Below are 230,686 nucleotides of genomic sequence, written 5' to 3'. Positions count from 1 at the left end.
CGTCCGACGGCAAGGCCCACGAAGTACCGGACGGCGCAGTCACGCCCTTCGCCGTCGTTACGTTCTTCGAGCCGGACAGGACGGTTTCAATCGACGGGCCGCTGGGGTGCGGCGAGCTCGAAAAATATATCCTGGAGCTCCTGCCCTCGGACAATATCTTCTACGCTATAAAAATCGACGGCAGGTTCGAGTCCATAAAAACGAGGAGCGTGCCGAAACAGTCCGAGCCTTACCCGCCCCTGGCCGAGGTCGTGAAAAAGGAGTCCGTGTTCGAGCTCGAAAATGCCGAGGGAACTATAGCGGGCTACTGGTTCCCCGAATACCTGTCGGGTGTAAACGCGGCGGGCTTTCACTTTCATTTTCTGACGGCGGACAAGAAGGCCGGCGGGCACGTCCTCGACTGCAGGGCGGGGAAGGTTAAAATCGAAATCGATTACAACGACGACCTTCAGATATCGCTCCCGAAAACGGAGAATTTTCTGGACGCGGATATCCCGGGCGCGCCGAAGCAGCAGTAATTCATAAGCTCGTATAAGCGAGGTGGAGAATGAAAACGTATAAAGAATCCGTAACATCCGGCGGTCGCTTCGGTCGCCTGGTATTGAAGGCGTTGGCGGTTTTACTGCTGGTCCACGGTTTTAGCGTCGGGCTGCACGCCGCCGAAATGCCCGCGGGCAAGTGGGTCGATCTCACGCACGACTTCTCGTCCGAAACCATATACTGGCCGACGGGCGAGGGGTTTAAGCTCGAAACAGTCTTCGAGGGCATGACGGATAAGGGTTATTTCTACGAAGCCAAGAAATACAGCGCCGAAGAGCACGGTGGAACGCACATAGACGCCCCGGTCCATTTCGCCGAGGGCATGGAGACGGTGGACGAGATACCGCTCGAAAGGCTCACGGGGCCGGCCGTGGTAATCGACGTGTCGGCGCGGGCAACGAAAAACCCCGATTATCTCGTGAGCGTCGAGGACATTACCGGCTGGGAAAAGGTTAACGGAGTCATACCGGAAGGCACTATCGTCCTTCTCAATACAGGGTACGGCAGGTACTGGCCGGACAGGGCGAAATATATGGGCACGGACGAGAAAGGCCCCGAGGCGGTAAAGGATCTTCACTTCCCGGGGCTTGGGCCCGAGGCGGCGAAATGGCTCGTCGATAACCGGAAGATAAACGCCGTGGGCATAGATACGGCGAGCATCGATTACGGACAATCGAAGCTCTTCGAGACGCACCGTATACTATCAAAGAATAACGTGCCGGCTTTCGAGAACGTGGCGAACCTGGACGAGCTGCCCGCAAAAGGCGCTCTCGTCTTCGCGCTGCCCATGAAGATAAAGGACGGCAGCGGCGGCCCGCTCCGCATAATCGCCCTCGTGCCCGAGAGCCGGTGAAAAGGAGATATACCTACATATGAGCAGCCCGAAAAAGACAAGGAAGGAGGCCCTCGACGAGGGCAAACAAAGAGACATATCCGAAGCCGCGAAGGAGTCCGGCCTCATGATACCTGTATTCATCACCTCTGAGGTCTGGGACAACTGGATAGTCCCGGACGAGGACAGCATGAAGAAAGGCGAGGACCAGAAGGTAAGGCTTAAGGGGCTTCTCGACAAGCTGCTCTATTTTATAAGGGTTCACAGGCAGACGAGCAAGTCCAACATCATATACTTCCCCATTCCTTTCAATAAGGGCGGGGAGGAAAAGAGCGTACAGCTAATGTCGCTTCTCGGCCCGGTCGAAAGCTCGGACAAGAGACCCTGCATAACCATCATGACGCCCGAAGAGTACGAAACCGGAAATCAGACCGTATAGGCGTCTCGCCCCCTGGATCTTGCCCGGGTACGTCCCCCGCCGGCCTCCCTTCCCCGCCGGGAAACGTATACGGGAAATAATGTATAATAATTAAAAGGCTGCCTGTTATGCAGGAAAGGGAGATATATCTCGATAACAACGCCACGACGAAGCCTCTTCCGGAGGTCAGGGACGAGGTATGCAGGATGCTCGGTGAGGAATTCGGAAACCCTTCGAGCGCCCACGGTGCCGGCGAAAGGGCGAGGACTCACCTCGCCGCCGCTCGGGGGAGGGTCGCCCGCCTGATAGGCGCCCCGCCTTCGAACGTGACGTTCCTCAGCTCGGGGACGGAATCGAACAACATGGCGTTTTATTCCTGCACCCGGAACAAGGGGAAAAAATGCAGGGTCGTGACCACGACTATCGAGCACTCGTCGATACGAAAGATGTGCAGCTACCTCTGCATAAACGACGTCGAGATAAGGTTCGTAAAGGTCGACGGTAAAGGAATAGTGGACCTCGCCTCACTCGAAAAGAATATAAACGACGACACAACCCTCGTTTCCGTCCAGTGGGTGAGTAACGAGACCGGCGTCATACAGCCTGTCGAGGAAATCGGCGAGATGTGCCGGAGGTATGGAGTCCCGTTCCATACGGACGCGGCGCAGGCCGTCGGCAAGATAGACATGACCGTGAGGGACATGCCCATAGACTTTCTCTCGTTCACGGGGCATAAATTCCACGGCCCCCAGGGCGCGGCCGCGATATACTCGCGCGACAGGTTCATGCTTGCGCCTATATTCTTCGGCGGCTTCCAGGAGGAGGGCTTTCGGCCCGGAACGGAGAACCTCCCCGGCATAGCGGGGTTCGGGAAGGCCGCCGAAATAAGAAAGGCGAACCTCGAACGGGACATCGCGTACATGAGGGAGCTCAGGGACGGTTTCGAGGCCCGTATACTCGATTTCATCCCGGGCACCAGCGTCAACGGCGACACGCACAGCCGCATATCAAATACCACCAACATACTTTTTAAAGGAATCGACGGCAGGAGGCTCATAGCCGAGCTCGACGCCGCGGGGCTAAGGTGCTCCCAAAGCTCGGCCTGCACGAACTTCGAAGTCGCACCGTCCCACATCCTCTCTGCGATGGGGCTCACCGAAGAAGAGGCCTATTCGAGCGTGAGATTCAGCTTTTCGGTTGAGAACACCCTTGAGGAGGCCAGTAAAGCGGTGGAAATAATAAGGGAATCCTGCGAGAGACTGAGCTCCTGAGACGCCGCTTCCGAAGCGGGCGTCATTTACCAACCCCCGCCCCCCGCAACTTCACCACTCCCCCGAAAACACCGCGCACGCCGAAAACCGCGAATGGGAAAAGCGAAGAAGAACTTTCTCATATCGGGCCTTCCCGGGATCGGGAAAACGACGCTCGTCAAAAAGCTCGCCGTGAGGCTGTCGCCGTATAATCCCCAGGGGTTTTACACGGAGGAGATACTCCAGGACGGGGAGAGGAAGGGGTTTCATCTCCGGGGCCTCGGCGGTGAGAGTATAATCCTCGCCCACGTAATTAACGACAGCCCGCACAAAATCGGAAGGTACAGGGTGGACGTGGACGCCTTCGAGGACTTTCTCGACGCTCTTCACATAACGGCCTCGCCCGAAAGCCCGGTCATCATCGACGAGATAGGAAAGATGGAATGCCTGTCTCCGAAATTCGTTAAAAAGGTGCAGGAGATACTCGACGGGGTGAATCCGGTTATAGCGACCATCGCCCATACGGACGGAGGCATCAAGGGAAAGGTGAAGGCACGGGAGGATGCGGAGCTCTTCAAAATGAACCTCATCAACCGGAATACGCTTGAGGGCGAGATACTCGACGCACTGAGGAAACTCCCCCGGTTCAGTGACCTGTAACCGGGACTTCCGGATCGAAATATGCTTGTTCGCCCCGCCTCAGGTCGTTATACTTGGACCGGTGAACCCGGGCAAGCTCAGAAAAGATGCGATTTCTATATTCGAGGCCGGCGTCAAGGCCGCCGACCCTGTGACCGCCGTTCTAAACCACCTCGGCCGGACGGGCGACGTGCTGGACGTCGCTGGAGTGAAGTACGACCTCTCTTCGTTCGACGACGTATACGCCATAGGCATGGGCAAGGCCGCGGCGTCGATGGCGTCGGCCGTCGAGGACGTGCTCGGCGAGAGGCTCGTGCGTGGCATAGTAAACGTGAAGTACGGCCACGTTGCGCCCCTCCGCAAAATCAGGATCAACGAGGCCGGGCATCCTCTCCCGGACGACGCGGGGCTTAGCGGGACGAGAGAGATTATCGATCTCCTTAAGGGCGCCGGAGAGCGCGATCTCGTCATATGTCTCATATCCGGCGGGGGCTCGGCCCTCCTTCCGATGCCCGCCGAGGGGCTCACGCTCGCCGACAAGCAGGGGCTGACCAGGGCCCTTCTCGAATGCGGGGCGACGATTCACGAGATAAACGCCCTCAGAAAACACGTCTCCGCGGTAAAAGGCGGCCGGCTCGCCCGGCTCGCGTATCCGTCTACACTCGTCTCGCTGATACTCTCGGACGTTATAGGGGACGACCTGGACACTATAGCCTCGGGGCCGACTGTCCCCGACAGCGTTACGTTCGAAGGATGCAGGGAGGCAATAGACAAGTATGCGCTTCGCGGGAAGATTCCCGCCTCCGTCGAAGCGTACATAGATAAGGGAATAAAAGGCGAGGCGGAGGAGACTCCGAAGCCCGGCGACCTGGCGTTCCTCAAAACGCAGAACGTAATCGTCGGGAGCAACATTCTATCCGCGTTGGCGGCGAAGGAGAAAGCGGCCGAGCTCGGGTACAAGAGCATTCTATTATCGACCTATATACACGGCGAGACGGAGGAGGTCGCTAAGGTTCACGGCGCCATAGCGAGAGAGATCCTGCGCTCGGGGAATCCGCTCGGGCCGCCCGCGTGCATAGTGTCGGGGGGAGAGACGACCGTCACCATAGACGGGCCGGGACTCGGAGGGAGAAACCAGGAATTCGCCCTCGCGGCGGCGATAGAGATAGACGGGCTCGATAACGCTGTCATTCTGAGCGGGGGCACCGACGGCACCGACGGGCCCACGGACGCCGCCGGCGCGATAGCGGACGGGAGCACTGTAAAGAGGGCGGAGGCGCTCGGGCTCAACCCCAAGGCCAGCCTTTCAAAAAATGATTCGTACAATTTCTTCTCGCCCCTCGGGGACCTCATCATAACCGGGCCCACCAATACCAACGTGATGGACCTAAGGCTCATTCTGGTCGGATGATTACGTGGGGCGCTTTGTTATATAGATGGGTCTCAATAAGGCCGGACATATATGGGAATCGTATAAATTACTGTAAACGGACCGGCCATCTGCTATAATAACCCGAAGGGTCTAAAGAGTTGAATCCCACGCAGTTCATTAGCGACATCTTAAAAGAGATCGGCGTACCGGGGCTGTTCGACATAGCGTTTATGTCGCTCTTCATATACGCCATACTCGCGCTTTTTAACAAGACCAAGGCGAGGTTTGTCCTGACGGGCATAATCATCATGAGCGTCGTGTACCTCCTCGCGCGCCAGTTCAACCTAGTTCTCACGACGTCCGTCCTCCAGACCTTTTTCGCCGTCATATTCATAGCGCTCATAATCATATTCCAGGAAGAGATACGGCAGTTCCTGGAGCAGATAGCCCTATGGAGCCTGAGCCCGCAGCTTGCAATCGAACGATACAAGGGGTCTGTCCGCGAAGAGATAGACATACTCGTAAGAACACTCACCGACCTTTCGAAAGAAAGGATAGGCGCGCTGGTGATCCTCCCGGCCAAAACGTCGGTCGAGAGTGCGGTCGAAGGCGGGACCGCGCTCGGCGGGAAGCTGAGCGAGCCGCTTTTAAAGAGCCTTCTCGACCCGCACTCTATCGGGCACGACGGGGCGATAATCGTGGATAAAGGCATGGTCGTTAAATTCTCGTGCCACCTGCCTCTTTCGAAAAACTTCACCGCGCTCGTGAACAGGGGCACGCGTCATGCCGCTGCCCTGGGGCTTTCGGAGGTGAATGACGCACTGTGTCTGGTGGTATCGGAGGAGAGGGGGACGATCTCCGTCGCGAGAAACGGCGAGCTGAGAGAGGTCGGCCCGGAGCAGCTTGGACTGATACTCGAAAAATTTTACAGCGAAGTAAACCCCATAAAGAAAAGGCGTCACTTCTTTAGCTTCTTCACGAGGAACTTCAGGGAAAAGGCGATAGCCGTCTTCATGGCTATAGCCCTCTGGTTCGTTTTCGTTCACGAGTCGAAGCTCGTCTACAGGACCTACAGCGTGCCGGTGAAATATACGACGCTCCCTGCAGAGCTAACCGTGGAAGATATAAAACCGGACAGGGTGAAGGTCACCTTCCTCGGGCCGAGGAGGGCCTTTTATTTCTTCAACGAAAAAGAGGTCGAGATATTCCTCAAGATCCCCGAGGCGAGGAAGGGACTGAAGACCGTCGATATATCGGAATCGAGCCTTAAATTCCCGAAGGACATCTCTCTTGAAAACATCGAGCCCAGGCGAGTGCTCGTCAGGATAGATTCGACGGACACCGGGGAATAGAAGTGATCTTCCGTAGCGGACGATTTCCTGTCCTGCGTTCCTTTACCTTTCGAGGCCGCCCAGAAATCTGACCTGCTTTCCGAGGAGCTCTTTCGTTACAGAGAAAATGTCGAACGTCTTCGAGAGGGTCACCATGCGTATATTCTCGGCGACGAGCCTCATGCTTCCCTTCACCCAGTAGACGCAGATTATCATCTCGACTCCGCCGGGGTGGGAGATCATGATCGAGACGTATCTGCCGAGGCCTGTAATCAGCGGGCTGTCGGTTACGTATTTCGCCCCGTAGCCACCCGTGCCGTCGTATTCTCCTATGAGCTCGTCGAGGACCGGCATGACTATATCGCCGAAGATGCCGTCAATTCTTTCTTCGAGCTCCCAATCCGTTTTTCCGGTCATGTTAAAAGTAATCCTACCCGGGGCGGCTCCCCGTCCGCGGGCTGCACGTAGCATCCCCTCAGGCGAGGTCGAGAGCGTATTTCTTCAGGTCTTCGAGTGAAACCACCTCGAGCACCGACTCGTGCGTCGACGCGAGTATCACCGGTGGGGCGAAGCCGTCTTCGAGGGCCTCCCTCCATCTGAGGGCGCATATGCACCACCTGTCTCCGGGCTTGAGGCCCGGGAAGTCGTAATCCGCGTTCGGGGTGGTGAGGTCGTTTCCCCGTGCCTTCGAAAATTCGAGAAAGCTTTCTGTTACCTCGGTACAGACTACGTGAAGACCGAGGTCTTCGGGGCCGGTCCTGCAGCACCCGTCCCGGTAGAATCCCGTCATGGGTGACGTGGAGCACGGCTGAAGCTCCTCTCCAAAAACATTTTTCTCAACCGGCATGGTTATAACCTCCCGTTCGGAATTTAGGTTCTGTTCAGCGTGAGGACTGCATTCCGGGACGAAATCGCTCCCGTCCGCGAGCGATTTCGCGGGGGCGGCCCTTGTCCCGAGGGAGATTATTATAAATCATGGCGAGAATAAAGCACCTCTCGGAGGAGTATTTCGGTCCCGTCTTCAGGACAAGGTTTGCAAAGGAGCGTCGAATAATAAATTCGGAGGGAATCAGAATTTAACGTTCTTGACGGCGTATGAGAGCTCGCCCGTGCATACGGTAAAGGCGTCTGACCATTCGTCGGCTATCTTCGCGGAAGAGAAGGCCGTGATTATCAAGCCGAAGGTGTGCTCCAGCATCCCTACCAGACAGAGGGCTATACGGCCGAATACCAGGCCCTTTTCGCTCTCCGGCCCCGTCCAGCCATTGTAGAGGTTTATGACGGTTTGAACGGAGAGTCTGCCGTTATCGACGTGAAGGAGTCCGGCCTCGGGGACCGCCGGTGAGGATTTCGACAAAGCCTCGGCGAGGATCGTGCTTCCACTCTCCGCAATCCCGGCCGCCAGGGCGAATTCGGCCGTACGGTTGACCACTTCCGAAAGGCTCCTGAGAACTTCCACTGGGTTCTTGTTTCCGAGCTCGTTAATCTCCTCCGCGTGGCGCGCAATCTCGGAAAGAAGGAGTACGAGCCCGGACTCGATCGCCGAATCGTTGCCGGAGACTTCGATCTCGGCATTTTCTGCGCTGGTCTCAGGACCGGCGTATTCACCGTTACTGTCCACGACGAAGAATTTACGCATCTCTTAGCTCAGATATTTCTCCGCGGCGCCTATGATGTCGCCGGCTGCGAACGGTTTTGTTATATAGTCGCTTGCGCCTGCCATCTTGCCCTTCATCTTGTCCATCATCCCGAGCTTCCCGGACATCATCACGACGGGTATGTCTCTCGTGAGGCCGTGCCCCTTTATCACCTTGCAAAGCTGGTAGCCGTCCATGTGGGGCAGGTTTATATCCACCAGTATAAGGCCCGGCGTTATGTCGTTAAGAGCCGCGAGGGCCTGCATGCCGTCGCCGGCGGCGTAAACCTTGTAGCCCTCCCTTTCGAGCGCAAGCGCGACCACCCTCCTTATCGTGGGGCTGTGGTCGACTATGAGGACGGACCCTTTGGGCAGTCTCGTTTCGGGGGCGCTTCTTGCCGTCTCGTCACCGGGCCGAGCGACTGTCTCGGCAAGTGTCGCCTCTTCGTCTTCGGAGCCGTCCGCCGGCTGATCGCCGGTATCATTCACATCCTGGCCTTCTATAAAATTTTCGTTCGGTATTTCCGGAACAGGAGAAAGGGTGACTTCTTCTTCGAAGAGGATATTGCCCGCCGCGCCGTTCCCGTCTACTTCGGCTATGCTAGCGCCGGATTCTCCTTCAGGCTCTTCGAGGCTTCCGCCTTTATAGGGAAAGGTCAGCTCACGCGGCGCCGACTCGCCGGTAAGGCCGTGTACCGCGCTTCGGCCGGCGGGCTCGGTCTTGGTTTCGGGGAAATCTCCGGAAACGTCCCCGGACCCCGAGCCGGTCAAATCGAAAACCGCTTTGTCGATAACAGCGCTGTTTTCTCCCTCTTTGGATTTGAGCTCACCGGACAAAGCCTCCCCGGCCGTGACAGAATCCGGTTCGTCGGGTTCGTCGGCGATTTCACCGTCGGCTACTGTAGTTTTCTTGCCGGTGAATTCTTCGAGCTCACGTACTATGTCTTCCACGGCGCGCGCCTTCCCTGTCCTCGGTAACTTTCCCGGGCCCTCGGGCTCGCGTCCGTCGCTATCGCCGTAATGTTCGGCGATCCTGGCCGTTATCGCACGCTCGGATGCAATAACCGGAACGATATGCTTGCCAGTGATAAACCCGAGGTCATCCAGGAGAAGGATATTCGAAGGATCGCTCACGGCTACTATCAGATCGGCGCCGACGAGGCTTACGGGTATGAGGCGCTGCTCGGCCGCCGTACCCCTTGGAATGAGCTTCAGCACCTCGGGCTCTATGGAGCGGCTGTCCAGATCCATAACTGGTATGCCGAAGTATTTCCCCATGGATTCGAGAAGATCGGTTTCAGATATGTGCCCCAGCCTGACCAGCGAATCGCCCAGCCCGGAGCCCGAGCTCCGCTGTTCCTCCACAGCTTCGCGTATCTGGTCTATGCCGACCAGACCCTCCCCGACCAGCAATTTCGCCAGTTGCAGTTCCATATACATTATGGTGAGCAAATATCATGCCATTGTGGTTTATAAGGATAAGCGTCAATGAACACTGGCTATTTGATCGGTAACGGGGAGGTTAGAATCTTCATTTTCCGTGACAAAAAACGTCATTTGAGGAAATTTGTGCGCACCCGTGATGAGATACAAATACCTGGGGTAAACCCGGCGTTCCGCACGGGGCATCCGGGGGGATGGAGTCTCAAGCGCCCCCGGCGACGGCTGCCGTCCGGGGGCGTGACGGCCGGCCGGGAGGAGTTGGGTTTGCCTTCCGGTCTTCCCGGGACAGGCGCCTCTTCCCTTAGCCCTTCGGACCGGGCGCCGTTCGCTATGCCACGTCGTCGGTTCGTTCCTTGCCGTCAATGTTTAATTTTTGGCATCATTTGCTTAAATATTGGGCAGCCAAATCCTGAAACTTTTGATATAAACCCTTAAAATCATTGATTGAAAAGGTTTTTGATAAGTGGTATGTTGTTTGCATCACTGCCATGGGAAGGAGGAATATCTCATGAAAAAAGTAGAAGCGATTATTAAGCCTTTCAAGCTCGACGATGTAAAGGAATCCCTCAAGGAAATAGGGGTCCAGGGTCTCACGGTTACTGAAGTAAAAGGTTTCGGAAGACAGAAGGGTCATACGGAGCTTTACAGGGGTGCCGAGTATGTAATAGACTTTCTACCCAAGATAAAGCTCGAGATCGTTGTGTCCGACGACATGGTGTCGAAGGTCATAGATGCAATAATGGACAGTGCCAAGACCGGTAAGATCGGAGACGGCAAAATCTTTATATTGCCTATGGAAGAGGTTATAAGGATAAGGACGGGGGAGAGAGGCGAAGACGCCTTATAATTGGAGTCGCTTTACAAGTGATACAAAGACAATAATAACAACAGGAGGAGCTATAACGTAATGCCCACTACAAGTAAGTCTAAAAGCAAAGGAGCAGGAGGAGAGGATATGCTTCCGAAGAAACCGGCAGATGTTTTAAAGCTTATTAAGGACAACAATATCGAATTTATAGACTTGAGATTCCTGGACTTTATCGGCACCTGGCAGCATTTCAGCGTTCCGTCGCACGAGCTATCGGCCGGCACGTTTGAAGAAGGTCTCGGGTTCGACGGCTCCAGTATTCGCGGATGGCAGTCGATTCACGCGAGCGACATGCTCATGATACCCGACGCCGAAACCGCGAGAATCGATCCTTTCATGACGCACCCGACTCTCGCTGTCATATGCGACATCGTCGATCCCATTACGCGCGAGCCCTACTCGCGCGACCCCAGGAACATAGCCAAGAAGGCCGTGGCATACCTCAAGAGCACGGGTATCGGCGACACGGCGTTCTTCGGCCCCGAGCTCGAGTTCTTCATTTTCGACGACGTAAGGTACGACCAGACTTCGAACTCCGGCTACTACTTCGTCGATTCCACGGAAGGCATATGGAACTCCGGCAGGGACGAGAACCCCAACCTCGGCTACAAGCCGAGGCACAAGGAAGGCTACTTCCCGACGCCGCCGACCGACTCGCTCCAGGACATGCGCTCCGAGATGGTGAGCCTGCTCGAAAAACTCGGCATAAGCATCGAGGCCCATCACCACGAAGTGGCGACGGCAGGACAGTGCGAAATCGACATGCGCTTCGCCCCGCTCATACAGATGGGCGACCAGATGATGTGGTACAAATACGTCATCAAGAACGTGGCCAGGCAGTTCGGCAAGACCGTGACCTTCATGCCCAAGCCCCTCTTCGAGGATAACGGCTCGGGTATGCACGTTCACCAGTCGATATGGAAGAAGGACAAGCCGCTCTTCGCCGGAAACGGCTACGCGGGCATGAGCGACCTCGCCATGAATTACATCGGCGGCATACTCAAGCACGCAAGGGCCATATGCGCGTTCTCGAACCCGACCACGAACTCCTACAGGAGGCTCGTACCGGGCTTCGAAGCCCCTGTGAACCTCGCCTACTCGGCAAGGAACAGGAGCGCCTCGGTCAGGATCCCCATGTATTCGCCGAGCCCTAAGGCAAAGAGGCTCGAGTGCAGGTTCCCCGACCCGTCGTGTAACGGCTACCTCACCTTTTCGGCGATGCTCATGGCCGGCCTCGACGGCATAGAGAAGAAGCTCAGCCCCGGAGAGCCGCTGGACAAGGACATTTACGCTCTCGGGCCGGAGGAGCTCGCGGGGATTCCGAACGTTCCCGGCTCGCTCGAAGGCGCTCTTGAAGCCCTGGAGGCGGACCACGAATTCCTGCTCAAGGGCGACGTATTCACCGAGGACGTCATCGAGACCTGGATCGAATACAAGACCGACAAGGAAGTTAACCCGATCAAGCTGAGGCCCGTACCGTACGAGTTCAAGATGTACTTCGACGTGTAATCGGTCGCTATAACCAGGAATGGAAAAAACCGGATGATGCAGGCGGCGGTCTTGAAAAAGGCCGCCGCTTTTTTTTGCCCGAACCTCTCTTTTAAGCTGACGCGGATATAACCGGCGACGGGCTCAACCTCCCCCCACCCTTGAGGGACATGCAGCCTCTCACCGGCCCACGATTACCGTGGGACAAATATGCCGGAACGATGGCTCCCCTGTATGCCGGTACCGGGCGTGTACGCGTTGCGCCGCTGTTCGTGCTTAAACGAGGGGGGTATCAGAATTTCTGCCAGAGGACTATGAAGACGAGTATCGCGAGGGCGCCTACGGCCATGAGTGTGGCGTAGCTCCTTAGTACGCCGGTCTGCGCGGCCTGGAGCGTGAGGGCCGCCTCCCTCAGTATATTCGCGACGCCGTTCACCGCCCCGTCGATAAACTTCGTATCGAACCAGGCGGCGAGATTGGAGAGATACCTGAAGGGCTGGACTATGATGTAGTCGTAGAGCTCGTCTACGTACCACTTGTTGTAGGAAAGGTTGTAGAGCGGCTCGATGTTCCTGTCGGCCGCTATCTTGTCCGCCGTCCCCGGCTTTACGGAGTAGAGATAATACGCGATGACAATACCCGTAGCGGCCGCCGCGATGGACAGTATAAGCAGGGTTTCGTGATCGAGGAGATGGTGCCCCGTCGAGACGAAATTATCGAGCAGTATCGCCGGCGAGACGAACTTGTCGAAGAGGTTCGATCCGTGAATGCCGACGAGCTCTCCCATGAACTCGGGCACTCCCAGATATCCGCCGAATATGGACAGGACGGCGAGTATCATGAGGGGTATCGTCATCGAGAAGGGCGACTCGTGCACATGATGTTTCACTTCCTCGGTCATCCTCGTTTTGCCTTCGAAGGTGAGTAGGTAGAGCCTCACCATGTACACGGCCGTGAGGACGACCGTGATCAGCGCCAGGAGCCAGTGAAGCGCATAGCCCCTGTCGTAGACCTGCCCGAGTATGCCGTCCTTACTGAAAAAGCCCGAGAGCAGCGGGACGCCGGCTATCGCGAGCGTGCCTATGAGGAACGTTATCGCTGTCGTCGGGATGTATTTCCTCAGGCCTCCCATGTGCCTTATGTCCTGCTCGCCGGAAAGTGCGTGTATGACGCTTCCCGATCCCAGGAAGAGGAGGGCCTTGAAGAACGCGTGCGTGACCAGGTGAAAGAGCCCTGCGGTATACGCGCCGACTCCTATGCCCATGAACATGTAGCCGAGCTGGCTTATCGTCGAGTATGCGAGGACCTTTTTAATGTCGTTCTGTGTTAGTGCTATTGTCGCCGCGAGGAAGGACGTCAGAACCGCTACCGTTACGACTACCATTTGCGCCGTTGCGGACTGGGAGAATATAGCGCTGCACCTGGCCACCATGTATGCGCCGGCCGTGACCATCGTGGCGGCGTGTATGAGCGCGCTCACGGGCGTAGGGCCGGCCATGGCGTCCGGGAGCCACACGTAAAGCGGTATCTGCGCCGATTTGCCCACGGCTCCGACAAAAAGCAGCAGCGCTATGGCGGTTATCACGGCTGCCGGTACTCCGCTCATGAATACTGGGTCGAGCGCCTTTCCGAAGACTTCCTGATAGCCTACCGAGCCGAAGACGTAGAATATAAGGAATATTCCGAGGAGAAATCCGAAGTCGCCTATCCTGTTGACGACGAACGCCTTCCGCCCGGCGTCGGCGTTGTCCGGGTTCTCGTACCAGAATCCTATCAGGAGATAAGACGCGAGCCCGACGCCCTCCCAGCCGACGAACATGAGCGGGAAGCTGTTGCCGAGGACGAGTACGAGCATGAAAAATATGAAAATATTGAGGTACATGAAATACTTGGCGTAGGCCCTGTCGTCGTGCATGTACCCGGTCGAGTAGACGTGTATGAGAAAGCCTATCCATGTTACCACGAGCGCCATTATGCAGGAAAGCGTGTCGAAGAGAAAATCGAAGCTCACGGTGAACGAGCCCGACGGTATCCATACGAAGAGCTCCTGGATTATCCGGCGCTGGCCCGGCTCCATCGAAAGGAGCTTCGTGAAGAGCGCCGTCGAAATGAGCGCCGACACCAGCACGACGCCGCAGCCGACCAGGCTTACTATCCTCTTCTCCGTGTGCTCGTCGCCCTTGAGAACCTTTTTCCAAAGGCCCGAAGCGAAGAGGAGCCCGTTGAAAGCGGCCCCGAGAAGCGGTATGAGAATAATCCAGAGTATCATCTGTGCGTCAGCCCTTAAGCATCTTTAATATATCTACGTTAAGCGAATCCTTGTGCGAATAGACGGCCACGACGAGCGCGAGCCCGACGGCCACCTCGGCCGCGGCGACCGTGATCGACATTATCATGAATATGTGCCCTGTCATGTTGCCGTGGACCCTCGAAAAGGCGATGAAGGCGAGATTCGCGGCATTCAGCATGAGCTCGAGCGACATGAGAACGATTATAAGGTTCTTCCTGGCTATGACACCGAAGGCCCCTATGACAAAAAGTATTGCGCTAAGCACGAAGTAGTGCTCGGGAGTTATGCCGGACATCTCAGCTCTCCCTCCTTTTGGCGATCGCGACGACGCCTATGATCGCGGCGAGAATGAGGACGGACGTAAGCTCGAACGGAAGCAGGTAGTCCGTAAACAACATCATTCCCACCCCCTCTACCGTGCCGAACCCTTCGGGAAGGGCCGCCGTCCCGCCGCCCGGAAACGCCATACCATAGGCCAGAATGGCGAAATAACCGACGAAAAAGAGCCCTGCCAGGATGAGGCTGCCCTTAAACGCCATGTCTTTGGAGTCGAAATCGAGCGCACCGGGTTTTAGATTGAGGAACATGACGGTGAAAAGAAAGAGCACCATTATTGCGCCCGCGTAGACCAGTATCTGTATCGCGGCCGCGAAGTGCGCCGAAAGGAGCACGAAAAGAACAGCCGTCGCGAAGAGGGTCAGAACGAGGGATACGGCACTCGATACCGGATTCTTGTGAACGATTACGAGGAGAGCGCCCGCCACGGCAAGCGCCGCGAACAGATAGAATAATACAGTCTCCAAGCTGATAAAACCTCCCGGATAAATAGGCGACTGAGCTTTAATTCGAGGTACATGAAGTATATGTGGAACAGGGCGATAGTCAACGTTTGCCGCGTAAAAACGGATTAAAAGGGGCGGGCTTACCTGCTTTTGCCGACGCCCACCCTGTCGCACCATTCTGAGACGGGGCAGAGCGTGCACATGGGGGATATGGGCTTGCAAAGGTGCTGTCCGAAGGCAACCAGGAGGCTGTTGTAGTCTATCCAGTATTTTCGGGGGAGCTTTTTTCTGAGCGCCATTTCGGTGTCGAGCGGGTTCTTGGTCTTTATGTATCCGAGCCGGTTCGAAATCCTGTGCACGTGCGTATCGACGCAGATGCCGGGCTTACCGTAGCCGAGCGTCAGAACGAGGTTAGCCGTCTTCCTGCCGACGCCTTTAAGCTTTAGGAGCTCGTCCAGGTCGTCCGGGACCCGCGAGCCGTAATTTTCTACGAGCGTCCGGCATATGTCGAGCACGTTACGGGCCTTTACCCTGTAAAACCCGACGGGATATATCGCCTTGGCAATTTTGTCCTCGCTAAGCCTGAGCATATCGGCCGGGTTATCGGCGAGGGCGAAGAGCCTCCGTGACGCGGCGGCCGTAGTTTCGTCTTTCGTCCTCAGGCTGAGGACCGTAGATATCAGCACCCTGAACGGGTCGCGCGATGTTTCGGCGACGAGCGTTACGGCGGGGACGTCCCACGACGGGGCCGCCTTCGAGAGAGCGTCTATTACGGGATGGATGTCGTTCGATTTCATCCGAGATTCGGAAAAGGATAACATACGGCGGGCACTTAAAACCGATAGGAGGGTTTGTCCTAATAATTAAAGTGAGGGAGGAAAGTAAAAACCGGCGCGCTGCGAATCATCGAATCGTAGCGCGCCGGCAAAGGAGGATGGTCAGTTGTATACTTCCATGAGGCTCCTGAGGACGGGGGCCGACTTCGACCTCCTTATCCTGTCGAGGGCCTTCTTTTCTATTTGTCTTATCCTTTCCCTCGTGAGTCGGAACTTCCTGCCTATCTCGTCGAGGGTGTAGGGGCATTCGTATCCTATACCGAACCTCATCTTCACTACCTCGCGCTCCCTTATCGGGAGTATGAGAAGGGCGTCGTTAATATTCCCCGGTATGGATATCTCGGCTATGAGGGAATCGATCTTGAGCGCACCCGAATCCTCTACGTAATCGAGGAAGGTGGCCTTCTCGCCGTTCCATATCGGGGTATCGAGCCTTACGACCTTGTTCGTGCCGGACTCGAGAATTCTCCTGACGTTCTCGACGCTCATCTCGGCCTTCTCGGCGATCTCCTCGGGGAGCGGCTCCCTTTCGTTCTCGCGCGTAAGCTCCCTCTTCACGTGCCGTACCTTCCCGGCCTTTTCGAGCAGATATGCCGGCATTTTCACGGTGCGGGTCTGGTTGAAGACGCCCCTCGTCATCGCCTGGTTGATCCACCAGCAGGCGTACGTCGAGAACCTGTAACCCTTCCTGTGATCGAACCTCTCGACGGCCTTTATGAGGCCTAGGTTCCCTTCCTGGATGAGGTCGAGGAACGGGACGCCCCTTCCGGCGAATCTCTTCGCCATGCTGGCCACGAGCCTTAGGTTGGCTTTTATAAACCTGTTCCTGAGCTCGAATCCCTTTTTCTGATATACCCTGTGAAGGCCGGCAAGCGTGCTCAGCTGTCCGCAGGTCTCGGTGTACTTATTTTTTTCGTCGGCCGTCATGGCCCGGGTATCGCGGCTGTAAAACCCGCTTATCGCATTGTCGAGCTTTTCAGGCTCATTGCCCAGCCTCTTGCCAAGGAGTTTTTCTATTTTTTTACGGATGCTCGTCGCCCTGTCCTCGCAGCATTTTATCTTCGCCGCGACGTGGGCTTCCTCGTTCGGGGCGAGGAGCGTCTCCGTGCTGACTTCCTTGAAATAGGCGTTTACAAGCCGGAGATCCTGGTTTACCTCTTCTCGATTGGTTTTAATATTGCGGTTTTCGTTTTCCTCCGCCTCGGCGGTCTCTTCGGTTTCTTCTTCGAGGTAATCGTCTATTTCCTCCAATTCGTCGCCGCCGAAGTCGTCCACCATTTCGGCCTGACCGTGGCCGAAGTCGTCGAACATGTTGGAAAATTCAGGCTTTTTTAGCATCATTGGCCTCCTTCAGGTCATCTCGCCAGACGGGATAATTTCAATGCCCGTCTCGTCTGATCTTATACCTATAAACCAGTACGATCATGAAATGGTTTCAGATTCGTTTAAACATTCTTAACCTGCATGAATCATTCGAGAAGATTGCCCTGTCGCACCTCCGGAAGGAATTTCGGCCACGAATGAGCCCATTATAATGTTTATACGCCGGGGCCGGAAAAAGCATTCGGATGTTTCTTGTTCGGAGGGATTAATTAACCCGATTATCCCCTTGACATAAGTATATATACTAGCTATAATATAAATACCATGAAAAACATGACTATTAAAGAGTTCTTCAGCACGTTCCCGAATGATGATGTTTGTTTAGACCATATAATGACCGTGAGATACGGGAAATCTAGTCATTGCGATAAGTGCGATAGAGATACCAACTACTCACGGGTAAGCAGTCAAAGGGCTTATGCCTGCCAATGGTGTGGACATCATCTTTACCCCTGCGTAGGAACGCCATTTGAAAGCTCCAGAACACCCTTACAGCTTTGGTTTTATGCTATCTATCTATTCACCACAACCCGGAGCGGCGTTTCTGCAAAGGAGCTTGAAAGGCAACTCGGTGTAACGTACAAATGCGCTTGGCGAATGGCGAAGGAAATCCGCAAGCATATGGGTAAAGTTGACGATGACGATCAGCTATCCGGCGTGGTAGAGATTGACGACACTTACATCGGTGGTCACAAGCAAGGCAAAAGAGGACGCGGCGCGCAAGGAAAAACAATCGTAATGGGGATGGTTCAAAGGGATGGTGAGGTTATAGCAAAAGTGGTTCCGAATATCAAAAAGAAAACCCTTCACACCATTATCGAAACCAATGTAAAGGCTGGAAGCGAAATACACACCGACGAGTTAACGTCTTATCAGGGTTTGAACAAGAAGGGCTTTAAGCATAGTACGGTTAACCACGGAATCAAAGAGTACGTAAGGGAGACGTGTCACGTAAACGCCGTAGAGAGTTTCTGGGCTAGATTAAAACTGTCCATTAGAGGAACGCATATTCATGTATCCGGGAAGTATCTACAGGATTACGTAAGGGAATTTGAATACAGGTTTAATTCTCGGAAGAATCCTCAGAGGATGTTTGACGAGTTGATTTCGAGTTATTAGTCATAGACCGTAAAGTTGAATCGAATACGTTTTTATCCCCAATTTTCTCTTTGTTCTGAGAGATGAATTTGTCTATTTTATTTTTGTCTATAGCTTGTTTGAGAGTAATCTCGCTCATTTTATTGAGGCACCCCTAACCTAATCGACATAGCCTGTGTAGATACTTCAAATTCTTTGGCTAGTTTATTAATATTGATTATGCCTCCTTCAATTTTAGGAACAAGCAATGAAAATGGCATTAAAATATCTGCTGCTAGTTTGTTCGCCTCCACCTCTAATTTATTGCTTAATCCACTTCTGTAAAGCGCATCATCAAATATTCCATCGCCTATTTTATCTTCATGTAGTATAAAATGCGCTAGTTCGTGTGCTATTGTAAATCTCCTTCTTTCGTAAGAATGGTTCTTGTTGACATATATAGCATAACCGCTATCCCCTTCATTCCCATCCTCACGTACAATATTCCCAGAAATATTATCGTCACCATATTCTGCTTTATATACATTAATGCCCATTTCGTGAGCTATGGGAACAACATGAATCGGAGCACCTTTTTTTTGATACTTTTCTATAATGTCCATTTTTTGCTCATAACTCAATTTGCTCATTTATTTGCCCCTCTCTCTAGTTCTCCGAACTACCAAGATCACTTTCTGATCTTACAGCTTCAACCTGTCCTATGCTTGCCTTAAGTCGGTTATCAAGCTGTCTGGACAATTCGTTGCGCACCATAATTTCTATATCCTCTGCAAATTTTTTATTCGCCTTTTTACTATCCTTATCTGTGATCTTTTGCACAGTTTCAACGGCGGACTCTTTTATGTTCTTATAGCCCAAAAAACCCAATACTGCGATTCCAATTCCCAATGCAGAGAACACTAACTGTGTAATTCCAATCTGAGTAGAAATATCCTGAACACGAATGCCCTCTTCAGAATAACGGGGCAACAATAAGTATATGAGACAGATAAGGTTAATTAACCCTACAGCGAGAATGAGTAATGTAACTACGTTCCACGTAAACTTTTGCCAATTCATATAATCGTAGCATGGAGAGTTATGAGTATCATAAATCAATTTTGCACCATTTTGTACTTATGCCGTGGGGATAATCGGGTTAATTAATGGTGAGCCGCCGGGGGACGTCCCGGGTCCTGCGCGGGCTCCTGTTACCGAAAGAACATGGATAATACCCCGCCTGCAGGGGAAAGGCGGCGATTATACGCCACGCAACGGGCGATAGCTCGTTCAATTGATAAATATTTCATTTAGCGTCCCGTGCGCTGTATAATATTTCGGGGGTTATTGCATGGGATATTATTTCCTTTCATTTCTTATGATCTTTTCACTGAGCGGGGCGTTTTACGCCGCCGAGGCCGGCGGCAAGATAGGGATGAAATCCGGAAAATCCGAAAAGGTCACGTCCGCGCCTAAAGGAAAAGCCCCCTCGGTTCAAAGTAAGGGCGGGGGGCATAAGAAGGGAAGCGGCAAGCACGGCGTCGGCCGTCACGGGCGTCACAAAAAGTCTCCCTACTTCCCTAATCCGCTCTTCCCCGTATACGGCTATTACGGGTATTACTATCCGAACGATTATTCCTACTCCGATCCCGAGCATCCTCTGGGATACGGCACCACGCTCGGCACTACGCTCTCCAGGGAAAGTAACATAGAGGTCAACCGGGGTCTCGCGAAGCCCGGGCCGTCCAATAATGTGCAGACATACGAGGACGTCGAGGTATATTCCGATTATGCCCCCGGCGCATACAACCCCGCCGGACAACCGTCGGGGAGCGGAACGATCTACGTATGGACCGACGAGGACGGGGTCGATAATTACGTAAACGACATAGAGCTCGTGCCGGCGGCCAGGCGCGAAAGCGTGAGGATAATTTCGGGCGACTGAATCCCTGTGTGACTTTCCGCCCCGCGGCCGCTCGTATACTCTTTTCCCTCAATTTTCTTCCGAAACGGTTTGTCTTTTCTCCTATATTCGCCGCCGCCCGCTTGCGGCTCCCGCTATTCCCCCTGCTGTTATTGACAACCCCCGTTTGTGTTGTTAAACAATTACCATGAGCAGAACGGCCTTATACGATATTCATAAGAACCTCGGCGCAAAAATAGTCGAATTCGCCGGGTGGGAGATGCCCGTCCAGTACGAGGGCATAAGGGAAGAGCACAGGGCTGTAAGGTCGTCGGCCGGGCTCTTCGACGTCAGCCACATGGGCGAGATTTTCGTCACGGGCCCCGGGGCAAAGGCCTTTACGCAGTGGCTGACGACGAACGACGTAGAAGCCGTAAAGGAATTTCAGGCGCAGTATACGCTCCTCTGTAACCGCGAGGGCGGCGTCGTGGACGACGTCATCATTTACAAGTTTTCGGAGGGCGAATTTTTATTCTGCGTGAATGCGTCGAACACGGCCAAGGACTACGAATGGATAAAATCCGAATCCGCCGGCTTCGACGTTAAAGTAGACGACAGGAGCCGCGAGTACTCGCAGATAGCCATACAGGGGCCGCGTTCCGGCGAGATACTCGGAAAGCTCCTCGGAGACGGCCTCCCGGAAGTCGGGAGATTCCGCTTCGGGCTGTTTGAGTGGAAGGGGGCCGAAATGATAGTGGCCAGGACTGGTTACACGGGCGAGGACGGTTACGAGATATTTCTCCCGTGGGACGACGGCCCGGCCCTCTGGGAGAGCCTCATGGAAGCGGGGCGCGATTACGGCATAAAGCCGTGCGGCCTCGGAGCGCGCGACACTCTCAGGATAGAGATGGCCTATCCGCTTTACGGCCACGAGATAGACGAGCACACGAACCCGCTCGAAGCCGGCCTCGGGAGATATATAAAACTCGAAAGCGGGGATTTTATCGGAAGGGACGTGCTCAGGAAATCGCTCGATGAAGGGCTTACTCGGAGGCTCGTCGGATTCGAGATGGTCGAGCGCGGGATACCTCGCCAGGGCTACGAAATTTATAACGACGGCCACGTCCTCGGAAGCGTTACGAGCGGGACTTTATCGCCGAGCCTTGATAAATCCATAGGTATGGGTTATTTAAAGAGTGAGGCCGCCGGGAGGCGAAGGGTCAGGATCGAAATCAGGGGTACGGCCAGGGAAGCCGAGGTAGTGGATTTTCCCTTCTATAAAAAGGAAGCTAATTAAGGAGATTAAGATATGGTGCAAATACCGGACGATCTGCAATACACTTCTGACCACGAGTGGATACGTCACGAAGACGATCTGATAGTCATCGGTATTACCGACTATGCCCAGGACGCGCTCGGTGAAATCGTATACATAGAGCTTCCGGGCGAGGGCGACGAAATAACCAAGGGAGACCCTTTCGGCGCCGTGGAATCGACGAAGGCGGTTTCTGACGTGTACGCCCCCGTGAGCGGGGACGTTGTAGAGGTTAACGAGCTTTTGCTCGACGCGCCGGAGACCATAAACGAGGATCCTTACGGCGAGGGCTGGATGATAAAGGTAAGGCCTTACGATCCCGGCGAGCTCAATGACCTCATGGACTTTGAGGAATACACCGAACACACCGAAAAAGAATCGGAAGAATAATCCGACGGGGCCGCTCCCCGGCCCCTTGCCGCCCGGGCGAACGTCTCCCGGGCGATTGTCATTCGCATTGCCGAACGGCCGGCCGAGCCGGACCATAAAGATTTAGGGTATCATTACTGAACCAAAGGGCAGCTTCCGGGGTTATACAGCTTCATGAAAAATAGAAGGGATAGATACGACAGGTTTTCGGCAAGACACATAGGGCCGGGCGGGGACGATACGTCCGCGATGCTGAAAGAGGTCGGCGCGGCATCGCTGGACGCGCTCATAGACGAAACGGTCCCCGCGTCGATAAGGCTCGAGGAGCCCCTCGATTTACCCCCCGGCCTCAGCGAGCACAGGCTCCTTCGCGAGCTCCGGGCGATTTCAAAAAAGAACAGGGTGTTCAAATCCTACATAGGCCTCGGGTATTACGGCTGCGTCGTTCCCGGCGTGATCCAGCGGAACGTCCTCGAAAACCCGGGATGGTATACGCAGTATACGCCTTACCAGGCCGAGATATCGCAGGGCCGCCTCGAAGCGCTTCTCAATTTTCAGACGATGGTCTCCGACCTCACGGGCATGGAGATAGCGAACGCATCCCTCCTCGACGAAGGCACCGCGACTGCCGAGGCGATGACGATGATGCTGAGAGCAGCCGGGAAAAAGGCTGCCTCCGGCGGTGAGCCCATATTTTTCGTCTCCGAAAAATGCTTCCCACAGACGATAGACGTTGTCCTCACGAGGGCGGAGCCACTCGGAATAAAAGTCATAATCGGAAACCACGAGGAGCTCGAATTCGGAGACGGCGTTTTCGGCGCGCTCGTCCAATACCCGGACGCGGACGGCGCAGTGAAGGACTATTCGGAATTCATATCGAAGGCCCACGGCGCGGGCGCGCTCGCGGCAGTCGCGGCCGACATGCTGAGCCTGACGCTCCTGACCCCGCCCGGGGAGCAGGGGGCCGACGTCGTCGTCGGCTCTACACAGAGGCTGGGCGTCCCGCTCGGATACGGCGGCCCTCACGCCGCGTACTTCGCTACCCGCGAGCAGTTCGCCAGGCAGGTGCCCGGGAGGATAATCGGCGTCTCGATAGACTCGCACGGCAAGCAAGCGTACAGGATGGCCCTTCAGACGAGGGAGCAGCACATACGGCGCGAAAAGGCGACGTCGAATATTTGCACGGCGCAGGCGCTCCTCGCTATAATGTCGTCGATGTACGCCGTTTACCACGGCCCCAGCGGGCTCCGGGAAATAGCGCGCCGCATCGCGCTCCAGACGCACGACCTCGAAAGCGGGCTTTCGCGCCTCGGGTTCAAACAGCTGAACGAATATTACTTCGACACGCTCAGGATAGACCTCGGGCAAGGCGATAAGCTCGGCAGGCTCAAAAGCGCCGCCGAGAACGCAGGGATTAATTTCAGATATATAGACGACCGTCATGTTGGAATATCCCTCGACGAGACGGTGGAGGAAGAGGACGTGGAGGAGATAGTGGAGCTCTTCGCGAGGACGCTTACGGGAAAGCCCGCCCCGGCGGCCGACGCTGATTCCTCTGACGACGGGGCTCTTTATCCCGAGCCCCTCGCTCGCAAAAGCGCTTTCCTCGCGCACCCCGTTTTCAACAGCCATCACTCTGAAACGAAGATGCTCCGCTACATAAAAAAACTCGAAGGGAAGGACCTGTCACTGACGACGTCGATGATTCCCCTCGGCTCCTGCACGATGAAATTGAACGCGACCTCCGAGATGGTTCCGGTTACGTGGCCCGAGTTCGCGGACATACATCCGTTCGTTCCTCTGCCACAGGCCGAGGGCTACGCGCAGGTGTTCTCCGAGCTCGAAAGGAGCCTCTCTACAATAACCGGCCTTCCGGCCGTTTCGCTCCAGCCCAATTCCGGCGCGCAGGGGGAGTACACCGGGCTCATGGTGATAAGGGCGTATTACAGGGACAGGGGCGAGGGTGGGAGGAACGTCGCGCTGATACCGTCTTCGGCTCACGGAACTAACCCGGCGAGCGCCGCGCTCGCGGGGATGAAGGTGGTCGTGGTCGCGTGCGACGAGCGCGGGAACATAGACGTCGACGCTCTCCGTGAAGCCGCGGAAAAGCACAGGGACAGCCTCGCGGTTTTGATGGTCACTTACCCCTCGACGCACGGCGTCTTCGAGGAAAGGATAAAGGAGATCTGCTCTATCGTTCACGAAAACGGCGGGCAGATATACATGGACGGGGCGAACATGAACGCCCAGGTGGGCATCACGAGCCCGGCCGTCATAGGGGCAGACGTCTGCCACCTTAACCTTCACAAGACGTTCAGCATCCCGCACGGCGGCGGCGGGCCGGGCGCGGGGCCGATTTGCGCGGCGGAGCACCTCGCGCCGTACCTCCCCGGGCATTCGGTCGTCGAAATTGGTGGAGAGAAATCCATATCGGCCGTATCCTCGGCGCCGTGGGGAAGCGCGGCGATATTGCTCGTCTCGTACGCGTATATAAAGATGCTCGGCGGGGAGGGCGTGACCGACGCGACGAAGTACGCGATCCTTAACGCCAATTACGTGAAGTCCAGGCTCGAACAGCATTACGACATTCTTTACACCGGGCCCGGCGGCAGGGTAGCGCACGAGTTCATACTCGACATGCGGCAGTTCAAGAAGGACGCGGGGGTCGAGGTGGAAGACGTCGCCAAGAGGCTCATGGACTACGGCTTTCACGCGCCGACGATATCGTGGCCTGTGGCCGGGACGATGATGATAGAGCCAACGGAGAGCGAGCCGCTTGACGAGCTCGACCGTTTCTGCGAGGCGCTCATTTCGATAAAGAACGAGGTCCGCGAGATAGCCTCGGGTGAATATGACCGCGAGGACAACGTCCTCAAGAACGCCCCCCACACGGCTCGAGAGATAGCGGGGGACGATTGGAAGCATCCCTATTCGCGGGCGAAGGCGGCGTTCCCGCTGCCGTACGTCGCCGGGAATAAGTTCTGGCCCCCGGTCGGGCGCATCAATAATCCTTACGGGGACAGGAATCTCATATGCACCTGCCCCGATCCCGAATCGTACGCCGATTAGAAGGGCAGTACACGCGTCCCGTGGGCTGCCCCGGAATCACTTACTGATTATCCTTTAAAGCGGAATCGACGTTGATGAACGGCACAGCGCCGCCGCCGGTGAATTTCGGAAGGGTGCCGTCCCATTTCTCGGACAGCCGGAGCTGTATGAGCTCGGGGTTACTCTTGAGCGCCTTCGCCTCCCTCTCTATCGCGTCGGCCTTGGCCCTGGACCTTGCCTCTATGTCGTAAGCAGCGGCGTCGGCCGCGAGCTTCTGCTCCTGGTAGGCGGCCTCGGCCTGCGTCACCCTCTTGTTCTTTTCGTTAAGCGCCTGGAGGGCCTCCTGCTCGGCCTTTACCTTGAGCTCGATAGCCCTGTTGAATTCGTCCGAGAATTCGAAGTCCGTTATGGCGACGTTCGCTATCTGGAGGGCTGTCGGCACTTCCTTTTCCTGAAGCGTAACGTCGATGAATTTTTCGATGGCCTCCTGTATTTCGAGCTTCACTTCGGCCCTTTTGGTTACGAGCTGCTCGGCGGTGTACTTGGCCGTTACGGCCTTTACGGATTCCTGTATGGCGGGCTCGATTATAGTCGCGGCGACGACGTCCCTCGTCCCTATCTTCTGGAACGTCTGCGGGGCGGTCGGCCCGGTGATGGAATACTGCACGGTTACCTGGGTCTGGACTGTCTGAAGGTCCTTCGACGCGGCGGCGGACTTGGACTGCGCCTTCGTCAGCCTTATGTCTATCTGCTCGACTTTGTCGAGAAAGGGCTTTTTCAAATGAAAGCCCTCGGGCAGCGGTATGGGCTGCACAGCGCCCAGGGTCCTTACGACGCCCACGTGACCGCTTTCGACTATGACGAATGCGCTCGTGGCGAGCACGATGACGACTATGATAATAATCGGGTAAAGAAAATTCAGATTCTCCAGCTTCGGCTTGAGTGACGACATGACAACCCCTCCCTTTCCGGCTTATCTCCCCGGGGAGGTCGATTTGTCCGGATTCTATTTATTATTTTTTTCAGTGGACTATAAATTATACTGATTCAGCGGCCGGCGTCCCGGATTTTCAGCCTGATTTCCTTCCTTCCGTTCCAGGCGTTGAATTCCGGTGTGAAAACGAGGTCTATCCTGTCCGTTATATCCGCCCCGTCGGGGGCGTTGAACCACACGGCGTCGAGGGGCCTTCCGCCCTGCCTGACCTTGAGCCCTATGTGCTTGTCTTTGAAGACGCGCTTCGAGACGACCTCGACCGATTCCGCCACGAGCACGGGCTCAGGATTGCCGATGCCGTAGGGCTCCAGCATGCCGAGCTCCGTTACGAGGCTTTCGGTTATCTCGTCGAGCGTCACGGCGCAGTCGATGTCGAGCGTGGCCCTGTAGTCGGCGCCTATGTTCGAAATAGCTCTTTCGAGCATGTCCCTCAGCTCGCCGATTCTGTCTTCCCTTATGGAGATTCCCGCCGCCTGCTCGTGGCCGCCGAACTGGAGGAGAAGCTCCCTGCACTCGGAGAGTGCGGCGTAGATATTGACGCCCTTTACGCTCCTGCCCGAGCCCTTTCCGGTGCCGTCTTCGCCCACGGCTATCATCATGACCGGCCTCTCGTATCTTTCGACGATGCGCGACGCGACGATGCCTATGATGCCCGGGTGCCAGTCGCGGGACGCGAGCACGATCGAGTTCTCGCGGAGTATCGCCGGGTCGAGCTCGACCTGAGCGAGCGCCTGCCTGAGTATTTCGCCCTCGATGTTCTGCCTGCTTGAGTTCTCCCTGCTGAGCGCTTTGGCTATCTCTCTCGCGTCGTCGATGTTCTCGGATATGAAGAGCTCGACGGCCTTGGCGGCGCTCGAAAGCCTGCCCGAGGCGTTTATCCTCGGGCCGAGCTTAAAGCCGAGGTCGTACGACGTTATGCCGCCGTTTATGCTGCTCGCTTCCTTGAGCGCCTGAATGCCTATGCGCCTCGGCTTCTCCATCCTCTTTATGCCTTCCCTGACGAAGATGCGGTTTACGTCCATGAGAGGCGCGCAGTCGGCAACCGTCCCGAGCGCGACGAGGTCGAGATACTCGGCGAGGTTGGGCTCTTCCCTTCCGAAGAACCCGTCCTCCCTGAGCGCGCGTCTCAAGGCGATGACCAGATTGAAGACGACCCCGACGCCCGTTATGCCCTTGCCGGGATATTTGCAGTCGGAGAGCTGGGGGTTGAGTATCGATACGGCGTTCGGAAGCTCCTCGGGCGGCTTGTGGTGGTCCGTGACTATGAAGTCCACGCCGAGAGCCCGCGCCTCCTCGACTTCCTTCACCGCCGTTATGCCGCAGTCGCCGGAGATTATGAGCGTGACGCCGCCCCGCGCGAGCTTCCTCACGGCGTCGGCGTTTACTCCGTAGCCTTCCTTAATCCTGTCGGGGTTGTAGTACGTTACGTCGGCCCCGAGCCCCTTCATGAATGTGTAAAAGAGTGCGGTGGACGTCACGCCGTCAACGTCGTAGTCCCCGTAGATGGCGATTTTCTCGCGGTTTTCGAGGGCCCTTTTTATCCTCTCGACTGCCTTGTCCATTCCTTTCATGAGGTAGGGCGACGGCAGGTCGAAGAGCGTGCTGTTAAGGAACTGGGAAGCCTCGGCCTCGTTATCTATCCCGCGGTTTATAAGAAGCTGCGCGGTTATGGGAAAGATACCGAGCGCCTTCGAGAGCTTTTCTCTTAACTTCGGATTTTCCTTTTTTAAGGACCAGTGTTTTTTCATCTCTCGGGCAAAGACGGCTAAGGATATTGTAACCGAAGGTAAAAAACGCGGCGGCGACAAGCGGGCGGCGTCAGCTTCCCGCCTTCCCTTTAAGATAATTTACCAGCCCCCTGAGGCCGAGGGAATAGCTGTCCGCGCCGAATCCGGACACGACGCCCAGGGCTACGGCCGAGACGTAGGACTTTTGCCGGAAGTCTTCTCTCTTGTAGATGTTCGACATGTGCGCCTCGACGACCGGAAGCCCCGTCGAGAGTATCGCGTCCCTTATCGCGACGCTCGTGTGTGTGTATCCTCCGGGGTTTATCAGTATGCCGTCCGTGGAGTCCATCGCGGCCTGTATGCGTCCCACGATCTCGCCCTCGGAGTTCGACTGAAAGAATTCCACTTCCGCCCCGAGCTCCTTTGCCTCTTTACCGAGCCTCGTGTTTACGTCGTCGAGCGTCGAGGAGCCGTAGATTTCGGGCTCGCGCTTCCCGAGCATGTTGAGGTTTGGTCCGTGGATTACGAGTATCCTCATTTTCATATGTTCATTCCTTTGCGGAAAATCCCGCGGTCTTGTTTATGAGAAGGAGCCTTGTCTTTTCGAGCTCTTCCTTAACGCGCTGGTTGCCGGGCTCTCTCTCGAGTATTTTCTCCAGAACCTCGCAGGCGTTCTCGAAAAGGCCCTGGTCGATGTAGAGGCCGGCCATTGTCGGGGTCGCGATCTCCCCGCCGCCTTTCGCCCCGGCCGCGAGCTCGGCGTCGGTCTTCTTATCGAGAGAGGATTGTATCCTCTCCTTCGCGGCGCGGAAACCGGCCTCCTTCGCCTCCTTCCGGCCGAGCCGCTCTTCGAGCCCCTGTATGTCGGCGGCTATGGCCTCGTCGTGAGGGTGATACATCTTCGCTGTTTTCAGCACCTCTATCGCCTTTCCGAAGGCTTCCTCGCTCACGTATATCTCGACGAGCGTCCTGGCGGCCGCGAGGTTGTCGGGGGCGAGCTCGACTACGGTTCTGAATTCCCGCCGGGCCTGCTCTATCATCCACCTGTCGTAGTAAATCTTCCCGAGAAGGAATCTCCCGGTGACGCTTTTCTTATTATATCTCAATCCGTTTATTAATACATTCACGGCCTTGTCCACCTTGCCCTGCTTGTAAAGGACCTGGGCCAGGAAGATGAAGGCGACGGACGAAGGGTCGTCGGCGAGAACCTTCTCGTACTTTTCGGCGAACATTTGAAGGTCTTCGTGCGACTGCCTTTCTCCGCCCATGGTTATTCCGATATTACTTTATATAGGAAATGAGAGTCAAGAGACCCGGCTGCATATCTGTCCGTTGCAGATCCGGACCCGTTTATACCGCGGCGATGCATCGGGGGTGCGTCTCCCGGCTGTAAATCCCGTTGCGTGCGCTAAATCGAACGCCGGGGATTATCGTGGTTATAATTCTTTATATATAGACATTCCGCATTGCAATTAATGCTCATATCCGCTTAGAGGAGGACATTCATACATGCGATCCGCACTGCTAGTATTTTCCATGCTCTGTCTATTTTCGGGGAGTTCCCTTGCCTATAACGTCGAGGACGGAAGCGTCTACGACGAAGAGGGAGAAAGGGTAAATCTGTACGGCGTAAACTGGTTCGGGTTCGAGACGGGGGATCACGTGGTCCACGGGCTCTGGGCCCGGAACTGGAAGGACATGATAGCCCAGATAAAGGGCCTCGGATTCACGGCCGTGAGGGTGCCCTTCTGCCCGGCGACGCTCGATAACACCGGCGTATCCAGCATAAACTACGCCCTTAACCCCGACCTCCCGGGGCTCGGGTCGCTCGACATTCTCGACCGCGTGCTCGCCGAGCTCGACAGGCGGGGGCTTTATATTCTGCTCGATTTCCACAACTACGACTGCGGCTCCATTAACGAGCTCTGGTACTGGTCCGGCTATTCCGAGGAGGACTGGATTTCGGACCTCGTCTTCGTGGCCGATAGGTACGAAGGGTTGGACAGTTTTGTAGGTATAGACATTAAAAACGAGCCCCACGGCCCGGCCACCTGGGGAACGGGCAATCCGTCAACGGACTGGAAGCTAGCCGCCGAAAAGGCCGCAGGCGCGGTGCTCGACGTGAACCCGGACATTCTCGTATTCGTCCAGGGCATACAGGACAATCCCACGTGCAGCAGCCGGACGAGCCACTGGTGGGGCGGGAACCTTGAGCCCGCCGGCTGTTATCCGCTCGACATCCCGGCGGACAAGCTCGTCCTCAGCCCGCACGTTTACGGGCCCGACGTTTACGTCCAGCCATATTTCAACGCCGCTGATTTTCCGGCCAACATGCCCGACATCTGGGACATGCACTTCGGTTATCTCCACGACCTCGGCTATGCCGTCATCATCGGCGAGTTCGGCGGGAGGTACGGCCACGGGGGCGATTCGAGGGACAAGGCATGGCAGGACGCGATCATAGACTATATGGAAGAGAAGGGCATGACCGATTTCTTCTACTGGTCGTGGAATCCGAACAGCACCGACACCGGCGGCATACTGAAGGACGACTGGCGGAGCGTGTGGCAGGACAAGGTCGATCTCCTCTCGCAGCTTATGGACGGTTCTGCCGGAAATCCGCCAGACGAGCCCGAGTGCTCTGACAGCGAGGACAACGACGGCGACGGTCTTACCGACTATCCGGCCGATACGGGGTGCTCCTCTGTGGATGATGACGACGAAAGTGACGAGCAGCCCGGCGGCGGGGTGGAAGTGGGCGTGACCATCAACGACGACTGGGGCACTGGTTATTGCGCGAGGGTTACGGTCAGGAACGACGGCGCCCAGGCGGTCGACTGGGTCGTCACCTTCGACATCGAGGGCACGGTGCGCGACCTCTGGAACGCGGAGTACAGCCAGTCCGGGAGCACCGTCACTGCAGAGGGGGTTTCGTGGAATAATATCGTAAACCCGTCCCAGGCGGTAGAGTTCGGCTTCTGCGCCGACAGGACGGGCCCGTCACCGACACCGGCCCCGACGCCCGTTCCCACGCCCGCGCCGACACCGGTGCCTGCTCCTACGCCGACTCCGAGCCAGACCCCGGTCCCGACGCCCGCGCCGGGAGGAGGCCTCGCGACGACGGTGCGCATCAACGACGACTGGGGCACGGGATACTGCGCCGAGGTTGCGGTCGCGAATTCGTCCGCGTCGGACGTAGACTGGCTCGTGACGTTCCCGATAGACGGCAGGATGAGGAATATCTGGAACGCCGTCTACACGCAGAGCGGGAGCGAGATTACGGCCGGAGGGGTTTCGTGGAATAACATAGTGCGGGCGCACGGCACGGTGAATTTCGGCTTCTGCGCCACACGTTAGGCGCCCGGCTCGCGTGTCGTCTGAACGCCGGCGGTTAGGTCTGGTCTATGGGAGGCTTTCCTCTTTTCAGCACGGCGAAAACGTAGCGGGACTCGTCGATCCTGAACACCTTGGCCAGAAGGACGTAAATCAGCACGGCCACAGCCATCGCCGCGATGAGTGTGAGCAGCTTTTCGAGCGTGAGATCCGGGGCAGCCCAGTCGGCGTACGTCGATACCTTCCACGCGGCAGCGGCGGCGATTGCCGATATGGCCGTCACCAGTATGGCGAACTTCACTATCGGCCCGGCCCTGAGCTCGCCGGTCCTTCTTTCGAGAAGGTAAATGAGGAGGAGGAAGTTGAATATGGAGGACGCCGAGTTCGCCAGCGCGAGGCCCGTGTGGCTGAGACCGAGCGTGAACCCGAGAATGTACCCCAGCGCCGCGTTGAGGAGGAAAGCGAAGAAGGCGACCACGACCGGGGTTTTCGTATCCTGCATGGCGTAAAACGCGGGGGCCGTAACCCTGAGCCCCCCGACGGCCCAGAGCCCGAAGCAGTAGCCGACGAGCGTCTGGGACGTGAATATCGCCGCCTCGTGAGTGAACTCGCCCCTCTGATAAAGGACGCTGCATATCGGCAGACTTAGAGCGATGAGACCCGCGAGGGCCGGTATGAGAATGAACAGCATGAGCCTTAGCGTGAAAGTGTAGGTCCCGTGGAAATTATCGTAATCTCCCCTGCTCGCGTAGCTCGAAAGGCTCGGCAGGAGGACCGTGGCGATGGAAACGGCGATTATGCCGAGCGGGAATTCTATCAGCCTCTCGGCGAAGTAGAGATACGAGACCGTCCCTTCCTGCATGAAGGAGGCGTACTGGGAGCTTACGAGGAGGTTCAGGTTGTAAACGGCCATGCCGAAAAGCTGGGGCACGATGAGAAGACCGATGCGCTTTACGGCCGGGTTCCGGAGATTCGCGCTGAAGCTGAAGAGAAACCCCTTGGCCTTAAGGTACGGGAGCTGTATCGCGAGCTGGAGCGCGCCGCCTATTATCACGCCGACGGCGGCTGCGTAAATCGGCAGCTCGTACCTGTTATAGAGGAGAAATATCGTCCCTATCATTGCAAGGTTGAGCAGAATGGGCGAAAAGGCCGGGGCGAAGAATTTCCTGAGCGAGTTCAGCACGCCCATCGCCAGGGCCGTAAGCGATATGAAGAATATGTAGGGGAACATTATCCTGTTGAGACCGACGGCGAGCTCGAACGTCGGCCGGTCGAAGCCGTACGCGAAGAGCTTTACTATGTACGGGGAAAATATGATGCCGAGGACGGATATCACCGACACGGAAACGATGAGGATTGTAAAGACGACGTCCGAGACCTTTTTGGCCTCTTCCTTCGATTTGTTTTCGAGGGTGTCGGTGAATACCGGGATGAAGGAGATCGTGAGGGAGCCCTCGGCGAAGAGCCTCCTGAGGAGGTTAGGTATCCTGAACGCTATCCAGAATGCGTCGGTAAAGGCCGTCGCACCAAAGAAATAAGCCATTACGACGTCCCTTGCGTATCCCGTTATGCGGCTCAGGAGCGTCAGCGACCCTATGAGCCCGGCCGAGCGGGCGAATGACCGCTTATCCTTCATTCCTGTCCGCGTCCGGTGTTGATATCTGTCCGTCTTCCACAACCTCTTCGAATTCCAGCTCTTTTTTTAGTTTGTCGAGAACCGCCCTGGTTTCGCCGGTACTGTCGGGCGTATGAATGACGTGCATTACGCCCGAGGAGGGGTTCTCGGTCCGCACCCAGGCGATGTGGGCGTAAGTGCCCATGATCGATTGAAAATAAACTGTTTCGCTGTTGTCTTTGAGCTTGATGTATATGGTCGGCATCCGTCACATCGCCCGCTGAATTTTAGTAGATTATATCCAAGTTTTTCGATTTTTTCCGATTTCAATGCGGAGCCCGCAATTCGCACGTATGGACCCCGTGGCGCAAAGTGGCATGAGCCGAATTCTCCGGGGCTGGCGCTAAAGAATAAATATATTAATCACAGCAAGCGATTACAAAGCATTTTTAAAGCTTCTATTGCGAAGCTCGCCAAAATACATTATTATCCCGGTCTCTCCCGGCCGGGGATTTTGGCCCACGGATGTAATATTCACAAAAAAGTATTAGATATCAAAAACTTACTTGACAAACTTAACATATTTTTATATAGTGGTTTTAAGTGGTATAAAGTGGCATAAAATGGTATGATATGTTTCGAGGCCGATACGAGCACACAATGACGGATAAGGGACGAGTCAGTATTCCCGCCAAGTTCCGTGAAATATGCCGCGAGAAGTACGGTGACGAGACGTTCGTGATCACCAACTTCGACAAATGCCTGGTCGCTTATCCGCTCAGGGAATGGAACGAGATCGAGCGAAAGGTCTCCGAGCTCCCGCAGTTCAAGCAGGAGGTAATCTCCTTTCTGCGATACCTCATGGGCGGGGCCGTCGACTGCCCGCTCGACGGTCAGGGTCGGGTCCTGATTCCACAATCGCTCAGAAACCACGCTCGTATAGACAAGGAACTGATCATGATCGGTATGCTGACCCGTATAGAGATATGGGCACGAGAGGTGTGGGAGGAAGAGGAGCAGGCGCGTGCATATGACGAATTCAAAAAGAGCAGGGACATACTTGCGGGACAAGGACTATAGCGATATGGAAAGTGTTGCCATGGAGATCGAGGGGCCCGTTCACGTCCCCGTGATGGCCGACGAGGTTACGAAATACCTCGTAACGCGCCCCGAGGGAATATACGTAGACGCCACGCTCGGGCTCGGCGGGCACACGAGGTCCATACTCGAAAGTACGGGCTGCAAATCGCTCGTGATTGGGCTCGACGTAGACGAGGAAGCGATGTCACTTGCCCGCGAAGCGCTACTTAAGTACAACGGTCACGTGATTTACAGGAACAGTAATTTTTCCGACATAGACAAGGTGCTCGAAAGCCTCGAAATAAAGGAAGTGGACGGTATCGTGGCGGACCTCGGCATGTCGTCCTATCAGCTCGATGCGAGCGAGAGGGGCTTTAGCTTCATGAGGGACGAGCCGCTCGACATGAGAATGGACCCGAGGCTAAGGTTCACCGCCTACGACCTCGTGAACGAAATGGGTGCGGACGAGATATCGAGGGTGCTCAGGATGTACGGTGAAGAGAAGTGGGCCCCCAAGATAGCGAAGAGAATCGTCGAGAGAAGAAAGACGAGCCCCATAAAGACTTCTGCCGAGCTCACCGAGCTCGTATCGCATGCGATCCCCGCGAAGTTCCATCCGCCGAGAACCCATCCTGCGACGAGGACCTTCCAGGCCCTCAGGATAGCCGTAAACAACGAGCTCGAGAATATAAAGGAATTTCTGGAAAAGGCCGTAAACGCGCTTAAATCGGGCGGAAGGCTGGTTGTCATATCCTTCCATTCGCTAGAGGACAGGATAGTAAAGAATTTTTTTCAGGGGCTCTCGTCCCCGTGTGTTTGTCCGCCCGGGCTCCCGGTGTGCGGATGCGGGAAGAAGAAGGTGATCGAGATACTTACCCGCTCGCCTGTAACGGCCGGCGAAGAGGAAATACTAGCTAACCCCAGGGCGCGAAGCGCCAAGATGAGGGTGGGAGAGAAGATATAATCATGGGTCACGCAAAAGCGCTTTCTTCGAGAGAAAAGGTCAAGTCGGATAAGCCGGCGGTATCTACATGGCACATCATAATTATCCTGGTGATCGTGGCGCTCGCCCTGTTCTACGTGAGGTTCAAGGTAGAAGGGCTCCGCATCGGCTACGACATATCCCGCAATAACAGGGCCGCGAACGACCTGCGCCGCGAAAAGAGGATCCTCGAGTCCGAGCTCATGATGGCCAAGTCTCCCGATAAGCTCGAAACAATGGCGCTCAGCCTCGGCTTCAAATATCCGACTCAGGAAGACACTATATACATCAACGAAAGCAACGTGGTAGTGGATGATAAAACTGTCGTGAGCGGGAAAGAATGAGGCCGAAGAGAACCTCCAAAAGAATTTCGCTGGGAAAGGACCTCGAAAGGCCGAAGTGGAAAGTTTCCATTCTCGGCGGATTTGTCCTTGTTCTCTTCGCGATGGTCGCGGTCAAGGCGCTCGACCTCCAGATACTCGACAGGGACCGTGCATTCCAGCTCGCCAGAAAGCAGCACCAGGGAAGCTCGACGCTCCTTCCCAGGAGGGGCAAGATTCTCGACAGGAATAATAAAGACCTCGCCGTCAACGTCGAGGTGAAATCCGTTTTCGCGAACCCCTACGCCGTAAAGGAGCCGGCCGAGCTTTCGAAGACACTGTCGTCCAAGCTAGACATGGCCGAAAAGACGACCATGAGCAAGCTGTCGTCGAAGGCGTCGTTCGTTTGGCTCAAGAGGCTTGTCGAGCCCGAAGTCTCAACCGAGCTCGAATCCATGAAGCTCGAAGGCGTGGGTTTTATTGAAGAGCCAAAGAGGGTTTATCCGAACGGGCACCTCATGGGGCAGGTCCTCGGGTTCACCAACATAGACTCCACAGGAATCGAGGGAATCGAATACCGTTACGACGACCTCCTCATAGGAAAGCCGGGGAAGATCACGCTCAAGAAGGACGCTTACGGAAGGAAGATAATAAACAATCCCGATATAGTAGAGGATTTCGGTGATGAAAACATATCCGGGCACGAAATCGTGCTTACGATAGACGCCCAGATACAGCACATAGTGGAAAGGGAGCTCAAGGAAGGCATCGAGCGGATGAACGGCGAGAAGGGCATGGCTATCGTGCTTAATCCCGAAACGGGCGAGGTGCTGGCCATGGCGTCCTATCCGTTCCTCGATCCCAACGACTACAGGAAATACCCGCTCGAAAACAGGAGAAACCTGCCGATATGGTACACGTACGAGCCGGGCTCGACGATGAAGGTGTTTTTAGCGTCGGCAGCGCTCCAGGAAGGAAAGGCCACGCCCGAGACGACGTTCTTCTGCGAGAACGGACGGCGCAAGATAGGCGGTAGAACCATTAAGGACGTAAAGTCTTACGGCACGCTGACGCTCGCCGACGTTATAAGGGTGTCGAGCAACATCGGGGCATCGAAAATAGGAGAGCTTCTCGGAAAGGACACTTACTACAGCTATCTCAAGAAATTCGGCTTTGGAGACAAGACGGGCATAGACCTTCCGGGTGAATCCGGAGGGCTCCTCTACAGCCCGAAGCACTGGGGCAAGATAGAGCTCGCGACCATATCCTTCGGCCAGGGCGTATCCGTAACCGCGCTTCAATTGGCCTCTGCGTTGTCCGCCATAGCGAACGGCGGGTATCTCATGAAGCCTCACCTCGTAAAGAAAATTACGGGACCGGACGGCACCGTCATAAGGGAAAACGAGCCCGAGGTCGTGAGCAGGGTTCTCTCCTACGACACTGCGGCCACGGTTACCCGCATAATGGAAAGGGTGGTCGAGGAAGGAACCGGGAAAAGGGCGGCAATCCCCGGGTATAAAGTCGCCGGGAAGACCGGCACGGCCCAGATACCCGACCCCGTTAACGGCGGGTATTATTCAGACAGGTACATTGCATCGTTTATCGGATTTGTCCCTTCGGACGACCCGAAGCTGACGATGGTGGTAGTGGTCGAAGCGCCGAAGAAGCTCACTCACGGCGGCTCGGTCGCAGCCCCGATATTCAAGGAGATCGCGGAAAAGGTTCTCTTTCACCTGGGCATCTCGCCGAGCACGAACGTAGCGGGGGCGAAAATAATGCCCGACCTAAGCGGCAAGAGCGTACGGGATATACTGAAATGGTCCGAGGAGCAGGGGGTGAAGGTCCGGGTGAACGGAAGCGGCTTCGTGACGGGCCAGACCCCTCCGCCCGGGGATACGATAAAGGACGGCATGGTCTGCTCCGTAGAGTTCAAGCAGAACATATGATTTTAAATGAGATACTGAACGGAATAGAGATAAGGGAGATACATGGCGACGTCGGACTTGAGATTTCAGGGATTGCACTCGATTCGCAGAAGGTCGGACGCGGGTATCTCTTTGCCGCACTTCGCGGCGAAAAGCAGGACGGGCACAGCTATATAAAACAGGCGCTGGAGAGAGGCGCTGCGGCATTACTGCTCGAACGCTTTACGGACGACGTTCCGGAAGGCGTTACGGTGATTGAAGTCGAGGATTCGAGGGTTGCGCTCGCCGGGGCCGCGGCCAACTTCTACGGCCGGCCCGCCCGGTCCCTTACGATGGTCGGCATCACGGGCACCAACGGCAAGACGACGATAACATACCTCCTCGAATCTATTTGGAAAGAAGGAAACAATAATCCGGGTGTTATCGGAACCATCGACTACAGGTTTTCCGGACGGAGGACCGAGGCCCCGATGACGACGCCCGAGTCCGTCGAGATAATGAGGCTCCTCGGCGAGATGAGGGATGCCGGAGTGGACAGGGTGGCCATGGAAGTATCATCGCACGCGATAGACAAGGAAAGGATCCTCGGATGCGAATTCGACGCCGCCGTGTTCACGAACCTGACGCAGGACCACCTCGATTACCACGGCAGCATGGAGAATTACAGGAACGTGAAGAAGAGGCTCTTCACGGAGCTTTTGAGGGATAGCTCGAAAGAGCGGAAATATTCCATAATAAATATAGACGACCCCTCGGGGCGGGAGATTGCGGACGAGGCGGCCGGCGAAGTAATAACGTATTCGATAGATGATCCGAACGCGGACGTTTACGCGTTCGATCACAGCGTCACGGGCAGCGGGATATCGGCCGACGTCAATACGCCCTGGGGCAGGCTCGAAGTGAGCTCGCGGCTCTTCGGCGAGCATAACCTCTCGAACATCCTCGCGGCGGCTACTGCCGCCCTCGCGACCGGCTCAACGGCGAGGGAAGTAGAGGGCGGGCTTTCACGGTTCGCGGTCGTCCCCGGGAGGCTGGAGCGCGTCGAAAACCACTGCGGGTTCGAGGTTCTCGTTGACTATGCCCATACGCCCGACGCGCTTAAGAACGTCCTGGCAGCCGTAAGGCCGCTCACGCCCGGGCGGGTCATACTCGTCTTCGGATGCGGCGGCGACAGGGACAGGGCCAAGCGGCCCATCATGGGGCGCATAGGGATGGAGCTCTCGGACGTCCTGGTGATAACGTCCGACAATCCGCGCACCGAATCCCCGGAAAGGATACTCGACGACGTCGAGCGCGGGGTGAAAGAGGCCGCCGGCGCGGACGGGAAGGCTTATTCGAGAACAGAAGACAGGCGCGCCGCGATAAAAGAGGCCGTCGGCATCGCGCGGCCCGGCGATACCGTGCTCATAGCCGGGAAGGGGCACGAGGATTACCAGATTGTCGGCACTGTGAAGCATCCCTTCGACGACAGGAAGGTCGCGGCCGAGGCAATAAGGGAAAAATCAAACTAGCATTTCCGGTGGGAGGATGTTCGAGCTTAGCTTTGTACTCGATTCTACCAGAGGCAGACTTGTTTCGGGAGACGGAGCGGGGGAATTCCGCGGCGTCTCGACCGATTCGAGGAAGGTGCGCCCCGGCGAGATATTCTTTGCCTTAAGGGGCGATAATTTCGACGGACACAAATTCGTAGACGAGGCTTTTCAAAAAGGGGCGGCAGGGGCTGTCGTCGAAGACGCCCCGGATTTAATGGGCTCCGGAAAGCCGGTCGTACTCGTCCCGTCTACGCTGACGGCACTCGGCGACCTCGCCTCCGCCTGGAGGATGAGCTTCCCGGCTTTAAAGCTCGCTGCAATTACGGGCTCGAACGGCAAAACGACGACGAAGGAAATGTCGGCGGCGATCGTTTCGCTCAGATTCAATACGCATAAGAACACGGGCAATTTTAATAACCTCATAGGGCTTCCCCTTACGCTCCTCGAACTCGACGGCGGCTGCGAAAGGGCGGTGGTCGAGCTCGGAATGAACGACTTCGGCGAGATAAGAAGACTTGCTGAAATTTCCCGCCCGGACGTCGGGACTATTACCAACATCGGAAGGGCCCACCTCGAAAAGCTCGGGGGACTCGACGGCGTGGCAAGGGCCAAGGGCGAGCTCGTGGAGCGGTTCGGCCCGGATAACGTGTTCGTCGTAAATCTCGATGACCCGCGCGTCGAGGAGATAGCGTCTAAAACAAACTCCGGGAAGCTTACGTACGGCATAAAGAACGAAAAGGCGTCCCTTCGTGCGAAGGATATAACGCAGGAGGGAACAGCCGGCATAAGGTTCGTAATGAGCCTTATGGGTAAGGACATGCCCGTTCGCATAAACGGGATAGGCCTCCATAACGTGATGAACGCCCTCTGTGCGGCCGGCATCGGGTATTCGCTCGGATGCGGGCCGGACGAGATAAAGGCCGGCCTCGAAGGATTCAGGCCCGGGAAGATGAGGCTGGAGGTCCTGAGGAGCCCGGCCGGATTCGGAATAATCAACGACACGTACAACGCCAACCCCGATTCTATGAGGAGCGCCGTTAACGAGCTTGTCACCCTTGCCGCCGGGGGCAGGTCGATAGCCGTAATCGGCGACATGCTGGAGCTCGGCGAAGCGAGCGGGCCTGAGCACAGGGCGCTCGGCGAATACATATCCGAAGCGGGCGTAGACGTCCTTGTCGCTTACGGGAGTTTCGGCGGCGACGTCGTAGAAGGGGCTGGAAAGGGCGTTCACGTGAAGACTCACGCCGACGCCGCCCGGGCGGTGGCCGAAGCCGCACGCGGGGGGGACCTGGTGCTCGTAAAGGGGTCACGGGGAATGCGCATGGAAGAAGTTACAAAGCTGCTCATGGAAGGAGCCTGAGGGAATGTTTTACCTTCTTTATCTGCTGAACGACGATTCTATACTGTTCAATGTATTCAGATACATCACCTTCCGTTCGTTCGGAGCCGGGGTGACGGCATTTCTGATAAGTCTCGTCCTCGGCGGTGTTTTCATCGGGTTTCTGACCAGAAGGCAGTTCGGCGAAAATATAAGGGACGACGGCCCCGAAACGCACAAATCCAAGGCCGGGACGCCGACCATGGGCGGGGCTTTTATAGTCGTGGCAATCATGTTTTCGGCCCTCCTCTGGACCAACGTCACGAGCGAGGTCGTCTGGGCGGTGATTCTTTTTACGCTTAGCTACGCACTCATAGGGTTTTTGGACGACTGGCTCAAATTCACGAGGAAAAAGGGTATGAGGGCGAGGGAGAAATTCATCCTCCAGATATTTTTCGCCTTCCTCTTCGTCCTCGTTCTCATGGCCGACATAGACGGGTTCAAGATGTCGCTCAGCGCGGACAAGGTGGCCGATTATCCATTCACGTCGGTAATGCTGCCGTTTTTTAAAAAGGCCGTCATAAACCTCGGATGGCTTTATCTCCCGTTCGCAGTGCTCGCCGTCGTCGGTGCGTCGAACGGCGTTAACCTGACGGACGGGCTCGACGGCCTCGCGATAGGGGCCATAATCGTCGCGGCCGGGACTTATATCGTATTCGCATACCTGGCAGGTAACGCGGAATTCTCGAAGTATCTTCAGATACCCTACATCCCCGAAGCCGGCGAGCTCGCGGTTTTTCTGGCGGCAGTCGGCGGGGCGTGTCTCGGGTTTCTCTGGTATAACTCGCACCCGGCGCAGGTCTTCATGGGCGACGTCGGCTCTCTTGCGCTCGGCGCGGCCATAGGCGCTGTAGCGCTCACGATCAAGCAGGAAATACTCCTTATCATAGTAGGCGGTTTATTCGCCGCGGAGGCGATGTCCGTCATACTTCAGGTCGGGTCATTCAAGCTCACACGGAAGAGGATCTTCAGGATGGCCCCTCTTCATCATCACTTCGAGCTAAGCGGATGGTCGGAGTCGAAGGTCGTGATACGCTTCTGGATAATATGCCTCGTCCTCGCCCTGTTCGCGCTGTCGACTTTGAAGCTGAGATAAGGAAGGAATGGCATAGATGTGTAAAGGCACGGTGAATGAAACCTGATGGAGCTTAAGGGAATGAAGGTGCTCGTCGTAGGGGCCGGAAAAACAGGGATGGAAACCGCCAGGTTCCTCGTCGGCAGGGGGGCGGCCGTCTCGCTCAGCGAGGGGGCCACTGCTGAAAAGCTCGGCGAGAAGGCCGAAGAGCTAAGGTCGCTCGGCGTCGAGCTCGAAACGGGCGGCCACACCGCCGGGACGTTCCTTGCGGCCGACGTCATAATACCGAGCCCGGGCGTGCCTTTTAACATTCCGCTGCTCGAAGAGGCGGCGAAGAGGGGCGTGGAGATAATGAGCGAGGTCGAGCTCGCTTCGAGGTTCCTGGACAAGCCGGTGATCGCCGTCACGGGCTCAAACGGCAAGACGACTACCTCTACTCTCATAGCCGGCATACTCGGAAGGGGCGGAAAGCGCGTATTCCTCGGCGCGAATATCGGAACGCCTCTCGTCTCCATAGTAGGAAAGGAGGACGAATACGACGTGCTCGTCCTCGAGCTCAGCAGCTTTCAGCTCCAGGGCGTAAAGACATTCCGCCCGAACGTCGCAGTCGTGCTGAACGTCTCTCCTAACCACCTAGATCATCACTCTTCGTTCGAGGAATACGCCGAGTCGAAGATGAACATATTCGCGAACCAGACCCCGGACGACTGGTGCATTTACAAGGCGGACGACGAGGTCATCGCCCGCTATGTAAATCGCATGAAGTCAAAGAGGCTCCCGTTCGGAGGTTCCGGAAACGCCGTATCTTACGACGGGATGAAAGTCGTATTCGACGGCGAGACCTACGACCTTACGGGAATGAAGCTCGCGGGTTATCACAACGTCGAGAACGTCATGGCGGCAATAGCCGCGACGCGCATAATGGGCGTGGAGGCGGGGGTAATAGAAGAAGCGATCGTCGGGTTCGACCCCCTGCCCCACAGGAACGAGCTCCTGGGAGAGATAAGGGGCGCGAAATTCTACAACGATTCCAAGTCGACGAGCCCGGGGGCGACGGAGCGCGCGCTCGAAAGCCTCCCCGCGCCGATCATTCTCATCGCCGGGGGAAAGGACAAGGGCGTAAGCTACGAGCCGCTCAGGAATTCTATAAAGGAGAAGGTGAAGCTCCTGGTCCTGTTCGGGGAGTCGAGGTTCAGGATGCGGGAGGATCTCGGCGGGGACGCCGAAACCGTCCTCGCGGATTCGCTCGAAGACGCGGTCGCCAAGGCGCTCGGGAGCCTCGCCCCGGGCGATACGGTGCTGTTCTCGCCGGCATGCTCTAGTTTCGACATGTTCGGCTCATACGAAGAAAGAGGAAGGAGGTATAAGGACATTGTTAGGAATATTTAATTCGGCGAAGGGTGGCAGTTACGATGTCGGCGTTATTCTCTCGGCCGCTTTCCTTACGGCCGTGGGCGTCCTCATGGTTTACAGCACGAGCTCGGTCTATTCGCTCGAGATGTACGGGAACGCGAATTATTTCCTTATACGTCATTCCGTATATCTCGCGATCGGCATTCTCTCGATGCTCGTCCTTATGCGTATCGATTACAGGCTCCTTAGAAAGCTTGTTTACCCGGCCTATCTATTCGGGCTCTTCATGCTGATAATCGTCCTCATCCCCGGGATAGGCAAGGAAGTCGGCGGCGCGCGTAGGTGGATAGACATAGGGTTCTTCACGTTCCAGCCGTCCGAGGTAGCGAAGTACATTCTGGTCTTTTATCTGGCTCATTCGCTCACGAAGAAAAGGGACAAGCTCGATAACTTCATCGTCGGCTTCGCGTCGCACGTCCTCATCGCCGGCGTATACGTTCTGCTGGTGCTCCTGGAGCCCGATTTCGGGAGCGCGACGATAATGCTGACAGTACTCTTCGGCATGCTTTTCATCGGCGACGTGAAGATGAAGTACCTCGTTCCGGTGGGCGTCATATCGGCTATATTCCTAGTCATCGCGATCATAACGAAGGGATACAGGATGAACAGGGTTACGTCGTTCATGGACCCGTGGCAGGACCCGCTCGGCTCGGGCTACCAGGCCATACAGTCCTTCATAGCCTTCGCCATGGGCGGGGTGTACGGAACGGGGCTCGGCGACAGCTCGCAGAAGCTCTTCTTCCTGCCGCAGGCGCATACGGACTTCATATTCTCTATAATAGGCGAGGAGCTGGGCTTCATCGGCATAGCGCTCGTTATAGCGGGCTTCGCGGTCCTCTTCATAAGGAGCCTCCGGGTTTCGCTCCGCGCCCCGGACCTCTTCGGGTGCTATCTCGTTTTCGGCTGCGTTCTCCTCATAGCGATTCAGGCGGGTATCAACATGGCCGTCGCCGTAGGGCTCTTCCCGACCAAGGGTCTCACGCTGCCTTTCATCAGCTACGGCGGCTCGTCGCTCATCGTGTGCCTCTCGGCAATAGGAATAATATTGAACGTCTCGCGCTCGGGTGCGAGATGAAGGTTATAATCGCCGGCGGCGGCACGGGCGGGCATATATTCCCCGCGATCTCCGTCGCCGAGGAGGTACTGGGGAGGGACGGCCCCAACGAAGTGCTGTTCGTCGGCACGAAGACCGGGCTCGAAAACGAGATTCTCTCGAAAAGGGGTTACAGGATAGAGCACATAACCGCGAGGGGGATGAAGGGGAGCGGAATGGCAAGGAGCGTGAAGGCCGTTTTCGCGGCGATAACCGGCGTATCCGAGTCGATGTCGATCCTTAAGTCTTTTAAGCCCGACGTCGTTTTGGGTGTGGGCGGTTACGTTTCGGGGCCGATGGTGCTCGCGGCGTCTTTACGCGGCGTGCCGACTGCGATATGCGAGCAGAACGCCTATCCCGGAATCGCGAACCGTATTCTAGGAAAGTTCGTGAAAAAGGTATTCACCACGTTCGACGACGCTGCTGCGTTCTTCCCCCGCGGGAAGGTCGTAGTGACCGGCAACCCCGTAAGGAGGGACATACTCTCGGGAAATCCCGGCGCTAACAAGCCGGAAGGGCTTACTATACTCGTTTTCGGCGGAAGCCAGGGCGCACGGAGGCTGAACGTTTCCGTCCCCGAGGCGCTTTCGATGCTCGGGAGGAGCGATTTGTCCGTCATTCACCAGGCCGGCGCGAAGGACGTCGAGATCGTGAAAAAGGCGTATGAAGATTACGGCATTACCGCGCGCGTCCTGCCGTTCATAGACGACATGGCTGGGAGCTACGCCGAGGCCGATTTCGTCGTGGCGCGCTCGGGCGCGGGCACGGTCGCCGAGATCACGGCGCTCGGGAAACCGTCGCTCCTGATACCCTACCCCTACGCCACCAACGATCACCAGACGGCCAATGCACGGGCGCTCGAAAGGGCGGGCGCCGCTATCGTTATGCAGGACAGCGAGGCAGAGCCCGGGAATCTCGCGGGGGCATTGACCAACGTCCTTCAGAAAGACAAACTAGATAGAATGTCCCGGGCGGCTCTTGCGCTCGGGAAGCCGGGCGCGGCTTCGGATATAGTCGACCGGATATATATGCTGGCAGGAGTGAATTAGTGTACGGAAGAATCGAGCGGTTACATTTCGTGGGCATCGGCGGCATAGGCATGAGCGGAATAGCCGAAGTCCTCGTAAACATGGGATATACGATAACGGGCTCCGACATGAAGGAGTCCGCCACCGTGAAAAGATTAAGGGAGGTCGGGGCGACGGTGACCATAGGCCACAGCCCTGAAAACGTGGAAGGGGCGGGCGTAGTCGTCGTGTCCTCGGCCGTGAACGAACGAAACCCCGAGGTCGTCGAAGCGAGGCGCGCGGGCATACCCGTCATCCCGAGGGCGCAGATGCTGGCGGAGCTCATGAGGCTCAGGTACGGCATTGCGGTCGCCGGGAGCCACGGAAAGACGACAACGACGTCGATGATTTCGGCCGTCCTTTCCCACGGAGGACTCGACCCGACGATAGTGGTCGGCGGAAAGGTGAAGACGATGGGCACGAACGCCCGCCTGGGAAAGGGGAGCTTTATGGTCGTCGAGGCCGACGAGAGCGACGGCTCGTTCCTCCTCCTCTCGCCGGTTATCTCCGTCCTGACGAATATAGACGAGGAGCACCTCGACCATTACAAAACGTTCGCCGGGCTCGAAAAGGCGTTTACGGACTTCGTGAACAAGGTGCCGTTCTACGGGCTTTCGGTCCTGTGTACGGACTGCCCGAACGTAAGGCGCATAGCGGAGTCCTTCGAAAAAAGGGCGGTCACGTACGGGTTTAACGGGGACGCCTCTCTCCGCGCCGAGAACGTCAGGATAAGCGGGTTCAGGACTGAATTCGACGTCATTCTCGACGGCTCGCCGCTCGGAAGCATAACACTCAACGTCCCCGGGATGCACAACGCACAGAACGCCCTCGCGGCGGTGGCGGTCGGGATGGAGCTCGGGATGACGTTCGGGCAGGTGAAGGAAGGCCTCGCAGAGTTCAGCGGCATAGACAGGCGGCTTCAGATAAAGGGACAGGGAAAGGACGTCCTCGTCCTCGACGATTACGCCCACCATCCTAACGAGATAAGGGCCACTCTGAGCGCCGTCAAGGATTCGGGGCTCGGGAGGATAGTCGCCATATTCCAGCCGCACAGATATTCGAGGACGCGCCTTCTCTTCGACGATTTCACGCGCGCACTTTTAGACACGGACATGCTCTATTTGCTGGATATTTACCCTGCCGGGGAAGAGCCCATAGAGGGCGTGTCGTCGAAAGCGCTCTACAAATCGTTAAAGGAATCCGGGCATAAGAATGTCTTTTATTCGAACGGCAGCGGAGAGGATATAGTTACCACGGTGATGAAGGCCGTAAAACCGGGGGACGTCGTAATAACGCTGGGGGCCGGTAACGTATGGATGGTCTCGGAAAGGATAGCAGAGGAAATCGGATGAGGGCTTTCGAGCGGAGTGCTCAGGAAATGGGGTGCGAGGTCGCGCGGCAGTACCCGATGAGCAGGTATACGTCGCTCAGGGTAGGCGGCGAGGCGGATCTGGTCGTCACCCCGGGTAGCGTCGGCGAGCTCTGCAGGCTGCTCGACATTCTTTCGGGCTCGGACATACCTTGGGTGGTCCTCGGGGCGGGCTCGAACACGGTCGTCTACGACGGCGGGATAAAGGGCGTCGTCATATCCACGACCAGGCTCCGCAATATCGAGATAAAGGAAGACGCTACTGTCCACGCGGAGACGGGGGCCATACTCGGGGCGATACTAAACAAGACTATAAAGGCAGGGCTTACCGGGTTCGAATTCGCGGCCGGCATACCGGGGACGGTCGGCGGCGGGGTGTTCATGAACGCCGGCGCAAACGGGGGCGAGATAAAGGACGCGCTCACGCGTGTGTGGGTGTGGTCGGGCGGGCGCGAGGTAGAGATTAAAAGGGAAGACATAAAATTCGAATACAGGAAGAGCCACCTTCCGCCCGGGTGCGTGATTACGAGGGCCGAATTCGGCCTCAGGCCCGGCGACAAGGCGGCAATCGAAAAGAACGTTAAGGAATACATGGAAAAGAGGAGCCGGACGCAGCCCATCAAGATGTCGAACACGGGCTCCATATTCAAGAACCCGCCCGAGATAGCCGCCGGGAGGCTCATCGAGGAGCTCGGCCTCAAGGGATACGGCATCGGCGGCGCGCGCTTTTCGGAGCTCCACGCGAATTTTATAATAAACGCCGGGGGCGCGACCGCCAGCGACGTGCTTTCGCTTATAGAGACGGCCAAAAAAGAGGCGCGGGAAAAGAGGGGAATAACCCTCGAAACCGAAGTAAGGATCATAGGGAAGATATAGGCTTGGAAGAGAACAGCGGGTTCGCCTGGAAGAAGGTCATAATAGCGGCTTCCGTTTTCGTCGTCGTGGCGGCGATAGCGGCGGCCTGCTACGTCACGCTCCGCCTCGGCATGTTCACAGTCGAGGAGGTAGTGGTCACGGGCAACAACCGCATCCCGACCAAGGAGATAATAAAGCGCTCCGGAATCAGGGAAGGCGTCAGCAGCATCTTCTTTTTCGAGGACCAGGTCGAGGAAGACATAAAGAAAAACCGCTGGATAAGCACCGTCGAAGTCGTAAAGGAATTCCCTAAAAAAGTTCACATAGAGATCGAGGAAGCCGAGGTTTTTTGCATAGTGCTCGGGGAAGAGGGAAAGCCCCTTTACATGAGCCGTGACGGGCAGGTGCTCGACACCGGGAATTTCGATCTCGGTCTTGATTTTCCGGTCCTTATCGGCGAAGGTATAAAGGACCCGGAACTACTGAACGAGGCCCTCGATATACTGGAATTATCCAAAAACAGCAGCACGCTGAAGTGGGATGACATATCGGAGGTCCACGTCGATTCCCTTTACGGAATAAACGTATTCACGAACGACAAGCTAAGAATTGAATTCGATAGAGACAAGATAGCCGAGAAGTGGGACAATCTGGAAAAGATACTCAGGTATTCGGACACTCTCGGCCTTTCGGAGTCGTACATCAACGTGAGCTCGGGCTCGAAAGGGGTCGTGAATTTCAGATAGCCGGAAAAGAGTGCTGGAGCACAGGATGGGTAGTGAGAGAGAAATAATAGTCGGTCTCGATATCGGGACCACCAAAATCTGCGCCATCGTCGGCGAAGTCAATCCCAAGACGGGCGAAGTCGAAATAATAGGGGTCGGAACCTATCCCTCCTACGGCTTAAAGCGCGGCGTGGTCGTAAACATAGACAACACCATACAGTCCGTTAAGCACGCGGTAGAGGAAGCCGAGCACATGGCCGGCTGCGAGATAAGGACCGTGTTCGTAGGCATAGCCGGCGGCCACATAAAAGGCATAAGCGGCCACGGGATGATAACGATCCGCGACCGCGAGGTCTCGAAAAAGGACATCGAAAGGGTCATCGAATCCGCAAACGCCGTGCTCATACCGGCCGACAGGGAAATAATCCATGTCATTCCGCAGGAATACATCATAGACGGGCAGAGCGGCATAAGGGACCCGATAGGAATTTACGGTATAAAGCTCGAAACGAGGGTCCATATAGTTACGGGGCAGGTGACGGCCGCACAGAACCTCGTAAAGTGCATACACGGCGCGGGTATGGACGTCGCGGACGTCGTCCTCGAGCAGCTCGCGTCGAGCGAGGCCGTGCTCACCGACGACGAGAAGGAAATAGGCGTCGTCCTCATAGACTGCGGCGGCGGAACGACGGACATCGCGATATTCATAGGCGGCAGTATAAGGTATACGGAGAACGTGACCCTGGGCGGGGACAACATCGACAGGGACATCGCCCTCGGCCTTTCGACGCCCCTTGCCGAAGCGAGGAGGATAAAGGAGAAATACGGGACGGCCATCGCCGACATGGTTTCTCCGGACGAGATGATAGAGGTGCCGAGCGTCGGCGGCAAGCACTTCAGGAAGATATCGCGTAAGGACCTCGCAATGGTTATAGAGCCGAGGATGGACGAAATTTTTTCGCTCGTAAAGAGGGAGATAAAAAAGTCGGGCCTCGAGGATATGATGCCGGCCGGGGCCGTTATCACCGGCGGGAGCGTCATAATGAACGGCACCGTGGAGCTCGCCGAGATGATACTCGAAATGCCCGTCAGGATGGGTATTCCGACGGACGTAGGGGGCCTTACGGACATTATCGCCAACCCCGTTTATTCGACGGGAGTCGGGCTCGTTTTGTACGGCGTCGATTACAAGGGGGACAAGAAGCTCCGCATAAGGGACGAGAATGTGTTCAAAAAAATATTTGATAGCATGAAAAACTGGTTTCAGGAGTTTTTTTAGGTTAAAATGGATTAACGCAGCACGAGGAGGGTTCCCATATATGGCAAATTTTGAGCTTGAAGATACAGGCTTGGAACAAAAAGCAAAAATAAAAGTAATAGGGGCCGGCGGAGCCGGCGGAAACGCAGTAAACGCCATGATCGAAAGGGGTCTTCAGGGCGTTGAATTCATAGTAGCCAACACGGACTCACAGGACTTAAGGAAATCCCTCGCACACACAAAAATTCAGATAGGCAACAGAACGACCAAGGGGCTCGGTTCGGGCGGCAACCCCAACCTCGGGCGCGAAGCCGCTATCGAGGACCAGATTAAAATTGCCGAAGCGCTCGAAGGCGCGGACATGGTTTTCATAACCGCGGGCATGGGCGGCGGAACGGGCACGGGGGCGTCCCCGATACTCGCGCAGGCTTCGAAGGACATTGGCGCCCTTACCGTGGGCGTCGTGACGAAGCCCTTCGGTTTTGAAGGCCAGAAGAGAAACAGGCAGGCCCTCGAAGGAATAGAAAATCTCGAAAAAGAAGTAGACACCCTGATCGTGATACCAAACGACAGGCTCACCGAAGTGCACAAGGTATCGATACTCGACGCCTTCACGCGCGCCGACGAGGTGCTCCACCAGGCCGTGCGCGGCATATCGGACATCATCACCGGCACGGGCTATATCAACGTTGACTTTGCCGACGTGAAGAGCATCATGGGAGAGAACGGCGGGAAGGCCCTCATGGGATCGGGGTACGCCGAGGGCAGCAACAGGGCCATAGAGGCGGCCGAGGCGGCCATAACGAGCCCGCTCCTCGAAGATATTTCGATAGAGGGAGCGACCGGCATACTCTTAAACGTTACGGCTTCTCCCGACTTCGGTATCGAAGAGCTCAACGAAGCCTGTAACTACATCAAGGACAGGGCTCACGAGGACGTGAACCTCATCTTCGGTCTCGTCGTAAACCCGGATTTCAAGGAAGCGGTACAGCTTACCGTAATCGCCACCGGAATTCAGAGCGCCGCGGCCGCAGCCGCGCCGCGGTTCGGGAAGATAGTCACCAAGATTCCGACCGACATCGGGGACGACGAGTTCGAGATCCCCGCATTCATCAGAAGACGCGGAATAAAAGAAGGCCAGTAAAAGGGGACGGGGGACGAGAGCTCCCCCGTTCGACTTACCCTTCCCCGAGCGGAACGAGAATAGGGCGAAACTCCACCCGCCGGGCGGGCTTTCCCGACTTTGTATTATTCCAACCTGAATACGTAGATTACCGGAACGTTTATTCCACGATCTGGGCTTGATCGTAAGAGCCGGTCCTGCCGGGGATGGCCTGCTCGAAAGACAGGCTCAGCCTGGGAGCGTCGCTCCAGAGGCTCTCTATGTCGTAGAATTTACGGTAGGGCTCGTAGAAGACGTGCACTACGACGTCTGCCGAGTCCACGAGCACCCAGTTGCCCTCGGCGTAGCCTTCTATGCCGATTATTTTCTGACCGAGCTCGTCGAGCTTCTTTTCTATATTGTCTACTATGGTTTTTACGCCCCTCGTGGAGTTTGCGCTGCACACGAGGAAATAGTCGGTTACGTCGCTCTTGTTTCTTACATCCATGAGCACGGGATTCTCGGAATTCTTCTCCCATGCGGCGTGGGCAAGGGCCAGGGCTTTCTTTTTGGAGTTTATAGGGCAGCCTCCGTGTCGTAGAGTTTGTGAACGGATATATATCCGGCGACGCCGTCCGGAACGAGGTACCTTACGGACGCGCCTTCGTTTACGCAAGTCCTTATTTCCGTTGAAGAAATTTCAAGCCCCTGGAAACGGGTGAAAGCTATTATTTTCGAATGGCTGTTGATGTAGGATATCACTTTATCTTCACTATTATGATAACTAAAATCCTTTTTAAGGGCAAGCGGTAATGACGGGAAGCCGTCGTCCTGACCGGGCCTTCCGATGACGGCGAAGTTCGAAAGCGTAAAGAGCTCGCTGTAATCCCTCCATGTTTCGATGTGCGAAAAAAGCTCGCTTCCGACTATGAAGAAAAATTCGGCGTCGGGGTGGGCCGACGTGAGATGCCGGAGCGTTTCGACCGTGTAAGAGGTAGTTTTCTTTTCGAGCTCGTAGGTATTGATGCCGAAAAACGGGTTCGGCTCGACCGCGATTTCGAGCATTTTGAGCCTGTGAATCGAAGGGGTGATGTTCTTGTTCTTATGCGGCGGTATGGCCGAAGGAACGAACCATACGCGGCTGAGATCGAGAGTCTCCCTTATTTCCTCGGCGGCCCGGAGGTGCCCGAAGTGGACCGGGTCGAATGTCCCTCCGAATAGGCCGATTCTGTCTTTGACCGCCGTGTCGGCGGAGGGAAGAACATTCATCTTCCCGCCTCTTTCTTTTTTAGATAGCCCTCGACCATGAGCTCTTCGCCGAGCTTCGTGATTTTAATATCATGTATCTGTATCGCGTTCCTGACGCTCTCGATCCCGAGCCCGTCTATCATCCCGACGCCGTCGCCGCCCAGTATCTTCGGGGCGTAGAAGAAGGCTGTCTTGTCGACTATGCCCGCCTTGAGCGCATTTGCCGCGACCTTGCCGCCGCCTTCTACGAGAACGCTTACGATCTCGTTTCGTGCGAGCTCGCGCATGAGCTTTTTCATGTCGGGAAGGCCGTTCCTGTCGCGGCCGACTTCGAGCACGCGGGCCCCCGCTTCTTCGAGGCGCTTCTTCTTCGCGGGGTCGGCCGGCTTTACTGTCGCGATAATCACGGTGCCGTGTGTGCCGAAAACACTCGACCGGGGAGGCGTCCTGAGCGTCCTGTCGAGTATCACGGGCACGGGCTGGCGTATCTCGCGGCCCGGGAGCCTCGCGTTTAACCTCGGGTCGTCCTTTAGAACAGTCCCCACGCCTACTACGACGGCGTCGGACGCGCTCCTCAGCCTGTGCGCAAGCTTTCTCTGATTCTCGCTCCCTATCCACTTCGAATCCCCTGTAGAGGCGGCTATCTTGCCGTCGAGCGTCGCCGCGAGCTTCAAGGTTACGAACGGCATTCCCGAGGTTATGTATTTATTGTACGCCTCGTTCAGCCTTAGGGCCTTTTCTTCGAGGACGAACGGGATGACCTCCACGCCCTCGTCCCTCAGTATGGAGAAACCGTTCCCGCAGACTTTCGGGTTAGGATCGCCGGCCCCTACGACGACGCGTTTTATGCCCTTTTCGATTATCGTGTTTACGCAGGGAGGGGTTCTTTTGCCCTCGTGGCAGCAGGGCTCGAGCGTGACGTAAAGCGTGGCGCCCTTTACTTTATGGTTGTGCCTCTCGGCGTCCGCGATCGCCTCTATCTCGGCGTGCGGGAGGCCCGCCATCTTATGATAGCCCTTTCCGATGATCTTTCCGCCCTTTACCAGCACCGCACCGACGAGGGGGTTCGGGCTCGTCATGCCCTCGGCCTTCCGGGCGAGCTTAAGGGCCATCGACATGTACCTGCTGTGCTGATCCCTCTGCATCTTAACTTAAGTTTACTAATCCAGGCTGTAAAGGGAACTGCGCCGCCGCTTCAATGAACCGTCTCCCCGCCCTCGTAAAAGAGGGCCTCCACGAACTCTTCGGCGTTGAACTCCCTCAGGTCCCCGAGGGCCTCGCCTATACCGATGAACCTTACGGGTATGTTGAGCTCGTCGGCGATCGCTATTATCACCCCGCCCTTGGCCGTGCCGTCTAGCTTCGTCAGCACGATTCCCGTAACTCCGAGGGCGTCGTTGAACATCTTGGCCTGCTGAACGGCGTTCTGGCCGGTCGTGGCGTCAAGGACGAGGAACGTCTCGTGGGGCGCGCTTTCCATCTCGCGCGAAATGACGCGCTTCATCTTCTTTATCTCGTCCATGAGGTTGCCCTTGGTGTGGAGCCTGCCGGCGGTGTCGATGATGAGGATGTCCGTCCCGCGGGCGGATGCGGCCTTGACCGCGTCGAACGCGACGGAGGACGGGTCGGCGCCGCTGTGTCCCTTGATGAAATCGGTTCCGACACGCTTGGACCATACTTCGAGCTGCTCCGTGGCCGCCGCCCTGAACGTATCGCCTGCAGCGACCATGACCTCACGGTTTTCTTTCTTGAACCTGCTGGCGAGCTTGCCTATGGACGTCGTCTTGCCGACGCCGTTTACGCCCGCGATCATTATGACGAACGGCTTTTCCGACATCGAAAGCGGCTTTGCCTCGGCGCCCTTAAGTATGGCGAGGATCTCTTCCTTGAGTGCGTCGGTTATCGCCCCGGAGTCGGAGAGCGACTTTTTCTTCAGCTTCTCCTGGACCCTTTCCCTGAGCTTCATTGTCGTCCCCATGCCGAGGTCGGCCATTATGAGCGTTTCCTCGAACTCGTCCCAGAGGTCGTCGTTTATCTCCCTGTTCGAAATCACCTCGCCGAGTTTGCCGAGAAACCCGGTGTGGGTTTTCGAGAGCCCTTTTCTCAGCCTCGCAAAGAGCCCTTCTTTCGTTTCGGGGACTTCTTCGACTACGGGCTCGGGCTCCGGCTTGGGCTCGGGGACAGGAGCAGGGGCCTCCGTCACAGGAGCGGGTTCGGGCTCGGCCGGGGCCGATTTCGCCTCCCGGACGGGCTCGACGGGAAGGGGCTTCGGCTCGGGCAGCGGGGCCGGCTCGGGGGCCGGTTTTACCTCGCGGGCGGGCGGGGCCTCTCTTTTTACCGGCACCGGCTCGGGCTCGCCTATCACCTCGTGAGGCGGGGCCTTGAACACCTCTAAATCGGGCGGCGGAACCGCTTTTGCCTCGGGCTCCTCTTCCAACGGGGCCTTCGACTCCGGCTGGGCGGGCTCCTTGGGCTTCTTCTCCTCGAAAAGAAACGAGAGTATAAATGCCACGATCAGTAGAACGATGAATATCGCGGCCACTGCGGCAAGGTCCGAGTACGGACTCGGCAGCATGGTGTTTATGTATGAAAATATTTCTTCCATAATAATGTAAAGCCTCCTTAAAAACCGCCTTTAGATCCTGCTCTCTCCCGCGCTGTCTGTGCCGCGCCGGTTTTAGGATAACATAAGCGAAGTATGTATTTCCCCGCCCCCGTCATCCGGAAAGGTTAATATACTTTTAAGGGGCGGGTTTTCAATATCGACTGTCCACTGTCCCGGATATTACCAGCACGGACGTTTTTGGCGCGGCATAACCCGCGGGAAAGCAAGGATGTTTTTTCGATACTTGAACAGCCGAAGGCGTCATGGATATAATAGAAGGAATGTCCGGCGGTTTTGTCCATCTCCACCTCCACTCGCAGTATTCGCTCCTCGACGGGGCTATAAAGTTCGATGACCTTTTTCCCCAGGCGAAGGAATTCGGGATGGAAGCCGTGGCGCTAACGGATCACGGGAATCTTTTCGGCGCGTACGACTTCTACAAGTCCGCCGTGGGCGCGGGCATAAAGCCTATTATCGGCTGCGAGCTTTACATAACCCCGAAGCTGAACCGCGACAACCCATCCGACGGGAAGACGCATCACCTTACGGTCCTGTCGATGAACCGCGAGGGGTACAGGAACCTCTCGCAGCTCGTCACCAAGGCATACTTCGACGGATTCTACAGGCGGCCCCGAATCGACCACGAGCTCCTCGACCGGCACAGGGAAGGGCTAATAGTCTTGAGCGGCTGCCTCAACAGCGAGCTGTCGAAGGCTATTTTCAGTAAGGACATGAACGCAGCGCTGGGCGTCGCCTCTATGTACAGGGAGATGTTCGGCGACAGGTATTACCTGGAGGTGCAGGCAACCGGGCTCCCCGAGCAGAAGAGGGTTAACAAGAAGGTGAAGGAGATCGGCGAGAAGCTGAATATCCCCGTCGTCGCGACGAACGACTGCCATTTCCTCCGGCAGAGCGATTCGCGTCCGCACGACGCGCTCCTTTGCATACAGACGGGCTCTTCGCTCCAGGACGAGAACAGGTTCAAGTTCCAGGGGGACCAGTATTACCTAAAGTCCGAGGGCGAGATGCTGCGCGACCTCGAAGGGTTCGAAGACGCCATACGGATGACGGGAGAGATCGCGAAGAGGTGCAATTTTGAATTCGAGCGCGACGGGTACAAGCTCCCCGAATTCGAGGTCGAGGGCGGGAAGTCTCTCGACGAGCACATGGCGGAGCTCGCGAGGCAAAGGCTCGCGGAGCGTGTAAAGAGCGGCGAAATACCCGAAGAAAAATCGGGCGAGTACACGGAAAGGCTCGAAACCGAGATCGAAATAATCCAGAAGATGGGTTTTTCGGGATACTTCCTGGTAGTCGCCGACTTTATAAACTACGCGAAGTCGAACGGAATCCCCGTAGGGCCGGGGCGCGGAAGCGCCGCCGGGAGCCTCGTCGCATACATACTGGGCATTACCGGCGTCGACCCGATTCCTTACAACCTCATCTTCGAAAGGTTCCTTAACCCCGAGCGCGTCAGCATGCCCGACATAGACATAGACTTCTGCGCCGAGGGACGGGACGAGGTCATACGGTACGTCACGCGGAAATACGGCGAGGACAAGGTCGCCCAGATTGGGACGTTCGGGACCATGTCGGCCAAGGCCGTCGTCAAGGACGTTGGCAGGGTGCTAGGCATCCCCTATGCGGACGTGGATAAGGTGACGAAGCTCATACCGAGCTTCAGGGGCAAGGTGTTCAGCATCGACAAGGCGCTCGAAAGCGTCCCCGAGATGAGGAAGCTTATCGAAGGCTCGCCCCAGCTGCAGGAGCTTATCGAGCTCGCGAGGCCCCTCGAAAACATGGTGCGTCATTCCTCGACGCACGCCGCGGGAATAGTGATAGCCAACGAGCCGCTCGCCGACCACATACCTCTATACAAAGGCGCCAACAACGAAATCGTGACCCAGTTCGACATGACCACGGTCGAAGAGCTCGGCTTCGTGAAGTTCGACTTCCTCGGCCTCAAGACGCTGACCGTAATAGACAAGGCGCTTAAGCTCATAAAGGAAAACTACGGCGGCGACGGCATCCTCGACATAAATAAAATCCCGCTCGACGATCAGGCCGTTTACAGCCTCCTCGCGAGCGGCAAGACCCGCGGTATATTCCAGATCGAATCGTCGGGCATGAAAGAGCTCCTGGCGAAGCTCCAGCCGACGGACTTCGAGGACATCATCGCTGTCCTCGCCCTTTACAGGCCGGGCCCTCTCGACAGCGGGATGGTCGATGAATACATCAGCCGGAAGCACGGGAAGAAGGTTCAGTATCCGCTGCCCGAGCTCCAGGAGGTTCTCAAAGACACCTACGGACTCTTCGTCTACCAGGAGCAGATAATGAAGACGGCGAGCGTCGTTGCGAGCTACAGCCTCGGTGAAGCCGACCTTCTCCGGCGCGCCATGGGCAAGAAGAAGCCCGAGGAGATGAAGGCCCAGAGGGAAAGGTTCCTCACCGGCGCGAAGGAAAAGGGCATAAAGGACAAAAAGGCAGAGGAGATATTCGACGCGATGGAGAAGTTCGCCGAGTACTCCTTCAACAAGAGCCACAGCACCGCCTACGCACTCATAACGTATCAGACCGCATACCTAAAGACTCATTACCCGGCCGAGTTCATGGCCGCGCTTATGTCGGTCGAATCGGGCAACACCGATAAGGTCATATCCAGCATCACCGAATGTAAGCAGATGGGAATTCCCGTGCTCGCGCCGGACGTGAACGTGAGCCTCGACGGCTTTACGGCGTCTAACGGCAGCATACGCTTCGGGCTCGCCGCGATAAAGAACGTCGGCGAAGGGACGGTTGAAGCTATAATCAACGCCCGGCGGGAGAAGGGGAAGTTCTCTTCCATCTTCGAATTCTGTGAGAACGTCGAGGCGCGGAGGCTGAATAGAAGAACCTTCGAAAGCCTCATAAAGAGCGGCGCGTTCGACTCGCTCGGCGTAAACAGGGCGAGCCTGATGGAGTCCCTGGATACGCTCCTCAGCTACACGTCGATAAGGCAGAAGAGCTCGGTAGACGGGCAGCACAGCCTTTTTTCTCTTAGCGACGCGATCGCGCTCCCTAAGCTCGCCGAGTTGGAAGAATGGGGCGAGAAGGAGCTCCTTAAGAACGAGATGGACATGCTGGGGTTTTACGTCACCAGCCATCCTCTTACGAAGTATCTCTCCGAGCTCGGAAAGGCGTCGATTATCGACACAGAGTCGCTCCTCGAAATAAAGGAGAAGCAGGAAGTCACGGTGGCGGGCGTCGTGCGTACCCTTACCGTAAAGCACACGAAGAGCGGCACGGGGATATTCGGGAACCTCACGATCGAGGACCTTAACGGGTCCATCGAGATTGTAATATTCAACGACCTTTTGAGGAAGTCGCTCCACCTGCTCGAAGATAAGATAGAGCCAGTGATCATAAAAGGCGTGCTCGAGCCCGGAGAGGACAGGGTGAAGATGCGCGCCGTCGAAATCATGCCGATAAAGGGCATGCGGAGCGGCTCTACGGTTCACATAAGCCTCGGTAACGGATCGCTGAGGGAGGAAAACCTGGTCCGCCTGAAGGAGATACTCAACTCCTACCCGGGGCAGGCGCTGGTGCACGTTCACCTCGAAACCGATCACGGAGAGGCTGTCATAGAGGTCGAGGACAACAGGGTGGACATCGAGGATAATTTTATATACGAAGTCGAGTCGCTCCTGGGCAAGAACTCGCTCAGGCTTTCCTAATCTTCCGCGAGTGCGGAGTCTATAATTTCTTTCAGCTTATCGGGGTCGCTGGTTACGACGAAGACTTCCTGTACGGAAGTGCCGCTCCTGGCTATGAGCTTTGCGCCGCTCACGGTGCTGTACCTGTACCTGACTTCGAGGTTCTCCCCCGTTTTCCTGGCGACTTTTATCTCGCCGGGGATTATCGATTCGACAAAATCCTGCGTCGAGAGCCTGTCTTCGAGGAATCTTCTAAGCCCCTTGATTATGCTGTGTTGACGCTTGATTTTGTTCTTCCTGTGTTTCATCTGCCTTGAGCGGTATTCGCGGTTTGGGTTAAATATACAAGGATATTGCCTTCTTTCCTAACGGTTGGCCGCGCCGCGTGAGCGGCGCGTCAAATATGCGGCGGGTGACCCACGTATGAAAAGGATAACGGGGCTCGATTTCGACAACACTTACAGGAGGCTCCCCGGGGATTTTTACGACGACGTCCGCCCGACGCCGCTCGAGAATCCCCGCCTGGTTTCTTTTAACCCCGACGCGGCCGCGCTCATAGACCTCGACCCCGAAGAAGTGAATAACCCGGACTTGCCTCTTTACCTCTCGGGAGCGAGGGCTATACCGGGCTCGGAGCCTCTCGCGATGTACTACACCGGGCACCAGTTCGGCGTCTATAACCCAGACATAGGCGACGGGAGGGCGATACTCCTGGGCGAGGTCAGGAATTCGCGCGGCGGCAAATGGGACCTCCATCTTAAGGGGGCCGGGAGGACGGCTTACGCCCGCGTATTCGACGGAAGGGCCGTGCTCAGGTCCGTCATACGGGAGTACCTCGGCGGGGAGGCGATGCACGGCCTCGGCATTCCTACGACGCGGGCGCTTTCGATAGTCGGCAGCGACGAGAAGGTCGAGCGCGAGACGACCGAGAGGGGGGCGATGCTGCTCAGGATGGCGGAGACGCACGTCCGGTTCGGCTCCTTCGAGGGGTTCCACTACACGGGACGCGGGGACTACGTGAAGCTCCTGGCGGATTACGTGATAGAGGGCTTCTTTCCTCACCTCGCAGGGGAGGACGACAGGTACGCCTCGTTCTTGTCCGGGGTCGTGGACAGGACCGCGAAGCTGATCGCACTGTGGCAGGCATGCGGGTTCACGCACGGCGTCATGAATACGGACAACATGTCGATTATAGGGCTCACGCTCGATTACGGCCCGTTCGGATTCTTCGAAGAGTACAGCCCGGAATATATTCCGAACCACTCTGACCACTTCGGAAGATATTCGTTCGGCAACCAGCCGTCGATAGCGCTCTGGAATTTCCAGAAACTGGCGGAAGCCCTCGGGAGCGTCGTTCCCCGCGAGATATCGCAGGAGATAGTGTTCAATTTCCGCGGGCTCTACGGGAAATACTATCTCGAAATCATGAAGCAGAAGCTGGGACTTCTCTCGGACGACCCCAGGGATCCGGCGCTGATAAAGGGCCTTCTCTCTATACTGGAAGAAACTAAAACCGACTATACGAATTTCATGAGGGGGCTGGGCGATTTTTCGGCCGAGGACGGTGCAAGAAACGAACACCTCGCGCGGATGCTCGGCGAAAGTTCGGCGTTCAGGGAATGGGCCGCAGCATACAGGGTAAGGCTTGTATCCGAAGGGAGTGTCGATAGGGAGCGGAAGAAAGCGATGGACTCCGTTAATCCGAAATATATTCTAAGAAATTATCTCGCCGAAAGGGCGATAAGAAAGGCCGAGGACGAGGGCGATTACTCCGAGATAGAAAGGCTCCGGGTCCTTCTCAAAAATCCCTTTTCGGAGCAGCCGGGTTGGGGCGAGTATTCGAAACCGGCCCCGCCCTCCGAGCGCGGGCTCGTCATAAGCTGCTCGTCGTAGGATACGGCCTCGGGACGGGTAGGGCCCCCGTTACTTACCTTCGAGGTAAGCGGCGATAATCTTCTTTACCCCGTGAGCGAGGAAAGAAACCGTGACCTTCGCGGTGTCCCCTTCGCCCTCGACCTTCGTAATCGTCCCCGGCCCGAAAGACGAGTGATGTATCTTCTGCCCCGGTTTATAACGCGGGTTCCCCGGTTTCGGCGGCGGGGGTGCCGCCGCACTCGAAGCGCTCACGGTACGCCTCTTGGCCGCTTTACTCCTCGGGGCGAAGCTGCGGGCGCTTTCCCTGAGCAGTCCGCCGTAATAATTCTTCACTTCGATCAGCTCCTCGGGGAGCTCGGATACGAACCTCGAAGGGGTCGGACGCTCTTCCTTGCCGAAGAACCTCCTGCTCCGCGCGCCGGTGAGGTAAAGCTTTTCCCTCGCGCGGGTGATTCCGACGTAAAAAAGCCGCCTCTCTTCCTCGACGTCGCCGTCGTCCTTTATAGAGTTGTAATGCGGGATGAGCTTTTCTTCCATTCCTATAATAAAGACGACGGGGAATTCGAGCCCCTTCGCGCTGTGGAGAGTCATGAGCGCAACGCGCTCTTCCTTGCCACTGTAGCTGTCGATGTCGCTCGATAGCGTGATCCTGTCGAGAAATTCCCTGACCCCGGCCCCTTCCTCTTCCCTTTCGAATTCGGCGGCGATGTTGAAAATTTCGCCGACGTTTTCGCGCCTCTCGGGCTCTTTCTCTAAAAGCTCCAGGTATCCCGTCTTTTCGAGTATCCTGTCTATCGTCTCGCCGATGCCGTGGTCTTTTTCGAATTCTATCAGGCCATCGAGCACCGAAAGAAATTTCTTGAGGGCTAGTACGGTCCTCTGAGGGAATAAATTCTCCGCGATCGATTTCCTTATAGCCTCGACGAAAGGGATGTCCTCATTGGCGGCGAGCCGGATCACTTCGTCTATAGTGCTCTTCCCTATGCCGCGCGGCGGGACGTTGATAATCCTCCGGAGGCTGAGGTCGTCGTTCGGGTTCGCTATCACTCGTAGAAACGCCGTGAGGTCCCTTATCTCGGCCCTCTGGTAAAATCCCGTGGCGCCTACTATAGTGTAGGGGACGTCCCTCCGGAGAAGCTCTTCCTCGATCACCCTCGACTGGTTGTTGGTCCTGTAAAATACAGCAATGTCCCTGTAGGATCTGCCGCCGGAGGCCTCGGACTCTATCCCGGAGACTACGTACCTCGCCTCTTCCCTCTCGTCCACGGCCTCGTAATACGAGAGCTTCTCGCCCTCGGGGTTATCCGTCCAGAGGTTCTTCTCGTGCCTGTTCCTGTTCTTCGTTATGAGCCCGTTCGCGGCGTTAAGGATGTTCTTCGTGGACCTGTAGTTCTTTTCGAGCTTGATTATGCTCGAGCTCGGGAAATCCTTCTCGAAGTTGAGAATGTTCGAGATGTCGGCCCCTCTCCATCCGTAGATCGACTGGTTGTCGTCCCCGACGACGAATATGTTTTGGTGCTTTCCGGACAGCATCCGGACTATCCTGTACTGGATGTGGTTCGTGTCCTGGTACTCGTCCACCAGTATGTGGCGGAACTGCTCCTGGTAAGCCTCCAGCACCTCGGGCCTTTCCTCGAAGAGCCTGACCGTAACGTGCAGCAGGTCGCCGAAGTCGAGCGCGTTCAGCTTACGCATCTCCTTTTCATAGAGCTCGTATATGTTCGACAGGTGCTCGTCGAGCTCGTCGTTGCCGGTGTCGCCGGGTTTGCCGCCCCTGTTCTTGGCGCGGTCTATGCGCGTCCTCACGAACCTGGGCTCGAGCCCCCTCTCGCCGATGTTGAGCCGCGCCATGCATTCCTTGATGAGGCGTACCTGGTCGGCGTCGTCGTATATGGCGAAGTTACGGTCAAAGCCGGGGAGCTTGTCGATGTCGCGCTTCAGTATCCTGAGAGCCGTCGAATGGAACGTCCCTATCCAGAGGCTCCTCGCACGGTCGGGTATAAGGTGCGAAACGCGCTCCCGCATCTCGTTCGCGGCCTTGTTAGTGAACGTTACGGCGAGTATGCGGTGCGGGCTTACGCCCTCTTTAGTGACGAGGTGCGAGATTCGTTCCGTTATTATCTTCGTCTTGCCCGAGCCGGCGCCGGCGAGGACCAGGAGCGGCCCCCCGGGGTGCGTAACCGCGGCGTGCTGGGACGGATTAAGGGTATCTTTTTTCGCTGTAGTCATGTGTGCTCGTAAGAGTCGTGCGGGGTGAAAAAGCCTTCGATTTAATGGCTGGGGCGGGTGGACTCGAACCACCACAGCAGGCTCCAAAGGCCTGAGTCCTGCCAATTAGACGACGCCCCAACGCATAGGGCCTAAGGTTACCAAGATTTGGGTGCCAAGGCAAAAATTCTCGGACGGGACGCGCTTGACAGGTGTGGTATTATATAAGAAAATAACACTCTTCTTGAAATCAGGAGCGCGTAGCTCAGGGGGAGAGCGCTTGCTTGACACGCAAGAGGTCGCAGGTTCAAATCCTGCCGTGCTCACCACACACTACTGGAGATTATGGAAGAAGTTCGAATAACCCTCCCCGACGGGTCGGAAAAGGCCTTTCCAAAGGGCGCTACCGTGGGGGAGATAATAAACTCGACCGGCATAGCGAAAGCCGCCATCGGCGCAAAGGTGAACGGGAAGCTGGCAGACTTCTGGTATGAAGTCGATTCCGACGCCGCGCTCGAGCCTGTTAAGCAGGGCTCCGAGGACGGCCTCGCACTCATAAGGCACACTGCAGCCCACGTTATGGCCGAAGCCGTGCAGTCCCTTTTCCCCGAAGCGAAGGTCACCATAGGCCCCGTCATCGAGAACGGCTTTTACTACGACTTCGACTTCCCGCGCGGCTTTACACCCGAGGACCTCGAAAAGATCGAAGAGAAGATGAAGGAGATAGTGGGCCGGAAGAAGCCTCTCGTAAGGAAAAAGGTTTCGAGGGAAGAGGCGATAAAGATCTTCACCGACGAGGGCGAAAACTATAAAGTCGAAATAATAAACGACCTCCCCGAGGCGGACCAGATAACGATATACGATCAGGAGACCTGGCACGACCTCTGCCGGGGTCCTCACGCCCCGTCTACAGGGGACGTGAAGGCGTTTAAGCTCCTCACTTCCGCCGGGGCCTACTGGAGAGGGAACGAGAAGAACCAGATGCTCCAGCGCATATACGGCACTGCGTTCTGGGACAGAAAGGAGCTCAAGGCCTACCTCGACAAGCTCGAAGAGGCGAAAAAGCGCGACCACCGAAAGCTCGGAAAGGAGCTCGACCTTTTTTCGATACAGGACGAGACCGGCGCGGGACTCGTTCTCTGGCACCCCAAGGGGTCACGGGTGAGGCGAGTCATCGAAGACTTCTGGCGGAAGGAGCACGAGAGGGCGGGATACGACCTTCTCTACACGCCGCACATAGCGAAAATCGACCTCTGGAAGACGAGCGGCCACGTGGACTTTTACAGGGAAAACATGTACCCCCGCATGGAAATGGAGAACACGGAGTATCAGTTAAAGCCGATGAACTGCCCTTTCCATATAATGATTTATAAAACCGGCGTCAGGAGCTACAGGGACCTTCCACTCAGATGGGCAGAGATCGGGACCGTCTACCGTTACGAGCGCTCTGGAGTGCTGCACGGGCTTTTGAGGGTCAGGGGGTTCTCGCAGGACGACGCACACATATTCTGCAGGCCCGACCAGATGGAGAGCGAGGTCATAGGCGTACTCGACCTCACGATGCTATTCTTAAAGACCTTCGGCTTTGACGATTACGAAATATACCTTTCGACGAGGCCCGAAAAGTTTGTCGGGGAAGTGGACGGATGGGACAGGGCGACCGAGGCCCTCCGCGATGCGCTCGACGCCAGGGGGCTTCCCTATGAAGTCGACGAGGGGGGCGGGGCCTTTTACGGACCGAAAATAGACCTTAAAATTAAAGATGTTTTGGGCAGAGCTTGGCAGTGCTCTACAGTTCAGGTAGATTTTAACCTTCCCGAAAGGTTCGGTATGGCCTACGTCGGGGAGGATAACGCCCGGCACAGGCCGATTATGATCCACAGGGCCATATTCGGCTCGATGGAGCGTTTTTTTGGAGTGCTGATAGAGCATTACGGCGGAGCATTCCCGCTCTGGCTCAGCCCGGTACAGGTCAGGATAGCGACCATAGGGGACGAGCAGGCAGGGTATGCCGAGGAGCTCTATCAGATATTAAAGGAGAAAGGCATCAGAGTAGAAACAGATATAAGGAATGAAAAGCTGGGTTTGAAAGTAAGGGAGGCGCAGTTAGAAAAGATTCCGTATTTGCTCGTGGTCGGCAGGAACGAAATGGAGACGCGCACTGTTGCCCCGCGGAAACTCGGGGGAGCTAACATGCCCTCGGCGACGATAGACGAATTCCTCGCACAAATAGCCGGCGAGCTCGATCCCGGCACCTGGAGGGAGGCGGGTAGTCGTTCGTGAGGGGTTCAAGAGGAAGCAGCAGAGAGCCCGAAGTCAGGATTAACCAGAGGATAAGGGCCAGGGAAGTGCGTCTGATCGGCGAAGACGGCCAGCAGCTCGGGGTAGTACCTATAAAAGAGGCGCTCGCGATGTCCGAGGAAAGGGGCGTGGATCTCGTCGAAGTCGCCGCCAACGCCAATCCTCCGGTATGCCGGATGATGGACTTCGGCAAATATAAATACGAGCTGAAAAAACAGGCGAATGCCAAGAAACAGAAAACGCATACGATAAAAGAAATAAAGTTTCGTCCCAACATAGGCGGCCACGATCTCGACGTAAAGATCGGCCGCATCAGGGAATTTCTGGAGGACGAAAACAAGGCGAAGATAAGGATATTTTTCAGGGGCAGGGAAATAGTTCATCCCGAAATCGGCCGGGCGCTCGCGAACAAGATACTCGAACGCGTTGCGGACATAGGCGGAATCGACATGCCCCCGAAGCTCGAAGGCAAGAATTTGATAATGGTTATTTCACCAAAGAAAAGCACTGGACAAGGTGGGAAAGACAATGCCAAAAATGAAGGTAAAGACTAACAGGGGCGCCGCGAAGAGGTTTAAGGTCACCGGCTCGGGAAAGATAAAAAGGTACCACGGCGGCAAAAGCCACTCGAACGCCAAGAAGGGCCGGAAGCGCATGAGAAGGCTGGTTTCCCCGGACTTTATAGAAGGGACGGCTGCTATAAGGATAAGGTCTTACATACCTTATAAATAACGCGGCGTATTTTTTGAATCGGCAATCATATTATTGGCGGTATAATATCTCGGAAGGGAGCAGGAAATGAGAATAAAAAGAGGGGTAGCATCCAGGAAGAGGAGAAAGAGACTCCTTAAAAGCGCCAAGGGGTACTGGGGCAGAAGGAAGAATAATATCAGGCGCGCCAAGGAAACTGTTCTCCGGGCAATGGCCTTTGCCTTCAGGCACAGACGGAACAAGAAGAGAGACTTCCGGAAGCTCTGGATAGTCAGGATAAACGCGGCGGTAAGGCCGTACGGTTTATCTTACAGCAGCTTCATGGGCGGACTCAAAAAAGCCGGAATCGAGCTCGACAGAAAGTCTCTTTCCGAGATGGCCATCAGGGAGCCCGAGAGCTTTAAGGCCGTGGTAGACGTGGCCAGAAGCGGGCTTAACTGAGAGAACGCATTTCACAACATAGAACATAAAGGCCGCCTCCGGGCGGCTTTGCTGTTTGGGGGCGAGGGCCGGTTCGAAAAAAGATACCCACCGGAACCGGCCAGATGAAAACCTCCCTGGCTGCCCGAGCAATCCCCGTTATACGAAGTGGGGGTCGAATTCGAGCGGGCACCCTTCACAGACGGGCTGACTTTTCCTGCAGTGCTCCTTCCCCAGTCTCACTAATAACGCATGGTATTCGTTGAACATCCCGGCGTCCTCGTCCAGTGAATCCGTGAAGACCTCCTGCATCTCCGCGTACGAGGTCTCCACAGGCACGATCCCGTGCCGTGACAATACTCTCCAGGTATATGCATCCACCACGAATACGGGCATGCCGCCCGCGTAGAGCATTATGCTGTCCGCCGTTTCGGGGCCTATGCCCTTTACGGATAAAAGTTTTTCTCTAAGGACGGACTTGCCTTCCGCGAACATCTCTTCGAGGCTTCCGGAGTATTCGGCAGTGAGAAACGAGATGAAATTCTTGATTTTGATCGCCTTCTGATTGTAATACCCCGATGAGCGTACAAGTGCTGCGAGCTCTTCCGCTGTAACAAGACTCAACCTTTCGACGGTAAGCAGACCCTCGTTTTTAAGGTTGGAAATCGCTTTTTCGACGTTCTTCCACGACGTGCTCTGTGTGAGTATAGCCCCGACTATGCATTCTAGCGGGGAGTCCCCGGGCCACCATCCCTGCGGCCCGTATTTTTTGTAGAGCTCGTCGTAGAATCTCCGTATCCTCTCGGATCTGGACAAAACAGTTCACCTCTCGGGCCACGCCATCGGGCCGCCTGTTCGGTATAGGCTACCGGGTTTTAATATAATGGTAAGCTGCGCGTAACTCCACGGCTACTTGGTTATGGGGTTGTTCGGGGCCTTTTGGGCCTTTTCGTAGTGCGGGATAGCCTCGGGCAGCCATTGCTTCAGGTTATTTACCCTCGAGCCGTATCCCGGGTGCGTCGAAAGGAATTCGGGCGGCTGGGGCTTACCTTTATGGGCGGCGTCCATGCGCTCCCAGAAGGCTATGGCTTCCCTGGGATCGTAGCCGGCCTTGGCCATGTATATGAGGCCTATGTGGTCGGCTTCGGCCTCCTGCCCGCGCGTGAACGGGAGGATGCCGCCTACGGTGACCCCGATGCCGTAGGCCTGCATTACCGCCTCGGATATGTAAGGATCGCTCCCGCCGAGGGCGGCGCTTACGCCCATGGCCCCTATCTGCGCCAGTATGTCGGTCGAAATCCTCTCGCCTCCGTGTCGCGCGGCCACGTGCGCAACCTCGTGCGCCATGACGGTCGCGAGCCCGGCCTCGGTTTGCGCTACGGGCAGTATGCCGGTGTAAACGGCGACCTTGCCGCCGGGAAGGGCGAAGGCGTTTATCTGTTCGTTGTCTTCTATTACCTTGAAATCCCACTGGTAGGCGGGGGTGTCGGCGACGGCGGCTATGCGCATGCCCACGTCCGTCACGACCTGGTTATACTTCGTGTTCGTGGATACCTTCTCGGTTTTAAGGACTTCCTGAAACGCCGCCACGCCCATCTGGTTCTCTTCGGACTGGGAGAGGAGAATGAACTGGGACCTCCCCGTGACGGGGGCGGTGTAGCAGGAAAGGAGCGCCGCTCCGTGCGCGGCCAAAAGGAGCAGCACGAGAAGCGGCCTTACTATATAGTCCCTCATAAAAGACGATTTTCTTCGTATCATGATTAAATTAGTTTTATCAATTCGGTGCAGATTTGCAATAAATATTTAAATGAATAACAGGAGCCAGCTTGAGTGCCGAGGCGTCTTGACGCATCAATGAAAACGTACGGGCTGTTTCGGAATATGCTAAAAAAGAAGACGAGCTCTTGCCCCCGTTCCGGCCGTCAAAAACCGGAAGGAGACAAAAGCTCGTCTTCGGAAAGTCTTTATTTATTACCGACCTCACTTTACGAGGTTGGCTTCTTTCATCCTGTTGATACCTTCGTCGATATCCTCGTCGGAGCAGGCATACGTTACCCTTATGTATCCCTCACCCTGGCTGCCGAAGGCGGTACCGGCGACTACGGCGACTCCCGCGGTCTCTACGAGCTTGTCGGTGTATTCCTGCGACGTGTAGCCCGTGCTCGTGATGTCGGCGAAGGCGTAGAACGCACCGTCGGGAGAGTCGCACTTTACGCCCGGAACGGAGTTGAGCCCGGCGACCATCCTGTCGCGCTTCTTCTTGAGAAGAGCGGTCTTCTCGACAGTCCAGTCCTGGGGCCCGCTCATTGCGGCGTACGCGGCCTTCTGTATGAAAGCGGCGACGTTTGTTATCGAATCCTGGAGGAATATCGAGAGCTTGTCGATAACCGGAACGGGAGCTACGGCCCAGCCTATTCTCCACCCGGTCATGGCGTATGTTTTGGAGAACGTGTCTATCACGATGGTCCGGTCTTCCATTCCGGGGACCGCCGCGATCGTCTTGTGCGGCTTGTCGAACGTTACGTGAGAGAATATCTCGTCGGATATGACCATGAGGTTCGGGTGCCTGAAGCACATCTCGGCTATCGCCTCGGGGTTCTCGACGAGGTGGCCGTTCGGCCTCTGCGGGGTGTTGATGATGAGGAGCTTCGTTTTCGGCGTTATCAGCGCTTCCAGCTTTTCGAGGTCGAACTGCCAGTCGGGCTTCGTCAGCGGCACGTGTTTTATGTTCGCCCTTACGTATTTTGCCCAAACTTCGTCCGGCGGATAACCGGGGTTCGGGAAAATGACTTCGTCCCCTTCTTCGAGGAAGGTGAGGAGCGACATGGTGAGCGCGTGCTTCGCCCCCGCCGTGACTATGACCTCTTCGGGCTTCGTCTTTCTGCCGAACTTGGAGGTTTCGGCCGCTATGGCCTCCCTGAGCTCGGGCAGGCCCGGCCCCGGGTCGTACCTTACGTATCCGTCCTTGAGCGCCTGAATCGTGGCTTCGAGCACGTGGTCGGGGGTGTAGAAGTCCGGACCCTGATAGTCGCCTTTCTCGAAATGAATGATCTTCGTGCCTGTCTTTTTCTCGAGATCGCGGGCGATTCTCATGCTGGCCCACTGTTTGGGCGGCACGAAGTGGCTTATCTTGGAACTGAACGGGTATGAAACTGCCATTGTAATACCTCCTTAAATTGGTGAATGATTTACACGCTGCTTATGCGGTCTCCGAAGCGGGTTCTTCGTACCGAGGGTCCAGGATTCCCTCTGAAATCATCGAAAAAACCTCCTCGGCGATTTCCGCCGCGCTTTTGTCGGTATGGTAGAAGAACATTACCGACCGAACGAGACCGAAGATAATGAGTGCGGTAAGCTCGGTGTTGACCGGCCGGAACGATCCTTCGTTGATACCCTTTTCCAATATTTTTTGATAAAACCTGACGCCTTTCACGCGCCAATGCTCCGTGAATTCGTAGTGCTCTCTGATGAGGTGAGTCTCGTCCCTGCTGAGTATCCTGAGGACGTCCAGATTCTCCAGGTAGAACTTGAATATGAGCATGAGCATTTTTCTGAGTTTTTTCGGAGCCGGATCCTTCTTGGCTATTTCCCTTTCCAGGATCGTCTCGATTTCTTCGTAGGTCTCTTCCAGTATTTCGAGGTACAGATTTTCCTTCGATTCGAAGTAGAGGTAGATCGTGCCCTTGGCGACGCCCACCTTTTCCGCGATCTGGTCCATGGTTACGTCATGGTAGCTCTTCTGTGAAAAAAGATTTGCCGCTACTCTGATAATCTCTTCCTTGCGAGTAGTTTTCGCTACCTGAGTTTTTCCCATACGAACCCGTCCTTTTCTTGATTTCTGCGCTTTAGCCATTTGTCGAGACCCTAACCCCCGAGACTGAACTGACTAGTCAGTCATTAGGATATTAGTATATCTAAAATTTTTTGTCAAGCGCTTTTTTTAACGTTTGAAAAAAAGCATGGTGCGGTTCCAGCCGGGGCCGAATCCGGCGTGACGCGCCGCTTCGCCGGGGTTGGGGGTGCGTTTCAAGCCCTCGCGGGCTTGGATTTTTTTGCGGCGTAATGATAGAATTAACACTCAAAAAACCGGAGGAGAAAATGAGAACGTCCAGTTTTCTATTGATATTGTTGATGGTTATAAGCGCGGGACTGGCCGCATGCAGCCAGTCCGGAGAAAAGAAAGAAGACGCCACTGCAGAAAGCACGTCCGTGGTCAAGGAAGCCGAAGAGAAAGTCGAGGAGGCCGAGACCGATGTAGTGGACAAGACACAAGAGCTTCACCAGGAGCAGCTCTCCGAGCTCGAAAAAAAATCGCCCGAGGAAATAGCGCAGGAGCTTTGGAAACTCATTAACACGGAAGAGTACAAGATAAACTGGAAGCAGCATAAGCCCGAAGGGGCTACTGCGGAAACGCCGGTCACGTATTTGAATCCGATAGCCCAGGAGGCTCTCGAAAATAAAGTGACCCCTCTTCCCCCGGGCTCGATTATAGTCGAAGAAGATTTTGACGAGTCCCGGCAGCTCGAGACCATAAACGCAGTGATCAACCTCGGCGGCGAGAAGCCCGAAGGCGGATGGTTCTACGCCCAGTATTCCCCGGACGGTAAAATTCTTAAATCCGAGGAGAAGGGCGAAAGCATAAACGCCACGGAATAACGATACCCCGGGGGCCGGTTCGGTCTGTAATAAACGGCGGCTGCACAGAGGGGGGGACTTGAGCCGCTCCCGGCCCGGGGACTTTATACCTAAGCACGTCCTGATGCGGCCCGGCAGCCCTGCCCGGCCGCAATTTTTCCCCATCGTTCTGGTATACTAAAGCCCTGAGACAGGCCTTTCGGGGCGGTATATCCGGCATTCTCCAGCAGAGTTATATGAACAAAAAGAAGACTATTTTTTCCCTCCTTTTGAGCTACAAGTATTCGTTTCTGGCCGGGCTCCTGGCCCTCTCGCTCGTGGACCTCTGCCAGCTTTCGATCCCGCTCGTGATAGAGCGCGTCGTGGACGCCCTCACCCTGGAGGGGGCGGGTTTTAACGACATTTCAAAATACGGGCTGATTATGGTCGGCATCGCCGTAACCATGTCGATATTCAGGTTCTTCTGGCGGTATTTCATAATGGGGGCGGCGAGGAAGATAGAGCAGTCTCTAAGGAACGAATTCTTCGATCACCTCCAGGGCCTTCAGTTCGACTTCTTCTCCCGAAAGAAAGTCGGGGACCTCATGGCCCACACGGTGAACGACATCGAAACGCTCAAATTCGCGTGCGGGCTCGGGGTTCTGATAGCCTACGACGGCGTATTCCTTCTCGTATTCATATTCGGAGCGATGCTTTATATCTCACCCGTGCTGACGCTTTACGCCTTCATCCCGTTCCCTATACTCGCCTTCATAATCATCAAGTTCGGCAACATGATCGAGAAGAGGTTCCAGAGGGTCCAGGATTCCTTCTCGGAGCTTACGGAGAGCGCGCGCACGTCGATATCAGGCATAAAGGTCGTGAAGGCTTTCGTCAGGAAAGACGAGGAGGCTAGGGACTTCAGCGCGGCGAGCTCCGATTACCTGGCGAAGAATCTCCGGCTCATAAAAATATGGGGCGTCTACCAGCCCATAATCACGTTCCTCGCGGGGACGGCGACGGCCATATTCCTCTGGCTCGGGGGGGTGAGGACTATAACCCTCGACATAACGCTAGGGGACTTCGCCGCAGTGCTGCTATACCTGACGATGCTCACGTGGCCGATGATGGCCATGGGATGGGCGGTGGACATAATAAAGCGGGGAAACGCCTCGCTCAACAGGATTAACGACATACTTCTCGAGATCCCCCAGTCCGTCACCGAGACCGGCACGCTCGACGTGGACATCAAGGGCGACATCCAGTTCAGGAATTTAAGTTTTTCGTACAATGGGAAGAGGGTTTTGAAAGACGTATCGCTCGAAATCGCAAGAGGCTCGGCCGTGGGAATCACGGGGGCGACGGGCTCGGGGAAGAGTACGCTCTTTCAGCTTTTGACGAGGGTCGAGGAGCCGCCCTTCGGGACCGTCTTCATAGACGGCGCGGACGTGCGCGACATAAAGAAAGAGAGCCTCCGTAAGGGAGTCGTCTACGTCCCGCAGGAGACGACCGTTTTCAGCGGGACCGTCAGGGACAACATATCGTTCATGAACCCCGCGCTCACGGACGAGGAGATAGAGAACGCCGCCAGGATCGCCGAAATATACGACGATATAATGGAATTCCCGGGGGGCTTTGACACGAGGGTCGGCGAAAGGGGGCTTACGCTCTCGGGCGGGCAGAGGCAGAGGATAGCGCTCGCACGCGCCATACTCCTCAAGCCTGCGGTGCTGATACTGGACGACGTCTTTTCGTCCCTCGACCTCAGGACGGAGAGCCTCGTCTTGAGGAACCTGAGGAAGGAGATGAGAGGAAGGACACTCCTCGCCATATCGAGCAGGGTGCCGTCCATTAGCGGCTTCGACTTCGTCGCCGTATTCGAGCGAGGGCGGCTCGTCGAGAGCGGCGGGCACGGGGAGCTCATGCACAAAAACGGCATATACGCCGGGCTCTACCGGATACAAACCTTCGAGACGATTTAACCCGCCTCTTACGCGCCGAGCTTTTCGGCAAGGTCGATTATATCCTCGGCCACTATATCGAAGTCGCCCCCGGAGGCCGTGTCCGGTTTTCCTTCCGGGCCGAACTCCAGCGGGCGTGAAATGAACGCCGTACGGAGACCGAAGCTGCGGGCGGCTTCGAGGTCGTCCCTGTGCGCCGCCGCCATCATCACCTGGCCCGGCTCGAGGCCGAGCAGCGAGGCCGCCGTGAGATACACTTCCCTGTCGGGCTTGTAGTGCCCGGCGAGCTCTGACGACAGGACGCAGTCCCACGCGAGCCCCGCGTTCTTGGCCATGTCCACCAGGAGAGAGACGTTACCGTTAGAGAGCGTCGCCACGACGTAGCGTGTCCTCAGCCTCTCTATGCCCCGGATAGAGTCGGGCCACGGGCCAAGCCTGTGCCACGCGCGGTTGAGGTGGTCCTTCTCTTTCTCGGTGAGCCCGCCGATCTCGAATTCCGAGAGCAGCCTGTCTAAAACCATCCTGTGGAGTGAATCGATATTCGTCCACGGGAGCCCGCCCTTCCTTACGAGGTCCATCGCGGGGGCGTAGCCGCCCCGCCACTCGTCGGCGAAGCGCGCCCAGTCGCGTGTTACACCCTTCCGCCCGCCGAGGGCTTCGCACTCCATGATTATGGAGCTTCGCCAGTCTACGACCGTGCCGAAGACGTCGAACGTAAGCGCCTTTATGCTTGCTGCGTTTTTTATCATTCTACGCGGCCCTCCGTCAGGCCCCGGCCTGCCTGGCCTTCTCCTCGGCCTTGGCCGTGAATTTTTCGGCGTTGACTACGAACCTCTCGTGGGTCCCTTCGGTTATGAGGTCGATGCCGTCGTGGGCCGATACGGCGAACGAGAGCTTCCTGCCCTCGACGCCCGTGAGCTCCCCGTTTACCTTCACCGTGAGCCCGGGGGGCGTCGCGGCCAGGTGGCTCAGCCTGATGTCGATCCCGACCGACTGCTCCCTCGGCCAGTCGATGTGCTCGTTCACGAATCTTACGCACGCCCATTCTATGAGCCCCACCATAAAGCCCGTCGAAAACACCTTGGGCATTATCCGGAACTCCTCGGATTCGGGATAGATGTAGGGAACGGTCTTCGATTCGGGCACCTTGAAGTCGAATTCGAATTTAAGTCCCGGCTTGAGAGTATCTTTCATTGGTCTCCTCCGTATGTCGTTTCCGCCGGGCCGCGTATATCGTCACCCGGGCCCGGCGTGAGGTTTCATAATTATAGCAAAGTGAAGATTTTTCACCACGTAAAGCCCGAGCTCTCGTCCCGGGCCTGTGCAGCCGTCCCCGGATAGCCTCAAAAAACTCTCGGGCCGCCCCCGGCTTGATGTATACTCATATCTGGAATCTTTCTACAGGGGGTGCAAGATGGCTGAAGAGATTAAAAAGCTCCATCGTTCGAGAAAGGACAGGATGATAGCGGGCATCTGCGGCGGGCTTGGGGAGATGTTTTCCATCGATCCCACGCTGATAAGGCTGATAGCGGCTCTTATCGGCTTGTTTACGGTCGGAACCGCGATTCTCGTATACGTGCTCGGATGGATAATCATTCCCGAGGCCCCGGCGGAATAGCGCTGCCGGACGCCTGCTTGCCGCCCCTCTTCCGGTTGATTCAGGCCCGCTTTTTGCCGATACGCGCGGCTGTCTGTAAATCGTGTACAATAAAGCCCTCTACGCACGTGTATACGATAACAACCGGACTTTACGGGAGCCTAACTTGAGATACCTGGAAGTTGCCGAAAAGGCGGCGAGGGAAGCCGGCGAAATCCTGATCGAACACCTGGGGAAAGTGAGGGACATAGATTACAAGGGAAAGAATAACCTCGTCACCGAGGTAGACAAGCTGTCCGAAGACCTCATCGTCAGCCGCATAAAAGAGACGTTCCATACGCACGACATATTCGCCGAGGAGTCCGGGCGGCATTCGAACGGCTCCGATCACCTCTGGCTCATAGACCCGCTCGACGGCACCACCAATTACGCCCACGCATATCCATTCTTCGCCGTATCCATAGCGCTCGAAATAAAGGGGCAGTTAAAGGCGGGGCTCGTGTACGACCCCGTCAAGGACGAGATGTTCACGGCAGAGCTCGGAAAGGGGGCGTTCCTTAACGGCAGCCCCATACGCGTAACGAAGACGGAGCGGCTCGACGAGAGCCACCTGGTTACGGGCTTCGTTCACGAGAACCCGAAGATAGTCGAAGACAACCTCAGGAACTTTGCGAACTTCATCCGGTCGGCGCGCGCCGTAAGGCGCGACGGCTCGGCCGCACTCGATCTCTGCTACCTCGCCTGCGGACGTTTCGACGGATTCTGGGAGCTCGGTCTTAATCCCTGGGACACTGCCGCAGGGGTTCTGATAGTCGAGGAGGCGGGAGGCGTCGTCACGAGATTTAACGGAGAGCCCTATAGCATATACGTGAAGGAGATCCTCGCGTGCGCCCCCGGGATACACAAGGACATGATGGGGGTTCTCGCCCTCGCCTGACGCCTGTCCTTACCCCTTGGGAATTTTAGGGCGGATCGCGAATCTCTTCGTTATCCGCCCTTTAGAGGATGGGGAATAAGTGCTTTCGAAAATAAATTGCTGCAAATTACGTGCCGTTTTGGACAGCATCGCAATGTGTTGTAAATGCTGGATTATTTTGTCGTATGGCGTTCCGTGCTCGATGCAAAGCGGGCCAAATTGGAAAATTTGCGGCGCCGGTTTGACAAAAAATTGCAAAAACGGTGGTCTGAAATCGTCGCCGGAATGATATTTCGCAGGCCGTTATCTCGTATTATATTTTAACGAGGGTCCAGTTCGGAGATTCGGAGGGAGTTGATCGATGAAGACGTGGAAGAGGTTCGAATGCGCCGTAGCTCTGGTGCTTTTTTTCTCGGCTGTCGTCATGCCGGAGCTCGTCTCCGGCCAGGAAAATGAAGACCGTCCCGAATCGAGGTACTACTACACCGGGATTCTGGGGGACGGTATAGGCATACAGATGGAGCTCGTAATGGATTCCTCCGGAGTCACGGGTTCTTACATGTATGACAAAATAGGGACTCCGCTTTCCCTGTCGGGCGGCATAGATAAAGACACCTCTATCATGACGATCGTCGAGCAGGACGAGAAGGGCAACAGGACGGGGACTTTCGTCGGCAAGCTCGAATCCGAGGGGACCAATTACGCAAAGACGATAGAAGGGAAGTGGATGAAGGCGGGGGGCGGCGACAAGATCCCGTTCAAGCTCAACAAGATCGCCTACTACATCACGTCCGAAACGAAGTCCGGCGGTAAATACGAAATGTCCTACATGTATCCCGATTTCATTTCAGGGTTGAAACCGCTCCAGGAAATTTCGCAGGAGCTCGAAAAGAACGCGCTCGCCGAGCAGGCGAAATTCATGAAAGAGGCCGAGGAATTCTTCAAGTCGCAGGAATCGGAGCCGAGGGCCGAGTGGCAGGAGAGATATAACTACGCCATCGAATACTACTCCCCCGAGGTCGTGAGCCTCTCGGGTGAGATATACGTATACGGGGGCGGCGCGCACGGCAACACGGAGTACATGTCGTCTAACTACTGGATCAAGGATGGAAAGCCCTATCTCTTAAAACTCCCGGACCTCTTTCTCCAGGACTCGAATTACCTGAAAGCTCTTTCAGATTATTGCATAAACGACCTCAGGAAGCAGAAAGCCGGATGGGTCGTCGACGGCCAGTTAAAGGAGCTCGGCGCCGACGATATGAGCGCATTCGCTATCTCGCCGAGGGGCGTATCGATAGCCTTCGCCCCATACGCCGTGGGGTCCTACGCCGAGGGCTCTTATTTCGTTACGGTCCCGTACCCTGCCTTGAAAGAAGTTGTCGACCCCGCAGGGCCGCTCGGGAAGATGGCCGGCTTGTCCGCCGGAAAATGATTCGCTTCCGGGAGCGCTCCGGCTGAGCGGCAATAAACCGCGTCTTCAGAATCGGGCGGGAAGCGGGACGCGTCCCACCCGCATATTTTCAGTCTAAAGTCCCTACCGGGCTATCCAGCCCCCGTCTATGTTGAGCATGCTGCCGGTCATGAATTCGACCTCGTCGTCGCAGAGGAAGAGCACGCCGCGCGCTATCTCGGACGGCCTTCCGAGTCTCCCCATTGGGTTGTACGACTCCCAGAGCTTCCTGGCGCCCGATGGGTCGTCCGTTTGCTCGAACAGGTCTTCGACGAGCGGAGTGACAGTCGTCCCGGGGCATATGGCGTTCACCCTTATGCCGTGGGGGGCGTATTCCACCGCCATCGCCCTCGTGAGCTGCGTAATGGCCCCCTTGGTCGCCACGTAAGCGGCGCAGCCGGGCGCGGCCCTCGACCCGAGTATGGAGGAGTTGTTGACGATGCATCCCTTGCCCTGCTTCAGCATGTGGGGGATCGTGAACTTCGACATGAGGTATGTGCCCCTCACGTTTATATCGAACGTCTTGTCCCATATTTCGAGCGGGGTTTCGTGCGTGTTGTAAACCCAGAGGACGCCCGCGTTGTTAAAGAGGACGTCTATCCTGCCGTACTTGTTTATCACGTAATCGACGGTACCCCGGCAGTCATCTTCGCTCGAAACGTCGGCGACGAAATATTCGATCTCCCCGCCCGCGCCCTGCGCCCTCGCTTCCTCGACGGCGGCCTTCAGCCTGTCTTCTGTGCGGCCCGTGATCACGACCTTCGCTCCCTCGCGGTTAAAGAGAAGGGCAGTCTCTTTTCCGAGCCCGAGGCTCCCGCCCGTGATTATCGCTACTTTATCCTTCAGCTTCATATCGAAAAGCCTCCTTCTTTAATTTTCATTTTGATCCCGGGTGACGGTCGGCCGGCTGCGCCCGCCGGGAAGGATTAGCGGGCTCTCGATCGAGTCGTGGGCCGCCTCGCCCCGCGCGGCCTCCCAGCCGAGCATCGCCCTCTTCCTGGCCGTCCCCCATTTATACGGACCGACGATGCCTATCCTGTGAATTACCCTGTGGCACGGGATGACGTAGGCGACGGGGTTGGTCATCACCGCTTCGCCCACGGTCCTGAGCCCGCCGGGCGTGCTGACCGACTCGGCCACGTCGTCGTAGGACAGGACGTGCTCGGGCGGTATGCCGAGGAGCGCCTGCCAGACCTTTATCTGAAAGTTCGTTCCCTTAAGGTATAGATTAAGCCGTGGTTTTTCGTCCGGAAGTGAGGGGACGAAGATTGTGTCGATGTAGGTTCGCGTGACGTTCGCGTTCTCTACGAACCTGGCCCCGGCCCACTCCTTTTTGAGGGCGTTGACGGCCTCTTCGTGGTTCTCGCCCGTGAGGAAGGAGAGTCCGCATATACCCCTTTCCGTCACCGAGAGGAGGCATTTGCCGAAGGGCGTCGGATGTACGCCGTAGAGGATCGTGAGCCCGGCGCCCTTCCTCCTGAATTCCCCTGGGGTGACGGCGTCTATGGTGACGAAGAGGTCATGGAGCCGGCTGGTGCTGGAGAGCCCGGAGTTGTACGTTATTTCGAGAAGGCTCCGCGATTCGTCGAGCATGTTTTTCGCATACTCGATCGTAAGGAGCTGGAGGAACTGCTTCGGCGTTATCCCGGCCCATCTTTTGAACAGCCGGTGGAAGTGGTACTCGCTCAGGTTGACGCTTCGTGCGGTTTCGCCGAGCGTCGGCTGCTCACGGAAATGCCTTTCGAGGTAGAGTATCGCCTGTTCTATCCTGAGATAATCTTTCCATAGACCCTCGAAATCGCTGCGCAATGCTAAAACCTCCTCGGTCCGGGCGATGTATCTATATTATGATTCCGCCGTTTTCATTACAATCCATTTCTTGCTTTTTTGATGCCCGGGGGATTATTAGAATCCGCGGGGTTCCGGATTGTCGCTGGCAGAGAATTTCAAATCTTCGAAATGCGTGCCTAGATGCGCGGAATCTACTGCGCGCCCCGTGCGGTTATGTCTTCGGATACTTTTTGTTTGATCGTCTGCCACTTCTGGAGGAAGAGGCCGAGCACGAGACGGCACTGCTCCATGTCGTTCTTTTCGAGGTTCGAGAGCACGTCCCATATTTCTTTGGAAGACCGGTCGCCGTTTAAGGTGTAGGGGCTCAGGAACGAGCAGAGCTCGCCGTAATCGAGGACCAGATAACCCGCCTCGTCGAACTCCGAAAGCCACGTCCTTAACTCGAAGAGCCCGGATTGAATCTTCTTCAGCTTCATGAAAAGGGAGTGTGCGTTTTCTTCGCCGCCGTATTTTTTGAAGGACTCCTCTATGATGCGGTCTGCCTCGTCGATTCTCCCGAGGCCTTTCCCGAGGGCGGTCCCGTAGTGCACCCTGCCGAAACCCATGTGCGTGTAGAAGAATTCCCTTTCACTGTCGTCGAAGAGGATAAACCAGGGCGGCGGGATGCAATTGTCCGAATCGAGCATGTATGCGTTCTTGAACGAGCGGAGGGGGGATATGAGATAACCGCCGTCTTTCGATTTCATGAAGAGGCAGTCCCGGACCTCTTCGTCCGGCACCCGGAGGGCGCATGAAAGCCTTTCCCTGAAATCGTTGTACTCGTTTCCGAACCAGACGCCGTAAGGCGATGTAGGCCCGCCCCAGTACTCTTCGTAGAAGTTTATATAGCGCTTCCAGTATTCGCTCATTCTGCCGAATCTGTCTACCGACTCGTATACGATGAGCATACTTTTAGCCATATGCAATTGATATATGAAATCGAATCCCAAGTCAAATTTGGCCCGAGCGGCGGCGGTTTGTATAATTTAATCGCCGGAATAAATTTCACTGCGCCGCGAAAAGGGGTCTTCCGGTCCATGCTCCAACCCCGCCGGCAACGGAGGCTGGAATGTCAGGTACCGGTACAGGGGTTTTGATTGTCGGGGCGGGCCCGACGGGTCTCACCATGGCCTGCGAGCTCGCCCGTAGAGGCGTTCCGTTCAGGATAATAGACAAGGCCGCGGCCCCTTCGGACAAATCGAAGGCCTTCGGCATCCACGCCCGGACGATGGAGGTCTTCGAGAACATGGGCCTCATCGATTCCGTCCTCGACGAGGGCAACATATGTAACGGCTTCGATATATACGATCGGGGCCGGGCGCTGGCGAGCCTTTCGTTCAGCTCGATAGAAAGCAAATATCCTTACCTCCTCATACTCGCCCAGAGCGACACCGAGAGGGTTCTCAACGAGCGTCTGGAATCGTACGGGGCAAAGGTGGAGAGGGAAAAGGAGCTCGTACACATCGACAGGGGCGGCGAGACACTCGTCTCGCACGTAAGGCGCCCGGACGGCTCGGAGGAGACTATCCGGAGCTCTTACGTTTCCGGCTGCGACGGGGCGCACAGCTCTGTCAGGCACATACTCGGGTTCGAGTTCAAGGGCGCTCCGTATCCCAATTACTGGCTCCTCGCCGACTGCAATCTCGATTGGGAATACCCTTTTCATCACCTCTCGGCGTTCATACATCCGAACGGGATAACGGCCTACTTCCCGCTTTATAAAGACAGGGGGAGGCTCATGTTCGAATTGCAGGACGCCCCGGTAACGGAAGAGATGCCGGAGCCCACTCTCGACGACGTCAAGAGGCTGATGGCCGAGAGGGAGATAAAGTATAAAAGCGTGACCGACCCCAACTGGCTCGCCTATTTCAAGCTCCACCACAGGATGGTGGACAGGTACGCGGAGGGAAGGATTTTCCTCGCGGGCGATGCGGCGCACATACACAGCCCGATGGGCGGGCAGGGCATGAACACAGGTATACAGGACGCGTACAACCTCGCGTGGAAGCTGGCGCTCGTTCTCGAAGGGCGGGGCGCGTACTCGCTACTCGACAGTTACCAGGCCGAGAGGCTCCCCGTGGGGAAAGAGGTCGTCAGCCTGACGGACAAGGCGACGCGTATGGCCGGCGTGCACAACCCGGTACTCGGGGCGATAAGGAACAAGGTCATAGGGGTCGCGTCACGCATAAATGCCGTACAGGACCGGCTCCTCGCGACGCTTGCACAGATAGAGATACATTACAAGGAGAGCCCCATAGTATCCGAGAAATGGTATCAGCCCGATACCGTGGAAGGCTACCACGGCTACAGGGACGACCTCACGGCGGGCGAGAGGGTGAGGGACTATAGCCTCAAGGGCCCGGACGGCGGCGGTACGCTATACGGGCTTCTCGGGAACGGGCTCCACAACCTCTTACTCTTCACCGGGGGCGACCCCGAGGACATGGAGCTCGACGAGCTGAGGAAAATCCACGACGCGGCCGCCGCGGAGTACGGGGGCGTTATGGCCGTGCACGTCATAGCGGGGCCGAGGGGCGTACCCGAGGATTTCAGGCACATGAGCTCCGTATGGAATGACGGGGACCTCCGCATGCACAAGGACTTCGGCGCGGCGCGGGCTTCGCTCTATCTCGTCCGTCCGGACGGGTACGTCGGGTTCAGGAACCAGCCCGCGAGCCGGGACGACCTCGAAGAATACCTGGCCGGAATCTTCAGATGATCCGCCTGCAGTTCGCTCCCTTGAAAAGGGTTCGGCAGTATGCAATAATGGCATATGCAATAGTCCGAAAGGGGTGGGGAGGGCAGGTACGATGAGCAGGCTTACTCCGGAACAGGAAAAGATGGTCGAAGTGTGGGGAATGCATACGGCGTGCGAGTTCGCAACCAAGAACGTCCACGACACGATGGAAACGATGAGCGGTAACCCGCACGTGAATCACGTCCCGGTGATGACGGGCGGGACCGGGACCGAAGACGTAATCGACTTCTACTCGACGTGGTTCATTCCGTGCCAGCCGCCGGACGTGGAGCTCGAAATAGTTTCGTGTACGGTCGGAAGCGACGCCGTCGTCGACGAGCTCATCTTTAAATTCACACATACGGTCGATATGCCGTGGATGCTCCCCGGGATACCGCCAACCGGAAAGAAGGTGGAAATTCCTCTCGTCGTCATAGTGGGATTCGAGGACGGGAAGATCGCGAGCGAGCACATTTACTGGGACCAGGCGTCCGTTCTCGTCCAGGTCGGCTTGCTCGACTCGGGCAGCCTGCCTGTCGCGGGGGTGGAGACGGCACGGAAGGTGCTCGATCCTTCGCTGCCTTCGAACAGTCTCATAAAAAACGCGTCCGCTAGAAGGTAAAGCCGGGAATAAGCTCTCTTATAGAGGATCTGAGGAACTCCCGCTCGTAGACGTCGTCGTCGACGACCTCGCCGTTCCAGACGAGTATGTCGAGGTCTATGGTACGCGGACCGTTCTTGTCGCCGGTCCTTACCCTGCCCAGGGCGGCTTCCATTTCCCTGAGGCGCGTTTTCAGTTCGGAGGCGCCGAGCGAGGTTTCTATAAGAAGCGCTCCGTTTATGAAGCTCCGCTGCTCCTTTAACCCGACGGGCTCCGTCTCGACGAAGGAAGAGGCCTCTATCAGTCTGACCTCGCCGCGTATGATCTCTATGGCTTTTCGTATGTTCTCTTCGGGATCGATATTCGAACCCAGCCCCACAACCGCCCTGTTTGTTTTCATCTTTATAAGGCCTTTATCTCGACTCCGTGTGGATGACTGAAACCGAGTCGGCGAACCGGAGCGCACCCGGCTTGTCTATCCTGACCGACGCCGATTCCACCCTTTCGTCTTCGAGGATTATCCGGACGACGTCGCCGGCAATTTTTTCGATGAGGTTATATTCCTTCTCCTCGACCTCGGAGATGATTTTCTTCGTGATGGATTTGTAATCTATCGTGTGAGCGATGTCGTCGCTTTCGATGGCCTTCGCGCCGTCGAATTCTATCTCGATGTTGATTATGACGTCCTGCTTTACGTTCTTCTCCCATTCGAAGATGCCGACCACGGTTCTCAGCCTCAGGTTCTCTATGTGTATAATCATCCTTTTATCCGCCTAGACGAGGTGCTGCCCTCCATCGACGAAGAGGCATTCCCCGGTGATATAAGTGTTCTCGATAATATACTTAAGCGCCGCGGTTATGTAATCCGGGCTCCCGGGCTTGCCGATGGGCGTATCACCCGAGATTCGTATGAGATAGTCCTCGCTCTTCCCCTGGGGCGGGAGGACCGGGCCGGGGCAGATCCCGTTCACTCTGACCTTCGGGCCGAGCGCCTTCGCGGCCATAAGCGTCAGGTCCCGGAGCGCCTTTTTGCTTATGTTGTATACGAAATGGTCGGTCTCGTTTTTCGAGATGCGGGAGTCGAGCATGTTGACTATGAGCTCCGAGGCCGGCTCTTTCGAAAAGTCCCGGGACAGAAAGAAGGGCGCCTTGAAGTTTACCGTCATGTCCCTGTCGAAGCTTTCTTCGGTCACGTCCTGAAAGGGGACGTCTTCGAAAACGGACGCGCTGTTTATGAGGACGCTGCATTCGGGAAAGACCTCGAAGACGCGGGAAACGAGGGTATTGGTCTCCTCCATGTTTAGGAGGTCGGCCTGGAAAATTTCGCACTCACCGCCGAGCGCCTTTATCTCGTCGGCAGTCCTTTCGGACTCGTCTTCGGAGCTGTTGTAATGAAGGGCTACGTCGTAACCCATTTCGGCCAGCGTAAGCGCCATGGCCTTTCCGAGCCTGAGCCCGCCGCCTGTTATCAACGCCGCTTTACTCATATTGATCTTCGCGCCCCCGGATGGGTGTTTTTGGCCCGAACCTGCAGCCGTAACCGGAGAGTATAACACAGGCCAGGCAGCAAAACGGCCCGCTTCGCCCCGGGGCCCGACATGCCGTGCGGGGCGGAGGCGTCCTTGCTTGCCCCCCTTACCCGCTGGTGTATTATTCAGGAGGGACGTTCCTCCCCTGTCCCGGGCGCGGCGTGAGCCGGGGAATTCGCAGAATCGATAAACCGGAGACCATTAACGGATATGCCTGATACCCGTTTCATAAACCGGCTGGTGCTCGCTCTGACGCTCGCCGGCATAACAGCCGGCTTCGCGGCGTATCTCCTGGGGAAGCCCGAAATCGCCGGCGGCGCGTGGGCCGCGGCGACGGTTATCGCTCTCGTCCCGCTCACATTCGTAGTCGCGCGTACACTCCTTTCGGGCAAGCTCGGCGTGGACATAATCGCTCTCATCGCGATGGCCGGCTCTCTTTATCTCGGGCAGTATCTGGCGGGGGCCGTGATCGCCCTCATGCTCTCGGGCGGCCAGGTGCTGGAAGAGTACGCGGAATCGCGGGCGCGGAAGGAGCTTTCCTCTCTCCTGGGCCGCACCCCGCAAACGGTCAACAGGCTTATAGGCAGCGGTATCGAGACCGCTGCTATCGAGGATGTGAGGCCGGGCGACTTTCTCATGGTGAAGCCGGGGGAAATCGTTCCCGTGGACGGGGTCGTGATAGGGGGCTCCGCAGTGCTCGACGAATCGGCCCTCACCGGGGAATCGAAACCGGTCGAGCGGAGAGACAGGGACCAGGTGTTCAGCGGCACCGTGAACGCTTCCCGGACGCCTTTCAATATGCGCGCCAGCGCCAGCGCGACCGAGAGCGTCTACGCGGGGATAATAAGGCTCGTGGAGCAGGCGCAGGCGTCCAGGGCCCCGATCGTGCGGATGGCCGACAGGTACGCCGCATTCTTTCTTCCATTGACGCTTGCCATAGCCGGGGTAGCATGGTTTATCTCGGGCGACCCCGTACGCGCCCTCGCGGTGCTCGTCGTCGCCACCCCCTGCCCGCTTATCCTGGCGGTGCCCGTGGCGATGGTGTCGGGTCTCTCGCGGGGGGCTCGTCGCGGCATCATAATCAAGGGCGGCGGCGCGCTCGAAACCCTCGCACGGGGACAAATACTGCTGCTCGACAAGACCGGCACCGTAACGAGGGGTGAGCCGGTGCTCGGCAGCGTCGAGAGCCTTGGGGAAATGAGTCCCGACGAGCTGCTAAGGCTCTCGGCGTCCCTGGACCAGGTCTCCCCCCATGTGCTCGCGCGTCCGATCGTCAAGGCCGCCGTAGACCGGGGACTCGAGCTCGCGTTCCCGGAAGACGTGGCCGAGGAGTTCGGCTCCGGGATAAGCGGCACGGTCGGCAGGAGGCGCGTAAAACTAGGCAGGATGAGCTGGGTGCTCGGCGGGGCCGAGCCCGCTCCCGGGGCGCTCAGGCTCCATAGACGCTCTCTTCTCGACGGCTCCTCCTGCGTCTTCGTTTCCGTCGACGGCTTGGTGTCCGGTGCGCTGATACTCGACGACCCTGTAAGGCCGGATGCGCCGCTCACGATACGCGCGCTGAAACGCGCCGGATTCCGGAAGATAATAATGCTCACGGGAGACAACAAGGACGTTGCCCTCTCGGTGGGCGCGGCGATAGGGATAGACATAGTACTCGCGGAGCGGACGCCTGAGGAGAAGGCGGAGGCCGTCCTGGCGGAGCGCTCGGAGGGCGTGACGGTCATGGTGGGGGACGGCATAAACGACGCCGCGGCGCTCGCATCCGCCGACGTCGGCGTGGCGATGGGCGCCCGCGGCGCGACTGCATCGTCGGAAGCTGCGGACGTGGTGCTGATCGTCGACAAGCTCGACCGTCTCGTCGAGGCGGTGCACATCGCCGGGAGGTCGAGGTCGATCGCATTCCAGAGCGTGGCTGTCGGCATGGGGCTGTCGATAGTCGCTATGGGCGTTGCGGCTGCGGGCTTACTTGCCCCTGTCGCCGGCGCTCTACTTCAGGAGGCTATAGACGTGCTCGTCATACTGAACGCGCTCAGGGCGCTCCGCGACGGTTATCACGGGAGCCATCTGGACGCCGAAGCCGCAAGGATAGGGCTCAGGTTCAGGGACGAGCACCGGGAGATGATGCCGGGGGTAAGGCACATAAGGTACGTGACCGACAGGCTCGACACGATGCCGCCCGAGGAGGCCCGAAGGGAGCTCGGGGATATATACAAATTCCTGGCCGAACGGCTGCTGCCACACGAAAAAGCCGAGGACGCGGTGGTCTATCCGCTCGTTGCGGACATTATAGGAGGAGAAGACCCGACCGCGACGATGAGCAGGGCGCACATCGAGATCAGCCACCTCATAAAGGTGTTCGGCAAGGTGCTCGACGAGATGCCCGCCAAGGGGCCCGGCCCGGAAGATATACGCGAGATAAGGAGGATACTCTACGGTCTCTATGCCATACTCACTCTTCATTTCGCACAGGAGGAGGAATCCTACCTGGCCCTCATAGAAGAGCGGATGAAGTCGGAAGAGGGCGAGCGGAGCTAGAGGGCATGGGAACGCGTGCGGAGTATTTATCGAGACGGAGATCGACGCGCCCGGGGATCAGGTCGATACGAGCTTGAGCCCTATTATGCCCGCCAGTATGAACCCGACGAAGACGAACCGGAGCGCCTGGGCGGGCTCGCCGAAGAGCACGATGCCGAGCGCGAAAGTCCCGACCGTGCCGAGGCCCGTCCAGATCGCGTAAGCGGTGCCTACCGGTATCTCCCTTTGCGCCAGGAAGAGAAGAAAGCCGCTCAAGAGTATGCAAACCACGGCTACGATAGCCGGAACGATCTGTATGCCCTTATCGGTCCAGGCGTATTTCAGCCCGAGCGGCCATCCCATTTCTATCATGCCGGCCAGTAGTAGATAAAGCCACGCCATTTTGCTTCCCTCCTGCTTCGTAAATTGTGTTCGCGCCACGCCCTGTATGGACCTGCGGACACGATATTATCGTGATTCCCAGGGCTTTGTAAAGATTCACCCGAATTTCGCAGGACGCGGTGTTAGGCCGGCGGGGGTTTAAATCTTGATAAGAGTTGGTGTAGAATTAGAAAAACTTACTTGCCAAAGGAAAAGCCGATGCCGCCAAGGAAAAAACCTCCCTCAGAAAAACCGACCGTTCTCGGAATAGACATCGGCGGGACAGGAATAAAGGCCGCTCCCGTCGATACGGAGAAAGGGGTTCTGCTCGCGGAGAGATACAGGGTAGAGACCCCCCGTCCCGCGACCCCCAAGAAGATGCTCGCGGCCATACACGGCGTCATCGATCACTGGAAGTGGGAGGGGCGAATCGGCTGCGGGTTCCCCGGTGTGATGAAGGACGGCGAGGTTTACACGGCGGCGAACCTCTCTAAAAAGTGGATCGGGGTCAACATAAGGGACGAGATAGAAAAGCTCCACAACTGTAAGGCGGTGGTCATAAACGACGCGGACGCCGCAGGGCTGGCCGAGATGAAGTTCGGCGCGGGAAAGGACCGCAATGACCCCGGGGGAGGAGTCGTTCTTATGGTAACCCTCGGGACAGGGATAGGGACCGCGCTCTTCATAGACGGTCTTCTAGTCCGCAACACCGAATTCGGCCACATAGAAATGGACGGCGTGGACGCCGAGACGCGCGCCTCGGCCCTCCAGAGAGAAGTCCACAAGCTGAGCTGGAAAAAATGGGGCAAGCGGGTGAATAAGTATCTCGGGATGATGGAGCGCTACCTGTCCCCCGAGCTGTTCATAATCGGCGGGGGCGTGAGCGCGAAGTCCGAGAAGTTTTTCCACTATATAAAGGTAAGGGCCGACGTGGCGCACGCCGAGATGCTGAACGACGCGGGCATAGTCGGCGCTGCACTCGGGCACGAAATTTGAGCGGCGGGCTTTCTTGAAAATAACCGGTCGTTGTGTGATAATGGGTGAGGGCATTTCTCTCACACGCCGTGCCGGCACATTCGGTATCGAGGTTCAATCTTGTCTCACAAACAAGCTCTCCTTAAAATTATGCAAGGCGAAGTCAAAGACGACCCCGAGACCCTTCACCACTACAGCGGCGACGCAAGCGCCTTCCGCATAGTGCCCAAAGTAGTCGTTCTGCCTAAGAGCGCCGAAGACCTGAAATCGCTGGTAAATTACGTGAGAGAGAGGAAGGAATCGGGGGACGGGTCGCTCTCGCTGACCCCGCGCTCCTGCGGGACGGATATGGCCGGCGGCGATCTCAACGATTCGATAATAATGGACGTGAACGCACACATGAACAACATTCTCGAGCTCGGGCCCGGTCACGCGAGGGTTCAGCCCGGCCTCCCCTACAGGGTTTTCGAGAAGGAGACCTTCAAGGTGGGCTCGATGCTCCCGAGCTACCCGGCCTCTAAATCCATCGCGTCCGTCGGCGGGATGGTGGCCAACAATTCCGGCGGCGAGAAGTCGCTCCGCTACGGGAAGACCGAGAGGTATGTGCGGGAGCTGAAGGTCATATTGAGAGACGGAAACGAATATGTTTTCAGGAAGCTCGACAGGCGGGAGCTCGATTCGAAGCTCGCCCGGAAAGACCTGGAAGGTGAGATTTACAGGGGGGTCTTCAAGCTCGTCGACGACAACTACGACGTTATCAAGAAGGCAAAGCCGGACGTGTCCAAGAACTCGACCGGGTATTCCCTCTGGAACGTATGGGACAGGGAGGAGGGCACCTTCGACCTCACCCAGCTCATAGTAGGCTCGCAGGGCACGCTCGGCGTCGTGAGCGAGATCGAGTTCGGCCTCGTGCCGGTCGAGAAGTATTCCAAGATGCTGGTCGTCTACATGCACACCCTCGACAGGCTCGGGGATATAGTAAACACGATGCTCGAGTACGGCCCGACTTCGATAGAGTCGTACGACGACAAGACTGTAGACCTGGCCATACGCTACTTCCCGGAGCTCGTGATGATAATCAGCAAAACCGAGAGCGTATTCAAGCTCGGCTACGAGCTACTTCCCGACCTCTGGATAGTCGGCCGCCGCGGCTTCCCCAGGATGGTGATCATGGCCGAATTCTCGGGCGACTCGGAAGACGGGATCGACGAAAGCATGAAAGGCCTCGAAGCGGCTTTAAGGGAATACAACGTCGGCGTTCACAGGACGAAAAGCAGGGAGGAGTCCGAGAAATACTGGACCATAAGGAGGGAGAGCTTCAATCTCCTGAGAAAAAGGGTCAAGGGGAAGCAGACGGTTCCGTTCATAGACGACTTCATAGTCAAGCCCGCCGTGATGCCGGCATTCCTCAAAGACCTCCAGAAAATATTCGACCGGTACCCGGACGTGAGCTTCCCCGTCGCCGGCCATCCCGGAGACGGGAATTTCCACATAATACCTCTCATGGACATGACCGACGAAAGGACGCGGAAGATTATCCCCGAGCTCACGGAGAAGGTGTTCGACCTGGTGCTGTCATATAAGGGATCACTCAGCGCCGAGCACAACGACGGCCTCATAAGGGGCGCCTATCTCAGGCAGATGTACGGCGACCAGGTATTCGGGCTCTTCAAAAAGGTGAAGGACATATTCGATCCGGAAAGGATCTTCAACCCGCATAAAAAAACCGACGCCGATCTGTCGTATTCGATGCAGTTCATAAAAAAAGATAATGAGCATAGCGTTTAAAATTCGTACAGTTTTTCCGTCTTAATACGAAATTAAAATAAGGCATATAATGTTGGTTGAATGTCTGTTTAAAGGAGAAGCGTAATGGATGCAATACCCAAAGGCAGCAGGGACAAGCTCGAGCAGCTTATCATAAACACCATTAGGACCCTTTCGATGGACGCGGTCCAGAAGGCTAATTCCGGCCATCCGGGCACCCCGATGGCGCTCGCACCCGTGGCGTTCACCATATGGGACAAGTTCATGAAGTTCAATCCGAAGAACCCGGACTGGCCCGGCCGCGACCGCTTCGTCCTTTCGAACGGCCACGCCTCGATGCTCCTTTACAGCCTCCTTCACCTGACGGGATACGACGTTTCGCTGGACGACATAAAAACGTTCAGGCAGCTCCACAGTAAATGCGCGGGGCACCCCGAATACGGGCTCACCCCGGGAGTCGAAACGACCACCGGCCCGCTCGGCCAGGGGGTCGCGACGTCCGTCGGCATGGCGATAGCCGAAAGGTGGCTCGCCGCTTATTTCAACAAGCCCGGGCACGAGATCGTCAATTACAACGTATTCGCCGTCTGCGGAGACGGGTGCATGATGGAAGGCATCTCGGGCGAGGCGGCGTCGCTCGCGGGACACCTCGGGCTCAGTAACCTCGTGTGGTTTTACGACAACAACCACATCACTATAGAGGGGCACACTGCCCTTGCGTTCAGCGAAGACGTGGCCGCGAGATTCATGGGATACAACTGGCACGTCCAGCGCGTGGGCGACGCGAACGACCTCGAAATGCTTTCCGAGGCCATAGAGCGTGCGCTCCACGAGAACGAGCAGCCGTCGCTGATCATCGTCGACAGCCACATAGGGTACGGCAGCCCGAACAAGCAGGACACATCGGCCGCGCACGGCGAGCCGCTAGGCGAGGAAGAGATTAGAAAGACCAAGATAAATTACGGCTGGGACCCGGACAAAAAATTCTACGTCCCCGAGGAAGTGAAGGAGTACAGGAAAACCATTATAAGGAAAGGGGCCGTCGCCGAGGAAGAATGGAACAAGAAGTTCAGCGCATACGAGCGCGTCTATCCCGACCTAGCCAAGGAGTTCAGGAGGCTCCAGGACAGGGAGATGCCCGAGGGCTGGGAAAAGGCGCTCCCCGTCTTCCCGCCGAATCCGAAAGGCCCCGCGACACGTACGGCGAATAGCAAGATACTTAACGCTATAGTTCCCGTGTACCCGTTTTTGCTGGGCGGGGCCGCGGACGTCGGCTCCTCGACCAAGACCTACATAGAGGGCGCGGCCAGCTTCGAGAAGGGGATCTACGACGGAAGGAACTTTCACTTCGGCATAAGGGAGAACGCCATGGCGGCCTCCGCGAACGGTATGTGTCTCAGCAAGCTCAAGCCCTACACCGCGACTTACTTCGTATTCTCCGATTACATGAGAGCGCCCGTCAGGCTCGCGTGCCTGATGCAGATACCGGTCGTGTTCACATTCACTCACGATAGCATCGGCCTCGGCGAGGACGGCCCGACGCACCAGCCGATAGAGCACCTGGCCTCGCTCCGCGCCATGCCGAACCTGGACGTCATAAGGCCGGCCGACGCGAACGAGCTGAGCCAGCTATGGAAATACATAATGACGGTAAAAGATCGTCCTGTAGCGCTCATACTCACGAGGCAGGACATACCGACCTTCGACAGGAGCGTTTACGCACCGGCCGAGGGGGCGCTGCGCGGCGCATACGTAATCGCCGACAGCGACAAAAAGCCCGAGCTGATACTCATAGGCACGGGCTCGGAGGTTCAGCTCTGTCTCGGGGCGTACGAGGTTTTGAAGAAAGAAGGGGTGAAGGTACGCGTGGTGAGCATGCCCTGCTGGTCGCTCTACGAGATGCAGGGGCCGGAGTACTGGGAGGAGGTGCTCCCGTCCTCGGTCCACGCGAGGGTGTCCGTCGAGGCGGGCTCCACTTTCGGATGGCGGAGGTACGTGGGCCCGTACGACAGGGGGGGCGTGATAGGCATCAGCACGTTCGGGGAATCGGCCCCTATAGGCGACCTTCTGCCGGAATTCGGGTTTACAGTCGAGCACGTCGTCGCGAAGGCCAAAGAGGTGCTCAATAACAACGCGAAAAAGAAATCGGGTAAAACCGCGAAAAAATGACGTAGATTTAATAAGATATCGCCGGAGGTTCCGCCGGGCGAAGCGAAAACTCAAAGCATGGGGGAAAACGAATGTCGAGAATCCAGGAATTGACCGGGCTCGGTCAGTCGATTTGGTATGACTATATAAGGAGATCGTTTTTAACCTCGGGGGAGCTGAAGGCCCTCATAGACGAGGGGCTAAGGGGCGAAACCTCGAACCCGTCCATCCTCGAAAAGGCCATTGCCGGAAGCTCCGATTACGACGAGGATCTAAAGGCCCTCGTCGCCGAAGGGAAATCCGTCAACGACATATACGAGGCCCTCGCGTTAAAAGACATAGCGATGGCCGCCGACTTCTTCAGGCCATTATACGACGAGACCAGGGGCCGGGACGGATTCATAAGCCTCGAAGTGAGCCCGACGCTCGCCAACAACACGAAGCAAACCATCAAGGAAGCCAGGCGCTATTACGTCACGCTCGGGCGGCCGAACGTCATGATCAAGGTACCCGCCACCAAGGCCGGCATCCCGGCGATAACGGAGCTCATCGCCGCGGGCGTGAACGTCAACGTAACGCTGATATTCAGCCTGGAGCAGTATAGGGCCGTGGCCGAAGCCTATATCCAGGGCCTCGAAAGGCTCGCCGCGAACGGCCCGTCCGTGTTCAAGGGGCACAAGGTGGACAGGGTGGCGTCGGTCGCGTCGTTCTTCGTGAGCAGGGTGGACACAGCCGTGGACCCGCAGCTCGAAAAGATCGGCAACAAGGACCTTCAGGGCAGGATAGCCGTGGCCAACGCGAAGATCGCATACGACGAGTTCAGAAGCATATTCAGGGGGAAGAGGTGGAAGAAGCTCGCCGACGCCGGGGCCAGGGTGCAGAGGCCTCTCTGGGCGAGCACGAGCACGAAGAATCCCGCGTATTCGGACACGCTTTACGTGGACGAGCTCATAGGGGCGGATACCGTGAACACCGTCCCGCCGGCGACGTACAAGGCGTTTAAGGACCACGGGAATCCCGCGCTCACGATAACCAGGGGCGTCAAGAAGGCGAAGGATGACGTCAGGAAGCTCGGCAAGCTCGGCGTAAGCCTCGACGCCGTGACGAAGAAGCTCCTTAAGGACGGCGTCGCACAGTTCGCCGATTCGTTCACGACGCTCATGTCGAGCATAGAGCAGAAAAAGAAGCAGCTCGAAGCCGACAAGGAGGCATATACCGCATCCCTGGGAAAGTATCAGGAGGCCGTGGATAAGAGGCTGGAAGAAATCGCGGCCGACAACATAGTACAGAAGATCTGGAATTTCGATTACATGGTCTGGAGGGACGACCCGACAGAAATCAGCAACAGGCTCGGGTGGCTTCACATACCCGAGGTCATGATGGATGCCCTCCCGGATATAAGGAAGGTGGTGGACGAGGTAAAAGCAGACGGCTACAAGAACGCCCTCCTCCTCGGCATGGGGGGATCGAGTCTCGCACCGCTGGTCATAAGAGAAACATACGGCGTAAAGAAGGGGTACCTCGACGTAGCGGTGCTCGACAGCACCGACCCGGGGGCGGTCCTCGAACAGCGCAAGCGCCTCAACCTGTCGAAGACCGTTTTCATCGTTTCGACCAAATCGGGCGGCACCGCCGAAACCCTTTCGTTCATGAAATATTTCTACAACGAGACGCTGGCCGAGGTCGGCAAGAAGGAGGTCGGCCGGCATTTCATCGCGATAACCGACCCGGGAAGCGGGCTCCAGAAGATAGCGACCAATCTCAAGTTCAGGAAGATTTTCCTTAACGACCCCAACATCGGCGGCCGTTACTCGGCCCTTTCGTTCGTGGGCATTCCGCCCGCGGCGTTTCAGGGGGTGGACCTCGACACCCTCCTCGGGAGGGCCATAACAATGCTCCGCAACAACGAGAGCTGCAGCGATGCCGGCAAGGGCGATCAATCCGGCGTCTGGCTCGGCGCGATACTGGGCGAGCTCGCGAAGGCGGGCCACGATAAGGTAACGCTGGTCGCGTCGCCGCCCATACAGGGTTTCGGCTCGTGGGTCGAGCAGCTGATAGCCGAGAGCACGGGCAAGGAAGGGAAGGGCATACTGCCCGTTGACAGGGAGCCCCTCGCAGCGCCCGAGTTTTACGCAAACGACAGGCTCTTCGTATACCTCCGCCTCGTAAACGACAACACATACGACAGGCAGGTGAAGGCGCTCGAAAAGGCAGGGCATCCCGTCGTGTACATAAACCTCAAGGACATATACGACCTCGGCGGAGAGTTCTTCAGGTGGGAAATGGCGATAGCCATAGCCGGGCGCATAATCGACATACATCCGTTCAACCAGCCGAACGTCGAGGCGGCCAAGGTGCTCGCGCGCAACATGATAGCCGAGTACCAGAAGAAGGGGCAGCTCCCCTCGATGAACGCCAACGAGCTCACGGAGGGGGGCATAACCGTGTACTCGGACTTCAAGGCCAAGAGCCTGGAAGAGGCCCTTACGAAATTCCTTGCCTTTGCTAAGCCCGGAAGAGACGAGGGCAAGGGGAGGAGCTACGTCGCGTTTCAGGCGTACGTAAAGCCGACTGACGAGACTTATGCCGCGCTCCAGAAGCTGAGAAGCAAGGTGCAGCGGAAATACAGGCTCGCGACGACCGTGGGATACGGCCCCCGGTTCCTCCATTCGACCGGGCAGCTCCACAAGGGCGACGCCGGGCACGGCCTCTTTATACAGCTCACCTCCGAAAAGCCCGAGGACGCCGCGATACCGGACGAGCCTGGCAAGAAGGCGTCGTCGATATCGTTCGGCGTGTTCATAAACGCCGAGGCCCTCGGCGACCGCCAGGCCCTTCTCGACAGGAAGCGGAAGGTGCTCACGTTCCATCTCGGTGAAGACGTGGTCGGAGGAATAAACAAACTCGCGAAGCTTCTATAGAAGGGAGAAGAGTGATAAAGGCATTCTTATTCGATCTTGACGGCACGCTCGTCCAGACCGAAGCGTTAAAAGCGAAATCTTATGCACGGGCTGCCGTGGAGCTCGACGGCAGCCTCACCGAGGACGAGGTAATCGCTGCGTTCAAGGATTACGTGGGCCTCTCGCGGAAGGAAGTCGCCGAGGGGCTTCTCGAGCATTTCGGCCTCGGCTCAAAGGCGGCCGCGAGGATGAAGGAGTTCGGCGTTTCCATGCCGTGGCAGGCGTTCGTCGAGATAAGGCTCAAAAGTTATTTCCGGATGATATCGGACCCCGAAATTTTAAAAGAGCATTTGTGCCCGTATAACTACGGGCTTCTCAAGAAAGTTAGGGGTGAAGGCTATCCCACGGGCCTCGGGACGATGTCCCACAGGGAAGAGGCCTACCGGGTCATGGACATACTCGGCATCTCGGACGATTTCGATTTCGTCGCCACGATAGAGGACGTGGACAGGGGAAAGCCCGACCCAGAGATATACAACCTCCTTGCCGGGGAGCTCGGGACGGAGCACGACGAGTGCCTCGTCATAGAGGATTCGGCCTCGGGCGTGAAAGCGGCGCTCGCGGCGAAGATGTACTGCATGGTGGTGACGACGGACTACACGCGCGCGGGGGTGCACGCGCTCCCGCCGTCTCCCGAAATGAGAATACTCGACGACGCGCCTGGCCTCATCACGGCTGTAGACGAGTTCATGCGCGAGCTCGGCGGCGCGAGGGAGAGTGCGGGTTGAGCGGATCTCCGGACAAGAACGGGAAGGCCCTTCAGGACAGGCTGAAGAAAGAGGCCGGGATAAGCGCCGTCGATCTCGTGTCCCCGGGAATGATCCTCGGGCTCGGCACGGGAAGCACCACTCATTTCGCCCTCGAAGAGCTCGGCAAGAGGCTCGCCGACGGCAGGCTCAAGGATATAGTCGGCATACCGAGCTCCCTGGACACGGAGAAGAGCGCCGGGGAATTCGGTATTCCGCTTATAACGTTCGACGACAGGCAGGCGATAGACCTCACTATAGACGGGGCCGACGAAGTGGACCCGAACCTTAACCTCATAAAAGGGGGCGGCGGGGCGCTCCTCCGTGAAAAGGTGCTCGCCCAGGCGAGCAGGCGGAACGTCATGGTCGTCGACGAGAGCAAGATGTCGCCCAGGCTCGGGACGCGTTTCCCCGTCCCGATAGAGGTGATACCGTTCGCGTGGCGGCCCGTGGCCGAATTCCTGAAATCACTCGGCGGGGAGCCCGTTCTCCGTAAGAAGGAAGATGGGGAGATATATAAAACCGACCAGTCGAACTACATACTGGACTGCAGGTTCGGCCCCATCGTGAACCTCGACGAGCTGGCTTCGAAACTGGGCCAGAAGGCCGGGATAGCCGAGTTCGGGCTTTTCATAGGGACGGCGAGCGAGGTCATAGTGGCCACGTCTCACGGTATAAGGTATCAGAAGCGGAAAGATTCTTAAAAGCATCGGGAGGTGAAAGGCGCAGGTGGTTATCGTAGAGCCGTCGATACTCTCGGCCGATTTCATGAGGCTGGGCGAGGCCGTTCTGGAGGCCGAGAGGGCCGGGGTCTCGTGGATACAGATAGACGTCATGGACGGGCGCTTCGTGCCGAACCTCAATTTCGGCCCGGGCACGGTAGCCGCCATAAGGCCGCTCGTAAAATTAAAGCTGGACGTCCACCTCATGATAGTCGAGCCCGAAAAATACATTGCGGATTTCGTCAAATCCGGAGCCGACCGCATCATCGTCCACCAGGAGGTGTGCCCGCACATACACCGCGTCCTCGAATCGATAAGGGAGCACGGCATTCAGGCGGGCGTGACTCTCAACCCCGGGACTGCTCCCTACGCGATAGAGGAAGTCCTGGAGCTTGCGGATTTTATCCAGGTTATGGGGGTTAATCCGGGATTCGGCGGGCAGAAGTTCATACGCACGCAGCTCGACAAGATACGGATACTGAAAGAAATGCTGAACACGAGGGGGCTCGACGTGCCTATAGGGGTGGACGGCGGGATAGACCTCGAAAACGTGCGCGATATAGTCGAGGCGGGGACGACGGTGCTCGTAGCCGGCTCGAGCGTTTATAACACTCACGGCTCGGTCAAGGAGAACGTTTCGGGCCTTCTGGCGAGGGTTGCCTGACAAAAGATCGATTCAAATGGAACAAGAAGGAGAAAACTCAATCCAATTATACAGGAGGTCGACATGAAAATAGCTATGGTAGGGCTTGGAAAAATGGGCGGTAATATGACGGAGCGCCTGATGCAGGACGGACACGAGGTAGTCGTATGGAACCTCACCCCGGAGCCGGTCGAGGAATACGCGAAGAAGGGGGCGATACCGTCGAGCTCGATAGCGGACATGGTCAAGAAGCTCCCGAAGCCGAGGGTGGTATGGCTGATGGTCCCTTCGGGCAAGCCGGTCGACCAGAATATAAGGGAGCTCAAGAAGCACCTCAAGAAGGGTGACATAATAATCGACGGCGGCAACTCCGAATGGCAGGATTCGCAGAAGCGCGGCAAGGCGCTCAAGTCCTCGGGCATAGAATTCATCGACTGCGGGACGAGCGGCGGCGTATGGGGGCTTAAGGAAGGGTACTGTCTCATGTATGGCGGAGATAAAGAGGCCGTCGATTACGTCGAGCCGATCTTCAAGACTCTCGCGCCGAGATACGGCTACCTTCACTGCGGCCCTGTGGGCTCGGGACACTACGTGAAGATGGTGCACAACGGCATAGAGTACGGACTCCTCCAGGCGTACGCCGAGGGATTCGCCGTTCTCCACACCGCTCCGTTCGACATCGACCTTCAGGCCGTCAGCAGGGTGTGGAAGCATGGGAGCGTCATACGCTCGTGGCTCCTCGACCTCGCCGAGCGTGTGTTCAAGGCGGACCCGACACTGTCCGACCTCGACCCATACGTCTGGGACAGCGGCGAGGGCAGGTGGACCGTCGAGGCGGCGCTTCACCAGAACGTGCCCGCGCCGATAATCACCGCGTCGCTCATTGCGAGGATCCAGTCGAGGGACAACGACTCCTTCGCCATGAAGACTATCGCTGCGCTCAGGAACCAGTTCGGCGGACACGCCGTCAAGAAGAAGGCCGACGACGGCAAGTAAGAGAGCCGGACGTGATTTCGGGGCTCTAAAAATCGAATTATATAAAAGGGGACGCATATGGCACAGGTAAACGACTGCGTAATCGTAATATTCGGCGCTTCGGGCGACCTCACGAAGAGAAAGCTCCTGCCGGCTCTCTACGCACTTTTCAGGCAGGGACTTCTTCCGGACAACTTCGCCATACTGGGCACCAGCAGGTCGCCCTTCACGGACGACGCCTACAGGCAGAAGACGGTCGAGGACATTTCCGCTTACGGGGGGCTCAAGGATCCGGACAAGGGCAAGCTCTGGGACTTCGCGAAGCACGTCTACTATCAGGCCATGGATGCGACCGACCTCAACCATTACGGCGACCTCAAGAAGAAGCTCGCCTCCATAGATTCGGAGGCCAAGACCGGCGGGGATTACATATTCTATCTCTCGACATCGCCGAGCCTCTATTCCTCCATAGCGGGTAACCTTGGCGACAGCGGTCTTTCGGAACAAGGCTCAGGCGGTACGCCGTGGAGGCGTATAATAGTCGAAAAGCCGTTCGGGCGCGACCTCGAATCGGCAAAGAAGCTGAACGCCGACCTTCAAAGCAAATTCGAAGAGGACCAGATCTACAGGATAGACCACTACCTCGGCAAAGAGACCGTCCAGGACATATTCGCGCTCAGGTTCGCGAACGGCATATTCGAGCCGCTCTGGAACAGGAACTACATAAACCGCATCGAGATCACGGCGGCCGAGTCCATCGGGGTCGAGGAGAGGGGCGGATACTACGACCATTACGGCGCGCTCAGGGACATGATACAGAACCACCTGCTGCAGGTCCTGGGGACGGTCACGATAGAGCCTCCCTCGATTTTCGACGCCACCGACGTCAGGAACGAGACGATAAAGATATTCAGGTCGCTCCGCCCGATAAAGCCCGGCGACGTGTCGAAGCAGGTCGTGAGGGGCCAGTACACGGAATCGATCATCAACGGAAAGAAGGTGGCGGGCTACAGGCAGGAAAAGGACGTCGCCCCGGATTCGCGCACCGAGACGTTCGTGGCGATGAAGCTCTACATCGACAACTGGCGCTGGGGGGACGTGCCGATCTATCTCCGGACGGGCAAATGCCTCCCGACGCGCGTGAGCGAGGTGGTCATCGACTTCAAGAAAACCCCGCACCGCCTCTTTTCGGAGGAAATACTATGCGCCGCGACACCCAACCAGCTCATAATACGGATACAGCCCGACGAGGGCATACTCCTCAAGTTCGGCATGAAGAAGCCGGGGGCCGGGTTCGAGATCAAGGAGGTCGGGATGGATTTCCATTACTCGGACCTCGCCGACGCCTACATCCCGGAGGCCTACGAGAGGCTCCTTTTAGACTGCATGCTGGGCGACGCCACGCACTACGCCCGCGCCGACGCCGTGGAGGCGTGCTGGACGTTCGTCGATCCGATCCTGAACGCCTGGGAGAACGATCCGACGATACCGCTTTACGGCTACCCGGCCGGCTCGTGGGGGCCGGAAGAGGCGAAATATATATTCAATTCGCCGGAGGAGGACTGGCGCTATCCCTGTAAGGATCTTACAACGAACGGGGAGCACTCCGAGCTATAGGAGACCGGCCGATGAAACGCGAGATATATAAATTTCCGGGTATTGCAGAAATGGCCGCGCGTCTCGCGGCCGATTTCAAGGCCGCGGCAGAGGAAAAGGCTGCCGCGGGGGAACGGCTGATAGTCGCGCTCTCCGGAGGGCACACGCCGAAGTCCTTTTTCGAGGTGCTCGCGCAGCCGCCTTACAGGGACAGCGTGCCGTGGGACAGCGTGATATTCTTCTGGGGCGACGAAAGGTGCGTTCCCCCCGACGACGACGAGAGCAATTTCAAGATGACGAACCTCGCGCTCCTTTCCCACATACCCATCCCGGAGCCCAACGTTCACCGCGTACTCGGCGAGAACCCGCCCGAGGAAGAGGCCGAGCGTTACGGCGAAGTGATAAGTAAATTCGTACCGGCCTCGGGAAACGGTTTCCCGCGCTTCGACTGGATATTCCTCGGCATGGGGGACGACGGACATACGGCGTCTCTCTTCCCCGGCGCGCCGACGCTCAGGGAAAGGGAGAAGATTTGCGTCGTGGCGACACACCCACAGACGGGGCAGAAGAGGGTCAGCGTGACGTTCCCCGTGCTCGACAACGGGGCGAGGGTTTCGTTCCTCGTCGCGGGGGCGGACAAGGAGCCCGTCCTGCGGCAGATACTAGAAGGGGAGGGCCGGCAGCTTCCCTACCCCTCGTCGATGGTGAATCCTGTGGACGGCGTCCTCGAGTGGTACGTGGACAGTGCTGCTGCGCCCTGGCTCGCGGCCTGAGCGCCCCTGTCGTTTAAAACATTAAAGCATCTTCGAGAAGTTTCTCGCCTTCCTCTTTTTCCATTTCCCGGTCTGGTAGGCGTTCGCGACGATGAGCGGCACGACGGTCGTCGCCTCGGCGTAGACCATCTGCTCGTACACGGTGCTCACCTTGCCCCAGGAGGAAGCTTCCTTTAGCGTCGAGGAGCTGCAGGCTCCGTCCCTGACGTCGGCGACGGTGATCTGAACGGCATACTTGTGGACCGGCACGTCCTTCCCCAGCACCTCCGCCGCAACGACGGTGTCCTGCGCGAAGTTCTTCGGCACGCCGCCGCCGACCATGAATAGCCCGCTTTCCTTCGAGGCCATTTTTATCTTCGTGAGCTCGAGGAAGTCCTTCACGCTGTCGATGGAGACGTGCGAGTCGGGGTTGTGCCACTGGTGGTAGACGAGCCCGAACCCCGCCGAAGAATCCGAAAACGCCGGGCAGAATATCGGAACGTTGTGCTCGTACGCGGCCTGTATGAGGGAGTTCTTGTTCTTCGCGTTCTTCGTGAGCCATTTGCCCATCTCGCGTATGAACTCGCGGGAGGAGTAGGGGCGGTGTTCGAGCGAGTCGGCGATCTTGGCAATCGTTTTGTCGCATTCCTGGAGCTCTTCCTCGTCGATGAAGGTGTCGTATATGCGGTCGATGTAGAGGGACCTCAGCATGCCGTCGTCTATGAACGGAGTGCCGACGTAGTGTTTGAAGCCAAGGGCCTCGAAGAAGTCCATGTCTACGATCGACGCTCCGGTGGCGACGATGACGTCTATCATGTTCAGCCTTACCATGTCGGCGTAGACCTGCATGCATCCGCCGGCGGACGTCGAGCCCGCAAGCGTCAGCCATACGGAGGCGTTCCTGTCGGCGAGGTTCATGTTGAATATGTCGGCGGCCCTTGCCGTGTCGCGCGAGGAGAACGACATCCCGCGGTAGGCATCGATTATCTTTTTGCCGTCTATCTTTTTGATGTCTATGTGTTTTATCGTTTCTTTCAGAAGCTGCTTTTTCGTGACCTTGGGCATTTTGCCGCTCTCCTTATTCTCCTCTCCGGCTCCGGGGTGTTCTGCCCCGCCTGTGTTATTCGCAGCGCCGGACGGGCTTGGTTTTTTTAGTGAAATGTGTTAAAAAACGGGCCGTTTCAGGCCTCAACTAATTTTATAACCGGTTCCAATGAAGTCAAAGCTAAAGGGGCTCCTGCTGCGTCATGCAGTGGATCGCCCCGCCGCCGTAAATAATATCGCTGCAGTCGATGGGGACGAGCTTCCGCCCGGGGAAGCATTTCGCCAGTATCCGAAGCGCATGACTATCGTTCTCGTCGTTAAATACGGGCGCGAGCACGACAGTGTTGCCTATGTAAAAATTGGTATACGAGACGGGGGCCTTTTCGCCGTCATCGTATCTTACGTGCGGCATCGGCAGCTTTATTATATCGAAGGGCTTCCCGTCGAGGCCGGTCGCGTCCGACAGTATCTCGTAGTTCACCCGAAGCGCCGCGTAGTTCTCGTCGTCCTCGTCGTCCTCGAAAGCGCAGACTATGGTGTCACGCGAGACGAAGCGGGCTATCTCGTCTATGTGCCCGTCGGTGTGGTCGTTGAGAAGCCCGTCACCGAGCCATATCGTTTTCCTGACCCCGAGGAAATCCCCGAGAAATCTCTCTATGTTTCCCTTTGTCATCCCGGGGTTCCTGTTTTCGTTAAGGAGGCACTGCTCCGTCGTGAGGCACACGCCGGCGCCGTTTACGTCTATCGCACCCCCCTCGACTACGGCGTCGGCTTTTACGAGCGGAAGGTCTTTCCACCGCGATATCTTCCCGGGAATCTCACCGTCCTTTAAAAGCTCGGGGAACTTGTCTCCCCACGCGTTGAATATCCACTTCGTTATAATCTTCCTGCCTCGACCGTCCCTTACGAAAACAGGCCCGGTGTCCCTGAGCCATACGTCGGCGTAGTCCGTCGCGCGGAATTCGACGGCATCGTCCCCGACGCCGCCCGATGCGAGCTTCTCCCGGACCCTCTCCTTCATCTCATCGTCGAGGACGAGGAGCTCGACCCTCTCGCTTCCTTCGAGCGCCTTTATTATTTCGACGAACGTATCCTCTGCATCTTCCACTCTGTCGGGGAATGTGATCTCGTCGTAGGGCCACGCGAGCCACACGGCTTCGTGAGGCTCCCATTCGGCGGGCATCGTGTAATTCCGGTTCTTCTCGTTCATGTTGGATTTACTTCTGCCTGAGCGCCTTTTTCATGTCTTCATAGTGCGCGACGTTTTCGAGCTTCTTCGATTTCTTGACGAGCTTTCCCGTCGTAAGGCCCTTGTAGGTATCGGGCCTTCGGTTCCTGAGGAATCCCCAGCCTTCGGCGTAGAAGTCGTTCCTTTCGAGGTCGAGCTCTGCCGTGATTATTTCCTCTTTCGTGCCGGAGCCGCGCTTTATGACCTTCCCGAACGGGTCCGATATGAAGGACCTGCCCCAGAACCTCATCCTGCCTTCCTGACCGACGCGGTTAATGGCGGCGACGTAGACGCTGTTGGCTATGGCGTGCCCCCTCTGCACAGTCTCCCACGCGTCGTGCCAGTCGCCTTCCTCGTCGTACCCGACGATCCTCCCTATGGCGGTCGGGTAGAAGATTATCTCGGCCCCGGCGAGCCTCGCCATGCGGGCGGCCTCGGGGAACCACTGGTCGTAGCAAATCAGCACCGCGAACTTCACGTTGCCAGACTTGAATACGGAGTAACCACCCTGTCCCTCTTCGAAGTATTCCTTCTCGTAAAAGCCGGGGTCGTGGGGAATGTGAATCTTGTGGTACCGTCCGGCGAGCCTGCCGTTCTTGCCTATCACTGCCGCCGTGTTGAAGTACTTCCCGTCCTTCTTTTCGTAAAACGGAACAACGATAGTTACGCCCAGCTCCGCAGCGGCCTTTTTCATCTTGGAGACCGCGTAGCCGCCTGCTTCCTCGGCGTAGTCGTCCTTTTTCAGGTTCTCCCGCTGCGGGAAATACGGAGTCTGAAAGAGCTCCTGTAGGGCTATTATCTCCGCCCCCGCCTTGGCCGCCTCTTCTATCATCCCGGCGGTCTTCTCGACATTCTTCCGGACGTCGTCAGAGACCTTCGTCTGGATGAGTCCTATCTTAACTTTCTTCACACTGTAATTGTATGGAAACGCGGGGATTATACAACTCGTCTTAATATGTTCTGAACAATATTTTCGGACGCGGACGGGCGGGCGGCTCTGCCGCTACTTAAAGCCATATATACCGGGCGACGAAGAGGACGGCGAAGAGGTATACGAGCCAGTGCACCTTCTTTCCCTTGCCGCTCAGGAGCTTTAAGAGCACGTACGAGATGACGCCGAACGAGATGCCCTCGGTGATGCTGAAGGTAAGCGGCATCATTATGAGTGTGAGGAATGCAGGGATCGATTCGGTGTAGTCTTCCCACTCGACGTGAATGACGTTTCTGAACATCATGCTGCCGACGATTATGAGCGCGGGCGCTATGACCGGGTAAAGGGTGACGCCGTCCACGTCTATTCCCGCGCCTATCGTGTGAACGAGAGGGCTCAGGAATATGGACAGTACGAAGAGCGCCGCTACGACTATGCCCGTAAGCCCCGTCCGCCCGCCGGCGGATATGCCTGCCGCGCTCTCCACGTAGCTCGTCACTGTAGACGTCCCCAGGAGCGCGCCGCTCGACGTCGCAATCGCATCCGACAGGAGAGCCTGCCTTGCCCTCGGGAGCTTCCCGTCCTTCATGAGCCCTCCCTGCTGGCTTACACCTATGAGCGTCCCGATGGTGTCGAACATATCGAGGAAAAGAAACACGAATATGACGGTTATCAGATGCGGGTCCTTAAAGACGTTGGGTATGGCGAGCTTGAACAGGGTCGGGTCGAGGGACGGGGGCGCGGCCGCGACGCCGCCGAATTCAATTACTCCGAATGCGAGTCCCGCCGCGGCCGTCGCGAGTATGCCGATGAGGACGGCGCCCCTTACTTTGAGCGCGAGGAGTGAGGCCATTACGACGAGGCCCAGTATCGACACGAGGGTCGGCGTCGATTTCAGCTTCCCGAGCGTGACGTAAGTCACCGGGTGCGCGGCGACTATGCCCGACCATTCGAGGCCGACGAGCGTTATCAAAAGGCCGATGCCGACGGGAATGCCGTTCTTGAGGCACCCGGGGAGGACGTTCATCAGCGTCTCCCGGAGCCCGACGGTCGAAAGCAGTATGAATATAAGACCGGCGACGAACACGGCCCCGAGCGCCTCCTGCCACGAATAGCCGAGGGTAAGGACGACTATGTACGTGAAGTAGAAGTTGTGCCCCATCGCGGGGGCCATGGCTATAGGGTAGTTCGCCAGGAACGCCATCAGCAGGGTCCCGGCGGCGCTTGCGAGGCACGTCGCCACCATTACCGCGCCCGGGTCCATCCCGGCCGCGCCCAGCACGGCGGGCTGGACGAAGATGATGTACGACATGGTCATGAACGTCGTCAGCCCTGCCGTAATCTCTCGTCCGGGGGTCGTCCCGTTCTCTTTCAGTCCGAATAGTCTTTCTATCATCTTGGCGGGTTTCGTACCGAGTGAAATATCCGCTGACATTATCTCCCCCGGGGCGGCGTTTTGTCAATCGATAAATGACGTTTATACTAAATCGATTTCGTATGTTCCCGCCCATGCCCGGGCAGTTCGAATGCGCGGTATTTATGCCTGAGTACCTGGAAATTCTGATTCTCTTCGGAGTAGGCGTCCTGTCGGGAGTTATAAACGTCATGGCGGGGGGAGGCTCCAGCCTGACGCTTCCCGCTCTCATATTCATCGGCCTCGACAGCGCCGCCGCGAACGGCACGAACCGCGTCGGCATACTCGTCCAGAGCATACTAGCCACGCTCTCCTTCCGGAACGAAAAGGTCTCGGCACTTGAGAAGAGCCTTAAGCTGGCGGCTTTCACGATACCGGGGGCCGTCGTCGGCGCGCTCGTCGCCGTCAATATCAGTAACGATTGGTTCGACCGCATACTGGGCGTCGTCATGATAGGAATCATAATCACGATGCTCATACCCCAGAAGAAACTGAGCGCAGATGCCCTCGTCGAGAGGAACACGTGGCTCGTTTACCCGGCCATGCTTGCCGTCGGGTTTTACGGCGGGTTCATACAGGTCGGCGTCGGGTTTCTCATTATGGCCGCGCTCTATCATCTCATGAGGATGAACCTCGTCTACGTGAACATGCACAAGATGTTCCTTACGATGGTGTTCACCATACCGGCGCTCATAATATTCATCTGGACGGGCAACGTTAACTGGGTCCTCGGCCTTACGCTCGCGGCCGGGAACGGGCTCGGCGGATGGTGGGCGGCGAGATATTCGGTCAAGGGCGGTGAAAAGGTCATCAGGCGCATAATGGTGGTCGCTATATTCATCATTGCGCTCAAGTTGCTCGGGGTGTTTTGACGCATTATAATTGCCGTATCGACCTCAAGGACATTGCGAACAGGATTGTCGAGCGGGCGGGTGATTTTCCCGCCGTAATCGCCGTCGACGGCTCTATCGGAAGCGGCAAGAGCTACTTCGGAGAGAAGCTGAGGGAGGCTCTGTCACCGCACTCGCTTCTTCTCGCGATGGACCTCTTCGTCTGTATCTGCCGCCACGAATGGGAGGAGAGGGCGAGGGCGGGGGACGTCGATCTCCGCCGCTGGTACGACATAGATAAGGTGAGGGACGCCCTCAGGTCCGTTAAAAGCGGGAAAGCCGTCGAGCTCACGGGGCTCTACAGGAACGAAAACGGCCTTCTCGAAGGGAGCCTCACCCTGGACCCGTCCGGGTGCAGGTATTTCATACTCGAAGGGCTCTTCTCCTTCGACGGCGAGCTCGGCCGGTACGTTGACTTCAGGGTGTTCGTGGACGTCCCGCCTGACGTCGCCCTCGGGAGGGCCGAGCCGAGGGACGAGTCGGTGCGCCACATGACCCGCGAGGACTGGCTCGTAAAGAAAAAGGCGTTTTTCGACGGCTACCTCGACTACGCCGCCGAGCACAGGGAGAAAGCCGACTTCCTCCTCCGCCCGGACCCGATCCCCTAGGTCTTGAAACCGGGCTCGGACTTTCCGAGATAAATCGACATTGCACCCCCCTCGACGAATATAGTCTGCCCCGTAATGTACGCGGCCTCGTCCGTAGCGAACATCACGGCCGGGGGCACCATGTCCTCGGGCTGACCGCGTCTCCCCTCGGGTATGCCGCTCGTCATGTATTCGTCGTACTCGGGATTGGCGGATGTGGACAGCGGCGTTATCGTCGAGCCGGGCCCGATGCAGTTCACTGTGATATTGTTCAGCGCGAGGTCCACCGCCATGACCCTCGTAAGCTGCATGACGGCGCTCTTGGCGGCGTGATAGGCTATCGATATCGGGTGCATGTCCATCGCCCCCGCGACCGAGCCTATGTTTATTATCCTTCCCGAAGCCCCCTGGCTGATTACCTGTTTCGCAAAGGCCTGCGACAGAAAGAAGACGCTCTTTAAATTTATGTCCATCATCTTGTCCCAGTCTTCCGGAGTGACGTCGAAGATTCCCTCGCGCCGTGCGTATCCGGCGTCGTTGACGAGTATGTCGGCCTTGCCGAATTTGTCTACGGTGAAGTCTATAAGCTCCTTGTGCTTTCCGAGGTCCGAGACGTCCATCACAAAATACGCCGCCTCGCCGCCGAAAGCCTCGGCTTCCTTTACGGTTTCCACACACTGGGGCTCTCTCAATGCGGAGATAACGACCTTCGCGCCTTCGCGGAGGTATCCGAGTGTTATCGCTTTCCCGATGCCGGACGATCCGCCCGTTATAATGGCTACTTTATCCTTGAGTCTCATTTCGGTCACCTCTTCATCTATTTGCCTTGCCAGCGCATGAGCTTTTAAACGCATACCCCGTATGCCGGATTTTTGAATGAAAGACTGGGAATTCCGTTGACTCAATTCATAATATAACAGCGTGGGGAACGGAAGGGCAAATCATCCGTTTAACCCGACTATACACGCTACCGTGACTGAACAGGGAGGTGACGTCGTGAAAGCTGAATCTATAAACCTGCTGGGGTTCGATATATTCGTCAGGCACAGGATAAAAGACGGGGGAGGGCCGCCCGTGCTTTTCATACACGGCCTCGGCGAATCCGGGAGATGTTTCTTCGACGCGTTCGGTTTGCTCAGGAACCGCTCGCTTATCGTCCCCGACCTCCTCGGCTTCGGGAGAAGCCGGAAAGTGGAGACCGATAAGGATGCGAATTATTCCCTCCCGCACCAGGTGGAAATCATGTTCGCGCTTATCGGGCATTTCGGGCTCGACGAGGTCTTCGTGGTCGGACATTCGTACGGCGGCGTTCTGGGAACGTACATGTGCAGGGACGACAGCACCGGGATAATCAAAAAGCTCGTCAACGCCGAGGGGTGCATAGCCCGGGAAACGCTCCTCGAGTCCTCGAACGCCGTGAACGCGCTCAAGGATTGCGGTTACGATATGGCGAAGTTCGGGTACTGGCTCCGCGAAGGGGGATTCAAGAAGCGCGCCTTGGAGGATTTCGAAAGCGCCTCGACGATAAGGTACTACGATTCCGTCATCGAGTGCGATCCCGCGGCTTTCGCCAAGACGGCCGCCGAGCTTGTGGACAGGGCTGCCGGCGAGGACAAGGACGGGAACAACGAGATCTCGGAAGCCTACCGGGACCTTAAGGTCAGGAGGGTCTACTGCGCAGGGGCGAGGCCCGTCATGAATTCGACCAAGGGATACATCACGGCGAACGGGCTCGATCTCAGGGAATTCAGCATGCCTTCCCACTGGATCATGCTCGATAACCGCGAGGAATTCTACGCGTTCGTCGATGGCTATCTGAGCTCGTGACGGCTTCGGCGGCTGCGGGGGTTATGAACCGCACGCCGAAGCGTGTATTATTATGGAAGGAGAGTTTGTATGCGTGTTATCGTAGCCAAGCCGAGGGGGTTCTGCGCCGGGGTGGACCGCGCCATAGAGATGGTGGAGCGTGCGCTCGAAACCTACGGCCCGCCGATATACGTCCGCCACGCCATAGTGCACAACAAGCGCGTCGTCGAGACCCTGAAGCAAAAAGGGGTCAAGTTCGTCGAGGAGCTGAGCGAGATAAGCGACGAGGGCGCGAAGGTCATATTCAGCGCGCACGGGGTCAGCCCCGCCGTGTGGAACGAGGCCCTCGACGGCGGGCTCGAGGTCGTGGACGCCGTATGCCCGCTCGTCACGAAGGTGCATAACGAAGTCAGGAACTACGCCGAGCTCGGCTATACGATAGTCATGATAGGGCACAGGAACCACGTCGAGGTCATAGGCACGAGCGGCGAGGCCCCGGCCCAGGTCGTGGTCGTCGAGTCCGTCGAAGAGGCCGAGGGCCTCGAGATCGATGACCCGGACAAGGTCGCCTACGTCACGCAGACGACGCTCAGCGTGGACGATACGAGGGAGATACTCGAAGCCCTGAAGCGGAGGTTCCCGCGTATAGTCAGCCCATCGAAGCTGGATATATGCTACGCTACCCAGAACAGGCAGGACGCTGTGAAGGCGCTCGCCAAACAGGCGGACATTATATTCATCATGGGCTCTCCCGAGAGCTCGAACTCGAACCGGCTCGTCGAGGTCGCCAAGGCAAGCGGTATAAAGGACGCCTATCTAATCGAAGGCGCCGACAACCTGGACAGAAGCATGTTCAGGGAAGGTATGGTCGTCGGGCTGAGCTCGGGCGCTTCGACCCCGGAGACGGTCGTCCTCGAAGTCATAGCGCGGCTTCGCGAATTCGGCGCGCGGGACGTGGAAGAGCTCGACGGCAAGGAAGAGCATACGAGATTCCCATTTCCCGATACCATACAGTTCAGGAACGCGTCGAATAACTGACGGTGAGCCGCCGTTTCCGGTTTGTCCCCGCGAAATAAATCCGATTAGTTAAGGAGGCCTTTCAGAACGCGTCCGTGCTCGGAGTCCGCTAGCTTCGTAAGCGCTTCTTTCTCTATCTGCCTTACGCGCTCGCGGCTGAGGCCGTACTTGCCCGCTATCTGGTCGAGCTTGTGGTCTTCGTTGTAGCCTATTCCGAACCTCATTTTTATGATGTCCCTTTCGCGCTCGGACAGGAGCCCGAGCGAGCTTCTGACCTCTTCCGTGATGGACCTCGTCGTGATGAAGTATTCCGGCATCCTGGCGTCGGGATCGGGAGTGATGTCGAGATAGGTCTTCGAGTCCTCGTCGCCGGGGGCGAATTCGAGCGGTATGACGAGGTCGTTTCCCCTGAGTATCGCGCTCACGGCGTCCGTCGGCAGCCCCGTCGCCTCGGCTATCTGCTCGGGGTGCGGGCGCTCGACGCCTCCCCGCTCGAGGCGGGTCTTGGCCTTAAACACCTTGGCCGAGAGCTCCTGGAGGTAGACGGGTATGGGGATGATGTGGGTCTGCTCCATAACCGCCCGCGACAGGGACTGGTTTATCCACCACGATGCGTAGGTCGAGAACTTGAATCCCTTCGTATGGTCGAATTTCTTGACGGCCTTCATGAGGCCGATATTGCCTTCCTGTATGAGGTCGGTCAGGGGGAGGCCCCTTCCCGTAAACCTGTTGGCGAGCTCTATTACGAGCCGGAGGTTAGACTTTATGAACTTGTCCTGAACGCGCCTCGACATGGATTTGTAAGAGGAGTACAGCGCCTCCAGGGTTTCCGGGCTCCTCGTTTCGCCGCGCTTCCCGCGCCTGCCGGGGCTGAGGAGCCTGTATATCTTTTCAGCGCCGGCCTCGGCGGCCTTAATCTTCGCCGCGAGGACGGCTTCGCCGCGCCTGGTGAGGAGCGTCTCCTTGTTAAGGTCGGAGAAATAGGCGAAAAGGAGCCTGTAGTTCCTGTCCGCCGCCGTGCTTCCGCGCCCGGAATCTTCTTCTCTGTCCTCTTCCTCGGAAAGCTCTTCGTCATCCAAATCCGGATCGAAGTCGACGGAAGACTCTTCCTCGTCGAGCGAGTGGTCTCCGCCCCTCTCCTCTTCTTCAAGGTAAGAATATTGTCTCAGCTTCATGGCACGCCCTGAAATACTCGGTTGATGTTCATTAGTATACCTAATATTTAGGAATCCTAAATATTAGTAGCAAAAAATTTTTTGATTATTAATTGAAGGTTTTTTTATAGTGGGGACACTCTTTGCAGGTGTCCTCTTCGCTGAGCATTATGTGAAGGTTTTCGCAGTAATGGGGCTTGGAGTTGCCGCGGTTCGTGTCTTTCTTGAAGAAGCAGCAGTCCGTGCATATGTCGGAAGATAGTATCAGGCCCTTTTCCATCAGCTTCTCGGCGATGGTGACGAGGAGCCTTTCGAGAATCTTCTGCTCCCCGGGGGTGAAGGAGGATATGATTTCTTCGATTTCGTTGCCTATATTTTCGACTTCGCCCGCGACCCTCTCCCCGTCGGGGGTTAGCGAGAGGTGCACCCTCCGCCTGTCCTCGGGGTCGCGGCTTCGCATTATGAGGCCCTTCTTTTCGAGGGAATCTATAACGCCGCTCGCCGTGGCCGGGGTACAGCTTAGATATTTCGCCATGTTGCCTATGGTTATAGCGTCGCGTCTGGTGTAGTTGATAAAGAGGAGCGACTTGACCTGCGCCGGGGTGAGGTGCTCGAGCCTGCTCTTGTCCCAGAACATTCCTTTTACAGCCTGACCGATGTGAAATAATGTCCGGGCTATCTGGCCCCCAATGTTCTTCTGCCTGTATACAGGGTCGAATATCGACATCAGCCTCTACCGCTTTGTTTAAGGTATCTTCCGGGAATTAGGATACCTAAACTTTTTTAAAATTCACGACGGCTCTATATGCAAAGAACAGTTCTGCCCCGTAATACAGGCTTATTTCCCAATCGATGCGGATACATTAATCGGGGCGAGTGGTGGATTTCCTATACTATCCTGAGGCCGTCGCCGGTGCCGGAAAAATAGACCGCGGCTTTATCTCCGGGCTCGGGATGCCTGTCGGCGAAGACTTTGAGGATCCCTTCTCCGGCCTCTTCGGGGAAGTCTTTATGGACGAGGCCCGTAAGCGAGACGCCGCCGTCGTACGCGCATCCGTACACTCCGTCCGTGCCGCCCATGATCTCGACGAGTGACCTGACGGCCGGGTCGCCCGCCTCGTAATTATTAAGCGTGCTCTCCGTAGATTCGTTCATGAGCCTCCCGAGCTTTACGAGGTCGCCCGCCTTCCACGCGGCCGCGCCGGATACGGCGCGTGACGATTCGGCGTAGAAATGCGAGGCCCTTCGCCTGAGCTCCTCGGGCAGCTTTCCGGATTTTTCGGCGAACACCTTCTCCGGAACGTGAGACAGCGTCGGCGCGGATCTGAGCCCTCCCATTATGCCGAGGAATCCCGCCGCATTCCTGCATTCCCCCGTGCGTGCCCTGAGCACGTCCGTGAGCGCGCCTGCGGGCATTCCGGAGTAGACGGTCATTATACGAAACGCATCTTCTCTTTCGGGCCCGGGATAGTGTACTGCGTTTCCGGTCGCCGTATCGGCGTAGAGGAGCGAGCCTTTCCTCCCGTGGGCGGCAATAGCCCTCCATGCAGGGCTTTCGAGGGATTTTGCGTATTCGTCGTCCATCTCCTTTGCGAGCCCGGCCGCGTCCTTCGGCGAAAGCCCTATGCCGTTCACCGCGCCGAGGGCTATGAGTAAAAGCATCGACTCAGCCGCGTGCCCGCCGGCCTCGACGGAAATCCGCGGCAGGCTGAGTACGCCCGTAAACCCCGTTTCGATTCCGTAGCGGTCCCTGAGCGTCCGGGCTGCCCAGACGGCGTATCTTCCCCAGTCTCCACGGGCGGGAGTCTTCAGGTTGCCGAGGGAAAATTCCGTTATGCCGGGATAATCGGTGCTGTAGAGCCTGACCCTGCCCTCGTCGTTCGGCATGAAGGCCAGGAGCGCCCAGTCGCCCGCGCTGAAGCCGAGCGCCGGGCCGCCCTCGGTCCCCGTGAGCCCGCCGATGATCGTCACGGGCAGCGGGCAGACGGCCATGCGGAGCCCTTCCGCGGGCAGCTCCTCTCTCATGCCGAGGTATGCGGTGAGTTTCTTTTTGCGGCCGGAAAGCAGATGTGTTTCTATGAACGTAATCTCCGGCCTCCCCGCCCCTAGTCGGCCAGGAGCGAGAAGCGCTGCATTTCGCTCTGGAGCTCGTAGAGGTTGTAGTAGATTCCCTTGTGTGAAATCAGGCTGGCGTGTGTTCCGGTCTCGGATATCTCGCCCTTGTGGAGGACGGTTATCCTGTCGGCGTGTCTCACGTTAGACAGCCTGTGGGCGATTATGAGCGTCGTCCGCTCGTGTTTGCCGTTCCGGAGCGCCTTCTGGATATTCCTTTCGATGCGGGCGTCGATACTCGAAGTCGCCTCGTCGAGGATGAGTATCCCGGCGTCCCTCGAAAGGGCGTGCCCGAGTGAGACGAGCTGTTTTTCCCCCGAGGATATCACGCCGCCGTTATTTTTTATCTCGTCTATTTCTATCGAGCGCGAGAACTCGTCCTGACCGTCACGGGAGAGCTTTTTCCCGAAGAGAAAGAGGTCCTGGAATACGGCGGTTATTTTGCTCCTCAGAAATTCGGGGTCGAAGTCTTTTATGTCCACGCCGTCAAGATATATGTGCCCCCTGTCGGGGTCGTAGAACCGGAGTATCAGGTTCACTATCGTGGTTTTCCCCGAGCCGGTGAGGCCGACGAGCGCAACTGTTTCGCCGGGCTCGATCGCGAACGAGATATCCTTCAGCACCCAGTCGGCCCCGTTATACGAGAACCAGACGTTTCTGAATTCGAGCCTGCCCTTAACCGGCCCCTCGATGACGCCGCCCGTGGGCTCCACCTCTTCGTGAGAGAGGTCGTAGAGATTCTCGGACGCCGCCGCAGCGGACTGGAAGATGTTGTACTTCTCCGCGAGCTCCATGATCGGCCTGAACAGCATCCTTACATAGTAAAGATATGCGATGAGCGCCCCGAGCGTGAGGTCGAGCGCGAGCACCTTGAGGCCGCCGTACCATATGATAAAGGCCACGGTGAAGACGCTCGTGAATTCTATGAACGGCCTGAACGTCGCGTAGACCCAGAGCTGGTCCATGTTCGCCTTGAAATTTTCCCTGTTCGTGTCCTTGAACCTTTCGAAGTTCTGCATCTCGCGGTTGTAGAGCTTTATGAGCACTATGCCGCGTACGCTCTCCTGGACGAATGCGTTAAGCTTGGCGATCGAGCGCCTGACGTCCCTGTAAACTGTCTTGAGCCTCATCCTGAAGAGCCCGGCGAAGAAGCAGAGGAAGACCGTGAAGAGCGCGACGAAGAGCGTGAGCTCTACGTTCATGTAAAACATGACCGCGAATACGCCTATGACGACGAGTATGTCCTTTACGAACTGGACGGCGACGGACGTGTACATTTCGTTTATGGCGTTGACGTCGCTCGTGACCCTCGTCGTCAGCCTGCCGACCGGGTTTTTGTCGAAGAACGCCTGCGGCAGCCGGAGTGTACGCTCGAAAACCCCCGTTCTTATCGTGTGCATTATCCTGTGGCCGGAATAGTTTAGAAGATAAGTGAACGCGGAGCTGAATACGAATATGCCGGTGAGGCACAAAAAGAGCACGGCGGCCAGTATGCCGACTTCCTTTATCTCGCCGCTCCTGAGTGTGAGTAGGTCGCTACGGCCGAGGCCCTTGAGCGCGCTGTAGCCGATGTAATACACCCCGCCGGCCTCCCTGAACGCACCGGGGTATCTGCGTATTATCCCGCCTACTTCGGCGCGGTCTCCGGCCGGGAGCTCTTCGGGTTTTATGACGAGGAATTTCTCGCCGCCCGCGATGCCGAGCTTTTCGAGGTCGCTCCTGTCCTCGTTTCCGAGGCCCGATGTATCGACGAGGTAGGAGTCAGCGCCGAGCTTGACGACGAGCGAGGGGTTAAGAGTAAGCAGCTTGTTTTTTAGCTCTTCCGCCCCGGGTTTTTTACCGGCTTCGCCCTCGAACGACGCAGCCCTCCAGGAAGGGTATATGTATTTATCGACGGCGACCTTGGCGATGTAGGGGACGGCGAGCTCGAGCGCCGCCGTCACGAGCATGAGGACGAGCGCGAGGAACATGTACTTCCTGTACGGGCCCGTGAATCCGTAAAGCCATTTTATAATCTTGAGGTCGTAAGTTTTCCTGCCCCGTCCGGGCTCTTCGACTTCCGTAACAGCCAATGCTTATTCTCCCGACCGCCTCGCTTATGTTCTGTGCTAAAAGACTTAAAGTATAACAAAAAGGACAGGGTGACCGGGCCTGAATCACTCCCGCACGCCCCCCGTTGTGCGGAATCCCGTGCTCCGGTTAGTATTATTCTATTTGCTTCCCCGGAAAAATCAAAAGGCCGGGGATTCGATATTTCGGGGTTATAAAATATACCGGCCCAGGAGGATACGAAGTGATAAAGCACATCGTAATGTGGAGACTGAAGGATTTCGCCGCGGGGGCGTCCAGGGAAGAGAATGCGAAGAAGTTAAAGGAATCGCTCGAAGATTTAAAGGACCGGGTAGAGGACATAAAGGCCCTCGAGGTCGGGATTAATTTTAACTCCTCGCCGGCTGCGTTCGACGTCGTCCTTTACTCGGAGTTTGAGGACAGGCGTGGGCTCGACGCGTACCAGAACCATCCGGAGCACCTCAAGATAGTGGATTTCGTAGGGGAGATCCGTACCGACAGGGCGGTCGTCGATTACGAGGACTGAGCGGGGGAGGCTTTCGCGAGCTCGCCCTTTCCCCTGACGTATTTGGTGCGCGAGGTCGAAAACGGGCCGAGCGAGAGGTCTGACGTCCTGCCTTCCCTGAAGGCATAGGAGCCGAGGACGCCTACCATCGCCGCGTTGTCGGTACAGTAAACGGGGGATGGTATGTAGACGCCCATCCCTTCTTCTCCGAACCTCTCCGAGGCAAGGGCGCGGAGCCTGGAATTGCACGCGACCCCGCCCGCCATGACGGCGCTTTTCACCCCTCGCGCCCTGGCCGCGAGGAGGGCCTTCTCGACGAGGGTTTCGGCTATCGCCTCCTGGTACCCGGCGCAAATGTCGCGGAGCTCCCGGTCGTCGGGAGAGGGATGCTCCCTCAGGTAATAGACCAGCGACGTCTTCAGCCCGCTGAAGCTGAAATCGAACGTCGAAGAGGATTTGAACGGCCTCGGGAATTTGACCGCTTCGGGGTTTCCTTCTTTTGCCAGCCTGTCTATCTGTACGCCGCCCGGGTATCCGAGGCCGAGGAGCTTCGCGGCCTTGTCGAACGCCTCGCCCGCCGCGTCGTCCCTCGTCTTCCCGAGTATCGTTAAGTGGGTATAGTCTTCAACGAAGTAAAGACTCGTGTGGCCTCCCGATACGACGAGCCCGACGAACGGGAACTCGACGTCGTGCTCTATGTGGACGGCGGCGAGGTGCGCTTCGAGGTGATTCACCCCTATGAGCGGCACGCCCAGGCCGTAGGCGAGCGCCTTGGCCGCCGAGAGCCCGACCATGAGAGCCCCGATGAGGCCGGGGCCGCTCGTGACGGTGACGCCGGTAATGCCGCTCTTCTCGACGCCGGCTTCCGTGAGCGCCTTCTTTATCACGGCGAGTATGAGCTCGACGTGCTTTCTCGACGCTATCTCGGGGACGACGCCGCCGTATTCCTTATGTATGTCGGCCTGAGAAGCGACGATATTGGACAGTACCCTGCGCCCGTCCGTGATGACGGCGGCGGACGTTTCGTCGCACGAGCTTTCGATCCCGAGGATTATCTCCGGCATGGGTTTATTTTACAGGACGGCCCGGCTTACACAATCCCTTCTCGATTGCGCTTTGGGGTGGTTACTCTTATACTAATCGCAAGGGCCCCTGCCCGGGGTAAGGTGCGTAAAGAATTAAAAGGGAGCTTTATCCGATGGGAATAAATACAAAACGGGAAAAAATACCGGGGCGCGACGCGATAACCCGGAGCCCGTTTCCGAATTCCAGGAAGATATACGTCAAGGGCAGGCTCCATCCCATAGAAGTCGCGATGCGCGAGATAGAGGTCGGGAGCTCGGCCCCCGGGTTCGGCGATAACGGTGCGCCGCAGCCGAACTCCTCCATTACCGTATACGACACGAGCGGCCCCTACACCGACCCGGCGAAGGAAATAGACGTCCACAAGGGGCTCGAACCCCTCAGAAGCTCCTGGATTATAGGACGCGGTGACGTCGAGGAGCTTCCGGAGTTTTCTTCCGGGTTCGCGCGCGCCTCGGCCGGGAAGTCGGGCGTTCTGGCGATCAAGTTCAGGAACGTGAGAAAACCGTTCCGTGCCAAACCCGGCGCGAACGTAACGCAGATGCACTACGCGCGGAAGGGGATAATCACCCCCGAGATGGAGTACATCGCCATACGCGAGAACCAGCGCATAGACGAGCTCAGGGGCAGCCTCGGAGAGCTCGCTAAATACCACCCCGGCGAGAGCTTCGGGGCGAGGATTCCCCGGACGCACATCACCCCCGAATTCGTAAGGGACGAGGTCGCGCAGGGAAGGGCCATAATCCCGTCCAACATCAACCACCCCGAATCAGAGCCGATGATAATCGGGAGGAATTTTCTCGTAAAGATAAACGCGAACATCGGGAACTCCGCCGTCACGTCGAGCATAGAGGAAGAGGTCGAAAAGGCCGTCTGGGCGTGCAGGTGGGGGGCCGATACGATAATGGACCTCTCGACGGGAAAGAACATACACGAGACGAGGGAGTGGATAATGCGAAACTCCCCTGTCCCCGTCGGCACCGTGCCTATTTACCAGGCGCTCGAAAAGGTCGACGGCAAGGCCGAGGAACTCACGTGGGAGATATTCCGCGATACGCTCATAGAGCAGGCCGAGCAGGGGGTCGATTATTTCACGATACACGCGGGCGTTCTGCTCGGATATATTCACCTGACGGCCGACAGGGTCACGGGCATAGTCTCGCGCGGCGGCTCTATAATGGCCAAGTGGTGTCTGGCCCATCATAAAGAGAGCTTCCTCTACACCAATTTCGAAGAGATATGCGAGATAATGAAGGCCTACGACATAGCCTTTTCTCTCGGGGACGGCCTCAGGCCGGGCTCCATCGCCGACGCCAACGACAGGGCGCAGTTCGCCGAGCTCAAGACGATAGGCGAGCTTACGGAAGTCGCCTGGAGGCACGACGTCCAGGTGATGATAGAAGGCCCCGGCCACGTCCCGATGCACATGATCAAGGAGAACATGGACAAGCAGCTCGAATGGTGCCGCGAGGCCCCGTTCTACACCCTCGGGCCCCTTACGACGGACATAGCGCCCGGATACGACCACATCACGTCCGCGATAGGAGCGGCGATGATAGGGTGGTACGGGACGGCCATGCTCTGCTACGTGACGCCGAAGGAGCACCTCGGCCTTCCCAACAGGACCGACGTCAAGGAAGGCGTCATCACTTATAAAATAGCCGCCCACGCCGCAGACCTCGCGAAGGGGCACCCTGCGGCGCAGGTGAGGGACAATGCGCTCAGCAAGGCGCGGTTCGAGTTCAGGTGGAACGACCAGTTCAACCTTTCGCTCGACCCCGACACGGCGAAGGAGTTCCACGACGAAACCCTTCCGGCCGAAGGGGCCAAGGTCGCGCACTTCTGCTCGATGTGCGGGCCGAAATTCTGCTCGATGAAGATAACGCAGGAAGTGAGGGACTACGCCAAGTCGAAGGGCCTCACCGAGTCTGACGCAGTGAAGACCGGCATGGAGCAGAAATCGAAGGAATTCGCGAGCTCCGGCCGAAAGATTTACGTCCCGGTCGGAGAGTAAAACCTTCCCCTAAAACCCGGGATCCGCTTTACGCTAGATACGTCTACGCCGGCGCGTTATCTGACGCGGGTTCTATCTGCCGCCGAAGAAGCCCCCGCCGGGGCCAAATCCGCCGCCTCCTAATCCGCCTCTGCCCGGTCCGCTGCCGCCGCCCCCGAATCCTCCGCTACCACCGCCGAATCCTCCACCCGGCCGTGACGGACGTGTCGGGCCTCTGCCGCCGCTTCCCGGCGTCCCCTGGGCCCGGCCAATGGACTGCGCCGCCCTGTCCGTGAGGGCGCAGGTGGTTCCGCTCTCGATTATCGCCTGCATGTATATAGTCCTTCCCCTGGTGGTGGACGGAAGTGTCGGGCTCAGCGTCGCCTGCCCGCCCGAATCGGCTGTTCCGGAAGCTATTATGCTCGCGCCCCTCAGGCGCAGTATCTGGCCGTTACATGCGCCGCCCCTTATAACCGTGAACCCGGTCGAAAGAAGGGAATAGGCGAATCTCACCCTGGCTCCCGGCGGCGCGCCGGTTACGGTGACGGTATTCCGCATCCCCGCCGTCCCGGGATTAAGGGTTCCGAGCACTGGGTTCCCCGGCTGCGGAGCGGGGGGAGCCGTGGGGACGGGTGTCGGGGTGGGCCCCGGCCCAGTTCTAGCGACTATTTTGAATATCTCGCCGTCCTTGTCGACGATATATATCTCGCCCCTGTCGTCCTCGCCGAATGAAGTTACGTTGTTTATGGTCTCGCCGGTTTGGGGCCTCAGCTCGGCCGTGCGCTCGGTGAGCTGCGCAGCGCCGCCGCCGCTCCGCTTGAAGGACCATATCCTGCCGGTACAGTAATCGGCGTAAAAATACGTGCCGTCGAGCTCGGGTATGTCGGCGCCCCTGTATACGTACCCGCCCGTTATGGAGCAGTTGCCGCCGGAGTGGGCGTAGTCGTGAAGGGGTATCGTCAGCCCGGGGGAGTTGCACGTGCATCCCGAGAGACCCGTACAGGCCTTGCCCTCCATGCAGCGCCAGCCGTAGTTTTCCCCGCCCTGGCTGTCGCCCGGCTGCCAGCTCACCTCCTCGCGCGCACTTTCGCCGACGTCCGCTATGTAAAGGTCGCCGTTCAGCCTGTCGAAGCTGAACCTCCAGGGGTTTCTGAACCCGAGGGCCCATATGCTGCCCAGAAACGACGGATTATTGCTGAAGGGGTTTTCCGGCGCGTCCCTGAAGAGGGTGCCGTTCCCGACGTCCATCCTGAGTATTTTGCCGAAGACCTCGTTTCCGTCCTGGGCCCTGTTCCCGGGGTCGTTGCCCGAGCCGCCGTCGCCCACGCCGATGTAGAGGTAATCGTCGTTCGGGCTGAAGGCCATCATCCCGCCGTTGTGGTTACTGAAGGGCTGCGTGACGTTCATGAGGACGGTTTCGCTCGCGGCGTCGGCGACGTCGGGATTGCCGGAAACCCTGTAGCGGGCTATGACCGAGTTTCCGTCGTTGTCCGTGTAGTTGACGTAGAAATACCCGTTCGAGGAATAGTTCGGGTGGAACGCGAGGCCGAGGAGCCCCCTTTCGCCGCCGCTCGACGCCTTGGCCCCGATGTCGAGGAACGGCGCCGGAAGAACGGCGCCGTTCTTTATGATCCTGATGCGTCCGGTGTTCTGCTCCACCACGAAGAGGCGGGTGGTATCCCCGACGGGAGAAGCGAGATAGAGCGGGTCCACGAATCCGCCAGCGACTTTCACAGTCGTAAGCTCGACTGTGGGCGCAACGTCGATTGCAAGAAATGAAAAAGCCAGAAGAAGGAAATAAGCCCCGTATTTCACTATACCACCCTCCCCGGTCCGTCTCCGTTTCGAGGGCTTAGTAAGGCAGGATGAAAATTCGTCGTCCCTCTATTCGGCAGCCGGATTGCCGTGGGCCGGGAGGCCTTTAGGCTCAGGCTTTGCGCCCCGCCCTTTCTAGCGATTTGCCTTTTCGGATCAGGACTCTCTGTGTATATGCAAAGCATATCACCCGTCGTAGCCGCGGGCAACAGGCTTTAAAACCCCGCCGGCGGTTGTCATTACCGAATATTCGGTAATATTTCTTAGGGGTGTTTATATAACCCGTCCCCGCGCGAAACTGCGGAATTTCGAGGAGGCGATTCCATGAGTGACAAAAAATTCAGGGCACTGGTCGTAGAAGAGGAGGAAGGCGGCAAGTTCACGAGGTCCATCAAGGAGCGGTCGGTAGGCGATCTTCCGGATGGGGAGGTGCTCATAAGGGTCCGGTATTCCTCGCTTAACTTTAAAGACGCCCTTTCGGCGACGGGCAACAAGGGTGTCACGAAGGGCTACCCGCATACCCCGGGTATAGATGCGGCGGGGGTCGTAGAGGAGAGCTCGTCTCCGCAGATAAAGCCCGGGGAGGAGGTTCTCGTAACGGGCTACGACCTCGGCGCGAATACCGACGGGGGGTACGGCGAGTACATACGCGTGCCGGCCGGGTGGGTGGTCGGCCTGCCGGAGGGGCTTTCCGCGAGGGAGAGCATGATATACGGCACGGCGGGGTTTACGGCCGCCCTGTCCGTCTACAAAATAGAGGAATACGGCGTCGTGCCGGACATGGGCGAAGTCCTCGTCACGGGGGCGACGGGCGGCGTCGGGAGCGTTGCGTGCGCGATACTGGCCAAGGCCGGCTACAGCGTGGTCGCGTCTACCGGCAAGACGGATCAGAAGGAATTTTTGACCGGGCTCGGCGTTAAGGAGATCATAAGCAGGGCGGATTCAGCGGACACATCCGGAAGGCCTCTTCTCAAGGGGAGGTGGGCCGGGGCCGTCGATACGGTGGGCGGCGAAATACTGGCGACCGCGATAAAATCCGCAAAGCAGCACGGCGTCGTGACCTGCTGCGGGAACGTGGCCTCGGGCGATCTCCCGATAAACGTTTACCCCTTTATCCTGAGGGGCGTTTCGCTCGTCGGCATAGATTCCGCTTATTGCCCGATGGACGCGAGAAGGAAGGTCTGGTCGAAGCTCGGGGGCGAGTGGAAAATAGACCTCGACGGCATAGCAACGGAGGTCACGCTCGACGGCCTCGACGAGCAGATAGAGCTCATTTTAAAAGGCGGCCAGAAGGGGAGGGTCGTCGTAAACCTTCAAGAATAACGACGAAATTCGGGCGGCCGCGCGAGCCGGGAGTTAAAATCGTTCCTGTATCGTGGATACGCCCGTTTCAATTTCCCATAAAATTCTCCGAACCGTTTCCGGCGTCGTACGGTACCCGAAAATGTCAATCCTGACAGGCTGTTACCTGAACATACGAGATGTCTTACGGGGCGCTTTGCCGGGTGTACCGGAGCGCTGTCTTTCCTCGGGGCAGTTTCCCGTGCGGTCCGTGCCGCATCGGAGTGCCCACAGAAAAAGAGGTGTCACCGGCCCTAATGTTTAAATTTTAAGATTGTTTGCTCAAGATTTAAGCACGATTCTATAGATTGCCTCCTGCAATGTCCCATAATCATTGACAATAATTCATTATGCAAACTGGTATGCAGTTTGCAAACATAGAGAGCTAATAAACGAGATTGATTACTGGCAGGAGGGTCTCGGACATGCTCGAATCATTTTACGTTTTGAAATCAGCCAGCTAATACAAAGGAGGATTGTCAATGATAAGGACCTGCTCGAAGTATAAATTCCCGGCGCTTGGCGCGTTGTTTTTATTGGCTTTGGTTGTGCTCTTTCCAGAGCTGACGTTCGCTCAGGAAGAGGCCTCCACCCTGGATACCGGGGACACGGCCTGGATATTGACCTCTTCGGCCCTGGTGTTGATGATGACCATACCGGGCCTGTTTTTGTTTTACGGCGGTCTTGTCAGATCCAAGAATGCGCTCGGAACTATAATGCAAAGCTTTTTCCTGGCCGCTCTTATAAGCATTCAGTGGGCGATTATCGGATATACGCTGGCTTTCGGGAGTGATGTCTCGTCCCTGGTCGGCGGCTTCGATTTCTTCGGCCTGAGCGGCGTCGGGCCGGAGCCGGCTGACGGGTCGACCATACCCCACAGCCTGTTCATGGTTTTCCAGATGACGTTCGCAATAATAACCGTCGCCCTTATCTCGGGGGCGTTCGCCGAACGCATGAAATTCAGCGCTTTTATTCTTTTTTCCCTTATATGGACGACATTGATCTACGATCCGCTGGCCCACTGGGTTTGGGGCGGTGGATGGATAGGCGCAATGGGCGCACTGGACTTCGCGGGCGGCACTGTCGTTCACATAAGCTCCGGTGCTGCGGCCCTCGCGGCGGCATTGCTGCTTGGAAGGCGAACCGGATACGGTAAGCTGCCAATGGCTCCTCATATTCTGCCCTTCAGCGTCATCGGTGCGGCCCTTCTGTGGGTAGGGTGGTTCGGGTTCAATGCCGGCAGCGCCCTCGGGGCGAACGGGCTCGCGGCCACGGCCTTCGTTACAACCCAGCTCGCCACGGCCGCTGCGGTCCTGGCATGGGTTTTTGTCGAATGGATGATGAGGGGTAAGCCCACTGTCCTCGGTGCGGCCACCGGTGCTGTCGCCGGCCTCGTCGCCATTACTCCTGCCGCTGGCTTCGTAAGCCCGATGGCCGCTATTATAATAGGCCTCGGCGGTGGCGTCCTGTGCCTCTTTGCGGTTAATCTTAAGCCAAAGCTCGGATATGACGACTCTCTCGACGTAGTCGGCGTACACGGCGTAGGCGGCACCTGGGGCGCTCTCGCAACAGGGCTGTTCGCCTCCACGGCGGTCAACCCGGACGGAGCGAACGGCCTTTTCTTCGGCAACCCCGAACAGCTCTGGATACAGTTTGTCGGCGTGGCTGTCACCTGGATATTCTCCTTCGTCGGAACCTCTATAATCCTTATGATCGTAAAGGCTATAGTAGGTCTCAGGCTTTCCCCGGACAAGGAAGAAGCCGGCCTCGATATCAGCGAGCATGGCGAAGAAGCCTACAGCGGCTTCCAGATGGCCCACGGCTACGGCACGCCTGAATATGGAATGAGCCTTAAAGATGAATAAACGATTCGGATAAAACCGGCGAGGCGGCGGGAGAGGCGAAACCCTCCCGCCGCTTTTTATCTTCTCATCCTCTTCTACATACAAACCACTTGAATAATTCCCCGCGGATTTATAAATTGTATTCATGCCCAGAATAACGCGGAATATCGTCATCCCGGACGACGAGATAAGCCTCGAATTCGTCCGCGCCTCGGGGCCGGGCGGGCAAAATGTCAACAAGGTTTCGACGGCGGTGCAGCTCCGTTTCGACGCCGCCGGCTCGGAAAGCCTTGAATCCGGGGTTAAGGAGCGCCTTCTCAAAATCGCCGGAAACAGGGCGACCGACGAGGGGATAATCATTATCGAGGCGAAAAGGTTCAGGAGCCAGGAGAAGAACCGCAGGGACGCAATCGACCGCCTGACCGAAATGGTAAGGAAGGCGGCCGTGAAGCCCACACCGAGGCGGAAAACGAGGCCTACTGCGGCGTCCAGGGAAAAGAGGCTTTCCCAAAAGAAGCGCCGCTCCGAGGTAAAGCGGCTCCGGAAGCCCGGCATTCCCGGCGCAGAATAGCCCAATCCCCCGCGCAAAAGGCCTTTCCGTCCGCTATACTCTTCGGTTTGGGGGCCGGAGAGCCCATTATCCTGTTATATTGATATGCGGCTAAAACAGTTTAGAATATTTGCCGGTTCGATTACACCATGAGCGAGCAGACATCTTCAGAGAAAACATGCAGGTGCGGACACACGAGGAATAATTCCTGGATAGTTCCCAAGCCGAGCTACTCGATCTTCGGGTGGATTCTGGTCGGGTGCGGCATAAGCCACCCGCCGACCGAGGTCAGGTACGCATGCGACAAGTGCGGCGAAGTCTTCGAAAGAATCACCAATAAAGAGCACCTCAAGCACCATATATACAGGTAAAGGCCGTATATTCGGTTGTTCCGGCATATATCTGTAATTCATTTACGGAGGCTGTCGTATGCGACGGGCGCTTGCGTCTTTAACCTTCATACCGGCACTATGCCTTTCGTTCTCTCTATCCATAGCGAGGGAGCTGCCCCTGTCCGAGGGCGAGCTCGCCCGGATAGGCGCCCTCATATACAAAAACGAGGCGGGCGGAAAGCCCGCGAACCTCACCGCGTGGAACGAAGGGGAGGAGTTCGCCTCTCTCGGCATAGGGCACTTCCTCTGGTATCCGGCGGGTGAGGAGTACCGCTTCGTCGAGACCTTTCCCGCGCTGATCGAGTATATGAAGTCAGAAGGCGCTTCGATTCCGAAGTGGCTTCGGGACCTTCGCCCCTTCGATCTTCCGTGGAAGTCGCGCTCTGAATTTTACAATGAATTCGAGTCGCCGAGGATGGTTTCCCTGAGGGAGTTTCTACTGGGCACGTTTGCGCTCCAGACGTCCTTCATAGCCGACAGGCTCGAAAAGAGCCTCCCTGCCATGCTGAAGGCCGCCCCGCCCGAGATGAGGGGTAACATAGAAAGGCAGTTCTACCGCGTCGCCGAGTCCGGCATGGGGATGTATGCCCTCATCGACTACGTCAATTTCAAGGGCGAGGGGGTCTCGGAGTCCGAAAGGTACGAGGGGCAGGGGTGGGGGCTCCTCCAGGTGCTCGCCAATATGAAAGGGGCCGGGACAGGCCCCGAGGCGCTCGAAGAATTCGCACGGTCGGCGGAGTTCGTCCTCGAAAGGCGGGTTAAGAATTCTCCCCCCGGGCGTAACGAGAAGAGGTGGCTTCCCGGCTGGCGGAACAGGATCGATACCTATACCGACGAGACGCTTTACTGATGCCTTACACCATTCCCGATTGAGCCCGCGATAATGTTACAATATCGGTACGCCCGCCCGGACGATTCATATGAAACGAACACTTGCGCTCGACGTCGGCTCGAAGACCATAGGTGTCGCGGTAAGCGACCTCCTCGGCATTACGGCCAACGGCGTGACCACGATAATGCGGAAGGATATCGAGCACGACACGGCCGAGCTCTCGAAGATAATCGCGGAGTACGAGCCCGGCGAGCTCCTCGTCGGCCTTCCGATGCGGGGCGACGGGGGAATGACACGTAGGGGAGAGGAGATAAAGAAGTTCGCCTCGACCGTCCTCGGGAGATTCGGAATCCCCGTAAATTTCTGGGACGAGAGCTATTCCACGAAGAACGCCGAGCGGTTCCTTATAGAAGCCGACGTCTCGCGGAAGAAGCGGAAAAAGGTGATCGACAAGATGGCGGCCGTGTATATACTTGCCGAGTATCTGGAATCGAAAAGACCCATAACACCGGAGGACGACTACTAATGGCTTACGCGGACGTAGACGGCGTCAGATTATATTACGAGGTCCACGGCGAGGGATACCCGGTCGTCCTAATAGGCGGCCTCGGGAGCCAGGCGCAGAGCTGGGCGACGCAGGTGCCGATATACTCGAAGCACTTCAAGGTGGTCGTATTCGACAACCGGGGCTCGGGGCTTTCGGACAAGCCCGCGCCGGGATACACGACGGCCGACATGGCGGACGACACGGCCGGGCTCATGGACGCGCTCGGCATCGAGCGTGCGCACGTCGTGGGGAAGTCGATGGGCGGCATGATAGGGCAGTGGCTCGCCATAAGGCATCCTCACAAGGTGAGCAGGCTCGTCATGGGATGCTCGGCTGCGTCCCGCGACGAGGTGGGGAACGTCATACTCGACATGGGGAGAGAGATAGCATCGAAGGTCGGCATGAAGGCCGTCTGGACGATGGCCCTTTACCTCGGCTACACGAGGGAATACATCGAGAAGAACATCTCCACGCTGAAAGCCACGATGGCCGCCGTTCCCGAGAGCCCGGACACGCTCCGTGGCTACATAGGCCAGAGCCAGGCGGTCGAAACGCACGACACGACGGAGCTCCTATCGGGCATAAACGCCCCGACGCTGGTGATGCTCGGGGAGACCGACCTTACGACCTCGCCGAAGAAGACGCGGGAGCTCGCATCTCTGATAAAAGGGGCGCTGCTTAAGACGTTCCCGGGCGTGGGGCACGGATTCTGGAGGGAAAGGCAGGAAGAGGTGGACGAGCTCGTGCTCGAATTCCTGGGGTCCGAATCAGTTTAGATTCCTCTTGTCGAGTATGCCGGAGCTTTTTCCGGCGGTGACCGAGACTATGTCGAGCCTCGTCTGGAGATCCTTTATTATTATCTCCGCCCTCTTCTCGATGCCCGGCTCTTCGAGGAGCATCTGCTTTTCGAATATATTCGAGAATATCAGCGTGCCGAGTGCGTCGGTGAGGCAGTCGAGCGGCAGCTTCGTGTTGACGTTGATCCTGTGGGCCTTCTCTTTTTCCCCGAGCGTGAAGTTCCACTTCGTGACGAGCTCTTCTATCCGCACCCGAAGGCTCTCTTCGTTAGGCCCGTGCGCGTTTTCGAGTATATCCACCCGCGCGAGCCTGTAGGGCTTGTCCTTTACTATCTCCGTTATCCTCACCCGCTTCAGGCCGTAGAGGACTATATTTATCTTCCCGTCGGAGCACGTCTCGGAGCTCACGATCCTTCCCATGCCGGCCACGTCGTAAATATCCGGATTCCCGTAGTAGTTCGACTGCCACCCAGGTTTTAAAAGCGCCATGCCTATGATCCTTTCGGATTTAATGACGTCGTTTACCATTTGTTTGTATCTTGGCTCGAAAACGTGGAGGGGAAGAAGGGTATTGGGAAAGAAGACGACCGTCGATAACGGGAACAATGGCACCATGCCCGAAAAATTCGAAAGATTGGAAACGTCCTTGAGATCAAGCGAAGATAAATCCATTTACCACCCATATACTGCCCTCAGGCTTTCTTAGAGTATAGCATACGGGGAAGGGTTTGGTCCGCGCCGGGGGCCGCGGCCTTGATCCCGGGGCTCCCCCGCGGTGGGCCGGGCTTTGAATCCATAAAGCGTCATTTGTTATCTAATCCGTTAAAAATAAATTGATGGAGATATCGAATGGGAAAAACGGTACAGATTACAGACGATAATTTCGACGACGAAGTGGTGAAGTCGGACGTGCCCGTACTTCTCGATTTCTGGGCCGAGTGGTGCCCTCCCTGCCGTGCTATCGCGCCCGTTCTGGATGAGATTGCCGGGGATTACGAGGGCAGGGTAAAGGTCGGAAAGCTGAACGTCGACGAGAACCCCTACACGGCGCAGGCCTTCGGGATCAGGAGCATACCGACGATGATACTATTTAAGAACGGCTCCCCCGACGACAAGATAATAGGGGCCCTTCCCAAGGGGCACATAACGGAAGTCATCGAAAACAGCCTGTCAAAGGATTAAGAACGCCCTTTCACGCCCGCCGCCGCGCCTGCGGGCCGTTTGAAGCGGGCAGGCCGTTCGGTTAGAATTCCCTTATGGCCAAAGTCCGTATAACGAAGGTTTATACGAAGACCGGGGACGAGGGGCTCACGTCGCTCATCGGCGGGGAGAGGGTGAGCAAGGCCTCGCCCAAGGTGGAGGCCTACGGCGACGTCGACGAGCTGAACGCCGTCCTCGGCATCGCGAGGACGATGGTTGCCGACGAGGGTATTTCGGAGACGCTTAAGGCCATACAGAACGACCTCTTCATCATAGGGGCCGAGCTCGCGAGCCCCCCCGGGTTCGAGGTCCCGCGCATAGGCGGGGACAGGATAGCGGAGCTCGAATCCTCCATAGACGGGCTCCTCGAAGAGTTAAAGCCTCTTAAGGAATTCATACTCCCGAGCGGGAGCGCGGGAGGGGCCTACCTTCACTTCGCGAGGACGGTATCCAGGCGGGCCGAGAGGAAGGTCGTAAGGCTCATGGAAGAGGAAGGGGTCGGGAAGAACGTCCTCATCTATCTTAACCGGCTCTCCGACCTTCTATTCGTAATGGCCCGGGCCGAAAACCAGCGGAGCGGCTACAGCGAGACGTTCGTGGAGTTCGGAAAGAAATGAGCCAGTCCCACGGGCCGGACCATCCCATAGTCAACCCTGAAATCGAACGATATATCGAATCATTGTCCCCCGGTGCGGACGGCGTCCGGAGGGAGATGGAAGAATACGCCCGCGAGAACGGCTTCCCCATAGTCGGCCCCTCGGTCGGAAGGCTCCTTTACCAGCTTACGCTCACATCCGGCGCGGAGGAGATTATAGAGCTCGGCTCGGGCTTCGGCTATTCCGCGTACTGGTTCGGAAAGGCGCTTTCCGTGCTCGGCCGCGGCCGTGTGATACTGACGGACGCCTCCCGGGATAACGCCGAAATGGCCGAGGGCTTCCTATCCCGCGCGGGTCTCATGGATAAAGTCGAAATAAGAGTAGGAGACGCGCTGGAAATATTCGACGGGGAGAAAGGCCCTTTCGACATCGTGTTCAACGACGTCGACAAGGAATGGTATCCGCCCCTCGTCGGAAAGGCGTACGCGAAACTCAGGAGGGGCGGGCTGTTTATAACGGATAACGTGCTATGGCACGGAAGGGTGCTGTCTCCCGAAGACGACTCGCCGGCCACCGAGGGCGTAAGGAAGTTTGCGAGGCTCCTTTTCGCCGAGGAAGGATTTTACAGCACCGTTCTCCCGATAAGGGACGGCGTGTCGATAAGCCTCAAGCTTTGACGCGGTTTAACGCCCCCAAGCATGAATGTAATATGCAAGTATCAATGTAATATAATGGATGTAATATAATAAGCAGAGCAGGCACATGAGCAAAGCCGTAAATCTTATGACGGACGAGCCGGAGTCGAGCAGGAGCTTAAGGGGAAGGCTCGACAGGAAGCTCGCCGAGCTTAAGGAATATCACAACAACAAGGCCAAGCGGAACAAGGCGCTTTCGGGAAGCCTCCTCGCCAAGAAACGGTCCGAGGTAATCGACAAGCTTATAAGGCAGGCGCTTTCGCAGCTCGGGTTCAACGACATTGCCAACGTGGCCGTGATCGCCCTCGGCGGGTACGGAAGGAACGAGCTCTGCCCGTATTCCGATATCGACCTAATGATCCTCTACAAGCCGCGGCACAAGACGCTGGCCAAGGAGATCACGGAGAAGCTGCTCTATCTCCTCTGGGACTTAAAGCTCGACGTCGGCCATTCGGTTAGGACGATAGACGAATGCATGGAGCTATCCGAGGACGAGGATACCACTATACTGACCTCTCTCCTGGATTCGAGGCACGTAGCCGGGGACGAGAGGCTCTACCTCGATTTGAACAAAAAGCTCTTTTCCGAGCTTCTCCCGTCCGTATCGCATAAATTCATTCAGCAGAAAATAGCGGAAAACGAAAGCAGGATAAACCGTTTCGGAAGGTCCGTATATCTCCTCGAACCCAACGTCAAGGAGGGCGAGGGCGGGCTCCGCGACATACACTACGCGCTCTGGATCGCGCAGGCCAAGTTCAAGGTCAAAACCTTCGCCGAGCTTCTCCCCAAAGGGATACTCATGGAGAACGAGATCAGGATCTTTGAGAAGAGCCTGAATTTTCTTCTCTTGGTAAGGTCCGAGCTTCACTACCTCGCGGGCCGTATGGAGGACAGGCTCGGCTTCGAGTTCCAGGAGAAGATAGCCAGATTCCTGGGGTTCAAGGACGCCGACCTCCCCGCCGTCGAGAGGTTCATGCGCATCTACTACCTTCGCGGAAACGAGCTCACCGAGCAGTCGAGAAGGCTCATCGAAAAGTGCGTTATGGACCAGAGGTCCGGAATAAGGGCGTCCAAAACCATACATCTCGACAGCGGCTTTATCATACAGAGCGGGGTTCTCTCGGTCTCGAACGTGAACATATTCACGGAAAACCCGGCAAACCTCATGAAGGCGTTCGAATACGCGAACAAGCACCAGGTGCGGATGAGCAACTATCTTTTAGACCTTATACGCGAGAACGTCAACATCGGCAAGATGGATGAGAAGATCAGGTCCAATCCGGAGCTGAACGCCTCTTTCCTCAGGATACTCAAGAAAGGAAAGAACGTGGCCGAAACTCTGATGGAAATGAACAGGCTCCGGTTCCTCGGCAACTACATCCCCGAATTCGGGAAGATAGTCTGCATGGTGCAGCACGACGCCTACCACGTCTACACCGTGGACGTCCATTCCATATTCATGGTCAGGGAGATCGAGAATCTCCTGAGTTACAGATACGAAAAAGAGCTTCCGCTCCTTACGAAGACGGCGGAGTCGCTCGTAAACAGGCACGTCCTTTACCTGGCCTGCCTCTTTCACGATATGGGGAAGGGTGAAGGAAAAGGGCACGCCGAAAAGGGAGCGGCGATGATCCCCAGGATAGCCAAGCGTATGGGGCTCAACGACGGGGAGAGAAAGCAGCTCGAATTTTTGGTGAAGAACCATCTTATAATGTCTCACTTCTCGCAGCGAAGGGACATACACGACTACAGTTTGATAGTGCGTTTCGCAAAGTCGGTGAAGACGCTCGAAACCCTCTCGCTCCTTTATCTCCTGACCTACGCCGACATCAAGTCCGTCGGGCCCGACGTCTGGACGAACTGGAAGGGGATGCTCCTGAAGGAGCTTTTCATAAGGACGGCGAAGGTTCTCGAAAGGGGGGTTCTCAAGGTCGAAGACCCGGTCGCAAGACAGGAGAGGATCATCGGAGAGGTCATCAAGATAACCGGCCCCAGGATATCGAGGAAGAAGGCGGGCGAGATATTAAAGGCCATGCCCGAGTCTTATTTCCTCGGATTTTCGGCCTACAAGATCGCCTATCACATCGGCCTGATAGACAAGTACAAGGGTGCGGTCGGCATGGACATCCTGTTCTTCCCCGAAGAGGATTACAACGAGTTTACGTTCTGGGGCTTCGACGAGCCGGGTATATTCTCGCGCCTCTGCGGTGTCATAAGGGCTTCGGGCTTTAACATACTCGGGGCGAGGATCACGACGAGGAGCGACGGCAGGATACTCGACGTCTTCTATTTGAACCGCCTCGGCTCGTCGCTCGGGGTAGACGACGAGGCATGGGCAAGGCTCAGGGACAACATGAGCCGCGTCCTCGCGAAGGAAATCGACGTCGGCGAGCTCGTCGCGAAGAGGAAGCTCGAAAAACCCCTCTACGGCAAGTCCATACCGCAGCAATACCCGTCGAGGGTTATGCTCGACAACGAATCCTCGGACGCGGCGACCGTGATCGACATTTACACGTACGACAGGTCCGGGCTCCTTTACGACATTACGAAGACCATAAGAGACCTCGGTCTCTCGATCGAATACGCAAAAATCTCGACGAAGGTCGACCAAGTCGTCGACGCGTTTTACGTCGTGGACATGAACGGCAAGAAAATAGCCGACCCCGAGAGGATCGCCGAGATAAAAGCGGCGCTCCTCGAATCCATAGATCCGGGCCAGGGCTGAATCCCCCAATGACGAACGGTAATATCATATGAGCGTTAAAGATGCCGGCGGCCCTCCGCCCGCGGAAATATATTCCGACTTTCTAATCATAGGCAGCGGCCTTGCCGGGCTCTACGCGGCCCTTTACGCGGCCGGCTTCGGGAGCGTGACGCTCCTCACGAAATCGACGGTCGAGGAAAGTAATTCTTACTGGGCCCAGGGTGGTATAGCCGCCGTCGTCGACCCGGACGACTCGGCCTGGTTTCACATAGAGGACACCATGCGCGCGGGAAGGGGGCTCAACAACCCGAAGGCCGTAGAGGTGCTGGTCAACGAAGGCCGCGAGCGCGTAATAGAGCTCATAGAAAAAGGCATGAAGTTTGATTCGTCCGAGACCGGGCTCGAGCTCGGCCTCGAAGGTGGCCACACGAAGAGGCGCGTTCTCCACGCGGGCGGGAGCTCGACGGGCAGGGAGATGGTGAAGTTCCTCATAGCCGCCGTCGAGAAGAACCCGTCGATAAAAAAATTCGAGAGCACGGGCGTCGTCGAGCTCCTATCAAACGGCATATCTTGCTCTGGCGCGCTGGCGTTGGGGAGCGGGTTCGAGCCGATACTGTTCCGCGCAAAATCGACGATACTTGCGACGGGCGGGGCCTCGGCGCTCTTCGAGCGGACGACGAACCCCGAGAGCTCTACGGGCGAGGGCATAGCGCTTGCCTTCAGGGCGGGGGCGGCGATCTCGGACATGGAGTTCCTCCAGTTCCACCCGACGGCGTTTTACAACGAGCATGGGGCGAGCTTTCTCATAACCGAGGCCCTCAGGGGCGAGGGGGCGCACCTCCTCGGATGCACGGGCGAGAGGTTCATGTACAGGTACAGCGACCTCGGCGAGCTCGCGCCGAGGGATATCGTATCCCGCGCCATATCCGTCGAAATAGAAAAATCCGGCAGGAGCTTCGTCTACCTCGACATGCGCCACCTGGATTCCGCCTACCTCAAATCCCGCTTCGCCAACATATACGAGGCCTGCCTCGCGGCGGGGGTGGACATGACCGAGAGCCTCGTGCCCGTGGCCCCGGCGGCGCATTACATGATAGGCGGGGTGAAGACCGGGCTTATGGGCGAGACGAATATTAAAGGCCTTTTCGCCTGCGGCGAGGTCGCATCGACCGGCGTCCACGGGGCGAACCGTCTCGCCAGCAACTCCCTTCTCGAATGCGTCGTGTTCGGAAAGCGCGCCGTCGACGGGGCGGTCGATTACGACGGCGCGGGGTTCGATCCTTCGTCGAGGCCGCGCGGCCCTGTGGAGCATGACCCGGCCGAGGCCGAAAAGAAAATCTTCGGGGAGCTGAAAGCATCGACGGCACGGATAATGAACAGGAGCGTCGGAATCGTAAGGAGCGGGGAGGGGCTCACGGCGGCAGGGCGCGAGCTCGCCGGGATTACGCCCCTTCTTGAGAAGCTCTCAGGTTATTATAAACTCAAGATGGAAATGATACTCGAGGTGTGCGGCTTCATAACCGCTTTTTCTCTCATGAGAGAAGAGTCCCGCGGGGTTCACATCAGGGAAGACTTCCCCGAAGAGGACCCTTCGTGGAGAAAGCACATAGTGATTAGAAAGGGTGGTGAGCCCGCGCTCGTACCGGTAGAAGAGTAAGGAGACCGCGGAAGAAAAGATGAGGAAAGTAGAACTCGATTTTACACGTGTAGACAGGCTCATAGAATACGCGCTAAGGGAAGACATAGGCGACGGCGACGTCACGACGAACGCCCTCGCGCCGGAGAGCGAAGACTGCAAGGCCGTTATACGCGCCAAGGCGCGCGGCATAGTCGCGGGGCTTCCGATAGCGAAGAGGGTATTTCAGAAGCTCGACCATACTGTCGTATGCGTCGATAACGTGAACGACGGCGACGAGATAAGGCCCGGCAACGTTCTTAGCGAGATAAACGGCTCGACGAGGGCGCTCCTCTCGGGGGAGCGGCTCGCGCTCAACATAATGCAGCGCCTATCGGGGGTGGCGACGCTGACGGCAAAGTACGTAAAGGCCGTCGAGGGGCTTCCCGTGAAGATACTCGACACGAGAAAAACCGTGCCCGGATTCAGGGTGCTCGACAAGTACGCGGTCGCCGTCGGCGGGGGATTCAACCACCGCTTCGGACTCTACGACGGGATTCTCATAAAGGACAACCACATAAAAATGGCCGGCGGTATCTCGAACGCCGTCCAGATAATGCGGAAGAAATACAAGAACAAGTTCAAGATAGAGGTCGAGGCTTCCAATCTCGAAGAGGTAAAGGAGGCCCTTATCTCCGGGGCAGACATAATAATGCTCGACAACATGGATACCGGGCAGATGGAAAAGGCGGTAAGGCTCATCGACGGGGCCGCACTGGTCGAGGCTTCGGGCAGGATTACGCTCAGGAATATAAGGGAAGTCGCCGAAACCGGGGTCAACTTCATCTCCGTCGGCGCCGTCACCCACTCCCCGCCGGCTTTAGATATAGGTCTCTATCTGGTATAATTTACATTTCCAGTGCATAAGAAGCTTGAGGAAAGAATGACCGAGCGCAAGGGCGTTGCGGAGAAGATAGATTTTCTCAGGAAAGAGAAAAATGCTGTCATCCTGGCGCACAATTATCAGATTCCCGAGGTGCAGGATATAGCCGACTTCACAGGCGATTCACTTGCCCTCTCGCAGATGGCGGCCACGACCGAGGCGGATATCATCGTCTTTTGCGGCGTTCATTTCATGGCCGAGACGGCTTCCATAATCTCCCCCGAAAAGAAGGTGCTCATCCCGGATATAAAAGCGGGGTGCACGCTTGCCGACGCCATAACGGCCGACCAGCTCAGGGCGTGGAAGGGCGAGCACCCGGGCGCGGTCGTCGTTTCGTACATAAACACGACGGCCGAGGTGAAGGCCGAGAGCGATTACTGCTGCACTTCCTCGAACGCCGTAAAGGTCGTAAAATCCATACCCGAAGATAAGGAAATACTCTTTCTCCCGGACATGTTCCTCGGGGCCTATGCGGCCAGGGTCACCGGCCGGAAGCTCCACATATGGCCGGGCGAGTGCCACGTCCATGCCGGCATAAGAACGCGCGACCTCGAGGAGATGGAAAGCCATCACCCCGGGGCCGAGATGATCGTTCACCCCGAATGCGGGTGCACGACGAGCCTCATGTACGAGAGCATGAACGGCCCCTCCAACGGCAATGGAAACGGCAACGGACACGTCAAGTTCCTCTCCACGGGAGGAATGATAAAGCACGCCGTGTCCTCGGATGCCAGGGAATTCGTCATAGCAACCGAAACGGGAATGCTTCACCCTCTCCGTAAGGCCAACCCGGACAAGACCTTCTACCCGGCGAGGGAAGACGCGGTCTGCAGGTTCATGAAGATGATAACGCTCGACAAGGTTTTGAAGGCCCTCGAAGAAGAGGTCTACGAGGTCAGGGTCCCCGCCGCCACCGCGAGGCTGGCCAAGAAGTCCATAGACAGGATGCTGGAAATAACCGTCTAGTATCCTTCCGCAAGGCCGCCCGGCCTTCTCGGGTCGGAAGCGCCGTAAAGGAATTCCCCTTTTTTCATGATACTCTGTGCGCTCCCCATCGTGTTGCCCGTATCTATGGTGTAGCCCCTTTCCGTCAAAAGCCGGAGCGTATCCCCCGATATGCCCTTTTCGATACGGAGCTTGTCCGGGAGCCATTGGTGATGCACGCGCGGCGCGTTCGTCGCCTCCGAGATATTCATCCCGAAGTCTATAACGTTCGTGATTATCTGAAGGACCGTCGTTATGATTAGGCTCCCGCCGGGGCTCCCCGTGGCCAGGAACGGCTCGCCGTCTTTTAATACGAGGGTCGGCGTCATCGAGCTCAACATCCTCTTTCCGGGCTCGGGGGAGTTGGCCTGTCCCCCGAGGAGGCCGTAGGCGTTAGGCTCGCCCGGCTTCATGGAGAAATCGTCCATCTCGTTATTTAGGAGTATCCCCGTCCCGGGGACGATTATCTTCGAGCCGTAATCGAAGTTGAGCGTGTAGGTGTTGGAGACCATGTTGCCTTTCGAATCAACAACCGAAAAGTGGGTCGTATTCCGCCCCTCTCCATGGGGCATTTCGCCGGGCTTTACGAGGACGGACGGCGTAACCCTTCCGGGAGACATTTTCTTCCTGAGCTTTTCGGCGTACTTCTTGGATGTGAGCTCCGCCACCGGCACTTTTTTGAAGTCCGGGTCTCCGAGGTGCTCCGAGCGGTCGGCGTAGGCGAACTTCATCGCCTCGGCCATGAGGTTTATGGTCCTCGCGGTGTTGTGCCCGTATTCGCCGAGGGGAAACCCTTCGAGGATATTCAGCATCTCGATCAAATGCACGCCGCCCGAGCTCGGGGGAGGCATGGAGTATATCTTGTACCCCCTGTACGTCCCGCGGACGGGCTCTCTCGGCGCCGCGCTGTACTCCTTAAGGTCCTTTTCCGTTATGAGACCGCCCCTCTCCTTCATGAACCGGGCTATTTTGACGGCTATCTCGCCTTCGTAAAACGCCCCGGGGCCGTGCTCGGAAATGAGCCTCAAGGTCTCCGCGAGGTCCTTCTGCACCAGAACATCCCCCGGTGCATAGGGCTCGCCCCCTTCCTTGAAGAAAACCCGTATGCTCCCGGGCTCCTTTTCCATGCGGGGTCTCGCGTCATCGAGCGAGGCCGCGAGGCCTTCGCTAACCGGAAAGCCGTTCTCGGCGAGCTCCAGCGCCGGGCGTATCGCCCGTTCGAGCGGTATCGTGCCGTATTTTTCGAGAGCGAGCGCAAGCCCCGCGACTGTGCCCGGGACCCCGGCCGAAAGGACGCTGTAGCGGGTTTTTTCGGTATCGACGTTGCCGTCCTCGTCGAGGAACGTCCCGGCCGTAACGGCCATGGGGGCCTTCTCTCTATAGTCGATCGCGACGACCTCGCCCGTTTCGGCCATGCGGACGAGCATGAATCCGCCCCCGCCGAGGTTGCCCGCGCGGGGGAACGTCACTGCGAGGACGAAGCCGGCCGTAACGGCGGCGTCTACGGCGTTCCCTCCTTCTTTCAAAACCTGGAGCCCCGCCTCGGTCGCGTGCTTCTCCTCGGACACGACCATCCCGTTTTGCGCGTAGACGGGGTGGAAGATCGCTTCCCGGTCGGGCCCCGGGAGGTCCGAGGCGCGCGGGCCCACAGTCACGGGCGATATGAACGCCGTGAGCAGGGCCGCTGTGAGAAGCGCGGCGTATAAAGCGGTCGAGCCCCTTTTGAAGTGGTTCAAGAGTCTGAACTTATTCTAAAGGGCCGGGGAGCCGGGGGCAAGCGAAAGGCGAAACTCCACCGTGTCCCGGCCGGCCCGGGTTTTTAGACTGCCGGTTTTATTCGGATTACCCGCGAGCGCGTCAGGAGTTCATCATGTTGAAGAACTCTTTGTTCGACTTCGTGCCGCTCATCTTGTCGAGCAGGAACTCCATCGCCTCGACGGTGTTCATCGGGCTCAGCACCTTTCTCAGGAGCCAGACCTTGTTGAGTATGTCCGCGTCGAGAAGGAGCTCTTCTTTCCTCGTGCCGGAGCGCTGGAGATCGATGGCCGGGAAGACCCTCTTGTCGGCGAGCCTCCTGTCGAGGTAGGCCTCCATGTTGCCCGTGCCCTTGAACTCTTCGAAGATGACCTCGTCCATCCTGCTGCCGGTGTCGAAGAGCGCCGTCGCGATGATGGTGAGGCTCCCGCCTTCTTCGGTGTTCCTCGCGGCGCCGAAGAACCTCTTCGGCCTCTGGAGGGCGTTGGCCTCCATACCGCCCGAGAGCACCCTTCCGCTGGCGGGGGTTACGGTGTTGCTTGCGCGTGCGAGACGCGTGAGGCTGTCCAAAAGAATGACGACGTCCTTACCGTGCTCGACGAGCCTCTTGGCCTTTTCGAGGACCATGTCGGCGACCTGTATGTGGCGCTGCGGCGGCTCGTCGAAAGTCGAGCTCACGACCTCGCCGTTTACGGACCTGTCCATGTCCGTGACCTCTTCGGGGCGCTCGTCTATGAGGAGGACTATCAGCATTACTTCGGGGTGATTCTGGGTTATTGCGTTCGCTATCCTCTGGAGGAGTATCGTCTTACCCGTCCTGGGCGGCGCGACTATGAGACCCCTCTGCCCCTTGCCTATGGGGATGAAAAGGTCGAGGACGCGGCTGCAGAATTCGTTGGGATCGTGCTCGAGGACTATCTTCTCCTCGGGATGAAGGGGCACGCGGTTTTCGAAAGCGACGCGCTCCCTGCAGGCTTCGGGCGAGTCGAAGTTGACCTCTTCTATCTTGAGGAGCGCGAGGTTCTTCTCGCCCTCTCTCGGGAGGCGGACCTGGCCGCCTACCGTGTCGCCCGTCTTCAGGTTAAAAGACCTTATCTGCGATTTCGATACGTAGATATCGTCCGGGCCTGGAAGGTAGCTGTACTTCGGCGAGCGGAGGAAACCGTATCCCTCGGAAAGTATTTCGAGTACGCCCTCGGCGTATATCACGCCCTCTTTTTCGCTCTGCGCCTTGAGTATCGCGTAGATTATGTCCTGCTTGGTCATGCGGGAGGTCTCTTCGATTTCGAGGTCCCTCGCCATCTTCATGAGCTCTACGTTTTTCTTGTTTCTTATGTCGTTTAGATTAAGGAAATGTGCTTCCTGGACGGTTTCTTTATCCTCGGATTTTTCCCGTAATTTGGTTGCTCTAGCCATATGTTCCTGGTCCTTGCCCTCGTGTGGTTTTTTAGGAGTTTAATGCAAATGTCTCGCTACGAATGTACGGAAATGAGTGTCAGTTCTCTTTGAGTTGCGATAAAAGTTTCAGACACCTTTATTATGCATGTTAAACGAGTAAGTTGTCAAGTGAGTATTTTCGGGAATAATAACGCTTCCGGCGTATATACGGTTCCGGGGTCCGCTTAAACAAAGGGGCTCCTTTATGCTATAATGAACTAGCGGACTGAGGGGGCGTATTATCCGGTTTTCAATAAAAAGATATACGAAAGAGGGACTTATGACAAGGACACTTAACGTCTTTACGTGGCTCGCCATCCTGCCGCTGGCCGTTTTCGCGGCCGGCGCGCTTTGCTTCGCGGCCGGCCCGGGGGCCCCCCGCCACCCGGGTACGGACGGGCTCGTTCTGGCCCAGGCGGGTGACGATGCGAACGACGGGCCGGGCCCGGCGTCGGGCCCGCAGTATACGGAAATCGAATTCACGTCTCTGGGCGGCGAGATTTACGTGAACCCCCTGTATACAGGGAAAATCACGTCCGTACGAACGATAAACGAAAGCGGGCTTTTGGGGCAGAAAGTGGACATAGAGGTAAGGGCCATAACCGGCGGCTGGAGGAAGTTCAGCCTTCCCGCGGCGGCGTCGGGCTCCTACGGCGTCATAGTCTCGGGGGCGAGCGGCATACTCAAGATCTCGAAGCCCGGGACACCGCCCCCAGCCTCTTCCGGCGAGCTAGGCACCATAAAGAAGGTGCTCATCGAATTCGGATACCTGAATACGACGTTGACCTTCCCCTCCCAGAACGTTCTCGAGCCCGACAAGTACGAAATAGGAATTATGAACACGACGGACAACGGCTTTATAAACGGGAACATCATAGCCATGAAGTCCGACCAGGCGGCGGTTGAGTTCATCGACCTTCCCGGGAGCGTGGTCGATTCCTCGGGGAATATGAGGGTGAGCCTCAAAAAGCCGGGCGGAACGTTCTTTAACTCGGACATTCCGGCGTGGGGATACAATATTATAGTGCCCGAGACGGATATAGGCTCCCCGGCGCCGATTACGGCCGAGGTATTCGGACTTCCGGACGACGCCGAGATAAGGTTCGATTTCAGCTCCCTTTCGGGGCAGGTGATAGACCCTTCGACGAAGATTCTTACCGTGGGCGAGATAAACAAGGGCGCTACCGTATCGACGATAACGACGAAAATCGGCGGGGCTCAGCCCCTTACGGTTACGGTGAGAAGGGTGAAATGACGGCCCGCGCCGCTCTTGCCAGTTTCCGCCCGATATTATAAAATTTTATGGATAGCGTTAATATCTTCATTAAATCTGGATACTTGGACGCGAGGTGAACAGCCATGTCAGGACATTCAAAATGGGCTAATATCAAACATAGAAAGGCTGCGGTCGACGCAAAGAGGGGCAAGGTGTTTACGAAGCTCATACGCGAGCTTACGGTTGCGGCGAAGCAGGGCGGCGGCGATGTGGAAGCCAACCCGAGGCTGAGAACGGCGATTGCCGCTGCCAAGAACCAGAACATGCCCAACGACACTATAGACCGCGCCATCAAGCGCGGCACGGGCGAGATAGGCGGGGACGACTTTCAGGAGCTTTCCTACGAGGGGTACGGCCCGGGCGGTAGCGCCGTGCTGGTCCAGGCCCTCACGGATAACAAAAACAGGACCGTCTCCGACATAAGGCGCATATTCACGAAGCACGGCGGGAGCCTCGGCGAGAACGGCTGCGTTGCGTGGATGTTCCACATGAAGGGGCGCATAGCCTTCGAGAAGGACAAGGTGGAAGAGGATCGCATCATCGAGATTGCGCTCGAAGCCGGCGCGGAAGACGTAGTAACGGAGGAGAGCGAGCTCGTGGTGATCACGCCGCCCGAGGAGTTCGAAACGGTCAGGTCGGCCATAGACGGCGCCGGCCTTAAATACGAGAACGCCGAAGTGACGATGATCCCGCAGAACAGCGTCAAGATAGAGGGCAAGGAGGCCGAGCACATGATACGCCTCATGGAAGCCCTCGAAGACAGCGACGACGTTCAGAACGTCTACTCCAACTTCGACGTCTCCGAAGAGCTCATGATGAGCCTTGCATCGTAAAATGAGGGTTATAGGAATCGACCCCGGCTCCAGGGTTTGCGGGTACGGGGTTCTGGAGTCCGTAAACGGCGGGGTGACCCACGTCACAAGCGGCTGCATAACGGCCTCCCCCGGGCTCCCGGTTTCCAAAAGGCTTTCCATAATATACGACGGCCTTCTCGGCGTGATAAAAGGCCATTCCCCGCTCATAATGTCTGTCGAGAGCATGTTCTTTTCGAAGAACGCCCGGAGCGCGATTACGCTCGGCGAGGCGAGGGGCATAGCGTTGCTCGCGGCGTCCAATTCCGGCCTCGACGTCTGCGAATACTCTCCGACGAAGGTAAAGCTCGCGCTGACGGGGCGCGGGCGCGCCTCGAAGTCGGACGTAAGGCGCATGATAACGATGCTGCTCGATGTCCCGGAATTCGAATCTGAGGACGCTTCGGACGCGGTGGCCATAGCGCTCTGCCACATTCATCTCTCGCGCATCGAGCAGAAGCTCGGAAAGGAATTCCTCCAGCCCCGGAGGAAGAGGAGACGCTTTACACTCGATGATATCCCTTCTTAGAGGAAAGATCGCCGAAAAGCCGCTCGGCCGCGTGGTCGTAGACGTAAACGGCGTCGGCTACGGCGTGACGGTTCCGCTTTCGACGTACTACAGGCTCGGCGCGGTAGGCGAGGAGGCCGAGCTAAAAATACATACGAGCGTAAAGGACACCGCCATAGAGCTCTTCGGTTTTCTGTCCGAGGACGAGAGGGCTGTCTTCACGCTCCTCATAGGAGTCGCCGGCGTTGGGCCCAGGCTCGCGACGAACATACTGTCCAATATCTCCCCCGCCGAATTCGCCTCGGCCGTTTCGTCGGGCGAGCTCGCAAAGAGGAAGATACCCGGCATAGGGCCCAAGCTCGCATCGCGCCTGGTCACCGAGCTCAGGGATAAAATCTCCGCGCTCGGGCTCGCGGCCGGAGGCCCGGGCGAGGCCGGGATGCTCGAGGACGTCGTATCCGCGCTCCTCAACGTCGGGTATAAGAAGGCCGAAATAGACGAGCGCATATCCGAGATAGAAGAGGTCTGCGCAAACGAGCCCGAAATGGAATACGCACTCCGTCAGACACTCCGCATAATGAAAAAGATGTGAGCCGCGCCGGCCCTCTTTCCCCGCACCCCGGAAGTCGTTTATAATAAACCCAGCTAGCGGAGGAGACTGTAAATGCCCGAGAGAGTTCTAAGCCCGGGGGACCACGAGGAAGAGTCCCTTTTCGAGGTCAACCTGAGACCCGAGCGGCTCTCGGAATATCTCGGCCAGTCCAGGGCGAAGGAGAAGATAGGCATATTCATCGAGGCCGCCCGGAGGAGAAAGGAGGCCCTCGACCACGTCCTCCTTTACGGCCCGCCCGGGCTCGGCAAGACGACACTCGCTCATATTGTCTCGAACGAGCTCGGCGTGAAAATACACTCCACCTCGGGGCCGGTAGTCGAAAGGGTCGGCGACCTCGCCTCCATTCTCACCAACCTCGAAGAGAAGGACGTCCTCTTCATAGACGAGATACACCGTCTTAACCGCATAGTCGAGGAATACCTCTACTCGGCGATGGAGGACTACAAGATAGACATAATGATAGGCGAAGGGCCGACGGCCAAGTCGATGAAGGTGGGGGTAAGCAGGTTCACTCTAATCGGCGCGACGACGAGGACGGGGCTTCTCACGTCTCCGTTAAGATCCCGCTTCGGCGTCGATCTCAGGCTGGATTACTACACCGGGGACGAGATAGAGGGCATACTCGCCCGCTCGGCGCGGATACTCGGGGTCGAAATAACCGGGGACGGCATGGCCGAGCTCGCCTGCCGCGCCAGGGGGACGCCCCGCATCGCGAACAGGCTCTTAAAGAGGGTGAGGGACTTCGCCGAGGTAAAGGCAGACGGCGTAATAGACGGCGGCGTAGCCGCCGCGGCGCTCGAAATGCTCGAAGTAGATGCGCTCGGGCTCGACGGGCTCGACAGGGCGATACTAGGGGCGATAATCACCAAGTTCGGCGGCGGCCCCGTCGGCATCGAGTCCATAGCCGCGGCCGTGAGCGAGGACAAGGACACGCTCGAAGACGTATACGAGCCGTTTCTCATACGCGAAGGGCTTATAGTCAAGACCCCGCGCGGAAGGGCGGCGACCCCGCTCGCCTACAAGCATCTCGATTTCCCCATGCCCCGGATGCAGAAGGGGCTCTTTTCGGAATAGCTACTTCGTCGAGAGGGGTATCTCCCTTATAAACTCGTCCCAGTGCTCCTCGGTTATGAGGTCTATCTCCTTTCTGGGCGCCGCGTACCCGCCCTCGCCGGGGAAGAGCGAATCGTAAACCTCGTCCCTTAGACCGAGCCACTTGTCTATCGATTCGTAGTCCTTGAATTTTACTACGGTCTTGTACGTCCAGAGCGGGCTCAGCGTGTGGACCCTTTGGGAATAGAGCCTGAATTCGTCCACTATGACGCCGCGTTTCTGCATCTCGCTCCAGAAGGGGTAGAGCTTTTCCCTATAGACTTTGAGGAATTTGTCCGTATTCTCGGGCTTTACGACGTAGAAGCTCTCCTCTATAACTATTTTGTATCTTTCCTGTGCCTGCGCCGGAATAGCGGCCGATACACATAAAAGGGCGACGAGCAATGCCGCGCAGAATCCCTGGGGTTTCATTATTTCTCACCTCCGCCGTGCAAGAGTCCGGGAGGTCCGGACATTTTTAGAGACTATCGTACATTTTAGGTCGAAAATCAAATGAATGCGTATTTATAAACGGAATATCATTTGATTTTGGTATTCAGGTATGGAAAACTTAACTTGAAACCTTAGATGCGCCACGATCGTACTTACAATCAAAGACGTTGATTCTCTATTCACTACCAAATCCATCTTTTCAGCAGGGCAGCACATATGACAAACTGGTTATTTCTTGCTGTTGAAGCCCAGGCCTCTAACGGCGGGCAGATAAACATAATGCATCTCGTTTCGGACGCGGGGCCTGTCGTAAAGATGGTCCTCCTCCTTCTTTTTATAATGTCGGTCGTCTGCTGGGCGATCATCTTTTCGAAAGCGATTATGCTGAGAAAGGCCGGCAAACAGTCCGAAAAGTTCCTCGAGCTCTATAACGCGAGCGGGAACTTCGGGAACCTTTTCTCCTCGACGAAGCACATTAAGGGGCCGATAGCCGAGGTCTTCAGGGCCGGGTATACGGAGATACTAAAGCTAAGGCGTCCCGGAGGCTCGGGCCAGGGAGGGGAGCAGAGGAGCGGCCCGGACGCCATAGCGAACGAGCTAGGCATCGTGGAGCTCGTCGAGAGGGCGCTAAAGAGGACGATGGCTTCCGAGACGGCGAAGCTCGAAGGCTCGCTCATATTCCTCGCTACGACGGGCAGCGCGGCCCCGTTCATAGGCCTCTTCGGCACGGTCTGGGGAATCATGACTTCGTTCATAGGACTTGCCGGTAGCCAGGGGGTCCCGACGCTCCAGGCCGTCGCCCCGGGTATCGCCGAGGCCCTCGTCGCCACGGCCATAGGCCTCGCGGCGGCTATCCCGGCCGTTATCGCGTACAACTACTTCATCAGCCGTGTAAAGCGCATCGACATAGACATGGAGAATTTTTCCTCGGAATTCCTCAACATAGTGGACAGATACATAAAGAAGGTATAAGACGATGGGAATGCAGACAGGCGGCCGCGAGGGCCGCACGGTGATGTCGGAAATAAACGTTACTCCGTTCGTGGACGTGATGCTCGTTCTGCTCATAATCTTCATGGTCACGACGCCTATCCTGTATCAAGGCGTGGACGTCAACCTCCCGAAAACTCAGTCGGGCCCCATACCCTCCCTCGACCGCGAGAGGAAGGTCGTCGTCACGCTTAACTCCGCAGGCGAGATATTCATCGAAAAGGACGAGTACTCCCTGGGCGAGCTCAGCGGCGAGGTTCAGAAGCTCATAACCGAGAGAGGGGCCGACATAAGGAACGAAGAGGTCTTTTTAAGGGCCGACACGGGCGTCTCCTATGGGAAGGTGGTCGAGGTAATGTCCGAGATAAGGAACGCCGGGGTGGAAAAACTCGGCCTCATAACCGAGCCCGTCCCGAGCAATTAAGAGGCAAACGGGGAAATGAAATCTGACGACAAAGACACATCCAGGGGCTCTTCCTTCTGGGGGATATTCTTTTCGATAGCCCTTCACGTCTTCGTGCTGGTCCTTGTTCTTTTCTGGGGCTTCACCAGCACGAGGGAGGATTCCTCTCCCGGGCCGATAGAGGTATCCCTCTCGGGGCTGGGTTCGGGAGAAGGGAGCGGCGGCGCTCCGCCGAAACGCGCGCAGACCCCTCCGCGTAAAGCCCCTCCGCCCAAGCCCGCGCCCGAACCGGAGCCGGAACCTCCGGCCGAAAAGGAAGAGGTCGCCAAGGTCCCTCCGCCCGAGCCAGAGAAGAAGGAGACCCCGAAGAAGGAACCCGAGAAGAAGCCCGAGGTAAAAAAAGAGGAGCCCAAGCCCAAGGAAGTGGCCAAGATCGAGCCGGACAAAAAGGTGATACCGATCGAGCCCGAAAAGAAACCGGTGAAAACCCCCGAGCCCAAGCCGGAGAAGAAAGAGGTTAAGAAGGAGCCCCCGGCCCCGACGAAGAAGCCCGAGAAGAAGCCTGAAAAGGAAGTGAAGAAAGAGGTCGCGAAGAAGCCGGAGCCTACGGAAAAGCCCAAGGCTCCGGAGAAGAAAACGACGGCTAAATCCGAGAAGAAAAATCTCGACAGCGAGAAGAGTAAAGTCCTCCAGGATCTGAAAAGACAGAGGGTGCTGGAAAACCTCAAGAAAGGACCCTCGGAAGAACCTTCCGAAATCGAAGAGCCCATGGGCGAGGAGCAGAGGCTCGCCATGGCGGACTCTGCGGACATATCCGACGAGCCGGGCCCGGGCAGAGGGCGGGGTGAATCGTCGACCAGTCCCGGCAGCGGGAGCGGGGGCGGCAAGGTCGGTGGAGGCGGAGGCGGCTCCGGCGTAAATCCGGTACTGCTCGAAATATACAAGAACAAGGTGCACCAGAGAATAAAGCGCAACTGGCGCATCCCGCCCGGGGTCCCCACGGACGGCAATCTCGCGACCGGTGTATTCTTCAAGGTGGACGGAACGGGGAGGGTGTTCGACGTGAGGGTCAGCAAGTCCTCCGGCAACTCCGCGTTCGACCAGTACTCCGTCGAAGCGATACGCAAGTCCGCTCCTCTTCCGGTCCCGCCGTCGGAGTTCGCGGAAGAGGCAGAAAAAGAAGGGATGGACATCACGTTCTACAACAGGCCGTATTAAGAAAACTACGCTCCCCGCAGAAAAAAATGAATCTCATACTCGTAAGACACGGAGAGACCGACTGGAACAGGACCGGCAGGTGCCAGGGGATTTCCGACGTGGTGCTCAATGAAAACGGCAGGAAACAGGCGATAGAGCTCGGGGTTTATCTCAAGGGCGAGAAAATCTCGGCCGTATATTCGAGCGACCTCGCGAGGGCGGTTTCCACTGCAGAGGAGATAGCGAAACACCACGGGCTTGCGGTCGAAACGGACAGCGACCTCCGGGAAATGGACCAGGGGGAATTCGAGGGGCTTTTGTTCACGGAGATAAGGGAAAGGTACGCGGACGTCATGAACGAGTGGCGCGACAGCCCCGAGACGCTCAGGATACCGAGCGGGGAGTCGCTTTCCGAGGTTCGTGAGAGGGCGCTCAGGGTGTTCGGCAGGCTGTGCGAGCGCCACGACGGGGAGACGGTAGTGGCAGTGAGCCACAACCTCACGATTACTACCCTCCTCTGCGAATTCACGGGCGTCGGCCTCTCCGGATTCAGGAGCTTCGGCATACAGGCGGCCTCGCGGAGCACGGTTTGTCTTTCCGAGGGGAAGGTGGTTGTGGTCGATCTGAACGACGTATCGCACCTCACTCCCGTCGAGGCCCTGCCGCATTTCTGAGCCCTCCTCGCCCCGCCGTTTTCTTGTAACTCCGGTTATACTGTGGTGTAATTTCGTGGTGCCGATATGAAAGAAGACATACAAAGAGTCGTACTCGAATCAGTAGAAAACATAGGGAAAAAGATTAACCTCACGGACCTCGCTGTCGAAATCGAGGTCGGAATCCCGAAACGAAAGGAGTTCGGCGATTTCTCGATCAACACGGCCATGGTACTGGCCAAAAAGATGGGCGAGAACCCCCGCCGCGTGGCCGAGCTCATAATCGAAAATCTCCCGCCCGAGAGCGAGCGCCTTTTTAAAAAGGTGGACATCGCCGGGGCCGGCTTCATAAATTTCTTCGTCAGGGAAAACGCCATGGTGGACAAGCTCGCCGAGGTCGAAAGGCTCGGCGAGAGCTACGGCGCCTCGAATCTCGGGAAGGGGAAGAAAGTCCTCCTCGAATTCGTCAGCGCGAACCCCACCGGGTTCCTCCACATCGGCCACGCGCGTAACGCCGTCGTCGGCGACGCCGTGTCGAACATACTCTCGGCGTCGGGGTACGACGTGACGAGGGAGTTTTACATAAACGACGCCGGGCGTCAGATGGACCTTCTCGGCGAGTCCGTTTACGCAAGGTACCGCGAGCTCTTCGGCATAGACGCCGGGATACCCGAGGACGGCTACAAGGGCGATTACGTAAAGGAAATCGCCGCCGCCGTTATGACCGAAAAGGGCGACGAGCTGCTCGCGTCGGATAAAGTCGCCGAAGCTGTCGAGTACTGCAGGGAATACGCGGAGGCTACGCTCCTCGGCTCCATAAAAGAAGACCTGGCCGAAGCGCGAATCCGTTTCGACGTCTGGTACAGCGAGAGAAACGAGATTCACGCGCTCTCGTCGCCCGGCAGGAGGACGAGGATCGAGCATGTAAAGGAGCTTCTCCGCGAGAAGGGCGCGCTCGATGAGAGGGAAGGCGCACTCTGGTTTATGGCAACGCGCTACGGGGATCCCCAGGACTGGGTGATGATAAAGAGCGACGGCAGCCCGACGTACTTTCTCGCCGACATCGCCTACCACGCCGACAAATACGAGAGGGAGTTCGACGGCATAATAAACGTCTGGGGGGCGGACCATCACGGCCATGTGTCGAGGCTTAGGGCCGCGCTCAAGGCGCTCGGTTACGACGAATCCGTGTTCAGGGTGATACTCATACAGTTCGTGAGGCTCATGCGTAACGGCGTCGAGGTCGCCATGTCGAAGCGCGCCGGCAGCTACGTCACCATGAGGGACGTCCTTACCGAGGTCGGCCCGGACGTCATGAGGTTCTTCCTCCTCATGCGGAGCTCGGAGAGCCACCTCGACTTCGACCTCGAGCTCGCCCAGAAGGAATCGAGCGAAAACCCCGTCTTCTACATTCAATACGCCTACGCCAGGATAGCGAGCATATTCCGTAAGGCTGAAGGCGAAGGCCTCGAGGCTTCCGGCGAAGCGGTCGGCCTCCTGACCGAGCCCGACGAGATCGCGCTCATAAAAAAGCTCCTCCTTTATCCCGAGGTCGTGGCCGACAGCGCAGAAACGCTCTCGCCGCACAAGGTAGCATATTTCCTCCAGGAGCTTGCGGCGGATTTTCACAGTTATTACAATAAACACAGGGTCATCGATGACGACAGGGCCCTGAGCGGCGCAAGGCTTTATCTGATAAAGAGCGTCCGCACGGTCCTCAGTAACGGTCTCGGGCTCCTGGGCATATCGGCCCCTGACAGGATGTGACGCATGAGCAGGAATAACTCCTCCGGAAAATCTCGTATACTCGCCTTCTTCGTTGCGTTCGTGATTTTATTCATGGTCGTGTTCGGTGTAGGTGTGTTCGTCGGAAAGGGGCTCAACAAGGAGAGCTTCCAGACGACGCGCTCTTTTAACGAGCAGCCGCCCGCGCCTCCGGCAGCTCCGTTTGACGACGAAACCGCCGAGGCCCCGGAGCAGCCGGCCGAAAGTCCCGGCGAGCCGCTTCCCGAAAGCTTCCCCGTCGAGGACGAGGGCGACACTCCCACGGAAGACGCGGTTATGGCGAAGGCCGATCCTGCACCGCCGCCGCCCGTGCCGACGCCGAAGCCTGTCCCGACGCCCGCACCGAAAACCCCCGCGCCGAAGACGCCAGCTCCCAGGACGCCCGCACCGCCGCCCCCGGCCCCGACGCGCGACGCGAGGGCCGAAAAGCTAGCCGAGATAGCGCGCAGCGTCGCCGAAGAAAAGAGGGCGGAGGAGGCGGCGGAGGCGACGAACGCGCCGAAGCCCCAGATGCCGAAGGTGGATCCGTCGGGCGATTACACCGTCCAGATAGGCTCTTTTCAGGACCAGAAACAGGCTAACAGCCTCGCGGGCTCCCTTAAGGCGAAGGGATACCCCGCTTTCGTAAAGCCCATGGCGACACCCAATAACAAGTACTGGTACAGGGTGAGGGTCGGGACGTTCAGGAATGTCGAAGATGCGAAAGCATACGGTGATAGTCTCAAAAAAGCCGAGTCCGAAGTAGAGATAGTATTCATCACCGTCAACAATTAACCCCTGGCATACCACTTGGGGGACGCGTTTTCAGGCCCGCTTATGAATGTGACGAAAGGAGCACAGCGCTTCATCACCCAGGCGGTAACGCTTGCAGCCCTCTTCTGCTTCCTTGCACCTTTCGCATACGGAGAACCGGAAGACGGCGTCCATACGCTCGAATTCGACGCCCCCGGCGGCCGTGTGCGCGTATTCCTGCCCGACGATCTTTCGGCCGGGGACAGGGTATCGTCTTCTTTCAGGATATACCCCGCAGGGACGACGGCGCGGGCGAGGGAAAAGAATTCGGCCCTCCTGAGCGGCCTTATAATCGAGACGAGCTATTTCAGCGCCCCTGTAGGCGAGGGGTCAGTCACCTTCGAGGTTCCGAAGAACGCGGGCGGAAGCACGCTCGTTTTTACGCTCGTCGGCAGGGACGGGAAACGGCTCGGCGGCTCTCGCGTCCCGGTGCAGTTTTCCAAACACGACGCGCGGGGGCCCGAAAAGCCAACTCCCTACGATTACCAGTGCCCGGTCGTAGGGCAGGCGGGGCGACTCATAGAGATAAAGGGCCCCTTCGACGGCGACTTCGCCACGACAGACTTCACCGTCGGGGGCGTAAAGCCGTTCGTGCTTTCGGAGTCCCCGAGAAAGCTCGTATTCGAAAGCCCCTCCGACGTCTCCGGCACCGTGGACCTCGTCTTGAGCGAGCGGGAAGTGGTCGTCAACCGGCCGTATACGTGCCTTCAGGTCGTAAAGATAGACGAAAGGGGCGTAACCCCTGTAAGGAGCTCCCATTCGGATTCCGCCCCGGACATAACAGAGACGGCGGTCAGGGAAGAAGCCCTTCCGCCCGTAAGGCAGTCGCTTTCCTTCGATAGCATTAAAACTGAGGAAACTCTTTCAGGCCCGCCTCCCGAAGGCGCACCTGAATTTGCCGTCACCGAGGCCCCCGGGCCCGGCGTTAACGATACGCCCGCTTCCCCGGCCGATACTCCCGACGGACATAAGGCGATGATAATCGCAAGGCAGATGGATGCAAGGATGCACGCACGCCCCGGCTCGCCTGCGTCACGCCGCGAGAAGCCCGCCGCCCCGGCTGCTTCGGCTCCCGAGACTGCGCCCGAGCCCGAAATAGTCACAGCCGCCGCGGCGTCCGGCGGCGACCTCGTCGAAAGGCCGCTTGAAGAAGCGCCGCCCGTCGTCACGGAAACGGAGGCTCCGTCCGGCCCGGGTTCCGGAAAGGCCTCGAACGACGCCCCGCGCTCCCCGCTTACGGGTGATATAGCGCTCAAGGCCGGTATAGTCGAGGGCCAGATGCTTGCCCTGTACACGCCGGCAGCAGGAAAGCCCGGGGCCGGCCCACGGGAGGCTTCGCCCGCCTCGAAATCCCTCTCGAAAAAGGGCTATTCAGTACAGGTGGCTTCCCTTCGTTTCCCCGACGACGCCGACCATCTGGCCATCCGGCTAAGGAAAAAGGGATACGACGCCTACGTCGTCCCTGCAAGCATACCGGGCAAGGGCAAGCTCTACAGGGTGAGGATAGGCGCTTTTAAGGTAAGGAAGGAGGCCGGCTCCTACGCCGCAGGCCTCAAGAAAAAGGACCCCCTCTTTAAATCCGTCTTCGTTGCCGAAAACGACTGAGGCGTCATGCTGCTCGCAAACCCGGACTCTTCACATTCTTGCCTGAAAGGGCTAAAACGGATATTGTTATTCATTCGTTAAATCCGTGCAATGAAACAGGAATAACTGCGTATATGACTAACCCCGAAGAGATTAAAGAAAGGTCTAAGAACAAAAAGGGCCCGGAGTCGACCAAGCTCCTCGGGAGCGGTATAAAGACGTGGTGGCTTCTCCTGATGCTGCCGATAGAGGACTACCTCTTAAAGATCAGGGTCCACCCGAACGTGCTCACTGTCTCGACCTTGCTGGTATCCGCAATTACCGGCCTCTTTTATCACTACGGATGGATTTTCGCGGGCGGCGTGCTGGTGCTCGCGGGCTCGACGTTCGACATATTCGACGGCCGCGTCGCACGGGCGCAGGGGCTAAGCAGCGAGAGCGGGGCGTTTTTCGATTCCTGCCTCGACAGGTTCTCCGAGGCCTTCATATACCTGGGACTCCTGAGTCTCTACAGGGATTCCATATTCGCATACGTCGTATTCCTTATACTCGTCTCGACGACGATGGTGAGCTACACGAGGGCCCGCGCCGAGGGGCTGGGGGTAAAGTGCGAGCTCGGCATCATGCAGCGGACGGAAAGGGTCGTCTACCTGGGCGTCCTCTCGGTATTCAACTTTCTCGGCAACATCGTCGCGGGCTGGATAGGGTATCCTCCCGCCGACTATCTCCTCAAGCTCTCCCTCATTCTGATGCTCGTCTTCTCGTCGTACACGGCGCTCCAGAGGATGTTCCACGTCATGTCCGAGCTCAGAAAAAGAGACGTCCAAAAGAAGATCGGGCCCGAAGCAGGGGCCTGAATCCGCACGGAGCGGCCGCCGTCGCCCCGTCCTGAACGATACGCGGGGGCTTCGTCCCGGATTCCGTCGCAGCATGGTCTACCGTCCTCCATCATTACCTTTTTCGATGCAATTGGCCGTCACTCGCATTTGCTACGAGGCGAATTCACAGGTATAAATGATAGGCTTCAAATAGAGGGCGTGCCCGCCCGGCATGGCCCCATCATTTCGAACCCGCAAAACACTCGTATTCACAGGCAGGAACCGTATGCCCAGAAGGGAAGATATAAAAACCATACTGCTCATAGGCTCGGGCCCTATAGTCATAGGACAGGCGTGCGAATTCGACTACTCGGGCACGCAGGCGTGTAAGGCGCTCAAGGAAGAGGGCTACAGGATCGTCCTCGTCAACAGTAACCCCGCGACTATAATGACGGACCCCACTTTCGCCGACCGCACTTACATCGAGCCGCTGGTTCCGGAAATAGTGGAAAAGATAATCGAGAAGGAAAGGCCCGACGCGCTCCTGCCGACGCTCGGCGGCCAGACGGCGCTTAACCTCGCGGTCGATCTCGCAGAATCGGGGGTGCTCGATAAATACGGGGTCGAGCTCATAGGGGCGAAGCTCCCGGCGATCAAAAAGGCCGAGAACAGGGAGCTCTTCAAGGACGCCATGCTCAAGATCGGGCTCGACGTCCCGAAGAGCGGCGTCGCCCACACGATGGAAGAAGCCTGGGCTGTCATGGAGGAGGTCGGCTTCCCCGTGATCATCCGCCCGTCGTTTACGCTCGGCGGCTCCGGAGGGAGCGTCGCGTACAACAGGGAGGAATTCGAGGAGTTCGCGAAATCGGGCCTCGACTTAAGCCCGGTGAGCGAGGTGCTCATAGAGGAATCCGTCCTCGGCTGGAAGGAGTACGAGCTCGAAGTCATGCGGGACGGGATGGACAACGTCGTCATAATCTGCTCCATAGAGAACTTCGACCCCATGGGCGTCCACACCGGGGACAGCATAACCGTCGCCCCCGCGCAGACCCTCACGGATAAGGAATACCAGCGCCTCCGGGACGCCTCGGTCGCGATAATAAGGGAGATAGGCGTAGATACCGGGGGCTCGAACATCCAGTTCGGCGTAAACCCCGAGGACGGGCGCGTCGTGGTCATAGAGATGAACCCGCGCGTGTCGCGGAGCTCTGCGCTTGCGTCGAAGGCGACGGGGTTCCCCATAGCCAAGATCGCTGCAAAGCTCGCCGTCGGCTACACGCTCGACGAGATATCGAACGACATCACGTGCTACACCCCGGCCTCGTTCGAGCCGACTATAGACTACGTAGTCGTCAAGATCCCGAGGTTCACGTTCGAAAAATTCCCGAAGACGGACAAGACGCTCACGACGCAGATGAAGTCCGTGGGCGAGGTTATGGCCATCGGGAGGACGTTCAAGGAATCGCTTCTAAAAGCGATGAGGTCGCTCGAAATAGATTCCTACGGCTTCGAGCCGCGCACTGCTGACGCGGAGCTCATAAAGGAAAAGCTGAGGACCCCGAACTCCGACAGGCTCTGGTATCTGGCAGACGCCTTCCGCCAGGGCCTCGACATGGAAGAAATATATTCCCTCACGCGAATCGACAGGTGGTTTCTCAGGAACCTCGAGCAGATAACCGACATGGAGGAGAGCCTCAAGGCCTCTTCCGGGAGCCCGGATGCCCCGCTCCTTAAGAAGGCCAAGGAGTACGGCTTTTCGGATATCCGTATCGCCGCCCTCCTCGGGAAATCGGAGGGCGACGTCAGGGATATGAGGCTCGCCTCCGGCATAGCGCCCGTCTACAAGATGGTCGATACTTGCGCCGCCGAGTTCGAGGCGTACACGCCATATTTATATTCGACCTACGAAACGGAAGACGAGGCCCTCCCGACGGACAAGCGGAAGGTCGTCATACTCGGCGGCGGGCCGAACAGGATAGGGCAGGGCATAGAGTTCGATTACTGCTGCGTCCACGCGTCGTTCTCTCTCCGCGAAGAGGGCTACGAGGCTATAATGGTCAACTGTAACCCCGAGACTGTCAGCACCGACTACGATACGTCCGACAGGCTCTACTTCGAGCCCCTTACACTCGAAGACACCCTCGCAATTATAGACAGGGAGAACCCCGAGGGGGTTATAGTACACCTTGGCGGGCAGACGCCTCTCAAGCTCGCCATACCGCTCGAAAAGAGGGGCGTCAGGATCATCGGCACCTCCCCCGACAGCATAGACATCGCCGAGGACAGGGAACGGTTCCGGGACCTCATCGAGCGTCTCGGCCTCCGGCAGCCCGAGAGCGGCATCGCCCGGAGCCAGGAGGAGGCGCTTCGCATAGCAGGCGAAGTCACGTATCCCATAGTCGTAAGGCCGTCCTACGTCCTCGGGGGCCGGGCTATGGAAATCGTCTACACCGAGGAATCGCTTAAGCGCTATATAACCGAGGCCGTAAAGGTAGCGCCGAATCACCCGGTCCTCATCGACAGGTTCTTAAACGACGCCAAGGAAGTGGACGTCGATGCGATATCCGATGGAAAAACGGTCGTCATAGGCGGCGTCCTCGAACACATAGAAGAGGCAGGGGTCCACTCGGGCGACAGCGCCATGGTGCTTCCCCCGTTCTCCATAAGCCCCGCGGTGGTGGACGAGATAAAGCGCCAGACGAAGGAGCTCGCGCTCGCCCTCAACGTCGTCGGGCTCGTAAACATTCAGTTCGCCGTAAAGGACGACAAGGTCTACATACTCGAAGTCAACCCCCGCGCCAGCAGGACCGTCCCCTTCGTCAGCAAGGCCATAGGCGTCCCTCTCGCTATGCTCGGCACGAAGGTCATGGCCGGAAAGACGCTCGAAGAGCTCGGCTTTACGGAAGAGATAATTCCCGGGCACGTATGCGTAAAGGAATCGGTGTTCCCCTTCATCAAGTTCCCCGGCGTCGATACGATACTCGGCCCCGAGATGAAATCGACGGGCGAGGTGATGGGCATAGACAGTGAGATGAGAATGGCCTTCGCCAAGGCCCAGATGGCCGCTGGGGCCAAGCTCCCGCTTTCGGGCACTGCCTTCGTGAGCGTAAAAGACGACGACAAGCCGAGGCTCTCCGAGTTCGCGAAGAAGCTCTCGGGCCTCGGTTTCGGCATAATGGCGACGACGGGAACGGCCGCCCGGCTCAGGGAGCTGGGCGTCGAATGCACCGTGGTGAAGAAAGTAGTCGAGGGACGGCCCAACGTCGTCGATCACATGAAGAACGGCGAGGTGCAGCTCGTCATAAACACCACGTTCGGGGAGAAGGAGATAGAGCAGTCGTACACCATAAGAAGGACGGCGCTCACCCAGAGGGTCCCCTACTTCACGACCGTCTCCGCGGCGATAGCCGCCGTGGCGGCCATAAAGGCCCTCATAAAGGAAGGGCTTACGGTAAAGGCCATCCAGGACTATTACTAGTTATCCCCGATTGTTGTATAATTTATTCAACCCGGTTTATTCGAGGTTCCAGGTTTATAACATTATAGAGCATTGGTTTTGGCCGTCCCGGAGACGCCGGCCAAGGGAGAGTGCATTATGTCGATTGAAAGGGTACCGATGACGCCGAACGGGCACAGGAAGCTCCAGGAGGAGCTGAAGAGGCTCAAGACAGTCGAAAGGCAGGAGGTCATCAAGCTTATCGAATACGCGAGGTCGCTGGGAGACCTTTCGGAAAACGCCGAGTACGAAACCGCGAAGCAGAGGCAGTCCTTCGTCGAGGGGAGGATACAGGAGCTCGAAAGCAAGCTCAGCAGGGCAGAGGTCATAGACCCTGCCGCGCTGAAAAACAAGGACAGGGTAACCTTCGGCGTGTCGGTCAAGCTCGAAAACCTCGATACGGGCGAGACCGTAACCTACCAGCTCGTCGGCCCCGACGAGTCCGAGCCCGAAAACGGCTTCATCTCGATCACATCTCCTATAGGAAGGGCGCTCATAGGGAAGAGCATAGACGACGAAGTCGTGGTCAATGCGCCGGGCGGTGTGAGGGAGTTTATCGTGCTCGAAATCTCCTGAGCGCTTACCGCTCCTTACTTTCTTCGTACTTCCATTCAGATTCGACTATTCCTGACGCGGGATCATAGACGAATTCCTCTCCCATCGGATGCTCCGGGAATTCGCCGGTCGTTTCCTGCTCGACGAACGCTTTCAGCTCGCCGAGGTCACGCGGGTACCCGCCGTATATCTTCCTGAACCTGACGGCCTTCGAGTTGAGGAACGCGAGCGCCTCCTTCAGCTTCCTCGATGCGAGCTCGGTATTCCGCACGGTGCCGAGGTCGGGGGCGACGACGAACTCCCCGCCTATCGGTGCGGCGGGAATGCCGCCCTTCACGTACCCGGCGGCGGCCAGCTCTTTCACCGAGCCGGGGAGCTTCCCGTAATCCTTCCGGTATTCGATAAGCGCCGCCGTGAGCTCGTCCTCCATCTCCATGGTCTCTATTTCCTGGAGGTTCCGGGACGCGAAATTCCGCCTCCCTTCGCTCGGGCTCGTTTCGTAGATTATCTGCCATATCTCCTTCGAGAGGTCCCTGTTCCCGCCTTTGGCCAGCGCCGCGGCGGCCATACCCTTCACCGACGCCTTCCTCGACCCGGCGACACCGGGCTTTTGGGCGGCTTCCCGGAAGAGCTCCGCCGCCTTCACGTAGTCCTTCGGGTAAAAATAGTAGAGGAAGGCTTCTTCGAGGGGCAGCCTGAAATTGTCGGGATTGTTCTTCCTCCCCTTCTCCATAAGCGAGACGCCCATGTCGAACTTACCGAGCCCGAACGGGGCGGGCTCGGCGAGAAACGTGCCGCCGTACCTGTAGGCGTTAACGAACCGGGGGTCGAGGTCGGTTATTATGTCGAAGTAATGGTAGAGGAGCTCCGGGTTCTGCTCTCCTGTCTTTCTGCTTCCGAAATACTGGATCGCCCTCATCCAGTATATGTCCGAGAGCAGCTCCGTATATCCGAGTGATATTTTCCTGAGCGAAGACGAGGACAGGTAGAGGCTCTCCTCGACGGAGCGGAACTTCCCCCTTATGTCGTCTATCCTCACCTGAAACGGTATCGATATCGCCACGAGCGCGGCGATAGCGATAAGGCCAAATATGGTTGTTCTACCCTTCTTCACGGCAATCACTTACTTGAATTCTTTCTTCTCGAATATGATTATCGCGAGTATCAGGAGTGCGGCGGCATAGATGACGGCGTAGGCCGTGGTATACAGTATGAGGTCAGGGTTTACGGTCCCCCCGTAAACGGCCTCGTTCCTGACGTCGAATTTTTCGAGGTTCGGGATCACCCTGTAAACCGCCTCGGAGAAAACGGCCGTGACGGGATTTTTGATTTCCTCCGCGAACAGCCGTATGTCACTCGAAAATCTCCCTATGGCGAAAACGAAGAACGTGAACAGTGCGCTCATGACGGGCGTCGTGAAGCTCGAAAAGACGAGCGCAATCCCGATGACGATCAGGAATTCCAGGTACTCGAAATAGACCGCGTTAAAGAATTCCGCGTAGAAGTGCCCGCCGTAATAGAAGTTTATGAGTCCCGCGTATTTTATCTCGATGTAAAGGACGATGAGGAAAAGTATGAGCGCCATTCCGAGCGTGATAATGAACAGCGTAAGGCCGAGCCCGAGATACTTCCCGAGTATGAATTCGTACCTCCTCACGGGCTTCGAGAATATGTTGTAGACGGTCTTCTTCTCGACCTCCTTATAAACGAGCCCTATGCCGAGGAATACGGAGATAAGTATCCCGATTACGGATATGGCAGTGAGGCCGAGGTCCTTTACTATCTTGTTGTACTGCTCGGCCGATATGCTTGCGAAAACGAGGGAGCTCACTATCATAAGGAGCGCGAAGAGGACGAGGCTGTAGAGCACCCTGTCCCTTATGGCTTCCATGAACGTGTTGTGCGCAACGCTTAAAATTCTTCTCATCTCGTTTTCCGTCGTGTGCTTCCGGAGCGGTGGCTGCCTGCACGGGGACTATGCCCCGGCGCCTTCCTTTACCGGGCTTTCCTTCTTCGCCTCCTCGACGAAGAGCCCTTCGAGCGATCTCCTTACGGGATGGAGCGATATTATTTCGGCCTTCGTTTTCGACACGGCCTCTATCACGCCGCGCCTTATGTCCTCGTCGAACTTGAGCACGACGTAACCCGCCCTGTGCTCCATCTCGACAGGCATATCCTTTACCGCTCCCTTGATTTCTTCCGGCGCTCCCTCGACGTGCATCTCGTAGTCGGTGTGTATCTCCTTCAAAAGCTCGCCGAGTGTCCCCGTCTTTATGAGCGTTCCGCCCATTATTATTCCGACGCGGTCGCAGAGCGCCTCGACGTCCGAAAGCATGTGCGAGCTCAAGAGTATTGTCTTCCCCTTCCTCTTCTCTTCGAGTATGAGGTCCTTTATCTCGCGCCTGCCTATGGGATCGAGCCCGCTCATCGGCTCGTCGAGGATTATGAACTCGGGGTCGTTGATGAGTGACTGCGCGATTCCTATCCTCTGGAGCATCCCCTTCGAATACTTTCTCATCTGCACATTACCGGCGTGGGACATCCTCACCTTCTCCAGGAGCTCGCCCGATTTTTCCGTAAGATACTTGCGCCCGAGACCGTGGAGCTCGCCCATGTAGATCAGTAGCTCCTCTCCCGTGAGGTAATCGTAGAAGTAGGGGTTCTCCGGGAGATAGCCGATCTTGCGCTTGGCATCGGGGTCTCCCGAATCCCTGCCCAGGAGCTCGATGGTTCCTTCCGTGGGTTTCGCGAACCCGAGTATGGATTTAAACGTGGTGGTTTTGCCGGCGCCGTTCGGGCCGATGAAGCCGAATATCTCCCCCTTCTCGACGGAGAACGTCACGTTCCTGAGCACGCGGGTCATCTTGCCGAGAAACCCGGTCTTGTAGTCCTTTACGAGATTTGTAATACGAAGCGCGTCAGACATAACGAGACAACTAAATATATGTCCTCAGGTCTTTTGAAGCAACAAGTTTATAAGTAGAGGATGCCAAATCCAGGGACGGCCCTTCGGCGCCTTCAGCCATCGCAGTCCGAATCCGTCCTCGAGGATTCGAACGTGCCGACGGCGCCCGAGCCCTGCGTCGTCACGGTGCACTTTATGACCTTGTCGGCGAAGGCCGAGAAATCCTTTCTCCCGTTTACCTTGGCGCTCGTCATGGAGGCCTCCCATCCGAAGTCGCCCTGGAGCGAAAGCGCGTCTGCTTCCGCGTCGCCGCTCCATGAAAGGCAGTAGCCCGCCTTAGGATCCAAGCAGTCTGCCGAGTCCGCTACACTTCCATCCTCAACTACTGCATACTCGAAAGTGGCATCTATGAGGGCGTCCTGCTCGTCGTCCATTCCCGACGGGTCCCTGAGCGAGCCTGCTGTTCCCATCGAGCCGATCAAATTAGTGAAATTCCTCGTCCCGTCGTCGTCGAGGTCCTGCTCGAAGTATTCGTACTCGGCGTCCTTCAGGGTTTGTAGAGCCTTTCTCGCGTTTACCTCGTTTGCGGATATACGGGCCTTTAAAAGATTGGGTATCGCAATCGCAAGCAGGATGCCTATTATCGCCGCCACGACTAGCAGCTCTATGAGCGTAAAACCATTGTCGCGGGCAGAATTACGAAAGTTGTTCATGGCTTTTACCATTTCCCGCTTTTATAATTGCAATTTGCATACCAAAAACGTCACCAGGGCCTTAGGTCTTATGCTAATTTTCTAATTTACTGCTATTGTTGATTTATATCATGCAGGCGGATATCGGACTTCCGCTTCCGCTCCTCTTCTTCAGAAACTGATGACAAATTTTGTCACGCCTGTGCAAATGTCATCGACTGTCGTATCTCACACAGTATAATATGGCACATATAATAAAGGGAGGGACTTCCTTTCGGAATCCCTCCCCGCGTATTCTATATCTTGATTCTACAGGTTAAATACGTTTCGTATTAGTCGCATCCCGGTGATTCGCGGTCAGCATCGAATGCGCCCGGATCACCTGCGGTGTCAATGCTGCTTACGGTACACCTGATGGCACCATCGCCGTACACGGAGAAGTCCCTTCTTCCGGTCTTGTTGTAGCTCGTCATACTGGTCTGCCAGCCGAAGTCGTCGAAGGAATCTTGTGAAGCCTCTACTATTGCCTCATCCCATTTTATGCAATATCCCGCCTTGGAATCAGTGCACTCAGCGGTTTCGCCTGTAGCTACCGCACCTTCAAAGCTGCTGTCTATAAGGGCGTTCTCTTCGGTGTTTTCGTTCTCGTCCGGGGCTCTAAGCGACGGGCTATCGCTTAAGCTCCCTATATTATCTATAAAATCCCTCTGCCCGTTGTTATCCAGGTCTTGCTCGAAGTACTCGCCTTCGGCGTCCCTGAGGGTCTGCATCGACTTCCTGGCGTTCGCCTCGTTAGCCGACATCCTGGCCTTCATAAGGTTGGGTATAGCTATCGCGAGTAGTATGCCGATGATGGCCGCAACGACCAGGAGCTCTATGAGCGTAAAACCTTTCTCATCCTTTTTACGTCTGATTTCCTTGCGTGACATATCAAAACCTCCTTTTCGGATTTGAATTTAATTAGAATCTCTGCAAAGCCCGTGCCATCAACGCGCCCCGAAGCGTCGTTCTCTATAACATCCCATTATTCAATGATAGTTTGTTGTCTATATTAAGATCGCCGATGAATATGCCGGGATCCGAAAACTCGCATTAGGTGACATATTTTGTCACGCGTGTGCAACACGTGACAAAATGCGTCATGCTGCCTCCGTGGCCCCCATTAAGACAGATTTTACCACATTAATATTTATCAAATCTGGGAAGTATGCTATTTTATAGTACTTATTTACAAAGGAGGCAGGTTCTCAATGAGGAGAGCAAATAATTCCGTCCGTCTTACTGTGTTATCGCTGGCTTTGCTCGCGCTCCTGATCCCGGGCTGCACCAATATAAAGACTACTTCCTACTTCACCCCCACGACGACGAAGCTCCAGCAGTACCAGGCCGTCCAGTTCGAGAATTTTGAAACGGAGATAGTGAACTTCCCCGAAGAGGCCCTGTCCAAGGTCCCCGAGCAGGCGGCGGCGCTACTCGAATCCAAGAACAAGTTCAAGGAAGTGAAGTTCGGCAAGATCGAAAACATCCCCGCGACGGACACCGTTGTAGTGCTGGGAGAGGTAAGCGAATACAGGCCGAGCTCGGACGTTTCCTTCGAGGGCGGCTCGCTCAAGTTCGGCGAGGTTGCCATAACCATAAAGCTGGCCATCGTCAATAAAGCTACCGGGGACGAGATTTCAACGGGGGAGGTAAACGGCTTCAGCTCACTCGGGTTCATGGCGAAGGATATATACGAGAGCCTCGCCGAGGAAATAGTGAAGTACATACTTGAGACTTACCAGTAAAAATTTATAATCTTTCTGAGGGTAAATTCCATGGAGGTAGTGATGAGAAAATTCATTCTTTATCTGCTGCTCCCCGCCGCCGTTTTCGGGGTTTTGCAGCTTGCCGCATTGCCGGCTTCGGCCGAGGATGCGGCCGCGCTGGACAAGCAGGCGAGAGAGGCGTTCCTTAAGTTCACCCCGGAAGGATTCGAGGAAGCCATATCGCTTTACAACCGCGCGATTCAGGCCAACCCCAAGGACGCGGCGGCATACGCCGGCCTCGGCGAAGTATATTCGTTCATGGGTTCTTACAGGTATCAGGTCAAGGAAGACTACGAAGAGTTTTACAATCTCGCGTACAAGAATATAGTGAAGGCGCTCGAGCTCGGCCCGAATCTCGAACAGACGCAGATTGCGCTCGCTTACAACTACCTTCATCTAAGCTGGGAAAAAGAGGCCATAGCCACGGCGAAAAAAGTTCTCTCTCAGAACCCGAACAACCCCGAAGCCCTTTACGTTCTCTGGGCAGCGAGCGGCGAGAATCCCGATTCGCCCGAAATCAAAAAGGTCATCGAGCTCGATCCCGAATACATCCCCGCCTACATAGGCCTCGGGAACGCCTACTTCTACAAGAAGCGCTCCTACGGCCAGGCGAGCGAGTATTTCAGGAAGGCCGCCGAAATAGCTCCCTCGGCGCAGATCCACAACCTCTTCGGCACCGTGCTGAGGACCCAGGGTAACTACAACGCGGCGATCGACGAGTATCAGAAAGCGATACAGCTCAATCCCAAATACGCGCCGGCGTACATGAACCTCGGGATCACCTACTTCTACATGAACCAGCTCAATCAGAGTATCGCCCGCCAGAAGGAGGCCATCACGCTCAATCCGAACTACCCGGATTCCTACTTCTTCATAGCACAGGGATACGACAGGGAAAATAATGCCCAGCAGGCTATAATGTATTATAGGAAGTTTCTCGAAATGTCCCTCGAACAGGGTCAGTACGCGGGTTATGCCGCTACGGCGAGGGAAAGGCTTGCGGCGCTTGGCGGCGGCGGTCAGTAAAAACAGGCATTTAAATCACGTGCGCCGGAACGGGCTGCCCGTTCCGGCGCCTCTCCTTTTTTCCGTAAGGCCGGTGACCCGGGGGTTCATATGGGGAACGAAACGAAAGAGCCCGACAGGATAACCCTTTCTTTCGGCATGGAATCGGGCGCAAGCCTCTGGAGCCTGGTCTTCGAAGGATTCGACCAGGAAATCATCCTGGTTTCGAGGTTCAGCGGCGCGGACGGCAGCACCGTCAAAGCGCTTTACAGGTTCGGCGCGAAGATAAACGAGTCTTACAAGGATTGCCGCGTGAAGCCGACGCGGACGGGCATCGAGATAAGAAAGACTCTCCCCGAAAACGACGCCTCGCTCATAAGCGAATGGACGGCTCTTATGAAAAATGTGCGCGACGAAATTTTAATTCTGGTCCGCACGCCGTCCGGTGAATTCCCGGCTAAAGCGTGCTGACGTCCCCCGCGACGACTGTAACGAGCTCGCCGTCTTCCCTTCTCACGAGCATGTGTCCGTCGTTGTCTATTCCTTCGGCGATCCCCTGAAAGGCGGTCTTATCCTCGAGACTCACCCAGACCCTCTGCCCGCGTGCGCCCCACCTCTCCGTCCATTCGGCGAGCAAGGCGGACTTCCCGCGCCCGGTGAACGTCCGGTACCAGGCTTCGAGCTCCAAGAGGAGGTCCGCCGTGAACTTGGCCCTGTCTATTTCCCTCCCGAGCGCTTCCCTGAGCGACGTCGCCGTTTTCGATACCTCCCCCATGTCGCGCCTCATCGCCTCGGCGGTCATGTTGATGTTCACGCCTATGCCGACGATTACGAATTCCGCTCTTTCACCCTTGAGCTTCATTTCGGTGAGCACGCCGGCCGCCTTCCTGCCGTCTATGACGACGTCGTTCGGCCACTTTATGGTCGGCTCCGGGATTCCCGTTCTCTTCATAGTCTCTGCTATAGCTATGGATGCCGTGAACGTAAGGAGAGGGGCGTCGTACGCGGCTATGGAGGGCCTCAGGAGGACGGATAAATAAAGGTTTACGCCCGGCGGGGATATCCATGTCCGCCCGAGCCTCCCCTTGCCTTCGGTCTGCATGTCGGCTACGACAACGGTCCCCTCGGACGCGCCGTTCTCGGCCAGCCTGTAGAGTACGGAGTTGGTCGAGCCGGTCTCCTCGTGATAATGTATGACCTTCCCCATGAGCTCCGTTTTCAAAAGCCCGTTTAACTTCCGGACGAATATAGTCGACATGTTTGCGTCCCCCTCTGATTTTCTCCTGCAATTGTAACCGGTTGCGAAGGTTAATTTAACCCTTCCCGGCGTATTTCGCCGGCTCTTGGGATATGGAATTTCGGCCCGGGGCATAGAATATCGCCGGCCGATGCATATACTATCAACATAACGTTTTAAAGGGAAGTGAGTGTTTTTATGAAGATTATCACTTTTTTAATCCTGGCCTTGTTGTTGATTCCCGTGGTCCATGCAGGCGCACAGGGAGAGAACGAGCCCGCTGACATCGACGCCCCCGGAACGGGATCGAATATCATACACGTCACCATTGCCGAGGTCGTCTCAAACCCCAAACAGTTCGACAAGCTCAAGGTCTCGCTCGAAGGCAGGGTGACGAAGGTAGAGTACAAACAGTCGCTCAAGGGCGAAAGGTTCGCTATTTTCGAGCTGAAAGACCCGGAGAAAAACAAGGTCAACGTTTACTTCGAGGACGACGGCACCCGCATCGCCAAGGGGGACGAAATAAGAATAATGGGCAGGTTCTGGAAGGAAAAGAGTTACTTCCTCTACAAGATCAAGAACGTCGTAAGGGCCAGGACCGTCGAACCGGTCGAAATCCCTCAAAGCCCGCTGACGCTGTCCCCCGGCTGACATAATTGCCGCTTTCAAATAGATACCCGGTCGTTTAATATCTTATAGCATGGCAGTGCTCAAGAAAGGGTACGTAAAGCTGCTCTTCCTTTTCTTTGTCCTCCTCCTGGCTGCGCTTGTTTTCCTGAACGTTTTCCTCAATCACAAGCTCGGCGCGGAAGGCCCGGCTTACGTCGACGAATTCGCCCGCGAGCTGGGCTACGATCTCCGCTACGACGACGCCTCGTTCGACCCGCTCTTCAGGCTCGGGGTAAGGGGCGCCGTGATGTCTTCACCGGACGGCGGAAAGCCCTACGTCGAGATCGGCAGGGTGGTAATCAATCCTTCGATAATATCCTCCATACTGGGCCGGAAGGTCAGGATAGGGGACGTCTACGTCGAGCGCCCGGTGGTGAGGTACGACGCCAAGGCCGCCGACAGGCTGATCGATATCTTCAGGTCCGGCGGGGGCGAGGGCAGGGGTGGGGGCGTATCCGTCGAGGTGGAGCGCGTCAGGATAAGGGATGCGGCGTTCGAGATATCGCCGGACTTTACGCTCACGTCCGAATCCATGAACGTTCTCATAATCAAGAGAGGCGGCGACGGCGGTTACGACGAAATAAGCGCCGCCGGTGACGTGAACGTAAATGGCGTCGATACCGAAATAGCCGGCTCGATAAATCTCCGGGAGGGCGCGGTGGACGGCAAGCTCGTCCTTACCGCGGACGGGCTGAGCGGCATTCCGCTTACGGCCGAAGACGGCGCCGGGCCGGCGGACGTTTCGGCCGGGGCCGAGATAGAATTCCGTGCGGCCGAGACGGTGAAGTCTTCGGGAACGGTCACGCTCACGGGCGAGGGCGACGGGAGCGCGCCCCGGCTCGCCGAGCTCGGCTACGCCCTCGATTTCGACCGCGCCGCCGACACCGTATCCTTCGGGAAGCTCGGTTTCGACGTTCTCGGAGTCCTCACGGGAAATTTTACCGGTGAAATAAAAGACGCGACGGGCGACGCCGTTTTCGACCTCTCGGGCTCCTCGGGCGAGGGCGATATCTCCAACATCGTAAATCGCCTCCCGTGGCTCGACGCCGGGAAGATATCGGGCACGGCGAAGGCCGAGGATTTAAAGATCACGGGCTCGCTCAAAAAGGGCGACCTCGGACTTACCGGGAAGCTCCTCGTCGATAATGCCGGTTTCGAATACGGTGACGGCGCGCTCGACATTCGGGGGCTCGACTGTACGCTCGATACATCGCAGCGTCTCCAGCCCCCCTTTGCGCAGGACTCTACCGGCAAATGCACCGCCGGGACCGTAGCCTCGAATGCCGTGGGCGAAGTGAAAGATGTATCGACGTCGGTCAGCACGGCGGCTCGCGAATCGTTCGGCATCGCTGAAGTTAAGCTCGCGGACCTGAGCGCGAAGTACCTCGGGGGCGGCGTATCGGGCGCCGCCGGGCTCGGCGTCAAGGGCGCAAAGAGCGCGCTCTCTGGCAAAATCGAGGGACGCGATCTCGACGTCTCTCGAATCCCCGAAGGCCTGATACCGTTCGACATAGCGGGCCGGGCGGAATCCGTCAGCGCCGACTTCAAAGGCGAGGGCGGCGGATATGCGGCGGACGTATCTTTCGCCGTAAATGACCTCGAAATAAATCTCGGCGAGGGGAGGGATTTCAAACTGTCCCGCGCCTCGACCGCCGCACCCGTGAGGGTGGAATACGCAACCGGCCTTACGGAGGCGAAAGACGGCGCCGGGGAGCCCTACGGAAGGATCTCTATCAAGGATAAAGAGCTCGGCTACGAAAAGCTTTCCTTCTCCGATTTCTTCATAGAGCGCGGCCAGGTGGAGGACCTCGGCTTCTCGATGGACCTCGGCGGGGACTGGGCGCTCCGGGTGGCATCGCGCGGCTCGGGCTTTCGTGTGCTCGGCATGGACGTCGCGCTCGGCAAATTCAGGGAGCGCCTCGTCATCGACAGGAGCGGGCGGGAAGGCTTCTCGGGCAACATAGAGGGAAGCGGCGGGGTATTTAACAGCATCGGGCTCCCGTCCGTCTCCGCCGAATACGAGTACGACAGCGATTCCATAGACATACGCGCCGTCAGGGCCCAAATCGAAGACATAGGCGTGTTCGATGCAGAAAAGGCCGGGGTCGTTTTCGGAAAGGACAAAGGCGGCTATCCGTACGAGATAACCTTCTCGGGGGGCGTGCTCTCCGTTTTTAATGACAGGATAAGGTCCGAAGGGATGACGGGCCGGTTCACCATACTCGATTCGTCGAAGAACGAAAGGGGGTGGGAGGGCGTTATAAACTCACCCGCGACGACCGTCACGTCCGAAACTATCGAAAACCTTGCCATGAACATAGCGCCGCTGCCCGAGGGCGTTTCCGTAAGCGGCATCTCGGGCAGGCTCCGCGGCGGCGACCTCGGAGGCAAGGTAGATATACTCACCTCCGGCGAGAGGACGAGGCTCTCCGTCAACGTCGCTCTCAACAACTCCCTGATAAAGACAGCCACCCGCGAAATCGCAATGCGGTGGGCGCGTATAAATTACTCGGGGTTCCTGACGCCAGGCTCTCTTCCCGAAGGCTCGGGCAAGATCGACGTTTCAGGCCTCGCCATTCAGGACGGCGCGGGGGGCAGGGTGCTGCTTCAGGCCGGGGTCGACGCCGCCACGTCCGGTGAAACCTTATCGGTCAGGGAAGGGTTTATAAGGGACAGTGAGGGGACGAGCGTGAGAGTCGAGGGAGAGATGGAAAATATACTTTCAGGCCCCGTAAAGACCGAGCTCCTTATGCAGGATGTATCCCTTAAGAGCCTTTCCGGGCTTCTCGCCCCCTTTATGCCTCAGTCCGTCGGCGAGGCGAGGCTCGACGGGAGCGCGGCGATGAGCGCGGAATTCGTGAACCTCTTCAGCCCCGAAATGTCGTGGAGGGGCGATATCACATTCAAAAACGCCTCGTATTCCGGATACATGGGCGGCGCCCTTCTCAGCGTCAGGAATATTAACGGGGCGCTCACCATCAAGGAAAGCGGAACGGCCGAAAATCCCCTTGCGGCATTTCTCGACGCGGGGCTCGAGCTCGACAGGGACGTCTACAAGAAATATCACAAATCCCTCCGTGATACTCCGGCGGGAGACACGCTCGACCATCTCAGGATAGGCGAGATAGAGTACGGGATTCTTAAATTCCAGAATATCCAGTGCGAGCTCGAAGCCGACAACGACAAGCTCACCATCGCCAGGCTCGTATCTGACTTCTTCGGCGGAAAGCTCTACGGGACGGGGCTCTTCGATTACGGCGGCGGCGAGAGCGCGTACAACTTCTCGTTCCTCTTTAACGACGTAAGCCTCGAAGGCATTTCGGCACGGCTCTCACCGACCCAGGAATACATCACGGGCCGCGTGAACGGACTCATCTGGCTGGCCGGCAAGGGCGGCGACACCGGAACCGTGAACGGGCCCTTCGAGTTCTGGGCCGTGAGCTCGCCGAAAGAGCAGAGAACGATAGGCAAGGCCCTCCTCGATCAGTTAGGGGCGAAGGAAAGGCTCATACTCGGCTCGAACAGGAGCTATGATACGGGGGAGATTTCAGGTTATATTAATGACGGCGTAATAACGTTCAAGAAGTTCGAGATATCGAATTCCATTCTGGGCTTTAAAAACCTGTCCATACAGGCCGACCCGATAAAGAACTCGATATCGATATCACATCTCGTATCGGTCATAAGGGAAATAGCCCGGAGGTCGCAATCGGGCGGCCCGATGATCGAAACCAACTGAGCGAGGAGACGAAATAATGCAAATACTCAGGCTTTCACACCTTAGATTCCTTCTGCTGGCGGCCTCCTTTTACGCCGCCTCGTGCGCGACCATAACCGTAAACGTCTACTTCCCCGCCGAAGAGGTGAGGGAGGCGTATTCGAGTCTCGAAGAGGAGTTCCTCGAGCAGCCGTCCGCGCAGCCTACGCCGCCTCCCGCGGCCAGGCCGACGCCCGGTCCGCAGAGCAGGGGTAAGTATCCCGACAAGCCCGTCCTCTCCGAGCGTAAGGTCATAGTGCTCAAGAAAGAGGTGTCGCTCGATTTCGGCGAGTACGCCTGGGCGCAGGGTAATATAGCCCAGCAGATAACCGAGAAGATAAGAAGCATGCCGGACGTGATCGACGCCTACAAGAGGCGCTCCCGGAGGCTCGCCACGATAAAACAGATGCTGTCCCAGGGGCTCGTCGCCGAAGGCAGCCAGGGGCTTCTGGTTCAGAAAGGCTCGCTCAGCCCCGAGCAGACGCAGGCCTTTAACGCCGAGAACTCCGACAGGCAGATCATAATACGGGGCATGGCGAAAGCCATAGTCGAGATCAATAACATCGAGCCCACGCCCGAGAACATAGAGAAGGTTCTTCCCGAAGCCGCAAGGCAGTTCGCGAGCGTAAGGCGAAGCGAAAGGTAGATATAATCCCGGGCCCGGACATCCCGGTCCGGGCCCCTTTATTCTTTGTCGGCGGCGCTTTCATTAGAATACGCCGGTAAAATCCCGTCCCGATCGTTCCATCTTTTCCCATGCTGTTTTCACATCTTGAAGTCGGGCTCGATTTGCTGTGTAATTATGTAACGGCTCCGGCGTTCTCGCCCGGCTTCCGGAGGATGGACTTATGCACACGAGAACCGCCGCCTTTCTATGGCTCCTGCTCGCGCTTTACGGGTTTTATGCCCTCCCGGCGGGTGCAAGGGACCTTTTCATAGCCGATATAGAGGTCGAGGACGACAGCGTTTTCCAGGGGACCAACAAGATATTCAAGATAGTCGATTTCTTCGACAATAAATCGCTTGAGGGTTTTTTCCCGGATTACACACCCGATTCGGCGGTGTTCGCGAGGGTCAATCTAAGGGGACTCGGCGTAATAATCGAGTATCCCGAGAATTCCCCTGTCCTTATCTTCAGGGTGCCGGGAACAAAATTCAGAATAGAGTTCGACGGGGCGACGAGGGACGAGAGCCAGGAGCTCTTCGAGGACTGGCTCAAGGGCAACTACGAATCGCTGTCAGCGTCCGACGCCAAGCTCACGACGCTTCTTCAGCTCCTTGTCAGGTACTCGCCCGTAGACCCGGTCGCCGGAAATCCGAACAGCCTCCAGACGAGGATGTTCATGTCCGACTTCGACGCCGGAATAACCGGGCCGTTCATCACGGCCCCGGGCGTCGCCGGGGGCATCAGGAACCAGTTCACCTTCGGGGCGGAATACGGGTTCTTCGACGCCGGCGCGTTCGACGGTCAGGTCGTGAGCGTCCCCATAAATTACAAGTGGAATTTAAAGAGCGTTCCGAAGCTCTCCCTCATCTTCGACCTCCCCGTGACCTTGACGCGGACGGAGGGCTCGTGGTCCTACATGGCCTCTTTCGGCACGGGCGTTCAGTACCGCCCGACCCGGTGGTGGAGCCTTACGCCCATGGCGCGCGCGGGCGGCGTGGGCTCAATCGACGTCGGCGCGCTTGCCGTTCTCGTATCGGGCAGCCTAACGAACTATTTCCACTACAAGATGGGTTCGACGCACATAGGATTCGGAACACTCGGCGGCATATCCACCACCATAGACGGCATAAAGATAAAGGGATACGACATTAGCTACGAGCTTACGAACTACGTCCTCAGGAACGGCGTCGACCTCACCCAGAAGCTCGATTTCAACGTCCTCGGCAACCCCGCGGCGTTCAGGTTCTTTTTCAACTTCACGCGCTTCTGGGGAAATAACCTCTATCTCGATTCCTTCTACGACATGGGCCTCGGCATGGCGACGGTGAAGAAAATAGCCGACTCCTATGTAAACGCGATAGACCTTTCGTTCACGTACGCAGCCGGCGTAACGAACGATTACGACTACTACGGCTTTAAGATTACGTGCCGGTTCTGACGTCCCGGAATGAGCGGCACGGTTTCCTCGGCGGCCTGCCGCGCCGTTCTGCATCCCGGCGGCTCTAAAAAACCCCGCATTTCGCCCGGGGAATTGATAACCTCCCAAAATCAGGGTTCAATATCCATCATGAGCACACGCAGAATCGTTATCATTCCGGGCGACGGTATAGGGCCCGAGATTACCGCAGCGGTAGAAAAAGTCATAGCGGCATCCGGCGCAGACATCGAATGGGTAGAGCATCTGGCCGGCCTTTCGGCCCTCGAACAAGGGCTCCACGTCATGCCGGAGGAAACCATAGACGCGATAAAAGAGCACAAGGTAGCGCTCAAGGGGCCGTGCACGACGCCAATAGGGAAGGGCTTTACGTCGGTGAACGTCCAGCTCAGGAAAATCCTCGACCTCTACGCTGCAGTCAGGCCGGTAAGGAACCTCCCCGGAGTCACGACGCGCTTTAACAACGTCGATATAGTCATAATCCGCGAGAACACCGAGGGCCTCTACAGCGGCGTCGAAAACGTAGTCACACCGGGCGTCGTCATGAGCATGAAGGTCGCCACCGAAAAGGCCTGCTCGTGCATATCCCACTGGGCGTTCGAATACGCGCGCCACCGCCACAGGAGGAAGGTTACGGTCTTTCACAAGGCGAACATCATGAAGATGACGGACGGGCTTTTCATAAGCAAGTCCAAGGAAGCGGCCCTCGAATACCCCGACATCGAATACCAGGAGATGATAATCGACGCCGGATGTATGAAGCTCGTCCAGGACCCCCCCCAGTTCGACATCCTTCTCCTCGAAAATCTCTACGGCGACCTCATCAGCGACCTCTGCGCGGGGCTCGTGGGCGGGCTCGGAGTGGTGCCGGGCGCTAACATCGGCGATAGCGAAGCCGTGTTCGAAGCTGTGCACGGCTCGGCCCCCGACATCGCCGGAAAGAACGTCGCGAACCCGCTCGCGCTACTGATGTCGGGCGTCATGATGCTGAATCACATCGCCGACACCGAGGGCCGCGAAGATTTCTTCGAATGCGCCGAGAGGATAAAGCACGCCTACGACCGTGCGCTCCAGGAAGGCGACAAGACGCGCGACCTCGGCGGGCAACTGAGCACGACGGAATTCGCAGACGCGCTCATCAGGAGGATGGAGACGGGCGAGTAGCCCGGGGCCCGGCGTATTCGCCGGTGATCCCGACGCTGAGAATTCTCCGTGTGAATCTCTCTCTATTGCTCTATAATTACGAGTGAGACCCGTGACTCGGGTGCAGGAATCGGCGCGGCATTCAGGACCGCTTCGTTCCCCGGCCGCCGCCCTGCCTCCCCGCATCCCCGGCTCCCGGTCTCCAAACCTTACTCGAAAAGGAGAATCGGCATGGCTGACCTGGACCCTATGGAGCTTGCGAACATGCAGCAGGGGCTTAACGACCAGCAGAAAATCCTGTTCCAGACTCAATACAATTCTGTTAGGAAAGACAGGACAATAGCCCTCATCCTGTCGATACTTCTCGGCACGCTGGGCATCGACCGGTTCTACGTCGGGGACCTCGTCATGGGTATATTAAAGCTCCTGACGGCGGGACTATTCGGGATACTCTGGATAATCGACTGGTTTCTTATAATGGGGAGAGCGGACGGGTATAACAGGAACAAGGCCCGGGAAATCCTTGCGGCCATTAAATCAGGCCAGTGACTGCCCCCGGAGGTTTTCCCTCATCACCCTGAGGAAATTCCCGCCCATGATCTTCCTCACTCTCTCTTCGGAATAACCCTTTTCGAGAAAGTAGTCGGCTATCTTCGGAAGGTCGGCTATTCTTCGGAGCTCCTCCGGAAAATCCACGATGCGGGCCCCGTCCATGTCGCTTCCAATTCCCACGTGATCCTCGCCGACGAGCCTCACCATATGATCCGCGTGCGTAAAAACGTCTTCGAGGGTCGGCGTCCCCCCGCCGGTCCTTAAGAACTGGTTATACAGCACTAGCCCGACGACTCCCCCGCGCTCGGCTATGGCGGTTATCTGCTCGTCCCTGAGATTCCTCGGGTGGTCGGTCACGGCCCGCGCGTTCGAATGCGACGCTATGGGTATAAGCTTCGTGAGCCCGATGGCTTCCCGGAACCCCTTTTCGTTTATGTGGGAAAGGTCGAGCGTTATGCCGAGCCCGTTCATCTCTTGGATGAGCCTCTTCCCTTCTTCGGAAAGCCCTTCTTCGGTGTCGTTCCCCGACGCATAGATGTTTTTGTCGTTCCAGGAAAGCCCGATGATCCTGACCCCTCTGTCGTAAAATTCGCGGAGCTTTTCCGGTGACTCGACGGGGTCCGCTCCCTCCATGAGCGTGAGGAACCCTATGCGGCTCCCCTGCTCTATCCCGTCGAGGTCGCCAGGGGTTTTAACCTGGAACACCTCGCCCGCGTGCTCCCTGTATATCCTGTCGTACGTGCCGAACTGGGCCAGCGCGGACTCGACGGTCTTTTCGGGCTTATGCTTCGGGTGAACGAATATGGTGTTGAAGACGAGCCCGACCTGCCCCTCTTTAAGCCAGGGGAGGGTTATCATGCAGGGCGATTCCGGGTTTACGAAATCCCTCCCGAAATAGGTCAAATGAAACGCTATGTCTTCGTGCGCGTCGAGTATGAAAAGGTCTTTCAGCATTACGGTGCCTGTAAATTCCCGCGGGCGGCCGGCTTTCCGCGCCGCCCGGCGTCTGCGAGTCGTTGAGATTATAATGCCTGACGATTCGTCCGTATGTTATACGGCCACGGGTTCAGAGATAAAATCCCATGCTGGCGTAACTCACGACGGATCCCGTGTCCGGCTCGAGCGCCTGGTCGTAATCGAGGAGGACGCCGCTTTTCGTCTCTATCGTCGAGAGCGCGGCGTATATCGGCGAAAGGCCGCATATCTTCCGCCAGTCTTTCTCGGATTCGATAGACCTGTAAAAACCCTCGGCGTCTATCTTCTCGCCGAACGCGAGCGACGCCAGGTCCCTTTCCCTTATCACGCCGAGCGTCTCGTCGTTCACCCTGTCGTTATCGCCGAACTTGAGCCCGACGTGCGCCATGTCGGCCCCGGCTATTATAAACGCCCTATCGCCGAGCCCGGAGATGATCTCCTTCATCTCGCCGAGGAACTTCGACACGCGCCCGTCTTCCAAGGGCGAGGAGCCTTCCGTAACCATCCTGTGAAACGAAGTGCACAACACCGGGACTATCGTGAAATCCCTTTTCCCGCCGAGCACGTACTGGAGGAAAGCGACCTGGAACTCTATCGAGTGCTCCGTCTTGTGCGAGAGCTCGCCTTCGAAGAGGTCCCATCCGCATGCGCCCTCGAGCCTTTCGATTATCTCGGCGTTCGTCTTCGCTTCACCGAGAGGCGTTCTGAAATTCTTTCTCGTCAATATGAACGGGTTATCCACCTGTCCGTAGTGGGACGTCCCGAAGATTATAAAAACGTCCGCCCCGCTCTCGGGAAGAATCTCGTAAGCCCGTGCATAGGATACGCCCCCGCGGCTGTAGTCTATGTGGGGGGATATTATCCCCTTGAGCTTTCCTCTTCCACCGTTCTCCCTTGCGCCCCCGGTCTCCCTGAGAAACCTGCCGAACCATTCTCCGAGCTCGGCCGCAGAAGACGGGTATGAAAGCCCTGAAAAGCCCGCCTCCCTCACCTCCGATTCCCTGAATTCCCGCTCGACGCCGCTTCTGTGCTCCCTGTACCTCGGGCTGTCGAGGAATAACGCCTCGTCGAGCTTCGAAACGAGATTTTCTATGTCTCCCCTCTCGACGCTGCCCCCGAACCTCTGCGAGAGAATCCCGCATATGTCCCCGATGCTCTTCTCCCCGTCGAAAAGGCTGAGGGCGATAACGGTGCCCGGAGAAACGGCGAGCACGTTGCCGCCCGGGTTCTGGGGATCCCTCAGGTATACGACCTTCTTACCGTTTTCCTGCGAAGGTATGGCCTCCACGTATCTAAGCTTCGGATATTCGATCATTTGCGCGCACCGCCTCTTTTTGCAGATTTGCCCCAGCCTCCGCCCCCCGGGGTTTCTATGCCGAGCACGTCCCCCTTCTTTATGTCGAGCGTAACCTTCGGGGCTATCTGTTTACGCTTCCCCCGCCTCGTGATCGTGTTCCTCCCCATCTTTCCGCTCTCTCCGCCTTCTACGCCATACGGAGAGTGCCTTCTTCTCTCGGTTATTATGGACAGGACGGCGTCGGTGAGGAACCTGAACTTCCTCACTATCCCGTCCCCGCCCCGGTACCGCCCGGCGCCTCCGCTCCCGCGCCTGACGCTGTAGGAATCTATCATCACGGGGAGCTCCCTTTCGAGGGCCTCGATAGGGGTATTGAGCGTATTCGTCATGTGGGTCTGCACCGCGCTCACGCCGTCCTTCCCGAGCCTCCCGCCCATTCCGCCGGCGATGGTCTCGTAGTAGGCGAACTTCTTCCCGGTCGCGGGATTCACCCCGCCGAACGTCGTGTTGCTCATAGTGCCGGCGCTCGCCGCCGGTATCCTTTCGGGCGCGGCTTTCGAGAGCGCCCCGAACACGACGTCCACGACGCGCTGCGACGTCTCGGTGTTCCCGCCCACGACGGCGGCAGGGTACTGCGCGTGGAGTATCGTCCCCTTTTCGGCGGCGATTCTTATCGCGCGCAGCGGGCCCGAATTGAGCGGCATCTCCGCCGGGGCCATGCACTGGAACACGTACACCGTCGCCGCCGTCGTAACGCTGAGGGGGGTATTGAGGCACCCCTTCACCATCTTCGACGTTCCCGAAAAGTCGACGACGGCCGCGCCGCCCTTTATGGTTACGGCAACCTCTATCGGTATGTTCCCGGTTCCGGCCCCGTCGTCGTCGAGAAAGTCCCTGAATTTATAAGTTCCGTCCGGGATCTTCCTTATGACCTCTCTCATCATCTTCTCGCTGTACGCAAGAAGCTCGTCGCCGGCCTCTTTTATCTTCCGCAGAGTGTATTTCTCTGCCGCGTGCCCGAGCCTCTTCACCCCGACCTCGAGCGAGCCGAGCTGCGCCCGGAGGTCGCCCTCCCTTTCCTCGGGGTCCCTCGTCGCCGAAAGGATTTCGCCGAACAGCTTCCTGTTAAGCCTCCCTTTCCTGTAGAGCCGCGAAGGCGGGATCAAAAGCCCTTCCTCTTCTATGGACGTAGAAAGCGGCATCGAGCCCGGCGTGAGGCCGCCGATGTCGGCGTGGTGGGCGCGCGCAGCCACGTAGAATTCCAGCTTCCCATCGATGAACACGGGCGCTATGCACGTGACGTCGGGCAGGTGCGTCCCGCCCTTGTACGGGTCGTTCAGTATGAATACGTCGCCGGGCGCCGTATAGGGGTCGTCCATTACGGCCCTTACGGCGAAGCTCATCGACCCGAGATGTACGGGGATGTGCGCGGCCTGCGCTATCATTTCACCGTCCGTCTTGAATATCGCGCAAGAGAGGTCCCTTCTCTCCTTTATGTTCGGCGAGAAGGCTGCACGGATGAGAACGACGCCCATTTCCTCGGCTATCGAGCTCAGTACGTTTCTGAATATTTCGAGTTCGAAGGAGCTTAACGGCATGTGAATGACCCGGTACGGCGCTTCCGGGATTATAACCGGCTTTTCGGAAAAAAGGACTATTCGCTGTCCGGGCCGGGGGTAGGGGACGGGAGGATTTCGAGGTTGGAATATCTGCACGCGTCCGAGTTGTAATACACCACCGGCATATTTACGGAAAGGTCCGCCTTGGGGCTCCCGGGTATTATGTGGCTCCCGTTCTCGCACTTCGAGACGACCTTCAAAAACGGCACGGGGGCCTCGCTCCCGGGTGCGTAATTCCCCTTTATGCTCTTCGTAACCGAGACCATTGCCGTGCACTTCGCCACCATCTCCGGCTTAAAGCCGGCCTCGCCGCCGCGCGGCCTGCACTCCCCGGAGTCATGCGCCTCCCCGCACTCGACCTTCGTCACGGTCCCCCGGACGGCGTAGTCCGAGCTTTCGAGGAGCTCCCCCTCCGAGCACGGCCGGGGTATGGCCGAGGATATCACCGGGGCCGCAGTGACCGCGAGTAAAATGAGGGGTATTATTATTCCGGTTTTCATTTGTATACAAATCTATTTCCCCGCAGGATTTTTGTCAATCGGCGGCAGACGCGGGGAATAAGCAACCGCCGGGAGGCCGCTTTACTGCATGCGCATACTTGTGACAGGGGTTTCGGGATTTATTGGCTCGCATCTTGCCGAGAGGCTCGTGGCCGACGGCCACAGCGTCGTCGGCGTGGATTCGTTTCTCGATTTTTATCCGCGCGAGATAAAAGAGAATAACATGAAGGCCCTCCTCGGAAAGCCGGGGTTCGAATTCATAGAGGGCGACCTCTCGGGCCTCGACCTCGATGGGCTCCTGACCGGGGTCGAAGGCGTATACCACCAGGCCGCCATCGCCGGCGTGAGGACGAGCTGGGGCGGGAGGTTCGGCGAGTACGTGAGGAACAACATCTCCTGCACGCAGCTCCTTCTCGAAGCCGCCAAGGACAAGAACCTCAAAAAGTTCGTCTACGCCTCGTCCTCGTCCGTCTACGGCGACGCCGAGGCCTTCCCGACGAGGGAGGATGTCCAGCTAAGGCCCGTCTCGCCCTACGGCGTTACGAAGCTCGCCGGCGAGAACCTCGCGACCCTCTACTACAAGGGCTACGGCGTTCCCGTGGTCTCCCTCAGGTATTTCACTGTCTACGGCCCGCGCCAGCGCCCCGACATGGCCTTTCACAGGTTCATAAGGGCGGCAATTACGGGCGGCTCGATAACGGTCTTCGGCACCGGCGAGCAGACGCGCGACTTCACTTTCGTCTCGGACGCGGTCGAGGCGAACCTCCGGGCATTCTCGGGGGGCGTAAACGGAGAGAGCTATAACATAGGCGGCGGGACGCGCATAAGGCTTATCGACGCGATACGCCTCATCGAAGAGATCTCGGGCGCGGAGATAAAAATCGATTACAGGGATTCCGAAAGGGGCGACGCGCGGCATACCTCCGCCGACGTATCCAGGGCCGAAAGGGATTTTAACTACTCCCCTGTCTTCGGTATAAGGGAAGGGCTTACGGAGCACTACAACTGGCTCCGCGAGAATATCGACCTCTACCTCGGGCTTAACCTATAGCGCTTTTCAGGGTCTCGCCCATCTCGGCCGGGCTCGGGCTCACAGTGACGCCCGCCCTTTCGAGCGCGGCTACCTTGTCCTTCGCGCTTCCGGAGCTCCCTGAGATGATAGCTCCGGCGTGGCCCATCCTCTTGCCCTTGGGGGCCGTGCCGCCGGCGATGAAGGCGACTACCGGCTTCGTGACGCTGCTCTTGATGAACTCCGCCGCTTCTTCCTCGGCGCTGCCGCCGATCTCGCCAATCATTATTATGGCGTCCGTGTCCTTATCTTCCTGGAAGAGTCCGAGAATGTCTATGAAGGTGGAACCGATTATCGGGTCGCCGCCGATGCCTACGCACGTCGACTGGCCGATCTTGAGGTTCGATAGCTGCCAGACGGCTTCGTACGTCAACGTGCCGCTCCGGGATATGATCCCGACCCGTCCCGGCATGTGAATGTATCCCGGCATGATGCCGACCTTGGCCTCGCCCGGCGTCATTACCCCGGGGCAGTTCGGGCCGATGAGCCTCGACTTCTTGCCGGCGAGGTATTTCTTGACCTTTATCATGTCCTGGGTCGGGACGCCTTCGGTGATGCATATGACGAGCTCGACTCCGGCGTCTATCGCCTCGACCATCGAGTCCATGGCGAAAGCGGCGGGAACGAAAATGAGGGACGTATCCGCCCCCGTTTTCTCGACGGCGTCAGAAACAGTGTCGAATACAGGGAAACCCTCTACCTCCGTGCCCCCCTTGCCGGGCGTAACGCCGCCGACCACGTTCGTCCCGTAGTCCCTGCACTGCGTTGCGTGAAAGAGGCCCGCGCTCCCCGTAATGCCCTGTACGATGACCTTACTGTTCTGGTTGACCAGGATACTCATGTTTATTCACTCCTCGGGAATAACCGTTTATATGTAGATTTGTACTGAATTCAGCGGATTGGAATCATAACATAGCGAAAAAACCCTTTCAACCCGCTGCCCCGGGGCCGAAAACGGCCCTTGTACCGTTACTATTCTATGTTCTGTATCTGCTCCCTTATCTTTTCGAGCTCCGAGCGGAGGTCTATGGTGATGTGGGAAACCTCGGCGTCCTTGGCCTTGGCCGAAATCGTGCCGGCCTCCCTGTTCATCTCCTGCAGCAGAAAATCGAGCTCCCTGCCTACGGATCCACCGTCCTTTATAGTCTGCCTGAACTTCGCCGTGTGGGCGTTCAGCCTGACGAGCTCCTCGGTTATATCGCTCCTTTCCGTAAGGAACGCGGCTTCCTGGTAGAGCTTGGCCTCGTCTATCTGCACGTCTTCGAGCGCCTTCGATATCCTCTCCTTGAGCTTTGCCGAAGCCGATTCCATGAACCCCCTCCGCTTCTTTTCTATCGACCGCGTGAGGCGCTCTATCTTGCCGATTCTCCGGATGAGGTCCTTCTCGAGCTTCTTCCCCTCGGATATCCTCGCCGCGTCGAGCTTCTCTATGGCGCCCGCGAGCGCCCCCTCGATGGCCTTTACGTCTTTCGCGTCGGGCTTCGCCCTCTGCTGCGGGGAGAATATCTCACGGAGGGCCAGGAAATGGTCGAGGCGGAGATCCTCTTTGATGCCGAGCTCCTTTCTCAGCTTTTCGAGGTTCTTTCCAAACTGCTTCGCGAGCTCTATGTTGAGTGACGGCGCACCGTTCTGCACTCCTTCGAGCGAGACGGTTATCCTGACCTTCCCCCTGTGGAGGAGCTTCCTTACGGTTTCGGAAAGCTCGGGCTCTATCGCGGCCAGCGCATCGGGGAGCTGGAGCTTGACGTCCAGGTACCTGTGATTCTCCGAGCGGGCCTCGACCGCCACCTTCCCGTACCCTGTAACAGCCGAGCTCTTTCCAAACCCCGTCATGCTCTTCATCGCTTGTATTCCTCTTTGAGCTGTTTCGAATATTCGTTTCTCAGCTTCCTGAAAAGCTCCATCGTCTCGGGCTTCCTGTAATCAGGGTAGGTCCAGTCGAGCGGTTTCCATTCGTCTTTAACGTACATGAGCGTCAAATCGGCGTAAACGCCGCCGCCGAGATACGGGCGGTGGGAAAACCCTTTCCCCGTCGCCAGTATCAAATGCTCCTCTGCCATATACCCGGGATCGATGTTTATCGTCCGTCCGCCGTCGTATGAAAATACCTTTTCCACCTCGTTTGTAAATATCTTCACGTCCCTTATGGTCTCGCGGGGAATGAGCCTCTCGTATGCGGTAAATATACGTAAAAGCCCCGTTCCCATCTCTTCTTCATAGTAATGCGTGCCGTCAAAAGGCCGGGGAGCGCTCCTGTACGCCTCCTCGCCGAACTTGCGTGCAAGCTCGTCCATGCACTCCGCTATTTTCGCGGCGGGGGCGAATATTATCCCCATTATGAGCCTCACGGGCTTTGGCTGTTTAAGACTGCTCATCTGCGGCCTGTCTCTCGGGAAGCCGCCGCACCGGGCCCGGGATGCTCCCGGCTCCTGCGTCCCTTTGCGGCATTCCCATGGATTATACATCCGCGTCCCTTCTTTATAAAACGTCCGGTTCCGCCGCCGTACGTATTTCCTTAACCAAATATTTCTTGATATATCCGCCGCTACTACTTATTCTAATTGACGGAATTACGCGGTAAAAAGAGCGGTATATGCAGAGCTACAGGAATCACATCGCAATTCTGGTAGTATTCATGGCGCTCCTCTCGTGCGGAGGGAAGGCCGAGCCCATAATCCCCGAGAGAAAGGCCATAGAGCCTTCCCCGACGAAGGTGGTCGAGGAATTCCTGAAGGCCGTCAAGGACGAGAAGTTCGACAAGGCGTTCCAGTACGTATACGCGCCATACTCGGATAAAGAGGGCTATGTCATACAAATGCGGAATACCGTAAAGGATAACCAGCTCACCATACTCGGCTTCCGCATACTCGGGACGCAGATATTCGACAGGACGTCGATCGTGGTCGTCGAGCTCAACCAGAAGATAAAATCGCCGACGACGGGACAGGTGGTCGAGCTCACGCAGAACAGCCAGTACGACCTCGGCCTCTTCGAGCAGGAGTGGAAGATCACCTCCGGGAACTGCATAAAGAACTGCCTCGAAATGCCGCAGAGTGAGCCGTCGCAACAGGCGCCTGTACAGCAGCAGTCGCCGCGGCAGCAAGCACCAACACAAGAGGAGCAGCCGGCCAGCTGATGTTAAAAGTTTCCGTAATGGGCGCAGCGGGAAGAATGGGGCGGAGAATTCTTTATTTTTTAAGCCGGGACGAATCCATAAAGATAGTTGGAGCCCGCGAGATAAGGGGCCACTCCGCGCTCGGTAAGGACGCCGGCCTCACGGCGGGCATAGGAAAGCTCGGCGTGAAGATTACGGCCGACATGGACGAATCGTCGTCCGGGGCCGACGTCATCGTCGACTTCACCGCTCCGAAGCCGACGCTCGAAAACGCCGGATACGCGGCCTCGAAAGGCAAGGCAATGGTCATAGGGACGACAGGGTTTACGCCGGACGAGCAGGAAGAGCTCGAGAAGCTTTCCCGGAAGTTCCCCTGCGTCATTGCGCCCAACATGAGCGTCGGCGTAAACGTCGTCTTCGAAGTCACGAAGCTCCTCGCGAGGGCCCTCGGCGACGAATACGACGTCGAAATCGTCGAGGCCCATCACAAGCACAAGCTCGATTCCCCGAGCGGCACGGCGATAATGCTCGGGCGGGCGGCGGCCGAAGGGCTCGGCAGGGATTTCGACCAGTCGGCAAGGTACGAGAGGTTCGGCAGAATAGGCGAGCGGAGGCCCGGCGAAATCGGCATCCAATCCATACGCGGCGGCGACGTCGCGGGCGAGCATACGGTCATGTTCCTCGGCGACGGCGAAAGGATAGAGCTCGTACACCGCGCGCAGAACAGGGACAACTTCGCCAAGGGCGTCGTGAGGGCCGTAAAGTGGGTCTTCGGAAAACCGCCCGGTCCCTATACCATGAAGGACGTCCTGGGGTTATAGGGCGCGCCCGGGTTTCGCCCGGCCGGCCTTGATCCTGCCCGCATACATGTTCAGCTTCGAGATACTCAAAAAGGAATCCGGCTCCGGCGCAAGGCTGGGACGCATCCATACCATTCACGGTACGGTGGACACGCCCGCCTTCATGCCTGTCGCGACGCAGGCGACGGTAAAGAGCCTCACGCCGGATGAGGTCGAGGCGCTCGGCTTCGAGATGCTCATCGTAAACGCCTACCACATGTATCTCCGCCCCGGGCACGAGGTCGTAAAAAAGCTCGGCGGGCTCCACGAATTCATGTCCTGGAATCACCCCATAACGACGGACAGCGGCGGGTTTCAGGCCTTGAGCCTCTCGAAAACCCGGAAGATAAAGGAAGAGGGAATAGTTTTTCAGTCTCATCTCGACGGGAGCCGCCATCTCCTTACGCCCGAGAAATGCGTCGAAATACAGGAATCGCTGGGCGTCGATATCATGATGTGCCTCGACGAATGCCCGCCTTACCCCTCGACCGAAAAATATATGAAAAAGTCCGTCGAGCTCACGACGCGCTGGGCCGGGCTCTGCCGCAGCGCCAGGAAAAGCCCCGAATCGGCCCTCTTCGGCATAGTTCAGGGCGGGATTTTTCCCGAAATGAGGCGTCTTTCGGCGGAAGGACTCGCCGACATAGGCTTCGACGGCTACGCGCTCGGCGGGCTCGGCATAGGAGAAGACCCGGCGGCGACGTACGAAATCACGGAATCGACGCTACCCCACCTGCCCGCGGAAAGCCCCCGTTATCTGATGGGAATAGGGAGGCCCGAGGACATCGTCACCGCGGTTTCCATGGGCGTCGATCTCTTCGATTGCGTAATCCCGACGCGCAACGCCAGAAACGGCACTCTCTTTACAAGTCACGGAAAACTGGTTATAAAAAATGCCCGATATGCGGAGGACGGGGGGCCTGTCGACGAACGCTGCGGATGTTATACGTGCAGGAATTTCTCGAGGGCGTATCTGAGGCACCTTTACATGGCGAGGGAAACCCTCGTGTTACGGCTCCTGACTATTCATAATCTCAATTACTACGGACAACTGATGAAAGAAGCCAGAGAAAGCATAGCCCAGGACGATTTCCCTGTTTTCGCAAGTCGGGTAAAATCCCTCGGAGGTGAATAAATTGCAAAAGAAATATATCGCAATAATTACGCTGTCGCTGATGTCCATGGGCGGATGCCAGATGCCGGCCGGTGAAGGCGGAGGGGGCGGCGCCGGTGCATTTACCAGCTTTCTGCCCCTGATACTCATTTTCGTGCTGTTCTATTTCCTTATTCTCAGGCCGCAGCAGAAGCAGGGCCGCAAAAGGGCCGACATGCTCAAGAGCTTAAAGCGCGGCGACAACGTAATCACGTCGGGCGGTATTTACGGCAAAATCGTCAGCGTAGCGGACGACGTGATGACAATCGAGATAGCCAAGGGCGTGAACATCCGCGTATCCCGTTCGGGTATCGCCGGTCTTCAGGCCGAAGGCTCCGAACTGAAGGAGGATAAGTCGGGCAAATGAGAGCTTCCAAGGGCTGGATTATCACTATACTGGTCGTTACGGTTTTATCCCTGCTTCTTCTCCTTCCGAGCGTGGCGGGCGATTCCATTCCGAAATGGTGGGGCAGGATCTTCCCCGACAGGGGCATCAATCTCGGGCTCGACCTCCGGGGCGGCATCTTCCTCCTCGTGGGCGTGGACACCGAAGCCGCAATAACGCACGAACTTTCGAACATACGGGACTTTATGAACCTCGAGCTCAAGAACGACCAGGTTCTGGTAAAGAGCTCGGACGTCAAAGGCAGCACGCTCACGCTGGAGTTTTATTCACAGGCCGACCTCGACAAGGCACGTGGCCTGGCCGACGAGAATTTCTCGGACAGGGCGGACATATTCGCCGACGGCCTCTCGCTTTCGTTTGCTCTCAAGGGGGCGTACGTCCGTGACGCCGAGGTAAAGGCCATAGACCAGGTCCGCCAGGTCATGGAGAACAGGATACAGGAGCTCGGCCTCGTAGAGCCTTCCATTCAAAAAGCCGGCGCCGACAGGGTGCTTATACAGGTCCCCGGCGCGTCCGACAGGGACAGGCAAAGGGTCATAGACATCATAAAGCGCTCGGCGGTCCTCGAATTCAAGATAGTTAAGGACGTCGGACCGTCCGAGGATACCCTGCTCGCCAAGTACGGCGTGTCCAAGCCCGAAGAGCTCGCGGCGCAGAATCTCATGCTTGTACCGGGGAATACCGGCATCGAGAACGAGAAATACTTTATAACATCTCTGGAATCGCCCGTGACGGGGGAATCACTGTCCGACGCAAGGATTATATTCGACGAGTTCGGCCGGCCGGCCGTCAGCTTCAGCTTCAAGGGAGCCGGCGCCAGCAAGTTCGGCGAGCTCACGGAAAGCAGCATCGGGCAGCGGCTGGCGATCGTCCTCGACGGCACCATCAAATCCGCCCCGACGATTCAGGACAGGATATCGACGCAGGGCAGGATTACGGGGAACTTCACGACCGACGAGGCGAACGACCTCGCGCTCGTCCTTCGCTCGGGCGCCCTTCCCGTGCCCGTAACCATCGAGCAGGAAAGGACTGTCGGGCCGTCTCTCGGAAAGGACTCGATCGATAGCGGCATGAATTCCATGCTCATCGGCGGCATTCTCGTTTTGATCTTCATGGTCGTTGTTTATAAGCTCCAGGGCGTGGTGGCCGATATAGCCCTCGCGCTCAACATGCTCTTTATAATGGGATTCTTCTCGGCGTTCGGGGTTACGCTCACCCTGCCCGGCATAGCGGGCCTCGTCCTGACGATGGGTATGGCCGTCGACGGGAACATCATCATTCTCGAAAGGATGAAGGAGGAGCTCCGGGCGGGCAAATCGCCCATCGCCGCTATAGACGCCGGATACGAGAGATCCCTCTGGACCATTCTCGACGCCAACATTACCACGCTTATTACCGCGATTATATTGTTCTGGTTCGGCACGGGGCCGATAAAAGGCTTTGCGGCGACACTTTCCATCGGTATCGTTTCAACGGTATTCAGCAACGTAATAGTCGCCAGGATTATAACGGAATACATTTACCAGAACAAAAAATCCATAAAGCTGAGCATTTGAAGAGAACCCAGGAGGGTGAAAGGACTTGGATTTAATTAAACCTGATACGAAAATAAATTTTATTAGGATGATGAAGCCCGCAGCCTTGATTTCGCTGCTGGCCATGCTCATCTCCATAGGCTCTCTCATATATCACAAAGGACCGGAATGGGGCGTCGAGTTTACGGGCGGCACCGAAATCCAGATAAAACTCGCGAAAGACGTCGGTCCGGACGACATAAGGGATACGCTCGAGGATGCCGGCTATCCGACCGACCTGGTTCAGCGCGTCGGCATCGAAGGGGACAGGGAATACCTCATAAGGTTCACCCCCGACGTCGTCAAGTTCGAGCAGATTCAGGATTTTCAGAAGAGCCTCGGAGAGCTGGTAAAAACGAACCCGATATTCGAAGGCGGCTCGATATTACGTGTAGATTATATCGGCCCCAACGTCGGCAGCGAGCTCGTGACAAAGGCCATACTGGCCATTCTCCTGGGGTGCGTCGGAATCCTTATTTACGTCATGCTGAGGTTCGAGTTCGCCTTCGCGCTCGGCGCTGTCCTGGCGCTTTTCCACGACGCTCTCATAGCCTTGGGGGCCTTGTCCCTCATGGACAAGGATTTTACACTCACCATAGTCGCGGCGCTCCTGACCATCATCGGTTATTCCGTCAACGACACCATAATCATATTCGACAGGATAAGGGAGAATCTCAAGAAGGGTGCGGAGGGCAGCTTCACGGACATCGTCAATCTTTCCATCAACCAGACATTGTCGAGAACGGTGCTCACCAACGTCACCGTTTTCCTCGTCCTGATTCCGCTCTTCTTCTTCGGCGGCTCGGTTATTCACGACTTCGCATTCGTGATGATAGTCGGCTGTATCGCCGGTACCTATTCGACGATATTCATAGCCAGTGCGATAGTCATATGGTGGAGGAAATACAAGGGGCTTCCGGTGTGATTTTGTAAAATTATGAATTCCGGCCGAGCTCTTTTACGACTTCCTCGACGTCGGGGACGCGCCCCGAGCTCACGGTCTTGCCGTTCACTATCACCGCCGGGATCGGCTCCCATAGCATCAGCGTTTTGATAGAGGGGATGATCGGACGGCCGCGTGTGAATATCTCCTTCAAAACTTTCGGCACGACGCATATGTAATCCTTGGGCTCTATCTGAATTATCTCGACCTCGTCCTCTCCGAACCTCTCCCTGATCTCCCTGTGGAGCCTTCCGCACTCCTCGGCGCCGGTCCTTATATGTCCGTAAGAAGGGTCTTTCTTCGCGTGCTCCCCGAGCCCTCCCGAGCAGCATATGCACCCGCCGCCGGAATCGTTCTCCCTCACAATAATCACGGACGAATGGTTAGTCACGTACGGCCCCTTCGTCCCCGAGCGGCGTCCGGCCCCTCTCGATGTAGAGCTTCTTTATCCATACCCGAACGGAGTCGATTATTATTATGATCGCGCACAGCATCATTACCGCCGTAAACGCGATGTTCACGTATCCCTGATGCGCCATTCCCTCCTTCTTCGTCATGGGGAGAAAATTGTCCACTATGTTCATCCACGCCGCCGAGAGCGTCGTGGCCATGACGAACGCCATCGGCGCCATCGTAACCCAGGCGTACTTCGCCTTCCCGAGCCTGATGATATAGGTCGTCCCGACGCATAGCGCTATGCCTGCCAGCACCTGGTTCGCCGTCCCGAACATGGGCCATATCGTGCTTATGCTGCCCGTGAGGACGAAATACCCCCACGCCACGGAAATGAGCGCGCTCGCCATTATCGCAGAGGGGAGATGGTCCACCTTCTCGAAGGGTTTATAGAACCTCCCGCCGAATTCCTGGATCATGAAGCGCGCGACCCTCGTCCCCGTGTCTATGGTCGTCAATATGAATAACGCCTCGAACATTATGGCGAAGTGGTACCAGTAATCCATGAGGTGCCCCATCCCGGGAAGGGCGGTGAATACCTGCGCCATACCCACCGCCAGCGACACTGCGCCGCCGGTTCTGCCCGCGAGATTCTCGCCGACCTGGTGAGACAGGTGCTCCAGGTTTACGATCGGGTGCCCGAGCGTCTGGAATATCGGGTCCGGCACGTTAATCGCGAAGTAGTCGCCGGGGAAAAGCGCCGTGGCCGCTATGAGCGCCAGTATGGCTATGAACCCTTCTATGAGCATCGCGATAAACCCTATCGACTTTATATCCGACTCCCTGGACACCATCTTCGGCGAGGTCCCCGACGCCACGAGCGCGTGGAATCCCGAAATCGCGCCGCAGGCTATCGTTATGAAAACGAAGGGGAACATCGCCCCGGGGATTATCGGCCCGCCGCCCTTGATGTAATCGGTCACTATCGGCATCTTGAGCTCGGGGTTTACGATGATGATGCCTATCGCCAGAAAGGCTATGGTGCCTATCTTCATAAACGAGCTCAGATAGTCCCTCGGACACAGAAGGAGCCACACGGGCAGTATCGAGGCTATGAACCCGTATCCGAGTATGATGAGCGTGATGTTCGTTTTGGAGAGCGTAAAATAATGGGCGAAGGAGGAATTTGCGACGTCTTTGCCGAAGAATACGGCAAGGATTAGCAGCACCACTCCTATAAACGTCGCCTCCACTATACGGCCCTTCCGGAGCCTGTACATGTAAAGGCCCATGAAGAACGCTATGGGCACCGTGCTGCCTATGGTGAAAACACCCCACGAGCTTTCGGCGAGGGCGTTCACGACCGCAAGCCCGAGCCCCGCAAGCGCGACGACCAGGATGAAAAGAACGGCTATGGAGGCGACAAAACCCGTAACCGTGCTTATCTCGGACTTCGCTATCTCGGCCAGGGATTTGCCCCCGTGCCTCACAGAGGCCACGAATATTATGAAATCGTGAACAGCGCCCGCCAGGACGACCCCTACGAGTATCCACAAATACCCGGGCAGGACGCCGAACTGCGCCGCCAGCACGGGGCCGATGAGAGGCCCCGCCCCGGTAATGGCGGCGAAATGGTGCCCGAACAGAACCCACTTGTTCGTCGGGTAGTAATTCTGCCCGTCGTACATCGTATAAGCGGGCGTCTTTCTCGAATCGTCGAGTGCCGCGACCTTGGCCGCTATGAAGCCGTGATAGTAACGGTAAAAAATAACCATCACGCAGAGCGCGCCCACGACGAGGGGCATGGCGTGTATTGTCATTATTTCTGGTTAGCTCTCCTCTTCTTTACTTCTGGGGCTTCACGGGGGTGAAACCGGAGTGCCATAATTTTAGCACTTTCTTTCCGGGAATCATATCCGGTTTCTGCCGCTTCCGACTCTGAACGGGGAAATTTTTTTATGCGGACGGTTTTCCCGGATTATGTGTATAATCACCCATGTTCGTTAATTCAAAAATTCGACTTGACATTGACATGCAGTTGGATATGTTTCCACCAAATCTTTGGAGGATGGATGAAGTAATCTTCCTTTCCAAGCGTACGCGCCTGATACAAGTAACGTCCATGTTCGATATTTTACGTATTCTTCCCGATCGACTCGAAGGCTCCGGCAGGCTGTCGGAATTCCCCTCTCATCAAATGCTCCATTTATCCAATTCACAAATAAAAACTGAACCAAATAAACTCAAAGGAGAGTTGAAATGGAGATTAGCAGCCATACATTAATCGTGGTTGTGTTGATTATCAGCTTGATTTCCCTTGCCTTTGCCGGCTACCTGGCCAAGTACGTGCTCGGCTCGGATACGGGCACCCCGGCGATGAGGGAGATAAGCGACGCAATCAAGGAGGGCGCCGAGGCGTTCCTCAAAAGGCAGTACTCGACGATCATCATGCTCAGCCTGGTGCTGGCTGTGCTTATGTACGCAGTCTACAGGTTCCTCGCGGGCGACGCGACGCTCGCATGGCAGACGACGGTGGCGTTTCTCTTCGGCGCGGGCTGCTCCGCGCTGGCGGGCTACATAGGCATGTGGATATCCATAAGGTCCAACATCCGTACCGCAAGCGCCGTAAGGACGAGCCTCGACAAAGCGCTCAGGATATCCTTCAGGGGAGGGGCGGTCTCCGGTATCACGATCGTCGCGATGAGCCTCCTCGGCGTCGGTATTCTCTTCGTCCTCTACGGCGGCTACAGCGAGAGCGCCGAAGTGATAAAGAGGGTGCCGTTCCTCATAGTCGGATACGGCTTCGGAGCGAGCTTCGTCGCCCTCTTTGCACAGCTCGGCGGCGGTATCTACACCAAGGCGGCCGACGTCGGCGCCGACCTCGTCGGCAAGGTCGAAGTCGGAATACCGGAAGACGACCCCAGAAACCCGGCGGTCATAGCCGACCTCGTCGGCGACAACGTCGGCGACTGCGCGGGCCGCGGAGCCGACCTCTTCGAATCCACCGCAGCCGAGAACATCGGCGCCATGATACTCGGAGTGGCCCTCTTCCCGCACTTCGGCATAAAAGGCATACTCTTCCCGCTCGTCGCCAGGGCGTTCGGCCTCATAGCCAGCATGGTCGGCATCGGGATGGTAAAGCTCAAGAGCGAGACCGAGGACCCGATGGGCGCTCTCAACCGCGGCTACTATGTAACGAGCCTTCTCGCCGCCGTCGGTTTTTATATCGCGACCTACTTCCTGCTCGACAACAACCACTGGCTGTTCGCGGCCGGCGTCATAGGCATCGCGACCAGTATAGCCTTCGTATTCATCACACAGTACTACACCGAGTACAAGTACCGCCCGGTGAAGTTCATCGCCGAGGCCTCGCAGACGGGCCCCGCGACGAACATCATCTCCGGTCTCGCCATCGGTCTCGAGTGTACGGCGCTTCCGGTGCTTGCCATATCGGCGGCCCTTATCGCCTCGTATTACTGCGGCGTTAACGGCCTCGCGCAGTTCCCGGATATTTCCACGAACAGCGCCGGTCTCTACGGTACGGCTATCGCGACGATGGGTATGCTCGGCACGGCCGCATACATCCTCGCGATGGACACCTTCGGCCCGATAACGGACAACGCGGGCGGCATCGTCGAGATGAGTAAGCAGCCCGAGGAGATCAGGCACAAGACCGACCAGCTCGACGCCGTCGGCAACACGACCAAGGCCCTCACGAAGGGATACGCCATCGGCTCGGCCGCGCTCGCCGCGTTCCTCCTCTTCTCGGCATACATGGACGAGGTAACGCACATCACGGGCACGCTGTTCGACTCCGTAGACCTCGCGAAGGTGCAGGTATTCGTCGGCGGTCTCCTCGGCGCGATGCTCATATTCCTCTTCAGCGCTCTCGCGATAAGGGCTGTCGCCCGCGCCGCGTACTACGTCATAAGCGACGTGCGCGCGCAGTTCAAGGAGAACCCCGGGATACTCGAGGGGACTTCCAAGCCGAACTACGCACGCTGCGTAGACATCGTAACCAAGGGCGCACTCAAGGAAATGATTCCCCCGGGTATTCTCGCAATCGGCATGCCGATTGCGGTCGGTCTCATATTCAAGCAGTTCGGGGTCGGCGCCGAAACCATCGCCGCGTTCCTTATGGTCGGCACGATAGGCGGCATCCTGCTCGCAACGTTCATGAACAACGGCGGCGGTGCGTGGGACAACGCCAAGAAGTTCGTCGAGCTCGGCTCCTACGGCGGCAAAGGGTCCGAAACACACAAGGCCACAGTCGTCGGTGACACCGTCGGCGACCCGTTCAAGGACACGGCCGGGCCGTCGATTCACGTTCTCATAAAGCTCCTCGCGACCATTACGCTTGTATTAGCGCCGTTATTCATCTAAACTGCGGATGTAATTTAGACTTCCGCAGGACGGGTGGATGACAGGGAGCCTTTTTAAAAGGAAAAGCATTGACCGGATAGCGAAAGAAGCGGACGACGAGCAGCGCGGATTAAAACGCGTGCTCGGTCCGCTCGATCTGGCCAGCCTCGGCATAGGCATCATAATAGGCGCCGGTATCTTCGTCGTTACGGGCCAGGCCGCGGCGCAGTACGCCGGGCCGGCCCTTTCCCTTTCGTTCGTGCTCTCCGGGATAGGCTGCGTCTTCGCGGGGCTCTGCTATGCCGAAATGGCATCGATGATCCCCGTTTCAGGAAGCGCCTACACATATTCCTACGCCACGATGGGTCAGTTCATCGCCTGGATCATAGGGTGGGACCTGATCCTCGAATACCTCTTCGCAAGCTCCACAGTCGCCGTGGGGTGGTCGGGCTACATGGTCAGCTTCCTCAAGGACTTCGGCATCATCGTCCCCGAGCTAGTGGCGAAGGCCCCGCTTTCGTTCGACCACGTACACGGCTGGGGCTTTACCGGGGCAGCGCTCAATCTCCCGGCGGTTTTCATCGTCCTCGCCACGACGGCGGTGCTCGTGGCCGGGATACGCGAATCGTCGGCCGCCAACAGCATCATAGTCGTCGTGAAGCTCGCGGTCCTTCTCGTGTTCATAGGCGTCGGAATTTCCTACATCAACATCGACAACTGGGACCCGTTCATACCGCCCAACGACGGGACGTTCGGCCACTTCGGCTGGAGCGGCATACTTCGCGGCGCGGGCGTGATATTCTTCGCCTACATAGGCTTCGACGCCGTTTCCACGGCGGCGCAGGAAACCAAAAACCCCCAGCGTAATGTCCCCATAGGCATACTCGGGTCGCTCGCCGTCGCGACGCTCCTTTACATCTCCGTGTCCCTCGTGCTCACGGGCGTCGTCAAGTACGACCTCCTCCACGTTCCGGACCCCATAGCCGTAGCCGTCGATTTCATGGGCGAGGGGCTCTACTGGCTCCGGCCGCTCATCAAGATCGGCGCCATAGCGGGCCTCACCTCCGTCGTCATGGTGCTCCTTTTCGGGCAGACGAGGATATTCTATTCGATGTCACGGGACAGGATGCTGCCGCATAAGTTCGCCGAGGTTCATACGAAGTTCAGAACCCCTGTCTTCGCGACGGCGCTTACGGGCGTCGTGGCGGCCTTCTTCGCGGGCATCTTCCCTATAGGCATCCTCGGCGAGCTCGTGTCGATAGGCACTCTCCTCGCCTTCGTGATAGTGTGCGCGGGGGTGCTGGTGCTAAGGTATAGAGAACCCGGCCTCGAAAGACCCTTCAAAGCCCCCCTCTTTCCCTTCGTTCCCATAATGGGAATCCTCGTCAGCCTGGTTCAAATGGCCGCACTTCCGATGGACACGTGGCTCCGGCTCATCATATGGATGGCGGCGGGATTCCTTATCTATTTCCTCTATGCCAGGAAGCGCGCCGTCGTCTGAGCATCCCTCCGCTTTTTACCGTTCCCCCGTTTAAAATGCGTGTTGTAAATGTTCCGCCTTATGTAAACCTATACGCATTATGGATTACGTCGTATTCGGGCTCTTTATCCTGGCGTCGCTCATAGGCCTCGCCGCGCTTCCGTTCGGCCTCCCCGGGACGTTTATAATCCTGGGCACTTCGCTCCTATACGCCTGGTACGGCGGGTTCGAGGAGATCACGCTCAGGATAATCGTAATCCTCGTCATACTCGTTCTCGTTGGCGAGCTTATAGAATTCCTCCTCGGAATAGCCGGCTCGAAGAAATACAAGTCGAGTAACAGGGCCATAATCGGCTCCATACTGGGCGCCATAGCCGGCGGAATAACGGGGGCCCCGTTTTTCTTCGGTATCGGTGCGGTAGCGGGGGCTTTCGTCGGGGCCTTCGCGGGGGCGATAGCCGTAGAGCTTCTACTGGGAAAGAGCCTCAACGAGTCCGTACAATCCGGCTGGGGGGCCTTCCTCGGCAGGGTGGCGGGCACGATCTCGAAGGGCGCGATAGCCGTGGCGATGATCGTGATAACCGTCGCGGCTGTTACGGGCTGATTACCGTCTCGTCTTTTTCACTTTCCGCTCCACACACCCGCCTGCGCTTTCTTTTCCGTCTCAAGGTAGATGTCCCGCGCCGATATGGTAAATTATTTTGATTTTCCAAGACTTATACGGAGTAGCCCGATGATCGAAAAGCTCGACGAACTCAAAAAACAGGCGCGTGAAGAGCTCGGCGCGGTATCCGACGAGGCCGCGCTCCAGAACTTAAAAGCCAGGTTCCTCGGGAAGAAGGGCGCCATAACCGAAATCCTGAAGGGCATGAAGGACCTCTCGCCCGAAGAGCGCCCGAAGATGGGGCAGCTCGTAAACGAGGCGAAAACCTTCGTCGAGGAGCTCGTCGAGTCGAGGCTCGATTCCATACGCGAGGAAAAGAAGAACCGCTCGCTCGGGGAGGAGAGAATCGACGTCACGCTGCCCGGAAAGGGCCTCCCCGTGGGGGCCAGGCATCCCGTGACGCAGGTCATGGAGGAGATAGTCTCCATATTCGAGAGGATGGGATTCGAGGTCGCCGAAGGGCCCGAGGTCGAGACGGACTACTACAACTTCGAGGCACTCAATATTCCCAAAAACCATCCTGCACGGGACATGCAGGATACGTTCTACATATCCGACGACGTAGTCCTCAGGACGCACACATCCCCCGTACAGATACGCATCATGGAAAAACTGAAACCCCCCGTGAAGATTATCGCGCCCGGGAGGGTCTACAGGAACGATAGCGACGTCTCGCACACGCCGATGTTCCACCAGATTGAAGGGCTTTTGGTGGACGAGTGCGTCACGTTCGGCGACCTGAAAGGCGTGCTCACCGAGTTCGTCAGGCTCGTATTCGGCGAGGGCATAGGCGTCAGGTTCCGCCCGAGCTTCTTCCCTTTCACCGAGCCCAGCGCCGAAATGGACATGCAGTGCATGATATGCGGCGGCGAGGGGTGCCGCGTGTGTAAGGACACCGGCTGGCTCGAAATCCTCGGCTGCGGCATGGTCGACCCCGAGGTCTTCAAGAGCGTCGGCTACGATTCGTCCAAGTACTCGGGCTTTGCGTTCGGCATGGGCATAGAGCGCATAACCATGCTCAAGTTCGGCATAAACGACATACGCCTCTTCTTCGAGAACGACGTCCGCTTCCTCCGGCAGTTCGCCTGACGCGCTCCGTCCGCTTCCGTCATTCCGGTGTTTTCGGTGCCGTTCATCAGGCGGATTGAGTAAATACGCCCGATGTGGTAGTATCCTTTCCCTCTTGCAGTAAACACCACGAAGCGAGGAGCGCGAGCTATGGGAGTAAAGTCCGACGGATGGATAAGGAAAATGGCCAGGGAGCACGGCATGATAGAGCCTTTCGTCGACGGCCAGGTCAGGGAGGGAGCGATATCCTACGGCCTTTCTGCGTACGGCTACGATATACGCGTGAGCGACGAGTTCAAGGTCTTCACCAACGTCTTTAACTCCGTAGTCGACCCCAAGAACTTCGACGACAAGTCCTTCGTCGAGATCAAGGCCGATCACTGCATGATCCCGCCCAACTCCTTCGCGCTCGCAAGGACGGTCGAGTACTTCAGGATACCCCGGAGCACCATAACCCTCTGCGTCGGCAAGTCCACTTACGCCCGCTGCGGCATAATCGTGAACGTAACCCCGTTCGAGCCCGAGTGGGAGGGCTTCGTCACCCTCGAAATCTCGAACACGACCCCTCTCCCCGCGAAAATCTACGCGAACGAGGGCATCGCGCAGGTCCTTTTCTTCGAGGCCGACGAGATGTGCGAAGTCTCCTACGCCGACAAAAAAGGCAAGTATCAGAAGCAGGTCGGCATAACGCCCCCCAAGGTTTGAGAGAGCTCCTTCCGGGGCCCTTTTCGAGGGCTCCAAAATTGCCTTTGTTGACGGCTGGTTCCGAGCGCCCGGCTCCGGGGCCGAAATGCGATTGAACCCCCTGATTTTATTTGCCTTTTTGTCTCCACATGGTATACTAAAAGAGTTTAAATTCCCCCCTTGTTGATTACTCGGAGGTAGTTAATTTTGGAAGTAAAGCCAGACTCAGAAACGAAGGCCCGGCCCAGGCAAAACGATTCCTACACGGCCGAGCAGATTAAAGTCCTTCCCGGGCTCGAAGCGGTCAGAAAACGCCCCGATATGTACATCGGCGACACCAGCTCGAGGGGGTTTCACCACCTCGTGTTCGAGGTCCTCGACAACAGCGTCGACGAGGCCCTCGCCGGGTTCTGCAACAAGATAAACATAACTATTCACGTCGACGAAAGCGTCACTATTGAAGACAACGGGAGGGGTATACCCGTAGACAAGCACGCCGAAACGGGCAAGTCCGCCGCCGAGGTCGTCATGACGATGCTCCACGCGGGGGGTAAATTCGAGGGCAAGGTATACCAGGTCTCGGGCGGTCTCCACGGCGTCGGCGTCACGGTCGTGAACGCCCTTTCCGAATATCTCAACCTCGAAATCAGGCGGGACGGCAAGGTCTGGTACCAGAAATACGAGCGAGGTCAGGCCGTTTCCGAGCTAAAAGAGTCCGGCACGACGGAGCGGACGGGCACGAAGATCCGGTTCAAGCCCGACCAGACTATCTTCGAGGTAAAGGAGTTCAGCTACGACACGCTCGCCCACAGGATAAGGGAGCTCGCGTTCCTCAACAAGGGCCTCGTGTTCGAGCTCACGGACGAGAGAACGGGCAAGAACCAGGAATTTTACTACAAGGGCGGCATAATCGCCTTCGTCGAGGAGCTCAACAGGAACAAAAAGCCGCTCCACCCCGAGCCCATATACGTAACGGGAGAAAAGGACGACATCATCGTCGAGGCGGCGCTTCAATATAACGACAGCTACACCGAAACGGTTTACTCCTACGCAAACAACATCAACAACATCGAGGGCGGAACGCACCTCACGGGCTTCAGGGGCGCCCTTACCAGGACGGTAAACAAGTACGCCGAAGACAAGGGCCTCCTCAAGAACGCCAAGGTCTCGCTGAGCGGCGACGACGCGAGGGAGGGGCTGGTGGCGATAATAAGCGTAAAGCTCCCCGACCCCAAGTTCGAAGGCCAGACGAAGACCAAGCTCGGCAACACCGAGGTCAAGGGGATCGTGGAAACACTCCTCAACGACAAGCTGGGGACTTTCTTCGAAGAGAACCCCTCGGTCGCGAGAAAGGTAATCGAAAAGGCCGTGGACGCCGCGAGGGCGCGCGAGGCCGCAAGGAAGGCGAGGGAGCTCACCAGGCGTAAAAGCGCCCTCGAATCGGGGTCCCTCCCCGGCAAGCTGGCCGACTGCCAGGAAAGAGACCCGGCCCTCTGCGAGCTCTTCATAGTCGAGGGCGAATCCGCGGGCGGCTCGGCCAAGCAGGCGAGGTCCCGGTATAACCAGGCGGTCCTTCCGCTCCGGGGCAAGATCCTCAACGTCGAAAAGGCCCGCTTCGACAAGATGCTCAGCAACGAGGAAATAAGGACGCTCATAACCGTCCTCGGCACGGGCGTCGGCAGCGACGACTTCGACATCGCGAAGCTCAGGTACCACAAGATAATCCTCATGACGGACGCCGACGTGGACGGCTCTCACATAAGGACGCTGCTGCTTACCTTCTTCTACAGGCAGTTCGGCGCGATCCTCGACCACGGCCACCTCTACGTCGCCCAGCCCCCTCTCTACAGGGTAAAGAGGGGCAAGGAAGAGAGGTACCTCAAGGACGATCACGAATACGTGAACTACTTCCTCGAGCACGGCACGGACGGCGTCGTTCTCAACATATCCGAAAACGGCAACGGCTCCCGCGAAATAAAAGGCTCACGGCTCTTCGACATAATAAAGCGGTCCATTGCCTACGGAAACGCCCTCGAAAGGGCGGGGAAGTGGGGCAGGGACTCCCGCATAGTCGAGGCCTTCGCCTCGAGGGAAGGCTTCAGGAAGAGCCTCCTCAAGCACGAAAGGGAGTCCGATCTCGACACACACCTTCAGGCCATAAAGGAATGGCTCGAAAAGCGCTATCCGGAAATCACGGGCCTCGACTGGGAGCTTCTCGACGACCCCGAGCACGATTCCTCACGCATCTCTTACACGTTCAAGGAAAGCGGCAGGAACAGGACGACCGTAATCGACTTCGACTTCCTCGACTCCCCGGAATTCGGCGAGATAAGGAACATCTACGAGTCCATAAAGGCCGTCGGCGACCCGCCCTACGGCGTAAGCGACAACGGCAATTCGGTCGACCTCCCGAACCTCGCCGCTGTCACGGAATACATCCTCTCCCGCGGGAAGAAGGGTATGTCCATACAGCGCTACAAGGGCCTCGGCGAGATGAACCCCGAGCAGCTCTGGGAAACGACCATGAACCCCGAGACGCGCGTCTTAAAGCAGGTCAAGATAGAGGACGCGTTCGAGTCCGACAAGATTTTCACGATCCTCATGGGCGACGAGGTCGAGCCCCGTAAGGAGTTCATCGAAACGAACGCCCTCAACGTGAGCAACCTGGACGTATGACCATGACCGCGAAACCGTCCGTAAAGAAGATGAGAGACGTGCCCGTCGAGAAGGTAAGCGCCGGGACGTCCGTCTCGCGCCAGGTGCTCATCGGCCCGGGCGAAGGCCCGAATTTCGCCATGAGGCGCTTCATAATGGAGCCCGGGGGCGGCATCCCCGCCCATACGAACACCGTGGAGCACGAGCAGTTCGTCCTCGGGGGCAGCGCCAGGATAGGCATCGGCGACGAAGTCTTCGAGGTCGGCCAGGGCGACGTCCTCTTCATCCCCGCCGGAGTGCCCCACTGGTACGAGGTCACGGGCGACGAGAGCTTCGAATTCCTCTGCATGGTCCCGAACCTCGACGACACGATAAGCCTCGTCGAGTCCAAATAATCTTCCCCGGCGCGCACGTATTAATCCCTGTTATTTGGCTTCCGGTCCGGAACATATGGATGGAAGGTCTGTAAGAAGTGAGCTGTTCGAAGGCCGGGATTACATATACCCGTAATGCTGGAGAACCAGTATCGCGACGCTGACGATTATCAGGTTGGCTATGGCGATCGGGAAGAGCACCTTCCAGCCGAGGTTCATGACCTGGTCGTACCTGAACCTGGGCAGCGTGAACCTCACCCATATAAAGAAGAAGAGGAACGCCAGCACCTTGCCGATAAAGACGAGCGGCGGAAGGAACCAGTACTTGTCTATGTCTATCCCAAACCAGCCGCCGAAGGGGAGGGGATACCACCCGCCGAAAAAGAGCGCCACTGCCAGGCACGACACCACTATCATGTGCGTGTACTCGGCCATGAAGAACATTGCGAACTTCATGCTGCTGTACTCCGTGTGATAACCGGCCACGATCTCGGGCTCGGCCTCGGGCATGTCGAAGGGGAGCCTGTTCGTCTCGGCGAAGGCCGCCGTCACGAACACTATGCAGCCGAGAATCTGCGGAATCGCGAACCAGCAGCTCTTCTGCGCCTCTATAATCTCGTCGAGCCTTAAAGAGCCCGTCCACGCGATTACGCCCAGGATGGACACGCCCATGGCGAGCTCGTAGCTTATCATCTGCGCCGCCGCCCGGAGGCCGCCGAGGAACGAATACTTGCTATTCGAAGCCCATCCTCCGAGCACGACGCCGTAAACGCTGAGAGAGCTTATCGCGAGAATGTAAAGCACGCCGACGTTAAGGTCGGCTATCTGGAGCGTTACGAATATCGGCTCCGGCAGAAGCCCGAAGAGGTCCGTGCTGAACCCCTTGCCTATGGGCACCACTGCAAGGGCTATAAGGGCGGTAATAAGGGCGAACGCGGGCGCGATTATGTAAAACGGCTTGTCCGCGTGAGTCGGGATTATGTCTTCCTTGAATATGAACTTCACGCCGTCCGCGAGCGGCTGCAGGAAGCCGAACGGGCCCACGCGGTTGGGGCCCAGCCTGTCCTGTATGAACGCGCTCACGCGCCTTTCGGCCAGCGTAAGATACGCGACCAGCGTCAGCACTACGAAGAACACGAGCGCGATTTTAACGAATGCGATTCCGAATTCTACCCAGATCATTATTTATCTCTTGGCGCTATGAAGCGGCGCTCCCGCCGAGAACGCCTATGTTCTCGTAGTTGAGCTTCGCGTAAGCCGGAACGGCCGCGGAAATCTCCTTCATGACGAGCGAAGGATGGCCGTAATCGTTAAATCCGCCCGGATTAACGAGGCTACCGATATAGGAGATTATCTCCCAGTCCGGCTTGGCTATGCCGGGAGGGGCAATGGCCTCCCTTATCCTCTGGACGCGTCCCGCGTCGTTCGTGAACGTCCCGTCCTTCTCGTACGGGCTCACCCCGGGCAATATGACGTGGGCCATCCTGGCCGTTTCCGTGACCTTGTAGTCTTCCACTATAAGAAGGTCGAGCGCCGAGAGCGCCTCGCGGAGCCTCGCGTGCCCTTCCTCCGGCACGAAGCCGAAGATATCCTCCCCGGCGACGTAAAGGACTTTTATACTCCCGTTTATTATTGATTCCGCGAGCGCGGACACCTTCTCGGGCCCGTATTCGAGCCCCATGTCCCTGACGCCCCTCGAGTTCGGGTAGGGATCGCTGCTTATAAGCCCGTAGAGCTTCTCGCCCTCGGGCTCGAGCGAATTCGATACGACCCTCGCGCCGCCGAGCCTGTCGCCGAGCTTCTTGAGGAGATAAAGCTCCTCGTTCGTGAGCGTCGGCGAGCCGAGTATGGCGACAGAAGATGCGCTTCCGGCCGTAAGCCCGTCGGCGGCGAACGCCGAAGCCTCCGGCCAGTCGGACTTCACGAATCCCTCGCCCCTTCTGAGAATGGGGTCCTTAAGGCGCGTCGCTCCTTCCTGGACGCGCTTGAAATCGTACCTTCCCCTGTCGCATATCCAGTACTCGTTAACGTCCATGTTTATCCTGGGCCTCACCCTCGAAACCTTCCCCTTCCTGGGGTCGACGCCCACGGTTATGTTGCACCCGTTACTGCACAGCGAGCAGACGCTGTCCGTGAATTTCCAGTACCAGACCCTCTCCTCGTGGAGATTGTCCTTGTTGAGGAGCGCGCCCACCGGGCAGAGGTCCGTAACGTTCCCCGCAAGCTCGTTGTCGAGGTTCTTGTCTGGGAAAACGACGATCTTCTTCCTGAACCCCCGGTTCTCGAACCCTAGCTCGCCCGTCTTGGTCACCTCTTCGGTGAACCTGACGCACCTCGTGCACATGATGCACCTGTTCGGGTCGTATAATATCCTGTCGCTGAGGTAATATTTCCTTCGGACCTTCTTTTCCTCGGGCCCTTCGAACCTGCTGTATCCGGGCCCGTGCTTGACGGTCGTAAGCTGAAGCGGGCACTCCCCGCCCTTGTCGCATATCGGGCAATCGAGGGGATGGTTTATGAGCGTGAACTCGACGGTGGCCTTCCTCGCTTTTACGGCCTTTTCCGAGTTGGTCTTTACGATGAGGCCGTCCCTGACGAAGGTGTTGCACGCCGGCATGACCTTCGGCACGCCCTCCACCTCTACCAGGCACTGCCTGCACTGGGCGACTATGCTGAGGGCCGGATGATAGCAGAAATGCGGGACTTCGACGCCCACCCGGGCGGCTGCCTGGATCAGATTGAGCCCGTCTTCGACCTCGATTTCTATCCCGTCGATGGTAAGTTTCGGCATTGGAAAAAGGTTACTCCCGAGTTCTAAAATATTATCCTGACCGGGGGCGCCTTAGCAAGTTGCGGCGGCCTGCGGCAGGCCCCGGAATGTATCGCTGTGCCCGGTATTTGCGCGCCCCGTTTCCGCGGGATCGCCGCCCCGGCCGCCCCGGACGCGGAAAGGCGCGCCACGAGGCGTTTTCCGCCGGTCGTTGTGTTATAATTCAATATACTCGACATGCGCTCCAAAGTCCTGATACCCATAGGATTATTTCTCGTAATACTCGCCGTTCTCACCGGCATTGCGATAATCGTCATCCAGACACATTACTTCCGCCAGTTCGTCAAGCTCACTACAAACTCGATCGTAACTTCTCTCACGGCCCAGGATTTCAAGATCGGCAGCATAGAAGGCAACTTCCTGAAGGGCATCTCGCTCAAAAACGTCACGTTCGACATCGACGGGGAGAGGTTCATCACCTGCGACGAGGTGTATATCGATTATTCCCTCCCGATAATCCTCGACGGCTCCATGCTCTTCAGCAAGGTGATTCCCCTCCACGAGGTCAGGGTTTCGGGGTTTACGATCCATCTCGTTCACTACGGCGGCGATTCCTGGAACTTCACCAAGCTCGGCGAGCGCTTCATCGCCAAGGAGAAGAAGCCCAACCCCGACTGGAGCATCTTCATAAAGAGCGGGTTCGTCGAGAACGCCAGGATGACGATTTACGACGTCCCGAAGAACCAGCACTCGGTCTTCGAGCTCCCGGGCGCCGAGGTCGCCGTGAATCTCGTCAAGATAACGGACAACGCCGAATTCGTAATAAAGGACGCCGTCTTCACGGCCGTGCCGAATATAGACAAGTCCGAAAGGTTCTATTTCGACAAGATAAACGGGAAGGCGGTCTATTCGAACAAGGAGAAAATAGACGTCCTCGACGTAAAGCGCGCCTTCTTTAACTTCCGGGGCGCGCGGGTAAACGCCTCGGGGACGATGAAAAACCTGATGAGCCCGACGTTCACGCTCGGCGGCACGATCAAGAACATAGACGCGGGTGAGCTCGGGAGGCTGGGGGTCGAGGTACGCGCCAGGGGCGCATCCGAAAGATGGAAGGGTCTCCAGGCGTCGGGAAGGCTCGACGTTATAGATTCGGTCATACTCGGAGAAACTCTCGAAGGCTCCATAAAGAAAATCCGGGTCGAGAATACATCGGTCACCCTCACGGGCGGCAAGCTCTCCTCGCCCTTCGGGAAAGCGGCCTTCGACGGCACGCTGGGGCTTTACGAGATAACCTCGCCCGGGAAATCGAACGAAGCTGACATAAAGCTCTCCGTCGATTCCGCGTCGGCGGCTCGCCTCCTCGAAATCTTCGACAAAACACAGTCCGACGGTGCCCCCAAGGAGCTCAAAAAGGACGTAAACGCGCGGGTCGATTCCCGGCTCGCGGTTAGGGCCGGCTGGAAGGGCAAGGAGCCGCCCGCGCTCGACGTCGCCCTCGAGAGCTTCAGGATGAACGGCCTCGAGACGGGCGAGATAACACTTTCCGGCCCTATGAAAATCCGGCCCGACAAAATAGAATTCGACCTCGATACATCCTCCTCCAAAACCAACTTCGCAAACATACTGACAGACTTCCCGAACGAAACGGACTTTAACTCGAAGCTCCACGTAAAGGGCTCGGTCGTGCCCGGCAAGAAGCCTCCGGACGGCCTCGAGCTGTCCGTCAAGGGCGATATCTCCCCCTCCGTGATAAAGGGCTTTAAGCTCGACCGCGGGGCGGTGGATCTCTCCTTCGCCCCCTCGTCCCTCGACATCAGAACCCTGACGCTCGAATCCGGCCGTCTGTCGGCAAAGGCGTCCGGGAGCCTGGGGTCCGGCACGGAGAGTGGGGTCAGGTACGGCGTCAACGCCGGCGATCTCGGCGCTCTGTCGGGCCTTGTCCCCGGCGATAAGCTCGCGGGCAGCCTGAGCGTAGAGGGCGTTGTCAGGGGCACGTTCGAAAGGCCGAGGCTCACCGTGAACGCCAGGGTGGCGGATTTCGCGTCGCTGAAACAAAAGCTCACCGTCGAGAAGATAGAGCTTTCGGCCGAGACCTACCTCGACCTTTCGGACCTTCAAATGAAGGCGAAGGGAGGGCTCAAGGGCATCGAGATACAGGGCCGCGCGATGGAAGCCGCCGATTTCGACGCGGAGAGCCGGGGCCGCGAGCTCTACGGAGCGGTCCACGTAACCGAAGCCCCCGACAGGAAATACGAGGCCGAATACAAGGCGTCCGGGCTCGACACCCAAGAAAAACTGATCGAAATCCCGAAAATCAGGCTGGCCTTTAAAGACGCCCTCTTCGAAAACAAACGGCCCGTAAGCGCCGTCCTGAAAAACGGCGGCATAGCCGTCAGCTCCTTTAACCTTTACCACAAGGACAATTCCGCCGTCGGCGAGATTACGCTCGGGGCGTCGGGCGCCATCGACGGGAGGCTCAAGCTCGAAAAGCTCGACCTTGCGGACGTATCGAGCCTCCTTCGGGCCAGGTTCCCGATAAAGGGGAGCGTCTCCGGCGAAATAGACTTAGGGGGAACGGTCAAGGCCCCCACGATAAGCGCGACCGCCGCCGCGAGAGACCTCGAATACAAGGAGTTTAAGGGCGACGAGCTCACGCTCTCGCTCCTCCATTTCGGCGACGACTTCGAGCTTAATCTCCGGATAATGGACGGCGGCGAGGAAGTCCTCACGGCCCTCGCCGATGCACACATGCCCATGGACCCGTCCGGCATGGAGCGGACCCTTCAGAAGGTGCGCTATACGGCGCGGGTGAGGTCTAAGGGCATCGACATCAGCCCGCTCATGATCTTCAATCCCGAAATACAGGGGCTCGAGGGGAAGCTCGTCGTCGACGTGACAGCGGCCGGCTCCGGCGGCGAGCCGGACATATCCGGGACGATAGAGCTCAGGGACGTGGCCGTCGATCTTCTCATGCTCCGGAACGACATCGAAATCGAGCACGCTGTCCTCGACCTCGACGGCGCTTACGGCACCCTGCGCCCGGTCACGATCAAGACCGGAGAGGGCGAGGGCTCGTTCATGGGGAAGATAGATTTCAGGGACCTCTCCTACAGCGCCAAGGGGACGATGAACGGCATGCACGTCAGGACCTATCCCAACGACGTCACGGCCAACCTCGACGGCACGATCGACGTCACCGGTAAATTTCCCGCCTCGCTGATCAAGGGCGAAATCACCGTCAACGACCTCAAGGCCATAGTGCCTGAGAAGCCCATAAAGGAAATCGAGAATATACGGTTTATCGACGAAGACGAGGGCAAGGACGAATTCATCTACACCGGCGCGGCAAAGGAAGATTTCGTCCAGGAATTCGTGTCCCTCGACCTCGACGTCAACATCCCCAGGCAGTCGTGGATCAAGGGGAGCGGCGCGAATATCGAGGTCCAGGGCCGCCTCGACATCAACAAGAACTATAAAGAGCCCTATCTCATAACGGGCAGCATCGACGTCATAAGGGGCGATTACCAGTTCATGGGAAGGCTCTTCAATATCGAGAGCGGCACGGTGAGCTTTCGGGGGAAGAAAATCGTCGACCCGTTCCTCGACCTCCGGGCCACGTATGAAGTATCGAGCGTCGAGGTCTATATCAACGTCTCGGGCACCGCCGAAAAACCCAGGATACAGCTCACGAGCGATCCGCCGCTCGAAGAGAACGAGATCGTCTCCTACCTCGTCTTCGGCACCTCTTCCGAAAAGCTCGGCACTGACGAAAGGGTTCAGTTCCAGGAAAAGGCCGGCGAGGTGCTCGGCACCATGGCCGTCGGCGAGCTCCGTCAGGCTATAGGCGACGACCTCGCCATAGACGTCATGACCATCAAGGGCAGCCAGACGGGCTTTAAGGACACCCACCTCGAAATCGGCAAATACCTCACCGAAAACTTCTACATCGGATACGAGAGATTTTCATACGAGCGGTTCTTCTACGAGAGGTATTTCCTGAGCCCGGGGCTCCTGTCCTCGACGGCGACGGCAAACAGGGCCGTAATCGAGTACAGGGTCTCCGACTTTCTGACGCTGGAGAGCGAAATAGGCGACGAGGCCGGCGCGGACGTATTCTTCAACTTCGATTACTGATTCCCGTCGATTACTGATCTGCGGCCGCCGCAGCCTTTACGAGCCCTTTAAGAACCTTCTGATCCCCCGGACGGCCTGCATTATCCTCTTTTCATTCTCGACGAGAGCGAACCTCACGTACCCCTCGCCGTAATTCCCGAAGCCTACTCCCGGCGACACGGCGACCTTGGCCTTCTCCACGAGGAGCTTCGAGAACTCGAGCGATCCCATTTCTTTATACTCCTCGGGTATTTCGCCCCAGACGAACATCGTCCCCTTGGGCTTGGGTATCTGCCACCCGGCCTTTGAAAGCCCGTCCACGAGCTTGTCGCGCCTCGACTTATAGGACTCCCTTATCTCGTCGACGCAGTCCTGCGGACCGTTGAGCGCTGCTATCGAGGCCACCTGGACGGGCGTGAATATGCCGTAGTCCATGTAGCTCTTTATGCGCTTGAGCGCCGATACGATCCTGGCGTTCCCCACCATGAACCCCACGCGCCAGCCCGGCATGTTGTAGCTCTTGGACAGCGAGTAAAACTCCACTCCGAGGTCCTTGGCGCCGGGCACTTCGAGAAAGCTCGGGGCCTTGTAGCCGTCGTAGCAAAGCTCGGCATAGGCGAAATCGTGGACGACTATTAGGTCCGTCTCGCGCGCGAGCTCGTAAACTTCCTTGAAGAATTCGATATCGACGACCTTCGTCGTCGGGTTATTCGGGAAGGAGATCATGAGCACCTTCGGCTTTGGCCACGTCTCCCTGACGGCCTTCTCTATGCTTTCGAGGAGGCCGGTCTCCATGGTGAACGGCACGCTGTGAACGTCGCCCCTCGATATTATCACCGAATATATGTGTATCGGGTACGCCGGGTTCGGCACGATAACGGTATCCCCCGGCGACAGTATCGACTGCATAAGGTGGCATATGCCTTCCTTCGAGCCTATGGTGACGACCACCTCGCTGTCCGGGTCGAGCTCGACGCCGTGGCTTCTTTTGTACCAGTCGGCGATCGCGCGCCGGAGCTTCGGTATACCCGCCGATGCCGAATACCTGTGCGCCCTCGGGTCGGCCGCCGTCTCTATGAGCTTGCTTACTATGTGCTCGGGCGTCGCCTGGTCGGGGTTGCCCATTCCGAGGTCGATTATGTCCTCGCCCCTCGCCCTCGCCTTCGATTTCAGGTCGTTGACTATGGTGAAAACGTAGGGCGGGAGCCTTCTTATGAGTGAGAAATCTTCCGGTATTCTGTGCATTCGCGGTCCTTTTTCAGTTTGGAGTATTTTATTCGAATCCTTGACAATCTCAAGAAAAGTCGGCGAAAATAGTTTAAAACTAACTTAAGCGTTATCACAGCCGTTATTTATGATAAAAATTGCCACGTTAACGGTTTTGTTGTTACTGTTCCCGGTTTTGTCTAACGTTTCAGCGCGGGAGTTCCGCCAGTACGGAAACGCTTCCTGGTACGGAAACAAGTTCCACGGGAAGACCACTGCGAGCGGCGAATCTTACGACATGTACGAATTCACCGGCGCTCACAGAGACCTTCCATTCGGCACCTTGATCAAGGTGAAGAATCTACGGAACGGTAGAGAGGTTGTCGTGAGAGTGAACGACCGCGGCCCGTTCATCAAAAGCCGCATAGTCGATCTTTCCCGCGCCGCCGCCAGCATGCTCGGCATTGTCAGCAGGGGCACGGCGAGGGTGAGCATCGAGGTCATTTCCTTTCCCGACGGCTCGACGCCAAGCTCCACGCTGTAACGGGCGATGTTAAGGCTCTCCGGATTCAGGGCCGAGGAATGATGAATAATAGAATACTTCTATTATTACTGATTCTGCCCGTCGCCTTCTCATGCGCAAAAAAATCGGTGGACACCGCTCGTGTGCCCAAATCGCCGGACGAGGGCGGCTACGTCGTCGAAGAAGGCTCCGTGCAGATAGGCATAGCGTCGTGGTACGGCATCGACGAGCACAATAACTACGCCGCCAGCGGCGAGCGTTTCAGCAAATACGCCTATACCGCGGCCCACAAGACACTCCCCCTGGGCACGGTCGTAAGGGTCACCAACCTCGAAAACGGCCGCGACGTCATAGTCGAGGTAAACGACAGGGGCCCCTTCGTGAAGGGACGCATAATAGACCTCTCCCACGCGCCGGCCGAGGCGATAGACATGATTCAGAAGGGGACGGTCAAGGTGAAGGTAGAGGTGGTTTCCTCACCCTCCGTGCGCAGCACCAGCTACTTCGACCCCCATTACACGGTCCAGGTGGGCTCTTTCAGCGACCGGGGGAACGCGGTGTTCCTCAAGCGCCAGCTCGACCCGGACTACGACGACGTCCGCGTCGAAAACGTGAAGCTCAGCGGGAGCGAATATTTCAGGGTCAGGGTAGGGCGGTTCTCCGACGAAAGCGAAGCCGAGAGGACGGCGTTCAGGCTGAGAAGGCTGGGGCTTACAAGCAGGGTTTTACTGGAATAACCCGCCGACGGGCGTGCTCCTTCTTCCAGGCCCCGATAATCAGTTAAAATTAAAGAAAAAACGGAAAGAAGAGGTTTCATGGACGAATTCGTAAAATCACACGGCCTCGGTAACGACTACTTCGTGCTCGACTCCTCGGCCCTCTCGTTCTCGGTTACGCCCGGCGTGACGAGGCTCCTCTGCGACAGGAACTACGGCGTCGGCTCGGACGGCATACTCCTTCTCACGCCGTCCGATAAGGCCGATTTCGGGCTCCGCATACTGAACCCCGACGGGAGCGAGGCCGAAAAGAGCGGCAACGGCCTCAGGATATTCGCCAAATACCTCTACGAGCACGGCCACACACAAAGAAAAACGTTCGACATCGACACCCCGGGCGGCGTCGTAACGGCGGAGCTCGAAGTCTCCGAAGACGGCAGGGTTCCGTTCGTCACGGTCGAGATGGGCCGGGCCGTCTTCAACAGCGCCGATATACCGGTCGCGGGCGAAGAGAGGGAAGTGGTCGACGAGGAAATCAGGGTCAACGGCGAGATAGCGAGGATCACGGCCGTCTCGGTCGGGAACCCTCACTGCGTCGTATTCGTTGACGAGCTCGACGAGGGCTTTACGCGAAAGCTCGGCCCCCTACTCGAAAACCACGAGCTATTCCCCAACAGGATAAACGTCCAGTTCGCAAAGGTCCTCTCCCCGGAAAATGTTTCTATACTCATATGGGAAAGGGGGGCGGGATACACGCTGGCCTCGGGTAGCAGCTCCTGCGCCGTGGCGGCGGCATGCGTAAAGAACGGCCTTACGGTCAGGAAGGTGAAGGTCTCCATGCCGGGCGGCGAGCTCGACATCGAGATAAGGGAGGACTGGACTATAAAGATGAGGGGCGCAGTCGAAGAGGTCACGTCCGGCACGCTCAGCCGCGACCTTCTCGACAGGATAAAATCGCTCCCCACCGAATGACGAAACTGTAATTCGAATATTTTATTCCCGGCCGGCGGCCGGCTGAATCGCTCTAATGAAGACTTTTATACTCTCCGCGGGGACCGTGCTTCCCGTTTCATCGAAACCGCTTGCAGACGCTTCCGTCCTCGTCTCGGACGGGAAAATCGGGGAAGTCGCAAAAACCAGGGCCCTTCTGAAAAAATACGCCGGGATACCCGAAATAAAGCTTGGAAAGGGCATACTCCTTCCGGGATTCGTAAACGGCCACACGCACCTCGAGCTCGGCTGGACTCAGTCCGAGATCGGGGCCTTCACGGGCTTTACGGGATGGCTCCAGCAGCTTATTGTCTCCAAGGGAGCGCCCGTACTCGAAGAAACGATAGCCGCCTCCGTATCCGAGGGCGTAAAGAACCTCGTCTCGTCCGGGGTGACGACGGTCGGCGAGATATCCTCCTACGGCGGCCTCGACAAGCCGATACTCGAAGAGTCCGGTCTAAGAACCGTCCTCTTCCGGGAGATTACGGACAGCACCGAGCACAGGGCGGATTTTAACTTCGGGCCCGGGGACGGGCTCGTCGAAGAGAGGCCCTTCCCGCACGCCCCCTATTCCTGCAGCCCGAGGCTTCTCCGTAAAGTCTTCCGCGCCCATCACAAGGACGGCGTCCCGTTCGGCATCCATCTGGCCGAAAGCCCGGACGAGGTCGAATTCGTAAGATGCTGCGCCAACGAGATTGAGGGGAAGATATTCCCGCTCATCGGGAAAGAATCCTTCGAAAGGCCCGAGGCGAAAAGCCCTTACGAGTACTTCTCAAAAATGGGGCTTTCCGGGGGCGACAGGATAACCCTCGTACACATGGTCAGGGCCGGGAAGGACGAGGCCGCGGAAATATCGCGGCGCGGCCTGGGAATAGTCCTCTGCCCGAGAAGTAACCTCTTCCTCCAGGTGGGGGCGCCGCCGTTCGTACACTATTCCGGCATGGAGAGGCTCGGCATCGGGACGGACAGCCTCTCGACGAATTACAACCTCGACTTCTTCGAGGAGCTCCGCGCGTTTCACCTCCTAATGTCCCAGGTCATGGGCGAAAAGGCGGCGCGGAAGTCCGTTCACGCGGCCACGCTCGGCGGCGCGGGGGCGCTCTACCTCGAAGACAAAACCGGCAGCATCGACCCGGGTAAAGAGGCCGACCTCCTCTATATCGACACGCCGGGGAGTTTCAGGGACCCCTACATGTCCGTGATATCGTCTTCGTCCGCCGGTGTGGGAATGGTCATGACGGCGGGCAGGGTGCTCTACAAAAAGGACGGGATTCCTTTTCCCGATTCCGAGTTATAGCCTCTAATCTTCCTCGTCCAGCCTGTCCGCCAGCACCTCGGCTACGTGCTTTACGCGCCGGCCCGTGAAGTGCTCAATCTGGTGGAGGCACGAAACCCCCGATATGGCTATGACCGTATCGTCCGGCGCATTCCTCACGGCCGGGAACAGGCGGTCCTCGCCTATCGCCCGGGAGACGGCGTAGTGCTCGCTCTCGTATCCGAAGCTCCCGGCCATCCCGCAGCACCCGGCATTCGTCTCCGTTACGCCGCAGCCAGCCGTCTTCAGCAGTCCCACGGGCGCTCCCATCCCGATAAGAGCCCTCTGGTGGCAGTGGCCATGATAAAGAACGTTCTTTTTCCCCGGTTTCCACTTGATGACGCTCATGATATCCGCTCCCTCGCCGAACAGGAATTCGTCTAGGAGATACGAATTCTTCGAAAGAAGGGCGGCGGCCCCGTTCCCCGGGAGGAGGTCCGGGTACTCGTCCCTGAACGTCAGCATGCAGCTCGGCTCCGTCCCGACGACGGGAATGCCCTCCCTCGCATACCCGGCGAGGAGCTCAGCGTTTGCCCGCGCGCTGCGCTTCGCCTCCCTCAGCATGCCCTTGCTTATCATCGGCCGCCCGCAGCATACCCGCCTCTCCGCGAGAATAACCTCGAACCCGGCGGCTTCAAGCAGCCTGACCGCGGCCTTCCCTATCTCGGGCTGGTAGTAGCTCACCCACGTATCGTGGAAATAAAGCACCTTCCCCGCATGCGTGACGCGCGCCTTCCGGGGCCTCTTCCGGAACCACTCCGTAAAGCTCTCCCCGGATAGCGCGGGCAAGGTCCTTTCCCCGCTTATGCCTATGCGCGACAATATGCTCCTGCCCGCCCCGCTCCCCATAACAGCGTTCGAAAGCGCGGGGAAAACGGCGGCCGCCCTGCTGAGGGCGTGTATGTTCCCGAACAAGCGGTCCCTCAGCGGAAGGCCGTGGACGTCGTGATAGTGCGCGAGGAGCTCGCTCTTCATCTTCGCCGCGTCTACGGCCGAGGGGCACTCGCTCTTGCACGCCTTGCACGAAATGCAGAGGTCGAACGTCTCCCGCATCTCGCTCCCAGTGAGGAATTCCTTCCCGGCCCTCCCCGAAAGAACCGCCCTCAAGGCGTTCGCCCTCGCCCTCGTCGTGTCCCTCTCGTCACGCGTCGCCATGTAGGACGGGCACATTATCCCCTCGCCCAGCTTCCTGCAAACGCCCTGCCCGCTGCACATCTCGGCCGCTCCGGCAAATCCCTCGTCGGACGACCAGTCGAGGTAAGTCCTTATTTCATACGGACGGTACCCTTCACCGAATCGCAAATCCTCGTCCGGAGGCGCGGGGCCGACTACCTTCCCCGGGTTCATCAGCCCGCGCGGGTCGAAGGCCTCCTTCAGCTCGCGCATTGCACGGTAGAGCCCGGGCCCGAAAAGCCTCTCGTTAAGATAACTTCTCTGGAGCCCGTCCCCGTGCTCGCCGCTCATTACGCCGCCGTACTTTACGGCGAGCCCGAACGCCCCGTCCATGAGCTCCTTCATGGCTGTGACCCCGCCCCCGGTTTTCAGGTTCACGAGCGGCCTCACGTGAAGGCAGCCCGCGCTCGCGTGCCCGTAGAACCCCGCCTTCGTGCTGAACCTTCCTATCAATTCCGTCACGTCCGCTACATATTCCGCGAGGCGCGCGGCGGGCACGGATACGTCCTCGATACACGGTATGGGCTTATAATCCCCGCGCCTGCTGAGGAGTATCCCCAGCCCGGCGCGGCGTATGGCCCACACGTCCGCCTGCTCCCCGGGCGTATCGGCGTACCTTACCGCACAGTCAATTTGCTTCTGCCTCAGAAACGCCGCGAGCCCGCGCGTCTTCTTTTCCGCCTCGTCCTCCGTCTCGCCGTAGAACTCGACGACCAGAAGTGCCTCGGGGTCTTCGCCGGTAAACGTCAGCCTGCGTCCCAGCCCCGGCAGCTTCCGGGCGAGCCCTATGATCATCGAATCGATAAGCTCGACGGCGGACGGCCCGCGCATGAGTATGGGCGTTACGGCCTCCATGGCCGGGACGACGCTCCCGAATTCGAGGACGGCGAGGCGCGTGTGCTTCGGCCTCGGGACGAGCTTCAAGGTAAGCTCCGAAGCGATGCCGAGCGTCCCTTCCGACCCTGCCAGGAGCCTTGCCGGGTTGAACGGCTCTTCGAGAAAATAATTCAGGCTGTAGCCGGACGCCCTACGCCAGTGCTTCGGGAATTCCGTCTCTATGATCCCGCCGAATTCCTTCTTGATCCGCGCGAGCCTGGAGAAAAGCTCTCCCTCCGCCCCGCCCTGTGTCGATGCCTTTCCATTCGTGAACGCGCTGAGCCTCGCTTCGCCTCCGCCCGGGAGAATCACCCTCGCCGCCTCGACGTTATCCCCCGCCATGCCGTAAAGGATCGAATGCGCCCCCGTGGAGTTATTCCCGATAGCCCCGCCGGCTGTCGCTATCCTCGCCGTCGAGGGATCCGGGCCGAACATGAGCCCCGTGTGCGCGATGCCCCGGTTGAGATTTTCCAGGTAAATCCCCGGCTCGACGCGCACGGTTCCCGCCCCGGCGTCGATTTCGATGATCTTGTTGAGATATTTAGAGAAGTCGAGGACGAGCGCCTTCCCGACGGCCTGCCCGGCGAGGCTGGTCCCGCCGCCCCGCGGCAGTATCGGTATCCCGTACTTCGCCGCGCATCCCACGGCCTTCGATATGTCTTCGGCGCTCCTGGGTACGACAACGCCCACAGGCTCTATCTGGTAATTGCTCGCGTCGGTGCTGTAGAGAATCCTGCTCAGCCTGTCGAATCGTATCTCGCATTCGAGCTCTCCTGCGAGCTCCTTTTCCAGCTCTGTTCGTGCGTTCGGGTCGGGCATCGGCGGCGTCCTTCCGTCTAGTATAACTTGAGCGTACACATTTTAGCTAATCGCCGCCCTTTGATTTCAGGGGAGCATGGCTCGCGTCCAGTTTTTCATTACAGACTTCTCTCAAATACTGGTATCATAACGTGGTTCCGGCCGGGGGGAGCAAGGTGCTTTTAACATCCCGTCCGGCAACGGACAGGCTCATGAAATTCGTCATAGTCCCTGTAAAAGATCTGTCGCACGCGAAGAACAGGCTCTCGTCGCTCCTGCCCCAGGACGTGAGGACGGACATCGCCTACGCCATGCTGGAGGACGTGCTGACGGCTCTCGCCGCGGCGCGGCTTCCGGACAAAAAGCTCATCGTGACGATGGATAAACGCGCGGCCGAGATAGCGCGCGGACTCGGCATGGAGGTGCTCGAAGAAACCGAGCAAAAGGGCGAGAGCGCTTCCGTGGACGAGGCGTCGCTCAGGTGTAAGGAAATGGGAGCCTCATCGGTCCTCGTAATCCCCGGCGACGCCCCGCTGATCACGGCATACGACATAGACGCCGTCCTCGAAAGGGAGCTCCCGCCGCCTTCGGCCGTACTGGTGCCCGCAAGGGACTTCATGGGGACTAACGCCATACTCAGGAACCCGCCCGACGCCTTCCCGTCCAGGTTCGGGGACGACAGCTTCCGGAAGCATAAGAACGAAGCAGCCGGGCGCGGGGTGCGTGTCGAGTCCTTCGAGAACCCCCGGATAGCGCTCGACATCGACCACCCCGAAGACCTCCGCGAGTTCCTCTCCGTCGAGAGCGATACGGTCACCGGGAGGCTCCTCTCCCGCATGGGCCTCGTGGATAAAGTCACGGGCTGAAAACAACCCGCCCGCCGCGAGCTAATAGTTGAGATTCACCGCCAGGAGCTTAAGCTCGGTCATCTCTTCGATGGCATAGCGGAGGCCTTCCCTCCCGACGCCCGAATCCTTTACGCCGCCGTAGGGCATGTTCTCCACCCTGAAGCTCGGATAGTCGTTCACGATTACGCCTCCTACTTCGAGGGTGGAATAAGCCTTGAATGCTTTCTTGATATCCTTCGTGAATATGCCGGCCTGGAGCCCGTAGCGCGAATCGTTCACCTTCGCCAGCACGTCGTCGAAATCGCTATACCTCTCGGCGCACACCACGGGCCCGAACACCTCTTCCCGGACGACCCTGCAGCCGGGCGGCACGTCCACGAGCACCGTGGGCTGTATGATGTTCCCGTCCCTCTCGCCACCCGTGAGTATTTTCCCGCCGCTTTCGACGGCCTCTTCTATCCACTCCATTATCCTGTCGGCGGCGCCCGTATCTATGACGGGGCCGACGTCCGTGTCTTCGAGCATCGGGTCCCCGGTCCTGAGCTTCCTGGTCTCCTCGACGAACCTCTCCAAAAACCCGTCGAACGCCTTCTCGTGGATGTACATCCTCTGGACGGATATGCAGCTCTGCCCCGCCTGGTAAAAGGCCCCCCACGCGTTCCTCGACGCCGCGAACGCGACGTCCGGCGGGTCCTCGTCTATGACAGTAGCGGCGTTCCCGCCGAGCTCGAGAGTAACCTTCTTCTTCGAGAACTTCTTCATGAGCTCCCAGCCTATCTCGTCGCTGCCGGTGAACGATATCTTCCTTATCCGCCCGTCTTCGAGCACGGGCTCTATGTCCCCGCCCGGAAGCGGCAGTATGTTGAGGACGCCCGCCGGGAGCCCGGCCTCGATCGCGACCTCGCCGAGCATGAGCGCCGAAAGAGGCGTCTGCGACGCGGGCTTAAGTATCATAACGTTCCCCGACGCAGTGGCCGGGGCGACCTTATGCGCCACTAGGTTAAGCGGAAAGTTAAACGGCGATATCCCCGCGACGACGCCCAGCGGAAACCGCCTCGCCATCCCGAACATCCCCTCCGTCCCGGGGATAAGGTCCATCGGCACGAGCTCCCCCTCGCCGAACCTCCCCGCCTCGTCCGCCGCGGCGGAGAATGTCGCCGTCCCGCGCCCCGCCTCGACGCGCGCCGTCTTGAGCGGCTTTCCGCCTTCGAGGACGAGGGTCCTCGCGAACTCCTCCTTCCTCTTTTCGATGCCGTCGGCGATGTTTCTCAGTATCCTCCTCCGCTCGTGGCTCGGGCTCGTCCTGAACTTCCGGAACGCCTCCTCGGCGTAGCCTATCGCTTCGAGCGCTCTTTCCTTCGCCGGAATGTTTATAACGCCGGCGACATCCCCGTTGTACGGGCTCTTTATCTCCCGTTTCTTCTCCCCCGTCTCCCACTTTCCGTTTACGAGATATCCGAACTCTTTCGGCATGATCAGGCTCCGTTGTATGCAGACTTTATTTGTAATTATAGGAGACGTGCGTGGGTTTACCAACAGCTAAGTTAGTCGGTGGAGATTGATATGACTGACAGTTTTTAACTAGTTACGGATATGGATGGATTGAAGTGGAAGTGAGACTCCGGGCGAATGGTCCTTTCGCCCGGAGTATGTGTAAATTTATAATTCCAGTATGTCGAGCCTCGGCTGCTCTTTTATGATTCCCTTCTCGTGCGCCCTGTTGAATAGGTATTCGAGGGCCGCCTTCCCCTTCCCGCCGAGGTCTATGGTGTAATCGTTCACATACATGAGGACGAACTTCTCCCCGACGTCCTCTTTCATCCCGCGCCCGAATTCGAGCGCGTATTCGAGCGCCTCGTCCTTGTGGCCGAGCCCGTACTCGATGCTCCCCTTGTGGACGCGGAGGATTTCCCTCTGAAGGTCCTCCGGGATGTCTCTCCTGACGACGTTAAGCCCGAGCGGCATCGGAAGGGGCGTTTCCTTCGCCCATAGCTCCCCTATGTCGAACAAAAGCTCGAGCCCCGCTTCTTTATAGGTGAGCTGCCCCTCGTGTATGAGAAGCCCCGTTTCTATCTCTCCGTTCGCGACGGCCGGCATTATCTCGTCGAACGGCATCTCGACGGGTACGAACCCGTCCGCATAAATGCAAAGGAGGAGATACGCCGAGGTCAGCATTCCCGGAACGCCTATCTTCCTCCCGGCGAGGCTGTCGAACCGCTCCCTTGCCACGACTATCGGCCCGTATCCCTCGCCCATGCTGGCGCCGCTCGCGAGTATACGGTAGTCGTCCTGCACCTTCAGATACCCGTGCGCCGATATGGCCGTCATTTCGAGCTCCTTGTTGAGCGCCCTCTTGTTAAGTGACTGTATGTCTTCTATAACGTGTACGAATTCTATTTTGTCGGACGTCACCTTATCCTTCGCTACTCCATAGAACATGAACGCGTCGTCCGCGTCGGGGCTGTGCCCGAGCCTCATTATCTGCTTACTCACAGGTGATGGTACCTCCCTAGTTTTTCTCTTCGGCGTAAATCTCGACGCCCGGAATCTTCTCCGAAATCCCGAGCCCCGACAGGAGCTCGCTGTATTTCACGATGCCCTCCCGCTCCCTCGGGCCGAGGTCATATTGTATCCTTTCCGTAAGGTATGTCACGCACGTCGCCTCGTCCATGCCGAGCCTGGCCGCTTCGATGCGCGCTATCCCGGCCGCGTGCGCCCGGCCGTACGCCATCGATTCCGCAAGCGCGTCCACGTTCCTCCCGAGCGAAACGCCCCTGTTAACGGCAAAGACAGCGAACACGAACGGGAGCCCCGTCTCGGCCGTCCATATCTCCCCGAGGTCGTAAACGCTATACCCCGCGGGCGGCGCGTACATCATCTCTAGCCCGAGGTCCCCGATTATCATCCCGGCGTCTACACCGTCCAGGAATCCTTCCTTCGTCGCGTCCCTCGGCGTGTAGGAAGGCTTTAGTCCGTGAAACACTTCGAGGATCACTCGGAGGAGCGCGGTCGAGCTCTGCGACCTCAGATCGACGGCAACAGTCCTGACATTTTTAAGCTTCTCCTTCGCGAGGAGTACGACGCTATCCACCTTCCCGTACGACGATATAGATATACCGGGCACCGCGCTGTACGTGCCTCTCTTTAAAAACTCCGCGACCGGGATCAGGCCGAGGTCGATCTCTTTTCGTGACAGCATGCCCGAAAGCTCCGAGGGCGGCGTCTGTACTATGCTGAAGTCGTGCTCGACGAGGCCGTTCTCTATCGCGTAAGTAATGGGTTTTGCGTTAAGGAAGGATACGGAGCCCAACTTTATTACGGTCTTTTTTGCGCTCATGTCGGATTGTCTTAGGAAGCCGCGCGCCGGGAGGAAATCCGCTCCCCGGGCTCGCCGGCAGGGCAGGGGGGCTACAGCGTGCTCAGGTCTCCCTGCCATCTTCGCGGCAGGAAGATCGTCTCGTAAACCGAAATCGCGTACGAATCCGTCATTCCCGCGATAAAATCGCAAACGGCCCGCTCGTGCGTCTCGCCCTCTCTCGGGGGGTTCCCGCCGTACTTCCTGAATTCCTCCTCGTTCTCGCAGAAGTATTCGTATAATTCCCTTATGACCTTTGTCGCCTTGAGGAAATTGTTCTTGATCTTCTCGTTCATGTATACGGTGTTGAAGAGATAACCCCTGAGATCGACCATCGCCCCGGCGACCTCGTCGCTCGCGGCCACCTTCTCGCCGTCGTTCCTTATAGTCTCCGTTATTATGTCCGTAACCATCCTGTTGATCCTTTCGGAGCTCGTCCTGCCGAGTGCGTTGATGCACCTCTCCGGCACGTCGTCTATCGTTATTATGCGAGCGCGTATGGCGTCGTCGAGGTCGTGGTTGGCGTATGCCACGAGGTCCGAGATCCTGACGACCTGCCCTTCGAGGGTCTCGGGCCTGTACGCGGGGTTGTCCACCGCCCCCATGCCCTTCGAATGCTTGGCTATCCCGTCCCTCACCTCGTGCGTCAGGTTTAGCCCCTTCCCGCCCCTTTCGAGAACGTCCACGACCCTGAGGCTGTGTATGACGTGCTTGAAACCGCCGGGAAAGAGTTCGTTGAGTGCAGCCTCGCCCGCGTGCCCGAAGGGCGTATGCCCGAGGTCGTGTCCGAGGGCTATCGCTTCGGTGAGGTCTTCGTTGAGCCTGAGTGCCCTCGAAATAGTCCTCGCTATCTGCGACACCTCTATAACGTGCGTGAGCCTCGTCCTGTAATGGTCGTCCGTCGGCGCGAGGAATACCTGGGTCTTGTGCTTCATCCGCCTGAAGGACTTCGAGTGTATTATCCTGTCCCTGTCCCTCTGAAAATCCGTCCGTATGGAGCAGGGCTCCTCGGGCCTCCGCCTCCCCTTCGATTCGGCGCTCAGCGCGGCGTACGGCGAAAGTATCTTTCTCTCTATCTCTTCCGTGTGCTCTCTTATGTTCAAATCTGTTTCCCCGGGTCTCCGCCTTCCGTCAGAGCCTTACGCTGACGCCCCTTCCGTTCATGTGCTCTTTCGCTTCCCTTATCGTGTGCTCGCCGTAATGGAATATCGACGCCACGAGCACGGCGTCCGCCTCTCCTTCCCTGACCCCCTCCGTAAGATGCTCAAGGGTTCCGGCGCCTCCGGATGCGATCACCGGTATCGAAACGGCTCGCGAGACGGCCCTCGTAAGCGCGAGGTCATACCCCGACTTCGTCCCGTCCCTGTCCATGCTGGTAAGTAGTATCTCCCCCGCGCCGTTCTCCTCCATCTTCCTCGCCCACTCGACGGCGTCTATCCCGGTGGGGTTCCTCCCGCCGTGGGTGTACACCTCCCACCTCCCGGGCGAGGACTCCCTCGCGTCTATAGCGACGACGATGCACTGACTGCCGAACTTCTCCGCGGCCGCCCTGACGAAATCCGGATCCTTCACGGCGGCGGTGTTTATGGAAACCTTGTCCGCCCCCGCCAGGAGGAGCTCCCTCACGTCCTCGAGGGTCCTTACGCCCCCGCCGACCGTGAGAGGCACGAACACCTCCCCGGCAGTCCGCCGGACGACGTCTATCATCGTGTTCCTCTCTTCGTGCGAGGCGGTGATGTCGAGGAAGCATATTTCGTCCGCCCCCTCGTCGCTGTATTTCTTCGCGATCTCGACGGGGTCCCCGGCGTCCCTCAGGTTAAGGAAATTGACGCCCTTCACGACCCTTCCGTCCTTGACGTCGAGGCAGGGTATTATTCTCTTGGATAGCATTTACGAGTACCTTGATACGGCTTCTTTGAGGTCTATCGATCCTGTGTAGAGCGACTTCCCGAGTATCGCGCCGTAAAGCCCACCGAGCCCGAGCGAGTCGAGCTTTTCGAGGTCGGCCATGGTCGCGATTCCGCCCGACGCTATTACTGGCAGCGGCGACATCTCTATAAACTCGCGGGCGGCGTTCACGTTTATCCCTTCCATCGTGCCGTCCCTGTCTATATTCGTGTTGAGTATTATCGACACCCCGGCCTCGTGGAGGTCCCGGAGCGCTTCTTTCGTATCCGTGTCTATCACTTCCTTCCAGCCCTTTACGGCGATCTTCCCGTTCTTCGTATCGAGGCCGACGGCTATCCTGCCGGGGAACTCTTCGCACGCCTGTTTGAGAAAGTCTGCGTCGTTAAAGGCGGCGGTGCCGATTATCACCCTGTCGATGCCGAGGCCGGCGTACTCCCTCACGGTCTCGATGTTCCTTATCCCGCCGCCAACCTGTATGCTGCACTTGACTGAGGCCCTTATATCCTTCACTGCCGCAAGATTCCCCGGCTCGCCCTTAAAGGCCCCGTCGAGGTCTACTACGTGAATCCACTTCGCTCCGGCCGCCTCCCACTTCGCGGCCACTTCCCCGGGCCTCTCGGAAAAGACGGTCTCCGTCCCTTCCTCGCCCTTGTACAGCCTCACGCACTTTCCGTCTTTAAGATCTATGGCAGGTATTATCAGCATTTATTCGGTCGTCAGGAATGTATTGAAGTCGGACGCGGCCTTCCTCGCGCCTTCCCTCGCGAGCTCGTCCGCCGTAATCCACTTCGCCCCTCTTTTAAAGAACTTGTCTATCTCGTACAGGTTGTCCAGGAGCGGCCTCTGGGTCTCGGTAAAGTAGGTCTCCCACAGTATGCTGCCGTCCTTCGTGCTCAAAAGCTCGACGCTGAAAGCGACAGTAGCGGGCGACTCGACGCCCGCGCCCGAGCCCTTCCTTTCCGTGTACTCCGATATAACGCCCGTAAACACGGCGTCCACGCCGAGCTTCCTTCCGGCTTCGACCGCGGCGTCCCGGAAGTAAGAGACGGGATTGTCATACGTCACCCCGGCGTACGCGGCCTCGGATTCCTTGAGCGGTGTGATCTTCACGACGCTCCCCTGTGCTACGAGCGCGTCGTAAAAGGAGATCATGAGGAACCTCTCCTTGTCTGAAAGCGCTTCCGCCGGCATCTCCGCCGACAGGGAGGATTTCGAGCTGAACGGCATGACGGCAGCCGTCTTCACCTTCTCCCTTAACGGCACGCGAGGTCCGGCGGGCTCCTCCGTCTGCGCGTGTGCGGGGTAAGCACATGCGGCAAGGAACGCAATCATAATAAAGGTTTTAAAGACTGCACGTAGTTTACCCATACGCCCATAAATATACTGGATAATAGGATTAGTTAAAGAATCCCGGCGGCCGCGCCGCCATTTGTAATACTCTAAAATTTCCTCATAATTAAACCCATGAGCTACTGGCTTGTTAAGTCCGAGCCCTCGGCATATTCCTGGGACGACCTCGTCCGCGACGGCCGTACGGACTGGACCGGCGTCAGGAACTACCAGGCGAGGAACAACCTCAAATCCATGAAGAAGGGCGACCTCCTTCTCTACTATCACAGTAACGTCGGCCTCGCGATAGTCGGGATCGCGAAGGTGATCAGGGAGGCTTATCAGGACCCGACCACGGGAGACGACAGGTGGGTCGCCGTAGACATCGAGCCGGTAAAACCCCTCAAAAATCCCGTCGCGCTCGCCGACATTAAAAAGGAAAAAGGCCTCGGGAATATCGCCCTCGTAAAGCAGGGCCGCCTTTCGGTCGTGCCCGTCACGAAAGACGAATACGACACCATACTCAAAATGAGCGCCGGATAGCTCCCTTTCCTTTGACAATCCACCCCCCGCGATTTAAGGTATGTCCCGATGCCATTATCCCAACACGAAAACGAGCTCATTGACAAGATGCTGTCCGGCGACAGGGTAGCCCTCGCGCGTCTCATAACGCTCGCCGAAAGCCGTCACCGCTCTCTCCCGGCTGTGCTCAAGCGTCTCGACAATCTTTCGGAGAGGTCCTACATAATCGGCGTCACGGGCCCGCCCGGTGCGGGGAAAAGCACACTCACGAACAGGCTCATCGCGCACTACAGGTCCCTCGGTAAAACGGTCGGCGTCCTCGCCGTCGATCCGTCGAGCCCGTTTTCGGGCGGGGCCATACTCGGCGACAGGATTCGCATGCACGACCACTCCATGGACGACGGCGTCTTCATAAGGAGCATCAGCACGAGGGGCACCCACGGCGGAATATCCCGGGCTTCGAGGGAGATAATAAAGCTCTTCTCCGCGTTCGGGCTCGACTACGTCATAGTCGAAACGGTCGGCGTCGGCCAGAGCGAGCTCGACGTGATACGCATAGCCGACACGGTCCTCGTCGTCCTCGTCCCCGAGGCCGGCGACGGCGTCCAGACGATGAAGGCGGGGCTCATGGAGATAGCCGACATATTCGTCGTCAACAAGTGCGACAGGGAAGGGGCGAATCTCATCACGGCCGAGATAAGGCAGATCGTCTCCCTGAAGTCCCCCGGCAAGGAATGGAAGCAGCCCGTCCTCATGACGAGCGCGGCAAAAGGGGAGGGGATAGACAAGCTCGCCGCCGAGGTCGAAAGGCACAGGGAATTTCAGGAAAAGACAGGACGCCTCGGGCTCAAGCGCGAAACGCGCAGGGAAGAGGAATTCTCCGAGATAGTAAAGGAAGCGGTCGAAGCGGCCGTCTCCGAAAAGCTCACCGGGAATGAAGTCAAAAAGATTTACGACAGGGTGAAAAGGGGCGAGCTCGACCCATACGAAGGCGCGAAGCTCGTTTTATCGAAAATCATCTAGCCTGTTCCTGTCCCCTCTTTTTTTGTCTTTCCGGTCCGATTCTTTCCCCGCCGGCAACCGCAGTCCCCTTTCGTGGTAACCTTAGCCCTATGGAAGAGCTCCTTTTCTACGTGCCGGCCCTCCTGGTCCTCCTTTCCGCCGCGGTCACGGACGGCGCGGACGACTACGCCGAAATGCGCTGGAGGATGGTCGAGGACCAGATCATCGCACGCGGCATAAGGTATCCCGCCGTCATAAACGCCATGCTTAAGATACCGAGGCACGAGTTCGTCCCGCCCGGGTCGAGGGAGTCCGCCTACGGCGACAGCCCCGTTCCGATAGGCAAGGGACAGACGATATCCCAGCCCTACATAGTCGCCCTCATGTCAGAGATACTGAAGCCGGCCCCGGGGCAAAAGATACTCGAGGTAGGCACCGGCTCCGGGTACCAGACGGCCATACTCGCCGAAACGGGGGCCGATGTATACACGATAGAAATCATCCCCGAGCTCGCCGAGAGGACGCGCAGTCTCCTCGAAAAACTGGGTTATACGGACATTCACTTCAGGGTCGGCGACGGCTATGCCGGGTGGGGGGAAAACGCGCCCTACGACGGCATCATAGTAACGGCTGCTCCGGGCGACGTGCCCGAGGCCCTCGTCTCCCGGCTCGGGGAAGGCGGCAGGATGGTCATCCCCGTGGGCGGGGAAAACCAGGAGCTTCTGCTTATAGAAAAATCCGGGAAGGGCGTCTCTTACAGGAAGGTCACTTCCGTCCGGTTCGTCCCCATGACGGGCGAGCCCGGGCCTGAAAAGGCCTAGGGGCACGAACCGCGTATCCTCTTCTCGAATTCCCGTCTCTATATGTCGAGGCTTATGAAATTCCCCTTCTGCACCTGCCGCGAGCTCTCGATTATCACGCCGGTCGATGTCGTATCCCCGACTTCCAGGACGACGATCTTCCCTATGAGCACTCCCGGTATAACGACGTTCTTCCCCGCGTCGGGGTCCCACGACTTTCTCGGCGACGTGTATATAGAAAACACGTTCCCGGGCACGACTGAGTTTCTCTTTCCGACGTCCAGGTAAACGACGTCTCCGCTTCCCGAAAGCTCGACGTTGTTCTTGTTATCGACGATGAAGCCGTCCACCCTCTGGACCCCCTTCTTCATCACGACTTCCTTGACGAAGGACTCCTCGGGCCTCACTCTCGCCCCGCGCATTATCTCCTGGTAGGCCTCCGTAATAACGGCGGTCGATTTCCTCTTCCCGAGGACCTCTATTATCTCGAGCTCCCCGAGGACGGCAACCTTGTATCCCACCCTGTTCCCGGATACCGGGTGGGTGATGGGTTTCGAAGTCCTGTATATCGTATACCTGTCCCCGGTGCCGGCCCCGTTCTTCGTGCCTATGTTCGTGTACACGATGTCGCCAGTGCCGAGCAGCATCTTCGGAGGCTCCGACGTCAGTATAGTCCCCATGTGCTCCCACTGGCCGGGGGATATGAATCCCTCGGACCCTCCGCGCGAATAATAAAAGACGGGAGGCGGAGGCTCGACGTCGTCGAACGTAACCTTGTGGGCCTTGGGCTCCACCTTCACTACCGGCAGTAAGGGCTGCTCCGGCTTAAGCGAAATCACGTCGCCCGGGTATATCCTGTTCGGGTTGTCTATGTTCGGGTTGAGCTCCCAGAGCCTCGGCCAGAAAAGCGGGTTCCCGAAGAACCTGCCTGAAATCTTCCAGAGGGAATCGCCCGGCTTTACGACGTATATGGTCGTCCCGTCCCTGGGCGGCGGAAGGCTCCCCTGCGCGAGGGCGACCCCCGTAAACAGGAGCACAGCGATTATGGTTCTGACATACATCCCGTCCATCCTCCGTATAAGACCGGCCCCGTCTTTAGGGCCGCTTTTTCAGACTGTTTTCAATTTTACACCCGTTTCCAGCGAATTAAAAGTAATTTAAAATTCTTTTAAGCTTTCATATCGACGACTTATAGACTATACTTAAGAAAACTTGTAAGGTTTAGATATAAAACAGCCCGTATAATACGGTATGGACAACCGGATTTTAATTAATGTTACGTTCAACGAAACCAGGGTGGCCGTAATGGAAAACGGCTCTGTGGCGGAGCTCTATCTCGAAAGGAAGTCCGCCCCGAGGATCGTCGGCAACATCTACAAGGGCATCGTCGGAAAGGTCGTCCCCGGCATGCAGGCGGCGTTCGTGAACATAGGGCTCGAAAAGTCGGGCTTCATCTCCGTCGAAGACGTTCACGAAGACTCGCTCTACGACTTCTTCCTTGAGAACGAAGGCGAAGCGAACCACCACAAAAAACACAGCAGGGGGCTCATACAGGACATCCTCCGCGAAGGTCAGCACGTGCTCGTCCAGGTGCTAAAGGAATCGGTCGGCGGCAAGGGGCCCAAGCTCTCCTCGTTCATCGGCATACCCGGCAAATACACCGTCCTCCTCGGGAACGCCGACATCGTCGGAATCTCCCGCAAGATAGAATCCCAGAGCGAGCGAGACAGGCTCAACGAAATAGTAAGGCGCATAAAGCCCGAGGGGATAGGGCTCATCGCACGCACGGCCAGCATCGACGTATCCGAGGAAGACCTCCGTCAGGATACGCGGGAGCTCCACCGCCTCTGGACCGACATTAAAAAGAGAAGCGACGAAACCAGGACACCGTCCCTCCTTTACGAAGAGCCCCGGCTCTACATAAAAGCGGTCAGGGATTTCGTCTCCGGCGATATGAGCCGCGTCGTCGTCGATTCGAAGGAGGCCTATGACGAGATCATCTCCTACGTGAAGAGGTACCTGCCCGATTCGGGCGTCAGGGTCGAGCTCTACAAAGAGCCCGAGCCCATATTCATACGCTACGGAGTCGAGAACGAGATAAGGAAGATATTCAACAAAAAGGTGTGGCTCAAATCGGGCGGCCACATAATCATCGAAGAGGCCGAGGGCCTCACCGTAGTCGACGTCAACACGGGAAGGTTCCAGAGCGGCAAAACGCAGGAGGATACGATCTACAGGCTCAACCTCGAAGCCGCGACCGAAATCGTAAGGCAGATCAGGCTCCGGAACCTGGTCGGCATAATCGTAGTCGATTTTATCGACATCAAGAACCGCCAGCTCCGCGACCAGATATACGAGGCCTTCGTCGAGGCGCTGAAGCGCGACCGCGCAAGGTCGGCGGTGCTCGAAATGTCCCCCTTCGGCGTCATACAGATGACACGCCAGCGCCTCCGCGAAAGCGTCCTCACGGAGCTCGCCGAGCCCTGCCCATACTGCGACGGCTCGGGGTACCTCAAATCCAAGGACACGATCTCCTACGAGATAATCCGCGAGATAAGACACAAGGCGGGAAAACCCGGCGTAACCGCCGTCGAGGTCCAGGCGGGCCCCCGCATAATCGAAAAGCTCCGCGAATTCGAGCAGGAAGGGCTAAAACGCCTCGAAAAGGAATCCGGTGTCCGCATATCGTTCAAGCCCGTCGAGGGCCGCCTCGGCAAGTACGAGGTCAAGGCCTCCTGATCCGGCCCCCCTGTTGCCTTTTCTCTCCTTCAGGCGCTATTATTAACGAAAACCGGGGGACGCACCGATGATAAAAGCCGCGGGATTTCCGCTAATCATTCTCCTTGCCGCGCTGCTACTCGTTCCGGGCTGCAGCCGCGACGAAACTCCGTCCGCGCCCGACGAGACGGATATTTCATCCGGTGCAGGCGACGAAGTGGACGAGGCGTACGAAGAGGAGGAAGAGGGGCCCGAAGCCGCGGGAGATTTCGACGCCCCGGCCCCGGCCATCCCGTCTCTCGCCAAAATAAGATCCGTCTCGGTCGAAACGATAACGGGCAATCCGAGGGACGGCTTCAAGGCGGTCATCCGCTTCGACGGCGCACAAAACAGCGACATAAGATACATGTACGACTGGACTGTCAACGGCAACGATATTTCGGGCGCGATAGAGGAAACCCTTCCGTGGCAGGAGGGGTTTAAAAGGGGCGACATTATAGGCGTCACCGTCACCCCCTACAGCGACCTCGGGCAGGGCGCGGCCACCGCGGGCGGCGCGTTCGCGATTCCCAATTCCCCGCCCGTCATACCGTCAGAGCCCGAGGCGTCGTTTACGGACGGGAGGTTCGCGTATACAGTCGTCGCCGAGGATCCTGACGGCGACCCCGTGGATTTCACCCTCCGCGGCGCTCCCCCCGGGATGACGATAGAGCCCGCGACAGGGCTCATAGCCTGGGAATACGGCGAGGACGACGCCGGCGAATACAAGGTCACTGTCGTCGCCGCCGATTCCGAAGGGGCGTCCGTATCCCGGGAGCTGACGCTCACGATAGCCCCCGGCTCCGGGGAAGAGTGAGGCGCCCACGATTTCGCCGAGGGCCGGCTTCGGTCTGATATACACCAAATTATTTCGCAGGTATATTTAATCCATAAGGGTTGGATTACGAAGCTGCGGCACGCAGCTTTATAGGGTGGAAACTATAAATCTCGCCGGGTGAAATCGTGAGAAAATCGTTTCAGGCAGGCATGTTTATCGAGAAAAAGATCGAGACGAAGCCCGAAATGGCGGCGTCCCGGTTCCACAGGAACTCGCCCCAGGTCCTTTCGAGCCCGTCTCTGGTAACGCTCATGCAGACGACCTGCGCCGATCTCATGGCCCCCTTTCTCGACGGCTCCGAAATGGTCGTAAGCGTCCGGATCGAAATGAACCACTTCGCCTCGGCGCCCATAGGCTCGACGATACTCGTCAGGGCCGAGATACTCAGGATCGAAGGCGACAAGGTCTACTTCCGTATAGACGCTCACGACGAGTTCGAGCGCATCGCGGCGGGCTTTAACGACATGTACATAATCAACGAGGAGCGGTTCGAAAAGGGTGTAAAAAAGAAGCTGGCCTCGCTGGCCGCAATGCGCGTCCGCTCGGCCTGAGCCTCTAATTCCCACACCCGGTTAAAATCCCTCGACGGAGCGAAATGATGAGCAAAGGCGTTCTCGAAAACCTCTATCACGTGGCTATAGCGGTCAACTCCATAGACGAGGTCGAAAGGGTCTACGAAACCGCCCTCGGCCTCAAGGTCGCCCACAGGGAAGTCGTCGAGGACCAGAAGGTCAAAACGTCCATGCTTGTGCCGGAAAAGGGCGGCTCCGCCATAGAGCTCCTCGAGCCCCTTAGCGAGGATTCCCCCATCTCGAAATTCCTCGAGAAAAGAGGCGAGGGCATTCACCACATATGCTTTGCCGTTGACAACATAGAGCTCGCCCTCGAAAGGCTGAAGAAAGAAGGCGTGAGGCTGATAGACGAAACGCCCCGCGTCGGGGCCTACAACTCCAGGGTCGCCTTCATTCATCCGAAGGCCATGAACGGCGTCCTCATAGAGCTCGCGGAGCTGTCCGAAGAATAATCCCGTTACCCGTCCATTTAAAAAAAGAAGTAGGCGGCCACTGTAATAACTATCCCGGATACTATATTCAGCACGAAGCCCGCTTTTATCATCGTCCTCTGCTCGACGAGCCCCGTCCCGTAGATAAGCGCGTTAGGGGGCGTTCCCACGGGCAGCATGAACCCCATCGACGAAGCTATACCGACCGCGAGCGCAAGCGCTTCGGGTGACGACTGCCCCGTATCCCGCCCGAGGGCGAGGAATATCGGCACCATTATCGCCGCGCTCGCGGTGTTGCTCGCGAATTCCGTGATGAGTATCGTGAGCATCACGGAGCCCAGCACGAGCACGAACGCGCCGTGCACCGAAAGATGATTTTTCACTATGTCGGCCAGGAACCGGCTCGCCCCGGTCTCGGACAGCATCGCGCTCAGGACCAGCCCTCCGCCGAAGAGGAGCAGGACGCCCCAGTCCGTGAATCTCGATATCTCCTTCCACTCTATAGTCCTGAAATAAACGAGGAGGACTATCCCCAATATCGCCACGAGTGAATCGAACTCCTTGTCTATCCCTATCCACGACGATATCGGCCTGCTGAAGAGCCAGAGGAAAACCACGATCGCGAAGACGAGCCCCACCCTGTACCCGCTCCCGCGATCCACGAGCCCCTCTATGTCGGCGATTTGCGAGATTTCCACCCTCGGCAGCTTCGGTCTCAGGACAAAATAAAGCACCCCGACCATCGCCGGGATGAGTATGACGACGAGCGGCAGTCCCACGAAGAGCCAGTCCCTGAAATCCATGCCGAGGTTGGCAGCGGTAATGGCGTTCGGGGGCGAGCCTATGAGCGTCCCGAGCCCGGCAATGTTCGCCGAGTATGCGACGCCGAGCAGTATGAATGCATCGGTCGCGGGCGACTCCGTCCTCAGCTTCGATATCAGCCCGAGCGCCACCGGCAGCATTATGGCGGCCGTCGCCGTATTGCTTATCCACATGCTTATAAGCGAAGTCGCACCGAAGAGCCCCAGTATGGCGTATATAGGCTTCGTTCCCGCGGCGTTCATTATGTAGCCCGCTATGTACTCGTCGATGTTGTGCTTGTGAAGGGCGGCGGCGAGGGCGAACCCCCCGAGGAAAAGGAATATGACGGGGTTCGCGAAATGGCTCAGCGCGCTCTTTACGTCCATCACCCCCGCGGCCACGACCAGTATCGGCACCAGGAGCGCCGTCACGGCAAGGGGGAGGGCTTCCGTGAACCAGAGGATCGCAATGAACGCCAGTATCGCGAGCCCCTTGAGCGTGCTCTCTTCCGCCGGGACGAAGAAATATATGCCGAGTGATACGAGCCCGCTTACGAGTATGATGATGTTTGTGCGCATATCGATGAACGTGTGCGGCGGAGCACTGGCCTGCCTGCCGGAATAAACATACATAAATTTACGTTCATTTCCTTATAGTCTGTCATTCCCAACGATTTCGAGCGAGCGAGGAATCGGACGCCGTTCCCTTATCTCGCAGACGTTCATCCAGTACTGCTCGCAATTTACCATCTTTAGCATAATGCTTGTATCTGCCGCGGTGAAGCCTGCGGGCGAAGCCGGGTCGGGAATCCAGTATTTATCCTTGTTTTTTTGTAGTCATCCTGAACTTGTTTCAGGATCTAAAAATCTTTTAAAGCGTTAAAAACAAGCTACTTCTACTTTTGCTTGGCCAAAGCATAAAGTGTATTTTACGATCGTATCTGCAAAACAGAATTGAATCGCCTTTTGCGCGTCAGTTGGTTAATCGCATTGTCGATGCTGCATCGATTTCCCGCACGAGTGGCGCGCCGTCCAGAAAAGGTATTGCTTCGCTTCCCAGCGAAGCAATTTTATGTTTTGGCCGAGAGTAGAATTTGCCCGTCATTGCGGAAAGCATGCTACGCTGGCCCGATCTTCTCTATAACCCAGAGCCTCTTCTCCGTCCACCTGCCCCACGCGGGAATGATAAAGAGATACTTCCCCCGCATCCTTTCGCCCCCGACGCTCAAGACCATCTTTATCTTGTTGGACATTTCAATCGTGCACGCCCCCCGGTCCCAGGGCTCGGCCTCTCCCCTGCCGTATCCGTCCCCGTAAGCACACTCTCCCGGCACTCCTTCGGGGATGTCTTCCGGCGCGCTCCCCCCGACGGCCAGCCTTTTGTCTTTTTCTTCCACTGGTATGCCGGACGGCACGATCCAGTGCATGGCGCGCCCGTCCCCGCTGGTCACGAAAAGGTCCCAGTGCGGCGCGTCCGTCTTGTGCCGGAATACCGCGTAGCTAAACGTTTCTGTCATATATGAGCCTCAGTCCCCGTAGGGTCAGGAATTCATCGACGTCCTTTATGGTCCTGCTCTCCTTCGCGATGAGAGGCGCGACTCCCCCCGTGGCGGTAACGTACGGCGGCGTCTTCATCTCTGTCTTTATCCTCTCGACTATGCCGTCCACGAGCCCCGCGTAGCCGTAAACAAGCCCCGACTGTATGCTCTCGACGGTCGTCTTGCCGATTATGTTCTCGGGCTTCACGATCTCCACCCTCGGGAGCTTCGAGGCCTCCCTGTAAAGGGCTTCGGACGATATCGTAAGCCCGGGGGTTATGACTCCCCCCATGTACTCACCCTTCTCCGATATGCAGTCGAATGTCGTCGCCGTGCCGAAATCGACCACAATCACGCTCCCCCTGTGCTTCTCGTATCCGGCGACGCCGTTCACTATCCTGTCCGCCCCCACTTCCTTCGGGTTGTGATAGAGTATGGGCATACCCGTCTTGACGCCCGGGCCGACCACGAGCGGGTTCACGTCGTAATATGTCTTTATGGCGTTGAATACGGTCGATTGTATGTTCGGGACGACGCACGAAACGGCCGCGCCCGTTATGGAGCCGGGCTCGATGCCCTTTATTTCCATGAGGTCCCTGAAGAGTATTCCGTATTCGTCCGATGTCTTCGATTTGTCGGTGGCGATGCGCCAGTGGGACACTATATCCTTTCCGTCGAATATGCCGAACACGATATTCGTATTCCCGATGTCTATTGCGAGAAGCATCTTTATTTTCGGGGTCTTATGCCTTTGGATGCGGCGGCCTCGGCTTCCGGGAGAACGGCCGTTTTGAGGTTTCCCCCGGGCGCGCCTTTACTTAAGTCCCCATCTCCTTCTTAGCGACCATTCCGAAAATAATAACCCCAATATCAGCAAAAGAAAGAACGGGCTGTCCCAGAGCTCCTTCGTCTCGTATCCCGTAACGGTCTTCTTCCTCGAATCGTCTATCCTGAGCCTCCCGGCGCCGTCACCGGACCTTATATAAACGCCGCCGCTCCCGGACGCAATCGATTTCAAATAGCCCTCGTCGGACGTCGGCCCCCTCACTTCCTTCGAAGGAGGGGCGACGATGAACGATATGCTGCCTCCAGGCTCCTCGTCCGCCGCGCCGTCTCCGTCCCCGGCCGCCGTCACCCTGTATATACCCGTATCTCCGGCCTCGATTTCAGCGGTGAACATGTTGTCACCGGCCCTCTCCAGTGTCAGCCGCTCCGCTCTCCCGTCCGGGCGGACGAGCCTCGCGCTCGGGCTCTCTTCCGTCCCCCCCCCGCCGAGCTCCCATATGCGTATCCCGGCCTTCTCGCCGGGTCCGTATACGGCCCTGTCCGTCTCGACCCGCACGTCATTCAAATCCGGGTCGTTCACGAACCACAAAAACAGCCTGTTCCAGAATTTATCGTACATCGGCGAAACGTCCCCCTCGCTCCCCCGGACGAAATTCCATTTCCAGGACGAATCCGAAAGGAACGTGGCCGCCTTCCCGGTGCCCACCTTGGCCACGGCCAGTATAGGCTCGCCGTCGGGCGACACGAGGAGCGGCACGGCGCCCTGGCTTAGCCCCTGCACCATGTTGAACCCTTCGAGCTCCGGCATATCGTTCCACTCTTCCTCGTTCTTCCTCTTGTCGGGGAATATCCTCATTATCGGGTGGTTCTTCCCCGCCATGGTGAGCTTCGGGTGCACGTTCCGGTCGTTTATCGTCTCGGTCAGCCCGCGCGGTATGTAATCGAGCTCGACGGGCAGTATTTCCGAAATGGGCGTCGCTCCGTAATTCCCGCTGTCGAAGCTCTTGTTCCCGCCTATCATCAAAAACGCCCCGCCCTCGTTTAAGACGTAATCCCTTATGCTCCGGAGATGAAATCCGAAAATGCCGTAGGGCTGGAAGTTGAAATTCTGGAATATTACGATGTCGAACGTCCCCAATTCAGAGCCGAATATCTCGTTCACGGGGAATGGTATCAGGCTAAGCTCGTTCTCCGTCGCGAACACGAGGTCCGTCGGGTCCCTCAGGATAAAAAACGAAACGAGGTCCACGTTCGGGTTCCGCTTTAGCGCCTTCCTCAAAAACCTGACGTCCCACGACGGGCTCCCCGCCACGTGCAGAATACGAATCTTGTTTATGATTACGTCGGTGTAAAAAGACTTCTGGTTGTTTTCGGTTATCGTTTCGTCCGCCATCACCGGCACGGCGGCCGTGTATATCTGCCGCCCGAGCGTAAGCGGATTTATCTCGAATTCGACGCTCCCGGCCTTGGACGAGCCGTCTATCGCGACTTCCTTGATAGCCACCAGCTTGTCCCCGTCGTACAGCGATACGGGAATACTTATGCCGCCTTTCCCGATCGTCCTGACGTTCACCCGGACGGAATAGGGGTACCTCAAAAACGAAACCTCGCTCGACTCGACGCCGTCTATCCACAGGTCCGGCGAAGCGTCGCCCGAAAGCGCCCCCACGGTATTTATTCTGAGCCCGCTTTTCTTGTCTTCGCCGTCTTCGCCTGCCGTATCCCCGTTGTTCCCGCCGTCGGAGATTATTATTGCCTCGTCGAGCTCGCCGCGGCTGTTTCTGCCGCGAAGCTCCTTCAGCAGCCTCCCGAAATCCGTACTGCCGTCGCTCGGCTCCTCCGACAATAAAGAGTCCCGCGAGGCGGGCGTAAGGCCGCTGCCGAACGTGTAATATTCGACTACGAAATCATCGTCCAGGCCCGAGAAAAATCCGGAGTTGTCCTTAAGGAATTTCCGCGCGGCGTCGATGCGCGTCTCCCCGCCCTCGCCGCTCGGGAGATTCATGCTCCACGACCCGTCCACGAGCACCGCGAGCCGGCGCTTCTCTTCCTTATAGCTGTCCACCCTCACGGCGGGGTTTAGGAGAAGGAAGCAGATAACCAGGAACGCGAGAACGTGAAGCGACAATATGACGGCCCTTTTCCGGAAGCTCTCTATCGACCTCGAGCTCCTTACGGAGCCGTAAATCACGATGGCCAGGAATACGGCGAATATCGCAGCTTCCTTAAGTCCGGGCGGGTCTAAAAACACGAGCGAGCTTACGGCGCTTTCCATAGGTAAAAATTTACCACACGTCCGCCGTATTTCCCGCCCGTCAGAATATTAGCAGCTTCCCGTCCTTCATTATAAGCTCGCCGTCCACGCTCACCGTGGGGCTCATGACCACCCCGTCCAGGTGGCTCGCGACGCGGACGATCCCGCCCATGCTCTTGTTGTCCCCGAATGCGATGTGTATCGTCCCGATGACCTTCTCGTCTTCCAGGACGTGCCCGGTTATGCGCGCCTTGTCGTGGGTTCCTATGCCGAGCTCGGCGAGGTTAAACGCGAGCTTCCCGTGCGGCTCCATTATCGATACGAGCCTCTCGGCGCCCTTGCCGCCCGTGATCTCGGTCGCGAATCCCTCCTCCACCTTCACCCTTATCACCTCGTCTTCCAGTATCCCCACGCCGGCCATCGAGCCGTCGAACACGACCACACCTTCCGACTTCCCTTCGAGCGGCGCTACGTACGCCTCGCCGGCGGGGAGGTTGCTGAAATCACCCGGCTCGTGGTTCCTCCCGGTGTCGGACTGTCCCTCCCTCCCCTCGACGGCGAGGTTTATGTCCGTCCCCTTTTCGGACGTCACCCTCACGTTCGACGCCTTCGATATGATCGCGGCGAGCGCGTCGCTCCTTTTGGCTATTGCGTCGTAATCGGCGTTGAGCGTCCTCACCATCATGTCCTCCGTTATCCCGGGGAGGGTCGCTATCCTGACGCCCGCCTTACACGCATTCCGCCTCGACTCCGTGTGGCTTAGCGATTTCGACGTCGGTATAAGTACCGCGTCCACGAGCTTCATAAGCTCGGCTACGTATGCCGGCGGCTCCTCGCCGTTCGACTTCCTGGGGATTATCTCGATGATAGACGCCTCCGCTCCCGCATCCCTCGCCGCCTCCCAGAGCGCGTATCCTATCTTCCTCGACGGCTCGTCGGTTATTACGAGAACGCTCTCCCCTTCCTTAACGGCCATGCAGTCGATCACGGCAATCTTCGCCGCGCTTTTTAGCTCGTCCATTTTCATGCCTCCGAATGCTGCTTTGATTTGCGCTGTACCCTGCCGGTATTATAATATGCCCTGACCGGCGGCCCACTGTAAATGCTGGGCCGTATTCCAGGGAGGCTGAATGAAAGGCGTGGGCATAGTGACGCCATACTGGCCCGACATCGAACCCGGCGAGCTCGTGGAATTCGCCCGCCTCGCCGAGGCCCTCGGCTACCACTCCATATGGGTCCCGGAAATGTGGGGGAGGGACGCGTTTTCCATACTCGGCCTCCTCGCCGCGAGCACGACCCGCATAAAGCTCGCGACCGGCATCGTCCCCGTCTTCAGCCGGGCCCCTTCCGTGATCGCGCAGACTATCGCGACGCTCGACGAGATCTCGGGCGGCCGCATGATACTCGGGCTCGGCACGAGCGGCCCGGCCGTCATAGAAAACTGGCACGGCATGAAGTTCGAAAAACCCCTTCAGCGGACGAGGGAATACGTCGAGATCATCCGGATGATCCTCTCGGGCGGCAGGGTCGATTACGACGGAGAGATTTTCAAGCTCAAAGGGTTCCGCCTCCAGTTCAAACCCCTCCGTCCCGATATCCCCATACTCGTCGCGGCGATAGGGCCGAAAAACATACGCCTCACGGGCGAGGTCGCCGACGGCTGGATACCGTTCCTGCTCCCGAGGGAGGGCATAAACGAGGCCGGAAAAGAGCTCGCGCTCGGGGCGGAATCGAAGGGTAGGGCGGCTTCTGAGCTATCGGTCTGCCCCTATATAACGACATCGGTCTCCGAAGACCCCGAGGCTGCGAAGGCGGCAGTAAAGGAGCACGTCGCCTACTACGTCGGCGGCATGGGCGCGTACTATTACAACACACTCGTAAGGTACGGCTACGGCGAAGAAGCGGGCGCTATCAGGAGCGCCTGGGAGAAGGCAAACAGGAAAGAAGCCATTTCCGCGGTGAGCGACGGAGTGCTCGATTCGCTCTCCGTATCCGGTACGCCCGGGCACGGGAGGTCGATAGTCAAAGCCTATATCGAAGACGGGATGGACCTCCCCGTGCTCCTCTTCCCGCCGAAAGCCTCGCGCGGGCTCGTCAGGGAATCTATGGAATCCCTCGCCCCGCCCTACGCCTGACGTCGATCTCTCTAATCATTCCCAACGATTTCGAGCGAGCGAGGAATCGGACGCCCTCCGCCGATCGCAAGAAAGCATATCTGGTACTGCTCGGAAATATCTCAAATTAAAATAGTGAGAAATCTCTTTTGCCTTTTCACACCCCCTTGGGAAAAGGGTGTACAGACCTGGGACATAGGTTACAGGTGTTCGGAGACATGGGTAACAGTTTTT

209 protein-coding genes, 2 tRNA genes and 1 riboswitch (1 of these 212 cut by a window edge) are annotated in these 230,686 nt (G+C 57.5%); of the genes, 127 read left to right on the top strand and 84 right to left on the bottom strand.

Annotated features, from left to right (window positions below; genetic code table 11):
• The 7 genes from budA to PKC29_07550 all read left to right on the top strand — a co-directional run.
• Window positions 1-518, top strand: the 3' portion of a protein-coding gene (budA, locus tag PKC29_07580; protein ID HML95276.1) for an acetolactate decarboxylase. The gene continues 241 nt to the left of window position 1, outside the view; 518 of the gene's 759 nt are visible here — the last part of the coding sequence; its start codon lies beyond the left edge, outside the window; the stop codon is at window positions 516-518.
• Between the two features lie 146 nt (window positions 519-664).
• A complete protein-coding gene (locus tag PKC29_07575; protein ID HML95275.1) occupies window positions 665-1,393 on the top strand; it encodes a cyclase family protein in 729 nt (242 codons plus the stop codon).
• 19 nt (window positions 1,394-1,412) lie between these two features.
• Window positions 1,413-1,811: a hypothetical protein gene (locus PKC29_07570; protein ID HML95274.1), complete on the top strand. Its 399-nt coding sequence runs from the start codon at window positions 1,413-1,415 to the stop codon at window positions 1,809-1,811.
• 107 nt (window positions 1,812-1,918) lie between these two features.
• Window positions 1,919-3,061 (top strand): cysteine desulfurase family protein, encoded by a 1,143-nt coding sequence (locus PKC29_07565; GenBank protein HML95273.1) that lies wholly within the window; start codon window positions 1,919-1,921, stop codon window positions 3,059-3,061.
• A 93-nt stretch (window positions 3,062-3,154) separates the two neighbouring features.
• A complete protein-coding gene (locus PKC29_07560; protein ID HML95272.1) occupies window positions 3,155-3,700 on the top strand; it encodes a nucleoside-triphosphatase in 546 nt (181 codons plus the stop codon).
• 25 nt (window positions 3,701-3,725) lie between these two features.
• Window positions 3,726-5,090 carry a glycerate kinase gene (locus PKC29_07555; GenBank protein ID HML95271.1) on the top strand — a complete coding sequence of 455 codons (1,365 nt, stop codon included), beginning with the start codon at window positions 3,726-3,728 and terminating at the stop codon, window positions 5,088-5,090.
• Between the two features lie 119 nt (window positions 5,091-5,209).
• Window positions 5,210-6,403: a diadenylate cyclase gene (locus tag PKC29_07550; protein ID HML95270.1), complete on the top strand. Its 1,194-nt coding sequence runs from the start codon at window positions 5,210-5,212 to the stop codon at window positions 6,401-6,403.
• A gap of 42 nt (window positions 6,404-6,445) precedes the next feature.
• Here PKC29_07550 and PKC29_07545 read toward each other — a convergent pair whose 3' ends face one another.
• The 4 genes from PKC29_07545 to PKC29_07530 all read right to left on the bottom strand — a co-directional run bounded on the left by PKC29_07545 (window position 6,446) and on the right by PKC29_07530 (window position 9,458).
• Window positions 6,446-6,799, bottom strand: coding sequence for a hypothetical protein (locus tag PKC29_07545; GenBank protein HML95269.1), 354 nt, complete (start codon window positions 6,797-6,799; stop codon window positions 6,446-6,448).
• A gap of 58 nt (window positions 6,800-6,857) precedes the next feature.
• Window positions 6,858-7,229, bottom strand: a complete 372-nt coding sequence (locus tag PKC29_07540; GenBank protein ID HML95268.1) for a DUF2237 domain-containing protein — start codon at window positions 7,227-7,229, stop codon at window positions 6,858-6,860.
• A 222-nt stretch (window positions 7,230-7,451) separates the two neighbouring features.
• The gene (locus PKC29_07535; GenBank protein HML95267.1) at window positions 7,452-8,021 is read right to left on the bottom strand and encodes a hypothetical protein; all 570 of its coding nucleotides are present in this window, start codon (window positions 8,019-8,021) and stop codon (window positions 7,452-7,454) included.
• A 3-nt stretch (window positions 8,022-8,024) separates the two neighbouring features.
• Window positions 8,025-9,458 (bottom strand): response regulator, encoded by a 1,434-nt coding sequence (locus PKC29_07530; GenBank protein HML95266.1) that lies wholly within the window; start codon window positions 9,456-9,458, stop codon window positions 8,025-8,027.
• Window positions 9,459-9,969: 511 nt separating this feature from the next.
• On the opposite strand from PKC29_07530, the gene PKC29_07525 reads away from it, so the two are divergent.
• Window positions 9,970-10,308: a P-II family nitrogen regulator gene (locus tag PKC29_07525; GenBank protein ID HML95265.1), complete on the top strand. Its 339-nt coding sequence runs from the start codon at window positions 9,970-9,972 to the stop codon at window positions 10,306-10,308.
• Window positions 10,309-10,416: 108 nt separating this feature from the next.
• Entirely contained in the window at window positions 10,417-11,838 is a 1,422-nt protein-coding gene (gene glnA, locus PKC29_07520) for a type I glutamate--ammonia ligase (GenBank protein ID HML95264.1), read from the top strand.
• A 271-nt stretch (window positions 11,839-12,109) separates the two neighbouring features.
• On the opposite strand, the gene nuoL is transcribed toward glnA, so the two are convergent.
• From nuoL to PKC29_07495, 5 genes are all read right to left on the bottom strand, one after another.
• Entirely contained in the window at window positions 12,110-14,086 is a 1,977-nt protein-coding gene (nuoL, locus tag PKC29_07515; protein HML95263.1) for an NADH-quinone oxidoreductase subunit L, read from the bottom strand.
• A gap of 7 nt (window positions 14,087-14,093) precedes the next feature.
• Entirely contained in the window at window positions 14,094-14,393 is a 300-nt protein-coding gene (gene nuoK / locus PKC29_07510; protein HML95262.1) for an NADH-quinone oxidoreductase subunit NuoK, read from the bottom strand.
• Between the two features lie 10 nt (window positions 14,394-14,403).
• Window positions 14,404-14,910, bottom strand: coding sequence for an NADH-quinone oxidoreductase subunit J (locus PKC29_07505; protein ID HML95261.1), 507 nt, complete (start codon window positions 14,908-14,910; stop codon window positions 14,404-14,406).
• Window positions 14,911-15,029: 119 nt separating this feature from the next.
• Window positions 15,030-15,686 carry an endonuclease III gene (nth, locus tag PKC29_07500; protein ID HML95260.1) on the bottom strand — a complete coding sequence of 219 codons (657 nt, stop codon included), beginning with the start codon at window positions 15,684-15,686 and terminating at the stop codon, window positions 15,030-15,032.
• Between the two features lie 141 nt (window positions 15,687-15,827).
• Complete coding sequence (locus tag PKC29_07495) at window positions 15,828-17,063, bottom strand: sigma-70 family RNA polymerase sigma factor (protein HML95259.1); 1,236 nt, start codon at window positions 17,061-17,063, stop codon at window positions 15,828-15,830.
• Between the two features lie 309 nt (window positions 17,064-17,372).
• Between PKC29_07495 and PKC29_07490 the strand changes: the two genes are divergently transcribed.
• Window positions 17,373-18,227, top strand: a complete 855-nt coding sequence (locus tag PKC29_07490) for an IS1595 family transposase (protein ID HML95258.1) — start codon at window positions 17,373-17,375, stop codon at window positions 18,225-18,227.
• Between the two features lie 119 nt (window positions 18,228-18,346).
• On the opposite strand, the gene PKC29_07485 is transcribed toward PKC29_07490, so the two are convergent.
• Together PKC29_07485 and PKC29_07480 are read right to left on the bottom strand one after the other, a co-directional pair.
• Window positions 18,347-18,808: an ImmA/IrrE family metallo-endopeptidase gene (locus PKC29_07485; GenBank protein HML95257.1), complete on the bottom strand. Its 462-nt coding sequence runs from the start codon at window positions 18,806-18,808 to the stop codon at window positions 18,347-18,349.
• Window positions 18,809-18,851: 43 nt separating this feature from the next.
• Window positions 18,852-19,265 (bottom strand): hypothetical protein, encoded by a 414-nt coding sequence (locus PKC29_07480; GenBank protein ID HML95256.1) that lies wholly within the window; start codon window positions 19,263-19,265, stop codon window positions 18,852-18,854.
• Between the two features lie 271 nt (window positions 19,266-19,536).
• Between PKC29_07480 and PKC29_07475 the strand changes: the two genes are divergently transcribed.
• From PKC29_07475 to gcvP, 4 genes are all read left to right on the top strand, one after another.
• Window positions 19,537-20,130, top strand: a complete 594-nt coding sequence (locus PKC29_07475) for a hypothetical protein (protein HML95255.1) — start codon at window positions 19,537-19,539, stop codon at window positions 20,128-20,130.
• 166 nt (window positions 20,131-20,296) lie between these two features.
• The gene (gene gcvT, locus PKC29_07470; protein ID HML95254.1) at window positions 20,297-21,385 is read left to right on the top strand and encodes a glycine cleavage system aminomethyltransferase GcvT; all 1,089 of its coding nucleotides are present in this window, start codon (window positions 20,297-20,299) and stop codon (window positions 21,383-21,385) included.
• A gap of 12 nt (window positions 21,386-21,397) precedes the next feature.
• Window positions 21,398-21,793: a glycine cleavage system protein GcvH gene (gene gcvH, locus PKC29_07465; protein HML95253.1), complete on the top strand. Its 396-nt coding sequence runs from the start codon at window positions 21,398-21,400 to the stop codon at window positions 21,791-21,793.
• A gap of 153 nt (window positions 21,794-21,946) precedes the next feature.
• Window positions 21,947-24,841 (top strand): aminomethyl-transferring glycine dehydrogenase, encoded by a 2,895-nt coding sequence (gene gcvP / locus PKC29_07460; protein HML95252.1) that lies wholly within the window; start codon window positions 21,947-21,949, stop codon window positions 24,839-24,841.
• Between the two features lie 40 nt (window positions 24,842-24,881).
• Here gcvP and PKC29_07455 read toward each other — a convergent pair whose 3' ends face one another.
• From PKC29_07455 to PKC29_07440, 4 genes are all read right to left on the bottom strand, one after another.
• Window positions 24,882-25,772 (bottom strand): prohibitin family protein, encoded by an 891-nt coding sequence (locus tag PKC29_07455; protein HML95251.1) that lies wholly within the window; start codon window positions 25,770-25,772, stop codon window positions 24,882-24,884.
• Between the two features lie 95 nt (window positions 25,773-25,867).
• Window positions 25,868-27,562 carry a single-stranded-DNA-specific exonuclease RecJ gene (gene recJ / locus PKC29_07450; GenBank protein HML95250.1) on the bottom strand — a complete coding sequence of 565 codons (1,695 nt, stop codon included), beginning with the start codon at window positions 27,560-27,562 and terminating at the stop codon, window positions 25,868-25,870.
• A gap of 70 nt (window positions 27,563-27,632) precedes the next feature.
• A complete protein-coding gene (aroQ, locus tag PKC29_07445; GenBank protein ID HML95249.1) occupies window positions 27,633-28,079 on the bottom strand; it encodes a type II 3-dehydroquinate dehydratase in 447 nt (148 codons plus the stop codon).
• A 10-nt stretch (window positions 28,080-28,089) separates the two neighbouring features.
• Window positions 28,090-28,809, bottom strand: coding sequence for a hypothetical protein (locus tag PKC29_07440; protein ID HML95248.1), 720 nt, complete (start codon window positions 28,807-28,809; stop codon window positions 28,090-28,092).
• Window positions 28,810-29,050: 241 nt separating this feature from the next.
• Here PKC29_07440 and PKC29_07435 point away from each other — a divergent pair, with 241 nt between their 5' ends.
• Complete coding sequence (locus tag PKC29_07435) at window positions 29,051-30,898, top strand: cellulase family glycosylhydrolase (GenBank protein ID HML95247.1); 1,848 nt, start codon at window positions 29,051-29,053, stop codon at window positions 30,896-30,898.
• 34 nt (window positions 30,899-30,932) lie between these two features.
• Here the strand turns inward: PKC29_07435 and murJ are convergent, their stop codons facing one another.
• Both murJ and PKC29_07425 read right to left on the bottom strand, forming a co-directional pair.
• Window positions 30,933-32,510: a murein biosynthesis integral membrane protein MurJ gene (murJ, locus tag PKC29_07430; protein ID HML95246.1), complete on the bottom strand. Its 1,578-nt coding sequence runs from the start codon at window positions 32,508-32,510 to the stop codon at window positions 30,933-30,935.
• Window positions 32,500-32,754: a DUF4911 domain-containing protein gene (locus tag PKC29_07425; protein HML95245.1), complete on the bottom strand. Its 255-nt coding sequence runs from the start codon at window positions 32,752-32,754 to the stop codon at window positions 32,500-32,502. Before PKC29_07425 ends, murJ begins: the two co-directional genes overlap by 11 nt.
• A gap of 368 nt (window positions 32,755-33,122) precedes the next feature.
• Between PKC29_07425 and mraZ the strand changes: the two genes are divergently transcribed.
• The 15 genes from mraZ (at window position 33,123) to ftsZ (ending at window position 49,705) form a co-directional block, all read left to right on the top strand.
• On the top strand, window positions 33,123-33,569 hold the full coding sequence (gene mraZ, locus PKC29_07420; protein HML95244.1) for a division/cell wall cluster transcriptional repressor MraZ: 447 nt from the start codon (window positions 33,123-33,125) through the stop codon (window positions 33,567-33,569).
• Window positions 33,570-33,573: 4 nt separating this feature from the next.
• On the top strand, window positions 33,574-34,533 hold the full coding sequence (gene rsmH, locus PKC29_07415) for a 16S rRNA (cytosine(1402)-N(4))-methyltransferase RsmH (protein ID HML95243.1): 960 nt from the start codon (window positions 33,574-33,576) through the stop codon (window positions 34,531-34,533).
• Between the two features lie 2 nt (window positions 34,534-34,535).
• Window positions 34,536-34,895, top strand: a complete 360-nt coding sequence (locus PKC29_07410) for a hypothetical protein (protein HML95242.1) — start codon at window positions 34,536-34,538, stop codon at window positions 34,893-34,895.
• A complete protein-coding gene (locus tag PKC29_07405) occupies window positions 34,892-36,817 on the top strand; it encodes a penicillin-binding transpeptidase domain-containing protein (GenBank protein ID HML95241.1) in 1,926 nt (641 codons plus the stop codon). Before PKC29_07410 ends, PKC29_07405 begins: the two co-directional genes overlap by 4 nt.
• Entirely contained in the window at window positions 36,814-38,307 is a 1,494-nt protein-coding gene (locus tag PKC29_07400) for a UDP-N-acetylmuramoyl-L-alanyl-D-glutamate--2,6-diaminopimelate ligase (GenBank protein HML95240.1), read from the top strand. The genes PKC29_07405 and PKC29_07400 overlap by 4 nt, the downstream gene beginning before the upstream one ends.
• A 16-nt stretch (window positions 38,308-38,323) precedes the next feature.
• Window positions 38,324-39,688 (top strand): UDP-N-acetylmuramoyl-tripeptide--D-alanyl-D-alanine ligase, encoded by a 1,365-nt coding sequence (gene murF, locus PKC29_07395; protein HML95239.1) that lies wholly within the window; start codon window positions 38,324-38,326, stop codon window positions 39,686-39,688.
• A gap of 4 nt (window positions 39,689-39,692) precedes the next feature.
• Entirely contained in the window at window positions 39,693-40,802 is a 1,110-nt protein-coding gene (gene mraY / locus PKC29_07390; GenBank protein ID HML95238.1) for a phospho-N-acetylmuramoyl-pentapeptide-transferase, read from the top strand.
• Window positions 40,803-40,847: 45 nt separating this feature from the next.
• Window positions 40,848-42,170, top strand: coding sequence for a UDP-N-acetylmuramoyl-L-alanine--D-glutamate ligase (gene murD, locus PKC29_07385; protein HML95237.1), 1,323 nt, complete (start codon window positions 40,848-40,850; stop codon window positions 42,168-42,170).
• Entirely contained in the window at window positions 42,154-43,269 is a 1,116-nt protein-coding gene (ftsW, locus tag PKC29_07380) for a putative lipid II flippase FtsW (GenBank protein HML95236.1), read from the top strand. The genes murD and ftsW overlap by 17 nt, the downstream gene beginning before the upstream one ends.
• Window positions 43,266-44,336, top strand: coding sequence for an undecaprenyldiphospho-muramoylpentapeptide beta-N-acetylglucosaminyltransferase (gene murG / locus PKC29_07375; GenBank protein HML95235.1), 1,071 nt, complete (start codon window positions 43,266-43,268; stop codon window positions 44,334-44,336). The genes ftsW and murG overlap by 4 nt, the downstream gene beginning before the upstream one ends.
• Complete coding sequence (murC, locus tag PKC29_07370) at window positions 44,336-45,706, top strand: UDP-N-acetylmuramate--L-alanine ligase (protein ID HML95234.1); 1,371 nt, start codon at window positions 44,336-44,338, stop codon at window positions 45,704-45,706. The genes murG and murC overlap by 1 nt, the downstream gene beginning before the upstream one ends.
• Window positions 45,703-46,599 carry a UDP-N-acetylmuramate dehydrogenase gene (murB, locus tag PKC29_07365; GenBank protein HML95233.1) on the top strand — a complete coding sequence of 299 codons (897 nt, stop codon included), beginning with the start codon at window positions 45,703-45,705 and terminating at the stop codon, window positions 46,597-46,599. The genes murC and murB overlap by 4 nt, the downstream gene beginning before the upstream one ends.
• A gap of 2 nt (window positions 46,600-46,601) precedes the next feature.
• Window positions 46,602-47,324, top strand: a complete 723-nt coding sequence (locus PKC29_07360) for an FtsQ-type POTRA domain-containing protein (GenBank protein HML95232.1) — start codon at window positions 46,602-46,604, stop codon at window positions 47,322-47,324.
• A 25-nt stretch (window positions 47,325-47,349) separates the two neighbouring features.
• Window positions 47,350-48,582, top strand: coding sequence for a cell division protein FtsA (gene ftsA, locus PKC29_07355; GenBank protein HML95231.1), 1,233 nt, complete (start codon window positions 47,350-47,352; stop codon window positions 48,580-48,582).
• Between the two features lie 70 nt (window positions 48,583-48,652).
• Window positions 48,653-49,705, top strand: coding sequence for a cell division protein FtsZ (ftsZ, locus tag PKC29_07350; GenBank protein ID HML95230.1), 1,053 nt, complete (start codon window positions 48,653-48,655; stop codon window positions 49,703-49,705).
• 139 nt (window positions 49,706-49,844) lie between these two features.
• Here ftsZ and rsfS read toward each other — a convergent pair whose 3' ends face one another.
• From rsfS to ftsY, 4 genes are read right to left on the bottom strand one after another with little or no spacing between them, the layout of a single operon-like run.
• Entirely contained in the window at window positions 49,845-50,339 is a 495-nt protein-coding gene (rsfS, locus tag PKC29_07345) for a ribosome silencing factor (protein HML95229.1), read from the bottom strand.
• On the bottom strand, window positions 50,240-50,932 hold the full coding sequence (gene nadD, locus PKC29_07340; protein HML95228.1) for a nicotinate-nucleotide adenylyltransferase: 693 nt from the start codon (window positions 50,930-50,932) through the stop codon (window positions 50,240-50,242). The genes rsfS and nadD overlap by 100 nt, the downstream gene beginning before the upstream one ends.
• The gene (gene ribD, locus PKC29_07335) at window positions 50,929-52,056 is read right to left on the bottom strand and encodes a bifunctional diaminohydroxyphosphoribosylaminopyrimidine deaminase/5-amino-6-(5-phosphoribosylamino)uracil reductase RibD (protein HML95227.1); all 1,128 of its coding nucleotides are present in this window, start codon (window positions 52,054-52,056) and stop codon (window positions 50,929-50,931) included. Before ribD ends, nadD begins: the two co-directional genes overlap by 4 nt.
• Window positions 52,057-52,106: 50 nt before the next feature.
• A complete protein-coding gene (gene ftsY, locus PKC29_07330) occupies window positions 52,107-53,516 on the bottom strand; it encodes a signal recognition particle-docking protein FtsY (protein HML95226.1) in 1,410 nt (469 codons plus the stop codon).
• 263 nt (window positions 53,517-53,779) lie between these two features.
• Here ftsY and dnaE point away from each other — a divergent pair, with 263 nt between their 5' ends.
• A complete protein-coding gene (gene dnaE, locus PKC29_07325) occupies window positions 53,780-57,226 on the top strand; it encodes a DNA polymerase III subunit alpha (GenBank protein ID HML95225.1) in 3,447 nt (1,148 codons plus the stop codon).
• Here the strand turns inward: dnaE and PKC29_07320 are convergent.
• Window positions 57,223-57,513, bottom strand: a complete 291-nt coding sequence (locus tag PKC29_07320; protein HML95224.1) for a DUF2103 domain-containing protein — start codon at window positions 57,511-57,513, stop codon at window positions 57,223-57,225. The genes dnaE and PKC29_07320 overlap by 4 nt on opposite strands.
• A 115-nt stretch (window positions 57,514-57,628) precedes the next feature.
• Here PKC29_07320 and PKC29_07315 point away from each other — a divergent pair, with 115 nt between their 5' ends.
• Complete coding sequence (locus tag PKC29_07315) at window positions 57,629-59,098, top strand: YdiU family protein (GenBank protein HML95223.1); 1,470 nt, start codon at window positions 57,629-57,631, stop codon at window positions 59,096-59,098.
• A 30-nt stretch (window positions 59,099-59,128) separates the two neighbouring features.
• On the opposite strand, the gene PKC29_07310 is transcribed toward PKC29_07315, so the two are convergent.
• Window positions 59,129-61,309, bottom strand: a complete 2,181-nt coding sequence (locus PKC29_07310; protein HML95222.1) for a UvrD-helicase domain-containing protein — start codon at window positions 61,307-61,309, stop codon at window positions 59,129-59,131.
• A 45-nt stretch (window positions 61,310-61,354) separates the two neighbouring features.
• A tRNA-Gln gene (locus PKC29_07305) sits at window positions 61,355-61,429 on the bottom strand.
• A 113-nt stretch (window positions 61,430-61,542) separates the two neighbouring features.
• On the opposite strand from PKC29_07305, the gene PKC29_07300 reads away from it, so the two are divergent.
• The 5 genes from PKC29_07300 to rplT all read left to right on the top strand — a co-directional run bounded on the left by PKC29_07300 (window position 61,543) and on the right by rplT (window position 64,741).
• Window positions 61,543-61,617: transfer RNA gene (locus tag PKC29_07300), tRNA-Val, on the top strand.
• Between the two features lie 16 nt (window positions 61,618-61,633).
• A complete protein-coding gene (gene thrS / locus PKC29_07295) occupies window positions 61,634-63,571 on the top strand; it encodes a threonine--tRNA ligase (GenBank protein ID HML95221.1) in 1,938 nt (645 codons plus the stop codon).
• Complete coding sequence (infC, locus tag PKC29_07290; GenBank protein HML95220.1) at window positions 63,568-64,143, top strand: translation initiation factor IF-3; 576 nt, start codon at window positions 63,568-63,570, stop codon at window positions 64,141-64,143. The genes thrS and infC overlap by 4 nt, the downstream gene beginning before the upstream one ends.
• Window positions 64,118-64,321 (top strand): 50S ribosomal protein L35, encoded by a 204-nt coding sequence (gene rpmI, locus PKC29_07285; GenBank protein HML95219.1) that lies wholly within the window; start codon window positions 64,118-64,120, stop codon window positions 64,319-64,321. The genes infC and rpmI overlap by 26 nt, the downstream gene beginning before the upstream one ends.
• Before the next feature lie 66 nt (window positions 64,322-64,387).
• Window positions 64,388-64,741 carry a 50S ribosomal protein L20 gene (rplT, locus tag PKC29_07280; protein HML95218.1) on the top strand — a complete coding sequence of 118 codons (354 nt, stop codon included), beginning with the start codon at window positions 64,388-64,390 and terminating at the stop codon, window positions 64,739-64,741.
• Window positions 64,742-64,879: 138 nt separating this feature from the next.
• Here the strand turns inward: rplT and PKC29_07275 are convergent, their stop codons facing one another.
• From PKC29_07275 to PKC29_07260, 4 genes are all read right to left on the bottom strand, one after another.
• The gene (locus tag PKC29_07275; protein ID HML95217.1) at window positions 64,880-65,536 is read right to left on the bottom strand and encodes an endonuclease III domain-containing protein; all 657 of its coding nucleotides are present in this window, start codon (window positions 65,534-65,536) and stop codon (window positions 64,880-64,882) included.
• Between the two features lie 93 nt (window positions 65,537-65,629).
• Complete coding sequence (locus PKC29_07270; GenBank protein HML95216.1) at window positions 65,630-66,454, bottom strand: M48 family metallopeptidase; 825 nt, start codon at window positions 66,452-66,454, stop codon at window positions 65,630-65,632.
• A gap of 246 nt (window positions 66,455-66,700) precedes the next feature.
• Entirely contained in the window at window positions 66,701-67,879 is a 1,179-nt protein-coding gene (locus PKC29_07265; GenBank protein HML95215.1) for an aminotransferase class I/II-fold pyridoxal phosphate-dependent enzyme, read from the bottom strand.
• A 40-nt stretch (window positions 67,880-67,919) separates the two neighbouring features.
• Window positions 67,920-68,534, bottom strand: coding sequence for a TetR/AcrR family transcriptional regulator (locus tag PKC29_07260; protein HML95214.1), 615 nt, complete (start codon window positions 68,532-68,534; stop codon window positions 67,920-67,922).
• Between the two features lie 284 nt (window positions 68,535-68,818).
• On the opposite strand from PKC29_07260, the gene PKC29_07255 reads away from it, so the two are divergent.
• Window positions 68,819-69,376, top strand: coding sequence for a hypothetical protein (locus tag PKC29_07255; protein ID HML95213.1), 558 nt, complete (start codon window positions 68,819-68,821; stop codon window positions 69,374-69,376).
• A gap of 215 nt (window positions 69,377-69,591) precedes the next feature.
• Window positions 69,592-71,316 carry an ABC transporter ATP-binding protein gene (locus PKC29_07250; protein ID HML95212.1) on the top strand — a complete coding sequence of 575 codons (1,725 nt, stop codon included), beginning with the start codon at window positions 69,592-69,594 and terminating at the stop codon, window positions 71,314-71,316.
• An 8-nt stretch (window positions 71,317-71,324) separates the two neighbouring features.
• On the opposite strand, the gene PKC29_07245 is transcribed toward PKC29_07250, so the two are convergent.
• On the bottom strand, window positions 71,325-72,044 hold the full coding sequence (locus tag PKC29_07245) for a haloacid dehalogenase type II (protein ID HML95211.1): 720 nt from the start codon (window positions 72,042-72,044) through the stop codon (window positions 71,325-71,327).
• A gap of 16 nt (window positions 72,045-72,060) precedes the next feature.
• Window positions 72,061-72,489 (bottom strand): thioesterase family protein, encoded by a 429-nt coding sequence (locus PKC29_07240; protein ID HML95210.1) that lies wholly within the window; start codon window positions 72,487-72,489, stop codon window positions 72,061-72,063.
• A 220-nt stretch (window positions 72,490-72,709) separates the two neighbouring features.
• Here PKC29_07240 and PKC29_07235 point away from each other — a divergent pair, with 220 nt between their 5' ends.
• The 3 genes from PKC29_07235 (at window position 72,710) to PKC29_07225 (ending at window position 75,240) form a co-directional block, all read left to right on the top strand.
• Window positions 72,710-72,913 (top strand): PspC domain-containing protein, encoded by a 204-nt coding sequence (locus PKC29_07235; protein ID HML95209.1) that lies wholly within the window; start codon window positions 72,710-72,712, stop codon window positions 72,911-72,913.
• A gap of 145 nt (window positions 72,914-73,058) precedes the next feature.
• Window positions 73,059-73,829, top strand: a complete 771-nt coding sequence (locus tag PKC29_07230; protein ID HML95208.1) for an inositol monophosphatase family protein — start codon at window positions 73,059-73,061, stop codon at window positions 73,827-73,829.
• Between the two features lie 340 nt (window positions 73,830-74,169).
• Entirely contained in the window at window positions 74,170-75,240 is a 1,071-nt protein-coding gene (locus tag PKC29_07225) for a DUF3298 domain-containing protein (GenBank protein ID HML95207.1), read from the top strand.
• Between the two features lie 102 nt (window positions 75,241-75,342).
• On the opposite strand, the gene PKC29_07220 is transcribed toward PKC29_07225, so the two are convergent.
• The 3 genes from PKC29_07220 to PKC29_07210 form a co-directional block, all read right to left on the bottom strand.
• Window positions 75,343-76,110: an SDR family oxidoreductase gene (locus tag PKC29_07220; GenBank protein ID HML95206.1), complete on the bottom strand. Its 768-nt coding sequence runs from the start codon at window positions 76,108-76,110 to the stop codon at window positions 75,343-75,345.
• Between the two features lie 18 nt (window positions 76,111-76,128).
• The gene (locus tag PKC29_07215; protein HML95205.1) at window positions 76,129-77,067 is read right to left on the bottom strand and encodes a methylated-DNA--[protein]-cysteine S-methyltransferase; all 939 of its coding nucleotides are present in this window, start codon (window positions 77,065-77,067) and stop codon (window positions 76,129-76,131) included.
• Window positions 77,068-77,240: 173 nt separating this feature from the next.
• On the bottom strand, window positions 77,241-78,008 hold the full coding sequence (locus tag PKC29_07210; GenBank protein ID HML95204.1) for a hypothetical protein: 768 nt from the start codon (window positions 78,006-78,008) through the stop codon (window positions 77,241-77,243).
• Window positions 78,009-78,157: 149 nt separating this feature from the next.
• Here PKC29_07210 and PKC29_07205 point away from each other — a divergent pair, with 149 nt between their 5' ends.
• Both PKC29_07205 and PKC29_07200 read left to right on the top strand, forming a co-directional pair.
• Entirely contained in the window at window positions 78,158-79,807 is a 1,650-nt protein-coding gene (locus tag PKC29_07205; protein ID HML95203.1) for an FAD-dependent monooxygenase, read from the top strand.
• 91 nt (window positions 79,808-79,898) lie between these two features.
• Complete coding sequence (locus PKC29_07200; protein ID HML95202.1) at window positions 79,899-80,447, top strand: ester cyclase; 549 nt, start codon at window positions 79,899-79,901, stop codon at window positions 80,445-80,447.
• On the opposite strand, the gene folK is transcribed toward PKC29_07200, so the two are convergent.
• From folK to PKC29_07185, 3 genes are read right to left on the bottom strand one after another with little or no spacing between them, the layout of a single operon-like run.
• Complete coding sequence (gene folK, locus PKC29_07195; GenBank protein HML95201.1) at window positions 80,437-80,826, bottom strand: 2-amino-4-hydroxy-6-hydroxymethyldihydropteridine diphosphokinase; 390 nt, start codon at window positions 80,824-80,826, stop codon at window positions 80,437-80,439. The two genes, PKC29_07200 and folK, sit on opposite strands and share 11 nt — an antisense overlap.
• Window positions 80,827-80,839: 13 nt before the next feature.
• Entirely contained in the window at window positions 80,840-81,187 is a 348-nt protein-coding gene (gene folB / locus PKC29_07190; GenBank protein ID HML95200.1) for a dihydroneopterin aldolase, read from the bottom strand.
• Between the two features lie 12 nt (window positions 81,188-81,199).
• Entirely contained in the window at window positions 81,200-81,913 is a 714-nt protein-coding gene (locus PKC29_07185; GenBank protein HML95199.1) for an SDR family oxidoreductase, read from the bottom strand.
• A gap of 252 nt (window positions 81,914-82,165) precedes the next feature.
• Here PKC29_07185 and PKC29_07180 point away from each other — a divergent pair, with 252 nt between their 5' ends.
• Window positions 82,166-84,490 carry a heavy metal translocating P-type ATPase gene (locus PKC29_07180; protein ID HML95198.1) on the top strand — a complete coding sequence of 775 codons (2,325 nt, stop codon included), beginning with the start codon at window positions 82,166-82,168 and terminating at the stop codon, window positions 84,488-84,490.
• Window positions 84,491-84,547: 57 nt separating this feature from the next.
• Here the strand turns inward: PKC29_07180 and PKC29_07175 are convergent, their stop codons facing one another.
• Window positions 84,548-84,871 carry a multidrug efflux SMR transporter gene (locus PKC29_07175; GenBank protein HML95197.1) on the bottom strand — a complete coding sequence of 108 codons (324 nt, stop codon included), beginning with the start codon at window positions 84,869-84,871 and terminating at the stop codon, window positions 84,548-84,550.
• 198 nt (window positions 84,872-85,069) lie between these two features.
• Here PKC29_07175 and PKC29_07170 point away from each other — a divergent pair, with 198 nt between their 5' ends.
• The 10 genes from PKC29_07170 (at window position 85,070) to pgl (ending at window position 98,155) form a co-directional block, all read left to right on the top strand.
• Window positions 85,070-85,846, top strand: coding sequence for an ROK family protein (locus tag PKC29_07170; GenBank protein HML95196.1), 777 nt, complete (start codon window positions 85,070-85,072; stop codon window positions 85,844-85,846).
• Between the two features lie 129 nt (window positions 85,847-85,975).
• Window positions 85,976-87,613 (top strand): FAD-binding oxidoreductase, encoded by a 1,638-nt coding sequence (locus PKC29_07165; GenBank protein HML95195.1) that lies wholly within the window; start codon window positions 85,976-85,978, stop codon window positions 87,611-87,613.
• Window positions 87,614-87,697: 84 nt separating this feature from the next.
• On the top strand, window positions 87,698-89,761 hold the full coding sequence (tkt, locus tag PKC29_07160) for a transketolase (protein HML95194.1): 2,064 nt from the start codon (window positions 87,698-87,700) through the stop codon (window positions 89,759-89,761).
• 71 nt (window positions 89,762-89,832) lie between these two features.
• Entirely contained in the window at window positions 89,833-92,661 is a 2,829-nt protein-coding gene (locus PKC29_07155) for a bifunctional transaldolase/phosoglucose isomerase (GenBank protein HML95193.1), read from the top strand.
• 11 nt (window positions 92,662-92,672) lie between these two features.
• Window positions 92,673-93,428, top strand: a complete 756-nt coding sequence (locus tag PKC29_07150) for an HAD family phosphatase (protein HML95192.1) — start codon at window positions 92,673-92,675, stop codon at window positions 93,426-93,428.
• Window positions 93,429-93,469: 41 nt separating this feature from the next.
• Window positions 93,470-94,150, top strand: a complete 681-nt coding sequence (gene rpiA / locus PKC29_07145) for a ribose-5-phosphate isomerase RpiA (protein HML95191.1) — start codon at window positions 93,470-93,472, stop codon at window positions 94,148-94,150.
• 25 nt (window positions 94,151-94,175) lie between these two features.
• Complete coding sequence (rpe, locus tag PKC29_07140) at window positions 94,176-94,832, top strand: ribulose-phosphate 3-epimerase (GenBank protein HML95190.1); 657 nt, start codon at window positions 94,176-94,178, stop codon at window positions 94,830-94,832.
• Between the two features lie 63 nt (window positions 94,833-94,895).
• The gene (gene gnd, locus PKC29_07135) at window positions 94,896-95,807 is read left to right on the top strand and encodes a decarboxylating 6-phosphogluconate dehydrogenase (protein HML95189.1); all 912 of its coding nucleotides are present in this window, start codon (window positions 94,896-94,898) and stop codon (window positions 95,805-95,807) included.
• Window positions 95,808-95,864: 57 nt separating this feature from the next.
• Window positions 95,865-97,403, top strand: coding sequence for a glucose-6-phosphate dehydrogenase (gene zwf / locus PKC29_07130; protein ID HML95188.1), 1,539 nt, complete (start codon window positions 95,865-95,867; stop codon window positions 97,401-97,403).
• A gap of 11 nt (window positions 97,404-97,414) precedes the next feature.
• Window positions 97,415-98,155: a 6-phosphogluconolactonase gene (gene pgl / locus PKC29_07125; protein ID HML95187.1), complete on the top strand. Its 741-nt coding sequence runs from the start codon at window positions 97,415-97,417 to the stop codon at window positions 98,153-98,155.
• A 21-nt stretch (window positions 98,156-98,176) separates the two neighbouring features.
• Here the strand turns inward: pgl and PKC29_07120 are convergent, their stop codons facing one another.
• The 4 genes from PKC29_07120 to PKC29_07105 all read right to left on the bottom strand — a co-directional run bounded on the left by PKC29_07120 (window position 98,177) and on the right by PKC29_07105 (window position 102,733).
• Window positions 98,177-99,199 (bottom strand): deoxyhypusine synthase, encoded by a 1,023-nt coding sequence (locus PKC29_07120; GenBank protein ID HML95186.1) that lies wholly within the window; start codon window positions 99,197-99,199, stop codon window positions 98,177-98,179.
• 160 nt (window positions 99,200-99,359) lie between these two features.
• Window positions 99,360-100,388 (bottom strand): agmatine deiminase family protein, encoded by a 1,029-nt coding sequence (locus tag PKC29_07115; GenBank protein ID HML95185.1) that lies wholly within the window; start codon window positions 100,386-100,388, stop codon window positions 99,360-99,362.
• Window positions 100,389-100,395: 7 nt separating this feature from the next.
• Window positions 100,396-101,316, bottom strand: coding sequence for a carbon-nitrogen hydrolase (locus PKC29_07110; GenBank protein HML95184.1), 921 nt, complete (start codon window positions 101,314-101,316; stop codon window positions 100,396-100,398).
• A gap of 97 nt (window positions 101,317-101,413) precedes the next feature.
• Complete coding sequence (locus PKC29_07105; protein ID HML95183.1) at window positions 101,414-102,733, bottom strand: NCS2 family permease; 1,320 nt, start codon at window positions 102,731-102,733, stop codon at window positions 101,414-101,416.
• Window positions 102,734-102,876: 143 nt separating this feature from the next.
• Here PKC29_07105 and PKC29_07100 point away from each other — a divergent pair, with 143 nt between their 5' ends.
• Together PKC29_07100 and PKC29_07095 are read left to right on the top strand one after the other, a co-directional pair.
• The gene (locus tag PKC29_07100) at window positions 102,877-103,623 is read left to right on the top strand and encodes a sulfite exporter TauE/SafE family protein (protein HML95182.1); all 747 of its coding nucleotides are present in this window, start codon (window positions 102,877-102,879) and stop codon (window positions 103,621-103,623) included.
• Complete coding sequence (locus PKC29_07095) at window positions 103,620-104,249, top strand: hypothetical protein (GenBank protein HML95181.1); 630 nt, start codon at window positions 103,620-103,622, stop codon at window positions 104,247-104,249. The genes PKC29_07100 and PKC29_07095 overlap by 4 nt, the downstream gene beginning before the upstream one ends.
• On the opposite strand, the gene PKC29_07090 is transcribed toward PKC29_07095, so the two are convergent.
• Complete coding sequence (locus PKC29_07090) at window positions 104,246-105,028, bottom strand: SDR family oxidoreductase (GenBank protein ID HML95180.1); 783 nt, start codon at window positions 105,026-105,028, stop codon at window positions 104,246-104,248. The genes PKC29_07095 and PKC29_07090 overlap by 4 nt on opposite strands.
• Before the next feature lie 196 nt (window positions 105,029-105,224).
• Between PKC29_07090 and PKC29_07085 the strand changes: the two genes are divergently transcribed.
• Both PKC29_07085 and ispH read left to right on the top strand, forming a co-directional pair.
• A complete protein-coding gene (locus PKC29_07085; protein HML95179.1) occupies window positions 105,225-106,055 on the top strand; it encodes an alpha/beta hydrolase in 831 nt (276 codons plus the stop codon).
• Between the two features lie 69 nt (window positions 106,056-106,124).
• Complete coding sequence (gene ispH, locus PKC29_07080; protein HML95178.1) at window positions 106,125-107,072, top strand: 4-hydroxy-3-methylbut-2-enyl diphosphate reductase; 948 nt, start codon at window positions 106,125-106,127, stop codon at window positions 107,070-107,072.
• A gap of 44 nt (window positions 107,073-107,116) precedes the next feature.
• On the opposite strand, the gene PKC29_07075 is transcribed toward ispH, so the two are convergent.
• From PKC29_07075 to PKC29_07060, 4 genes are all read right to left on the bottom strand, one after another.
• Window positions 107,117-108,226 carry an RNA polymerase sigma factor RpoD/SigA gene (locus PKC29_07075; protein HML95177.1) on the bottom strand — a complete coding sequence of 370 codons (1,110 nt, stop codon included), beginning with the start codon at window positions 108,224-108,226 and terminating at the stop codon, window positions 107,117-107,119.
• Window positions 108,227-108,314: 88 nt separating this feature from the next.
• Window positions 108,315-108,932, bottom strand: a complete 618-nt coding sequence (locus PKC29_07070; GenBank protein HML95176.1) for a MarR family transcriptional regulator — start codon at window positions 108,930-108,932, stop codon at window positions 108,315-108,317.
• A 161-nt stretch (window positions 108,933-109,093) separates the two neighbouring features.
• Window positions 109,094-110,230 (bottom strand): hypothetical protein, encoded by a 1,137-nt coding sequence (locus PKC29_07065; protein ID HML95175.1) that lies wholly within the window; start codon window positions 110,228-110,230, stop codon window positions 109,094-109,096.
• A gap of 80 nt (window positions 110,231-110,310) precedes the next feature.
• The gene (locus PKC29_07060; GenBank protein HML95174.1) at window positions 110,311-112,389 is read right to left on the bottom strand and encodes an ABC transporter ATP-binding protein; all 2,079 of its coding nucleotides are present in this window, start codon (window positions 112,387-112,389) and stop codon (window positions 110,311-110,313) included.
• A 221-nt stretch (window positions 112,390-112,610) separates the two neighbouring features.
• On the opposite strand from PKC29_07060, the gene PKC29_07055 reads away from it, so the two are divergent.
• Complete coding sequence (locus PKC29_07055; protein HML95173.1) at window positions 112,611-112,913, top strand: Dabb family protein; 303 nt, start codon at window positions 112,611-112,613, stop codon at window positions 112,911-112,913.
• On the opposite strand, the gene tsaD is transcribed toward PKC29_07055, so the two are convergent.
• Window positions 112,901-113,956, bottom strand: coding sequence for a tRNA (adenosine(37)-N6)-threonylcarbamoyltransferase complex transferase subunit TsaD (gene tsaD, locus PKC29_07050; GenBank protein ID HML95172.1), 1,056 nt, complete (start codon window positions 113,954-113,956; stop codon window positions 112,901-112,903). The genes PKC29_07055 and tsaD overlap by 13 nt on opposite strands.
• A gap of 134 nt (window positions 113,957-114,090) precedes the next feature.
• On the opposite strand from tsaD, the gene thiC reads away from it, so the two are divergent.
• On the top strand, window positions 114,091-115,989 hold the full coding sequence (gene thiC / locus PKC29_07045; GenBank protein ID HML95171.1) for a phosphomethylpyrimidine synthase ThiC: 1,899 nt from the start codon (window positions 114,091-114,093) through the stop codon (window positions 115,987-115,989).
• A 72-nt stretch (window positions 115,990-116,061) separates the two neighbouring features.
• Here the strand turns inward: thiC and PKC29_07040 are convergent, their stop codons facing one another.
• A complete protein-coding gene (locus tag PKC29_07040) occupies window positions 116,062-117,783 on the bottom strand; it encodes a PQQ-dependent sugar dehydrogenase (GenBank protein HML95170.1) in 1,722 nt (573 codons plus the stop codon).
• 72 nt (window positions 117,784-117,855) lie between these two features.
• Window positions 117,856-117,941: riboswitch (cyclic di-GMP riboswitch) on the bottom strand.
• Window positions 117,942-118,107: 166 nt separating this feature from the next.
• Here PKC29_07040 and PKC29_07035 point away from each other — a divergent pair.
• The 7 genes from PKC29_07035 (at window position 118,108) to PKC29_07005 (ending at window position 124,065) form a co-directional block, all read left to right on the top strand.
• Entirely contained in the window at window positions 118,108-119,106 is a 999-nt protein-coding gene (locus PKC29_07035) for a YhdH/YhfP family quinone oxidoreductase (protein ID HML95169.1), read from the top strand.
• A gap of 500 nt (window positions 119,107-119,606) precedes the next feature.
• A complete protein-coding gene (locus PKC29_07030; protein ID HML95168.1) occupies window positions 119,607-120,989 on the top strand; it encodes an ammonium transporter in 1,383 nt (460 codons plus the stop codon).
• Window positions 120,990-121,113: 124 nt separating this feature from the next.
• Window positions 121,114-121,539 carry an alternative ribosome rescue aminoacyl-tRNA hydrolase ArfB gene (gene arfB / locus PKC29_07025; protein HML95167.1) on the top strand — a complete coding sequence of 142 codons (426 nt, stop codon included), beginning with the start codon at window positions 121,114-121,116 and terminating at the stop codon, window positions 121,537-121,539.
• A 128-nt stretch (window positions 121,540-121,667) separates the two neighbouring features.
• Window positions 121,668-121,889 (top strand): hypothetical protein, encoded by a 222-nt coding sequence (locus PKC29_07020; GenBank protein ID HML95166.1) that lies wholly within the window; start codon window positions 121,668-121,670, stop codon window positions 121,887-121,889.
• Window positions 121,890-121,947: 58 nt separating this feature from the next.
• A complete protein-coding gene (locus tag PKC29_07015; protein ID HML95165.1) occupies window positions 121,948-122,760 on the top strand; it encodes a hypothetical protein in 813 nt (270 codons plus the stop codon).
• A gap of 70 nt (window positions 122,761-122,830) precedes the next feature.
• Window positions 122,831-123,268, top strand: coding sequence for a Holliday junction resolvase RuvX (gene ruvX, locus PKC29_07010; protein ID HML95164.1), 438 nt, complete (start codon window positions 122,831-122,833; stop codon window positions 123,266-123,268).
• Window positions 123,268-124,065 carry an alpha/beta fold hydrolase gene (locus tag PKC29_07005; protein ID HML95163.1) on the top strand — a complete coding sequence of 266 codons (798 nt, stop codon included), beginning with the start codon at window positions 123,268-123,270 and terminating at the stop codon, window positions 124,063-124,065. Before ruvX ends, PKC29_07005 begins: the two co-directional genes overlap by 1 nt.
• Here PKC29_07005 and PKC29_07000 read toward each other — a convergent pair.
• Window positions 124,057-124,758: an LON peptidase substrate-binding domain-containing protein gene (locus PKC29_07000; protein HML95162.1), complete on the bottom strand. Its 702-nt coding sequence runs from the start codon at window positions 124,756-124,758 to the stop codon at window positions 124,057-124,059. The two genes, PKC29_07005 and PKC29_07000, sit on opposite strands and share 9 nt — an antisense overlap.
• Before the next feature lie 177 nt (window positions 124,759-124,935).
• On the opposite strand from PKC29_07000, the gene trxA reads away from it, so the two are divergent.
• From trxA to nadA, 7 genes are all read left to right on the top strand, one after another.
• Window positions 124,936-125,268 carry a thioredoxin gene (gene trxA / locus PKC29_06995; GenBank protein HML95161.1) on the top strand — a complete coding sequence of 111 codons (333 nt, stop codon included), beginning with the start codon at window positions 124,936-124,938 and terminating at the stop codon, window positions 125,266-125,268.
• Window positions 125,269-125,342: 74 nt separating this feature from the next.
• Window positions 125,343-125,903 carry a cob(I)yrinic acid a,c-diamide adenosyltransferase gene (locus tag PKC29_06990; GenBank protein ID HML95160.1) on the top strand — a complete coding sequence of 187 codons (561 nt, stop codon included), beginning with the start codon at window positions 125,343-125,345 and terminating at the stop codon, window positions 125,901-125,903.
• Window positions 125,900-126,559: an O-methyltransferase gene (locus PKC29_06985; protein HML95159.1), complete on the top strand. Its 660-nt coding sequence runs from the start codon at window positions 125,900-125,902 to the stop codon at window positions 126,557-126,559. The genes PKC29_06990 and PKC29_06985 overlap by 4 nt, the downstream gene beginning before the upstream one ends.
• An 85-nt stretch (window positions 126,560-126,644) precedes the next feature.
• The gene (gene glnD / locus PKC29_06980; GenBank protein HML95158.1) at window positions 126,645-129,302 is read left to right on the top strand and encodes a [protein-PII] uridylyltransferase; all 2,658 of its coding nucleotides are present in this window, start codon (window positions 126,645-126,647) and stop codon (window positions 129,300-129,302) included.
• Window positions 129,303-129,330: 28 nt separating this feature from the next.
• Entirely contained in the window at window positions 129,331-130,938 is a 1,608-nt protein-coding gene (gene nadB / locus PKC29_06975) for an L-aspartate oxidase (protein ID HML95157.1), read from the top strand.
• 19 nt (window positions 130,939-130,957) lie between these two features.
• Entirely contained in the window at window positions 130,958-131,803 is an 846-nt protein-coding gene (gene nadC, locus PKC29_06970) for a carboxylating nicotinate-nucleotide diphosphorylase (GenBank protein HML95156.1), read from the top strand.
• A gap of 36 nt (window positions 131,804-131,839) precedes the next feature.
• Window positions 131,840-132,805 carry a quinolinate synthase NadA gene (nadA, locus tag PKC29_06965; protein HML95155.1) on the top strand — a complete coding sequence of 322 codons (966 nt, stop codon included), beginning with the start codon at window positions 131,840-131,842 and terminating at the stop codon, window positions 132,803-132,805.
• Here the strand turns inward: nadA and ggt are convergent.
• Window positions 132,802-134,559, bottom strand: a complete 1,758-nt coding sequence (gene ggt, locus PKC29_06960) for a gamma-glutamyltransferase (protein HML95154.1) — start codon at window positions 134,557-134,559, stop codon at window positions 132,802-132,804. The genes nadA and ggt overlap by 4 nt on opposite strands.
• 121 nt (window positions 134,560-134,680) lie before the next feature.
• Window positions 134,681-135,994: a transcription termination factor Rho gene (rho, locus tag PKC29_06955; GenBank protein HML95153.1), complete on the bottom strand. Its 1,314-nt coding sequence runs from the start codon at window positions 135,992-135,994 to the stop codon at window positions 134,681-134,683.
• 301 nt (window positions 135,995-136,295) lie between these two features.
• Here rho and PKC29_06950 point away from each other — a divergent pair, with 301 nt between their 5' ends.
• The 5 genes from PKC29_06950 (at window position 136,296) to ruvB (ending at window position 140,337) form a co-directional block, all read left to right on the top strand.
• Window positions 136,296-137,270 carry a hypothetical protein gene (locus PKC29_06950; GenBank protein ID HML95152.1) on the top strand — a complete coding sequence of 325 codons (975 nt, stop codon included), beginning with the start codon at window positions 136,296-136,298 and terminating at the stop codon, window positions 137,268-137,270.
• Window positions 137,271-137,374: 104 nt separating this feature from the next.
• Window positions 137,375-138,124 carry a YebC/PmpR family DNA-binding transcriptional regulator gene (locus PKC29_06945; GenBank protein HML95151.1) on the top strand — a complete coding sequence of 250 codons (750 nt, stop codon included), beginning with the start codon at window positions 137,375-137,377 and terminating at the stop codon, window positions 138,122-138,124.
• 1 nt (window position 138,125) lies between these two features.
• The gene (gene ruvC / locus PKC29_06940) at window positions 138,126-138,671 is read left to right on the top strand and encodes a crossover junction endodeoxyribonuclease RuvC (GenBank protein HML95150.1); all 546 of its coding nucleotides are present in this window, start codon (window positions 138,126-138,128) and stop codon (window positions 138,669-138,671) included.
• A complete protein-coding gene (gene ruvA, locus PKC29_06935; GenBank protein ID HML95149.1) occupies window positions 138,655-139,242 on the top strand; it encodes a Holliday junction branch migration protein RuvA in 588 nt (195 codons plus the stop codon). The genes ruvC and ruvA overlap by 17 nt, the downstream gene beginning before the upstream one ends.
• Before the next feature lie 72 nt (window positions 139,243-139,314).
• A complete protein-coding gene (ruvB, locus tag PKC29_06930; protein HML95148.1) occupies window positions 139,315-140,337 on the top strand; it encodes a Holliday junction branch migration DNA helicase RuvB in 1,023 nt (340 codons plus the stop codon).
• Here ruvB and PKC29_06925 read toward each other — a convergent pair whose 3' ends face one another.
• Window positions 140,338-140,787, bottom strand: a complete 450-nt coding sequence (locus PKC29_06925) for a hypothetical protein (GenBank protein ID HML95147.1) — start codon at window positions 140,785-140,787, stop codon at window positions 140,338-140,340.
• A 237-nt stretch (window positions 140,788-141,024) separates the two neighbouring features.
• Here PKC29_06925 and tolQ point away from each other — a divergent pair, with 237 nt between their 5' ends.
• The 10 genes from tolQ (at window position 141,025) to greA (ending at window position 153,102) form a co-directional block, all read left to right on the top strand.
• The gene (gene tolQ / locus PKC29_06920; protein ID HML95146.1) at window positions 141,025-141,780 is read left to right on the top strand and encodes a protein TolQ; all 756 of its coding nucleotides are present in this window, start codon (window positions 141,025-141,027) and stop codon (window positions 141,778-141,780) included.
• Between the two features lie 4 nt (window positions 141,781-141,784).
• The gene (tolR, locus tag PKC29_06915; GenBank protein ID HML95145.1) at window positions 141,785-142,222 is read left to right on the top strand and encodes a protein TolR; all 438 of its coding nucleotides are present in this window, start codon (window positions 141,785-141,787) and stop codon (window positions 142,220-142,222) included.
• Window positions 142,223-142,237: 15 nt separating this feature from the next.
• On the top strand, window positions 142,238-143,419 hold the full coding sequence (gene tolA, locus PKC29_06910) for a cell envelope integrity protein TolA (protein ID HML95144.1): 1,182 nt from the start codon (window positions 142,238-142,240) through the stop codon (window positions 143,417-143,419).
• A gap of 26 nt (window positions 143,420-143,445) precedes the next feature.
• A complete protein-coding gene (locus PKC29_06905) occupies window positions 143,446-144,072 on the top strand; it encodes a histidine phosphatase family protein (GenBank protein HML95143.1) in 627 nt (208 codons plus the stop codon).
• Between the two features lie 66 nt (window positions 144,073-144,138).
• A complete protein-coding gene (gene argS / locus PKC29_06900) occupies window positions 144,139-145,818 on the top strand; it encodes an arginine--tRNA ligase (protein ID HML95142.1) in 1,680 nt (559 codons plus the stop codon).
• Window positions 145,819-145,821: 3 nt separating this feature from the next.
• Window positions 145,822-146,610, top strand: a complete 789-nt coding sequence (locus PKC29_06895; protein ID HML95141.1) for an SPOR domain-containing protein — start codon at window positions 145,822-145,824, stop codon at window positions 146,608-146,610.
• Between the two features lie 42 nt (window positions 146,611-146,652).
• Window positions 146,653-148,233: an SPOR domain-containing protein gene (locus tag PKC29_06890; protein ID HML95140.1), complete on the top strand. Its 1,581-nt coding sequence runs from the start codon at window positions 146,653-146,655 to the stop codon at window positions 148,231-148,233.
• 113 nt (window positions 148,234-148,346) lie between these two features.
• Complete coding sequence (locus tag PKC29_06885; protein HML95139.1) at window positions 148,347-149,069, top strand: CDP-alcohol phosphatidyltransferase family protein; 723 nt, start codon at window positions 148,347-148,349, stop codon at window positions 149,067-149,069.
• Between the two features lie 247 nt (window positions 149,070-149,316).
• Window positions 149,317-152,508, top strand: coding sequence for a carbamoyl-phosphate synthase large subunit (gene carB, locus PKC29_06880; GenBank protein HML95138.1), 3,192 nt, complete (start codon window positions 149,317-149,319; stop codon window positions 152,506-152,508).
• 117 nt (window positions 152,509-152,625) lie between these two features.
• Window positions 152,626-153,102, top strand: coding sequence for a transcription elongation factor GreA (gene greA / locus PKC29_06875; protein HML95137.1), 477 nt, complete (start codon window positions 152,626-152,628; stop codon window positions 153,100-153,102).
• A 4-nt stretch (window positions 153,103-153,106) separates the two neighbouring features.
• Here the strand turns inward: greA and PKC29_06870 are convergent, their stop codons facing one another.
• The 5 genes from PKC29_06870 to PKC29_06850 all read right to left on the bottom strand — a co-directional run bounded on the left by PKC29_06870 (window position 153,107) and on the right by PKC29_06850 (window position 157,607).
• Window positions 153,107-154,195, bottom strand: coding sequence for a hypothetical protein (locus PKC29_06870; GenBank protein HML95136.1), 1,089 nt, complete (start codon window positions 154,193-154,195; stop codon window positions 153,107-153,109).
• 9 nt (window positions 154,196-154,204) lie between these two features.
• Window positions 154,205-155,008: an ABC transporter permease gene (locus tag PKC29_06865; GenBank protein HML95135.1), complete on the bottom strand. Its 804-nt coding sequence runs from the start codon at window positions 155,006-155,008 to the stop codon at window positions 154,205-154,207.
• Between the two features lie 48 nt (window positions 155,009-155,056).
• Window positions 155,057-156,007, bottom strand: a complete 951-nt coding sequence (locus tag PKC29_06860; GenBank protein HML95134.1) for an ABC transporter ATP-binding protein — start codon at window positions 156,005-156,007, stop codon at window positions 155,057-155,059.
• A 92-nt stretch (window positions 156,008-156,099) separates the two neighbouring features.
• Window positions 156,100-156,699: a prepilin-type N-terminal cleavage/methylation domain-containing protein gene (locus PKC29_06855; GenBank protein HML95133.1), complete on the bottom strand. Its 600-nt coding sequence runs from the start codon at window positions 156,697-156,699 to the stop codon at window positions 156,100-156,102.
• Window positions 156,700-157,010: 311 nt separating this feature from the next.
• Window positions 157,011-157,607 carry a prepilin-type N-terminal cleavage/methylation domain-containing protein gene (locus PKC29_06850; protein ID HML95132.1) on the bottom strand — a complete coding sequence of 199 codons (597 nt, stop codon included), beginning with the start codon at window positions 157,605-157,607 and terminating at the stop codon, window positions 157,011-157,013.
• Window positions 157,608-157,928: 321 nt separating this feature from the next.
• On the opposite strand from PKC29_06850, the gene PKC29_06845 reads away from it, so the two are divergent.
• The 3 genes from PKC29_06845 (at window position 157,929) to PKC29_06835 (ending at window position 159,959) form a co-directional block, all read left to right on the top strand.
• Complete coding sequence (locus tag PKC29_06845) at window positions 157,929-158,462, top strand: hypothetical protein (GenBank protein ID HML95131.1); 534 nt, start codon at window positions 157,929-157,931, stop codon at window positions 158,460-158,462.
• Between the two features lie 42 nt (window positions 158,463-158,504).
• Entirely contained in the window at window positions 158,505-159,509 is a 1,005-nt protein-coding gene (locus PKC29_06840; GenBank protein HML95130.1) for a tetratricopeptide repeat protein, read from the top strand.
• Between the two features lie 90 nt (window positions 159,510-159,599).
• Entirely contained in the window at window positions 159,600-159,959 is a 360-nt protein-coding gene (locus PKC29_06835) for a hypothetical protein (GenBank protein ID HML95129.1), read from the top strand.
• Here PKC29_06835 and PKC29_06830 read toward each other — a convergent pair.
• The gene (locus tag PKC29_06830; GenBank protein ID HML95128.1) at window positions 159,946-160,746 is read right to left on the bottom strand and encodes a biotin--[acetyl-CoA-carboxylase] ligase; all 801 of its coding nucleotides are present in this window, start codon (window positions 160,744-160,746) and stop codon (window positions 159,946-159,948) included. The two genes, PKC29_06835 and PKC29_06830, sit on opposite strands and share 14 nt — an antisense overlap.
• Before the next feature lie 177 nt (window positions 160,747-160,923).
• Here PKC29_06830 and PKC29_06825 point away from each other — a divergent pair, with 177 nt between their 5' ends.
• From PKC29_06825 to PKC29_06800, 6 genes are all read left to right on the top strand, one after another.
• Complete coding sequence (locus PKC29_06825) at window positions 160,924-161,376, top strand: hypothetical protein (protein ID HML95127.1); 453 nt, start codon at window positions 160,924-160,926, stop codon at window positions 161,374-161,376.
• Between the two features lie 49 nt (window positions 161,377-161,425).
• Entirely contained in the window at window positions 161,426-165,133 is a 3,708-nt protein-coding gene (locus tag PKC29_06820; GenBank protein HML95126.1) for an AsmA-like C-terminal region-containing protein, read from the top strand.
• 16 nt (window positions 165,134-165,149) lie between these two features.
• Entirely contained in the window at window positions 165,150-165,797 is a 648-nt protein-coding gene (locus PKC29_06815; GenBank protein HML95125.1) for a DUF1318 domain-containing protein, read from the top strand.
• A gap of 202 nt (window positions 165,798-165,999) precedes the next feature.
• The gene (locus PKC29_06810) at window positions 166,000-167,256 is read left to right on the top strand and encodes a hypothetical protein (GenBank protein ID HML95124.1); all 1,257 of its coding nucleotides are present in this window, start codon (window positions 166,000-166,002) and stop codon (window positions 167,254-167,256) included.
• A gap of 129 nt (window positions 167,257-167,385) precedes the next feature.
• Window positions 167,386-168,417, top strand: coding sequence for an isocitrate/isopropylmalate family dehydrogenase (locus PKC29_06805; protein ID HML95123.1), 1,032 nt, complete (start codon window positions 167,386-167,388; stop codon window positions 168,415-168,417).
• A gap of 210 nt (window positions 168,418-168,627) precedes the next feature.
• Window positions 168,628-168,945, top strand: a complete 318-nt coding sequence (locus tag PKC29_06800; protein ID HML95122.1) for a TM2 domain-containing protein — start codon at window positions 168,628-168,630, stop codon at window positions 168,943-168,945.
• On the opposite strand, the gene PKC29_06795 is transcribed toward PKC29_06800, so the two are convergent.
• The 4 genes from PKC29_06795 to PKC29_06780 form a co-directional block, all read right to left on the bottom strand.
• Window positions 168,934-169,902, bottom strand: a complete 969-nt coding sequence (locus tag PKC29_06795; protein ID HML95121.1) for a dipeptidase — start codon at window positions 169,900-169,902, stop codon at window positions 168,934-168,936. The two genes, PKC29_06800 and PKC29_06795, sit on opposite strands and share 12 nt — an antisense overlap.
• Before the next feature lie 112 nt (window positions 169,903-170,014).
• Window positions 170,015-171,238, bottom strand: coding sequence for an AmmeMemoRadiSam system protein B (amrB, locus tag PKC29_06790; GenBank protein HML95120.1), 1,224 nt, complete (start codon window positions 171,236-171,238; stop codon window positions 170,015-170,017).
• A complete protein-coding gene (locus tag PKC29_06785; GenBank protein ID HML95119.1) occupies window positions 171,235-172,818 on the bottom strand; it encodes a hydantoinase B/oxoprolinase family protein in 1,584 nt (527 codons plus the stop codon). The genes amrB and PKC29_06785 overlap by 4 nt, the downstream gene beginning before the upstream one ends.
• A gap of 56 nt (window positions 172,819-172,874) precedes the next feature.
• Window positions 172,875-173,339 (bottom strand): hypothetical protein, encoded by a 465-nt coding sequence (locus PKC29_06780; GenBank protein ID HML95118.1) that lies wholly within the window; start codon window positions 173,337-173,339, stop codon window positions 172,875-172,877.
• An 88-nt stretch (window positions 173,340-173,427) separates the two neighbouring features.
• Here PKC29_06780 and PKC29_06775 point away from each other — a divergent pair, with 88 nt between their 5' ends.
• Window positions 173,428-174,390, top strand: a complete 963-nt coding sequence (locus tag PKC29_06775; protein HML95117.1) for an NAD-dependent epimerase/dehydratase family protein — start codon at window positions 173,428-173,430, stop codon at window positions 174,388-174,390.
• Here PKC29_06775 and sucD read toward each other — a convergent pair.
• From sucD to PKC29_06760, 3 genes are all read right to left on the bottom strand, one after another.
• Window positions 174,380-175,249, bottom strand: a complete 870-nt coding sequence (gene sucD, locus PKC29_06770) for a succinate--CoA ligase subunit alpha (GenBank protein ID HML95116.1) — start codon at window positions 175,247-175,249, stop codon at window positions 174,380-174,382. The two genes, PKC29_06775 and sucD, sit on opposite strands and share 11 nt — an antisense overlap.
• Before the next feature lie 131 nt (window positions 175,250-175,380).
• Window positions 175,381-176,250 (bottom strand): YicC family protein, encoded by an 870-nt coding sequence (locus PKC29_06765; protein HML95115.1) that lies wholly within the window; start codon window positions 176,248-176,250, stop codon window positions 175,381-175,383.
• The gene (locus PKC29_06760; protein HML95114.1) at window positions 176,247-176,783 is read right to left on the bottom strand and encodes a DUF4416 family protein; all 537 of its coding nucleotides are present in this window, start codon (window positions 176,781-176,783) and stop codon (window positions 176,247-176,249) included. Before PKC29_06760 ends, PKC29_06765 begins: the two co-directional genes overlap by 4 nt.
• Before the next feature lie 218 nt (window positions 176,784-177,001).
• On the opposite strand from PKC29_06760, the gene PKC29_06755 reads away from it, so the two are divergent.
• The 6 genes from PKC29_06755 to secF are packed head-to-tail and all read left to right on the top strand — an operon-like array spanning window position 177,002 to window position 182,420.
• Window positions 177,002-177,544 carry a hypothetical protein gene (locus tag PKC29_06755; protein HML95113.1) on the top strand — a complete coding sequence of 181 codons (543 nt, stop codon included), beginning with the start codon at window positions 177,002-177,004 and terminating at the stop codon, window positions 177,542-177,544.
• Window positions 177,544-178,344 carry a 4-hydroxy-tetrahydrodipicolinate reductase gene (gene dapB / locus PKC29_06750; GenBank protein ID HML95112.1) on the top strand — a complete coding sequence of 267 codons (801 nt, stop codon included), beginning with the start codon at window positions 177,544-177,546 and terminating at the stop codon, window positions 178,342-178,344. Before PKC29_06755 ends, dapB begins: the two co-directional genes overlap by 1 nt.
• Window positions 178,345-178,390: 46 nt before the next feature.
• Window positions 178,391-179,497 (top strand): tRNA guanosine(34) transglycosylase Tgt, encoded by a 1,107-nt coding sequence (gene tgt, locus PKC29_06745; protein ID HML95111.1) that lies wholly within the window; start codon window positions 178,391-178,393, stop codon window positions 179,495-179,497.
• Window position 179,498: 1 nt separating this feature from the next.
• The gene (yajC, locus tag PKC29_06740) at window positions 179,499-179,882 is read left to right on the top strand and encodes a preprotein translocase subunit YajC (GenBank protein HML95110.1); all 384 of its coding nucleotides are present in this window, start codon (window positions 179,499-179,501) and stop codon (window positions 179,880-179,882) included.
• Window positions 179,879-181,477, top strand: coding sequence for a protein translocase subunit SecD (secD, locus tag PKC29_06735; protein HML95109.1), 1,599 nt, complete (start codon window positions 179,879-179,881; stop codon window positions 181,475-181,477). Before yajC ends, secD begins: the two co-directional genes overlap by 4 nt.
• Window positions 181,478-181,502: 25 nt before the next feature.
• Window positions 181,503-182,420, top strand: a complete 918-nt coding sequence (gene secF / locus PKC29_06730) for a protein translocase subunit SecF (GenBank protein ID HML95108.1) — start codon at window positions 181,503-181,505, stop codon at window positions 182,418-182,420.
• Window positions 182,421-182,430: 10 nt separating this feature from the next.
• On the opposite strand, the gene PKC29_06725 is transcribed toward secF, so the two are convergent.
• Window positions 182,431-182,829 carry a hypothetical protein gene (locus PKC29_06725; GenBank protein HML95107.1) on the bottom strand — a complete coding sequence of 133 codons (399 nt, stop codon included), beginning with the start codon at window positions 182,827-182,829 and terminating at the stop codon, window positions 182,431-182,433.
• Entirely contained in the window at window positions 182,822-184,645 is a 1,824-nt protein-coding gene (locus PKC29_06720) for a carbon starvation protein A (protein ID HML95106.1), read from the bottom strand. Before PKC29_06720 ends, PKC29_06725 begins: the two co-directional genes overlap by 8 nt.
• Before the next feature lie 445 nt (window positions 184,646-185,090).
• On the opposite strand from PKC29_06720, the gene PKC29_06715 reads away from it, so the two are divergent.
• From PKC29_06715 to PKC29_06685, 7 genes are all read left to right on the top strand, one after another.
• Window positions 185,091-187,214, top strand: coding sequence for a sodium-translocating pyrophosphatase (locus tag PKC29_06715; GenBank protein ID HML95105.1), 2,124 nt, complete (start codon window positions 185,091-185,093; stop codon window positions 187,212-187,214).
• 37 nt (window positions 187,215-187,251) lie between these two features.
• Complete coding sequence (locus PKC29_06710) at window positions 187,252-188,694, top strand: amino acid permease (protein HML95104.1); 1,443 nt, start codon at window positions 187,252-187,254, stop codon at window positions 188,692-188,694.
• Between the two features lie 79 nt (window positions 188,695-188,773).
• Window positions 188,774-189,277, top strand: coding sequence for a DUF456 domain-containing protein (locus PKC29_06705; GenBank protein HML95103.1), 504 nt, complete (start codon window positions 188,774-188,776; stop codon window positions 189,275-189,277).
• A 129-nt stretch (window positions 189,278-189,406) separates the two neighbouring features.
• A complete protein-coding gene (pheS, locus tag PKC29_06700; protein ID HML95102.1) occupies window positions 189,407-190,426 on the top strand; it encodes a phenylalanine--tRNA ligase subunit alpha in 1,020 nt (339 codons plus the stop codon).
• Between the two features lie 129 nt (window positions 190,427-190,555).
• Window positions 190,556-191,110: a dCTP deaminase gene (dcd, locus tag PKC29_06695; GenBank protein HML95101.1), complete on the top strand. Its 555-nt coding sequence runs from the start codon at window positions 190,556-190,558 to the stop codon at window positions 191,108-191,110.
• Window positions 191,111-191,296: 186 nt separating this feature from the next.
• A complete protein-coding gene (gene gyrB, locus PKC29_06690) occupies window positions 191,297-193,765 on the top strand; it encodes a DNA topoisomerase (ATP-hydrolyzing) subunit B (GenBank protein HML95100.1) in 2,469 nt (822 codons plus the stop codon).
• Window positions 193,762-194,139, top strand: a complete 378-nt coding sequence (locus PKC29_06685) for a cupin domain-containing protein (GenBank protein ID HML95099.1) — start codon at window positions 193,762-193,764, stop codon at window positions 194,137-194,139. Before gyrB ends, PKC29_06685 begins: the two co-directional genes overlap by 4 nt.
• Window positions 194,140-194,238: 99 nt before the next feature.
• On the opposite strand, the gene nuoH is transcribed toward PKC29_06685, so the two are convergent.
• Together nuoH and PKC29_06675 are read right to left on the bottom strand one after the other, a co-directional pair.
• A complete protein-coding gene (nuoH, locus tag PKC29_06680) occupies window positions 194,239-195,300 on the bottom strand; it encodes an NADH-quinone oxidoreductase subunit NuoH (GenBank protein HML95098.1) in 1,062 nt (353 codons plus the stop codon).
• 16 nt (window positions 195,301-195,316) lie between these two features.
• Entirely contained in the window at window positions 195,317-196,909 is a 1,593-nt protein-coding gene (locus PKC29_06675) for a molybdopterin-dependent oxidoreductase (GenBank protein ID HML95097.1), read from the bottom strand.
• 216 nt (window positions 196,910-197,125) lie between these two features.
• On the opposite strand from PKC29_06675, the gene PKC29_06670 reads away from it, so the two are divergent.
• Complete coding sequence (locus PKC29_06670) at window positions 197,126-201,022, top strand: translocation/assembly module TamB domain-containing protein (GenBank protein ID HML95096.1); 3,897 nt, start codon at window positions 197,126-197,128, stop codon at window positions 201,020-201,022.
• A 36-nt stretch (window positions 201,023-201,058) separates the two neighbouring features.
• Here PKC29_06670 and PKC29_06665 read toward each other — a convergent pair whose 3' ends face one another.
• Entirely contained in the window at window positions 201,059-202,246 is a 1,188-nt protein-coding gene (locus tag PKC29_06665) for an aminotransferase class I/II-fold pyridoxal phosphate-dependent enzyme (GenBank protein ID HML95095.1), read from the bottom strand.
• Between the two features lie 157 nt (window positions 202,247-202,403).
• Between PKC29_06665 and PKC29_06660 the strand changes: the two genes are divergently transcribed.
• The 4 genes from PKC29_06660 (at window position 202,404) to PKC29_06645 (ending at window position 205,733) form a co-directional block, all read left to right on the top strand.
• Window positions 202,404-202,751: a septal ring lytic transglycosylase RlpA family protein gene (locus tag PKC29_06660; protein ID HML95094.1), complete on the top strand. Its 348-nt coding sequence runs from the start codon at window positions 202,404-202,406 to the stop codon at window positions 202,749-202,751.
• A gap of 122 nt (window positions 202,752-202,873) precedes the next feature.
• Window positions 202,874-203,467, top strand: coding sequence for a septal ring lytic transglycosylase RlpA family protein (locus PKC29_06655; GenBank protein ID HML95093.1), 594 nt, complete (start codon window positions 202,874-202,876; stop codon window positions 203,465-203,467).
• Between the two features lie 78 nt (window positions 203,468-203,545).
• The gene (dapF, locus tag PKC29_06650) at window positions 203,546-204,418 is read left to right on the top strand and encodes a diaminopimelate epimerase (protein ID HML95092.1); all 873 of its coding nucleotides are present in this window, start codon (window positions 203,546-203,548) and stop codon (window positions 204,416-204,418) included.
• 55 nt (window positions 204,419-204,473) lie between these two features.
• Window positions 204,474-205,733 (top strand): amidohydrolase family protein, encoded by a 1,260-nt coding sequence (locus tag PKC29_06645; GenBank protein ID HML95091.1) that lies wholly within the window; start codon window positions 204,474-204,476, stop codon window positions 205,731-205,733.
• Between the two features lie 3 nt (window positions 205,734-205,736).
• Here the strand turns inward: PKC29_06645 and PKC29_06640 are convergent, their stop codons facing one another.
• Window positions 205,737-208,619: an FAD-linked oxidase C-terminal domain-containing protein gene (locus PKC29_06640; protein HML95090.1), complete on the bottom strand. Its 2,883-nt coding sequence runs from the start codon at window positions 208,617-208,619 to the stop codon at window positions 205,737-205,739.
• Between the two features lie 155 nt (window positions 208,620-208,774).
• Here PKC29_06640 and cofC point away from each other — a divergent pair, with 155 nt between their 5' ends.
• Window positions 208,775-209,464, top strand: a complete 690-nt coding sequence (gene cofC, locus PKC29_06635) for a 2-phospho-L-lactate guanylyltransferase (protein ID HML95089.1) — start codon at window positions 208,775-208,777, stop codon at window positions 209,462-209,464.
• 21 nt (window positions 209,465-209,485) lie between these two features.
• On the opposite strand, the gene PKC29_06630 is transcribed toward cofC, so the two are convergent.
• From PKC29_06630 to PKC29_06600, 7 genes are all read right to left on the bottom strand, one after another.
• Complete coding sequence (locus tag PKC29_06630) at window positions 209,486-210,919, bottom strand: aldehyde dehydrogenase family protein (GenBank protein ID HML95088.1); 1,434 nt, start codon at window positions 210,917-210,919, stop codon at window positions 209,486-209,488.
• A 186-nt stretch (window positions 210,920-211,105) separates the two neighbouring features.
• Entirely contained in the window at window positions 211,106-211,939 is an 834-nt protein-coding gene (locus PKC29_06625; protein ID HML95087.1) for an ABC transporter substrate-binding protein, read from the bottom strand.
• A gap of 16 nt (window positions 211,940-211,955) precedes the next feature.
• Window positions 211,956-212,783, bottom strand: coding sequence for a menaquinone biosynthesis protein (locus PKC29_06620; protein HML95086.1), 828 nt, complete (start codon window positions 212,781-212,783; stop codon window positions 211,956-211,958).
• Between the two features lie 71 nt (window positions 212,784-212,854).
• Window positions 212,855-213,904, bottom strand: coding sequence for a deoxyguanosinetriphosphate triphosphohydrolase (locus tag PKC29_06615; GenBank protein ID HML95085.1), 1,050 nt, complete (start codon window positions 213,902-213,904; stop codon window positions 212,855-212,857).
• A gap of 28 nt (window positions 213,905-213,932) precedes the next feature.
• Complete coding sequence (gene hisF / locus PKC29_06610; protein HML95084.1) at window positions 213,933-214,691, bottom strand: imidazole glycerol phosphate synthase subunit HisF; 759 nt, start codon at window positions 214,689-214,691, stop codon at window positions 213,933-213,935.
• Complete coding sequence (hisA, locus tag PKC29_06605) at window positions 214,692-215,414, bottom strand: 1-(5-phosphoribosyl)-5-[(5-phosphoribosylamino)methylideneamino]imidazole-4-carboxamide isomerase (GenBank protein ID HML95083.1); 723 nt, start codon at window positions 215,412-215,414, stop codon at window positions 214,692-214,694.
• Window positions 215,415-215,972, bottom strand: a complete 558-nt coding sequence (locus tag PKC29_06600) for a hypothetical protein (protein HML95082.1) — start codon at window positions 215,970-215,972, stop codon at window positions 215,415-215,417.
• Between the two features lie 201 nt (window positions 215,973-216,173).
• Here PKC29_06600 and PKC29_06595 point away from each other — a divergent pair, with 201 nt between their 5' ends.
• From PKC29_06595 to PKC29_06585, 3 genes are all read left to right on the top strand, one after another.
• Complete coding sequence (locus tag PKC29_06595) at window positions 216,174-216,581, top strand: EVE domain-containing protein (GenBank protein HML95081.1); 408 nt, start codon at window positions 216,174-216,176, stop codon at window positions 216,579-216,581.
• 48 nt (window positions 216,582-216,629) lie between these two features.
• Complete coding sequence (gene meaB, locus PKC29_06590; GenBank protein ID HML95080.1) at window positions 216,630-217,583, top strand: methylmalonyl Co-A mutase-associated GTPase MeaB; 954 nt, start codon at window positions 216,630-216,632, stop codon at window positions 217,581-217,583.
• A gap of 89 nt (window positions 217,584-217,672) precedes the next feature.
• On the top strand, window positions 217,673-218,383 hold the full coding sequence (locus tag PKC29_06585; protein ID HML95079.1) for a protein-L-isoaspartate(D-aspartate) O-methyltransferase: 711 nt from the start codon (window positions 217,673-217,675) through the stop codon (window positions 218,381-218,383).
• 38 nt (window positions 218,384-218,421) lie between these two features.
• Here PKC29_06585 and PKC29_06580 read toward each other — a convergent pair whose 3' ends face one another.
• Window positions 218,422-219,423, bottom strand: a complete 1,002-nt coding sequence (locus PKC29_06580; protein HML95078.1) for a LysM domain-containing protein — start codon at window positions 219,421-219,423, stop codon at window positions 218,422-218,424.
• Window positions 219,424-219,613: 190 nt separating this feature from the next.
• Here PKC29_06580 and PKC29_06575 point away from each other — a divergent pair, with 190 nt between their 5' ends.
• The 4 genes from PKC29_06575 (at window position 219,614) to mce (ending at window position 222,981) form a co-directional block, all read left to right on the top strand.
• A complete protein-coding gene (locus PKC29_06575; GenBank protein HML95077.1) occupies window positions 219,614-221,101 on the top strand; it encodes an Rne/Rng family ribonuclease in 1,488 nt (495 codons plus the stop codon).
• Between the two features lie 67 nt (window positions 221,102-221,168).
• Window positions 221,169-221,936 (top strand): Ig domain-containing protein, encoded by a 768-nt coding sequence (locus PKC29_06570; GenBank protein HML95076.1) that lies wholly within the window; start codon window positions 221,169-221,171, stop codon window positions 221,934-221,936.
• Window positions 221,937-222,082: 146 nt separating this feature from the next.
• Window positions 222,083-222,508: a hotdog domain-containing protein gene (locus PKC29_06565; protein ID HML95075.1), complete on the top strand. Its 426-nt coding sequence runs from the start codon at window positions 222,083-222,085 to the stop codon at window positions 222,506-222,508.
• Window positions 222,509-222,555: 47 nt separating this feature from the next.
• Entirely contained in the window at window positions 222,556-222,981 is a 426-nt protein-coding gene (mce, locus tag PKC29_06560) for a methylmalonyl-CoA epimerase (protein ID HML95074.1), read from the top strand.
• Between the two features lie 17 nt (window positions 222,982-222,998).
• Here the strand turns inward: mce and PKC29_06555 are convergent, their stop codons facing one another.
• The 5 genes from PKC29_06555 to PKC29_06535 all read right to left on the bottom strand — a co-directional run bounded on the left by PKC29_06555 (window position 222,999) and on the right by PKC29_06535 (window position 229,359).
• Window positions 222,999-224,393 carry a DASS family sodium-coupled anion symporter gene (locus PKC29_06555; protein HML95073.1) on the bottom strand — a complete coding sequence of 465 codons (1,395 nt, stop codon included), beginning with the start codon at window positions 224,391-224,393 and terminating at the stop codon, window positions 222,999-223,001.
• 485 nt (window positions 224,394-224,878) lie between these two features.
• On the bottom strand, window positions 224,879-225,277 hold the full coding sequence (locus tag PKC29_06550) for a hypothetical protein (protein HML95072.1): 399 nt from the start codon (window positions 225,275-225,277) through the stop codon (window positions 224,879-224,881).
• The gene (locus tag PKC29_06545) at window positions 225,261-226,025 is read right to left on the bottom strand and encodes a type III pantothenate kinase (protein HML95071.1); all 765 of its coding nucleotides are present in this window, start codon (window positions 226,023-226,025) and stop codon (window positions 225,261-225,263) included. Before PKC29_06545 ends, PKC29_06550 begins: the two co-directional genes overlap by 17 nt.
• Before the next feature lie 87 nt (window positions 226,026-226,112).
• Window positions 226,113-228,359: a glutamine amidotransferase gene (locus PKC29_06540; GenBank protein ID HML95070.1), complete on the bottom strand. Its 2,247-nt coding sequence runs from the start codon at window positions 228,357-228,359 to the stop codon at window positions 226,113-226,115.
• A 40-nt stretch (window positions 228,360-228,399) separates the two neighbouring features.
• Window positions 228,400-229,359: an aminopeptidase gene (locus PKC29_06535; protein HML95069.1), complete on the bottom strand. Its 960-nt coding sequence runs from the start codon at window positions 229,357-229,359 to the stop codon at window positions 228,400-228,402.
• A 109-nt stretch (window positions 229,360-229,468) separates the two neighbouring features.
• Here PKC29_06535 and PKC29_06530 point away from each other — a divergent pair, with 109 nt between their 5' ends.
• The gene (locus tag PKC29_06530) at window positions 229,469-230,473 is read left to right on the top strand and encodes an LLM class flavin-dependent oxidoreductase (GenBank protein HML95068.1); all 1,005 of its coding nucleotides are present in this window, start codon (window positions 229,469-229,471) and stop codon (window positions 230,471-230,473) included.
• Window positions 230,474-230,686 lie beyond the last annotated feature (213 nt).

This window comes from Thermodesulfobacteriota bacterium (assembly GCA_035325995.1).
GTDB lineage: Bacteria > Desulfobacterota_D > UBA1144 > Nemesobacterales > UBA2774 > JADLGH01.
Note: the sequence above shows the minus strand (reverse complement) of the source record. Positions and strands in the feature narration are given on the sequence as shown.

Excerpts from the sequence above, each read along its gene's own strand:
- PKC29_07575 (HML95275.1), top strand. The coding sequence starts at position 665 with ATGCCCGCGGGCAAGTGGGTCGATCTCACGCACGACTTCTCGTCCGAA.
- PKC29_07570 (HML95274.1), top strand. The coding sequence starts at position 1,413 with ATGAGCAGCCCGAAAAAGACAAGGAAGGAGGCCCTCGACGAGGGCAAA.
- PKC29_07565 (HML95273.1), top strand. The coding sequence starts at position 1,919 with ATGCAGGAAAGGGAGATATATCTCGATAACAACGCCACGACGAAGCCT.
- PKC29_07560 (HML95272.1), top strand. The coding sequence starts at position 3,155 with ATGGGAAAAGCGAAGAAGAACTTTCTCATATCGGGCCTTCCCGGGATC.
- PKC29_07545 (HML95269.1), bottom strand. The coding sequence starts at position 6,799 with ATGACCGGAAAAACGGATTGGGAGCTCGAAGAAAGAATTGACGGCATC.
- PKC29_07540 (HML95268.1), bottom strand. The coding sequence starts at position 7,229 with ATGCCGGTTGAGAAAAATGTTTTTGGAGAGGAGCTTCAGCCGTGCTCC.
- PKC29_07535 (HML95267.1), bottom strand. The coding sequence starts at position 8,021 with ATGCGTAAATTCTTCGTCGTGGACAGTAACGGTGAATACGCCGGTCCT.
- PKC29_07530 (HML95266.1), bottom strand. The coding sequence starts at position 9,458 with ATGTATATGGAACTGCAACTGGCGAAATTGCTGGTCGGGGAGGGTCTG.
- PKC29_07525 (HML95265.1), top strand. The coding sequence starts at position 9,970 with ATGAAAAAAGTAGAAGCGATTATTAAGCCTTTCAAGCTCGACGATGTA.
- glnA (HML95264.1), top strand. The coding sequence starts at position 10,417 with ATGCTTCCGAAGAAACCGGCAGATGTTTTAAAGCTTATTAAGGACAAC.
- nuoL (HML95263.1), bottom strand. The coding sequence starts at position 14,086 with ATGATACTCTGGATTATTCTCATACCGCTTCTCGGGGCCGCTTTCAAC.
- nth (HML95260.1), bottom strand. The coding sequence starts at position 15,686 with ATGAAATCGAACGACATCCATCCCGTAATAGACGCTCTCTCGAAGGCG.
- PKC29_07495 (HML95259.1), bottom strand. The coding sequence starts at position 17,063 with ATGCTAAAAAAGCCTGAATTTTCCAACATGTTCGACGACTTCGGCCAC.
- PKC29_07490 (HML95258.1), top strand. The coding sequence starts at position 17,373 with ATGAAAAACATGACTATTAAAGAGTTCTTCAGCACGTTCCCGAATGAT.
- PKC29_07485 (HML95257.1), bottom strand. The coding sequence starts at position 18,808 with ATGGACATTATAGAAAAGTATCAAAAAAAAGGTGCTCCGATTCATGTT.
- PKC29_07480 (HML95256.1), bottom strand. The coding sequence starts at position 19,265 with ATGAATTGGCAAAAGTTTACGTGGAACGTAGTTACATTACTCATTCTC.
- PKC29_07475 (HML95255.1), top strand. The coding sequence starts at position 19,537 with ATGGGATATTATTTCCTTTCATTTCTTATGATCTTTTCACTGAGCGGG.
- gcvT (HML95254.1), top strand. The coding sequence starts at position 20,297 with ATGAGCAGAACGGCCTTATACGATATTCATAAGAACCTCGGCGCAAAA.
- gcvH (HML95253.1), top strand. The coding sequence starts at position 21,398 with ATGGTGCAAATACCGGACGATCTGCAATACACTTCTGACCACGAGTGG.
- gcvP (HML95252.1), top strand. The coding sequence starts at position 21,947 with ATGAAAAATAGAAGGGATAGATACGACAGGTTTTCGGCAAGACACATA.
- PKC29_07455 (HML95251.1), bottom strand. The coding sequence starts at position 25,772 with ATGTCGTCACTCAAGCCGAAGCTGGAGAATCTGAATTTTCTTTACCCG.
- recJ (HML95250.1), bottom strand. The coding sequence starts at position 27,562 with ATGAAAAAACACTGGTCCTTAAAAAAGGAAAATCCGAAGTTAAGAGAA.
- aroQ (HML95249.1), bottom strand. The coding sequence starts at position 28,079 with ATGAGGATACTCGTAATCCACGGACCAAACCTCAACATGCTCGGGAAG.
- PKC29_07440 (HML95248.1), bottom strand. The coding sequence starts at position 28,809 with ATGGGCGGAGAAAGGCAGTCGCACGAAGACCTTCAAATGTTCGCCGAA.
- PKC29_07435 (HML95247.1), top strand. The coding sequence starts at position 29,051 with ATGCGATCCGCACTGCTAGTATTTTCCATGCTCTGTCTATTTTCGGGG.
- murJ (HML95246.1), bottom strand. The coding sequence starts at position 32,510 with ATGAAGGATAAGCGGTCATTCGCCCGCTCGGCCGGGCTCATAGGGTCG.
- PKC29_07425 (HML95245.1), bottom strand. The coding sequence starts at position 32,754 with ATGCCGACCATATACATCAAGCTCAAAGACAACAGCGAAACAGTTTAT.
- mraZ (HML95244.1), top strand. The coding sequence starts at position 33,123 with ATGTTTCGAGGCCGATACGAGCACACAATGACGGATAAGGGACGAGTC.
- rsmH (HML95243.1), top strand. The coding sequence starts at position 33,574 with ATGGAAAGTGTTGCCATGGAGATCGAGGGGCCCGTTCACGTCCCCGTG.
- PKC29_07410 (HML95242.1), top strand. The coding sequence starts at position 34,536 with ATGGGTCACGCAAAAGCGCTTTCTTCGAGAGAAAAGGTCAAGTCGGAT.
- PKC29_07405 (HML95241.1), top strand. The coding sequence starts at position 34,892 with ATGAGGCCGAAGAGAACCTCCAAAAGAATTTCGCTGGGAAAGGACCTC.
- PKC29_07400 (HML95240.1), top strand. The coding sequence starts at position 36,814 with ATGATTTTAAATGAGATACTGAACGGAATAGAGATAAGGGAGATACAT.
- murF (HML95239.1), top strand. The coding sequence starts at position 38,324 with ATGTTCGAGCTTAGCTTTGTACTCGATTCTACCAGAGGCAGACTTGTT.
- mraY (HML95238.1), top strand. The coding sequence starts at position 39,693 with ATGTTTTACCTTCTTTATCTGCTGAACGACGATTCTATACTGTTCAAT.
- murD (HML95237.1), top strand. The coding sequence starts at position 40,848 with ATGGAGCTTAAGGGAATGAAGGTGCTCGTCGTAGGGGCCGGAAAAACA.
- murG (HML95235.1), top strand. The coding sequence starts at position 43,266 with ATGAAGGTTATAATCGCCGGCGGCGGCACGGGCGGGCATATATTCCCC.
- murB (HML95233.1), top strand. The coding sequence starts at position 45,703 with ATGAGGGCTTTCGAGCGGAGTGCTCAGGAAATGGGGTGCGAGGTCGCG.
- ftsA (HML95231.1), top strand. The coding sequence starts at position 47,350 with ATGGGTAGTGAGAGAGAAATAATAGTCGGTCTCGATATCGGGACCACC.
- nadD (HML95228.1), bottom strand. The coding sequence starts at position 50,932 with ATGAATGTTCTTCCCTCCGCCGACACGGCGGTCAAAGACAGAATCGGC.
- ribD (HML95227.1), bottom strand. The coding sequence starts at position 52,056 with ATGCAGAGGGATCAGCACAGCAGGTACATGTCGATGGCCCTTAAGCTC.
- ftsY (HML95226.1), bottom strand. The coding sequence starts at position 53,516 with ATGGAAGAAATATTTTCATACATAAACACCATGCTGCCGAGTCCGTAC.
- dnaE (HML95225.1), top strand. The coding sequence starts at position 53,780 with ATGGATATAATAGAAGGAATGTCCGGCGGTTTTGTCCATCTCCACCTC.
- PKC29_07320 (HML95224.1), bottom strand. The coding sequence starts at position 57,513 with ATGAAACACAGGAAGAACAAAATCAAGCGTCAACACAGCATAATCAAG.
- PKC29_07315 (HML95223.1), top strand. The coding sequence starts at position 57,629 with ATGAAAAGGATAACGGGGCTCGATTTCGACAACACTTACAGGAGGCTC.
- PKC29_07310 (HML95222.1), bottom strand. The coding sequence starts at position 61,309 with ATGACTACAGCGAAAAAAGATACCCTTAATCCGTCCCAGCACGCCGCG.
- thrS (HML95221.1), top strand. The coding sequence starts at position 61,634 with ATGGAAGAAGTTCGAATAACCCTCCCCGACGGGTCGGAAAAGGCCTTT.
- rpmI (HML95219.1), top strand. The coding sequence starts at position 64,118 with ATGCCAAAAATGAAGGTAAAGACTAACAGGGGCGCCGCGAAGAGGTTT.
- rplT (HML95218.1), top strand. The coding sequence starts at position 64,388 with ATGAGAATAAAAAGAGGGGTAGCATCCAGGAAGAGGAGAAAGAGACTC.
- PKC29_07270 (HML95216.1), bottom strand. The coding sequence starts at position 66,454 with ATGAGGGACTATATAGTAAGGCCGCTTCTCGTGCTGCTCCTTTTGGCC.
- PKC29_07265 (HML95215.1), bottom strand. The coding sequence starts at position 67,879 with ATGGCAGTTTCATACCCGTTCAGTTCCAAGATAAGCCACTTCGTGCCG.
- PKC29_07260 (HML95214.1), bottom strand. The coding sequence starts at position 68,534 with ATGGGAAAAACTCAGGTAGCGAAAACTACTCGCAAGGAAGAGATTATC.
- PKC29_07255 (HML95213.1), top strand. The coding sequence starts at position 68,819 with ATGAGAACGTCCAGTTTTCTATTGATATTGTTGATGGTTATAAGCGCG.
- PKC29_07250 (HML95212.1), top strand. The coding sequence starts at position 69,592 with ATGAACAAAAAGAAGACTATTTTTTCCCTCCTTTTGAGCTACAAGTAT.
- PKC29_07245 (HML95211.1), bottom strand. The coding sequence starts at position 72,044 with ATGATAAAAAACGCAGCAAGCATAAAGGCGCTTACGTTCGACGTCTTC.
- PKC29_07240 (HML95210.1), bottom strand. The coding sequence starts at position 72,489 with ATGAAAGATACTCTCAAGCCGGGACTTAAATTCGAATTCGACTTCAAG.
- PKC29_07235 (HML95209.1), top strand. The coding sequence starts at position 72,710 with ATGGCTGAAGAGATTAAAAAGCTCCATCGTTCGAGAAAGGACAGGATG.
- PKC29_07225 (HML95207.1), top strand. The coding sequence starts at position 74,170 with ATGAAGACGTGGAAGAGGTTCGAATGCGCCGTAGCTCTGGTGCTTTTT.
- PKC29_07220 (HML95206.1), bottom strand. The coding sequence starts at position 76,110 with ATGAAGCTGAAGGATAAAGTAGCGATAATCACGGGCGGGAGCCTCGGG.
- PKC29_07210 (HML95204.1), bottom strand. The coding sequence starts at position 78,008 with ATGGCTAAAAGTATGCTCATCGTATACGAGTCGGTAGACAGATTCGGC.
- PKC29_07205 (HML95203.1), top strand. The coding sequence starts at position 78,158 with ATGTCAGGTACCGGTACAGGGGTTTTGATTGTCGGGGCGGGCCCGACG.
- PKC29_07200 (HML95202.1), top strand. The coding sequence starts at position 79,899 with ATGAGCAGGCTTACTCCGGAACAGGAAAAGATGGTCGAAGTGTGGGGA.
- folK (HML95201.1), bottom strand. The coding sequence starts at position 80,826 with ATGAAAACAAACAGGGCGGTTGTGGGGCTGGGTTCGAATATCGATCCC.
- folB (HML95200.1), bottom strand. The coding sequence starts at position 81,187 with ATGATTATACACATAGAGAACCTGAGGCTGAGAACCGTGGTCGGCATC.
- PKC29_07185 (HML95199.1), bottom strand. The coding sequence starts at position 81,913 with ATGAGTAAAGCGGCGTTGATAACAGGCGGCGGGCTCAGGCTCGGAAAG.
- PKC29_07180 (HML95198.1), top strand. The coding sequence starts at position 82,166 with ATGCCTGATACCCGTTTCATAAACCGGCTGGTGCTCGCTCTGACGCTC.
- PKC29_07175 (HML95197.1), bottom strand. The coding sequence starts at position 84,871 with ATGGCGTGGCTTTATCTACTACTGGCCGGCATGATAGAAATGGGATGG.
- PKC29_07170 (HML95196.1), top strand. The coding sequence starts at position 85,070 with ATGCCGCCAAGGAAAAAACCTCCCTCAGAAAAACCGACCGTTCTCGGA.
- PKC29_07165 (HML95195.1), top strand. The coding sequence starts at position 85,976 with ATGCAAGGCGAAGTCAAAGACGACCCCGAGACCCTTCACCACTACAGC.
- tkt (HML95194.1), top strand. The coding sequence starts at position 87,698 with ATGGATGCAATACCCAAAGGCAGCAGGGACAAGCTCGAGCAGCTTATC.
- PKC29_07155 (HML95193.1), top strand. The coding sequence starts at position 89,833 with ATGTCGAGAATCCAGGAATTGACCGGGCTCGGTCAGTCGATTTGGTAT.
- gnd (HML95189.1), top strand. The coding sequence starts at position 94,896 with ATGAAAATAGCTATGGTAGGGCTTGGAAAAATGGGCGGTAATATGACG.
- zwf (HML95188.1), top strand. The coding sequence starts at position 95,865 with ATGGCACAGGTAAACGACTGCGTAATCGTAATATTCGGCGCTTCGGGC.
- pgl (HML95187.1), top strand. The coding sequence starts at position 97,415 with ATGAAACGCGAGATATATAAATTTCCGGGTATTGCAGAAATGGCCGCG.
- PKC29_07120 (HML95186.1), bottom strand. The coding sequence starts at position 99,199 with ATGCCCAAGGTCACGAAAAAGCAGCTTCTGAAAGAAACGATAAAACAC.
- PKC29_07115 (HML95185.1), bottom strand. The coding sequence starts at position 100,388 with ATGAACGAGAAGAACCGGAATTACACGATGCCCGCCGAATGGGAGCCT.
- PKC29_07105 (HML95183.1), bottom strand. The coding sequence starts at position 102,733 with ATGATAGAAAGACTATTCGGACTGAAAGAGAACGGGACGACCCCCGGA.
- PKC29_07100 (HML95182.1), top strand. The coding sequence starts at position 102,877 with ATGCCTGAGTACCTGGAAATTCTGATTCTCTTCGGAGTAGGCGTCCTG.
- PKC29_07090 (HML95180.1), bottom strand. The coding sequence starts at position 105,028 with ATGAGACTCAAGGATAAAGTAGCCATTATAACGGGCGGATCGTCCGGC.
- ispH (HML95178.1), top strand. The coding sequence starts at position 106,125 with ATGCGTGTTATCGTAGCCAAGCCGAGGGGGTTCTGCGCCGGGGTGGAC.
- PKC29_07075 (HML95177.1), bottom strand. The coding sequence starts at position 108,226 with ATGAAGCTGAGACAATATTCTTACCTTGAAGAAGAGGAGAGGGGCGGA.
- PKC29_07070 (HML95176.1), bottom strand. The coding sequence starts at position 108,932 with ATGTCGATATTCGACCCTGTATACAGGCAGAAGAACATTGGGGGCCAG.
- PKC29_07065 (HML95175.1), bottom strand. The coding sequence starts at position 110,230 with ATGAGAGAGGAGCTGCCCGCGGAAGGGCTCCGCATGGCCGTCTGCCCG.
- tsaD (HML95172.1), bottom strand. The coding sequence starts at position 113,956 with ATGCCGGAGATAATCCTCGGGATCGAAAGCTCGTGCGACGAAACGTCC.
- thiC (HML95171.1), top strand. The coding sequence starts at position 114,091 with ATGGGAATAAATACAAAACGGGAAAAAATACCGGGGCGCGACGCGATA.
- PKC29_07035 (HML95169.1), top strand. The coding sequence starts at position 118,108 with ATGAGTGACAAAAAATTCAGGGCACTGGTCGTAGAAGAGGAGGAAGGC.
- PKC29_07030 (HML95168.1), top strand. The coding sequence starts at position 119,607 with ATGATAAGGACCTGCTCGAAGTATAAATTCCCGGCGCTTGGCGCGTTG.
- arfB (HML95167.1), top strand. The coding sequence starts at position 121,114 with ATGCCCAGAATAACGCGGAATATCGTCATCCCGGACGACGAGATAAGC.
- PKC29_07020 (HML95166.1), top strand. The coding sequence starts at position 121,668 with ATGAGCGAGCAGACATCTTCAGAGAAAACATGCAGGTGCGGACACACG.
- PKC29_07015 (HML95165.1), top strand. The coding sequence starts at position 121,948 with ATGCGACGGGCGCTTGCGTCTTTAACCTTCATACCGGCACTATGCCTT.
- ruvX (HML95164.1), top strand. The coding sequence starts at position 122,831 with ATGAAACGAACACTTGCGCTCGACGTCGGCTCGAAGACCATAGGTGTC.
- PKC29_07005 (HML95163.1), top strand. The coding sequence starts at position 123,268 with ATGGCTTACGCGGACGTAGACGGCGTCAGATTATATTACGAGGTCCAC.
- PKC29_07000 (HML95162.1), bottom strand. The coding sequence starts at position 124,758 with ATGGATTTATCTTCGCTTGATCTCAAGGACGTTTCCAATCTTTCGAAT.
- trxA (HML95161.1), top strand. The coding sequence starts at position 124,936 with ATGGGAAAAACGGTACAGATTACAGACGATAATTTCGACGACGAAGTG.
- PKC29_06990 (HML95160.1), top strand. The coding sequence starts at position 125,343 with ATGGCCAAAGTCCGTATAACGAAGGTTTATACGAAGACCGGGGACGAG.
- PKC29_06985 (HML95159.1), top strand. The coding sequence starts at position 125,900 with ATGAGCCAGTCCCACGGGCCGGACCATCCCATAGTCAACCCTGAAATC.
- glnD (HML95158.1), top strand. The coding sequence starts at position 126,645 with ATGAGCAAAGCCGTAAATCTTATGACGGACGAGCCGGAGTCGAGCAGG.
- nadB (HML95157.1), top strand. The coding sequence starts at position 129,331 with ATGAGCGTTAAAGATGCCGGCGGCCCTCCGCCCGCGGAAATATATTCC.
- nadC (HML95156.1), top strand. The coding sequence starts at position 130,958 with ATGAGGAAAGTAGAACTCGATTTTACACGTGTAGACAGGCTCATAGAA.
- nadA (HML95155.1), top strand. The coding sequence starts at position 131,840 with ATGACCGAGCGCAAGGGCGTTGCGGAGAAGATAGATTTTCTCAGGAAA.
- rho (HML95153.1), bottom strand. The coding sequence starts at position 135,994 with ATGGCTAGAGCAACCAAATTACGGGAAAAATCCGAGGATAAAGAAACC.
- PKC29_06950 (HML95152.1), top strand. The coding sequence starts at position 136,296 with ATGACAAGGACACTTAACGTCTTTACGTGGCTCGCCATCCTGCCGCTG.
- PKC29_06945 (HML95151.1), top strand. The coding sequence starts at position 137,375 with ATGTCAGGACATTCAAAATGGGCTAATATCAAACATAGAAAGGCTGCG.
- ruvC (HML95150.1), top strand. The coding sequence starts at position 138,126 with ATGAGGGTTATAGGAATCGACCCCGGCTCCAGGGTTTGCGGGTACGGG.
- ruvA (HML95149.1), top strand. The coding sequence starts at position 138,655 with ATGATATCCCTTCTTAGAGGAAAGATCGCCGAAAAGCCGCTCGGCCGC.
- ruvB (HML95148.1), top strand. The coding sequence starts at position 139,315 with ATGCCCGAGAGAGTTCTAAGCCCGGGGGACCACGAGGAAGAGTCCCTT.
- PKC29_06925 (HML95147.1), bottom strand. The coding sequence starts at position 140,787 with ATGAAACCCCAGGGATTCTGCGCGGCATTGCTCGTCGCCCTTTTATGT.
- tolQ (HML95146.1), top strand. The coding sequence starts at position 141,025 with ATGACAAACTGGTTATTTCTTGCTGTTGAAGCCCAGGCCTCTAACGGC.
- tolR (HML95145.1), top strand. The coding sequence starts at position 141,785 with ATGGGAATGCAGACAGGCGGCCGCGAGGGCCGCACGGTGATGTCGGAA.
- tolA (HML95144.1), top strand. The coding sequence starts at position 142,238 with ATGAAATCTGACGACAAAGACACATCCAGGGGCTCTTCCTTCTGGGGG.
- PKC29_06905 (HML95143.1), top strand. The coding sequence starts at position 143,446 with ATGAATCTCATACTCGTAAGACACGGAGAGACCGACTGGAACAGGACC.
- argS (HML95142.1), top strand. The coding sequence starts at position 144,139 with ATGAAAGAAGACATACAAAGAGTCGTACTCGAATCAGTAGAAAACATA.
- PKC29_06895 (HML95141.1), top strand. The coding sequence starts at position 145,822 with ATGAGCAGGAATAACTCCTCCGGAAAATCTCGTATACTCGCCTTCTTC.
- PKC29_06890 (HML95140.1), top strand. The coding sequence starts at position 146,653 with ATGAATGTGACGAAAGGAGCACAGCGCTTCATCACCCAGGCGGTAACG.
- PKC29_06885 (HML95139.1), top strand. The coding sequence starts at position 148,347 with ATGACTAACCCCGAAGAGATTAAAGAAAGGTCTAAGAACAAAAAGGGC.
- carB (HML95138.1), top strand. The coding sequence starts at position 149,317 with ATGCCCAGAAGGGAAGATATAAAAACCATACTGCTCATAGGCTCGGGC.
- greA (HML95137.1), top strand. The coding sequence starts at position 152,626 with ATGTCGATTGAAAGGGTACCGATGACGCCGAACGGGCACAGGAAGCTC.
- PKC29_06865 (HML95135.1), bottom strand. The coding sequence starts at position 155,008 with ATGAGAAGAATTTTAAGCGTTGCGCACAACACGTTCATGGAAGCCATA.
- PKC29_06860 (HML95134.1), bottom strand. The coding sequence starts at position 156,007 with ATGTCTGACGCGCTTCGTATTACAAATCTCGTAAAGGACTACAAGACC.
- PKC29_06855 (HML95133.1), bottom strand. The coding sequence starts at position 156,699 with ATGAACAACTTTCGTAATTCTGCCCGCGACAATGGTTTTACGCTCATA.
- PKC29_06850 (HML95132.1), bottom strand. The coding sequence starts at position 157,607 with ATGTCACGCAAGGAAATCAGACGTAAAAAGGATGAGAAAGGTTTTACG.
- PKC29_06845 (HML95131.1), top strand. The coding sequence starts at position 157,929 with ATGAGGAGAGCAAATAATTCCGTCCGTCTTACTGTGTTATCGCTGGCT.
- PKC29_06840 (HML95130.1), top strand. The coding sequence starts at position 158,505 with ATGAGAAAATTCATTCTTTATCTGCTGCTCCCCGCCGCCGTTTTCGGG.
- PKC29_06835 (HML95129.1), top strand. The coding sequence starts at position 159,600 with ATGGGGAACGAAACGAAAGAGCCCGACAGGATAACCCTTTCTTTCGGC.
- PKC29_06830 (HML95128.1), bottom strand. The coding sequence starts at position 160,746 with ATGTCGACTATATTCGTCCGGAAGTTAAACGGGCTTTTGAAAACGGAG.
- PKC29_06825 (HML95127.1), top strand. The coding sequence starts at position 160,924 with ATGAAGATTATCACTTTTTTAATCCTGGCCTTGTTGTTGATTCCCGTG.
- PKC29_06820 (HML95126.1), top strand. The coding sequence starts at position 161,426 with ATGGCAGTGCTCAAGAAAGGGTACGTAAAGCTGCTCTTCCTTTTCTTT.
- PKC29_06815 (HML95125.1), top strand. The coding sequence starts at position 165,150 with ATGCAAATACTCAGGCTTTCACACCTTAGATTCCTTCTGCTGGCGGCC.
- PKC29_06810 (HML95124.1), top strand. The coding sequence starts at position 166,000 with ATGCACACGAGAACCGCCGCCTTTCTATGGCTCCTGCTCGCGCTTTAC.
- PKC29_06805 (HML95123.1), top strand. The coding sequence starts at position 167,386 with ATGAGCACACGCAGAATCGTTATCATTCCGGGCGACGGTATAGGGCCC.
- PKC29_06800 (HML95122.1), top strand. The coding sequence starts at position 168,628 with ATGGCTGACCTGGACCCTATGGAGCTTGCGAACATGCAGCAGGGGCTT.
- PKC29_06795 (HML95121.1), bottom strand. The coding sequence starts at position 169,902 with ATGCTGAAAGACCTTTTCATACTCGACGCGCACGAAGACATAGCGTTT.
- amrB (HML95120.1), bottom strand. The coding sequence starts at position 171,238 with ATGATCGAATATCCGAAGCTTAGATACGTGGAGGCCATACCTTCGCAG.
- PKC29_06785 (HML95119.1), bottom strand. The coding sequence starts at position 172,818 with ATGCCGTTAAGCTCCTTCGAACTCGAAATATTCAGAAACGTACTGAGC.
- PKC29_06780 (HML95118.1), bottom strand. The coding sequence starts at position 173,339 with ATGAAAACCGGAATAATAATACCCCTCATTTTACTCGCGGTCACTGCG.
- PKC29_06775 (HML95117.1), top strand. The coding sequence starts at position 173,428 with ATGCGCATACTTGTGACAGGGGTTTCGGGATTTATTGGCTCGCATCTT.
- sucD (HML95116.1), bottom strand. The coding sequence starts at position 175,249 with ATGAGTATCCTGGTCAACCAGAACAGTAAGGTCATCGTACAGGGCATT.
- PKC29_06765 (HML95115.1), bottom strand. The coding sequence starts at position 176,250 with ATGAAGAGCATGACGGGGTTTGGAAAGAGCTCGGCTGTTACAGGGTAC.
- PKC29_06760 (HML95114.1), bottom strand. The coding sequence starts at position 176,783 with ATGAGCAGTCTTAAACAGCCAAAGCCCGTGAGGCTCATAATGGGGATA.
- PKC29_06755 (HML95113.1), top strand. The coding sequence starts at position 177,002 with ATGCAGAGCTACAGGAATCACATCGCAATTCTGGTAGTATTCATGGCG.
- dapB (HML95112.1), top strand. The coding sequence starts at position 177,544 with ATGTTAAAAGTTTCCGTAATGGGCGCAGCGGGAAGAATGGGGCGGAGA.
- tgt (HML95111.1), top strand. The coding sequence starts at position 178,391 with ATGTTCAGCTTCGAGATACTCAAAAAGGAATCCGGCTCCGGCGCAAGG.
- secD (HML95109.1), top strand. The coding sequence starts at position 179,879 with ATGAGAGCTTCCAAGGGCTGGATTATCACTATACTGGTCGTTACGGTT.
- PKC29_06715 (HML95105.1), top strand. The coding sequence starts at position 185,091 with ATGGAGATTAGCAGCCATACATTAATCGTGGTTGTGTTGATTATCAGC.
- PKC29_06710 (HML95104.1), top strand. The coding sequence starts at position 187,252 with ATGACAGGGAGCCTTTTTAAAAGGAAAAGCATTGACCGGATAGCGAAA.
- PKC29_06705 (HML95103.1), top strand. The coding sequence starts at position 188,774 with ATGGATTACGTCGTATTCGGGCTCTTTATCCTGGCGTCGCTCATAGGC.
- pheS (HML95102.1), top strand. The coding sequence starts at position 189,407 with ATGATCGAAAAGCTCGACGAACTCAAAAAACAGGCGCGTGAAGAGCTC.
- dcd (HML95101.1), top strand. The coding sequence starts at position 190,556 with ATGGGAGTAAAGTCCGACGGATGGATAAGGAAAATGGCCAGGGAGCAC.
- PKC29_06685 (HML95099.1), top strand. The coding sequence starts at position 193,762 with ATGACCATGACCGCGAAACCGTCCGTAAAGAAGATGAGAGACGTGCCC.
- nuoH (HML95098.1), bottom strand. The coding sequence starts at position 195,300 with ATGATCTGGGTAGAATTCGGAATCGCATTCGTTAAAATCGCGCTCGTG.
- PKC29_06675 (HML95097.1), bottom strand. The coding sequence starts at position 196,909 with ATGCCGAAACTTACCATCGACGGGATAGAAATCGAGGTCGAAGACGGG.
- PKC29_06670 (HML95096.1), top strand. The coding sequence starts at position 197,126 with ATGCGCTCCAAAGTCCTGATACCCATAGGATTATTTCTCGTAATACTC.
- PKC29_06665 (HML95095.1), bottom strand. The coding sequence starts at position 202,246 with ATGCACAGAATACCGGAAGATTTCTCACTCATAAGAAGGCTCCCGCCC.
- dapF (HML95092.1), top strand. The coding sequence starts at position 203,546 with ATGGACGAATTCGTAAAATCACACGGCCTCGGTAACGACTACTTCGTG.
- PKC29_06645 (HML95091.1), top strand. The coding sequence starts at position 204,474 with ATGAAGACTTTTATACTCTCCGCGGGGACCGTGCTTCCCGTTTCATCG.
- PKC29_06640 (HML95090.1), bottom strand. The coding sequence starts at position 208,619 with ATGCCCGACCCGAACGCACGAACAGAGCTGGAAAAGGAGCTCGCAGGA.
- PKC29_06630 (HML95088.1), bottom strand. The coding sequence starts at position 210,919 with ATGCCGAAAGAGTTCGGATATCTCGTAAACGGAAAGTGGGAGACGGGG.
- PKC29_06620 (HML95086.1), bottom strand. The coding sequence starts at position 212,783 with ATGAGCGCAAAAAAGACCGTAATAAAGTTGGGCTCCGTATCCTTCCTT.
- hisF (HML95084.1), bottom strand. The coding sequence starts at position 214,691 with ATGCTATCCAAGAGAATAATACCCTGCCTCGACGTCAAGGACGGAAGG.
- hisA (HML95083.1), bottom strand. The coding sequence starts at position 215,414 with ATGCTGATAATACCTGCCATAGATCTTAAAGACGGAAAGTGCGTGAGG.
- PKC29_06595 (HML95081.1), top strand. The coding sequence starts at position 216,174 with ATGAGCTACTGGCTTGTTAAGTCCGAGCCCTCGGCATATTCCTGGGAC.
- meaB (HML95080.1), top strand. The coding sequence starts at position 216,630 with ATGCCATTATCCCAACACGAAAACGAGCTCATTGACAAGATGCTGTCC.
- PKC29_06585 (HML95079.1), top strand. The coding sequence starts at position 217,673 with ATGGAAGAGCTCCTTTTCTACGTGCCGGCCCTCCTGGTCCTCCTTTCC.
- PKC29_06580 (HML95078.1), bottom strand. The coding sequence starts at position 219,423 with ATGTATGTCAGAACCATAATCGCTGTGCTCCTGTTTACGGGGGTCGCC.
- PKC29_06575 (HML95077.1), top strand. The coding sequence starts at position 219,614 with ATGGACAACCGGATTTTAATTAATGTTACGTTCAACGAAACCAGGGTG.
- PKC29_06570 (HML95076.1), top strand. The coding sequence starts at position 221,169 with ATGATAAAAGCCGCGGGATTTCCGCTAATCATTCTCCTTGCCGCGCTG.
- mce (HML95074.1), top strand. The coding sequence starts at position 222,556 with ATGAGCAAAGGCGTTCTCGAAAACCTCTATCACGTGGCTATAGCGGTC.
- PKC29_06555 (HML95073.1), bottom strand. The coding sequence starts at position 224,393 with ATGTATGTTTATTCCGGCAGGCAGGCCAGTGCTCCGCCGCACACGTTC.
- PKC29_06550 (HML95072.1), bottom strand. The coding sequence starts at position 225,277 with ATGACAGAAACGTTTAGCTACGCGGTATTCCGGCACAAGACGGACGCG.
- PKC29_06545 (HML95071.1), bottom strand. The coding sequence starts at position 226,025 with ATGCTTCTCGCAATAGACATCGGGAATACGAATATCGTGTTCGGCATA.
- PKC29_06540 (HML95070.1), bottom strand. The coding sequence starts at position 228,359 with ATGGAAAGCGCCGTAAGCTCGCTCGTGTTTTTAGACCCGCCCGGACTT.
- PKC29_06535 (HML95069.1), bottom strand. The coding sequence starts at position 229,359 with ATGGACGAGCTAAAAAGCGCGGCGAAGATTGCCGTGATCGACTGCATG.
- PKC29_06530 (HML95068.1), top strand. The coding sequence starts at position 229,469 with ATGAAAGGCGTGGGCATAGTGACGCCATACTGGCCCGACATCGAACCC.